Source organism: Acinetobacter sp. MB5, assembly GCF_003261585.1.
In the GTDB taxonomy this organism is placed as follows: Bacteria; Pseudomonadota; Gammaproteobacteria; order Pseudomonadales; family Moraxellaceae; genus Acinetobacter.
The window spans coordinates 346,029-550,273 of record NZ_POVU01000001.1 but is presented as its reverse complement, the minus strand read 5'-3'; the positions used below and the strand labels follow the sequence as shown (position 1 = coordinate 550,273).

Below are 204,245 nucleotides of genomic sequence, written 5' to 3'. Positions count from 1 at the left end.
GCACACGATATTGTGATTACCCAAGATATTCCCTTAGCTGCACAAGTGATTGAAAAGGGTGGTGTGGCAATACATCCACGTGGTGAAATTTTTACCACAGCCAATATTAAAGCACGTCTACATTTGCGTGATTATATGGATACTCTACGTGGAGCAGGCGTACAAACAGGTGGTCCAAAGCCATTGAATGAACGTGATAAACGGGAATTTTCAAGCGCTTTAGATCAAACCATCCAACGTCAAATCCGCATTACAAAGCAGAGCTAAAAGATGCCAAAAGGATCTTCGCAGCTGGCATCGACGTATATTCTCCTTGTATTGATTTGGGCAACCACGCCTTTAGCCATTGTTTGGAGTGTCAAAGACCTTAACCTGTTTTGGGCCTTGGCATTTCGCTTCTTCTTGGCATTACCCATTGCCTGTAGTTTATTGTGGATTTTTAAAATCCGACTGCCATTCGATGTGAAATCAATTCATAGTTATGTCGCGGGTTCTTTTAGTTTTATTGGTTCACAACTTTTTACTTATGTTGCGACTCAGTATTTAAGTTCAGGGATTATTGCACTGATGTTTGGTCTAGCACCAATTATGGCGGGCTTAATGGGTTGGCTGTGGTTTAAGCAATTTCTGCATTTTGCGCAGTGGTGCGGCATGTTGATTGCACTATCAGGTTTGGGCTTGATTTGTTTTTCTGGGCAGCAGCATATTCAACCTCTTGGTATTATTTTAATGCTGATTAGTGTTTTTAATTATGCCTTGTCGATTTTTTGGGTAAAAAGAGTCAATGCACCACTTGAACCTATGGCACAAGCGACAGGTTCGATTATGGTGTCTAGCTTGGTTGTGATTGGATTATTGCCTTTTATCTGGTCGGATTTTCCAACGCATATACCGAGTCTACAATCCTTATTGGCCTTAGCTTATACGGTTGTGGTGGCCTCATTATTGGCAATGTTTTGTTATTTTAAACTGGTACAAAATATTCAGCCGACAACCTTATCTTTAACCAATGTCATGACACCTCTTTTAGCATTGTTAATTGGCGCATTGTTTAATCATGAAGCATTAAGCTTACAGGTGGTTTTAGGTGCTTGTGTTTTGATTATGGGATTATTGGTTTATTTTTTTCGGGATTTACAATTACAACAAAAATGGCAAAAACGGTTTAAGAAAATGTAGATTTATGGGTTTGCTGCAATATAACTTTCGAGACATTCTGCAATTTTCTCCCGATCATGTGGATGTAAAGAAATGAAGTAACAGCCAATTCGATAACCATGTTCTTCATCGAATTTTGCATAGACCACTTGAGCAATCGCGGCGAGATGGAAAAAATTATCTGGATGACTCAAAGTGACATGAATATAGCTGTCTTTTGCAATCGAATTTTCTGTGAAAAAGCTTAAACCCGCTTCGGATAAGTTAATTTGCTCGGGTACTGGTAACATGCTTTGTACAATAGAGTCGTACATTGTGCCTGTTATTAGGTTTAATTTCTGGTTGAATAAGGATAAGATTTTGGCAATTTTTTGATCTTTTTCATTTAATTGTTTTAATTCGTTGATAAGAACCTGATCAAATTGATCTAGTTCAGCAAGTAGTAGAAAATAGCGTGGCAAAACAAAGTGTGGGTCATACGGGTCTTTTAGAGACATTTCCTCTGAAATGATTTGGTAGTTGAATCTTAAGTCAGCGTCCATACGGGACATGACCCGACGTTCAATTTGTTCGTATTTATGCTGTAATTGTTCCATAAAATACCTCGGATTTAGGTCGTATGTTTAAACCAATCTCGCTGTACATCGGTCTGAGATATACTCGCGCACGTCGCAGTAATCACTTTATTTCTTTTATTGCACTGGTTTCCATGATCGGTCTGACGCTCGGTGTTGCAGTACTTATTACGGTATTATCAGTGATGAATGGTTTTGACCGAGAGTTAAAAACCCGTGTTCTAGGTATGATACCCCAAGCCAGTGTATCTTCAACGCAAATCATTACTGATTGGCCAGATCTAGCCCAAAAAATTGCAAAACATAAACATGTTGTAGGCGTTGCTCCATTTACTCAATTACAAGGGATGTTGACTGCACAAGGGCAGGTTTCTGGCTTAATGGTTAATGGTATTGAGCCAAAATATGAAAAAAATGTGTCTATTATTCAAGATCATATGGTGGCAGGTAGTATTGATAACCTGAAAAAGGGAAGTTTTGGTATTGTACTCGGTAAGCAAATGACCGATGCACTAGGTTTGGGATTAAATGACAGCGTAACGCTGGTTTTACCTGAAGCGACACCATCTCCAGCAGGTGTGGTTCCTCGCTTTAAGCGCTTCAAAATTGTGGGGATTTTTAGTATTGGTGCTGAAGTTGATTCGATGATGGGTTATATCGCCCTGAATGATGCTGCAACTTTACTGCGTTTACCTGATGGTGCACAAGGCATTCGCATCAAACTCGACAATATCTTCCTTGCACCACAAGTTTCTCAAGATATTGTTAAAGAATTACCAAGTGGTTTCTATGGCTCTGACTGGACATATACACATGGTAATTTGTTCAGTGCCATTCAGATGGAAAAGTCGATGGTGAGCTTGCTGTTGTTCCTCATCGTATTGGTTGCGGCATTTAATATTGTTTCATCTCTGGTGATGGTCGTTACAGATAAAAAAGCGGATATTGCAATTTTACGGACGTTAGGTGCATCACCTGCCACAATCACCCGTATTTTTATGGTACAGGGTACGATTATTGGAGTGATTGGAACATTCACTGGCGCTGTACTTGGTGTTATTTTGGCATCAAGTATCAGTACAGTGATTGATTGGTTGAATACTCGTTTAGGTTGGCATTTATTTGATGCTTACTTTATTAACTATTTACCGTCTTATTTAAGATGGCAAGATGTAGTTGTAATTGTTGTGGTTTCTTTGATTTTGAGCTTCTTGGCAACGATTTACCCTGCATTGCGTGCTGCAAAAATTCAACCTGCGGAGGCATTGCGTTATGAGTAATGTGGTTTTAGAAGCAAAGAATATCACCAAGACCTTTACCGATGGTAAAACAGATGTTGCTGTCTTAAAGGGTTTATCGCTGCAAGTTGGAACAGGTCAGTTTATTTCGATTGTGGGTTCAAGTGGTTCAGGTAAAAGTACTTTGCTACATGTTTTGGGTGGTTTGGATCGCCCAACCAGTGGCGAAGTTTTATTGAACGGTGAACGTTTTGATACTTTGAGTGAAACGGTACGTGGTGATTTGCGTAATCAGCATTTAGGCTTTGTTTATCAGTTTCACCACTTACTTCCTGAGTTTAGTGCGCTTGAAAATGTGGCTATGCCTCTCATGCTGCGCAAAAGTAGCCAATATGCTGAAGTGAAGCAAAAAGCAGAATATTTGCTAGAGCGTGTGGGGTTGTCTCACCGATTGACGCATAAACCTGGTGAATTGTCTGGTGGTGAGCGTCAGCGTGTGGCTTTGGCACGTGCTTTGGTCACGAATCCAAAAGTGATGCTTGCCGATGAACCAACAGGTAACTTGGATCGTCATACTGCAATGTCAATTTTTGAATTACTGAATGATTTACGCCAAGAGTTCAATATGGCAATGCTGATTGTGACGCATGATGAGCAATTGGCTCAATCAGCAGATCAAATTTTGCATATGCAAGATGGTTTGTGGCAAATGCCATAATATTAAAATCTCATATTTAAAATTTCTTGTTAAAGCTCACAATGTGGGCTTTAATGCATTGTAGATAAAACAAAAATAGCTTACTAAACAACAATGAAGTGGAATTTAATTTTTTCGGCATGGATTATTGGGATCTGTAGCCTAGGTATTAGTCAGTTTCAACCTTTGCTTACACATGTATCTGTTTATATCACAATCAGCATAACGCTTAGCTTGATTCTCTATGCTGGCCAGTACTATTTTTTGCAGTCACGTTTATTCAAAATAAGTCACTCTATTGCATTGGCTTTGGCTGTTGCGCTATGTGCAATGCAGTTTGCACAACATCAATTACAAACACGTTTAAAGCTAAGACAAACAGCAGTAGAAACCAAAGAAGTCATCGTCTTTATCAAGCAAATGAGCCAGTTAAAGAATGATAACCGTCAGCAAGTCATTCAAGTGTGGGATACATCACATCGGCAAGCTGTGAATTGGTTGGCACGACTATCGAATAAGCAACCTGAACTAGAAATAGGTCATTACTACCGTTTGAGTGGGCAGGTTCGGCCCGTGCATGGTTATGCTATTGAAGGTGCATTTGATCAGGAAAAATGGTTTCTTCAGCAAAACTTGATGGCAACTTTACAGGTGAAACACGTCGAGTCATTAAGCCCTTCAGAAGCTTTAATGGCAAGTTCGAGTAACTTTATTCATCGGCAGCATGGGCTGATCACCAGTTTTCAGCTCAAAATTGAGCTACAGCGTTTGGTGATTCGAGAATGGTTGATGCATGCACCATTGCAGCATCGTGGTTTATTACTGGCCTTACTGACAGGTGATGAAGGTTTACTGAATGAGCAAACACAGCAGCAGTTTCAAAACCTTGGAATACAGCATTTACTGGCAATTTCAGGGCCGCATGTTTTAGTTTTTGCGAGTTTATTGTGTTTGCTCATTCATCGAGTCATCGCACGGTTCTGTCCCAATCTTTATTTGAAATGGCCGAAACAGTATGTTTTAAGCATTCCTTTTCTAGTAGGCATTCTGTTGTACTGTGGCTTTGTTGGATTTGAAATTCCTGCGCTACGTACCTTATTCATGAGTTTCCTAATTGTTCTCAGTTTATGGACTCAGCAACGTTTTTCTGCACTGCGTCTTTTATTAGCAAGTGCTGCATTACTGCTATTGATTGATCCGTTTAGTGTACTTTCTGTTAGCTTCTGGCTGTCTTATGGTGCATGTTTTATTTTGCTTAGAATATATCAGACGATTCAGCAGCATCCCCAACAGGTTTTAATCAATCATTGGCAATCTTGTCGTTGGTATCTGGGGTTATTAATTGAATCGCAATGGAAAATTTTTCTAGCGTTGTTGCCATTAGTCATGCTGTTTTTCCAACAACTGTCGTGGTTGGCACCTTTGGCTAATTTAATCGCTATTCCATTAATTGGGGCGGTGATTGTTCCTCTGAATATTATTGCAACGTGTATCTGGCTTTTGATCCCCAATTTTGCACTGGTATTTTATCATTTGGCAGATTTTACGATAACGCTATTACTTAGTGGTTTAGGTATTTTAGAAAATGCGATTCCGCTTGAGTTACAAGTCTTGCATTTTACCCTCTTGCAAATTATCTCTGTGGGATTTGCAGTGCTACTTCTGTTTTTACCACGAGGAATTGTTCCGAAGGCATGGGTAGCCTTGTGTTGTTTACCAGTTATATTTCCTGTGTATCAATCCCAACCCTTTGAGTTTAATGTACTGGATGTTGGGCAAGGGCAGGCCATACATATTCGTGATGGAAAGAAACAGATTTTAATTGATACAGGTGGATCTTCAGACGAGCAAAAGTTTAGCTTGGCAGATCGAGTATTGTTGCCTTATTTTTCAAGGCAAGGGATAAGCAAACTGGATCAGGTGATTTTAAGTCATCTTGATCAGGATCATAGCGGCGCATTTCCACGATTAGCTGAGAAGATGCCGATACAGCAGGTGTTGAGCAATCAACGACCACAAGGACATATTCCAAGTTTTGATTACTGTCATGTTGGGCAAAGCTGGCAAGGGCAGCATATTGAAATGCGCGTTTTATCTCCTAGAGAAGAAGATTTAGTGAATGTGCCTGAGCAGCAAAATGAACTTTCTTGTGTGGTTTATATTCGTTATTTCACACCGTCTGGCAGTAAAGTGAATTTTTTAGTAATGGGGGATGCGGGGACTCAAGCTGAACAGATGATTATGCAGCAATACCCTGATTTGGCAGTAGATGTGCTGGTGCTGGGTCATCATGGGAGTCGATTTAGCTCGTCTACGGAATTTTTGCAGCAGCTTAAACCAAAATTTGCAGTGACATCAGCAGGTTTTCATAACAGGTATGGACATCCGAGTCGTGAGGTCAAACAGCGTTTACAAGCTCTGAATGTTCCACTGCTAAATACAGCAGAACAGGGTTCACTGTATTTTACGGTGTCGGCAACTGGTCAACTACATTTTGTGACGGCAAGGCAGACTCGGCAATGGCTGCATCTTTAGCCTGCTGGCGTTCAGCGCGCACCTGCTGAACTTTGGCGATCGCTTCATCTTCGGGCAAGTTATAAATGTTATTCAGCTCAGGATTGGCTTTAAAACGTTTATAACTCCAATGGTAGTGCTGAGGATATTTACGAATCAGATTCTCGATCATTTCATGAATCAGCTTTGTTCCATCTTCATCTGAGCCTACGTAGATGCGATCATCAACAGGTTCAATGAACATGTCATAACCTGCATTGTCATTACGAATTGCATACAAAAACAAAGCACGTGCTTTGGTTTTTTGAATCAGTTTCGCAGACAAGTTGCTTGAAGCAAGAGGAATGCCAAAGTAGTCAACCATTGTGCCACCAGCATTTGGGGTATGGTCAGGTAAAATTACAGTTGTGCCACCACGTTTTAAGTCTTTAAAAATTTGGCGTACCCCAGATTCATCTGTGGGAACAAGTTTTGCATTTTCACGACTACGTGCTTCACGAACAAAACGGTCGGCATCGTCATTTTTAATCGGTTTGTACATAATCGTCATGGCAGTATGCTGAGCAAACCAAGCATTCATGACTTCCCATGTTCCGAAATGAGGCACAATCAGCACAATACCCTTTTGCTGTGCAAGCGCATCATGAAAGTGCTGTTCACCTTGAATGTTTTGAATCCGCGCAATATTTTTAGCATTGCTGGCACCCCAAACATTAAAGAACTCAAAGTAAGACGTCATTTCATTTTTGATGGCTTCTTTGGCAATGTATTGACGTGTTTGGGCATTTAACTCAGGTAATGCAATACGAATATTTAAATCAGCAGCTTTTGCTGTTTTAGCAATTTTGACGCTATTGGCAATAGTAGCCAACACGCGTGCAAAGGCACGTGCGAAATGTAAGGGTTGTTTACTTACAAATTTTAAGACACGATAGGTAAAAGAATTTGAACTGGAATTCGGCATTAGAAAATATTCGTACACACAATTTATCGTCATTCACATAAATATTATAAGTGAAAACTTTTCTTTTAGACAGATACTCGGCTTTAGGTGTATATAATGGGGCAATTTTTTATCGTTAGGATGTAATTTATGTCCGATTGGCCACCAAAACCATTCAATGAAAATACAAATCAGCAAAATCCATCTCAACCACCAACTGGAAAAGAGTGGCAATTGCTAGAAAAAGTTGTCATGGCATCCGTTGTAGAACAACGCCGTGCACGCCGTTGGGGCATTTTTTTCAAGGCATTAACCTTTTTCTATTTATTTATCGTGATTTTTGGATTATTGCGTTCCTGTAATAGTGCAAGTAGCGATAGTGTGAGTGTATCGTCAAGTAGCAGTCATCTTGCTGTGGTTGATATTGTAGGTACAATCAAGTCGGGCGGCTCAAGCTCTGTTGATAGTGAAGATACTATTAAGGCACTCCGTCAGGCATTCGCTGCAAGTGGTAGTAAAGCGATTGCTTTAAATATCAACTCTCCAGGTGGCTCACCTGTACAGTCAGATGAAATCTGGCAAGAAATCCGTTACTTAGAGAAAAAATATCCAAGTAAAAAAGTTTATGCAGTGATTGGTGATATGGGTGCTTCAGGTGCTTACTATATTGCTTCTGCTGCAAATGAAATCTGGGTGAATCCATCAAGTCTTGTAGGTTCAATCGGTGTCATTATGCCGAACTATGGTGTGGCAGGGTTGGCACAAAAATTGGGTGTAGAAGATCGTACCATGACGTCTGGTGAAAATAAGGACATTCTAAGTATGACGAAGCCTATTAATCCAATGCAACGTGCGCATGTACAGTCGGTATTGGATGATGTGCATCAGCATTTTATTGATGCTGTAAAAGAAGGGCGTGGTAGTCGTCTGAAAAGTAATGATCCTGCAATTTTCTCGGGATTATTTTGGAGTGGTGCACAAGCTGTGAAAATTGGTATTGCTGACCGTACAGGTAGCATAGAAAGCTTAAAAAGAGAGCTAAAACTTGATAAAACAGTAAACTATACTGTCCAGCATAATCCATTTGAGTCAGTTCTTGGCAAAATGGGGGCTGAATTTGGACAAGGTTTTAGCGAAACTGTAACACAACAAATGCAAAGTCAGAAACAGGTGATTTTGCAGTAAATGTGAAAAAAATAGACAGGATATTATGATAACTAAACCGATTATTCACTTTGCACATGCCAATGGTGTTCCGTCATTGGTGTATAAGAAACTTTTTGATCTGTTGTCTGAACATTATCAGGTCATTTTCGTACCGTTACTTGGGCCAGATAAGCGTTATCCTATTGATAATAATTGGGATAGTTTAGTTGATCAGGTCATTGATAGTATTGTGCAGCAGGCAAAAGGACAGGCAGTAATCGGTTTAGGGCATTCTTTAGGTGCATTGCTGACGTATATGGCAAGTCGTAAACGTCCTGAGCTATTTAAACAGGTTGTGATGCTTGATCCTCCTTTAATTATGGGTGCAGCTTCTTTTGCATTTGATATGGCAAAAATGTTTTACCCTAAAATGGTGGATCAACTCAGTCCAGCAGGATTATCAAAGCGTCGCCGTGATCAGTGGGATTCTCGGGAGCAAGCAGCTCAGATTTTTCGACCAAAGCCGTTTTATCATGACTTTGACCCTGACTGTTTTCGTGACTATGTTCAGTATGCTTTAACTGAAGATACGATAACAGGTGGTTTTACATTAACCATTCCTAAAGTAGATGAGTTGGCAATTTTTAGAACCAATCCATCGAATTGGTGGCGAGTCTGGCCCGAAAAGCCACCAGTGATGACGCGCATGATTGTGGGTGAAAAAAGCCCATTTTATGAACGTAAGTTTACTGAAAAGGCCGAAAAGCGTTTGGGAGTTCCGTTTACTGTGACTTCAGGTGGACATATGTTCCCACTTGAACATCCTGTTGAGACAATTCAACTGGTACAGCAGTTAATAAAAAAAAGCGCATCATGAAGATGCGCTTTTTTTATGTTTAGAGCTGGCAGAATTGTATAGGCTTCAATAAAGGCTTGCCTCGAAAATCCACCTGTTGTGGAGAGACATAATTTAATTGGCCCGAACAAATCCACTCTACAACTTGAGGGTAAACGAGATGTTCTAAAACATGTACACGATCAGCAAGCTGCTCGGCATCGTCAAATCGTGGAACAGTCAATACACCTTGGGCAAGGGATTGACCTGCATCAAGCTCAGCCGTAACAAAATGCACTGTACAGCCATGCAAACGATCACCTGTATTCAGTACGCGTTGATGCGTATGCATTCCTTTGTAAGCAGGTAATAATGAAGGGTGAATGTTCAGCATTTTCCCTTCCCATGCTTCTACAAATGTTGGTGTCAAAATGCGCATGAAACCTGCAAGAATGACTAAATCAACATCCCAAGCTTGAAGTTGTTGATGCATTGCTGCATCAAAAGCCTCACGGCTAGGGAATGTTTTGTGTTCAATCACACTGGTTGCAATATTTGCCTGTTGAGCACGTCGCAGTGCGTAGGCATTTGGTCGATTTGACAAAACGCCTACGATCTTGCCGGATAAATTTGCATCAATCAGTGCTTGTAAGTTGCTTCCGCTACCAGAAACGAGAACCGCAATTTTGGTCATGCGAGTTTCTTACGCAAATAGCACGCGAATTTTTTCGTCTGCGCCTTCAACAGATTCAGCATTTTCTTGGATATGACCAATTTTCCATGCTTTTTCGCCTTGGGCATTCAAGATTTCAACAGTTTTTTCTGCTTCGCTTGGATCAACAGCAATCACCATGCCGACGCCACAGTTAAATGTACGATACATTTCAAAGCGTTCAACATTACCTTCACGTTGTAATAATTGGAACAACTCTGACCATTCCCAAGAGCTTTCATTGATCACTGCTTGAGCGCCGTTAGGCAATACACGTGGAAGGTTGCCAGGTAAGCCGCCGCCAGTAATATGAGCCATTGCATGAACATCTACTTGTTTGCAAAGTTCAAGTACTGGTTTTACATAAATACGTGTTGGTTCCATTGCTGTATCAGCAAGTGGACGACCATCAACGATTTGAGTAAGGTCAACGTTTTTAACGTCTAAAATTTTACGTAGTAATGAGTAACCATTTGAGTGTGCACCGCTAGAAGCAACACCAATTAATACATCACCAGCTTTAACTTTTGTACCGTCAATGATTTTGCTTTGCTCAACCACGCCCACAGCGAAACCAGCCAAGTCGTAATCTTCACCTTCGTACATGCCTGGCATTTCAGCAGTTTCGCCACCAACCAATGCACAGCCAGCAAGCTCACAACCTTTACCAATACCTGTCACGACATTGGCAGCAACATCGACATTCAAATGACCAGTTGCATAATAGTCAAGGAAGAATAGAGGTTCAGCACCACATACAAGAAGATCGTTGACACACATAGCAACAAGATCTTGACCAATAGTGTCATGACGATTTAAGTTAAGTGCTAGGCGCAATTTTGTACCTACACCGTCAGTACCTGAAACCAAAACAGGCTCTTCATAGCCTTTTGGAATTTTGCATAATGCGCCAAAGCCGCCTAGTCCGCCCATTACTTCAGGACGAGTTGTGCGTTTTGCGACAGATTTGATGCGATCAACAAGTGCATCACCTGCTTCGATGTCTACGCCTGCATCTTTGTAGCTTAAGCCAGTATTTGGATTAGAAGTCGAGTTGCTCATATGAAGAAGTCTCCGCTTTGGCCGCAGATTATAACCTAATATACGAAATTCTTACGTTATTTATGCATGAAAATGTTATCTTTGCTTAAATTATCCCTAATAAATAATCTATAAATTGAAGTAGGCAAATACATGACCGATCGTCCATTACGTCGTATCTTTATTTTGGCGAGTATTGCGTTATTAATCTGGCTGATTTATCTACTAAAACCGATTGTCATGCCATTTGTCGGGGCTTTTCTAATTGCTTATTTATTTAGCCCATTGGTTGCTCGTTTATCACGTATCGGTCTGCCTCGCTGGTTGTCGACCTGCATTGTCTTTTTTGGTATTACTATCGCTGTCAGTTTTGCTCTCTGGTATGTTGTTCCATTAGTCTGGAAACAGGTGATTTATGCACGTGATAGTATTCCTGCAGGTGTGCATTGGCTAAATTATCGCTTTTTGCCATGGGCTGAACATACTTTTAATCTAGAACCAATGCGTGTTGATACGGATCAGATGTCTAATGCAATCATGCAGTATATTCAAACTAATTACAGTATCGATAGCATTCAAACCTTGGTACTACGACTTGCTCAATCGGGATTAAACTTTATTCAGATTGGAGGCACAGTTGTTTTAGTGCCAGTAATTGCTTTCTACTTTTTGCTTGATTGGGAACGGATGCTTAAGCAAATGCATCGTTTAATTCCACGTCCATATGAAAAAAGCACCATGCATATTGTACGTGATTGCCATGCGGTATTAGGAGCATTTGTGAAAGGGCAGTTTTTAGTCATGTTTCTGCTGGGTGTCGTTTATGCTGTTGGTTTGCAGCTTATCGGCTTAGAAGTTGGTTTAATTATTGGAATGGTGGCAGGGCTAGCTAGTATTATTCCGTACTTGGGATTTGCTGTTGGAATTATTTCTGCTGTGGTCGCGACTTTATTCCAATTTGGAATCGACTGGATGCAGTTATTCCTTGTTGGTATTGTCTTCATGATTGGACAGGTCGTTGAGGGTTATATTTTACAACCATTTTTGTTGGGTGATAAAATTGGCCTGTCTCCAGTTGCCGTGGTTTTTGCTGTTTTGGCAGGGGCACATTTGGGTGGAATTTTAGGGATGTTAATTGCATTACCTGTTGCCGCGGTTATTGTGGTATTACTTAAACATGCACGCGAGTTTTATGAAAATACAACTTGGTATGGTAAATTGCCAGAAACGATACTAAGTCAAGAAAAAGGAAGTTTTATGAGTATGGAAGCTGAAAATATTAATGTTGATATAACAATAAAAAATCAGCAAGATAGCGAAAAATCAAGTAAGATTGATCCAGAATAAATTCTAGGTACATGTGCATTTATGCGTCAATTACAACTCGACATAGAACCTCAACTTGATGCCCGAATCAGTGATTTTTCTGGGCCGAGCTGGGGTCATGTTATTGATGCAATTCGCCAGTTACACGCAGGTTTAGTCAATCGTTTTTATGTATATGGTGGCGCGGGGACAGGCAAGAGCCATCTTCTCTCTGCCATTTGTGATTCTTATTGTGAAATTGGCAAGACAGCAATCCAAGTTTCATTATTGCAGTTGCTAGATGCACCAATTGAAGCAATTACGTCATTGGAACAATATGATCTTGTCGCTTTAGATGATATTGAAGCGATTAGTGGTGTCAAACATTGGCAAAAAGCCGTCTTTCATTTAATCAACAATAGTGATCAGGAAGGGCGACAACTTGTATTTTCATCGCGTTACGCACCAATCGAATTAAAACTTGAATTGCCTGATCTACAGTCGCGCCTTACTCAGGCGGTGAGTGTAAAGTTACCCAATGGTAGTTTATTCGCAGATCGGCAAGCACTTGTGTTGTCTGTGTTAGCGCGTCGAGGCGTTCATCTTGATCAGCAAATTATTGATTATTTATTATTAAATGGCCCACATCAGGCATCTTTGCTATTACAAGCTGTTGAGCGCCTGGAAAAACTTCTTAAAGGTGAGAAGACCAAACTTTCAAATGCAACATTGCGCCAAATTTATGCACTCATTGACGAGTATCAGCAAACACCATCGTCTAATTAAGTGGATGGTGCTGAAGCTGCGTGATTGACTTGTTGAAATTTCTGCAAATATTCTTGACGTATCGCATTACGCTCTTCTAATGTTTTTGCTTTTTGCATACGAAGACGCATGGTCTGACGTTGTTGCGTACTCATTTGTTGCCAAACATCACGCATTCGCTGTTGTTCTTGCTCTGGAAGTTGGGTAAACCAATCCATACGTTGTTGAATGCTATTACTTTGCTGGGCAGAAATATCTTTTAGATTTTTGTAGCGTTGAATGAGCTGTTTTTGCTGTTCTGGTGTTAGTTCATCCCAGTTATCATCGACTTGAGCAGTTGTTGTGCTTTTTGTGCTAAATGGCCAGAAACGTTCAAAGCCAGCAAAACTGGTTTGTAAAAATGCAAGTGCGCAAAAAGCCAAGGTCACTTTCTTAACTGCCATGAGAATTTTGATCCTCTCCAAACACCGTCACCATTTCTAAGTCTTCGACCATTTGTGGTGATAACTTATTGGCATTGTTATTCACAATTGCATGCTGAGCGTGGTTCTTCTCAGATATGTTAAATGCATTCGGCAATACCAAAAATCCTGTTAAGGTGGCAGCGAGTGCAAAACCTGTCATTTTCCATACAGAGTGTCGATGAGCTTTCTCGGCATGAATTTTTTCCATGACCTCATACATCACCACATTTTTATCTTTATGTGTATCTGCAAGATGGTCAAGGCGTTGCGTAATTTTCTTTGCAAAATCATCATTATTCATGTGATGATCCTCCAACATGTGGATTAAGGTGTGCTAATGCTGTTCTTAAACCTTGTATAGCGCGGTGAAAGTGGGTTTTTACACTACCTTCGCTACAGTTCATAATTTGGGCGGTCGTTTGGGTGTCGAAGCCTTCCCATGCGCGAAGCATAAAGGCTTGTTGTTGGCGCACCGGAAGCTGTCGAATCGCTTGTTGAATTTCTTCGATTGCCACCTCTTGATCTAATGCATCAAAAGGGTTGAGTTGCTGATCATCTGCGATTTCAAGTGCTTCTTCGTTATCATCATCAAGATTGATTTTCTTGAAGAATGAAAAAGGTTGAGCTCTTCTTGCTTCTTTACGACGCCAGTCTTGTAATTTGTTGTTTAAGATAGTGTAAAACAGTGGATACCATTCATCAATCTGTTTATCAGAATAAGATTTGTGCAGAGAAATAAAAGCTTCCTGCACTAAATCCATCGCAATACCATGTTGCCCCTGAGTGGCATTTTCCATCATCACCAAGGCACGACCAGTCACGTCTTTCATAAACAATTTAAGACGTTGTTCAGCCGTTTGGGCTTGACTCAGTTCAGACTTAGTCTCTTTTGGTGTTAGATCCATAGAGATGGAAAATCCTGTCATTGGATACCCACCAAATGCTTCAACAATTTATCTCTATAACGTCAAAACAGTATGGAAGGTTGACAATGTTACTCATTTTTTTCAGTTTAAAATAATTTTCACTAAAAAGGGGGTTAATTAAAATAAATTAAACGATTTGCTGACGTTGACGAACCATTTCAAATAAGCAAATTGAACCAGCAATCGCAACATTGAGGGATTCTTGTCCACCTGGTTGAGGAATGGTGACAGCTTTGGCATGAGTCAATGCATATTCAGAAGCACCTTGACCTTCGTTTCCTAAAATCCAGACACAAGCAGTACTCAAGTCCTGAGCATACAAGCTTTCAGGGCGATGTGAGCTGGTGACATATACTGGAATTTTAAATTCAGGAAGCAATAAGCGCAGATCTGCATTTTCAAAACATAAAAGTGAGAACTGGGCTCCCATGCCTGCACGTAAAACGCGAGGTGACCACAATGCAGCAACACCTTTGGTGCAAATGACTTGTTTTACATTTGCAGCAGCAGCTGAGCGTAATAAAGTTCCGACATTGCCTGGGTCTTGTACATCATCCAAGATAAGCGTATCAGCACTGAAATCTACAGTTTGGGCATGCTTAGGAATATCAATAATGGCTAGACATGCTAAAGATGTACCGAGAGTACTTAAATCTTTATATAAACTTTCACTAATAATAAAAATTTGACCTTGATAATGCTCCTGAATTTTCTCTAAATCAGGATGATCAAGTGCGGCTTCAGTCGTGAAAAGTGAAACTAGATTTTTGTGTGTTTGCAACCAAGCTAGGCAAAGGTGAGTACCTTCTAGAACAGTTTGCTGATGTTTTTTTCGATATTGGTTTTGCTCAATTAATGCACGTAAATGTTTGATTTTGGCATTATCTTTTGAGGCAAGAAAAGACATAGACATGAGATTAACCACTTAGATGTAAGGCTTAGCTTACATCTAAGTTCAAAACAAGAAAAGATAAATTAATGATAGCTGGTTACAAGTTCAACTTCGTCCTTACTACCTAAGATAACAGGTACGCGTTGGTGTAATTCAGTTGGCTGAATGTCAAGAATACGGACACGGCCAGTTGTTGCAGAACCACCTGCTTGTTCAATGATCATACTCATTGGGTTTGCTTCATACATTAAACGTAAACGACCTGCTTTTTTCGGATCTTTTAAGTCATATGGATACATGAAGATACCACTACGGCATAAAATACGATGAATGTCAGCAACCATACATGCAACCCAACGCATGTTGAAATCTTTACCACGAACACCTGTTTTACCTTCAAGAAGCTCTGAAATGTAACGTTGTACAGGTTGTTCCCAATGACGTTGATTTGATGCGTTAATCGCATATTCTTGTGTAGCAGGGTTAATGCTAATATCTTGTTTTGTTAAGATAAATTCTTGAGTGTCGATGTCATAAGTAAAGAAAACTGTGCCAGCGCCGACAGTTAAAGCAAGCATGGTGGATGGGCCATACATCACATAACCTGCTGCAACTTGCTCAGTACCTGCTTGCATAAAGTCTTCAGCTTGAGTCACGGCATTTTTTGCAGGAAGGATTGAGAAGATTGTTCCCACACACATATTAATGTCAATATTGCTTGAACCATCTAATGGATCAAATAAAACTAAAAATTGACCATTGTCTTGTGCTGCTGTGAAAGTGTCGAGTTCTTCAGAAGCTAAACCACCTACATTTGGATGTGCTTGTAGGGCATCAATTAAAATCTGATTTGAAATGACATCTAATTTTTTTTGAGTTTCTCCCTGAACATTTTCGTGTTCTGCACTTCCTAAAATTCCTGCAATTGCACCTTTTTGTAATGCTCGGTCAATGGTTTTACAGCTGTCAGTAATTGTTTGGATGACACTCGCTAACTCTGGCGTAAGATTTCCCGTTTGTTGTTTTAGATATTGGGATAATGTGACAGTTGACATAATGAGTTGCTCCAAATTTTGCGCAAATTGTTCTTGGCTAGAACGGCTGCGCATATTTTAGATGAGAACTGCAAAAAATAAAAATTTTCTTGACACAATTGACATTATTTTTCAGCTTGCAAGTCTTGTAGAACATGCTATGTTTAAATCAGAAAAAGAGAAAAGAGGATATCGTTATGACAACAAAGACTTTTGATGCCATGCCGACGCCAAACGAAGCAATTGATTTTACTGAAATTACCGATGAAAGTGTCAAGTCAGCTTGGGCGAAGTATGAAGCTAAACCAGAATATAAAGAATTTAATAAGCACGATATGATTGAATCCATGCAATCTTGTAAAATTGATGGAGAACATCATACGGAATCAGAAATGCTTGCTGAACAATAAAAAAGCGCTCCAAATTTGAGCGCTTTTTTATTGTGGTGTTCTTATTGTTGTTTAAGTAAAGGTGGAACAGCTTCGTAGTTAAGCTCTACTCGGCGGTTTTCTTTCCATGCGCTTTCGTCATGACCTGGGTTTACAGGCATTTCTTTACCATAACTCACTGTTTCTAGCTGAGTAGGGTTAACACCGTAAGAAACAAGGTAGTTAAACACGGATTTAGCACGACGTTCGCCTAATGCCATGTTGTATTCACGTGTACCACGTTCATCAGTATGACCTGTTAACGCAATCTTAGAACCGAGATTGGCTTTTAAAAAGTCTGCATGTGCTTGTAAGGTTTGGTAATCGTTAGGAGAAAGTTCGCTGCTATCATAATCAAAATGTACAACACGTTGAGCAAGGAAAGAGCGATTTGCGTCTGTAACACCTTTTGAAGATGCGCCAGCTAAATTGCGTGCATCAAGTGCAGCATCGTCACTTAAGCCATTTGTGTCAACAGTTGTAGCAGTTGATGGATTGGCTGTTGTATTGATTGGTGCAACAGGTTTACGGCTAGCACACCCTGTAAAAATCACGGTAGATGCTAATACTGGAAGGATAAGTAGTTTTAAAGCGTTCATAATGGATGCTCCATAATTACGATCTAGTCAAAATAAAAAATTATTTAGGTGCCCATGCTGGTTCACGAACTTCACCTTGTTCACTTGGAAGGTTCATTCGGAACTGACCATTGGTTGAAACAATTGAAAGTAACCCACGGTTGCCTTCATGTGTGGCATAAACCACCATTTGTCCATTTGGTGAAAAACTTGGAGATTCATCAAGATTGGTTGGGGTTAATACATTGAGCACGCCTGAGTTTAAATCCTGAATGGCAACTTTAAAGCTACTCCCTACAGGACGATGTACCATTGCTAACTTCTGACCATCTGCACTCAATGTACCGCGTGCATTAAAGGTTCCACGGAATGTAATACGTTTGGTCGAACCATCTGCAAAGGTATAACGATAGATTTGTGGTGTACCGCCACGATCAGATGTGAAAATAAATGATTTTCCATCTGGAGCATAACGAGCTTCAGTATCGATTGCTGAGTCATTGGTGATGCGTTCGTATTGGCGCGTTGCTACATCCATACGATAAATATCTGGGTTGCCATCCATCGATGATGTAAACAACATGTATTTACCATCTGGTGAGAAACTTGGGGCTCCATTCAAACCTTTAAAATGGGTTAATACTTGGCGTTGTCCTGTTGACAGATCTTGTAAATAAATTGCAGGGCGCTTGGTTTCAAATGAGACGTAAGCAATCTCTTTACCATCTGGTGTCCATGCTGGAGATAAAATTGGGTAGTGAGAAGACAACACAGTAAATGGTCGTTCACCATCGGTATCTGCAATTTGTAAGGTGTAGCGTTTGTCTGAATTTGTTGGATCACGAAGCACGTAGGCAATACGACCGCTAAAATCCCCTTGAATACCAGTCAGTGCTTTATAAATAGCATCACTCATCATATGTGCTGCTTGGCGCACACGTGATGTTGGAGCAGTGAGTACCTCATTAAGCAAGTAGGTTTGTTTATCAACATCATACAGCTGATAATGGATTTGGTAACTGTTGGCATCAGTTGAAGTGATTTTACCAACAACAACATAAGGAATTCCTGCTGCTTTCCAGTTTGCTGCACTGACATTGTCAATACTGGCTGAGGTTGGCAAGTTTTGTGATGCGCTGCTAAAACGTCCTGAGCGATTTAAATCCGATTCAACGATTGGATAAATGCTTTGGTCATTGCTAAAGGGAACAATCGCAATTTTTGGCGCTTGATCAGGTGCTTTGGCAATTTCAAGATGTAGTTGAGCAGATGCTGTTGTGGAAAGGGTTAAACCCAATCCTGTAACAAAGGCTAAGGCAAGAAGATGCTGACGTTTCATTTCCATCATTGTTATGCAGGTCTTAGGATGACAAGGTTTTACACAATCTAAACTATGCGTGCCAAATAAACTATTACTTTGCTGTAAAAGTTATATAAATAATGTTCGGGTATTTGTTCGATTTTGAGTATGGGTAGGGAGCAGATTGTAAAATTGCTTGACGAATACCGTCTTGCATTTCTTTTGAGTTGCTTTGAATTTCTGTGCTCAATACGTTGCCGCTTGAATCAAGTTGGATTTTTACTTTTGCGGTTTGTTCTGCAGTATTGTCTGGAACATCCCAAGCCGCACGAATTTTACATTTATACAGTTGAGCGAGCTGAGGGGGAGATAATTCCTCATCTGTTTCGAGCGTATTTTTAAGATTGAGTGTGTGACGACATGCTGCATCAATATTTGCTTGTTTTTTTGTTTCAGGTGTTGCTCTCATTTTGGTTGGTTTGAGCTGATTCGGTATAGATGCTGTCTGTTGGGCGGATACAGAATAACTAGAGCCTAGATTTATACAAGTAATTAAAGCGATTGAAAAATATCGAAAAGTTGATTTTAAGTTAAGCATGATTTTAAGTTGAGGTATGATTTTTGATGAAAATCATACCTCATTTGGGATTATTTTGATTTTGCTGTAACTGTAAAAGTTGCAGTAAATCGCTGAGCTTCTCGACGTGCATCAGGATCACTTGGCATCTGGTAAGGTGCAGCGCTGTACACAGCAGCTTTTACACTGGCTTTAACATCAGGGTCATTTGAATTAACAATTACAGCCGTTACTTGACCAGTAGGACTTAAACCTACTGTAGCTGAGGCTTTCGTACCTACTGCTTTTCCTACAGGAATTTCCCAAACCTTAGTAATTTTATTGGTGAAGTCGCGCGTTGCAGTTGAAGCAATCCGTTTGGCTTCAGCCTTTTTATTGGCAGCATCTTTAGCTGCTTGCACTTTGGCATCGGATTCTGCTTTGGCTTTTGCATCAGCCGCGGCTTTTGCAGCAGCCTGTTTTTTTGCTTCTGCATCGGCTTTGGCTTTGTTGGCAGCCGCTTTTGCTTCTGCCTGTTTTTTTGCCTCTGCATCAGCTTTACGTTTAGCATCGGCAGCTGCTTTTGCAGCAGCCTGTTTTTTCGCTTCAGCCGCAGCTTTAGCTTTATTGGCAGCCGCTTTTGCATCTGCTTGCTTTTTCGCATCTGCATCAGCTTTGCGTTTAGCATCCGCCTGTTTTTTGGCTTCAGCATCGGCTTTGGCTTTGTTGGCAGCCGCTTTTGCATCAGCCTTACGTTTAGCATCCGCAGCCGCTTTTGCTTCTGCCTGTTTTTTCGCTTCTGCATCAGCTTTATGTTTAGCGTCAGCCGCAGCTTTTGCATCAGCTTGTTTTTTTGCTTCTACACCTGCTTTACGTTTGGCATCGGCAGCTGCTTTAGCATCAGCTGCAGCCTTGATTTTTGCATTAGCTTCTGCTTGTTTCTTAGCTTGTAATATAGCCAGTTTTTTGGCTTCTGCATTTGCCTTATGTTTTGCTTCAGCCGCCGCTTGTTTTTGAGCATTTAATGCAGCTTGGCGCTTGGCTTCAGCAGTGGCTTTGGCGTCAGCCTCGGCCTGCTTTTTGGCTTCTAATGCGGCTTGGTGTTTAGCATCTTCAGCAGCTTTTTCTTTAGCTTGTTTAGCGGCAATATCTGCTAAATGTTGAGCTTCATTTGCAGCTTTTAGTTTTGCATTTGCATCGGCAAGTTGTTGTACTTGAGCTGCTGTATTTGGAGGAGTTTCTACTTTTTGTTCAGCAGGTGCTGGGTTGTCTGCTGGTGCGGCAGCTTGGGTCGAATCTTGTTTGGGGGCTGTTGCTGTTTCTGTATTGTCAGTTTGAGGTAATGTAGAAGGATCGACCAAATATGTTTTTAATTTTTTAGGTGGTTCAGGTGGTTTACTCAAACCTAAATACAATAATCCCACAATCGCAATGGCATGTACGCCAATGGTAAATCCAATTGCGATGGCTCTTTGTTTGAAAGGAGGTTTTTGGATCTGTTTCATAAGTTATTTCACAGGTTCAGTGAGCAAACCCACTTGTTCTAGTCCTGCTTGTTGCAAGTTAGCCATGAGTGTTACTACATCGCCATAAGGGCGAGACTTTTCACCATTCACCAAAACATTCAGCTGAGTGTGATCTTGGCTGGCTTGTTGTTGAGCTTGGCTCAGAATATCTTTGAGTTGATCGAGCGAAAGAGCCTGATCATTATGATAATCTTTATAGTTTAAATAATACTGACCATCTTTATTTAAACTCACAATCGCAGGTGCGTCTTTAGACTCAAAAGGAGTGCTATTGGCGTGAGGTAAGTCTACTTTGATGCTGCTGGTGATCATGGGTGCAGTGACCATGAAAATCACCAAAAGTACGAGCATGACATCAATGTAAGGGACAACATTCATGTCACTTTTTAGTGGTTTTTTAATACGCTCGAAGCGTCCTGAACGCTGAATGGCCATCATTCAGCATCCTGTGCAGGAGTTGATGCTTGGCGGTGCAATAACGCCACCATTTCTTCAGCAAATAAAGCTCGGTCTGAGTAAACGGCTTCACTTTTTGATGTGAAATGGTTGAAAGACAAGACCGCAGGAATTGCAGCAAATAAACCGATTGCAGTTGCAACCAGTGCTTCGGCAATACCAGGGGCAACAGTTGCAAGCGTCACTTGTTCGACAGCAGCAAGTCCAATAAAGGCATTCATGATGCCCCAAACAGTGCCAAATAAACCAATATAAGGTGCAACCGAACCAATACTGGCTAATGCACTTAAGCCTGACTCTAAATAACTTTGATCACGACTTAGACCAACACGCAAAATACGTTCAGTCCCTTCAATATTTTGAGTTAAAGGAACATGACGTTTTTTAAGTTTTAGAAACTCTCCAAAACCTTGGTAAAAAATATCTTCTAAGCCGTTACGTTTTGAATTCAGTTGAGCGTTGTTGTATAGCGTATTGAGTTCAGCACCAGACCAGAAAATTTTTTGAAAATGTTCATCTTGCTGCTGTGCTTTTTTTAAGCCCAAAGATAATCTGGCAATCAAGTACCAACTATACAGCGAAGCCAAAAACAGGAGCAGCATGACAGCTTGAACAACAGGGCTTGCTTGCAAAATTAAATCGGAAATATGCAGGGTAGCGGTTACTTGATTTGCCATTACAACAGGTCACTTATACTTTTTCTTGATCCAATTGAGCTTGAATCAACTGACGGAGATAATCGGGAAGTCGGCGTGGACGCATATCTTTACTTAAGCACGCAAGCTCAACTTCACCAGAAGCCAGCAAGATTTCATCACGATAAATTTCCTGTTGCAATACAAATGACGCAGTTTTACAAGAAATAACACGTGCAGTTACAGTGATTAGGTTATCCATCAGAATTGGGCGATGGTATTTGATATCAATTTTATGGACAACAAAGTTGTAATCGGTTTGGTGCCAATAATGATCGATACCAGAAGCACGTAGCCACTCAGTACGGGTGCGTTCCATAAAACGAATGTGGTTAGCATGATAAACAATGCCACCCGCATCAGTGTCTTCAATGTAAACACGTATTTTGAACTCAAAACGATTAGTCATAAATGTTTTCCATAATTAGGTTTCAGGAGGAACCAATCCAAATTGTAAGTAGGATTGATTAGTCGCAATTCGGCCACGCGCGGTACGCATGACAAAACCTTGTTGAATTAAATAGGGTTCGATGACATCTTCAAGTGTGCCGCTGTCTTCTGCCATGGCTGCTGCAAGGGCTTCAATCCCTGCAGGGCCACCATCAAAGCGTTCAAGTAACATGCTTAAATAACGTCGGTCTAAAGTGTCTAAGCCAGCTTTGTCGACATTGAGCATATCGAGTGCACGTTGAGCCATGTCTTGAGTCACTTCACCAGTACCTTTCACTTGGGCATAATCACGAACGCGGCGTAACAAGCGGTTGGCAATACGCGGTGTACCTCGTGAGCGGCGTGCAATTTCAGATGCCCCTTCACTGGTCATCGGGACATCCATTAACAGCGCCGAACGACTGACAATCGAGGTTAGATCCTCAACAGAGTAAAACTCAAGGCGTTGTACAATGCCGAAGCGGTCACGTAATGGCGATGTGAGCAAACCTGCACGAGTGGTGGCAGCAACTAAAGTAAATGGGGGTAAATCCAGTTTAATTGAGCGGGCAGCAGGGCCTTCACCAATCATGATATCGAGTTGATAATCTTCCATCGCAGGGTAGAGGATTTCTTCAATCACTGGAGAAAGTCGATGGATTTCATCAATAAACAGCACATCGCCTTCTTCGAGGTTGGTGAGCAATGCGGCTAAATCACCAGCGCGTTCAAGTACAGGGCCAGACGTTGATTTGAGATTGCCACCCATTTCACGGGCAATAATATTGGCAAGTGTGGTTTTGCCCAAACCTGGTGGGCCAAAAATCAAAGTATGATCAAGCGCCTCACCACGACCACGGGCAGCTCCAATGAAGATTTCCATTTGCTCGCGCACAACAGGTTGCCCAACATAGTCTGATAGCGTGGTTGGGCGAATGGCACGATCTATATGATCTTCAGTTTTTTCTACACTACTAATTAATCGATCTTGCATGGTGCTTATCATTTCATCATAGATTTAAGCGCCGCACGAATCAGGTCTGCGACATCGGTGTATTGATCTTTGACTAAAGCAATTGCTTTTTGTGCTTCAGCAGGTTTATAGCCCAATGACTGTAATGCTGCTTCCGCTTCTGCAATTGCAGAATTGCCAGAAAGTTTTAATGTGCTATTTGGATTGTTTGGTGCTGGATGACCAGATAGCCCCTTAATTCGATCTCTTAATTCAATTAATAAACGTTCAGCAGTTTTTTTGCCAACCCCCGGTACTTTGACCAAGGTATTTACATCATCATGTTCAATCGTTTGAATGAGTAGTTCGACACTGAGTGTGGATAAAATCCCCAGTGCCATTTTTGGGCCTACACCATTGACTTTGAGTAATGTTCTAAAAATGCTTTTTTCTTGTGCATCTAAAAAACCGTACAATTGTTGCGCATCTTCACGCACAACCAAGTGTGTCCATAGTGTCACTTTTTGGCCCTTTTGTAATTGGCAAAAAGTTGAAAGTGGCGTATCAATTTCATAACCAACACCATTGACGTTCAATAAGACGCATGGTGCCGTTTCGATGGAGATAATTTCGCCGATTAAGCAGCCAATCATGTAAAGGTTTCCTGAAATTAAATAAAAGAGGTTGGGCGACCTTGCAGAACTTGCGCAAGATCGTAAGCTTCATGGTCTGAAAACTTACTGATGATATCGAGTACCTGCATGATGTTTTGGTAGTGATTTTCCCCGAAATTTGCGCCAGATTGCTGCAAAATTGACATCATGCGCTGATCTTTAAAACTCAATTGCTTGTTTGGAACAGTGAGTGGAATGAACGCATCGAGAATAGATTGTAAACTCATGTGTGCAACAATTTCTAAATCTAACTTTTGTCTGTTACCAAAGATTTTATCGCGTGCCAGATTTTTTGCTTGTTCAATACCCGTTGAAATGTCGGGTGGACAGTATTGTAAAAGTGTTCCTTCAAGCTGACCTGTCATAATTTGGTATTGATGCTTGGCAAAAGCTGTCGTGACTTCATCGACAAGACGTTTCATGACACGTCCGCGTAAGGCTGCAATTTTTTGCTGCCATGTACTCCACGGATTTGAAAGTTCCGTTGGAACGCCATAATCAGCAATCAGGTTTAAAAAGATCGGTTCGACTTCTTGGTAGTTGAGAATGTTCAGGCTGATGCCATCTTCAAGGTCAATAAGTGCATAACACATGTCATCTGCTGCTTCGAGTAAATAAGTCAGTGGATGGCGACAGTAGTGATATTCACCGAGTTGAATCAGTCCAAGTTGTTCGGCAATTTCTTTTAAAATCTCTTTTTCGGTCTGGTAGCAACCAAACTTTGCACGGTGATGTGAAGGGCGGTCACCTTGAGATTCAATGGTTTTAGAGAGCCATGGATACTTTAAATAGGCACCTAAAGTACCGCAAGTTAAGCGCATACCGCCATCATTCGGATGATAATCAATTCGGGTTAAAAGCCGTAACCCTTGGGCATTGCCTTCAAACTGGCGAACATCGGCTTCTTCTTCTGGTGTAAGTTCTTTAAGAAAATCATTGTGGGAAGCGTCATCAAACCACTCACGAATGGCATATTCACCTGCATGTCCAAAAGGCGGGTTGCCAATGTCATGCGCGAGACAGGCAGCTTGAATAATTGCGCCAACATCGGCAGGCGTCACCCACACGGGTAAATCATATTTAATTTTCTCGGCAGCCATCATGCCAAGAGAGCGTCCTATACAAGACACTTCAAGAGAATGGGTGAGTCGTGTATGAACGCCATCATGCTGGGTTAGGGGGTGAACTTGGGTTTTTCGGTTTAGTTGTCGAAAGCTTTGTGAAAATATAATGCGATCATAATCTTTATGAAATGGACTACGGCCGAGTTGTTCTTTGTCACTTTTTTTTGTGCCTAAACGAATTGGGGATAGCAATTCTAACCAACGCATTTGTCTCATGAATTCAGTTTTTATTCCTTTTAAAAACACATCATGCCAAAAAAGCTTCTGGGACTCTAGGGGATAACGTCAGGACTTGTCGTAATTGCGAAACCGATAATGTTTGATACTACAGAAGTGTCGAAGTTATGAGCAATTTCATGCTATATACAGTAACAAACACCTCATAAGACCAAGAGTAAAAATAATGACAAGACATTCTTATCACCATGAAAAACATTATACCGAACGCTCAGGCTGGTTACGTGCCGCAGTGTTGGGGGCGAATGATGGCATTATTTCTGTGACGAGTCTGGTGATTGGGGTTGCCGCCAGTGGTGCGACGACTCAGACAGTTTTGGTGAGTTGTGTTGCGGGGTTAATTTCTGGCGCTGTTTCGATGGCGGCAGGTGAATATATTTCGGTGAAATCTCAGCAAGATATCGAAAATGCTGACTTGAAAATGGAAGCTTTAGAGTTGGATCGGCATCCTGAACAAGAACTCAAAGAGTTGACTAAAATTTATATGCAGCGGGGATTGGAGTCAGCACTTGCCGCAGAGGTCGCCAAACAGTTAACGGCACATGATGCTTTGCAAGCGCATGCCCGTGATGAAATTGGAATTGTTGAGCAGACATTGGCACAGCCACTACAGGCAGCCTTTTCCTCAGCCTTTTCGTTCTCTGTTGGTGCATTGTGTCCGTTGGTTGCAATTTTACTTTTCCCAGCACACTGGATTCAGATCGGGGTAGGTACTGTTGGGGTTCTATCTTTGGGAATTTTAGGTGCTGTTGCAAGTTATGTAGGTGGGAGTCATGTTTTGAAAGGGGCTTTACGTGTGATGGTTTGGGGTATCTTGGCGATGCTCTTTAGCTTCTGGATTGGCTCACTTTTTGATGTAGAGGTTCATTAATAAGATATTAAAGCTATGCGACAGATAATGTCGCAAACAGCATAAAACGTACAATAAATTTTATAAAATTTGATTATACTTTTTACAGATGAGAATGAATATCTATTAAAAGAGAAGATAAAAGGTCAGATAATGTTAGAGCAATTACTTCGTAAGTTTGGTTTTGAGGCAGAAGATAAGAAACAACAAAAAGTCGCAGCAGAGTTGCTTTATAAAGTGATCACGCCACTGCAAGCACTAGATTCACAATATCCCACGCAAATTTTTGATTATATTTGGTCAGGACAACATCCTGAAATTTTAATGACATTACAGTCCCGTCAAAATGATGATGTTGCAATTTTATTGGACAAACCTGCAACGCTAAATTGGTGGCACGTTTCACCAAGTTCACAGTTTCTTGTACAAAACCAAAAGAAGTTAATCAATCAATCTAAAAATGCTCGAGTGAATTTATATAACCAGATTGGAATGGGTTTAGGCCTTGAGCAAACAGTACGCTTTGGTAAATTCTTAGCCGCAGCAACTCGTGAACAAAATATTACGCGTTTAAATGCTGAAGTTCCGAGCTGGTTGATCTATTTGATGATTGATGGATTGCATAGCAGTTTGGGCGATCGTGCGATTAGTAAAAATATGCAGTTTCGCAAAAACTGGTCTGTGCAAATGCTGCATGAACTCTTAGCGCAAGAACAGTTGGATGGCACACTGGTTTTTAATGTGCTATTTGACCGTGACGATATGTCTGAGTATTACTGGCGTAACTTGGACTTATTTTATCGCTTGCCTGATTTAGAGGAATATATTCAGCAACATGCTGATGTTTTTGCAATGCTGTATCAGAAACTCTCAGCTAATGGTCAACTGAATTTATTTAATTATTTAGAGTTAAAGCCACATGTTGTTAAGCAGTTTCCAGCTCTGATTGTCAGTTGTGCGGTGTCTAGCAGTAAAAAAGTTCGCAGTGCTGCACAATCGATGCTTAGCAGTTTGGAGAAAAAAGATGTACAGCAGTATTTGGCTGAGCGTTTAGCCAATGCTGCGCCCAAAGAACGAGGCTATGCTGCCGATTTGTTGGCGCGTTTGGGTACAGTCAGTCAGGCCATTTTAGAGCAGGCTTTATCTCAGGAAAAAAGTAAAACGGTGGTACAGGTGATTGAACAGGCTTTGGCGCGTTTGTCTTCACTTGGTCGTGCCGAGCAGCAAGATCAATACGATATTCCAAGTTATGAACTGATTCAGTTTGTCCGTTTACCTGAGCAAGCCAAAGATATTTTGCTGCAAAATTATCGTGATGTACTGGCAAAATCCAAACAAGATGCTGAAGCTGAGATTGAACAAAACAAACAGCAAGACTGGAAAAGCAAATGGCGTCAAGGGCACTATCAGCGTTTACAAGAAATTGGTGAGCAGAAGATTCTCAGTTACTTTGAGGTGTTAAATGGTGATTTATCCGCTAAAAAAACACCTCTTGATCAGGAAGTCATTTTTTATAAACAGCGTTTAAATCAGTTATCTGAATATAACCTGATTCATTTTCTGATGGTGATTGGACATCGTTATATACGTAATCAACGTTTGAATTTAAATACTTATGTTCTTAATGATTATTTAAAAGCTGAGGATTATGCCAAGCTTGATTTGCGTCAATTGCGTGATGCAATTCAGCTGGCGGGTATTTATAAAGCTAATGAGTCAGTTGCTTATTTCTTATTGCAGTCAAACTATGATGATGCTTTAGAGCGGTTAAGCCCTGAGCATGTTTGGCCATTTTTTGCGGAGCAACCTGATTTTTTGGCTGAAGCTCTGGGCTTATTACCTTCGCAGCTACATGGCTATTATGAAAGTTATGATGTGGCTGCTGCCTTGCAAATTTTGAGCTATTTCCCGCAGTTACCTACCCAATTCATCCCGCGTTTACTCGAACTGGCTTTGGGCGAAAGCAAAAGTTACCGCTTACAGGCACAGCAATTATTACAACGATTACCTGACATTCGCTTACGTGCAGAAGAAGGTTTGGCATCGAGTAAGCAGGAAATCCGTATCGTTGCCGCTGAATGGCTCGTCCGTCTCAACGATGTGGCTGCGATTGCTGCATTACAAGCCGCTTTGAAAAAAGAAAAACGTGAAGTGGTGATTGCAGCATTACTGACTGCACTGGAAAAGTTGGGTGAAGATATTTCTGCGCATTTGTCGCCTGAACACTTACTCAAAGATGCAGAAAAAGGCTTAAAAGCCAAATTGCCAACCAGTCTGAAATGGTTGCTAGATCAGTCTTTTCCTGCATTGACTTGGCAAGATGGAACAGCAGTCAGCGAAACCATTTTACGCTGGTGGGTGGTGTTGGCACATAAACTCAAAGATCCTGTTGGGAATGCGTTATTTCAGCGTTATTTGAGTTTATTGTCACTCGATAGTCAGCAGCAATTGGGTGAGTTCCTGTTTGCAGGTTTTGCCCATCAGGATGTGCGTTCACCAACCCAAGAAGAGGCTTTAGCAGAGGCGCAGCAACAAGCACCTGCACGGTTGAAGAATTATCAGGATTCGTTTAAGCGTTATGGTCAGAAATACCCTGAGTATTATGGGCGTTATGAACATATCACGCTTGAGCAAGTCATTGAGGAAATCAAGCGCGAAGTGCTGTCACGTTATTTGGGTTCAGCCATTTCTGATAAAGGAATTTTGGCACTGAGTAGCGGGATTCAGGGGCATAAAGCTGTGCGCCTGTTGCAGCAATATATGAAAGATCATTACCAACGTCGTGCGCAAATTGAAGCCATGCTCGCCGCAATTTCTAACAGCAATGATCCTTTAATTATTCAATTTTTACTGTCGATTGCGCGTCGTTATCGAACCGCTTCGGTACAGGAAAAAGCACGTCAGTATATTGAGGTGATTGCAGAACGCAATGGCTGGAGCAATGATGAACTGGCAGATCGAACCATTCCTACCGCAGGGTTTGATGAGCAAGGTGTTTTAAGTTTGAGCTTTGGTGAGCGCGAGTTTACGGCGGTGCTAGATGATCAGCTCAAAATGATTCTGAAAAATGAAGAAGGTAAAGTGATTAAGGCATTGCCTGCACCACGCCAAACTGACGATGCCGATCTGGTTAAAGAAACCAAAAAGCAGTTCAGTAGCAGCAAAAAAGAACTGAAACAAATCATTGATTTGCAAACTGCTCGTTTATATGAAGCGATGTGCGCCAACCGTCATTGGACCGTCAATGACTGGCAGCAGTATTTGGCTGAACATCCTGTGATGCGTTTGTTGATTCAACGTTTGGTCTGGCAGGAAATGGCACAAGGTGAAGTGTTAAATACCTTCCGTCCAACCGAAGATGGCAGTTTGATTAATGCTGACGATGATGAAGTGGAACTCAGCCAAGACAGTGAGATTCGTTTGGCGCATGCTGCACTGATGGATGCTGATGAGATTGCAGCATGGCAGCAGCATTATAAAGACTATAAAGTCAAAGGCTTATTTAAACAGCTTGATCATGTATTGCCTGAACTGGAACTGGAGAATAAAGATCAGGTCGATGACCATTTGGGCTGGATGACCGATACCTTTACCTTGCGCGGCACAGTCACCAAACTGGGCTATCAGCGTGGGCAAGCAGAAGATGGCGGCGTATTTGAGTATTACTACAAAACCTTTAATAGTCTGGGGATTTCGGCATTTATTTATTTTAGTGGCAGTTATTTCCCTGAAGAAAATATGCCTGCGGTGCTGTACCGTTTGAGTTTTAGCAAAGTCAAAGGGCGTTCTTGGAACAGTAGTGATATGCAACTCAAAGATGTACCGCCGATTTTATTTGCAGAGTGCTATGCCGACTATTTGGCTGTGGCGGCTGCATGCAGAGGTTTTGACCCTGAATGGCAAAAGAAAACCCCTTGGTAATCAAAATGATGCTGACTTGATTTATTGGGGTCGGCACGCAAAGCAATAGATCACAATAGAATTGGTTAAGTACATGACACAACAACAGATTATTAAACAGAGTGCCGAGCAGCGTTTTCAGGAAGAACTGGACATTTTGACCCAAAATGATGGCGGTGCTGTCAAGCCATTGGGCTGGGTACGTTCACCTAAAGCCGTCCGTCAGTTTATTTTAGGTAATGAACAACTCAAGATCAGCCGTAAGTTTTTTGGGGATGATGCACTGGTCGATCGAGCCATTGTGACTTTACTGGGTAAACAGGGCTTGATGTTAGTGGGTGAACCAGGAACCGCTAAATCCATGCTCTCAGAATTACTGGCAGCCGCGATTAGTGATGATTCTGGTTTAACAATTCAGGGCACGGCTGGCACAACGGAAGATCACCTGAAATATTCATGGAACTATGCCTTGCTTCTCGCTGAAGGGCCGAATGAAAAGTCGCTGGTGCCATCGCCTGTGTATCAAGCCATGCAGCAAGGGAAGATTATCCGTTTTGAAGAAATTACCCGCTGCCCGCCTGAAATTCAGGATGTACTGGTGTCTTTAATGTCTGAAAAAACCATGATGATTCCTGAGCTTGGGCAGCAAGGGCGAATTTATGCCAAGGCAGGGTTTAATATCATTGCCACAGCCAACTTACGCGATCGTGGTGTGCATGAAATGTCTTCGGCACTCAAACGCCGTTTTAACTTTGAAACCGTGAAACCGATTGCTGATGCTGTGTTTGAACGTGAACTGGTCTTTACTCAGTTACAACGTGAATTGGGGGATTTGTCAGCACAGGTCAATATTTCTGAATCGGTCATTGATCTGCTTGTGACAATTTTTCAGGAATTGCGTCAAGGAACCACCAAAGATGGTACAACCCTTAAAACTCCAGATGCGGTGATGTCAACTGCCGAAGCGGTGAATATTGCCTATGCTGCGGCATTGGAAGGCTATTACTTGGGAGATCAGAGTCTAAATGCTGCGGCGATTGCCAAACAGTTGATTGGCGTGGTGCTCAAAGATAACCCTGATGATGCCAAGCGCATGCGTTTTTATATGGACAATGTGGCGCGTGAACGTGCCAAGCAAGATGCAACATGGAAAGCCTTTTTTGATGCAGGCAAAACCTTCTGGCAATAAGCCTTGTGCGCTTTCTTCATCAAGTTCGCGTGATACCTGTTGATGCAGGCAATCGCACGACCCAGTTTGCATCGGGTCTGTAATGGTTTTAGTTGACAGACCTTGCGACCCTGCCTTGGATATAGATCACACATGACTGACACCACTTTGCCCACCCGTTTACAGCAAGCCCAACACTGGCAAAATCAGCTTGCTGAACGTGGTATTCATTTTCTTGCAGTTCGCCATCATAGCCCTGCCTGTGCCTATGCAACTTTACAGGCATTACAACAATTACAACCTGCCCATGTGCTGATTGAAGCCCCTAAATCATTCAATCCTTTACTGAACGATTTGCAGCATCCTGACAGTCAGCCACCACTGGCAATTTTATGTCAGACTGAACTGAGTACGTCGAATCTAGTGCCAGAATCAGGTACAGAGACGCCACAAAAACCCTATCGCAGGGCTTATTTTCCATTTTGTGACTATTCGCCTGAATGGGTGGCATTGCGAACCACTAAACAGATCAATGCACAGGTGGAGTTTATTGATTTGGCATGGTCAAGTCAGGTCGCACATGAACAGCAAGTCAGTCACACACAAACATGGCAGGCGCAAAGTTTGCAGCAGGAGCGCTATTTGGCACATAGCCAGTATATTCAAGCACTGGCTAGTCGCCTGAATTGCCGTAACCATGATGAATTGTGGGATCATTTATTTGAACTGAAATCCAAGGCTGAACTGAGTCACTGGCAGCAATTTTTTGCTGAAGTTCAGCTTTGGTGCAGCATGTCACGACTGGATTATGAGCCGAGTGTGCTTGCGGCAGAAGCTTCCTTGATCCGTGAACGCTGCATGTTACAATCGATTTTAGACTGCCAAGCACAGGCACGGGGCGACATCTGTATTATTACAGGTGGCTTTCACACCTTGGCGCTGATTGAGGAGCTGGCAGGGCAGTTATTGCAAGACTCACCGAAGCCCCTGAAAAAGTTTAAATCTGCCGATCAGGAGGATCAGGCATGGCTGATCCGTTATAGCTTTGACCGTTTGGACGCTTTGAATGGTTATGCCTCAGGCATGCCATCCCCCGCATTTTATCAACGCTGTTGGCAGCAGTTGAATACGCCATCTGAACAGAGTGATGCCGAGCAACGTCAGCGTTTATGTATTGATGTCATTTCCGATTTGTCACAACAATTGCGTCAGCAGCAAGTTCTAGACAGCAGTTTTATTACCGTAAAGACCGCCAGTGAGCAGGCAGTGGGTTTGGCTGCCTTGCGTGAACATGCGCTGATCAGCCGTTATGACCTGATCGATGCCTGCCAAAGTAGTTTTGTTAAAGGCAGTCTAGATGATGGGCAGCAGGCGTTTCAACAGACGTTGATGCAGCTTTTGAGTGGAGCACAGCTTGGACAAGTGGTTAGCTCGACCCAAACGCCACCGCTACTGGCGCAAGTGGTGGAACTTGCCAAAGCACATCGTTTTAAACTGGATGATACCATCAGCAAACGCGCCAAACTGGATGTTTTGCGTAATCCTAAACATCGTTTACGCAGCCGTTTTTTACACTTACTGAGTTTCTTGCAAGTGGGTTTTGCCCGACATCAGACAGGCCCTGATTTTCTGACAGGTGGGCAGTTACATTTATTGTTTGAAGAATGGGAATATGCGTGGACACCGCAAGTTGAAGCGCGACTGATTGAATTGTCTGCGGAAGCAGGGGATTTATGTACTTTAGCCATTCAGCAATTGCTTCAACTGAAACAGCGTTTTTATGAAGCAGGTCAAGGACGTTCATCACATCAGGCGGTGCAGTTGTTGCTGCGTGCTGCGGTGATGGGGCTGCATCAACAGATTCCTGCCTTGTTTACCGAAGTGCAGCAATATTTACCCAATGATCCTGAGCTGTCTTCGGTGATTCAGTGCGGACAAAAGCTACTGAACTTGTGGACAGGTAAAGATTTCCTCGGTTTTCAGCAACAGCCTGAACTCAAAGCCTTACTGCAACAGGTTTTGCCGAGTGCCTTATTTTTACTGGAACAACAGAGTGCACCTGCGCCTGAGCAACAGCAAACTGTACTGCAACAGGTGCTGCAATTACGCGAATTGGCACAGCAGATTGAACGGATTCTAGATTGCCCTCAACGATTATTGAGCCAGCTTTATCAAAGTTTGCAGCGTTTGGATGTTGCATGGCAGAAAATTGATTTGTTGGCAGGTGGTCGAGATGCATTGGCATTTTTGGATGGGAAATATGCCGAGCAGGACTTACAGCAATCGTTGTTACAGCGTTTTGGCATCGGGGCAACCCCTGAACATGCGGTGCAATATTTGTCAGGCATTTTACAGGCTGCGCCTGAGTTGTTGCTGCATTATCGGGAATTAGGCGATTTGCTCAATCAACTGCTGGCCTCTTGGGATGAACAGACGTTTATCGCATTGTTGCCCGATTTACGTTTTGCCTTTACCTATTTAAAACCCAAAGAAACGGCGAATTTTGCTGAACATATGGCACAGCTCAATCAAGTGTCGAGTTTGAGCTTAAGTGTCGTGAGCAGCGAAATTTCGCAAACCGAGATGTTGCAAGGCGTGCAGCTTAATCAACAATTATTACAACTACTTCAACAGCAACAATTAGAAACATGGTTCACGCAGGAGGAGCAGGCATGAAGCAAGAACACGATACGGCTGCTCGTTGGCGCTTGGTGCTTGGACGTTATAGCGACCGTGCTTTAAATCAGGTTCAGCTCGATGCTGAACAACTGCGATTGGAACGCACATTAGATTATTTATATAACCGTGAATATGACGGGCGTGGACAAGTGGCAGGGCAGTCCCGTCATGGTTCACTGGATAATTCACAATTGACTGCGGTGAATTGGTTGAATAGCGCCCGCAAGCTCTTTCCAGAAAGTACCTTTGAACGCGTGCAGACCCAAGCGATTGAGCGTTATCAGCTCGATGGTTTGCTCAAAGATGCCAATACGTTGCAGCATCTTGAGCCAACCCCGCAGCTTGCCAAAGCCTTACTAAGTATGCGCGGGCGGATGAATAGTGAAACCCGTGATGCTGTACGCGAGATTATTCGTCGTGTAGTCGAGCAAATCGTTGCCCGTTTGAAGGCAAATTTTGTCAATAGCATCCATGGACGCAAGCACCGTTTTCGCCGTTCATTAATCGCGAATAGTCAGAACTTTGACTGGCGGCGTACCATTCAAGCCAACCTGAAACATTACAATGTCGATTTACAAAAACTGGTGATTCAGCAGCCATTTTTTAATGCGCGGGTACAACGACATTTGCCGTGGACGGTTATTTTGTGTGTTGACCAAAGTGCCTCGATGCTAAGTTCGGTGATGTATAGCGCGGTCTGTGCCAGTATTTTAGCCAGTTTGCCTGCGGTGAAAGTACATCTGGTTTTATTTGATACCAATGTGGTCGATGTTTCACATCTTGCCAGTGATCCTGTGGAAGTTTTGCTGACGGCACAGCTTGGTGGGGGAACAGATATTGCCAAAGCCGTGAATTATTGTGAGCGTTTGGTGACTCAGCCGAATCGCACCATTTTTACCCTGATCAGTGACTTTGAAGAAGGCGGTTCGGTGGCGCATTTACTGGGGGGAATTAGTCGCCTGAGTAGTCAGCAGGTAAAGCTGCTTGGATTGGCGGCACTGGATGAACAGGCACAGCCTGTGTATGACATGCAAATGGCACAAAAACTCAGTGAACGGGGTATGTCGGTGGCTGCACTGACGCCTGAACATTTTGCTGAATGGATGGCAGAGGTGATGCAATGAGCTGGAAAATTCAATACTTATCTTATGATCAGGATAGTCTGGCTACCTTTGCCAATGCGGGATTGGTTCGCCGTGCATTAAAAGATGTCGATGCCAATAAAGTCAGTTTGCAGGAAGAACAGCCCGATCAGGTGTTGATTCAAAGTGATGGTCAGCAGGTCTGTTTGAGTGCAACAGGCTTACATCAGGCGCAATGTTCGTGCCCTGCAACAGGTGCATGTAAGCATATTGTCGCAGCGGTGTTGTGGTTACAGCAAAATCATCAGAGTACAAGCACTGCTGAAAGTTCCTCAACCGAGGAAACAGCAAATTCAGTGATTGAGGAAGCATCGCCTACGGTTGATGTTTTGGCGGAAATGCTGGCACTTGATTTGGATCAGATTGCCAAGAAAATCGGGAAAGCTGCTACGAAAAAAGCCATTCAGTGGGCACGACAATGGCAAAAGCACAGCATCAAGATCAGCATTGAAGCCTATCGGGTTCGAGTACAGTTGCCTGAGTTAGATGAGCAAGTCAGCTATTTGGCTGGGGCAGGTTTTGCTGGCATGCTATCCGATGCTGAAAAAGATCAGCCTGCTTTGCATTTAGCGGCATTGAGCTTGGTACAGTTTCAATATGGAAAAATTTGGCAACAACTGGAGCTGAGCGATCAGGAAAATCCTGCCTTGCTCAGTGACAGTGAACGCCAGTTTATTCAAGAGCTACAGCAAGACCTCACCCAGTTATTACAACAGGGCTTGGCACATATTAGCAGCATGACGGCACGGCAATTGCATTTACTGAATGTTTCTGCACGTAGTGAAGGCTTGCCCCGTTTAGCAGGCATGTTGCGTCAACTCAGTGGTCAGGTGAGTGCGTTAGTACGCCGTGATGAACATGCCAATGAACGAGAAAGCCTGTGTTATATCGTGCAAATGTTGAGTTATCTGCATCAGTTGCAGCACAGTCATGCCGAGCATTTGATTCAGTTACGTGGACAGTTACGACAGAACTATCAACACGATAGCGAACAGTCAGAGTTAGATTTATTACCGCTTGGGGCGAGATGGTGGCATGCCCAAGGTGGTGCGCGTGGTTTAAGTTTGTATTTTTGGGAAATCCAGCAGCAACGTCCAATCGATGTGACCATCGCCCGTGCTCAAGCGCAAGATCCTAGTTTTGACCGTTATCGGGCTTGGGGGCAGCACAGTATTTGGCAACATACTGCCGAAAGTCTGATGCAGCGACATATACGTTTATTGCAGCCACGGTTTTCTGAGCTGGGGCGCTTGTCCAGTTCAGGTTCAAGTCAGGCACATCAGCTTGCCCAGTTAAGCTTGGAACATTATCAGCCGCTTTTTGAGCAAGTCGCATTTCAAGACTGGCATCAGTTACAGCAACACTGGCAAAGCCAAATGCAATCTGTGGAAGGTCTGGAGCAACAGGTGTTATTGAAAATTGCCTGTTGTGACTCACCTCAGGTCGATGAAATTGAACAGTGTTTGTGGTGGTCAGTCTACGATGCCGCAGAGAATGTTTTGCAGCTACGTTTGGACTGGAACACGCAAAGTCTGGAGCGTATTCGTAAATTGGAACGCTTGTGTCTTGAGCCTGAAAAAATTGTTGCAGTATTTGCTTCATTATCAGTCCAGTCACACCAGTTGCGTTTAACACCCATCAGTTTGTTTTTAGATGTGGCTCAGCCTAGACAGGTACTATTTCAGCTTGATTTTGATGCCGTACCGCATCAGAAAAAAACACTGAAAGACAGTATAGTCGGGCGAATTGAGCAATTGCTCGCCAAGAAAAAACAGCATCAACAGCACTATCAATTACAGCAAACTTTGGCTCAGCGTTTATGCGAGCCTGTGCTTGATGTACTGTGCAGTTTAAGCAGCTCGGGGCGCTTGTGGTTGACCGACTCGCAGCGCCAGATTTTGCAAGATCAGCAACAACTGGCACAACAAGCGGGCATGTCATTTCTACAACAGCAATTAGCACAGACACTTGCTAGACCTAAGTTGACCATTGATCACTTGGTTCGTCTGGTGTATCTCTGTGATATGGCAATGCGGATGCAGGTCAGTTTACCAATCTATTTTTTATCCGAAGTGCCTTAAATCTGAAGATAGGCTGCCGAATAAGGTATTTCTGTTGCCTATTTGTTATACAGTTAGATCAATTTAAAAAAAAAATTGTGTTTTAAATGAGCAGTGTAAAAAAAATATATCGAAAAAATAAAGACTTCATGGAAATTCGTTTACATAATCCTGATTCTTGATCTAGCTGATTTTGGCTTTTCACAGTAGAATATGCGCTCTCTCTAAGTCACATTGCGGTAACGTCATTAACGACAAGCCCGTGGAGCCAAAATCAACATGTTTATCGTGGCCGGTGCCTCAGCGCATTCTTCTTTTAAGAAAACTCAACTATTATCACGTTTGACGTCAATTAGTTCTGTTCAATCTTTTGATAGCCAGTGGGTTTATCTGTTTGATCAAGCGCTCAACGAGCAGCAATATCAGTCAGCTTTACAACTTTTAAATGATGGTCAGTCTTTCGAGTTGCGCCAAGTTGCAGCCGATGAAATTCAAATTTTGGTGACTCCACGTGTTGGGACAATTTCACCGTGGTCGTCTAAAGCGACGGATATTTTCCAAAACTGTAATACCCCTGTACACCGTTTAGAGCGTGGTCTTTTATTTACGCTAAAAGGTGTAAGCGACGTTTCTCCTGCGGTGAAACAGGTATTGCATGACCGCATGACTGAGACTGTATTTGCACACTTAGATGATGCACAAGCACTTTTCTCAGAAACTGCGCCAAAACCATTAAACTCAATTGATATTTTGGGTGAAGGCAAGCAAGCGCTTGTGACTGCTAACCAAGAGTTTGGTTTTGCATTATCAGAACAAGAAATTGATTATTTAACTGATGCATTCACGAAATTAGGTCGTAACCCGAACGACATCGAATTGATGATGTTTGCTCAAGCCAACTCTGAGCACTGCCGTCATAAAATCTTTGGTTCAGAATGGACAATCGATGGTGAAAAACAACCATTGTCTTTGTTCCAAATGATTAAAAATACCTATAAAGAATCACCGAATGACGTGTTGTCGGCATATAAAGACAATGCTTCGGTGATTGTCGGTTATGACACCATGCGTTTCTACCCGAAAAAGGATGCAGAAACAGGCCATTACATCTATAAATATAAGAGCCAAGCGGCTCATATTTTGATGAAAGTGGAAACCCACAACCACCCAACTGCAATTTCTCCATTTGCAGGTGCGGCAACGGGTTCGGGCGGTGAAATTCGTGATGAAGGCGCGACAGGTCGTGGTGGTAAGCCAAAAGCAGGCTTAACAGGCTTTACAGTATCGAACTTGAACATTCCTGGTTTTGAACAACCTTGGGAAGAGAACTACGGTAAACCTTCACGTATGGCATCGCCATTACAAATCATGATCGAAGGGCCGTTGGGTGGTGCAGCGTTTAACAACGAATTTGGTCGTCCTGCGTTAAATGGTTATTTCCGTACTTTTGAACAAAACGTCAACGGTGATGTGAAAGGCTTCCATAAGCCAATCATGATTGCGGGTGGTTACGGTAACATTCGCCCTGACCACGTTGAAAAAGATGCGATTCAACCAGGTGATTTACTGATTGTCCTTGGTGGCCCTGCGATGTTGATCGGTTTGGGTGGTGGTGCAGCGTCTTCTGTAGATAGCGGTACGATGGGTGAAAGCCTTGACTTTGCTTCGGTACAACGTGAAAACCCAGAAATGGAACGCCGTTGCCAAGAAGTGATCGATACGTGCTGGCGCTTGGAAGATGCTAACCCAATCGTGTCTGTACATGATGTGGGTGCGGGTGGTTTATCCAATGCAATGCCTGAACTTGTGAATGATCACGAGTTAGGTGCAGTATTGAACTTACGTAAGATTCCATCGCTTGAACCAGGTATGTCTCCAATGGAGATCTGGTCAAACGAAGCACAAGAACGTTATGTTTTGGCGATTCGTCCAGAATCTTTGGCACAGTTTGAATCGATTTGTGCGCGTGAACGCTGTCCGTTTGCGGTATTGGGTGAAGCGACTGAAGCGCGCCACTTGACGGTTGAAGATCCATTGTTTGAAAACAAAGCGGTGGATATGCCAATGCAAGTGATGTTGGGTGGCACACCACGTATGAGTCGTTCATACGAAACTATCGAGCGTCAAGGCGACGATTTTGATGCTGCTCAAGTGGACTTAAAAGATGCGATCTTCCGTGTCTTGAAAAACCCGACTGTTGCATCTAAATCATTCTTGATCACCATCGGTGACCGCTCAATTACAGGTATGGTTGCACGTGACCAACTCGTGGGTCGCTGGCAGGTTCCTGTTGCTGATGCAGCAGTAACAACTACAAGCCTTGAAGGTTACACAGGTGAAGCGATGGCAATGGGCGAACGTCCACCCGTTGCATTGCTCAACCCAGCAGCATCTGCACGTTTGGCTGTGGCTGAAGCCATTTCAAACATCATGTGTGCCAACATTGAACAGATCAGCGACATTAAATTGTCTGCGAACTGGATGGCAGCAGCAGGTCAGCAAGGTGAAGACCAAGCTTTATTTGAAGGTGTAAAAGCGATTGGTATGGAAATGTGCCCAGCGTTAGGCATTGCGATTCCAGTCGGTAAAGACTCACTTTCAATGCGTACCACTTGGACAGATGAAGGTGTCGATAAAGCTGTCACTTCACCAATGACAGGTGTCATTACTGCATTTGCACCTGTTTTAGATGTTCGTAAAACATTGACTCCAGAGTTGAAACAACTGGATGATTCAGTACTTGTGCGTATTGATTTGTCAAAAGGTCAGTTCCGTTTAGGTGGTTCGATCCTTGCGCAAGTGTATAAAGCAATCGGTTCAGTCACTCCTGATGTGGACAGCTTCGATGACTTCAAAGCATTCTTTGCATTGATTCAGGACTGGAACAACCGTGGTCTGATTCAGGCTTACCATGACATCGGTGATGGTGGTTTGTTGGCAACTGTTGCTGAAATGATGTTCACTTCACGCCTAGGTGTGGCTTTGGAAAACCAAAGCACTGAAAGCTTGTTTGCTGAAGAAATTGGTGCAGTGGTACAAATCAAAGCAACAGATTGGGCTGCACTTGAAGCTGAAATTGCAGCATCAAGCTTGAAAGATGCAATTGCGGTTGTTGGTCAAGTCAACAACAGCGATCAGTTAAATGTAAATGGTTTGACTTTAGAGCGTGTTGAATTACAACAGGCATGGACAGAAGTTTCACATCAAATCCAGCGTTTACGTGATAACTCTGAAACTGCGGATCAAGAATTTGCATTGATTGCTGACAAAAACCACAAAGGTTTGATTGCACAACCAACGTATGACTTAAATGAACCTGTTGAAGCACCATTCTTGAACCTTCGCCGTCCAAGCATGGCGATCTTGCGTGAACAAGGTGTCAATGGTCAGACTGAAATGGCTGCTGCGTTTGACAAAGCGGGCTTTAACACAGTCGATGTTCATATGAGTGATTTGCTCGCTGGTCGCGTTGACTTAAATGACTTTGAAGGCTTGGTGGCTTGTGGTGGTTTCTCTTACGGTGATGTACTAGGCGCTGGTGGTGGTTGGGCAAAATCAGTGTTGTTCAATGCAAAACTGCGTGATCAATTCGAGAAATTCTTTAACCGCCAAGACACATTCACTTTAGGTGTGTGTAACGGCTGTCAAATGATTTCACAACTTGCACCGCTCATTCCAGGTGCAGAAGCTTGGCCTCGCTTCCACCGTAACACATCAGAAGTATTTGAAGCGCGTGCAGTCAATGTCCGTGTCGAAAAATCAGCGTCTGTGTTGTTGCAAGACATGGAAGGTTCGATTTTACCAATCGCGGTTGCACATGGTGAAGGTCTTGTTGTCGCAAGTCCTGAGAACTTGGCAAGCTTGCAAGCAGGCAATCAAGTGACTTTGCGTTATGTCGACAGTCATGGTCAGCCAACGCAGCATTATCCGTTGAACCCGAACGGTTCACCAGATGCGATTACAGGTGTAACCTCTAAAGATGGTCGTGCAACGATTATGATGCCGCACCCTGAACGTAACTTCCGTGCGATTCAACATTCTTGGTCGCCTGATGGTTGGACTGAAGATGGTGCATGGTTGCGTATGTTCCGTAACGCACGTAAATTTATTGGTTAATCATTGATTTAGCCGAGTTGAAAAAGCTACCAAGAGGTGGCTTTTTCTTTGCCTGTAAATCAGTTTATGCTGATAGTGTTGATTCACTAAATTTATAAATTGGAAAATAAAAATATGCCATCAAAAAAATCAGGCTTTTCAATTTTTCTCGGTATTTCTCTGAGTTTATTTTGTATAGGTGGGGCAGTATGGTTACTGTTCATTGGAAAGCTTGCAGGAGCTGAGTTTGTTGCATTAGTTTTAGGTGGAATAGTATTAAGTTTAATCATTTATTTTTCTTCGGAAATTCAAGAGTTTTCGATTGCAGGGAACGCAGTGAAGCTGAGAGAATTAAAAGATGAAGCATATCAAACGATTGAAAGCCTAAAACAAGCACGAATTGAGCTATTTAGATTGATGTTGCCACAAACTTTAAATTTTGGTGGTACTTGGAGGAGTTCATCTAAAGTTGATGAGCGTGTAGAGGGATTTTGTCAACTTTATGGGGCAATTCAGTCATTTGATTGTGTGGTAGAGTTGCGAGATGATATTGAGAAAGTTTTTAAAATTCTAATTAAGCAACAATATACTTATCTAGCATTTATTACTCAAATGCAAAATCAGCCATATTCCTTAGATAATTTATGGACACCACAGGCTTTATCATTACATTTAACAGATGCCATGATTGAAGCTCAGAGAAAACCTCAATCTGATTTTTTGGTCGTTAAACAAGACATTCATAATGCAATAGATGCTTATGCAAAGCTTTATGTGATTCACAAAGAATTGATGTCTATAACTGATTTATAAAAATTTACAAAGTGAAATTATTTGAACTTTAAGTGAGACAAATATGAGAAAAATTATTTTAATTGGATTGTTATTTTTTAGCTTTAATATTAACGCCCAAGATAATCATTTTAAATTTGATCAAGATGTTCTTAGTCATAATATTAAAATAGCGCACAATTTTGAAAAGTCTAAATTTTATAATAAAAATATAAAGTTCGAATCATCAGGAGAGAAAATTTATTTTTCTAATAAAAATAATGATCAAATTTTAATTTTGGATTTTTGTTGTGGTGGGTCTAGTTTGAATGTACAGCGAATAATAGTAACTACTCCAAATAGATTAGCCTATGGTAGGCTTATTAATAAGTTGAATGTTGAAAAATTTATTACACAAAATCAAAATTTTATTGGTATGCATTATGCTGATTTTGTTAAAAATATGGGTGTTCCGAAAAAACAATATAATGATAAAGATTCACTCATATTAAAATACTATACAGAAGATCAAAATTCTCCTCTTTTGAGAAATAATAATATGCCATCTTATTACGCCCTCTATAAGTTCAATAAACAAAGTAAAATATTAACTGGATTTGAATTTGGTTTTTCTGATATATAAAATAAATAATTTGTAATGATTTTAGATTCCCCTAGTTATTTAGTTAATTATTATGCTTAAACTTATCTACTACGTCCCCGAAAGTCATCTTGAATCAACCAAACACGCCATTTTTGCTGCGGGTGCAGGTGGCATCGGCAACTATGAACAGTGTGCGTGGCAAGTGAAAGGCATTGGACAGTTTAAACCTGTGAAATGTGCAGACCCATTTTTAGGACAACTCGATCAGCTTGAACAACTTGAAGAGTGGCGTGTAGAAACGATTGTTCCTGAAGCGCAAGCCAAGCAGGTTGCCCAAGCATTGCAAGCCAGTCATCCTTATGAAGAACCTGCTTTTGAGTTTATTCAAATGGTGGATATTGAATCCCTTGTATGATTAAAAATGATTTTGTGTTGTATTCATGGTGTCTTACTTTTCATGGGCGAAAAGTAACAAAAGCCCTCTGTTTGATTGATGGCACATCCATGTACCACAATCAAACGGCGACATCCATGTCGCCTTACGTGTATCGAATAATTGGAAAATCGATAGGCAAGATCGATTTAAACCTTCTGAATAAATAGCTCACGCTCAAAACGATATTGTGGGAAAAACACACCATCTTCGGCACGTTGCCCAGCACCAATCACCATCACTGGGTATTCTTCATCACTGAGCTGTAAAATTTTGCGCACACGCGGTTCATCAAAACCTTCCATCATACAGCTGTCAAAACCATAAGCACGAAGTGCTAAAACTAAATTTTCGCAGGCAAGGGCAGTGCTTTTCACAGCCCAAAGTTGACGATCCGCAGGATTAAATGCGGTGACAGGCAGCGGTGTAAATTGACGAACAACGCTAAACGCCAGTTTCTTGGCATTGCCAATACTGTTCAAAAATCCTGTGCGGTAGTTATATCCAATAAAACGGTAATACTGTTGCACCGCTTTTGGCGTTTTAGGCATCGGGAAATGACTCAGATTTTTCTTTGCCATTTCATCGATACGGTCAGTACGTGCTACGCAAACAATCAGTTCAGATGCAGTTCGGGCAGCCAACTGCCCCATACAGGCTTTGACCAGTTGTGCTTTCTTTTGAGTCGATTGAACGACATAAAACATCCACGGTTGTAGGTTGGATGAACTTGGAGCGAGCATTGCCCAGTCGAGGCATTGATCTAAAACTTCAGCAGGAATTGGGGTGTCCGTAAATTTACGTACCGAACGGCGGCTTTCAACCACTTTTTTAAATTGATTGACATCAATATCAGTCGGTGCAGCTTCGTGGTAACGCGTTTTTGTAAGATCTGAGGTGCTCATATTTCATTATCGCTCAACAAGATCAGAGCATTATCTGCAATCTGGAGGAAACTTGCATGTGGGATTTTGTTGTAAAGAGAGCAGGCCTATGAACTAGACCTGCTGTAGAGTGAGTTTTAGTTGAATTTTGAAAAGTCAGCTTCACGTTTTTCTAAAAAAGCATTGACTGCTTCATGTAACTCAGGTGATTTGACTCGCTGCATGAAAATTTCAGCTTCTTCATCAATCCACTTCAAGATCTCTGGTAAATTCTGCTTCATCAGTGCCTTGGTTTGTTTGAGTGAAGCAATTGGAAGTTTCGCCATATTTTTGGCAGTTTCATCTGAAAAATCATAAACATCATGATGTTCCATCAGTGCCATTAAATGGTATGGCGCATGCATATGTTCACTCGAGAATACCTGATTAATCAGGCCAAATTTTTCTGCGGCATGCGCATCAAATTTTTGTGCAGTAAAGAGCAGTGCCGCTGCATGATGATAGCCGACCTGTTGTACCAGTAATTTACTTGCGCCACCTTCAGGAGAAAGCCCTAGACTGACAAATGGTAATTGGAACACCGCAGATTCATCTGCAAAAGCCAAATCTGCATGTAGTAATAAAGTCACACCAATACCAATCGCCACGCCTTTAACTGCAATAATCAGTGGTTTGGAAAATTTAGCGGCTGATTTGAGTAAAACAAATGGAGGTTGTTCTGCTGCGGGTGTTGCATCGGGTTGCTGCATGGATTCGAGAAAGTCCTGCATGTCATTGCCTGCAGTAAAGTCATCGCCAGCACCACGCAGAATGACAACACGGACTTCATCACTGTTATCGGCTTGATCGAGTGCCTGAGCAATCCATAAATATAAGCCGCTATAAATCGCATTTTTGGCAATAGCACGGTCAATGGCTAAAGTCAGCACACCATCTTCGAGGACTGCCTGTAAATGCTGATGAGTTTGAGTTAAACAAGTGAGAGTCATTTTTCATGTCCTTTATTTCAGTATTTCGTGATTTTCACATGGTAAATTGTTATGCTTCACGATGATTCTTTATCATTACACTTCACCATCCCTTGGTTTAATTATTGATATCCTATGATGTATCACTTTGATTATCTTGTTTTCATTGGGCGTTTTCAACCATTTCATCTGGCACACATGCAAACCATTGAGATTGCATTGCAACAAAGCCATAAAGTTATTATTGCTTTAGGTTCGGCTCAACCAGAACGCAGTATTAAAAATCCGTTTCTGGCACAAGAACGTGAACAGATGATTTTGTCAAACTTTTCTCAGGAAGATCAACAACGTATTGTTTTTGTGCATGTTGTCGATGTTTATGATGATCAGAAATGGGTGAAGCTGGTCAAAGATTTGGTTGCTGAAAAAACGTCTGCAGAAGCCAAGATTGGACTGATTGGTCACTTTAAAGATGAATCATCTTATTATTTAGAATTATTTCCAAACTGGACTTTGGTTGAACTCGAAAGTTTGAAAGATTCGATTTCTGCGACACCGATGCGGGAAGCGTATTATCGTGGTGAAATTCAGACGCAATATTTCCCACAAGGTACGATTAAGTTTCTAGAGAAATTTCAAACCACGCCAATTTATGCAGAGTTACAGCGGCGCTTTGCAACTCAAGATAGCAGTCGTTTTTAAGAATATAGATAGCTAGCGCACAGGCTAGCTATAATTTGTTAGGCTGCTTTCAAAGCTTTTAAATCAGCAAGAACTTGTTCTGCATGACCTGCAGCTTTGACCTTACGATATTCCTTAACTAGCTTGCCGTTATGGAAAATAAAGGTTGAGCGTTCAATGCCCATCACTTTTTTGCCATACATATTTTTTTCTTTAATCACATCGAAATGCTGGCAGAGCGCTTCTTCTTTATCGCTAATCAGTTCAATTTTTAATGCCTGTTTTTCAGTAAAGTTCTGATGTGATTTAACCGAATCACGAGAAATACCAAAAATTGTTGCACCTTGTTCTGTAAATTGATCTTGGATGCACGAGAAATCAACTGCTTGAGTGGTACAACCAGGGGTTGAGTCTTTTGGATAAAAATAAACAATCAACCATTCAGAATTCACTTCAGCTAAGTTGATATCACCTGTTGTTGTTGGAAATGTTTGATTTGGAAGTTGGATGCTGTCTGTCATGTTCAATCCTTAAATGGCATGATGTTCTAATGTTAGTGGTAAAAATGCATAATTTTCGTGATACAGAATATCACCTTTGCAAATTGAAAGTGGTTTTTTGAAGATCGGCCCATCAATCACTGTGGTGTGAAATTCACCTGCTTCACCACAAGGATCAATACCACGTGTACAGAGTTCATCAACATATTCAGAGGTTAAGACTCGCCCGAGGTCTTCGGCTTTCATACCTAGATTGAGATTTACGGTGACAATCACACTTTGAAAACCCAAGTTGATAAATTCGTGAATAATCTCTAAACGTGGTTTTTGCCAGAGTGGCATGCACAGTTGAAGCTGACTTTTATCACAAACGGATTGGTTCCATTCGGCATGACCGAGTAAGTCAATATCACCAGTCACAAGAACTTCTGCGCCAAGCGATTTTTGCTGTTCAAGAAGCTGAATAAACTGTGCTTCATAACTTTGCCATGTTGCAGAGGCTGTTAAAATCGGCAGTCCAATCGCTTCAGCCTGCGCATGGATAATTTCAAGAGACATGCCATGTGAGCGAGATTTTTTCCCATTTTCCTCAAGCATGACAATTAAACCAATCGCTTCGCCCATCTGCATGGCTCGATATAGGGCGAGGGTGCTGTCTTTACCACCACTGTAAGAAGCGACAAATTTTTTATGTTGAGCATTGCTGTTCCAAGCGTGGTGCATATTCAAGTTTTCTGTCTCTAAGGTCATGCGTTGTTCCATAAAAAAACTAGCCACATCAAGTGGCTAGTTTATTGAATCACTTAATGGTGATGTCTTATTTCTTTTTCTCTGCTGCTTGAGCATTTTTCATTGCTTCTTCAGAGAGCGATTTTAGTTTTGAAGTCAGCTGAGGACCAAAGCAAGATTGGATTGCTTTGTTTTGTTGCTGAATAAATGGTAAAGAGCTTGGGCTTTTCTTCTGATTTACAGTACTAATAATTTGCCATTCTTGAGCTTTGGTCAAACGGCCTTCAGCATCAACTTGGCATGTACAAAACTTGTTTGCTTCTGCTGCAGTCAGTTTGCCACCTTTACCAGCACTTTCTTTACAGTTACTAATTAAAGTTGAGCGAACATTGGTACTTTTTGATGGATCTTGTGCTGCATGAGATACAGTTGCTGTAAATGCAAGTGCAGAAAAAAGAGTAGAAACAATCAGTTTTGAATTTAAAAATTTCATATAACCTGCCTTTTATTGAGGTACGTAACGTGTTGGGTCTTCAACGCCTGCCTGAGCAAAACCTTCTTTACGTAAGCGGCAGCTATCGCATTTACCACAAGCACGTCCCTGGTCGTCAGCTTGATAGCAAGACACTGTTTGACTGTAGTCTACACCATGTTCAAGACCTAGGCGTATTATATTCCCTTTAGATAAATGTAACAGAGGTGTTTCAATTTTAAGTGGTTTTCCTTCAACGCCTGCTTTGGTTGCAAGGCTTGCAAGGTTGGCAAAAGCCTCAATAAATGCTGGTCGGCAGTCAGGATAACCTGAGTAATCTACAGCATTTACGCCAATCACAATGGCTTCAGCAGAGAAAACTTCGGCTGCTGCTAGTGCATAAGACAAGAAAATGGTGTTACGTGCTGGAACATAAGTTACAGGAATACCTTCTTGCGCTTGTTCAGGTACAGCAATGTTATGGTCAGTCAGCGCTGAACCACCGAGGTTGCCCAAATCAATATTGATAATGCGATGTTCTACACCCGAACGATCAGCCAATGCTTTGGCTGCATCAAGTTCAGTACTTGAGCGCTGACCATACTGGAAGCTGAGGGCAATACATTCATAGCGTGCTTGCGCCCATGCTAAACAAGTAGTTGAGTCTAAGCCACCAGATAATAAAACTATGGCGCGTGGGCGCATATTCATTCTCCAAAAAATTAATTAACGACCTGTTTCATCTTGCCACAACAGTTTATGCAGTTGTAACTGAAAACGAACAGGGAGGTGATCATCTAAAATCCACTGAGCCAAGTCACGCGCAAAACGTGGCAATTTGGCATTGCCTTTCTCGACAGCAAAAGCAGGGGAGAACCAAACGGTACTGACTTTTTTGTCGAGCTGGTATTGAGCAACTTGTTGCTTTGACCATTCATAATCTTCACGATTGCAAATCACAAATTTGATCTGATCTTTGGCAGTCAGTAAGTCTAGATTGCTGAGTAAATTGCGGTGTGCTTCACCCGAAGTTGGGGTTTTTAGATCAAGGACTTTAGAGACGCGCGGATCAACTTTGCTGACGTCAAGCGCACCACTGGTTTCTAAAGAAACTTCAAAACCCATCTCACATAAGCGATCTATAAGCGTGATGCAGTTTGGCTGGGCCAGTGGCTCACCACCTGTCACGCAAATATACGGGGTTTGATAAGATTGAGCAGTTTCAATGATTTTATCTAAAGACCAGCGCTCACCACCCTCAAATGAATAAGTCGTATCACAATAGGTACAGCGCAGTGGGCAACCTGTTAAACGGATAAAAACCGTTGGTAGTCCTGCGGTATTCGCTTCACCTTGTAGTGAATAGAAAATCTCGGTAATACGTAAACCTGCGGCAGGATCAGTCACAGGGATTTGAGAGGAGCGAAGCGGATTCATAGTAAAGTAACCATGGTATTTTAAAAAACAAAAATCTCTACGATTTTACAACCGTAGAGACGAGGAGCGATGGACGCTCCGAGGAACGGTTTAAGTTCCGCAACAGTGTCGAGATTACTCGTCGCGAAGCAAATCGTTCAAGCTAGTTTTTGCACGAGTTTGCGCATCCACTTTTTTCACGATGATTGCAGCGTATAGGCTGTAAGTACCGCATTTAGATGGAAGGCTACCCGCAACAACCACAGAACCTGCTGGTACGCGGCCGTAATGGATTTCGCCAGTTGCGCGGTCATAAATCTTGGTTGATTGACCAATGAATACGCCCATTGAAATCACAGAACCTTCTTCAACGATCACGCCTTCAACGATTTCAGAACGTGCACCGATGAAACAGTTGTCTTCAATAATGGTTGGGTTTGCTTGAAGTGGTTCAAGAACACCACCAATACCGACACCACCAGACAAGTGAACGTTTTTACCGATTTGTGCACATGAACCGACCGTTGCCCATGTATCGACCATTGTGCCTTCATCAACATATGCACCGATGTTCACATAAGATGGCATAAGTACAACGTTTTTCGCTTGGAAGCTGCCACGACGTGCAACTGCTGGTGGTACAACACGTACGCCAGCTGCTTTAAATTGTTCTTCAGTCCAACCTTTGAATTTAGTGTCAACTTTGTCGTAGAAACGAAGGTCGCAAGATTCGATTGGTTTGTTATCATTTAATTTGAATGATAAAAGTACCGCTTTTTTCAACCATTGGTGAACAACCCACTCACCATCAATTTTTTCTGCAACACGAAGGCTACCGTTGTCTAAACCTTGAATTGCTTGCTCAACAGCATCACGAACTTCAGCAGGACAGTCTGCTGCAGTAAAGTTGGCACGGTTTTCAAAGGCTTGTTCAATAATTGTAGCAAGTTCAGACATATGCTAATCCCAAATTACGCTCAAAAAATTACAGCGATTTTACACTAAAAATAAAGTCATGCGGTTGAAAAAATAGCAAAACAGTCAAGATTTCAGGAAAAGCAAGTTCAAGACCTAAACCCAATCTATTAAGTGAGGCTATTGATTTGGTTATTTTGTGTATATGTATTAAAATTTAAGCAATTGATTATTATTGTTTTTAGTAAAATGAATGATGAAATATTTTGAAAAACTGTATCAAAGAATTACATAAACCCTGCAAATTTGGCTTAAAAATCGTATGAAAAAAAGCCAGCTTTCCACTTAGTATGACCACTCATGATCGCAATACTGTCAGTGAAAATTCACAATGATGTCAGGAGACTTCTCAATGAAAAAATTTCAAAAAATCTTGGTAGCCTCAACACTGTTTTCCATTGCAGGGGTTGCTATAGCCGATGAGCCAGTGATTGTTGAACCTGGAAATACCTATAAAACTTACTTGCCAACCTCATTTCGTGCTGAAGCAGGCACAACAGGCTATGGTGGTGCATTGACTTGGGATGTAAATCCCTATGTCGGTGTAAGTTTAGGGTATAACGGAGGGAATATTAATTGGCGCAATGATATAAAAAGTCATGGAACCAAATATGATCTCGATCAGGACAATAACAACAATGTCTATTTAAATGCCGAAATGCATCCTTGGGGTGCCAGTCAGAATACCTTTGCAAAATCGGTTTATGTGGCAGCAGGGGCAGCGTATTTAGATGATGATTATAAACTGACCTCAAAATCCAATAATGGTAATGTCACCGTCAATGACAACAAGTACAACATCAATGGCAACATTACAGGGAAAATGAAATATAAAAATGACATTGCCCCGTACATTGGGATCGGTGCTCGTCCAATGCTGAGTGAGCATTGGGGCGTGTTTGGAGAAATTGGTGCTTATTACACGGACAATCCAACAGTGAGTTTAACTTCAAATGCGACAGTGAATTCTGGAGGAACCAGTGAACAGTTCCAGAGTGACTTAAAAGCACAGGAAAACCAAATCGCCAATGATGATAAATACAAGTGGTTGCCATCTGCCAAAGTCGGTGTGACGTACCGTTTCTAATGATCTGAAATAAAAAATGCCATCATGTGATGGCATTTTTTTGGATGATGAAATCTTATCGTAATTTGGCAAGCCAATTTCCCAGTGTTTGAACAATCTGCACCAAAATCAGCAGGACAATCACTGTTAAAATGATGACACTACTGTCAAAGCGCTGATAGCCATAAGAAATAGCCAAATCACCGATACCGCCTGCACCCACTGCACCAGCCATAGCCGTTGCACCAATCAAACTGATGGTTGCTGTGGTCATGTTTAAAATGAGAGAGCTACGCGCTTCAGGCAAAATAAACTTAAAAATGATCTGCCAAGGTGTTGCACCCATAGACTGTGCTGACTCAATAATACCTTCATTGACTTCAAGCAATGACGTTTCAATGAGACGTCCCATATACGGGCCAACATAAATTGTGAGTGGCACAATGGCTGCCCATGTCCCAATTGAAGTGCCGACTAGCCATTGGGTAAATGGGATGACGGCAATCAATAAAATAATAAATGGCAATGAGCGCAGTGCATTTACAATCGGATTAAGACCATGATAAACCACAGCATTCGGTAGAATGCCAGCTGGGCGAGTTACCAGTAACGTAATCCCTTGGATTAAGCCCCAGATTCCACCAAAAATCAGCGAAAAGAACACCATCTGGAAGGTTTCTTGTAATGCAGTAACGAATTGATCAATCGTTAAAGCACTGTGCCAAAATGGCTGAGTTGCTTCAGTCAACCATTGTACAATCAGGTCTCTCATGACTGTTCTCCTTGTTGACGGACTTCAACCCCTTGTTGCTTTAAGTAATCCGTAGCTTGGGCAACTACAGCAGCATCCCCTAAAATTTGCACGAACATTTGACCAATCACTGTGCCATCAATTTCAGTCATGTTGGCAAACAAAATATTCAGACTAATATCAAATTGTTTGATGACGGCTTGAATTACAGGTTGCTGAGCGGATTGCCCTAAGAACTGTAAACAATAAATGCTATGTTCATGCTGATGTTCGAGCTGCTTCAGAATATTGCTTGGCAATTGTTGCTGTAACACAGTTTGAATAAAGTTCTTTGTGGTAGGTTGCTGCGGTTTACTGAATAGATCCACCGTTTTACCTGTTTCGATGACTTTACCCGACTCCATAACCGCAACATAATCACAGACGCTTTCAATCACATCCATTTCATGTGTGACCATCACAATCGTAATATTTTGTTCTTTATTGATTTTCTTCAATAAGTCTAAAACGGACTGTGTGGTTTGTGGGTCAAGGGCAGAGGTCGCTTCATCGCACAGTAAAATTTTAGGATGATTTGCAAGCGCACGTGCAATGCCAACACGCTGTTTTTGACCACCAGAAAGTTCATCAGGATAAGCGTTTTTTTTATGACCCAAGTCAATAAAAGAGAGTAGCTCATCTAAACGTGCTTGACGTTTTTCTTTACTGACGCCTAGCAATTTCATTGGCATTTCAATATTTTCAGCAACCGTTTTGGTTTCAAGTAAATTGAAGTGCTGGAAAATCATACCAATATTGGCACGCTCTTGACGTAATGCACGTGCATCCAATGCAGTAAAGTCTTTCCCATTAATAATGACCTGACCTTCGGTTGGGCGCTCCAACAGATTGATCAGGCGAATTAAGGTGCTTTTACCTGCACCACTATAGCCAATAATGCCAAAGATGCTACCTTCTGGAATCTCGAGGTTGATCTGATCCAGCGCGCGCAGCGTTTGCCCTTTGAGCTGATAGTGTTTTGAAATGTTTTTAAATTGAATCATGTGGTCAAAAACTATGCGAAAAAGAAAAAACAGGCAAAGAAACTTTGCCTGTTCGTTGACAACATTATATGACTATTTGCTTTCAGTCAGGTAGCTGATTGGTTTGTTTACGTCCACTTTTGTACCAGCAAAGTGATCTTGTACGTATTTTTTAACCGCTTCAGTATGATACAACGCCCCTAATTTTTGTAAAATCGGGTCGTTTTTACGTGAGTCAGCAGTTGCAACAATGTTGACATTCAACTTGGTTGATTGGTCAATTGGCTCGTAGTAGATTGAATCTTTCAATACATTCAAGCCACCTTCCATTGCCAAGGTATTACCGAGAACAATCGCATCAACGTCATTTTTCACACGTACTGCAGTTGCCATTTGAATTGGTTTGATATCAATTTTTTTGGCGTTGTCAGTAATGTCGTTTGGTGTACCTGTTGCAGGGTCAAAGTTGGTTTTCAGTTTGATTAAACCAGCGCTTTGTAACAACAATAATGCACGTGCTTCATTGGCTGCATCGTTAGGGATTGCAATGCTTGCACCTTGTGGGAATTGATCAACTTTTTTGTATTTAGTTGAGTAAATACCCATTGGCTCAAGATATGTCGTTGAAACAGGTGCAATTTTTTTATCATTGTTTGCATTGTAAGCAACAAGGTATGCATATGATTGGAATGCATTGGCATCAACTTGTTTATTAGCAATCGCAGTGTTCATTGCCACATAGTCAGTGAAGTTTTGAACTTGCAAATCAATACCTGCTTTTTTGGTTTCAGGTAAGGTTGCAATGTAGCGCCAGATATCAGCATCTGAACCAGTCGATGCCAATACGATTTTTTGTGGTTGGTTTGCATCAGCAGCTTTGGTGTTGCTGCTTTGTTCAGGTGCATTTTTACTGCAACCTGCGGCAAGAAGTACACTTGCACCTAAAACAACGCTCAATAATTTTTTCATGAGGTGTATGTCCTTAGTCAATAATGTTCAATAGGGTTTGGATAAAACCATGGAACATGACAAATATCTGGACTGATCTAGCATAATTTTACCCACTGCCTTGTGCAGCAAAAAAGCCGAAATAAACAGGAAAAATATGGGCTGAAACAATGTTGGCACTTGTCAAAACTGGTATATCGCAGTCGAACTAAGTCTAAATCAGTAACATCAGTGTGAAATTTGTGCTCATGATACCAAGAAAATAAAATGCACAATAGGGGAGCATGTAGAATCTGCATGGTGCACTATTGATTTTCATCGGAATATTTTCAGAAAAGTGTATCTGAGCAATATTGCTGGCAGTATAAAGTTTTGTCTGTACAGTGCAAAACAATAAAAAACACAAATGATATGAAAATTTGTGGTTAAGACAGCAAAAATAAAACGCCCTCGAAAGAGCGTTTTACTGAGAAAAATGAGAACTTATGCTTGTTCACGTGCAATGGCACGGTAACCAATATCACTACGGTATTGCATGCCGTTAAATGTGATTTGACCACACACTTCTAAAGCATTGACTTGAGCTTCAAGAACGCTATCACCTAGCGCAGTGACGCAGAGTACGCGACCACCTGAAGTGATGACCTGACCTTTGTCATTGCTTGCAGTGCCTGCATGGAACACTTTTGTGCCTTCAGGAGACTGACCTAAACCAGAAATCACGTCGCCTTTACGCACGCTTTCAGGGTAGCCTTCAGCCGCTAGGACGATACCAATTGATTTGCGTTCATCCCACTGTGCTTCAGCAGGCAAGTTGCCTTCAAGACCTGCTTCAACCAAGTCAACCAATGAAGATTGTAAACGCATCATGATTGGCTGAGTTTCAGGGTCACCAAAACGGCAGTTGAATTCGATTACACGTGGCTGACCTTGTTCATCGATCATCAGGCCTGCATACAAGAAACCTGTATAAACGTGACCATCTGCTGCCATACCATCTACGGTAGGACGCATGATTTCAGTCATCACACGTTCAAATACGTCAGCAGTCACGACAGGCGCAGGAGAGTATGCACCCATACCACCTGTGTTTGGACCTTGGTCACCTTCAAAAATACGTTTGTGATCTTGTGAAGTTGCCATAGGCAAAATGTTTTGACCATCAATCATACAAATGAATGATGCTTCTTCACCTGCAAGGAACTGTTCAATCACGACACGAGAACCTGCATCACCGAACTTGTTGCCTGCCAACATGTCATCAATCGCAGCAAAAGCTTCTTCATTGCTCATTGCAACGATCACGCCTTTACCTGCTGCAAGACCATCTGCCTTAATGACGATTGGCGCGCCATGCTTTTCAACAAATGCTTTCGCTGCAGCGACTTCTGTGAATACATCATAGAATGCAGTTGGAATGTTGTGGCGTTTTAAGAAGTGCTTGGCAAAAGCTTTTGAACCTTCAAGTTGTGCAGCGTATTGAGTTGGACCCCAAATTTTTAGACCAGCTGCACGACCCGCATCAACTACGCCATTGACAAGCGGAGCTTCTGGACCGACAACAACTAAAGCGACATCATTATTTTTTGCGAATTCAATGATGGCTGGATTATCGAGAATATCCAGTTGTACATTTTCACATTTTTCTTCTGTTGCAGTACCTGCATTACCCGGTGCTACAAAGACTTTGCTGACTTTTGTATCTTGCGCGATTTTCCATGCCAAGGCATGTTCACGACCACCGCTACCCAAAACTAAAATGTTCATTCTCAAAAATCCCTCAAAGAAAAGAATCCCTCCTGACCTCCCTTTTAAAATGGGAGAGGATCACATCAGAAAACCAAGGTTTCTTATGTGAAAAGTCCCCCTTTTTACAAAGGGGGATTTAGAGGGATTAATAAATATGACTTCTAATCAATTAGTGACGGAAATGACGCATACCTGTGAACACCATCGCAATGCCGTGTTCGTTTGCTGCTGCAATCACTTCTTCATCGCGCATAGAACCACCCGGTTGGATGATGCATTTGATGCCAGCTTTCGCAGCATTGTCGATACCATCACGGAACGGGAAGAATGCGTCAGATGCCATCACTGCACCTTCAACCACGAGACCCGCATGTTCTGCTTTAATTGCAGCAATACGTGCTGAGTTTACACGGCTCATTTGACCTGCGCCAACACCAATCGTTTGACGACCTTTTGCATAAACAATTGCATTTGATTTAACGTATTTCGCAACTTTCCAAGCAAAGATTAAGTCATCAATTTCTTGTTCAGTCGGTGCAACTTTAGTCACAACTTTCAAGTCAGATGCTTTGATCATGCCTAAGTCTTGGTCTTGAACCAACAAGCCGCCATTGACGCGTTTGTAGTCAAGTTGTGGTGCACGTTCATCAATTGCAGGAAGATCGCCACAGACTAATACGCGAACATTTTTCTTCGCGCCAGTCACTTCAAGTACACCTTCAGCAATGCTTGGAGCAATAATTACTTCAACGAATTGACGTTCCACAATCGCTTGAGCAGTTGCAACATCTAACTCACGGTTAAATGCAATAATGCCACCAAATGCAGATTCAGGATCTGTTGCATAGGCAAGGTCATACGCAGCTTTGATACCGTCTAGAGATACTGCAACGCCACAAGGGTTTGCGTGTTTTACAATCACGCATGCAGGTTTAGCAAAAGATTTCACACATTCAAGTGCTGCATCGGTATCTGCGATGTTGTTATAAGATAATTCTTTACCTTGTAACTGAGTAGATGTAGAAACTGATGCTTCTTTTGCAGCAGGATCAACATAGAATGCAGCTGATTGATGCGGGTTTTCACCGTAACGAAGGTCTTGTGCTTTCACTAATTGAGTGTTGAAAGTACGAGCAAATTTGTCTGCTTGACCTTCTTCTTTACCTACACGAGCGCCAAGGTAAGACGCGATCATACCGTCGTATTGAGCCGTATGTTCAAATGCTTTAACAGCCAAGTCAAAACGAGTTTCGTAAGACAATGCACCGTTTGCTTTAAGTTCAGCGACAACAGTTGCATAGTCAGATGCGTTGACGATAATGCCTACTGATGCATGGTTTTTAGCCGCAGCACGAACCATCGTAGGGCCACCGATGTCGATGTTTTCAATCGCATCTGCAAGTGAACAGTTTGGTTTTGCAACAGTTGCTGCAAATGGATAAAGGTTCACAATCACAAGATCAATTGGGTCGATGTTGTGTTCTTGCATAACCGCTTCATCTAAGCCGCGACGAGCAAGGATACCACCGTGAATTTTTGGATGTAGGGTTTTAACACGACCATCCATCATTTCAGGGAAACCAGTATGTTCAGATACTTCAACAACAGCGATGTTACTGTCTTTGAGTAACTTGTATGTACCGCCAGTTGAAAGAATTTCAATACCCAAATTTGCAAGTTCTTGAGCAAATTCAACAATACCAGTCTTATCAGAAACTGAGATTAAAGCGCGCTTAATAGTCATGATTTTCAAGTCTTCAGATTAAACATTTAGGCAAAAAAAATGCCCACGACGACGTGAGCATTTTATCATTTATTCACTCATTAAACCGTGAGCTTTTAACTTTTTACGCAAAGTACCACGGTTTAGTCCTAGAATCTCAGCAGCGCGAGTTTGGTTGCCGCGAGTGTATTCTAAAACAACAGATAAAAGAGGTTTCTCCATTTCTGCTAGCACCATGTCATATACCTGAGCAGGTTGCTCGCCTTGCAGTTGTGCAAAATAATGACGAACTGCGCGATCCACGTGGATGCGAAGCGCTACATCAGATTGTGCAGTAAAAATAGGAGATTTGCTATTCATGCGTTTTAATCCGAATAATCTATAACCACTTGGGTAAAAGTGGTTGAGTTTATAAAAGGCTAAAAAATATTCAGTTCAGCTTGTGAAGAGAATATTAAAAATAAGTAACTAGCTTGCCATACATTGTCTGTATTGACCAAAAAATAAGCGTAACAGTTGTTAAAGAATTGTTACAGCCAAATTTTAAAATAAAAAAACTGCTACATGCGCAATATTGGGATAATGCACATCTGGCAATTTATTTCATTATGGGAATTCTACGAGATGTTTGTGTGGTCAAGCTTTCGTGGCGCGTATCATACCACTGTCATTTAAAAAGTGAGTAAAATTAATGCAAAATTTTGCTAAATTTTATCGTTTATTTCGATTTAATTTTAAACTTTTGTTGTTTTTTTAGATTAATGAAAAACGTTATTTCTATTGCTGGATAAAAAGTATCAGAAATAGTGAAAACTTGAACAAGGCTATAGATTTGCTTGATGGTTGATGGTTGAGTATTTTTCTGAGTGATTTAATTGAGTGACTTTTTGAGCTTTAATTTAAATTGTTGATTAACGCTATTGAGCGGGACATCGATCCTGAAAAACAAGGCTTGCTGAGTTGCTATATGCTGTTGGTTTTGTTGTGATGGCAATAAATAGAGTTTTGGTGTGAAGTCAAATATCTTTTGAGTTGTGATGACTTGTAGATGAGGCAGACTTTGTGGATGATCACTGTAATTCACAAATTTCCCAGTGATAGTGGTTAAGTTGGGATAATCCTGATGAATACGAGTTGCTTCAATTTTAAGTTCATCACCAGTTTGTGTGCTGCATTTTACAAGATTACAGGTCTGAATTGAAAAGTTTGCCAATATGGGAAATTGCTGCTTAAGTCCACTGTTGTTGTTCGTAATCTGACTAATCACAAGTCCGAACAGCAAAAGATTAAGCATCAGTAAAAATACATGGATGGTAAAATTAACCAGTTTGGTCGAAGGGTTTTTTGAAAAACTAAAAAAAGAATCATCTTGAATGAATTGAAGACCATGATCTTCATTAAAGCGATAACTATTTAAGTAATTGAGCAAATCTACACTAGATGAATCTAGCTTACGTTCAAAAATAGAAAGTATTGCAGTCTCAGAACCCCGTTCGTGTATACGATGGTGGCTGAGGTTTACATTTTGATGATTATGTTCAGTTTGTGTATGTGTTGGGTATTTTAAAGACCCATAGGCATTAAAATGATATTCACATTTGGGACAACAAACCATGCCCGCTGCAATCGATAGTTGAGTCGGGGAGACTAAATATCGGGTGTTGCAGTCAGGACATTGAGTTTGTATGTCACACATAAGCGTTGCCTAAACAGATTAGCTTTGGCGTTTGCCTGAAATACGGCACCAGTTTTCTTCACGTTTTTCGATATTTAAAATATCAAAGAACTCTTGATACACGTCTGAAACATCTGCCACTTGTTCTTCAATGACCCCAGCAAGTGCAAATTCACCATCAGCTTTAAGTAGTTTTGCAAATTCAGGTGCAAGTGCCATCAGCGGCGCGGCTAAAATGTTGGCAACTAATACATCTGCTTGCTGGCTCTTAAACTCGGCATTGAACTCTTCTGGTAAGCCTACGTATAAACGGTCAAGAACACCATTCAATTCTGCATTTTGTTGGGTTGCAAGTACGGCTTGCGGGTCAATGTCAGTTGCATAAACTTTTTTAGCACCTAAAAGTAGTGCCGCTACCCCTAAAATGCCTGAACCACAACCATAGTCAACCACAACTTTATCTTTAAGATCGACACTGCCTAACCATTGTAGGCATAAGAATGTGCTTGCGTGGTTGCCTGTACCGAATGCCAGACCTGGGTCAAGTTTAATGTTGGTTGCTTCAGCATCAGGTGCTTCTAACCATTCAGGCACGATCCAGAATTTGTCTGCAATTTGGATTGGCTCATAGTAGTCCATCCATGCACGTTCCCAAGCTTGGTCTTCAAGTTCATCAAAACGTACAGGCGCTTCAGGAAGCTGTTCTTGTACAAATTTCACCAAACTATCGACATCGATTTGTTCGTTGTCATCTTGCTGGTAAATCCCTGTCACAATGACTTTGTTCCAAAGTGGAGTTTCGCCTGGAAGTGGCTCAAGCAATGCCTGATCTTCAGCATCATCTAGCGTGACACTGACTGCGCCCAAAGAAAGTAACAATGTTTCAGTAAAATCAACTTGTGCTTGATCAACAGTAATATGTATTTGTAACCACTTCACGCAAATAACCTAAATGTTTAGAACAAAGCGGTATTGTAACGAAATCGGCTGCACTTGGGGAGTTTGTAAGCTGATCTCTACAAATAAAATAGCCACCGCATGTTGGGTGGCTATTTTTGATCAAGTCTGGATTATTGAATCGGACAAGTCAGTTGATTTAATTCTTTGCGGCTAAAACCACGTGAAAGTAGTATGCGCTTGATTCCTTTAATTACATCCTCGTCCTGAGTTAAAGCTAAAGTTTGAAGTAGCTGATCATTGGTTTTACATGCACAATCATTTTCAACCCATGCCACATGATTCTTGTGGTCATTCGTGCTGGTTTGTGCACCAAAAAATTTCTGCCAAAAACTCATAAAGCCTTCATATGCAACCTAAGATAATTCGGAATATAATTTAAAAAAATAAAAAAACAAGCGAGCAAAAGTCGTAGTCAAAAATGAAGATGATGTGTGCTGAACGTATTTTTTCTGAAAAATTAATCAAAAACAAAGAAATATATTTGTAAGATTTGTCATACTTTTTTACAAATTTGTTATTTATATGGATTAATTCCATTCAAAGTGATGTGTATAGGTGAAAGATCAAAATTGGGGCATTATTTGATCTTTTTATCTCTTTTTAATGGGTTTTTATTTTCCAAAAGGTCAAAAAATAATTTTATGAAATTCATATGATCTGATTTTAAAAATATATCCATATAAATTCTTTATATAAATAATATAGTTAAGAGAATTTAAAATAAAACGGATATAGAGTATGGCATTTTAATTGCTAATCAATAATTAAAAATTGGACTATTTGGTTTAAAAAATGGCAGTTTCTCTTTATCGATCAACGAAGTCCCAAGCCAAAACTGTGGTGTTAAGTTCTGGTTTAGGTGGACATGCACAGTATTGGCAGTCACAAATTCCCGTTTTGCAACAGCATTTTCATGTGCTGACCTATGACCAAGAAGGCGTTTTTCCCGAGAGTGACATTCTTCCAGACAATTATTCTTTGCCTGCAATGGCGGTTGAATTACAGCAAATTCTAGAAGCAGAGAAAATTGATCAATGTCACTTTATTGGGCATGCGCTAGGTGGCTTTATTGGTTTGGAGCTGGCACGTTTAGCACCTCAGCTTGTTGAGAAACTGGTGGTGGTGAATGCTTGGGATCAACTTGATGCACATACCAATCGTTGTTTTGCGACGCGCTTAACCTTGTTACGTCAGGCAGGTGTCGCAGCGTATGTGCAGGCTCAGGCGTTGTTTTTGTATCCGCCTGCATGGATTTCAACACATGATCAGCAGCTTGTTCAGCAAGAGCAACATACGATTGCCCATTTTGCACCTTTAGAAAATGTAGAAAAGCGTTTGGCAGCATTACGTCAGTATCAACCTAAACACACGGCACGTGAAGTCAATCAGCCCGTTTTGGTGATTGCCAATCAGGATGATTTTTTAGTGCCTTGGCAACGTGGTCTGGCACTGTCTCGTTTAATTTCCCATGCAGATTTTGAGCTGTACCCAACAGGTGGGCATGCCAGTAGCGTGACCCAGACGGATTGGTTTAATCACTGTGTATTGCAATATTTATGTTCTTAAATCAAGGAAATCGTTATGAATAGTTTGAGTTTAAAACTGGAAGAATATGCTTTAGAAAAGTTGTTTAGTGAAGCGCGGACGCATAATGCGTGGCAAGACAAAGCGATTGCACCTGAGATGCTACAGGAGTTATATGATTTGCTGAAAATGGGGCCGACTTCAGCCAACTGTTCACCTGCACGTTTTGTATTTATTCAAAGTGCAGAAGCCAAAGCCAAGCTGAAACCTGCTTTGTCTTCAGGTAATGTTGAAAAAACCATGACGGCACCTGTCACTGTTTTAGTGGCGTATGACAGCGAATTTTATGAAAAGTTACCTGAGTTGTTTCCACATGGCGATGCGAGATCTTGGTTTACGTCAAGTCCAGAGCTTGCCCATGAAACTGCATTTCGTAATAGTTCCATGCAAGCCGCTTACTTAATTTTGGCGTGTCGTAGTTTAGGTTTGGATACAGGGCCAATGTCAGGTTTTAACCCAACACTGGTCGATGAAACTTTTTTGGCAGGGACAACATGGAAAACCAATCTGCTAATTAATATTGGTTATGGCAATCCTGAAAAACTCTATGGGCGTTTACCACGTTTGAGTTTTGAAGATGCCTGTCAGATTGTTTAATATCTTTCATATTTTTTAAGCGGACAGCTCAATCGGGTTGTCCGCTGAGCTGTTTAATGTTCCACAACCGTAGGAATCAGGCTTTCAATTAACAGTTGTTTCGAGGTTGTCAAAGCTTCTTGATAGAAGCTTTTATTTTTTAGAGTTTTGCCTGAAATGGCTTGGGTCTGCACTGCAAAATCAGAATAGTGTTGTGTCACTGCCCAAATATGAATAATTAAATGCAGCGCTGATACAGGCTTTAAACGCCCTTGTTCAATCCAGTCATTAATCACTGCGGTTTTCTGTTGCACCAGTTTTTTGAGTGAGCCTTTTAAAATCGTGTTGATATAGGGCGCACCTTGCATCATTTCCAGAGCATATAAACGTGACGCTTGTGGTGAGTCTTTGGCTAGCTGAAATTTTACATCCATATAATTTCCCAAAGCCTGTGCAGGATCTTGTTCTTTTTCCAGTTGATTGAGTGGCAATAACCATGCAGTCAGAACTTGTGACAACACAGCCACATATAAGTCATCTTTTCCAGCGAAGTAATAAAACAGATTGGATTTGGAAATACCAGCGGTCTCGGCAATTTGTTCCATGCTGGCACCTTGTAGTCCATAAGTGGAAAAAACCTCAAGTGCCGCTTTCAAAATGAGATGTTGTTTTTGTTGTGCATTTCTACTTTTTTTTACAGAGGTCATTGTTTCATCGTACATCGGGCTAACCTGATTTTCATTTGTGGCTATTGTAGCAAAGACTGGTACTGAAATAGGCAGGGTAGTGAGATTTGTGCGCAAAAAGTGCACGAAGCTTGTGCAGTTCTATTTTGATATTGCTTAATGTTGGACTAAATGGTCTAAATAATAAAACCATATGATAAATACAAATATCTGATATTTAATAATATAAAATATTGGCATTCAATTTGCATTATTAAAAATAAATACTGTGAGTGCACCACAGTCTTGATTTTCACACTTTATGGATAAACGAGGTGTCAGTATGCAAGTAGGTATTTTCTGTCCGATTGGGAACAATGGTTGGCTCATTTCTAAAAATGCACCACAGTACAAACCGACCTTTGAGTTGAACAAAGAAATTGTACAAAGCGCAGAGCAATATGGTTTTGATTTTGCATTGTCGATGATCAAACTACGCGGTTTCGGCGGCGAAACCGAGTTTTGGGACTATAACCTAGAAAGCTTTACCTTGATGTCAGGTTTGGCTGCCGTCACATCTAAAATCAAGATTTATGCAACCGCAGCAACACTGGTGATGCCACCTGCCATTGTGGCACGTATGGCGGCAACACTCGATTCAATTTCCAATGGCCGCTTTGGTCTCAATGTCGTCACAGGCTGGCAACGTCCTGAATACAGCCAAATGGGTATGTGGCCGGGAGATGAGTATTTTGGCAAGCGTTATCAGTATTTGTCGGAATATGTTCAAGTATTAAAACAGCTTTGGGCGACAGGAAAGTCGGACTTTAAAGGAGAGTTTTTCCAAATGGATGACTGTCAGGTGAAGCCTCAGCCATCGAAAGATTTAAAAATTATTTGTGCGGGTCAGTCCGATGAGGGTTTGGCATTCTCCGCACAATACGCTGACTATAACTTTGTCTTTGGTAAGGGTGTAAACACGCCAACCGCTTACGCCTCAATTAATGATCGTCTCAAAGCGCAAACCGATAAAACAGGGCGCGATGTCAGTACCTTTGTGCTGTTTATGGTGATTGCAGATGAAACCGATGAGCAGGCTTTCGCAAAATGGCAAAGCTATAACGATGGCGCAGACATGGAGGCAATTGGTTGGCTGCAAGATCAGGGGGGCAAAGACAAGATTTCAGGCAGTGACACCAATATTCGTCACATGGCTTCAAGCGTTTCACCTGTGAATATCAACATGGGAACATTGGTGGGTTCTTATGCCAAAGTCGCTGCCATGCTGGATGAAATTGCTGAAGTCAAAGGCACAGATGGCATTTTACTGACCTTCGATGACTTTGTTCTAGGGGTCAAAGATTTTGGTGAAAAAATTCAACCGTTAATGAAAAGCCGTACTTTGGCAGACAGTATCGTCGCAAGCCAAGTGACTAATCTTGCTATGGAGAAAAGCGCATGAGCCACTCAATCATCCGTGCCAGTTTTACCCAAGCCAACGCTCCGATTTTAAAGGCGGAACCCGAGTCCATTCAGCTCGATGCCAAACAAACTGCGTTGATTGTAGTCGATATGCAAAATGCCTATACCAGTCTGGGCGGCTATCTGGATTTGGCAGGTTTTGATGTATCGAAAACCCAGCCAGTCGTGAAACAGATTCAGCAGGCGATTGATGTAGCGCATGCTGCGGGTATTCAGGTGATTTTCTTTAAAAATGGTTGGGATGCCGACTATGTCGAAGCAGGTGGCGAAGGCTCTCCGAATTTTCATAAATCCAATGCCATTAAGACCATGAAGAAAAAGCCTGAGTTACAAGGCAAGCTCTTGGCTAAAGGTGGTTGGGATTATGAACTGATTGATGAATTACAACCTGCACCGCAAGATATTGTGATTGAAAAACCTCGTTATAGCGGTTTCTTTCATACCCAACTGGACAGCATTTTACGTGCGAAAGGTATTCGCAATTTAGTGTTTACAGGCATTGCGACCAACGTCTGTGTGGAATCAACTTTGCGTGATGGTTTCTTCTTGGAATATTTCGGTGTGTTGCTTGATGATGCCTGCTATCAGGCAGGGCCAGTTGAAGCGCATGAAGCGACTTTATTTAATGTCAAAACCTTCTTTGGTTGGGTGTCTGATACACAAAGTTTTGCAGAAAGTTTTGCCCCAGTGACTCAGCCCGAAGCTGAAGCGGTTTAAGGAGATTTTGCCATGCCCAAAAATGTGATTATTCCAGAAGGAACAGGTAAACCGCTTGCACCGTATGTCCCTGCAACCGAAGCTAACAATATTGTGTATGTCTCAGGCACATTGCCCCTCGATGCCAATAACGATGTAGTGCATGTGGGTGATGCCGCAGCACAAACCCGTTATGTGCTTGAAATCATTCAAAAGGTGATTGTCACTGCGGGTGGCAGCATGGATGACGTGACCTTTAATTCGATTTTTATTAAAGATTGGGCAGATTATGCTGCGATTAATCAGGTCTATGCCGAATTTTTCCCGAACGATAAACCCGCGCGTTATTGCATTCAATGTGGTTTGGTCAAAGCTGAAGCCTTAATTGAAATTGCCTCAGTCGCACATTTGTAATCGAGTTTTCAGGTAGCACTTGCCCTGTCGATGGGGCAAGCATCACGATGCATGCAAGGAGCAAACCATGAGTATTTTACAACCAAGTTCACATACGGCTGCTGCGTTGAATAAAATGATGGCACAAGCAGCAAAACCACCTGTTGAACTGACTGAAACACAAAAACAGTTTCGACAAGCCATGAGTAATCTGGCAGCAGCGGTGAATATTGTCACCACCGATGGCGAAGCAGGACGTGCAGGCTTTACCGCTTCAGCCGTGTGTAGCGTAACCGATAGTCCACCCACTTTGTTGGTCTGTCTAAATCGCAATGCTTCGGTCTACCCGATTTTTCAAAAAAACCAAGTGCTGTGTGTGAATACGTTGGCACAGCATCACACGCAACTCTCCAATCTGTTCGGTGGTAAAACCCCAATGCCCGAGCGTTTTGCTCAGGGAGAATGGCAGTCATTAACGACAGGCTCGCCTGTTTTAACAGATGCCGTGGTGGCATTTGACTGTAAAATTAATCAAATTGTCACAATTGGGACGCATGACATTTTATTTTGTGAAGTTCAACAATTACAATTGAATACGGGTGCGCAGGGACTGATCTATTTTGATCGTGCCTATCATCATCTAACACGTCATCAATCATGATCAACACCTTGATAAGCAAGGGAGTATTACTATGAAAGAAAGTTGGTTTAATCAATGGCGACCTTATCAAGGGAATCTGGAGCAAACCCCTGTTGCTACCAATGAATATCTACCCGCAGGGCAAACCTTTGTGCTCGGTATTCAACATGCTTTCGCCATGTTTGGTGCGACGGTACTCGCGCCATTGCTGATGGGTTTTGATCCGAGTCTGACCATGCTGATTACGGGGATTGGTACGATTATTTTCTTCCTGATCACAGGTGGGCGTGTTCCGAGTTATTTGGGTTCAAGCTTTGCATTTATTGGTGCGGTGGCTGCGGTGACAGGCTATAACGGGGTCGGGGCGAATCCTCATATTGCGTTGGCACTGGGAGGGATTATTGCCTGCGGTCTCGTGTACATGCTGGTCGGTTTACTGGTGATGAAAATCGGCACGGCATGGATTGAAAACTTGCTGCCGCCTGTGGTGACAGGTTCGATTGTGATGATCATCGGGTTGAACCTTGCACCTGTGACAATTAAAGGCGTGTCGGGAAATAGCTTTGATACATGGATGGCACTGGTCACAGTGTTGTGTATTGGGGGAATTGCAGTCTTTACCAAAGGCATGTTGCGCCGTTTACTGTTGCTGGTCGGTTTATTGCTGTCTTATGCATTGTATTTTGTTTTGGCAAATGTCTTGGGTTTAGGGAAACCGATTGATTTTGCTCCGATTGCCAATGCAGCATGGTTTGGTCTGCCAACATTCCATCATCCTGAATTTAGTTTAAATGCTGCATTATTGATTGCACCTGTAGCGATTATTCTGATTGCTGAAAACTTGGGTCATTTCAAAGCCGTCAGTGCTATGACTGGGCAAGATATCTCACCGTATATGGGGCGTGCCTTTTTTGCTGATGGTTTATGTACAACCTTATCGGCATCGATTGGTGGGACAGGCATGACTACCTATGCAGAAAACATTGGGGTCATGGCGGCAACGCGTATTTATTCCACTTTGGTGTTCGTGATTGCAGGCGTGTTTGCAATGTTGCTCGGCTTGTCACCCAAATTTGGGGCATTGGTCAGTACCATTCCAGTCGCTATTTTAGGTGGGGCATCCATTGTAGTCTTTGGTTTGATTACCATTGCAGGTGCGCGGATCTGGATGAGTAATCAGGTTGATTTTGCTCAAAATGGCAATATGCTGGTGGCGGCAATCACCATCATTATGGGGACAGGGAACTATTCATTGCATATTGGGGCGTTTGACTTGGGTGGAATCGGGACAGCAACGTTTGCTGCGATTTTACTGAATCTGGTGTTAAACCGAAAATCGGTACAGCCGAAGTCAGTTCAAGAACCTGCATTAAACGAATCGCATATCGCATCTAAATAAAGATGCCCTGTTAAAAAAACAGCCGATCATTGATCGGCTTTAATTTTTTGTTTGGCTTAATCTTAAAAGTTTAGATCTTTTCCAGTAACACACCACTTTCAACATGATGGGTATATGGGAACTGATCGAACAACGCAAAACGCTGAATACGGTGGGTTTGGCTCAACGTTTTCAGGTTGTCATGCAAAGTGTCTGGGTTACATGAAATATAAATGATGCGCTTAAACTGCTGTAAAAGTTGTAGGGTTGCATCATCAATGCCTGCGCGTGGTGGATCGACAAATACGGTATCAAACTGATATTCGCTGAGCGCGATTTGCGCTTCTTGCAAACGACGGAATTCACGTTCGCCATGAAAGGCTTGAGTAAATTCTTCAGCCGCTAAACGGGCAATCTGAATATTTTCAATCTGATTTTTTTCAATATTCCATTCGGCAGCGTAGACCGAAGATTTCGCCAGTTCTGTTGCCAGTACACGGTCAAACTTTTGTGAAAGCGGTAGGGTAAAGTTACCATTGCCACAGTACAACTCAAGTAAATGTCCAGAAGCATCACTTGCGACATCACAAGCCCAGTGCAGCATTTTTTCGCACACTTTGGCATTCGGCTGGGTAAAGCCACCTTCAATTTGCTTATAAAAATAGTTGTGGCCATCAACTTCAAGCTGTTCCACCACGAAGTCATCGGTCAGCACCAGCTTTTGTCCGCGGCTACGACCAATAATTTTAATGTTGAGTTGTTGCTCAAGGGCTTTCGCCGCAGCGATCCACTGTTCATCGAGTTTACGGTGATAAATCAGCGTCACCAGCATTTCACCGCTGAGCGTTGCCAAAAAGTCCACTTCAAATAAACGCTGGTGCAGTTGCGGTTCTGCTTTTAGGGCTTCAAGCAAGATTGGCATTAAATCATTAATGCTTTGTGCGGCAATCGGGAAGTTGTCGACACGAACCACTTGTTTTTCTTTGTTGTCGGTGTTGCGTTCAAACATCGCATAAAACAAGTCTGTGTCGGTATGCCAAATGCGAAATTCTGCGCGCATACGAAAATGCTGTTCAGGTGAATCGAACACTTCAAGATTTGGCGTTTGGAATTCGGCAAACTGGGTGCGAATACGTTCGACTTTGGCTTGCAGTTGTTGTTGATATGCAGAGGTCATGAACAAAAAAATACACGTTAAACGAAAGCGGCAATCTTAACAAACTCGACTGCATTAGCCTAGTTTTGCGCTGCAATTGCCTAAAAAGAAAAAAACCTCTGCCATGAACGAAGCATGACAGAGGCACTGAGGGAGAGCTGAGGAAATAAAGTTATGGATTAGTCAGCCATCGTCATCAGGCTGGCGTTACCCCCTGCTGCTGCGGTGTTAATACTAATCGCACGTTCAATCACTAAACGTTCCAGTGGAATATCGGCACTGTTATTTGACATGTGAGTGATGCCGACAATGGCACCTGTGCGCGTTGCCATTACTTTTTGCAATGCTTCAAGTTCTTGGATCGAACCGTGATGCAGCACAGCGTCATAGTTGGCTTTGACAATGTCATCGGTCAACTGAATGGCATCCAGAATTTGTTTAGGCAATGACTGTGCATATTTGGCAAAGAATGCATTGTCACGCTTTAATGCAACTTTTGAGTTGACTGCGAAAATAGCCAGTAATTGATAAACCTGTTCTTGTTCAGTGGTTGCCAGTGACAACACACGTTCACGTGGCAAAATCACATACTGGTTGCTTTCACCTGTAGGACCTTGCAATTCATAGATTTTATCGACCATGAAGCTTGGAATAGCATTTGTGTTGATGCCACTGATGTTTTTCGCAGCCCATGCTTTAAATGCTTGGTAGTTTTGAGTTGCGACTGCATTTTGATCGACCAATGTGGTTTTTACTGCAAATGGTGTCGTCAAACCTGCTGATGCATGATCTTGCATTAAGCGATACAAATACAACGGACCGCCTGCTTTTGGACCTGTACCCGACAAGCCTTCGCCACCAAACGGCTGTACACCCACCACTGCACCGACAATATTACGGTTAATGTACAGGTTACCCACATGTGCAGAATCAACGACTTTTTGAATGGTTTCATCAATACGGGTATGTAAGCCCATGGTTAAACCATAACCTTTGTCATTGATTTGCTGCATTAAGGCATCAAGTTCGCCGTATTTATAGGTCACCACGTGTAACACTGGGCCGAATACTTCACGCTCTAAATCATTGAGGTTTGGTAACTCAATTAATGTTGGGGGTACAAAAGTACCTTGTCCAAGTTGAGCTTGAGTCGCTGTTTGATCGAACATCAGTTGATGTACAGGGTAGCCTTTGCCTTGCATTTTGTTAATATGGCGTTGAATGTTTTGTTGAGCTTCACTGTCAATCACTGGGCCAATATCAGTTTTCAAAAGGTAAGGATTACCCACACGAAGCTGTTGCATCGCGCCTTTGAGCATGGTCAATACGGTTTTGGCATTGTCTTCTTGAACACACAAAATACGCAGTGCTGAACAACGCTGACCTGCGCTGTCAAATGCCGAGTTGACTGCATCAAACACCACTTGTTCAGTGAGTGCAGATGAATCGACGATCATGGCATTTTGACCGCCAGTTTCTGCAATCAAGGTCACAGGTTGACCATGTTGAGTCAAACGCTGAGCCACAGTTTTTTGCAGGATTTTCGCAACTTCAGTTGAACCTGTGAACATAATGCCGCTGATGCGTGCATCTTGGCTGAGTTTCGCACCGATAGTTTCACCTTGACCTGGCATGAACTGGAGAACCGCTTGTGGAACACCCGCTTCATGCAGCATTTTTACGGCTTGGAAAGCAACCAATGGGGTTTGTTCAGCAGGTTTGGCAATCACGCAGTTGCCTGTGACCAACGCCGCAGCGATTTGCCCTGTGAAAATTGCCAATGGGAAGTTCCATGGGCTGATACACAAGATGGTTCCCAAGCTTTGCAATGCTTTTTGATTTGGGAAATGCTGTGCTTGTTTTGCGTAATAACGTAAGAAATCAACCGCTTCACGAACCTCTGCAATTGCATTGGCATAAGTTTTACCGCTTTCACGGCACAGTAAAACCAACAGTTCGAGCAGACGTTCTTCCATCAAGTCGGCAGCACGTTCCAACGCTTGAGCACGCAAGACCACAGGGGTATTTTGCCAAGTGCTATGTTGCGATTGTGCTTGAGCTAAGGCTTGTTCAACTTGCTCAACCGTTGCTTCATTGACATGACCGACAATATCTTTGTGATTTGCAGGGTTGATCACAGCTTGACTGTTGCCCTGAGCATCAGCCGCTTGACCTGCAACTAACGCTTGACTGTACCATTGATGTTGAGCAAAGCGTTTTGCAACCGCATTTAATTCTTCAAGACAGCTATCATTGGCAAGGTCAAAACCTTTTGAGTTAACGCGGTCTAGGCTATACAAATTCTTTGGAAATGGAATTGAGGCATGTTTCAAACCGACTGTTTTGTCATGTTGGGTATTTTGCTCAATTTCTTTCATTGGTGATTGAATCAAATCATCAATTTTAAGATTTTGGTCTGCAATACGGTTGACGAAAGACGTATTCGCACCATTTTCCAGTAAACGACGAACCAAATAAGCCAACAAGGTTTCATGCGTACCCACTGGCGCATAAATACGACATGGTACACCGAGTTTTCCTTCAGCTTTTGAACCGACGACATTTTCATACAAGGGTTCGCCCATGCCGTGTAGACATTGGAATTCGTACTGCCCAGGGTAGTATTTTTCAGGGTTCGCAAGGTTGTAAATCGTTGCCAAAGTTTGTGCGTTGTGACTCGCAAACTGTGGGTAGATATAGTCAGGCTCAGCCAGTAATTTTTTCGCACAGGCAACATAAGACAAGTCTGTATGCACTTTACGGGTATAAACAGGGTAGTCGCTCATCCCATCAATTTGTGCTTTCTTGATTTCGCTGTCCCAATACGCACCTTTCACCAAACGAATCATCAGGCGTTTCTTGCTGCGTTTTGCCAGATCAATAATATAGTCAACTACGAAGAAGCAGCGTTTTTGATAGGCCTGAATCACAAAGCCAATGCCTTTCCAGTCTGCTAAATCTGGCTCAAAACATAAACGCTCAAGAAGTTCTAAAGACAGTTCAAGACGATCCGTTTCTTCTGCGTCAATATTTAAGCCAATATTGTACTGTTTCGCCAAACGCGCCAATTCTAAAACACGGCTATACAGTTCGGTGTGAACGCGGTCATGTTGTGCGCGTTGGTAGCGTGGGTGAATCGCAGATAATTTAATTGAAATCCCTGCACCTGTATAAACGTCTTTATCTACTGTTGCTTTACCGATGGCGTGAATCGCAGAAACATAATCCTGCATATAACGGTCTGCATCGCTTTCAGTAAATGCCGCTTCGCCCAACATGTCGTATGAATAGCGGAAACCTTTCGCTTCTAAAGTTTTTGCGTGGTTAAGCGCCGCTTCAATGGTTTCACCTGTGACGAACTGTTCGCCCATCATACGCATTGCAACGTCAACGGCTTTACGAATAATGCCACGACCACTGCGTGCCAAAATGCCCGTTAAGATACTCGATAAACTGGTTTTGCTTGGCTGCATGATTTTGCCAGTCAGCATTAAACCCCATGCCGCAGCATTGACAAACATCAAGCTACTTTGACCCACGTGTTCTTTCCAGTTCCCTTGATTAATCTTGTCACGGATCAGCAAATCACGGGTTGCTTTATCTGGAATACGAAGCAGTGCTTCTGCCAAACACATCAGTGCCACGCCTTCTTGGGAAGATAAAGAGAACTCTTGAAGTAAGCCTTGCACAATCCCGGCTTTACCCGCAGAGGCTTTACGCTCACGTAAGCCTGATGACAAACGGAAAGCAAGTTCGTAGATTTTTTTGTCCAATTCACTTGGCAATTGGGCAAATTGTAAAAGTTGTTGTACTGCCTCAGGCTCAGGGCGGCGCCATGCCTGATTAATCTTGCTTTCGAAATTATTTTTCTCATCGAAAACAGTGATATCGGTAACAGTGGTCGATTGAGTTGCAGTGACCTTTTCAGTTTCCATCATGGCGCGTGTCCTGTTGCTAAAAAAATTGAACCAGAGGTGGATTAAATCTATAATTACAGAATTATTACCGAATAACTCACTATAATTCGGCTTCTTTTTAGAGAAAAATTTATATGTCAGACGCTTTTTTTAGCCTAGACCGTACAGACCTCAAAATTCTGGATTTATTACAGAAAGATGGGCGTGTTTCTAATATTAAATTAGCAGAAGCGGTTAATTTATCACCTACAGCAGTGATGGCACGTGTGCAGAAGCTCAATAAAGAAAACTTTATTTTGGGCTACCACGCACATCTCAATCCTGAAAAACTGCAAGCGGGTTTTTTAGTGTTTGTCGAGATTTTATTGGATAAAACCACACCGCATGTTCTGGAAGATTTTATTGAGGCAGTTCAGGAGCACCCTGAAATTTTAGAGTGCCACATGACCAGTGGCGGTTTTGATTTTGTGGTCAAGATTCGCAGTCAAAATATGGACGAGTTTCGCCGTATCGCAGGGCAGGTGCTTTGGCATTTACCAGGTGTGAAGGAAACGCGCAGTTATCCAGTCATGCAAGTCGTCAAAGAAACCACGCAAATTAAGTTACACAGCAAGAAATAAAAAAGGCATGCCAGAGCATGCCTTTTTGGGTGACGAGAATCTATTAATTATGCTCTCGACGATAAATATCTTCCGCTTGTTCAAAACGCTCAACAACATCACGAGCAGGTTGCTTGCTGATCAAGCTCACCACAATAATGGTTAATGTTGCAAGAATGAAGCCCGGGATAATCTCGTAGATGCCTGTAGCGGCAAATACGTTTTTCCATAAGATGACAGTCACAGCACCAACAACCATACCTGCAACCGCACCGCTTAGCGTCATGCGTTTCCAGATTAAAGATAGAATGATCAATGGACCAAATGCAGCGCCAAAACCAGCCCATGCATACGACACCAAACCTAAAACTTTACTGTCAGGGTTGCTTGCCAAGATAATGGCAAAGACTGCGATTGCAAGAACCATTAAACGACCCACCCAAACCAATTCTTTTTGTGAAGCATTTTTACGGATAAATGCCTTATAAAAGTCTTCGGTCAGTGTGGTCGAGCACACCAAAAGCTGACAGCTCAGCGTACTCATCACCGCAGAGAGAATCCCTGCCATGACAATCCCTGCAATCCATGGGTTAAATAGAATTTGAGTTAATTCCATAAACACCAATTCAGAGTTGCTGCCGACTTTGCCTGCAAGTTCAGGATGTGCTTGGAAGAATGCAATCCCAAAGAAGCCTGCGCCTACAGCACCGAGCAGACATAAAATCATCCATGACATACCAATGCGGCGTGCAGCAGGAATAGATTTTACAGAGTCAGCCGCCATGAAACGGACAAGAATATGCGGTTGACCAAAATAACCTAAGCCCCATGCCATTGAAGAAAGAATGGCAATCTTAGATAAATTGGAGAACATGTCATAGGCATGTGGACGTGCAGCTTCAACCAGTTGCGTAAACTGTGCTTGACCATCACCAATCGCTAAATAGGTAAATACAGGCGTCAAGAACAATGCAAAGAGCATCATTGCAGCTTGGAAAGTGTCTGTCCAACTAATCGCCAAGAAACCACCAATACACACATAGCTGATCGTTGCGATTGCACTGACCCATAACGCAGTGGTGTAATCCATATGGAAAATGGTTTCAAATAAGCGCGCACCTGCGACCATACCTGAAGCACAGTAAATTGAGAAGAAAATCAAAATGGTCAGTGCGGATACAATTCGCAATACACGTTTCGTATCATTGAAACGGTTTGTGAAATAGTCAGGCAAGGTAAGCGCATTGTTTTGAACTTCGGTATGAACGCGTAGACGACCAGCAACAAATCGCCAGTTGAGCCAAGCACCAATAGTCAAGCCAATGGCAATCCAAGCTTCAGATAAGCCTGCTGCATAAATAGCGCCTGGTAGCCCCATAAGTAACCAGCCACTCATGTCAGATGCGCCTGCTGACAAAGCAGTGACAAAACTGCCTAGGCTGCGACCTCCAAGAATATAATCGGAAAAGTCGCGAGTTGAACGGTACGCATATAAGCCAATACAAACCATGGCAATAATATACAGAATAAAGGTAATAACGGTCGGATTAGTATAGTTCATAGATCATCCTGTCTAAAAAACGGTCCGTGTGTTGCTGCCAACAAGTGAATTAAATCTATAATTACAAATTAATTACCGAATAACTCACTATAATCAGGCGGTTTTTTAGAGGGAAATTCAGATGTAATGATGAAATAATTGAGGATAAAAAATCATCAAAATGTGAATGAAATTTTGCTGCGGTACGGGTTAGGCACCGAGAATATCGCGTCATCAGACAAGTTTCACTGCATATTACTGTGTAATCTAATGCAGCATAACGTGCGACATTTTAGAGCAATTCGACCTATTGACACAAAGCGAAAAACATCAAAAATTACTATTTTTTGATCAATGTGCTGCAAGTTGATTAAATTTTAATAAGTCAGAGACGCATTTTTATAAAAATATTCGAATCTCATTTGAGATAAATTAACAGCTTAAAATGACCATTAGGTTAAAAATTACACTTCGGGAACAAAATAAAGAAAGAAATAGCAATTTGGCTAAGGCTATCACATTCAATTTTCTTTAAGCTAGTCGTGCACAGTTGAAGTGCATTATTTGTTAAGGGTTTAACATGGATAGCGTTCAAGCCAATCGATTAGAAAAAGATTTATTAGGAATTAAACAAGTACCAAATCATTGCTACTACGGCATACATACAGTAAGGGCATTGGAAAATTTTAAAATTTCATCCTTAAGGATTGGGCAACAACCTCATTTTCTACGTGCGCTTGCACAGGTAAAAAAGGCATCTGCTCAGGCCAATCTGGATGTTGGGAAAATTAATCAGCAGATTAGCCTTGCGATTCAAAGAGCATGTGATCTGATTATTCAAAGTCCAGAACATTGGCATAAGGAGTTTCCACTCGATGTTTATCAGGGTGGAGCAGGTACCTCCATCAACATGAACACCAATGAAGTGATTGCCAATATTGCACTGGAAATGATGGGCTATCGTAAAGGGCAATATGAAATGTTGCACCCGAATGATCATGTCAATAAGTCTCAGTCGACCAATGATGTGTATCCAACGGCATTACGCTTAGCGACCTATAATTTTCTGGATCTGTTATTTGAACAAATGCAGCAACTCATTGCCTCTTTTGAAAATAAGGCACTTGAGTTCAAATCGGTGTTGAAAATGGGACGGACTCAATTGCAAGATGCTGTGCCTATGACACTTGGGCAAGAGTTCCATGCCTTTTCTACCTTATTAAAAGAAGATGTGCGTCTGATTAAAAGCACGCGTGAGCTGCTTCTTGAAATTAATTTGGGTGCAACCGCGATTGGGACAGGTGTGAACACTGTGCCTGGTTATGCCAAGTTGGTGACTCACTATTTAAAAGAGGTTACGGGTTTAAAGCTACGAACCAGCGAAGACTATATCGAAGCAACCAGTGACTGCGGTGTATTTATTGTTTTATCGAGTGCCTTGAAACGGCTCGCGGTCAAGCTCAGTAAGATTTGTAATGACTTGCGTTTGTTGAGTTCAGGGCCACGAGCGGGTTTTGGAGAGATTCATTTACCTGAAATGCAGGCGGGTTCTTCGATTATGCCTGCCAAGATTAATCCTGTGATTCCAGAAGTGGTCAATCAGATTGCGTTTAAAGTCATTGGAAATGATCTGACGATTACGCTGGCAGCGGAAGCAGGGCAATTACAACTCAATGCCATGGAACCTGTGATTGCGCATTCAATTCACGAATCAATTTCATTATTGACTCAAGCGGTACGGACTCTGGATGAAAAATGTATTCAAGGTGTTCGTGCCAATGCGCAAGTTTGTCGGGATTCTGTGATGCGTAGTGTCGGGATTGTGACTCTACTTGATCCAATTTTAGGACATAGTTTGTGTGATGAAATTGGAAAACAAAGTATTGCTGAAAATAAAACCATTCCTGAAGTGGTGTTACAGCGAGGGCTACTGACACAAGAACAGCTCGATGATGTTTTTAAGGTTGAAAATCTGGTTTCAGAAATTGTTGTGGTGCCTGACGAGGAATTTGTGCAAGCCAGCTAGCACCATCTAAAATCGTAGCCATCTTCGGATGGCTATTTTTATGAATAAAAAAGAGGGAATATGAAAATACGTAACATTAAAATTGAAGATGCAGAACACCTTATTCCATTGTTAGATACTTTGGACTATCCCAATACCGCTGGATTCATTCAGCAAAAAGTTCAACAGATCATCGAAAATCCAAACGAATACTGCTTTGTTGCAGAAGATGATCAAGGCAAGATTGCGGGATTTATCTCGATTTCGATTATTTTACAAATTGCCTTGCAAGGTGATTTTGCTCGGATTGGTTATTTTGCAGTTGCAGAAGGCTATCGTAGTCAGGGTGTTGGGCAATTGCTGGAAGAAAAATGTGTGGAAGTTGCTCAAGAGCGTCAGTGCGACCGAATTGAACTGCACTGTGCCGAGCGACGTACACGTGCCCAGCAATTTTATTATCGTCAAGGCTATGTTGAATCACCTAAATATTTGATGAAGAAGCAGTCAGTTGTGTAAATAGTTCAGTCATTCCTTGTGTAGCGGTGGTCTGAATGAGGTTGTACTGAGACGGTACGGCAGTGTGACTGGCTTTCGGGTCAATATAAAAGGCCCGACAGTGCTGAGGAATATGATGAATCAAGCCTGCGACAGGATAAACCTGCAAAGTTGAGCCAATCACGATAAAAATATCGGCCAGACGAACGATTTGCTGTGCATGGTCATATTCGGGAACGGCTTCACCAAACCACACTACATGCGGGCGAAGTGGAGAACCATCATCGGCAAAGTCTCGGTCTAAGCGAAGTTCCCAGCCGTCAATCGGATAATACTGTTCCTGCTGTTCAAACATATTGGGCGCTGAGCTTTTGGCAAACCGAATATTGCCATGTAAATGGATCACATCTTGACTGCCTGCGCGTTCATGCAAGTCATCAATATTTTGGGTAATGACGGTGACATCAAAATAATCTTGCAGTGCTGCAATCAGCTCATGTGCACGGTTAGGCTGAGCCGCTAGAATTTGTTTGCGTCGTTCATTGTAGAAACGTTGTACCAAATCAGGTTGGCGTGCCCATGCCTCAGGTGTCGCAACATCCTCAATGGCATAGTTTTCCCAGAGCCCATCTGCATCACGAAAAGTTCGAATGCCACTTTCGGCACTCATGCCTGCACCTGAAAACACCACCAGTTTTTGCATATTATTCACTCGTGCTTGAAGTGTGCTGATAAAGAAACTGACCAATCATTTGTGTAAATTTTTTAGGTTCAGAAACTAAAGGAGTATGTCCTGAGCGATCAAATTCAACACCTTGAGCCTGATCAATACTGTCGACAATTAAACGCTGCCCTGTAATAGGATAGAGTTTTGACTGAGCACCCATAAAAAAAGTACTTGGACAGCTTAACTGTTGCAAGGCTTGCCGATAATCCTGATCATGATACAGATAGGTGTCGACATACCAGGCCAAATAATCGAGACGCTGCATTGGCAGGACAATAGATTGCAAAATGCTGTGACGTTGAGCGGCCTTAAACAGGGTTGGAAACAGTGAATTACTGCTTTGAAACTCAAGAAGTTGATGCCAGACATCAATCAGATGAAAGCGTTCATGTGCAGAGAGTTCATGAATATATTGATGTGGTCGATAAGTCTTGAGTAGTTTTGAAAGTGCTTGCAAACGTTGTTTAAAAATTTGATGTTGATCGGAAAATAAGCCATAAGACCATGATTCATCTACGGTGATTTTAGGACTCTGATCAATATGCAAGTAGGCTTTTAAATGTTGTTGTAGCCCACCGTATGCCATGCCATGCATGGCAGTTGTTGCCCCCATGGAATAGGCAATCAGTATGAATGGGTTGAGGTGCTTATGCTCAAGTAAATCACTGATATCTTGCCAATGACTGGAAATTGCATCGAGGTTTTCAGGAATCTGACAGTTTTGAGAATGCCCAAAGCCGCGCCAGTCAGGAATAATAAAATGAAAGTCTTTTCGGTAAGGATATAAAAATGGTAGCCACTGCCAGCTTTTCATGCCTAGACCTGAAAGCACTAAAACAGGCTGTTTCCCTTGACCAAATTCACGTACAAAAAGTGCCTGTTGGTCTCGCATGACATAAAAGGGCATAGATCACCTTAATCGTGTAACGTTTCTAATGCTGGAATAAGCTTTTGTAACCATTTAATCCATTCCAACTCAAGTTGTATGCCCAATTCTAGAATCATTTTGTGAATATATAAGGTGCGTTGTTGGGGTGTACCCTGAGCAAAGTCTTTTTGGTAGATCAACTCATAAGTATGTAAAGTTTCTTTGTGCAGCGCTAAGTGGCGTTGTAATTCGGGTAAAACCAGATTACCACCAATCTGTGCCTCTGCACGAAGGCGTACCATTAAATCTTCACGGAGCTGGGCAGGCGGGCTTTGCTTGCTCATCCATTCTGCCAGTTCAATTCGACCCAACTGTTCCACCTGATAAAGCTTTTTTCTTGACGGATTAGGCAACTCTTCTAAAGTTGAAATCCAGCCTTTTTGTAGCATATGGTTGAGTTCACGATAAATCTGTTGATGGGTTGCATTCCAAAAGTAGCCCATGGAACGGTCAAAGCGCCGTGCCAATTCGAAGCCTGTACTTGGTTGCTCCAGTAAACTGGTCAATAAAACATGGGCAAGTGACATAATCGCGACAAATGATAAAAATGACTGAATAGATTATGCAACAAGTTGCATTGAATGTGAAACTTGATTATAAATGAATGCAACAAATTGCATAATAACGCCAGCATGATGCTAGCAGGAGTCTGAAATGTCGACTTACCCACATTTACTTGCCCCTTTAGATTTGGGATTCACTACATTAAAAAATCGCGTGTTGATGGGTTCAATGCACGTGGGATTGGAAGAAGCACCAAATGGCTATGCACGTATGGCTGCCTTTTATGCTGAGCGTGCGCGAGGTGGTGTTGGGCTGATCGTCACAGGGGGCATTGCACCGAATGCTGCGGGTATTACTTTCTTGGGTGGTTCTAAGCTTGATCGTTACGAAGAAGCGGATAGACACCGAGAAATTACCCAGGCGGTACATGTAGCAGGTGGAAAAATCGCAATGCAGATTTTGCACACGGGACGCTATTCTTATCAACCGAATATCGTTGCGCCCTCTGCAATTCAAGCACCAATTAATCCTGTTAAGCCACATGCTTTAACTTCGGCTGAAGTACGCCAAACCATTGATGACTTTGTACGCTGTGCTGAGCTTGCACAATATGCAGGTTACGATGGCGTTGAAATTATGGGATCAGAAGGTTATCTGATTAACGAGTTCATCGCAGCGCGTACTAACCATCGGGATGATGAGTGGGGCGGCACGTATGAAAACCGAATTCGCTTTGCCTTGGAAATTGTTCGCCGTACACGTGAAGCCGTAGGTGAAAACTTTATTATTATTTATCGGCTCTCCATGCTAGATTTGGTTGAAGGCGGATCAAATCTAGAAGAAGTCATCGACCTTGCGAAAAAAATTGAACAGGCAGGGGCGACGATTATTAATACAGGCATTGGCTGGCATGAAGCGCGTATTCCAACGATTGCAACCAAAGTGCCTCGCGCTGCATTTACGTGGGTCACACAAAAACTCAAAGGTCAGGTGAAGATTCCATTAATCACTTCGAACCGCATTAATACGCCTGAAATGGCAGAACATATTCTGGCTTCGGGTCATGCCGATATGGTGTCGATGGCGCGTCCAATGCTTGCTGATCCAGAGTTCGTTGTAAAAGCCAGTGAAGGTCGCTCCGATGAAATCAATACCTGTATTGCATGTAACCAAGCCTGTTTAGATCAGATTTTCTCGATGAAAATTGCGTCTTGTTTGGTCAATCCACGGGCATGTTATGAAACTGAGCTGATTTTTAAAGAAGCTACACAGAAAAAACGAATTGCCGTCATTGGCGCTGGGCCAGCAGGCTTAAGCTTTGCGATTTATGCAGCACAGCGTGGACATCAAATTCATATTTTTGATGCGGATAGTAAAATTGGTGGTCAATTTAATATTGCCAAAACTATTCCAGGGAAAGAAGAATTTTATGAAACGCTACGCTATTTCCAGCGTCAACTTGAGTTATATGCTTCACAGATTGAAGTGAAGCTGAATCACCGTGTTGGTCGTGATGAATTATTGCAAGCGGACTATGATGAAATTGTAGTGGCAACAGGTGTGCTTCCACGAAAATTGGAAATCGAAGGTATTCAGCATCCAAAAGTTGTTAGCTATTTAGATGTACTCAAAGACCGTTATGCGGTGGGTTCGCGTGTTGCCATTATTGGTGCAGGCGGAATAGGGTTTGATACTGCTGAATTCATTACACAGTCAGGAACCAGTGCCAGCATTGTGCCTGAAAAATTTTATGATGAATGGGGTATAGATCCAGACTATCAGCATACAGGCGGTTTGAAAGCTGCACGTCCAGAATCGGCAGTGCGTGAAGTGTTTTTATTACAGCGAAAAAATAGTGCCGTCGGTGCTCATCTTGGAAAAACTACAGGCTGGATTCACCGTATGGGCTTAAAACATCGTAATGTGCACATGCTTTCAGGCGTGAGTTACGAAAAAATCGATGATCAGGGCTTACATATTGTTGTGAATGAACAGCGTAAACTTCTTGAAGTAGATCATGTGATTATTTGTGCGGGTCAAGAATCCTATACCGCGATGTATGATGAACTGCTGGCACAAGGTAAATCTGTTTATTTGATTGGTGGTGCCAAAGAAGCAGGCGAACTCGACGCTAAACGTGCCATTCGCCAAGGTGCGGAACTCGCGGCAACGATTTAAACTTTTAAAAATAAAAAAACCAGCATTGCGCTGGTTTTTTTATTTTTTGTGAATTAGTTGCTAAGCGCTGGTTTTGCAGCAGCCATTGCCGCAGCAACAGCATCATCTTCAGTAAGGTGAGATTTTTTGCTTGGTGCTGGTTTTTTCTCAGTCACTGCTTGAGTGTTGCTTGAGCTACTATTGTCAGTTGTTGTTGAACTGCCAGTATTACTTGTCGCACTTGGGCTATTTGTTGTATCTGTTGAAGTATCCGTGCTTGGGTCTTTAACTTCGCTACGAATTTCTGTGGTTGTGTTTTCAGTTTCTTCATGCTGAATTTTAACAACTTTCTTAGCTGGAGGAGCAGGAGGTGCAACTTCAGATGCCGCTGGAGCCATATTTTCACTAATTGAGTGGAATTGTTCTGAAGCTGGATTCGTTGTTTGTTCAGACTGATCTTGTTGAGCATCTGAAGGTGCTTCTTCTTTTTTCGAGCAAGCAGCAAGGAGTAGACCAACGGCGATTGCACCGCAGAGTAAAAATTTCTTATTCATCACTTAACAAAATTGACTAAAATAAAGATGCGACATTATAGCAGTAAAAATTCAATTGCAAATGTACAGATATGTCACCATATTTCATTAAATTTGATGGTAAAATAGACAATTGTAATTTGTTATGTGAATACCTGTGGAATGACTTTGCTTTATAGGGCCAGAGTAAAGTAAAATTGCCCAGCATTGCATGCCGATTTAGGCTTGATTGTACGAGAAACCGAATGACCCATTTTATTTTCGTTACTGGTGGTGTTGTATCATCACTAGGTAAAGGTATTTCAGCTGCTTCAGTTGCTGCACTTTTAGAAGCTCGTGGTTTAAAAGTAACCATGGTTAAAATGGATCCATACATTAATGTCGATCCAGGGACAATGAGTCCTTTCCAACACGGTGAAGTCTTCGTAACCGAAGATGGCGCCGAAACAGACTTAGACTTGGGTTATTACGAACGTTTCTTACGTCGTGCTAAAATGACCAAGCTCAATAACTTTACGAGTGGTCGAGTATATCAAGACGTCCTGAACAAAGAACGTCGCGGCGATTATCTCGGCGGTACAGTACAAGTTATCCCGCATATTACGGACAATATTAAAGAACGTGTACTTCGCGCAGGCGAAGGTTACGATGTTGCGATCGTTGAAATCGGTGGCACAGTTGGGGATATCGAGTCACTTCCATTTATGGAGTCTGTTCGTCAGTTATTGGTTGAACTTGGCCACAAACGTAGCATGCTTATGCATTTGACGTTGTTGCCATACATCAAATCTGCTGCTGAATTGAAAACCAAACCAACGCAGCATTCTGTAAAAGAATTGCTTTCGATTGGTATTCAGCCAGACATTTTGATCTGCCGTACTGAACATGATGTTGATGCAGACACCAAACGCAAAATCGCACTCTTCACCAACGTAGAAGCACGTGCAGTTGTTGTTTGTAAAGATGCAAAAACAATCTATCAAATCCCGCGTAATTTCTATGAACAAAACGTTGATGACTTGATCTGTGAACGTTTTGGTTACAACGATTTACCAGAAGCTGACTTGTCTGACTGGGATCAGGTATGTGAAGCATTGTTTAATCCAGAGTACACAGTACGTGTGGCGATGGTGGGTAAATATGTTGAACTTCCAGATGCTTATAAATCAGTAAACGAAGCGTTATTGCATGCGGGTATTCAAAACCGCGTTAAAGTGCAAATCGATTATGTTGATGCAGAAGCACTTGAATCAAAAGATGTTGCTGCTGAACTCAAAGATGCCGATGCAATCTTGGTTCCAGGTGGTTTTGGTGAACGTGGTACTGAAGGGAAAATGAAAGCTATTCAGTTCGCTCGTGAAAATGAAATTCCATTCTTGGGCATTTGCTTGGGTATGCAGCTTGCAGTAATTGAATATGCTCGTCATGTTGCAGGATTACCAGAAGCAACTTCAACAGAATTCAATCGTGCTACAAAATATCCATTGATCGGTTTGATCACTGAATGGTTAGATGAGCGCGGCGAATTACAACAGCGTAGCGTTGAGTCTGATTTGGGTGGCACGATGCGTCTAGGTGCTCAAAAATCTGAATTGGTTGCAGGCACTAAGACACGTGAAGTGTATGGTAAAGCTGAAATTACAGAACGTCACCGCCATCGTTATGAAATGAATGACCGTTTTATTGCACCGCTTGAAGAAGCTGGTATGAAAATTTCTGGTTATTCAGTTGCACAACATTTGGTTGAAACGGTTGAAATTCCTGCGCACCCTTGGTTTATTGCAGTTCAGTTCCACCCAGAATTTACAAGCTCACCACGTGATGGACATCCGTTATTTGCAAGCTTTATTGATGCAGCGAAGAAACAGTATCAAAACAGTAAAAACTAAGTTAACTCCAGTGTTTGGAAAGTTTAAATGTCACAATTAAAACCACAAGAGATTGTACGTTTAGGCGATATACAAATGGCAAATCATTTGCCATTTGTACTATTCGGCGGCATGAATGTACTTGAATCTAAAGATCTTGCATTTGAGATTGCAGAAACGTATATCGATATTTGTAAGCGTTTAGACATTCCTTATGTCTTTAAAGCCAGTTTTGATAAAGCCAACCGTTCGAGCTTGTACTCGTTCCGTGGTCCTGGTTTGGAAAAAGGCCTTGAATGGCTTGCTGACATTAAAAAACATTTTAATGTGCCTATCATTACCGATGTTCATGAACCATATCAGGCTGCACCAGCGGCTGAAGTTGCGGACATTATCCAGCTTCCAGCATTCTTAAGTCGTCAGACTGACCTTGTTGAAGCAATGGCAAAAACAGATGCCATTATTAACATCAAGAAAGCACAGTTCTTATCTCCACGTGAAATGGGTCATATCTTGAATAAATGTCTGGAAGCGGGCAATAACAAGTTGATTCTTTGTGAACGTGGTTCAGCATTCGGCTATAACAATCTTGTCGTCGATATGTTGGGCTTTGACATCATGAAAGAGATGAATGTTCCTGTGTTCTTTGATGTAACACATGCATTGCAAACCCCAGGTGGTCGTGCAGACTCAGCAGGCGGTCGCCGCGCTCAGATTACCACGCTTGCTCGTTCAGGCATGGCAACAGGCTTGGCAGGTTTATTTTTAGAAGCTCATCCAAATCCAGATGAAGCGAAATGTGACGGCCCGTGTGCGTTGCGTTTATCCCAACTTGAACCATTCTTGGCGCAGCTTAAAGAATTGGATACGTTGGTCAAAGGATTTGAAAAATTAGACACACACTAATGCGTTGAAGAGCATTAGCTTATTAATTAACAGAGGAATTGTTCATGAGCCAAATCGTTGACATTCGTGCGCGCGAAATTTTGGATTCTCGTGGTAACCCAACCATCGAAGCAGATGTTATTTTAGATTCTGGTGTTGTTGGTCGTGCATGTGCACCGTCAGGTGCTTCAACAGGTTCTCGTGAAGCACTTGAACTTCGTGATGGTGATAAATCACGTTACTTAGGTAAAGGTGTACGTACTGCAGTACAAAATGTAAATAGCGATATTCGCAATTTGCTTGTTGGTCAAAGCGTATTCGAGCAAAAATCACTTGATGAACAAATGATTGCGCTTGATGGTACTGAAAACAAAGCTAAATTGGGTGCGAATGCAACTTTGGCTGTGTCTCTAGCAGCAGCACATGCAGCGGCAGCTGAACAAAAACTTCCTTTGTTCCAATACATTGCAAACTTGCGTGGTCAAACAACTTTGTCTATGCCTGTCCCAATGATGAACATCTTGAATGGTGGTGCACATGCAGATAACACTGTTGATATTCAAGAATTCATGATTGAGCCAGTAGGCTTTACATCATTTGCAGAAAGCTTGCGTGCTGGTGCAGAAATCTTCCACGCGTTGAAATCTGTATTGAAAAAGCAAGGTTTGAACACCGCTGTCGGTGATGAAGGTGGTTTTGCTCCAAACCTTCGTTCAAACGAAGAAGCAATCACTGTGATTCTTCAAGCAATTGAACAAACAGGTTACAAAGCAGGTTCTGACATTATGTTAGCGCTTGACTGTGCATCTTCTGAATTCTACAAAGATGGTCAGTACATTCTTGCAGGTGAAGGTAACAAAGCATTCACAAGCAACCAGTTTGCTGATTATCTTGCAGGTTTAGCGAAGCAATATCCAATTATCTCAATCGAAGATGGTCTAGACGAATCTGACTGGGAAGGTTGGGCATACTTGACTTCTATCTTGGGTGACAAAATCCAGTTGGTTGGTGATGACTTGTTCGTAACGAATCCGAAGATTTTACAACGTGGTATTGACCAAAAAGTTGCAAACTCAATTTTGATCAAGTACAACCAAATCGGTACTTTGACTGAAACCTTAGATGCAATCTACCTTGCTAAAGCAAATGGTTACACAACTGTAATTTCACACCGTTCTGGTGAAACAGAAGATTCAACGATTGCTGATTTGGCAGTTGGTACTGCTGCTGGTCAAATCAAAACAGGTTCACTGTGCCGTTCTGACCGTGTGTCAAAATACAACCAATTGCTTCGTATTGAAGAATTGACTCAAGCGATTTATCGCGGAAAAGCTGAATTCAAAGGTTTGAATTAAGTTTTATGTTGATGTTTTTGAAAGAGACCTTTAACTCTTTTTCAAGTCGCATCATATTGTGCCTTGCGATCATTTTGGTCGCAGGGTTTCAATATATGTTCTGGTTTGGTGAGGGTGGTTACTATGACCATCAGAAACTCATGCAACAAATCCAGCAACAGACTGAAGTCAACCAGGAGTTAACCGAGCGTAATCGGATCTTGGGTGCGGAAGTTTACGATTTGAAAAATGGTGCTGAAGCGATTGAGGAACATGCACGTCTGGACTTGGGTTTAATTAAACCACATGAAACCTTTGTACAAATGAGCACGATTACTACACAGTATCAATCGACTTATATAGATCCAAATAAGCAACAAGATTCAGGTATGAATGAAGATGAAGACAGCCCAGACATGCACTAAACTTTGGGCTATTATTCCTGCTGCGGGTTCAGGTCGCAGATTTTCACAAACTGAATTAAAACAATATCAAAAAATCTTAGATCAGACCGTGCTTGAACACAGTGTGGCACGCTTGAATCAACTCCCTTTAGCAGGTTATGTTCTGGCGATTAGTCCAGAAGATCAACTTGCCCAAACACTTCCATTTACTTGTCCTGACAGAGCTCATTTTTGTTTGGGTGGTGCTGAACGTGTTGATTCTGTATTGAATGCCTTAAAGTGTTTGGAATCATTTGCAGCAAATGATGATTATGTCCTTGTGCATGATGCAGCGCGACCTTGTATTGCCTTGGAATCATTACAGGACTTAGTTGAAAAAGCGCAGCAGCAGGACTGTAGTGCAATTTTAGCAACTCCAGTCCGAGATACTTTAAAGCGTGTTATTGATCAGAATCAGATTGAAACCACGGTGAGTCGTGAATCTTTGTGGCAGGCACAAACACCACAAATCGCAAAATTTTCCGTACTGAAATCTGCAATAGAACAAGCTCTAGCTGCTGAAATGAGTATTACGGATGAAGCGAGTGCGCTTGAATTTGCAAAGCAACCTGTAGTTGTAGTTCAGGGGCGTTCAGATAATATTAAAATTACCTATCCTGAAGATATTTATTTAGCTGAATTGATTTTGACGGCTCAACAAAAATAAAACGTCTAATCGTAAAGACGATATGTACCCGTAAAACGATTGCAGTTTTTATGTGTGACATGGTTGGTACTCGTCACCTGTAACAGCGTTTTTTGGTAATTAAACTGATATTGGCACGTTGTTTCGTTATTGGTTACTTTTGTTTTTTTGGCATTATTCAAGTAAGAAAGAAAAGCAAAGCTGAGTTTGTCGAGGCTTGCATTTGGATTACGGTAGACCCAACCTTCAATTTTAATTTTATTCTGATCAAGTTGATGAATCTGTAAATAGGTATGGGGTTGAGCAATTTGGCCGTGATGATACTTAATAAAATGCTGTGTCAGACTTTGATTGAGTGAGCTATACGCATTTAGATCTTCACTGCGAAGATCAAATTGCTGCGAAATACAGGATTTATTTTTACATTCGCTTAATCGTGTGCGCCACATATTTTGAGTATCTTGTAATAAGCGCAAAGGTGCATTGGTAATTAAGCTCGATGTTAAATAAAGCTTATTGATCTGTTGAACTTCTGCTTTATATTGGGTTTTGCAGTAACTCGGATGTGACTTATGTGGTTGATGCTGACATAAAGGCGTATTGGCATAACTTGGAGAACATACCAATAGGCTGAACAAAACCATACATCCGAATGCTTTATAGGTATAAAGATTAAAATTCAACGACATGATCGCTTATACTTTGATGAGATGATGCTAGCGCTAACTATAGCGAATCAGCAATAACAAACACAAGTCTTGATAAAGGATGTTTACAGTGGTTACAAAAATTCGAATTGGACAAGGCATGGATGTGCATGCTTTTGAGGAAGGCGAGTTTGTTACTCTAGCAGGAATTCAAATTCCACATACGCATGGTTTAAAAGCACATTCCGATGGTGACGTGGTCTTGCATGCGCTCTGTGATGCATTACTTGGCGCATTGGCACTGGGTGATATTGGGCAGCATTTTCCAGATACCGATCCAGAGTTTAAAGGTGCAGATAGCCGTAAGCTGTTGCAGCATGTCTATCAACTGATTTTAGATCGGGGCTATGTACTTGCCAATGCAGATATGACAGTGGCTTGTGAACGTCCAAAATTGGCGAAATACAATTTAGATATGCGTCAAAGTGTTGCAGATGTGCTTGATGTGGATGTGTCACAAATTAGTATTAAAGCGACTACGACCGAGAAATTGGGTTTTACTGGGCGTCAGGAAGGTATTTTGGCTACTGCCACTGTATTGTTGGTGGCAGCAAGCTAAGAATAAACATTTATGAAAATGGTTGAGTTCCCATCAGGGCTTGTTGAAGTTCTAGTGTTGCTTTACGTCCTTGAAGCTGTAAAGCAACATTGTGAATCAAGCCTGTCCAAGTGTCGTTTGGTTCCCAAATTTGATGTAGATAATGCTGTGCCTGTTCAATATCAACATCCATGTAATACTGACGGTAGACATACATTAACGCACTGACTTGGTAGTTATTGGTACAGTGAATCCAAATGCTTTGTTCTTTGAGCAGAAAGTTCAAAGTATCAAGAACAAAAAGTGCCTGTTCTGGGTCGGGAAGTTCCCAGTCTATCGGGAGCTGAATATAGTTCAGTCCTAGTTCAAGACAAATTTTATCTTCATGCTCAAGCGCATTGCTGGCGTCACTCAATGCCAAATTAATGACGGTATTAATGCCATAGGCTTTGATTAGCTTGAGTTGCTCAACGGTTGGCTGTCCTGAACTCAAAAGCCGTTCATGAATATATTGAAAGTTGAGGGTCTGGCTAAGCGCTTGTTCTAAACTGTTCATGTGCGATCAATCATAAAAAACGCCATCATCATGATGGCGTATTGTAAAACAATTAACGGTTTGGTAAGACGTCTTTTAATGCATCATGCATTTCAAGAAGCGTTTTTTCCGTTGTATCCCAATCGATACAGCCATCAGTGACTGATTTGCCGTATTCAAGATCACATAAATTGTCAGGAATATCCTGACGTCCACCTTTAAGGTGGCTTTCAACCATTAAACCAACAATTGACTTGTTACCATCGAGAATTTGCTCGGTGACATTTTTAAGAACCAATGGTTGTAGGTATGGGTCTTTGTTTGAGTTAGCATGGCTGGCATCAATCATGATTTTATTGCTAACTTTTGCTTTTGCCAAAGCTTGCTCTGCTTCTGCAACAGAAGTTGCATCGTAGTTTGGCTTGCCGTTACCACCACGTAATACAACATGTGCATAAGGGTTACCATTGGTACGAATGACAGAAACTTGACCATCTTCATTGAGACCCAAGAAGCTGTGTCCATGTTTTACGGCTTGCATCGCATTGGTTGCAACAGTTAAACCACCATCTGTACCATTTTTAAAGCCTACAGGAGATGATAAACCAGAAGACATTTCACGGTGAGTTTGGCTTTCGGTGGTACGTGCACCAATTGCAGACCATGAAATTAAATCGTGTAAATACTGTGGTGAGTTTGGATCAAGTGCTTCAGTTGCACATGGCAAACCGACTTCATTCAATTCGAGTAATAATTTACGTCCGATACGTAGACCTTTTTCGATATTGAATGAGTCATTCATATCAGGGTCATTGATCAGGCCTTTCCAGCCAATGGTGGTACGTGGTTTTTCAAAATAGACACGCATCACTAGGTACAGCGTATCTTTAACTTTTTCGCTGAGTGCTTTAAGGCGTTCAGCATATTCGTGTGCAGCTTTTGGATCGTGAATTGAACATGGGCCAATCACAACAAATAAGCGTTTATCTTCACCATCCAGAATCTTGCGAATCGTTTCACGTCCTTTGAGCACAGTCTCATAAGCTTTCTCAGAAAGAGGAAGTTCTTCTTTTAATTGTGCTGGTGTAACAAGCGGTTGGATACTTTGGATATTGATGTCATCAATATCGGCTGAGGTAATAGAATGGGACTGTAAACTATTCATTGCCTTCACTGGTTATAAAATACGATCATCAGGATGAATCTGACTATAGCATGCTTTCTGAAACAAAGTAGAGCCATAGCGCTAAATCTTTAGATTAAAAACGTCCATTAGTCTAATGTTCAAGAGCATTAGACATGCTGTTGAACATTGCTGGCAGGCTGAATTAGCATTGCAGTTTCAGCTTTTGGTTTAGGCTTTTCTTTGACAGGATGCAAAATAAAGTTCATACCCAATAAAAATAGGGTGATGCCCAAAATTTTACGAATGATTTTTTCAGGGAGTTTTGAGCTGATGAGTGTACCGAACATAATCGCTGGAATTGAACCAATCAGCAGCCAACCTAAAAGATGAAAGTCGACATTGCCTGAACTCATATGTGCGATACCTGCAACGAAAGTCAGTAACACGGCATGGGCAACATCTGAACCAATAATGCGAATCATCGGCAGGTTAGGGAACATCAAAATGAGTGCCATCACACCAAAAGCACCAGCACCAACCGATGACAGGGTAACGAAGATACCGAGTACTATCCCCATAATAATGATATAAACGCGACGTTTCCCTGTAAAAGCAAGTTCTTTAGACTGAGGTTGTTGGTCGCGGAAACGATTAAAAAATTTCTCAATTTTTGAACGAAAAATAATAGAAATTCCAGTAAGCGTTAGCATGAAACCCAAAACGATAGTGAGTAATGCTTTATATTGCGTAGAGTGACTTAAATACTGTTCAACGACCCAGTGGGTAGCAAATGAAGCAGGGATACTGCCAATAGAAAGCCATAAAACAATTGGCCAAACAACATTTAACTTTTTGGCATGAACAGCAGATCCGCACAATTTTGAAATCGAGGCGTAGATCAGGTCTGTACCAATCGCAATATGAGGTTCAATTTTAAATAAACTAATTAACATCGGTGTCATGAGTGAGCCGCCGCCAACACCAGTAATGCCCACACAAAAACCTACAAGCATGCCTGCTAAAATGAACTGAACCGCGTCAATCATGAATTTATGCCATTATATAAATTTGTGCTTATCTTAGGAGCTTTTATGAAAATTTGTAGTCATAAAAAATGATTTGCTTATTCGAAAAAAGAATAAATAAACAAAAAACTCAAGAATTATGATTTTTGAGGGGTTTTTAAACGGTTGTTGCATAAAATAAGTACAAAAATGATGGGCGATGCGAAAATCCAGCTACTAATAAAACCAATGGAAAATCCATACATGGAAATGCTCAGATAAAATCCACAGAGAAAGCAAAGATAAGCACTGAAACGTGTCAATTTACGATATTTTAAGATGATCTGAAAACGCGATTGAGCGGTTTGTTTATGCTGTTTTTCACTCAGCAGGAACAGGAGATAAAAGCCTGTAAAAATCAGGACAAATAAGATGACAATAAGCATCACGATTTTGCCTCAAGTTCTGAGTTCAAGGATAATTTTCGCTGTATACGTTGATGAGCCTGTTGCTGAATCGGTTGGATATTGCGATAGATCAAGAAAGCTAAACCTGCAAATAACCAGAAAAATAGATCAACACATAAATACGTCCAATAACTTTGGCTAAATAAGTGATGTTGTTGATAGAGGCTATAGTAATCGACCAGTGGCAACAGTGTTGCTAAAGCAATAAATACGGTCAGTTGGCTACGCCAGAGATAAGTTTTTTTTGTGAGAAGTGCAGCAAGTAAGCTGATGAGCCATGTCAGAAAAAAGCCTTGAATCTCATAATTATTGCCATGTATGTATGGTGTAATCAGGCGATTGATATAGAAATAGACAAGCATTGAGATGGGCAATCCGACAAAACAAGCAAGGTTCCCTCGATCTACCAGATAATGTCCAAAATGAAAGCTTTGAAATTTTGCATGTAATTGACGCTTGAGACTCCAGAGCAGTAGCCCTGAAGCAATCATGGCACAGCCCAAAAGTCCGCTAAAAAATAATCCAAGACGTAAAAGTGGTTGAGCAAATGGTGCCATGTGTAAGCCATAAACACCTGAATAAAGCGTAGCGACAGGACTGTAATTACGAATATCAGGCAAAATTTGCCCTGTTGAACCTGCAATTGAAAGCTGTTCGGGTTTTAAGCTAATGCTGTGATCGTCTAACTGTTTAATCTGAATTCGCGCAAAAGATGTATAGGGAGCTTTGACCTCAATCGTATTAATCTCTGGCTGATTTGGCCATTGTTGTTGTATTTTGTGATTCAGTTGCTCAAACGTGAGCATGGGTGCAGATTGACCTTGCGCTGTACTGTTTGTGTTTGGTTGAGTCGAGGTAATTTCTTCAAAAAATTGTAAGCGTTGTTTTTGTGAATAGACTTGCTGTATGCCATAAGGCAGATACAAGTTAAAGAAAATGGTCAGCCCCGTAAAGGTGATGGTAAGGAAAAACGGCAGAGCAATCACAGAAACCATATTATGAAAGTCTAGCCAAGAACGCTGTCCTTTAAAGGTTCGAAAAGTAAAAAAATCGGTAAAGATTTTTTTATGGGTAATCACGCCTGAAATCAACGCAATTAGCATAATAAATGCAGCAAAACTGACAATCAGCCGCCCGATCATGTAGGGCACACCAAATAACTGAAAATGGAAGTTATAAAAAAAGTCACCGCCTTGCGTTGTCGCTGCCTGAATTTCCTGACCAGTAATAGGGTCTAAATTTTTAATGGCATAGCTGCCATCAGATTTTTGCCAATAGACATTGCTGGTGGGATGTTGAGAATTGGCAACGCTGATATACCATGATTTCGCATCGTGGGCATTTTGGTCTAAATATTTCCATGCACTGTGTATGGCTTGCTGTTGATCAACCTCAATATGATTAAACTGAGGTTGCATCCATGCATTGATTTCTTGGCGGTAGTAGGATGTTGCACCAAGTAGAAAAATACAAAATAGTAACCAGCCAAGTATTAATCCTAACCATGAATGTAGCCATGCCATCGATTGTCGAATAGATTTATGCATCATTTAACCTATATAAATTTCGAAGCTAGAAAAAATACGCTACACAGAATGAGTGCAGAACTACTGAGCTTGAACAATGAGTGGATACAGAAACTGCTCAGAACAAATACGGCATAAAAAATGATGGCAATAAAGGCAGATAAATAAACAGATTCAGCTTGGGCAAGGAAATGCTGAAAGATTTTAAGCAGAACTAACATGAACAAACTGGTACAGACATAGCCCATGACAAACGCCACTAAAAAGCGGTAGGCGACAGCCCATAGATATGACCAAGCAAGCATAGAATCCGACCAGTTGATGCTAATGAAAATTATTCGCAATATGATTGCGTATTGTGTTGAGAGATGCAAGTTAAATTGTTTTGTAAACAGCAATAAAAAAGCCACTCCTTGAAAGGAATGGCTTTAGAGGTTGAGCTAACTTTTAGGGATTAAAGTGTAACGCCACCTGTACCAAATGCTTCACTGTGAATATTTTCTTGTGGAATGCCACGTGCAAGTAATGCTTGATGCTGCGCTTGCATAAATGGCATTGGGCCACACAAATAATAGTCGGCATGTTCAGGAAACCATTTTTGATCAAGTTTGGATAAGTCTAAGCGACCTTGAGTGTCATAATCTTGTCCTAATTTATCCTGTTGTTCTGGGTGCTCGTAAGCAACAAAAACATCTAAGTTGTCATGTTGTTGAGCCAAGCCCTGAATCGCATTTTTCATGGCATGCACACGTGAGTTACGAGCAGCATGAATAAAATGAATCGCAGGTTTTTCTGGTGCATGGCTAAACTGTGCTTTAATTTTTTGCCAGAATGATAATTTTTCATTTGGATCTGTATTTTCAGTCAGCAACTGGTTGAGCATGGCAACCATTGGGGTTAAGCCCACACCTGCGCTGATGAGTACATTGGTTTTTTCAGGATTGACCAAGAAGAAATTACCTGTTGGTGCAGATAATTCAACTACATCATGTTCATTTAAATATTGATGGAGAGTCGATGAAACATAGCCAGGATCTTGTCCTTCAACTTTGGCATCTTCACGTTTGACTGAAATTCGTAAATATTGACCAGATGCACAATCCGATAAGCTGTATTGGCGAGGTTGTTTAATGCCAAGTTCAGGGACGAGAACACGTACAGTCACGTATTGTCCTGCTTTATATTTAGGGAGAGCGCCATTGTCTTTAGGTACTAAATAAAAAGAGGTGATTTCATCACTTTCTTTAACTTTTTCAGCAATTAAAAATTCACGCCATCCAAGCCAACTGCCTTGGGTTTGTTGATGTTCTAGATAAATTTTTTGTTCGGTTTGAATAAATAAATCAGCCAGTTGTCCGTATGCCAAGCCCCATGCTTCAATCAATTCATGTTCCATTGGAATATTTAAAACTTCACTAATGGAATGCAACAGGTTCTCACCCACAATGTCATATTCAGGTGCTTGAATATTCAGGCTGACATGTTTGTGACAGATGAGTTCTACAACAGGTGCGAGGACACTTGGATCTTCAATATTTTCAGCATACGCCAATACTGCGCCTGCCAGCGCTTTTGCCTGTGCACCACTGCGTTGATGTCCCATGTTAAATGTTTCTTTTAACTCTGGGTTATTCCCCAGCATACGATTGTAGAAATAACCTGTTAGCGCAACACCATTTTCACGTAAAACAGGAACAGTAGATTTGATGAGGTCGATTTGATGCTGGCTTAACATAATGGATTGCTCGCATGGCTTTATAAGATATATTTAAAATACATCTTATATTATTTTTTCGTCAAGTCAGAAAACACATAAAAACTCAATTATTTTTTAAGTATTTATTTTTGTTGTTAAAATAATTAAAAAAGCCAATCACAAGGATTGGCTTTAAAAAGGGTTAAAGATGTTTGAGAATGGATTAGTATTTAAATTTGACCGCAACCGTATAGTTGGCAGGTGCGCCGTAATAGCCTTGTCCCTGATATAAACCAGTCAGATACTTCTTATCGGTCACGTTGTTACCATTGACTTGGAAGCTGACGTGATCATTTAAGGTATAACTTGCCATTAGGTTGAGCAGGGCATAGCTGCCTTGTTTAATCAGGCCATAACCGTTACTGGTCGCTGGATCACTAATCGCATCTTGCCATTGTACACTTGCGCCCACTTTAAGTTTTGGTAATTGTGGAACGGTGTAAGTCGTTAAAATATTAAAGGTTTGGGTTGGATTGTATTGGCGAGGGTTGACACCAGTCTCCATATTTTTCAGGCTAAATTTACTATAGCCCATCGACACTTCTAAATTTTGGCTGACTTTACCTGCAAGCCCTAATTCAACCCCTTGTGAGCGCACTGTGCCTAAATCCGAGTAGTATTTAAAATCGGTTGCGTTATAAGTTGAGTTGAGTGGGAAGTTACTTTGCTCTGTTCTAAACACAGCAATCGAACCCGTCAAACGGTTATTCAGCCAAGCACTTTTTAAACCAAGCTCATAACTTTTGCCTTCAACAGGATCAGAAACTTTACCTGTAGCATTGTTAATAATGGTTTGAGGTCTGAAGATTGAGGTATAGCTGACATAGCCTGTGTAATGTGGGGTAAAGTTATAGGTCAGACCTGCATAAGGCGATACTTTATTTTTTTGATAAGTATTTTTATTGTCAATTTCGGTGTAGTTTGCTCCTAAAATCATTTTTAAATCATCGGTTAGATGCAAACGTGTTGCGCCATACAACGATTTAATCATGATATTTTCATCATCGACAGAATAGTTACTGCTCCATGATTGCGTGGCAGGTGTCCAACTGGCTAAATCTGTCGTCGTCAGACCATAGCTATCACCTAATGCATAATAACTTTTAACATTGTAATCTGACCATGAATAACCAAAGTTGGCTTCATGGTGCTGTCCAAATAGCCCATAAGTTCCATTGAAATTTAAATTAATAGTACGTTCTCGGAACTTCTGATTATAAATTTCTGGATAGAGGGTAATGCCTGAAGTGTTATCTGTTGCAGAGGGCGCTCCACCAAGATAAAGCATTTTGTCTTTCAGGGTAGATGCTTTTTCATCATAGCTCAGCTTGGCTTTCCAATCGCCACCGAGTTTCTGCTCAATATAGGCAAAGTAGTTATCAATTGACCAGTCATAATACGTCCACGATGGTGCATAGTTATAACTACGAGAATAGCTCAGTTGTTGCCCTGCACTGTTAATCAGGGGTAAAGCACCCCACTGTGAGCCATTGGTTAGTTGTTGAACTTTGGAATAACCAACAGATGCGGTAGTTGAGTCAGTCAGATCTGCTTCAATGATGGCTTGAACACCATTTTTCTCTTCAGAATAACGATCAATATAAGAATTGCCTGCTTTTTCATAGCCAGTTAAGCGAGCACGAACTCGACCATCTTGAGTCAGTGGGCCTGAAATATCGGCTTCATAACGTTGAGTATCCCAAGAGCCATAACTAATCCCTGCATTCGCCTGAAATTCTTGAGTAGGGCGTTTACGCACATAGTTAATGGTTGCCCCTGGATCACCTAAAGCATTGGTTAATGCATCTGCACCTTTGATTACTTCCACTCGATCATAAAAATATCCATCAGGGTCACTGTTGTTGTAGTTATAACTATCGACTTGGGGAATACCAACACCATCAACCAGAATATTGGAAATATCAAAACCACGCGCTGTATAGGTGGTACGGTTAGTTTCTAGACCTGTCACTGTAACCCCAGGCGTGTTTCGCAAAATGTCACGGGTCGTGGTCAGGTTGAAGTCATCCATTTGTTGGCGCGTCACAACATTGACAGTTTGAGGCGTTTCTTGGACTGGAATATTGAGTTTTGTAGCGCTGCTACTGTCTTTTACCGTGTAGGCTTTGGTTTTTTCAGAGCTGCTTGAGGTTTTATCTGCTGAAATGGTAATGGTTGGGAGTGTTTGATTATCTTCCGCGTAGACTGAGGTTGCAGTGATGCTGAGGATGGCAAGGAAGAGAGCATTGGGCTTGAATGACATCTTTATTCCAAATATAAAAAATAATGAAAATGATTCGCAATATAATTAACTATTGTGTGGTGATGTGCAACAAAAAATTACATTCAATGTCGTCATTCTCTAGATTGGATTTTTGAAGAAATTAAAGGGAGGACGCAGAATAATCTTGTTGTTTGTATGACTCGTATGAAGTAAAGCTACGAAATCTCTTATAATATTGTGGATGATAAAGCCCAAAGGAAGACATTCTTGCAAAATCGTAAACTCAGAATAGGCATCGTGGTTGGTGAGGTTTCAGGAGATACTCTTGGTGTTGAGTTGATGCGTTGCTTTAAAGCGCAAGGTGTTGATGTTGAATTTGAGGGGATCGGTGGCCCACAAATGATTGCTGAAGGCTTCCAGAGTTTTTATCCGATGGAAACTTTGTCCGTGATGGGGCTAGTTGAAGTTTTAAAAGAGCTTAAACAATTATTCGCAGTACGAGATGGTTTGGTTGAACGTTGGCAGGAAAAGCCTGTTGATATTTTTATTGGGATTGACGCACCTGACTTTAATTTACGTTTGTCTCAACGCATCAAACAAAAACAGTTACCGATTAAGACTGTACAATATGTCAGTCCTTCAGTATGGGCATGGCGACAAAAGCGTGTCTTTGGGATTAAAAAAAATATAGATTTGGTCATGTGCTTATTTCCGTTTGAAAAAGCGTTTTATCAAAAATATCAAGTTCCTGCGATTTTTGTGGGGCATCCACTGGCGAAACAGTTGCCATTAGACAATCATATTCAGCAAGCACGACAGACGCTTAATCTTCCTGAGCAAGCCAAATACATTGCTTTACTGCCAGGCAGCCGCCGTGGTGAGGTAGAACGACTAGCCCCTTTGGTGTTTGGCGCTGCACAGATTTTACAAGCCAAATACCCTGAGTATGAATATCTGGTTCCTGCGATTAACCCACAGCGTTTAGCGCAAATTCAGCAGATTTTGGCAAATTATCCTGAAAGTTTACGTGCCAAAATTCATGTTCTTGACAATCAGCATACTGAGTCGAAAATTGGTCGATTGGTCATGAATGCAAGTAATCTCATTGCCTTGGCTTCAGGTACAGCAACACTTGAAGCAATGTTATTGCATCGTCCAATGGTGACATTTTATAAGTTACACTGGCTAACCTATCGTATTATGCGTTTGATGGTCAAAATTCCATATTATTCTTTGCCGAATATTATTGCGGGTAAAAAAGTCATTCAAGAGCTGATTCAGGATCAGGCAACACCTGAAGCATTGGCTGCGGAAATTGAAAAGTTAATGAATGTTGAAACTGCACAAATTCAAGTGATGCAGCATATAACCATGCATAAGCAGTTGATTTCAGGAGATACTGAAGATCCTGTACATGCGATTTTGCAATTATTGGCAGCACGTTAAGACTATTTTTAAATCGAAAAAGGCAGGAATTTCCTGCCTTTTTGATGATTTTAAATTTAGGTGCGAATAATGATTTCGTAACCTGTGTATTTACGAATGTTGATCACGCCCGTATCTAAAATCAAATATTGACCTTTAATCCCTTGTAAAACGCCACGGATGGTTGGGGTTTTATCCAAATTATGCGATTTGATTTTTTCAGGATATTGTTCAACAGGATAAACAAATTCCCGCATTTTTTCGTCTTCAAGCAGTTGAATGCCTTCATCAAACTCCAGATTTTGACTGAATTCTTCACGAATACGCTGAATTTTAGGTGCAAATTCTTCGACCAGTTGCTCACGAACTTCAATCAGATTCAGAGGTTCAGCTTCACCTTTGAGTAGCTTACGCCAGTCTGTTTTATCCGCCACTTGTTCGCCAAACATAATTTCAAGTTGCCCTGACAAGCGCCGTGAACCCACTTGCATAATGGGTAAAGCTTGGGTTGCACCCTGATCTAACCAACGTGTTGGCATTTGACTAATACGGGTAATGCCGACTTTGAGGGCACTTGAGTTGGCTAAATAGACAATATGCGGTTGAAAGCAGACACTGTGAGCAAACTCATCTTCACGGCAAGTTCCAAGATGATAATGGCAGGTTTCAGGCTTCATGATACACATGTCACAAGACGCTTTAGTTTTAAAACATTTAAAACAGTGACCTTGTGAATAGGATTTAGGTGTTTTTGCACCGCAAGAAACGCAGTAAATCTTCCCAGTCCATTCAATTTCAAGCTCTTGGCCTAAAGTAAAGGGTAAATTGATCTGAGATTGGTCTAGAATAAAGCTGTATTCAACATGCGCTTTTTGAGTGTTCTGTTCGGTTACACTATGGTTGGCTAAATCGGCATGCATTTTATGGCAAATGCCTTGTAATTCCATATCAATTTCTCTCTAACTCAGATAAAGGTGCAGTTTATGGCTGAACAAAATGTCATCACTTCAATGCTAGACGATTTATGTCAGGAGCAGCCCATTGAAACTGCATTATGTATTGGACAGGATCTTTGCCAACACGGCTTACAACACTCAATTGACTGGCAATATTTTAACGTATCTGATTTTTTAAGTCTGCCTTTTACCCGTCGCTATGATTTGGGTTTTATTTTGCTCGACACCCCAGAAATGCAAAATTTAACCGATACCGAGAAGTCGCGACTTTTGGTGAAATTGCGTGATCTTATGGCAAAACGCTTGGTGGTGGTGTGTCCAAATCAGGATACGCAATTAATGCGCGCTTTGGGCTTAACTCAAATGTTAGATAAAACGCAGCAACAGGGCAATTTGACCTTGTGGCAGTTTAATATTTTGACTTACAAGCATGTGCCTGACTGGTTTAACTCGAAGTTTTGGGCGAACCCAGAAAACTGGGACAAGTTTCGCTGGTAATAAAAAAAGCCAAGTTTAACTTGGCTTTTTTATGCACTCATTTGAATTATTTAAAGAAATAACCCGTTTCAGGTGAGCTGGCATTTGCCATGCGCTTGCGTGGCATACGACCTGCCAAGAAGGCTTCACGACCTGCTTCAACTGCTTTTTTCATGGCAGATGCCATTAAAATCGGGTTTTGTGCATTGGCAATCGCAGTATTCATCAGCACACCATCACAACCTAATTCCATTGCAATCGCAGCATCGCTGGCAGTACCCACACCTGCATCGACCAACACTGGAACTTTTGCATTTTCTTTAATGATGGAAATGGTATGTGGATTTAAAATGCCCAAACCTGAACCAATCAAGCTGCCCAAAGGCATAATTGCCACACAGCCCATGCTCTCAAGCTCTTGTGCCACAATTGGGTCATCTGAGGTATAGACCATGATTTCAAAACCATCATCAATCAAGGTGCGTGCAGCTTTCAGCGTTTCAGTGATATTTGGGTACAAGGTTTTTTCATCACCCAAGACTTCAAGTTTCACTAAATTGTGACCATCAAGCAGTTCACGTGCCAGCATACAGGTACGAACTGCGCTATTGGCATCGAAACAGCCTGCTGTATTTGGCAGAATTGTGTATTTCTCTGGTGGAACAACAGAAAGTAAGTTCGGTTGATCTGGGTGCTGACCAATATTCACACGGCGAATTGCAACAGTCACAATTTCTGCGCCACTGGCTTGAATCGCTAAATCTGTTTCATTGAGATCTTTGTACTTGCCTGTGCCAACCAATAGGCGGGATTGAAAAGTACGTGAACCAATAATTAAAGGGGAATCGTTAAATTGAGCGTCTTGCATAATTATGTCCTATTAACCACCACCAACGGCATGAATAATTTCAATATGATCTTGAGCTTGAATCTGTGTTTGTTCTAATTTTGATTTCGGCACAATCATTTCATTGAGTTCAACCGCAAAGCGTTTGTTTTCTAAGGCTAGAGATTGAACTAATGTAAGTAGGTTTTCACAAGACGTTTCAGTTGCCACGCCGTTTAAAAAGATTTGCATGCTGTCCTCATTTTGCAAATTTCATGGCATTCCAAGCCAATGCTAACCATCCAATAATCATAAAAGCACCGCCAATTGGCGTAATCGCCCCTAAAATACGGGGTAAACCTAAGCCCATGACATAGAGTGAACCACAGAAGAATACAATCCCAATTTGAATGCAAATAAAGCTGACCTTGATTGGGAACTGTGGTGACACTTTCGCTAAAATCGCAAGGGCTAATAATCCAAGCGCATGATAAAAAAAGTAATCGGTTGCAGTATGCCACCAAGAAAGTTGGTCAATGGTTGCCCGAGCTTTTAAACCGTGTGCACCAAAGGCACCGAGGATTACTGCAAGAGCAAGATTTAACGCAGAGATTGCAAGCCACATTGCGCTATTCCGTCAAGAATTTGCGCTATACCATAACATAGATTTTTGGGTGGGTTACGATTATTTGCATGAAACTTGGGCAACAAAAAAGGCTGAAGAATCAGCCTAATTTATTCATTTTTATGAACGGAAAATTTAGTTGGATGACATCGCAACTTTAATTTTTTCCATCGCATTTTTTTCAAGCTGACGAATACGCTCTGCTGAGACATTATATTCGGCTGCGAGCTCGTGTAAGGTTGATTTGTCATCGTCTAACCAGCGACGCTGTAAAATATTACGAGAGCGATCATCAAGCTGATTCATGGCATCGTGCAGTGCAGATGTACTTTGCTCTTCATAGTCTTCATTTTCGACCAAACGGGCAGGGTCATAACGACTATCTTCTAAGTACAATGCAGGTGCAATATGGGTTGAACCTTCGTCATCGTCATCGTTTTGCGCTTCAAAAGCTGCATCGTATGCGGTTAAACGACCTTCCATTTCCAGAACTTGTTCTGGAGTAACATTCAGGTCATTGGCAATCGATTGTGCTTCCTCAAGCGTTAAGCGTTTGCTTGATTTTTTTAAGCTACGAAGATTAAAAAATAACTTACGCTGTGCTTTGGTCGTGGCAATTTTGACAATTCGCCAGTTACGAATCACATATTCATGAATTTCTGCTTTAATCCAATGCACTGCAAAAGACACTAAACGCACGCCCATATTCGGGTCAAAACGTTTTACGGCTTTCATTAAGCCTAAGTTGCCTTCTTGAATCAGGTCGCCTTGTGGCAAGCCATAGCCTGCATAGGTGCGTGCAATATGTACAACGAAACGTAGATGTGACATGACCAGCATTTTTGCTGCGTCAAGATCTTGGTCGTAGTAATAGCGTTCCGCCAACTCTTTTTCTTGTTCGGCAGTTAAAATTGGAATCTGATTGACAGTACTGATGTATGCGCCTAGGTTCACACCAGGTGCAGACAATGACAGGGGCATCAATTGATTGCTGCTGTCAGTCATGAAAACTCCTTATAGGGATGAGCTAGTCAAAATCAATATGTTTATCTTAATCTGCTTTGTAAGCAGAATTAAGGTAAAAAGGGTAGAGAAATGTAATTTTTTATGCCAGCGTCTTCAAATTATGTACATGTGTTATTCATTAAGATTCAATGAGGTAGTGTAATTCATGTTCAGTAATTTTAATCATCTGACAGCTTAGATTCTGCATTTGGCAGTAGCGTAAAATATCGATTTCGCTGTTTGGATCTGATGCTTTTAAACAGAACTTTTGCTGAGTCGATGTGGATTTTATTGCGCGTTTCAACATCAATAAAGGCATAGGACATGGTTTTCCCATTGCATCAATTTCCATGAAAGTTGCTTTAGGATCGGACATAAAACTTGATTCTAAATTCAATAAAGCTCCAAATAGTAACAAAAAAACCTAGGTAAAAAAAAGGGGAAGGTGGTCTTAAAAATCAATCTAAATGTAAGAAAAAAATACCTGATAAAATGCAATATTTATGAAAAATTTTTGTATCAATTCACTGAAAGGCGTGCTACTCTCGGAACCGTATGTAGGATGCAATTTCGCAAAAAACCTATGACAATGTGGATATAACCGGATTTTGTTAATAGTTTTACAGAATGATCACAAGCTTAAAAATAATAACTATTTTTAAACCTTGTCGCTCTACTGTTTGCAACACCGGGTGATCCTTTTTTTTAATCACAGAGGATTAACTAATGACAGTACGTGAACAAGGCGTAGTTAAATGGTTCAACGACACTAAAGGTTTTGGCTTTATTCAACGTAGCAGCGGTGATGACGTATTCGTTCACTTCCGCGCTATCTTAGGCGACGGTCACCGTTCACTTCGTGACGGTCAACGCGTTGAATTCAGCGTTGTACAAGGTCAAAAAGGTTTCCAAGCAGAAGAAGTTCAGCCATTAGACTGATCTTTTTAAGTGCTTAACCGCGAAAACGCCCCATAACATTTGGGGCGTTTTTTGTTTATAATGGCGACTTATTTTACGCGCATAACGGATTAACAGGTTTATGTCATCTGGTTTCGAAACCTTAAATTTACATCCTCAGTTAAAACAGGCGATAGACGCGTTGGGCTTTACCAGCATGACGCCGATTCAAGAAAAGGTTTTAAAGTTTACGCTGGCAGGCCATGATGCAATTGGTCGAGCGCAAACAGGAACAGGGAAAACGGCTGCATTTTTAATTAGTATTATTAATGATTTACTGAATAATCCGATTCAAGAGCAGCGTTATCGTGGCGAACCGCGCGCATTGATTTTAGCACCAACTCGTGAATTGGCTTTACAAATTGAGCAAGACGCCAAAGATTTAACCAAATTCACCTCATTAAATGTCGTGACGTTACTAGGCGGTGTTGATTTCGATAAACAGAGAAAACAGCTTGATGCTGGTTTTGTCGATATTTTGGTGGCAACACCAGGCCGTCTGATTGATTTTACTGAGCAAAAAGAAGTTTGGTTGGATCAAGTTGAATTTCTAGTGATTGATGAAGCTGACCGTTTGCTAGATATGGGCTTTATTCCTGCTGTAAAACGAATTGTACGTTTTTCACCGCGTAAAGAGCAGCGTCAAACCCTGATGTTTTCAGCAACTTTTAGCTATGACGTTTTAAACTTAGCCCGTCAGTGGTTATTTGAGCCTGTTACAGTCGAAATTGAGCCAGAAAAGAAAACCAATGCAGATGTTGAACAGCGTGTGTATGTGGTTTCTAATCGAGACAAGTACAAGTTATTGCAAGATGTTTTGCATAATGAGCCGATTGAAAAAGTCATGATTTTTGCGAACCGTCGAGATCAAGTGCGTCGTTTATATGACAACTTGAAAAAAGATGGCTACAAAGTGGTGATGTTGTCTGGTGAAATTGCCCAAGACAAACGTTTAAAAATGCTCGATCAGTTTAAAAATGGCCAGCACAATATCATGATTGCAACCGATGTTGCGGGTCGTGGTATTCATGTTGATGGTGTATCACATGTGGTGAATTTCACTTTGCCTGAGCAATCTGAAGATTATGTACACCGTATTGGACGTACAGGTCGTGCGGGTTCACAAGGGGTAAGTATTAGCTTCTTGTCAGAAGATGATGCATTTTATTTGTCTGATATTGAAAAAGCGATTGGACAAAAATTACCACTTACTCGTTTAGATGGTTATTGCTAATCCAAGATTTTTAGATAAAAAGGGATCATGATTGATCCCTTTTTTTATGTTGATTTAGGCTGACAGAAAAAAGTTAGGGTTGTTTGATAATCATCATCACGTTGTAATTTTGGACTGTAACCTAAGATTCCTCCCAGAACTTCAGTTGCAGCAGTAATGCTCTGACCAGTTTGCTCATCGGTCATATTTTTAAAAATACCATTGTAACTTGTGGATTCGTTGCGAATTATAGGTATTTGTCTAGAACAGGTTTTATTGGCAGCCATAATGGCATTATTTTTTGCAATCACGGCTGTTTTACCTAGTCCTGTTACTTCAAATTCATGATTTTCTTTTTGTAAGGCAAGTGTTGAAGAGGGATTTGAGCTACAGGCACTAAAGAAAGCTGCTAATCCGATAAAACTGATAATACGAATAGTCTGGTTCATATTTTCCTTTTTTAGAGATAGCTAAGTTGAATATGTGAATGTGTCAGTGTGCATGATAAATTGAGGAAATTGTGTATATTCACGTCAAGATGATGGATATTTTTGCGAATGTTTAAGTGAAATATTTTTTCTTGCAGCAAAACTAGAGTTCATTTTTTAGAGTATGTTAATCTAAATTAAATTGTTTAAATGAAAAAGATTGCAATATTCATGGCAAATACAACAGTAGCAGTGGTTCATGACAATATTCAACAGCGCCAGTCAGTGGGACTTTTAGTTGAACCAGCACCCAATGCTCAACAACTTGAGTTGGCATTTGCAGCAGCATTAACTGCACCAGATCATCACCGTTTGAAGCCAACACGTTTTGTCGTGATTGAAGAAAGCCAGCGAGCTGCATTTGGTGAACTTATTGCAAATTCAATGCGACAAGATTTTCCAGAAACAGATCCAGTCCAAATAGAACGTGTTAAAAATCATCCATTTCGTGCACCTATGCTGGTTTTAGCATTAACACATATTGTTGATCATGCAAAAGTTCCTGAATTCGAGCAAATTTTAAGTACGGGTGCTGCCGTTGAAAATTTTCTATTGTCACTTCAGAGTCAAGGTTTTGCCACAATGTGGCGTACTGGTGCCGTGGTTGAGTCGGTGACTTTGAAAGCAGCATTGGGTTTGCAAGCACATGATTTGATTTCTGGAATCATTTATGTGGGCACGGCAGGGAAGGAATTGGCGCCACGTGCGGAAGTCGCAATCTCTGATTATGTAAGCTATTGGTCAGCATCTTAAAGGTAATAAAAGAATTATGTCCGAATTAAAATTTACAGATTTAGTTGAAGCTGTACCTGTTGATAAAAAAACAGCATTACGTGTGACTGTACTTGGTGGTGGTAGTTTTGGAACAGCCATGGCAAATTTAGCTGCACGTAATGGCTGCGACACCATGCTTTGGATTCGAGATGCTGATACAGCAGAGGAAATCAATCAAACCCATATTAATAAACGCTATTTGCCTGATTTCGAACTCGAACATAGTTTGCACGTGACTGCTGATTTAGAGCATGCGGTTCGTGATCGCGATTTAATTTTAGTTACGATTCCAAGCCATTCATTTCGTAGTATTATCCAGAAAATTAAACCCTTTATTACTGCACAAGCCATTATTTCATTGACCAAAGGGATTGAAGCGAAAACCTTTAGCTTCATGAGTGAAATTATTCGCGAAGAATTGCCAGAAGTGCCTTACGGCGTGTTGTCAGGGCCTAACTTGGCAAAAGAAATTATGGCGGGTATGCCAGCAGGAACGGTTATTGCGAGCCATTCAGAACAAGTTCGTTATGCAGTCCAACAAGCTTTGCATAGTGCATTATTCCGTGTTTTTGCCAGTGATGACGTACATGGTGTAGAGCTGGGTGGTGCATTGAAAAATATCTATGCGGTTGCAATGGGAATGGCGGCTGCACATGGCGTAGGGGAAAATACCCGAAGCATGATTTTAACCCGTGCATTGGCAGAAATGAGCCGATTTGCAGTAAAATTAGGGGCTAATCCATTAACATTCTTAGGGTTGTCTGGTGTTGGTGACTTGTTTGCAACGTGTAATAGTCCGTTGAGCCGTAACTATCAGGTCGGTTATGCCTTGGGGCAAGGAAAGACGCTTCAACAAGCCACAGAGGAGCTTGGTCAAACAGCAGAAGGGATCAATACCATTGTACAAGTTCGTACCCGTGCTAAAGAGTTGGATGTCTATATGCCAATTACCAATGCATTGTATGATGTGATCTTTGAACAGGCACCACCACTTTCGATTGCTTTGTCGCTGATGAAAAGCGGACATCGAAGCGACGTTGAATTTGTTCTGCCACACCAGCAGGTGTAAGACAATCTTCACATTGTTTAGTTATAAACAATCCTAATTGCACTTTTTCAGGAAATTTTATGCAATTAACTTTAGTTCGTCATGGTGAGGCTGCTCGTCCAGTTCATGGTAATGATATCAAACGCCCACTGACTGAACGTGGACATCTACAAGCTGAACAAACGGCAGAGTTTTTGCGCCATAAAATTCAGCCAGATTTATTTGTAGTGAGCCCATTGCTACGTGCGCAGGAAACATTGGCACATATTCAGTATTATTTCTCGAATGTGCCTGTCATGTTGTGTGATCGCATTAAACCAGATGACGATCCAGATCTTGCGATTGATTGGCTGTCAAAACTTCCATATGAGTCGATTGTGGTGGTTTGTCATATGAATGTGGTTGCATTTATTGCAGAGCGCTTAACACAAATGGCATTTCATCCTTTTGCACTTGCAGAAGCTAGAATTTATGAACAAGCCGTGATTGCAGAAGGGTTGTCAACGCAAACCTCAAGCTTTATTCCATTGGCTTAAGATTAAATTGTCATTGAATTGTTCAATGTAACAGAGCAATTCAATGATTTTTCAGGAATTAGTGGTGAAAATCACAGCATGCCTGTTACGAATATTATAAATAAAGCGTTGTGAAGCATGGCGTTTTTGAGTATGCATGCCTATAATAAGCCCGTTTTCAAACTACTCATTCGATGACTTTATGATGTATTCACTGGCTCGCCCTTTGTTGTTTTCGTTAGCACCAGAGCGTGCGCATGAACTGACATTATCATGGCTGAAAACTGCGCATAAAATGGGACTAGTAAACTCTAAATTTATCGCAAAGCCTGTTCACTGCATGGGAATCGAGTTTCCAAATCCAGTTGGGTTGGCAGCAGGTCTAGATAAAAATGGTGACTATATTGATGCCTTGGCCGCACTTGGTTTCGGCTTTATTGAAATAGGGACCATTACACCACGCCCTCAATCAGGCAATCCACAACCTCGTTTATTCCGTTTGCCTAAAGCGAACGCCATTATTAACCGTATGGGATTTAATAATGATGGTGTTGATAAGCTGGTTGAAAATGTAAAAGCCTCTAAATATAAAGGGGTGTTGGGTATTAATATTGGTAAAAATGCCGATACACCTGTCGAAAAAGCTGCTGATGATTATTTGATCTGTTTGGAAAAAGTTTACAATTACGCATCGTATGTGACCGTCAATATCTCATCACCAAATACAAAGAATCTACGTAGCTTGCAAAGTGGTGAAGCGTTGACCCATTTGCTTGAAACGTTAAAAAACCGTCAAGCAGAGCTCGCTGAACAATATGGACATTATGTTCCTTTGGTATTGAAAGTTGCCCCTGATTTAACAACCGATGATATTGCTTTTATCGCTAAGCAATTGTTAGCCTATAAAATTGATGGTCTGATTGTGACCAATACAACACTGTCTCGTGAAGGGGTGGAAAATCTACCTTTTGGTGATGAAGCAGGTGGTTTGTCAGGTGCGCCAGTGTTTGAAAAAAGTACAGCCTGTTTAAAAACTTTCGCTGCTGTGTTAAAAAATCAGATCCCACTGATTGGTGTTGGTGGAATTTTGGCAGGTGAACAGGCACATGCCAAGCAACAAGCAGGTGCAAGTTTGGTTCAGATTTACAGTGGTCTGATTTATACAGGTCCAGATTTGGTACAAGATTGTATTCATGCCATGACATAACTTTATGAATACTTTAGATATTATTGTTATTGCAATCTTAGCATTTAGTTGTATTAATGGATTGCGACAAGGATTATTCAGCGCTTTGGCAAATTTGCTGGGGTGGATCTGTGCCTTGTTTGTTGCAAGTAGTTGTTCTGCTACGCTTGCACCACTCATGTCTGGAGTGAGTCATAATCTGATGGTTCAAAAGGTTGCTGCATTTGCAAGTGTTGCATTTGTGGTGATTATACTGACCTGGTTATTGACGGGTTTACTCAATAGTTTGGTCAAAACACTGAAACTTGATCCTCTCAATCGATTGGCTGGTGGACTATTCGGAACACTGAAAAGTTTATTTATCGTTCTCATTATCATGCAGAGCTTGGCGCCTTGGTTACAAAGCGCACAGTCTTGGAAGCATTCCTTATTTGTTCAGGCACTTCTGCCTTATGCACCGCTGGCAACAGACTTATCGAAAGATCTTGCCAATGATGCGATTAAACATATGAATCATCAGGGTCAGACTGAAGTTGAAGCTTCAGATGACTCATCTGGGCGCGAGTCTTCTCTAGGGAATCGTTCAGAACATTCGACTAAAAACCCTTTTAATTAATCCAAGCTTGTCTGCGAGGTTACTATGTGTGGAGTTGTTGGGATTGCTGGTCATTCGCCAGTTAACCAATTGTTATTTGATGCTTTGACGATGTTGCAGCATCGTGGACAAGATGCGGCAGGTATTGTCACTTGTCATAATGGGCGTTTATTCTTGCGTAAAGACAATGGCTTGGTACGTGATGTATTCCACACTCGCCACATGCGTGCTTTGCAAGGTAACTACGGGATTGGTCACGTTCGTTATCCAACAGCGGGTTCATCAAGCAGTGCAGAAGCGCAACCGTTTTATGTAAACTCACCTTACGGGATTACATTGGCGCACAATGGTAACTTGACCAACGCAGACGACATTCGTCAAGACCTGTTTGAAACTGACTTGCGTCACATGAACACAGATTCAGACTCTGAAGTTCTATTGAACGTATTTGCGCATGAGTTACAAAAACTCAGAACATTGCATCCAACCCCAGAAGATATCTTCTATGCAGTTCATCGTGTACATCAGCGTTGCCGCGGTGCTTATGGTGTTGTTGCCATGATTACTAGCCAAGGCTTGGTGGGTTTCCGTGATCCAAATGGTATTCGTCCATTGATTTATGGTTCACGTGTCAATGATGCAGGCAAAACTGAATATATCATTGCATCTGAATCCGTTGCGATTACAGCACTTGGCTTTAAAGTTGAGCGTGATATTGCACCAGGTGAAGCAATTTATATCAATGCTGAAGGTGAATTGTTTACTAAACAATGTGCAACAGATCCAAAATACTTCCCATGTATTTTTGAATATGTCTACTTTGCACGTCCAGATGCAACGATTGATGGTATTTCAGTGTATAAAGCCCGTTTAAAAATGGGTGAGAAGCTGGCAAACCGTATTCTGAAAGAATGGGGTGACGACCACGGTATTGATGTGGTCATTCCAATTCCAGATACCAGCCGTACATCTGCTCTTGAGCTTGCAAATGTTTTGGGGATTAAGTTCCGTGAAGGGTTTATGAAAAACCGTTACGTGGGCCGTACCTTCATTATGCCAGGTCAGCAGCAACGTAAAAAATCAGTACGCCAAAAATTGAACCCAGTTGAGCTTGAGTTTAAAGGCAAGAACGTTCTGTTGGTGGATGACTCGATTGTGCGTGGGACAACCTGTAACGAAATCATCCAAATGGCACGTGATTCTGGTGCGAAGAAAGTTTACTTTGCTTCAGCAGCACCAATGGTGAAATATCCAAACGTGTATGGTATCGATATGCCTGCGAAGACTGAGCTGATTGCTTCTGATCGTACCGTTGAAGAAATTCGTGAAATCATTGGTGCGGATCGTTTAGTGTTCCAAGACTTGGAAGATTTGAAAGAAGCGATTCGTATTCCAAAAGTGCCTGAGGTGAGTGAATTTGATTGTTCAGTATTTGACGGTGTTTATGTGACTGGCGATATTGATGAAGCATATTTGGATAATTTGCAGCGTAGTCGTAGTGACAATGCGAAAAAGAAAAAAGATGGTTACATTGATGTGAATATCGATGCAGCATCTGTCGACTTAACAGGTATTCGCGAAGAATAATCCTGTCGACTCATCACAGTGAAAAAGCGGGATTTCCCCGCTTTTTTATTTTATGATGAAAAGGCAGGTATGCATTGAGGCAGTTTATTTGGCAATGGAAACATTTTCTTCAGGACACCAAAAGAGTTTATTTTGGTCGACCACCATTTGTTCGTTAGCGATTGTGCTGACATTGGTCGTACTTAATTTATCTTTTGGTTTAATCATGCATTATATAGACCCAACACAATCTGTGTTTTGGTATGAGTATAGTCCAATCGTGTTGTTGGTCATTTTATTCATCATGCTAGGTTCTGTACTGTATGAGGTCTATGTATTTCGTGAAGGTGGTCACTCATTGGCAAAGCAGCTTCGTGCGCGTTATTTAAACCCCAATGAAAGTACACCCGAAGAAAACGTTGCAATTAAAATCACGCAACAATTTGCCAAGCAGTATGGTCTCAATGTTCCAGCAGTTTATGTATTGCCTGATGAAATTGGTGTCAATGCTTTAACTGCGGGAGTTCATCCTGAAGATACGGTGATTGTAATTACTTGGGGAGCACTGCAAAATCTGGATGAAATTGAACTCTATGGCTTGTTTAGCTATGCATTTAACCAGATTTTAACAGGGGAAACCTATCAGAATACCCGTTTAAAAATCATGTTTAGTAGCTTAACTACATTTAGCCAGTTAGGTAGTAAAGTTGCTCGTCATGGCTTTAAGCCGTATCACAGTAAGCGTCAGAATAAGTTCGAGACGATTCTGGTCGCAACGGGTGGGGTGATTTGGTTGATGGGAAGTCTTGGTTTGCTGATTTCGCGTTTTATTAAATTTATTACCTTAACAGGGCGTACTTTTAAAGATGATGTGAGCACCACGCAACTTATCGGTAATGATGCCAATATTCAGACCCTGTTACGGATTTATGTGCATCATGCGGGTTCTCAGATTCACAGTGCTTACTCAGAATCGATCGCACATATGTGTTTTGCAAATTCTCTAAGTAGTCAAAGCTGGCTCAATATTCACCCCAATATTGAGCGACGTATTTATGAGCTCAATCCAAATTTGCTTGAAGACTTGCGTTTGGAAAATCTGAAAAAGCTCAAAACCCAACCCTTATTTAGCCTATTTCGCCCTTTTGGGGATGAAGTGCATGAGGTGCCATTTACGTGGTCTGCACCGCAGCCGTTACCATTGCTCCGTCTTTCTCCAATTAGTTTTACCTTAAAAGATGCGATTAAGCCGTTGAACCCTGAAATACGGGCAAAAATGTCACGCCCAGAACAGATTGATCGTGCCTTGCAAACAGCTACAGGTTCGCGAGAAGTTCTGGTTGCGATTTTAATGATTCGCCAATACCGAGAATTTATTCCCAAAAATGCTGAGGTGAGTCGAGCAATTGTTGATGCCTTGCTCAGTATTGATGGACGTCAGCACGTACAAATTTTTTATCTGGCTTGTCAAAATATTCAACGAATGCCACTCAGTGCATCGCGGCAGTTTTTAACCAAGCTGGCGCTTGTTGCGCAGGCAGATGGTGAAATTGGACTGTTGGATGCCTTGTTGATAGAAAGAGTTAAATATCAACTTAATTTATTGCCAACGCATATGCCAACAGCATTTCAGGATGTGCTTCCAGAAGTTGTGCGCTTAATGGATGCCTTGTTGCATGTACAACAACTCAATACCAGCAATCAGCTGGAAATCCGTGAAAGAATTATTAAGAAATTAATTAAACCTGAAGACTGGGTTCACTATAAAGATTTGTCAGATGAGCCGATTGATCTAGGGGAAATTTTGCAGGATATTTCAGGATTACTGCTGCGTGATCGCCTACGGATTTTGGGTATTGCTGAACAGTGTCTTTGGAATGATCGGGTGATTACCCAAGATGAACTGGATGTGCTGCAATTGCTATATTGGCGTTTAGGGTTTGAAACTGATGAAATTGTGGATCAGGTGATGAAGAAAAACAGTATCATGATCGTGTAGCAAATCGGCAAATACAGTTCGGTTTCAAAGCAAAATCGCCTACACTATGCAAACTTTTTAAAGATGATGAAATGATGATTGAACAGCAACGTCAACAACTGGCCATGATGGGAATCGATCTTTGGGTTCCTCGGGCGGCTGTTGTCCGTTCAGTCACATCTGCGGCAAAGTTATGGCGTGATGTTGATATTGGGCAAACTGTAGAGCAGCAGATAGCCCCTCAACAGGTGAATATTGATGCTGTTTCAAACATTAAATCTGTTGTGAATCAAGCAGCATCTCAAGAAATCATTCTAGATAAAATCAACACTCAAGTTGCAGTCGAGCAAGATCTTAAGCCATCACCAGTTGGCCCAGAAATCAATATTACGATTGATGCTGTAGAAGCATTTCAACTACAAGCTCTGGTTGCAGAACAGTTTGTTTTATTGACTGATCATACTGCTTTAACAGCAGAAACCTTGCCACTCTGGCGAAATATTCAACAAGCATTGGTTTTACAGGATGCTGTATTACAATGGCCATTTCCTGTGCCAAGCTTGCAGGATGCAAGTGGTTTAGGTGATTATGTTCAGGGGTTTTTCGATGTGATTGCCGCTGAAAAGACAATTTTTTGCTTAGGTGATTTACCGACGGGTTTGACACTTGAACTTGAACATGTGGCAAGCTTGGCGGATATGCTGCAACAGCCATTGTTAAAGCAACAATTATGGAAACTGATTCAACAATTAAGACTCTAGGATAGCTTCATGCCAAAAAAAGTACTGGTTTTTAGTCAAATTGCCCCAGAAATTCTTAGCCGACTACAACAAAATTATCATGTCGTGCAGATCAATCCAAAGCAGGGCGATGTGAATGAGCAAATCAGGCAACATGTGGTCGATGCAGATGGCATGATTGGCGCAGGCCGTATTCTGAATGAAACCAATTTGGCATCTGCTCAACGTTTGAAAATGATTTCTAGTGTGAGTGTCGGTTATGACAATTACGATGTAAATTATTTAAATCAGAAGCAAATTTGGCTCGGTCATACCCCACATGTTTTAACGGAAACCACAGCAGATTTGGCATTTACCTTACTCATGAGTGCAGCACGCCGCGTGCCTGAGCTAGATCAGTGGACTAAGCAGGGGCAATGGCAACGGACTGTGGGTGCAGCGCAATTTGGTCAGGATGTTTTTGGGAAAACTTTAGGAATTATTGGACTTGGACATATTGGTGCAGCCATTGCACGCCGTGGTTTCTATGGCTTCAATATGAATATTTTATACCATAACCGCCGAGAAAAAATTGAAGCTGCTCAACCTTTAAATGCTGAATATTGTGATTTAAGTTCCTTACTGCAACGTTCTGATTTTGTGGTGGTTGCAGTAGATTTAAATGCCGAATCTAAAGCACTGATTGGGCAAGCAGAGTTGGATCAAATGCAGCCGCATGCCGTGTTGGTCAATATTGCTCGTGGTTCAGTGATTGATGAAGCAGCGTTGATTGAAACACTCAAAGCCCAGAAAATTTTTGCAGCAGGGTTAGATGTTTACAATAAAGAGCCGCTACAAGAGTCTGAGTTATTTCATCTGAACAATGTCGTTACTTTGCCACATTTAGGTTCAGCCACTGAAGCAACGCGCCTAAAAATGGCTGAATTGGCGTATCAAAATTTGGTTGATGCTTTGGAAGAGAGACAACCTCGTTATCTGGTAAATCCGAAATTTTCCTAATTCCTGTGCATGAGTGCAGTAAACATGCAAATTGGTCAATCTTTTTTCGCTTCGTTGATGTGTTGCATGAGCTTGATCACATCAAGCCACGCAGCAGACTACGATTTCTCGCAGCATTATCGCCCTGAAGCATTAGATGTGCCAAATGTAGGGGGGATAAGCGTTGGAATTATTGATCAGCAGAATGAAAAGATTTTAGGTGAAAAGGTTTATCGGGAGATTCATGCTCATCTGAATGTCATTCAAGATCCATGGTTGGAAGATCAGCTTGATCGTATTTTTCGTAATATTGTCAGCCAAACCAATTTAGGTGCACCGATTGGCTTGTTGGTGATTAATGATAAACAGGTGAATGCCTTTGCCGTACCAGGTGGGGTCTTTGCGATTAATACGGGTTTGATTGAACTCGCAAAAAACCGAGATGAAGTGGCAAGTGTCATGGGGCATGAAGTTGCGCATGTAACCCAGCGACACTATAGCCGTTCCCAAGAAGCCTTTAAAGGGCAAACATTATTAGCACTAGCAGGAATTTTGATTGGCGCAGCAATTGCAACCAAATCGGATAGTGGTGCTGGCTCTGCGGTTATGTTGGGAACGCAGGCGGCATTGGTCAGTAAGCAATTGAGTTATAGTCGAGATCAGGAGCGAGAGGCGGATCGGATCGGCATGCAATATCTTGTTGCAGCGGGTTACAATCCCAATGCAATGGCTGATTTTTTTGAACGGATGCAACGTTCATCGGTTCAACTGAGTTTTATGCCTGAATACTGGATGACCCATCCACTCACGACAGCACGTATGAGTGAAGCACGGCTCCGAGCAAGGCAGTATCCTAGTGTAAAACCTAATATTAGCGATCCAGATTATGAGTTGGTGAAGTGGTATGCAGCAGTATTATCCAATGATGTGACTGAGCAACAGCTCAAGACATTACAAGCACAACATAATCAAGCTGCAATTTTGGCGCTTACAGCATTTTATGTGCAGCAGGGTGATGCATTGCAGGCACAAGCTGCACTCAATACAGCTCAGGGACAAACCCGTCAAAAAATGCTTGCAGTATTGCTGCAAACGGACATTTTTTTGTTGAAGCATCAATTTGAGCAAGCATATCAAACGATCTTGGCTCAGCAGCAAATCATGCCTGAAAATCGAGCCTTAACATATAAACTTGCTGAAGTTCTGATTCGAAAAAATCAGCCTGCACCTGTTTTTAATCTGGTCAATAAAATTTTGCGTGATAATCCTCGTGATGTGCAGGGTTGGGATTTAATGCAGCGTGCTGCTGCGATTGATCATGCATCGCCTGTGCAGGGGATACAGGTATTACGTTACCGAGCTGAAGTGGAATTTTGGTCGGGGCGAGAAGAAGATGGGATTAAGTCATTACTACATGCCCAGCGTTTAGCTAAAAATAATATGTCACTGTCGGCTACAATTGATCAACGACTCAAAGAAATGCAGGCAGATCGTTTATTTACCTTAGAATAGTTAGAAAAAGGGCAATTTTATTTGAGCCGAATTTTTCATTATTTTAAAAAATGAAAAAAATAATTTATAATTATCATGCTTTTGTAAAGCAAAATGTATAAATAAAAAGATCTAGAGTGAAGAACTTATGAAGAAAATTATGGCAACTTTACTTTTGGGGTGTTCAGTCAGCATATCGAGTTTTGCAGGGCAAAATTCGTTTAAAGTGGCGAATGTAACAGCACTGAACCAAAAAGTAATGGAGATCACTAATCAATATTTGCAGCGTGGCAATGTTATTTTAAAGTCAATTGATCCGCATGCGACAAACTTAACTGCTCAACAGCAGCAACAGTTATGCACAAATACACAAAGCTATTTTAATAACTTTTATGACTTAATGAATCAAAATCGAAATTTATTAAAACCTGAAATTAAAACATTGAACCGTGATCAGTTTAAGGGTCTGTTTTTAAATCAAGCTGGAGTGCAGTCAAAACTACAACAGGTGGGTTGTCATTTGGTATAAACCAAGACACGAATTGCACAGTATATAGATGATGCTGTGCAATAAACTTTGGAGAGGGTGTTTTGACTTGAGGTTTTGCAGTGTTAAGCGAGTTTCGCTTTTACTTTTGCAGATGCAAGTGCAGGATCGGCACGCCCGGCTATGAGCGGACGTAGAGAGTTCATCACCTTACCCATATCTTTCATGCTAGTAGCTTCTTGCGCAGTAATGGTCTGTGCAATGATGGAATCAAGCTCTTCCTCAGTCATAGCTTCTGGTAGAAACTGAGATAACACCTCAATTTCGGCTTGTTCCTTACTAGCTAAATCTTCTCGGCCAGCACTTTCAAAGGCTTTAACCGATTCTTTACGTTGTTTGACTTGCTTTTCAATGACCGCAAGAACCTGAGTATCGTCAAGCTCTATGCGCTCATCGACTTCGATTTGCTTGATTGCTGCCTGTAGACTACGAATTACCGTCAACTTATCCATTTCTTTTGCACGCATTGCGGCTTTCAAAACATCAGTGATTTGGCTTTTTAAAGTAGTCATTTATTTTTCCAGGTGAGTCAATCAATCACAAATTAATCTTAGTAAAGGCGAGTAGTACGTACTGATTCGCGAGTCAATTTCTTTTGATAGCGTTTAACAGCAGCAGCTTTTTTACGTTTACGTTCTTGAGTTGGTTTTTCGTAGAATTCACGTTTACGAACGTCAGCTAAAACACCTGCTTTTTCGCATGAACGTTTGAAACGACGGATAGCTACGTCTACTGGTTCGCCTTCTTTCAATTTAACTTGTGGCATGAATAATCCTCATTAAGTTATGGGTAACAGCCGTGCACTGTGCATGGCTGACAAGTGAAGGTCAGTATTTTACTCATTTACATCTCATATCACAAGTCTATAATAGCGATGGCTGTAATTTGGATAGTGAAAAATAGGCATTTAAATGATTGTTTTAGGCTTAGAAACATCTTGTGACGAAACAGGGCTGGCGCTTTACGACAGTGAACAGGGGCTTTTAGGTCAAGTATTGTACAGTCAAATTAAGCTTCATGCCGAATATGGTGGTGTTGTACCTGAGCTGGCATCGCGTGACCATGTGCGCAAACTGATTCCTTTATTAAATGAACTGTTACAGCAAAGTGGTATTCAGAAAAACCAAATCGATGCGATTGCTTATACCCGTGGGCCTGGTCTAATGGGTGCGTTAATGACAGGGGCACTGTTTGGTCGTACTTTGGCATTTGCTTTAAATAAGCCTGCGATTGGTGTGCACCATATGGAAGGGCACATGCTTGCGCCACTGTTGTCTAAAACTCCACCTGAATTTCCATTTGTCGCTTTACTGGTGTCTGGTGGGCATACCCAGTTGATGGCTGCTTATGGGATTGGTCAATATGAATTACTCGGTGAATCCATTGATGATGCAGCGGGTGAGGCGTTCGATAAAGTCGCAAAAATGATGGGTTTACCTTATCCAGGTGGGCCGAACATTGCCAAGTTGGCATTGAGTGGCAACCCTGAAGCTTTTGAATTCCCGCGTCCAATGTTGCATCAAGGTCTGGATTTTTCATTTAGTGGTTTAAAAACTGCAGTTTCAGTGCAAATGAAAAAACTGGGTGATGAAAATCGTGATGCCGATATTGCCGCATCTTTCCAAGAAGCCATTGTCGATACTTTGGTGAAAAAATCAGTGAAAGCCTTAAAGCAAACTGGTTTAAAACGTTTGGTGATTGCAGGTGGTGTCAGTGCCAATGTGCGTTTACGTGAAAGCTTGGAGCAGAAACTCGCAAAAATTAAAGCACAAGTGTATTACGCTGAACCAGCACTGTGTACAGATAACGGTGCGATGATTGCATTTGCAGGTTATCAGCGTTTAAAAGCAGGCGCGTGTGATGGATTGTCTGTGACGACGACACCACGTTGGCCAATGACTGAATTGACTGCACCTGAAGTATAATTGTTAAAAGATCAAAATAAAAAAGCCTGTTTTCACAGGCTTTTTTATTGGTGAAAAGAAGTTTAAAAGTCTTCTTGTTCACCTTGTTGACACCATTCGAGTAAAGCGGGATGTTGCAAAATCTGCTGCATCCATTGCTGTACGGTATCAGAAAATTTAAGACTGTAACTGCGGGCACGTAACGCGACTGGTGCGAAGAAAGCATCGACAGCCGTAAATTTTTCACCTGCTAACCAAGCTCCACCAAACTGAGTCAGACCTTGTTGAAGTAGTTCATCCAGTCGTTGAATATCGTGAACGAGCGCAGGCGTGTGTTCAATTTCAATGCCAGTCAGTGAGCAATTCATTGGGCAACGTGAGCGAAGCTCCATAAATCCTGAGTGCATTTCTGCCATCGCACAACGCGCCCATGCACGTGCAGTTTTGTCTTGAGGGAATAAAACAGGATATTGTTCAGCAACATATTCAATAATCGCCAGTGAATCCCAAACCACATGTTCACCATCCACTAAGCAAGGTACTTTACCTGAAGGTGAGAATGCTTTGAATTTGAGGTAACTGCTGCTACCCAAATTTAATGTACTGATTTGTTCTTCAAAAGGAATCTCTAGGGCGCGTAGGCTGAGCCATGCCCGCAATGACCATGATGAATAATTTTTATTGCCGATCCATAAAGTATACATGAATGAATATCCTGTTTTTTTTCAGGGTTATTGGAAAACGTCTTCTAAGAGTTCATACATGGCTTGAAAGCCACGTTTTGATGATTTTTCGTTATATTCTTGGATGCCTGGATTGTTCGCCGTTTTTTCAGTAAATGAATGGCAGGTATTACCATAACTGATTAACTGCCAGTCGAGTCCAGTTTTTTTCATTTCTTCGCTAAAATCTTGTAATTGCTGGCGAGGAACCAGTGGATCACACGCGCCATCTAGGACTAAAACCGAGCCTTTAAACTGCTGCATGTTATATAAACCAGATTGATCCAGTGAGCCGTGGAATGAAACGGCTGCTTTAATCTCTGCTCCACTACGCGCATATTCCAAGACATTGTGTCCACCTAAGCAGAGTCCAAATGCTGCAATGTGGTTCGGATCAATTTTGCAAAACTCTTGTTCTAAGAATGCTTGATGTGCTGCATGCAGTAAACCCACTTCGTGTTCTGTATTTTTAATTTTAGAAACCCATTCACCTGCTTGGGTAGCATCTTTTGGGCGGCGACCTTGACCATATAAGTCCAGTACAAAGACACAGTAACCTTGAGCTGCTACTTCGCTTGCCATTTCAATGTCACCCTCTTTAATGCCCATCCAGTTGGGTGCCATTAATAGCCCAGAAAGTGGTTGAATATAAGGTGATGGATAAACCAGATAACCTTCTAATTGTTGATTTTGGTATTGATATTGAATAGCTTGAGTATGTATGCTCACTGTCTTAGATCCTGTAGTATATTTCGACTGGATTGTTGCATAGTAATTTTAATTTAACTTTAAAATTGCGTGATTTTGATCATAATTTCACAAAAAACAATATTCTTCTTGTCCGTGATATTTTTAGAGTTTACGCAATAATTTTAATACTTTAGATAATAATGCCATCAATTTATCAATTAAAACCAGCTTTTCAGCGATGTTTACGACCGAGTGTTCGATTTTTATATGCTCATGGTGTGACAGCCAATCAAGTCACGCTTGTTGCTATGTTGTTGTCTGTACTGCTTGCCTGTGGAATTTATTTTTTTAACTTTAACGCAATACATGCATGGAGTTTTGTCCTGATTCCTGTATGGATGTTACTGCGTATGGCTTTCAATGCAATTGATGGCATGTTGGCGCGGGAGTTTCAGCAACAGTCTAGGCTTGGGGCATATCTCAATGAGTTGTGTGATGTGGTTGCAGACAGTGCTTTATATGTCTGTTTTATCGTAGTCACACAAATCCAGACTGAACTTTTACTTTTCGTCACTTTTCTGGCGATATTGAGTGAATATGCAGGCGTCATGGCACCATTGGTTGGAAAAGACCGTAGATACGATGGGCCAATGGGGAAAAGTGACCGAGCATTTGCATTTAGTCTGTTGGCAATTGTGGTGGCTTACCAAGGCTGGCTTCCCGAAAAATTAGTTCAATTTTCTTGCAATAGTATTTTAATCATTATCTTATTTTGTTTATTTATCACGATTTTTAATCGAATTAAAAAAGCACTGTAGTGCATATTTTGGGGTAACAACGATGTATAACAATACACAGCAATATTTTAATAGCCATGACGGAAATTCTTTGTTTTATCAAGCTTGGCGCAACGAAAACCAACCTGCAAAACAGGCAATTATTTTATTGCACCGAGGGCATGAGCATTCGGGACGTATGTCACATTTGGTCAATGAACTTGATTTGCCAGACTATGATTTCTTTGCTTGGGATGCGCGGGGGCATGGTAAATCACCTGGCTTACGCGGCGATGCCCCGAGCTTTTCAACGTGTGTCAAAGACTTACAATGCTTTGTGCAACATATCCAAACGAAATATGCGATTTCCAGTGAAAATATCGCCGTGATTGGGCAGAGTGTTGGTGCAGTGATTGCTGCGACTTGGGTACATGACTATGCGCCAAAATTGCGGGCACTGTGTTTGGCATCACCTGCATTTGAGATCAAGTTATATGTGCCTTTTGCAAAATCGGGTTTGAATTTACTGAGTCAGGTACGCGGTAACTTTTTCATTCAAAGCTATGTTAAAGCCAAAATGTTGACCCACGATGAAGAACGCGCCAAAAGCTATGAGCGTGATCCTCTGATTGCCAAAGCCATTTCTGTGCGTATGTTACTCGGTTTATCTGCTGCGGCGGAACGCGTCGTTGATGATGCTAAAAATATTTATGTGCCGACGCAAGTGCTTTGTTCAGGTTCAGATTTTGTGGTGGAACAACAACCACAGCGTCAGTTTTATGCCCGTTTGGCACATCCACAAAAAGAGTTTCATGTCTTGGAAGGTTTTTTTCATGACACTTTAGGCGAAAAAAACCGTGGATTAGCCATTGCCAAAATTCGTCGCTTTATTCAGCAGTGTTTTGCACAGCCTTATCAAGCGCCACAACTTTTAAATGCCGATAAAATCGGGGCAAGCTGTGCACAGGCAGAACAACTTTCAACTGATTTACCGAAACACTCGGTCAAAGACTGGTTCTGGAAACTCACCAAGGGCAACCTGAAACTGGGAAGTCGCTGGTCTGAGGCCTTGAAAATCGGGGAAGATACAGGCTATGACTCGGGTAGTACCCTCGATTTTGTCTATCGCAATCAGACAGAAAGTCAGCACTTACTGGGTAAAGTGATTGATCATCAATATTTAAATGCGATTGGCTGGAAAGGGATTCGTGTGCGTAAACAGCATATTGAGCAGTTACTTGCCAAGTATGCCAAGCGTTTACAAGATGATCAGCAATCCGTGAAAATTCTGGATATTGCGGCGGGTCATGGGCGTTATATCTTAGATGCGATTGCTCAGCTTAAGACACCACCAAGCTCGGTGTTGCTGCGCGATTATAGTGATTTGAATGTCGCGGCAGGGGAGCTGTTGATTGAGCAGCGAGGCTTAGAAAAAATCGCCAAGTTTGAATTGGGCGATGCATTTAACCGAGATGAACTGGCTGCGATTGAGCCGAAAGTGAATTTGGCTGTGGTTTCAGGTTTATATGAACTGTTTGCCGATAATGATGCACTTCGCCAATCGCTACAAGGCTTAAACTTGGCGATGGAACAAGGTGGTTATCTGATTTACACGGGGCAAATCTGGCATCCACAACAAGAATTCATTGCACGTGCGCTAACCTCACATCGTGAAGGACAAGCATGGGTGATGCGTCTGCGTAGCCAAGCGGAAATGGATGCCTTGGTTGAACAGGCAGGTTTTAGTAAAGTCGATCAATGCATTGATGAATTCGGTATTTTTACCGTATCTGTTGCGAAGAAGCTTTAAGGTGCGAGATTTACTCACTGAAAAACAGGCAGGCACATGGCGTTATGGCGTGCTGTATTTGTGCCTGCTCGCGCCGTTTTTCTTTTTAAGCTATGGTTTTGCCAATCGTTATGCGGAAAGTCTGTCCTATGTGCCCAGTATTGTCTTTGCATGGGAACGGCATATTCCACTTTTACCATGGACAATAGTGCCGTACTGGTCAATCGACTTGTTTTACGGTTTGTCGTTGTTGCTGTGTTGGAATCGTTTTGAACTGAATCGGCATGCCTTACGTTTGCTGACCGCGCAATTGATCAGTATTGGCTGCTTTTTGGCATTTCCACTGATGTTTAGTCAGCAACGACCTGAACTGCATGGCTTCTTTGGCTGGTGTTTTGATGTGTTGATGGGCTTTGACCGTCCTTATAATCAGGCGCCGTCCTTACATATTGTTTTACTACTGATTCTTTGGGATTTTTATCGTAGACATGTCGCTATAGCATGGCGTTGGTTGGTGCATCTGTGGTCAGGGTTAATCGGAATATCGGTATTGACCACATGGCAACATCATTTTATTGATCTGCCGACAGGTCTACTGGTGGGAGCATTGTGTCTGTGGCTGTTTCCCTTGCAAGTCAAATCTCCATTTGCGAGTGAGCCGTTGCAGCAGCGTCAAAGCAAACACATCAAAATGGCGATTCTTTATGCCATTCCAGCCATCATTTTGCTGGTTTTTGCCTGCTGGCTTAGATCGTGGGCACTTTGGTTATTCTATCCTGCTTTGAGTTTTGTCTTACTGAGCTTGGCTTATGCCTTAGTACGTGTACATTGGTTGCAAAAGACAGCTCAAGGTAATTTAACGCCTGCGGCATGGATATTATTTTTACCTTATCTGTTTTGTGCATGGATCAATAGCCGAATTTGGACACAAAAACACCCTGAAAATTCATTGGTACTTCATCTTTCGCAGCATGGCATCATGCTAGAGTTGGGGCGTATTCCGAGCCAACCACAACCAAACACACAAGCGTGGATGGACTGTTGTGCCGAGTTGCCTGTTGCTGCACATACGGTTTATGCACAGTATGTCAGTTTGGATTTGACTGTATTGGAAGCGCAGCAACTACAGCAAGCTGTTTGTGTCTTTGAGCAACTTTACCAAGAAAGCCAATACCATCATATTCGGCATATTGTGGTGTTCTGTGCTTTGGGCTACTCGCGCAGCAGTGCAGTTTTGGCGGCATGGATTTTGCAGAAAGGTTGGGCAGAGCAGACCGATCAAGCGATTGCCATGATTCAGCAGGCACGACCGTGGATCGTCCTGAAACAACAACAACTTTTAGAACTTAAAAAATTTAATCATGAGTTAAAATAATATGTTACAGCAAATTCAAATCATGGCGCAGTTGTTGCGTTCATGTCGGCATCTTATTTTTGCCAGTATGATGATCTGTATGCTGAGTTTTGTATTGGTTTTATTTACAGAAATGAATACTTGGGTCTCGGCAATCTTTTTTATCCTGACCATCATCCTCATTATTATGCAACTCTATTTGAATATACGGATACGTTTTGATGCCGAGATTTTGCAAAAATTGGCAGACCATCCGATGTCAGACTTAGAACAACAAACACAATCTTTAGATACTGCTTTGGTCACACTCAAATTCATGCCAGAGATGAAACAAGGTCGACTGTGGTCGCAGCGTTTGCAAGGCTGTGTGAGATTAGTTCGTTGGCATATAGGCTTGCTGTTACTTCAGTTTTTGGTTTTGGTCAGCATCGTCATTGAAAGAACTTTCTTATAAATCTGAAAGTCTTTTCTTCATGTTGAGTTAATTCTGAAAGATCTCTTCTACACATTTCTACAAGTGAACAAAGGTTTGTCCAGATAAATTGCAAAAGCACATTTGCTTATGCCATCAGACCTTTTATGATATGCCTCCTAAGATTGGGAATAGAAACAGGGTTATGCCATTTACCATTGCAGCATTGGTGAGTTTTGAAGAAGACATTAAAAAAAGCCGTTTTCAGGCATTTGCGACACCTGTTGAATCCGAACAGGATGTGAAGGATTTTTTGGCTTTGTATAAAGATACCACCACTACCCATCAATGTTGGGCATGGAAAATTGGGCATCACGTCCGTTTTAATGATGATGGTGAGCCATCTGGCACAGCAGGTCGACCGATTTTGGCGACCATTGAGGGCAATGAGCTGACCAATGTTTTGGTGTTGGTCAATCGCTGGTATGGTGGAATTAAACTTGGTACAGGCGGTTTGGTGCGTGCTTATGGTGGTACAGCAGGTCAATGTTTACTCTTAGCTGAAAAGATTGAGCTGATTGAAAAAAAACAGGTCAAATTTTCCTGTTCATTTAGTGAATGGGCCATTTTTCAGTATGAGTTGCAACAACAAGAGATTGAGTTTCAAGAAGACTATACCGCTGAAGGTGTTACAGTCTTAGCAAAGTTACAGGTTCATCAAATTGAAGGGCTTGCCAAAAAAATTCAGGATGTAACCCGTGGACGTGAACAGTTACGTATTTTAGATGAGGAACAGCAAGATGCAGGCTGATGATCCATTACTCAAATATCGTGAACAGCATAAACAGCGTCTCAACTATATGCCGTGGTTGTACTGGCGTTTAAAGCCGAAACATCGTGAATGGGCGGAGCAGTGGCAGCGTGAATATCAGGCTTACCTGATGGATATGGAGACCGTTGAAATTGGTCAGAACTGTTTCATTTCCCCGCAAGCGCATATTTTTGCCGAACGTGGTCGGAAAATCACGATTGGAGATAATACCTTTATTGCTGCGGATTGTACCCTGCATGGCCCATTGGTCATTGGCAATGAAGTGGCGATTAACCACCATTGTATTTTGGATGGTGGACGTGCGGGCATTACTTTAGGTGATCAGGCGCGTTTGGCTGCGTATTGTCATTTGTATGCCTTTGATCATGGCATGGACTTGGCTGAACCGATTTATCAGCAAGCGGTACGTTCGCAAGGTATTCAGGTTGGGCGAGATGTTTGGCTTGGGGCACATGTGGGCATTAAAGATGGTGTTAACATTGCAGATCAAGCTATTGTCGGTATGAATAGCATGGTGACCAAATCGGTAGAAGAACGACAAATTGTTGCGGGTAATCCTGCCAAACTGATCCGTTACCGTGAATAGCGTTGTTGTCAAAATCCGATCTTATTTTGAGATCAGATTTTGGAATTCGAATTGCTTTTGTTTTTTGCGAATCGCTAGTACAAAGACCTGAAATACTCCTCCACACAAACTTTTGGCAACATGAACAAATGAATCGTTGAGACAGAGGAGAACCTGATTCTCTAGGCTCGGCTTTGGTGGCTCTTCTATTGCTGCATATTCTTTAATTGTTCAACTGTTAGAACCACAAGGTTGATCATGAGATGTCTGTTTATGTTTGAACTGTGTTTCGGCAAGTTTTTGGATTTTGTATGAATGCTAAAAAGCGGAGGACAAATCTTAATCAAACAGATGGTCACATTGTGAGTTGTAAAAGAAATCTGATTTTTACTCTCAAATTTCCAACTTAATCTTAAGAAGCAAATGTTTAGGCAGACATTGGCTTCTTAAAGAAAATTATCGATTTGAAGTGAAATCTACTGAGATTCACTTTAATTCAAATTTATAAGACATTATGAAATAACACTTTTTTGTTTGGCTACGAATCTGATATTTATAATTGAATTTACGTAAGTTTACATTTAAAAATAAGTTAATGATTTATAAAATAAATATTAGTAAGAAATTCTTAAGGTTTGAAAGGTCTAATACTCCATCTTCTATAGACAATGATTTTTATTATGCTGACGTTCATTTCAAGAAATAGAATCAGCCTGTCATTAGCAGTGTTTAATGGTCTGGTTGCATGTTGGTTAGCGGGATTCACCAACCTGAGTTTTTATCGCAATATGTCTCAATTGAGTTCATATCAGGGAATAGGTAATTATTTCTTTGTTTTCATGACATTTGTATTATTGAGTACATTTTATTTCTTTGTACTGCAGTTATTGAATTGGCGAAAAACAGCGAAGACACTCAGTATTCTGTTGATTGTTATAACAGGAATGACATCATATTTTGTGAATCAATTGGGTGTGGAGATTAGTCCATCACAGATTGAAAATGTTGCACAAACAGACCTGCATGAAACCTTGGACTTGCTGTCATTGCCTTTTTTGTTCTGGTGTATTGTGACAGTAGTTTTGCCAATTTTTATACTCTGTTTTATTCAAATTCGTCAGGAATCATTTAAAAAAGTCGCTTTAACAAAATTGGCGAGTCTTGTCGTGGCATTGGCGGTTATGGGCGGTGGATTATTTTCTTTCTATGGTCAATATGCACCGATTTTCCGTGAACACCGTCAGCTTAAATCTCAGATTTCACCAATGAATGTGTTGTCGAGTGGAACAAGTTATATTCGAAAACAGTTCAAGCACACCAACAAGAAACTGGTTCCATATGGACTCGATGCCCATGTTGTTGCAACTGCGGCACAAAGTAAGCCAAAAATTTTGGTGGTTGTGGTCGGTGAAACTGCACGTGCTCAAAACTTCAGCCTAGATGGCTATGGTAAAGAAACCAATCCTGAATTGTCTAAACTGGACATTATTAACTTTAACAATGCTTCATCGTGTGGAACTCAAACTTCAGTTTCAGTACCGTGTATGTTCTCAGGCATGCCACGTAAAGACTACGATGAAGGCTTGGCATCACATCGTGAAGGCTTGCTCGATATTGCACAGCGTGCAGGTTATCAGGTCACCTGGATTGACAATAACTCAGGTTGTAAAGGCACATGTACCCGAATTAAAAACTATATTTCACCAAAAGATGATCCACGCTATCAGAAGTGGTGTGACAATGGTGAATGTCGAGATGGGATTTTGATTGATGCACTGACCGATTATCTTAAAACCTTAGATGTTGGACATTTGAAACAAAGCCAGTTGATTGTACTACATCAGATGGGTAGTCATGGCCCTGCGTATTACAAACGCTATCCGCCTGAGTTTAAAAAGTTCACGCCAACCTGTGAAACAAATAATATTCAAAACTGTGATCATGCTGCACTGATCAATACCTATGACAATACCATTTTGTATACCGACCACATTTTGGCTTCTACAATTGGTTTGCTTAAACAGCAGCCTGTTGCAACAAGTATGCTGTATTTGTCAGATCATGGTGAATCGACAGGGGAAAGTGGGTTATATTTGCATGGTACGCCATATATGGTTGCGCCAAAAGAACAAACGCATATTCCAATGTTATTTTGGTTTTCGCAACAATGGCCTGAACAAAGTCAAATTGATCAATGCTTGTCACGATATGAAGATAGTGCATGGAGTCAGGATAATTTATTCCCAACCGTGTTAGGGCTGTTAAATATCCAGACCCAAGTACTTGATGAAAAATTAAATATGTTGACGAGCTGCAAAGGGCAGATTTAGCATGATTCGAGTGCTCTATATTGAAGATGATGAAATGATTGGTAAGAGTACTTACCAGTTGTTGCAGCATGAAAAATTCCATGTGGATTGGGCACAAACAGGCTTGCAGGCTTTAGATTTACTGTTTCGCAATGTGTATCACATTGCGTTACTAGATTTAGGCTTGCCAGAAATAGATGGCTTGGACATTCTCAAGCATATTCGTAAAAAAGCAGATTTAAACCGTATGGGCATTATTATTATTAGTGCCCGTGATCAGAGTAAAGATAAAATTTTAGGTTTAAAGCTTGGTGCAGATGACTATCTCATCAAGCCCTATGATTTTGAAGAACTGGTTGCGCGGGTTGAGTCGGTGTTGCGCCGTAGTCACTTTAGTGTCGATGAAGAAATTTGCTTTAAAGTGGGGAATATCCAGCTGTTCCCAAATACCCATCGTGTCTTGAAGTCGGGTAAGGCAGTTGAGTTATCGCAAAAAGAATGGGCTATTTTAGAACCCATGATGATGTATCCCAACCAGATTTTTTCCAAGCAAGTTTTGGAAGAGAAGCTCTATGATTGGCAGACGGACATTAATAGCAACACCATTGAAGTTCATGTGCATAATCTCAGGCAAAAACTGGGTAAAAATCTGATCCGAACAGTGCGTGGTTTAGGTTATTGTATTGAAACTTATGCAAAATAAACCGAATGAAAAAGTTGCCTATTGGCAACAGATTCAAACGTTCTATGACAAGCTGCCACTCAGCTCAAGGATGTCCTTGAGCGTTTGTGTTTTTAGCATCTTATTATTTTTTATGATCGGCTTGTCTGCCTATCAAATCTCGCTTGAAGAATCTCAAGAAGTGCTGGATCGGCAGATGCAGGAAATGGCGAGTTTTTTGGATCGAAATAATATCTCGGATAGAACATCGATTTATGACAGACATCGTCCTTATGACGAAACAGATCTGTTTATCGATATTGTGCCGAGAGAGGAATTACAAAAAGGAAATTCACGCCCAGACTATTTAATGCCCTATGCAGAGGAAGCACATTTCGAAAAAATTCATTCTTCACGTGGCGAGCTAAAAGTGTATGTGCTGCCGTTACCAGACAAGCAAATTCAGATTAGTCAGTTTATTAAAGTCAGGCGGCATTTGGCGAAACAGCTCGCATTTACCATGCTGATTCCCTATGTGCTGTTTATGCCTTTTGCAATTTATGGATTTTATCGACTGATTCGGCATCATTTAAAACCTTTAGATGAATTAAAACAAACCTTTGCACTACGTGACTATTCGGATTTATCAGAAATTCATATTCAACGTTTGCCTGCGGAAATTACACCTGCAATTGATGAGCTCAATCATTTATTTCATCGGATTCAGCAAGCACAACAACAACAGAAAATGTTTATTGCCAATGCTGCACATGAACTGCGTACACCATTGACGGCAATTCGATTACAAACCTCACTGCTGACCAAGACTTCAAAAGATTCAAAAGCTTATGCAGAAAATCTGCAAGATTTAGAACAAAGTCTAAAACGTATGTCGCATTTGGTTGAACAGTTGATGAGTCTGGCACATCAGGACGTGCAGGATAAACAGGCACTACAGTCCGTGAATATCGTGGATAGTATACGCCGCTGTGTAGGACAGTTGTTGGCAAGCGCGCATAAGAAACATATTGATATTCAGGTTCAGATTCAGGATGAACAGGCAAAAATTAATGTTGCGGCGCTTCCTGCGCCTTTAGACACGATCTTGCTGAACTTGATGGATAATGCGATTAAATATAACCCTGAGCATGGTGCAGTTCTGTTAAAGATTAACTCTGATTTAAAACATGTTTATGTCGAAATTCATGACAATGGTGATGGTATTGATCCAAGTCAATATGAACATGTGGTGCAACGTTTTGTACGCCTTGAGAAAACGCAACATCAGGCGATAGGCAGTGGTTTAGGCTTGTCAATTGTGCAGACAGCACTTGAGCAGATTCATGCAGAAATGCATTTTCAGCCTTCTGCATGGTTACGTGGATTGCAAGTTAGTTTGAAGTTTCTGAGATGGAAGGAATAACTGTAGTTTTTTCAGGAATACGAAAGCAATGGGTTTGGATGGTATAGATCACGATATCGACTGCCCACGTCCACCAGAGTGTCCAAAGATTATGGCTTAGAAAATGAGCCCCTCGAACCATTTGAACAATACTCATGGCTGCACCAAAAATTAATCCAAATACCAGTAAAAAAAGAGCGGCTTTAGGATGTGATTTTCGATAAGCAAAATACAATGCAATGAGTGCAAAGCCTGCTGAAGCATGTCCACCAGGGAAACATTTACCTAAGCCAACAACATGTTTGCTCCACATCACGGTCTGATTATGAATTTCAACAATATTCCATGGGCAGGCATGTTCTGATTGCGATTTGAGTAGGCCGACCAAACTGGTACTGGTGATCATTGCAATAAGCACATAAGCACATAAGCTACGATAAGCACGCCATTTTTCTTGCCAATAACTTGCAAGCAAAATATATACGTGTCCAAAGGCGATTAGCCAAACAATGTCTTTGAGGACATCATGCCCGATATGGACTAACCACCAATTATCTCTTAAATAATAATGTCCTTGTGCATCGACCCATGGCAGACTAAGAGCTTGATCTAAAGTACCTTTAACTGGAAAAAACCAATAGAGGATTGCAGCAGCAATGATGAGTAAGACAATATTATTTCGCTCAAAAGGCAAAATAATTGGAGTAGACCATTTCAAAATTAATTATCCATAATTTTAGATTATTCATTAGCTTATGTGAGAAAGCTTAAGCATTTCTGAGCTCGGCTTTGGGTGCAAATATTTTATAAGCCTTTATTGTATAAAGGAAAGAAAAATTTGCGTGATCGATGACTTTTATCATTGAAATTTAAATGCAGTTTCACAATAACTCGAGAATAAAATGCCAAAAACCTTTGTATTTGCACCCGATTCGTTTAAGGAAAGTATGAGTGCTCAGCAAGCCTGTCAGGCCATGCAGGCAGGGATAGAAAAAGTTTTTCCAGATGCAAAATTTGTACACATTCCAATGGCAGATGGTGGGGAAGGAACAGTCGATGCATTGCTATGTGCGCGAGATGGAGAACGGATCAATATTGAAGTCACAGGGTCATTGCCTCAGCACAAAGTACAAGCTTATTTGGGGCTGATTGATCAGGGAAAAACGGCTGTCATTGAAATGGCGAAAGCCAATGGCTTGGATTTGCTTCCAATAGAGCAACGTAATCCCTTGTTGACCAGTACTTTTGGGACGGGTGAACTCATTCGTGCTGCGCTTGATCATCAAGTTGAAAAAATGATTATTGGGCTTGGTGGAAGTGCCACCAATGATGCAGGTGCGGGTATGGCTCAGGCGCTTGGCGTTCGCTTTTATGATGCTCATGGGCAAGAGTTACCTTGTGGTTTATCTGGCGGGCAGTTACATCAGATTGAAAAAATCGACTTGAGTCAGTTAGATCCACGTTTAAAGCAAGTTGAAGTGTGTATTGCCAGTGATGTGACGAATCCTCTGATTGGATCAACAGGTGCATCGGCAGTTTTTGGCCCACAAAAAGGTGCAAACGCAGAGATGGTTAAACAACTGGATGCAAATTTGCTGCATTTTGCCCAAAAAATTAAACAGTATTGTCAGATGGATATTGCATATGTGGCAGGTGCAGGTGCAGCAGGGGGGCTGGCCGCAGGGCTTATGGCATTTACAGGGGCAAGTTTGCATTCGGGAGTCGACTTGGTGATTGAACAGACTGGGCTTGCGAAGCATATTGCTGAAGCTGATTTTGTATTTACTGGTGAAGGCGGAATTGATTTTCAGACCAAATTTGGCAAGACTCCATTAGGTGTAGCAAAAGTGACTAAGCAGTTCAATAAGCCATTATTTGCCTGTGCTGGCTATGTAGGAGAGGGAATTGAGAGTTTATATGAGGAAGGTTTTACTGCAATTTTTGGTATCTTGGATCGCTGTTGTGATCTGAACACTGCTTGTCAGCAAGGCGCGCACAACTTGGAAAGAACCTGTGAAAATATTGCTAGAATTTTAAAGTGTTATGATAAAAATTAAGTGAATAATATTCAAAAAAATTGCGGGTAGAATATCAAGAAAATGAGGTTTGCGATTTAAGAATAATTATTTTGCATCTGAATCAGTTTTGCTCATGGGTGAACATGAGCAAAACTGATTCGTTGAGAGCCTGTATGTATTGCTGTATCAGGCTTATCAATTTTACTGATTTAATATTGCCCAATAGAGGGTCTACACTCAGCATCATTACAAATATTTATAAATTTAAATGATTTAATAAACAGGTAACAAATCATGCTGAAAAAAGTGTTGGTTGTTGTCGCGGTCGCTATTTTGATTGGTGTTGCGGTTTGGGTAAATTATAAGAGTCAAAATCAACTCCCTGAAGGGTTTGCTGGCTCTAATGGGCGTTTAGAATTGCAACGTCTCGATGTCGCCACTTTATATGCTGGGCGAGTGACGCAAATTTTTGTCAATGAAGGTGACACTGTTCAGCAAAATGCCGTATTGGCACAGTTGTCTTCAGAGCAAAGCAACAGTCAAGTCATGGCCGCAGAGGCAGGTAAAAATCGGGCACAAGAAACGGTTGCGCGAGCCGATGCTGAAGTTATGGCACGGCAGCAGCAGGAGAAAGTCGCCAAGTTAGATTTGGATAATACTCGACAGTTATATCAGCAAGCATTGGTTTCAAAAGCAGAATTGGATCGACGTCAGGCAGCTTATGCTGCTGAGGTCGCTGCGGTCAAAGCAGCACAAGCGGCTAAAGCGGAAGCCATCGCCGCAGTTGGACAAGCGCAGGCGCAAATTCATTCAGCAGACTCTACCCATCAGGACATGTTAATTCGTGCACCGAAAGCTGGGCGAGTTGAATATCGGATTGCCGAAGTGGGCAATGTATTGGCAGCAGGCGGACAAGTGGTCACTTTACTTGATCCAAGCGATGTGACCATGACCGTTTTTATGCCGACAGCGACCATTGGTAAACTAAAAGTTGGCGATGAAGCTCGAATCATCCTTGATGGTTTAGATGCGGTTTTTCCTGGAAAAGTGAAGTTTATTGCAGACCAGTCTCAGTTCACACCGAAGTATGTTGAAACCAGTGATGAACGTGAAAAATTGATGTACAAGGTTAAACTGGCGATTCCAAGCAATATTGCCATGCGTTATAACCTGCTGCTTAAAGGCGGCATGACAGGCAATGGTTACGTGCGAATAGATCAGCAGAAAAGCTGGCCAAAACAATGGGCAATTCAGCTGCCTCATCTGTAATGAGGGAGGCATCTGATGTCAGAACTACAAACCACTGAGACTGTAGAAAATGCGGTACTTATTCAAGCTGTATCCCATCGATATGATCAGATACAGGCACTTGATGCTGTCAGCTTAGCGATTCCCAAAGGGGTAACCGTGGGACTGATTGGCCCAGATGGTGTCGGGAAGTCAACTTTATTGAGTTTGATTGCGGGCATTAAAGTCATTCAAACAGGTCATATTGAAGTTTTAGGATGTGACCTTTCCAAAAAAACACAGCTCAAAGAACTTTCGCATAAAGTTGCGTTTATGCCGCAGGGCTTGGGACACAATCTTTATCCGACTTTGTCAGTCTATGAAAATGTCGACTTTCATGCACGACTGTTTGGGCTGCAACGTGAGCAACGATATGCACATATTCAGCGATTACTGGAGGCAACAGGTTTAGCGGCTTTTGTGGATCGTCCAGCAGGAAAACTCTCTGGGGGAATGAAGCAGAAACTCAGTTTATGCTGTGCATTGGTTCATCAACCTGAACTGCTGATTTTAGATGAGCCGACAACAGGTGTAGATCCATTATCACGTCGGCAGTTCTGGAGTCTGGTTGATAGCTTGCGTCACGAAAATCAAGGCATGACGGTGATTGTCTCGACCGCTTATATTGATGAAGCAGAACGCTTTGAATATTTGCTGGCAATGGACGATGGCAAATTGTTGGTCAGTGCGCCGACTCAAGAGGTTTTAAAACAAACTCAAAGCCAAACTTTAGAGCAAGCCTATATTCAGTTATTACCTGATGATAAAAAGATCGATGAAAATAGCTTGCAGCTGACTCCTTTTGTTAAAGATGACAATTCACCGCCTGCGATTGAAGCGGTCAACTTGACCAAAAAATTCGGTGATTTTACCGCAGTGGATCATGTGAATTTCACCATTGAACGCGGTGAAATTTTTGGTTTTTTAGGCTCAAATGGTTGTGGTAAATCCACCACCATGAAAATGTTGACGGGTTTACTTGAAGCCACGGAAGGCTCGGCAAAGTTACTTGGAACACATATTGAAACGTCGGATATGAACACCCGCTTAAGAGTGGGCTATATGTCTCAGGCATTTTCTTTATATGAAGAGTTAACGGTCAGGCAAAACTTGGTGTTGCATGCAAAGCTGTATCGAATGCCAGAAGGGCAGATTGGCCAGCGGGTGAATCAGTCTTTGGCTGAATTTGATTTGCAAGACATTGCGGAAACCAATCCAAGTGCCATTTCTTTGGGGATGCGTCAACGTTTACAACTGGCAGCAGCATGTTTGCATCATCCTGAAGTTCTGATTTTAGATGAACCGACCTCAGGGGTTGACCCAGCGGCACGCGATATGTTCTGGCGACATTTGCTGCGTTTGTCGAGAGATGACCGAATCACCATTTTTGTCTCAACCCATTTTATGAATGAAGCAGCACGTTGTGATCGAATTTCGTTTATGCACCGTGGGCAAGTGTTGGCAGTGGGTTCACCTCAACAACTTTGTCAGCAGCAACAGACGACCGATTTGGAAGAAGCCTTCATTGCGTATTTAGAAACTGCTTCAGAGCAAGAGCAGTCTACTCAGCCTAAGAAGTTAGATGAAGAAAAAATAGCGCATCAATTCTCGGATTTAACCCATTTGACAGCGTTTAACTCGGCGCAAGTGCAAGGCATTTTCTACTGGTTTGCTACCGTTTGGACTTTTGCAGTACGTGAAGCCAAAGAGTTATACCGAGATAAAATTCGGCTGTTTTTTGCCTTGATTGGCCCTGTTATTTTGATGATGGCAGCAGCGTATGGTGTTTCTTTTGATGTCAAAAAAATTCAGTTTGCTGTGCTGGATCGAGACCAGACTATTGAAAGTCGGGAGCTGATTCAAAACTTTTCAGCATCCAGTTATTTTAAACTTACCCAGTATTTAGACAGTAGTGATCAGATTGATGAAGCATTAAAAAGTTCACAAGCCCGTTTGGTAATTGATATTCCACCGCATTTTGGGCAGGACTTAATGCGAAAAGAAAAACCTGAGGTCGGTTTTTATATTGATGGTTCATTGCCTTTTATTGCAGAAAACACCAAAGGTTTTATTTTAGGCATATTAACCAGTTACTTAAATGACAAACTCGCAGAAAAAGGGTATTCACTCAGCGCTGCAAACTTGGTACAGCTCCAGCCACGCTATGTTTATAATCAGGATTTTAAAAGCATTTATGCAATGGCTCCTGGCATGATCATGCTGGCGACCATGTTGATTCCTGTGATGATGACGGCTCTCGGGGTCGTTCGCGAACGTGAAATTGGTTCGATTACCAATTTATATACTTCACCAGCATCGGTGCGGCAGTTTTTGATTGGCAAACAGTTGCCTTATATCGCTGTGGCCATGTGCAGTTATTTAATTCTGGTGTGGCTGGCTGTTGTGGTGCTACGTGTTCCTGTACGCGGTAATTTCTTTGCAATGGCGCTCGGTGCCTTTGCCTTAATCTGTGCTGCAACCTCATTTGGGTTACTGATCTCCAGCTTTGTGAAATCTCAAGTGGCTGCAATTTTTGGTTCAGCGATTCTGTCCATGATTCCTGCACTCAATTTTTCAGGATTATTTTTCCCACTGTCTACTTTGACAGGGCTGAATTACTGGATTGGCTGGTGTTTTCCGACTTCATGGTTTCAGTTGATCAGCTTGGGTGGCTTCACCAAAGGTTTAAGTTTCCAGAACTTTTTAGGGTATTACCTCGTCTTGTTTGGCTTTGCTGCGGTCTATGTATTTGTCGCGGGCATCGTGTTGAAAAAGCAGGAGGTCTAGCATGTTACGTTGGCTTAAAAATGTCTGGATTCTCAGTCTTAAGGAACTCAAAAGTCTGTTTAATGATGTGATTTTACTTGGACTGATTGTGGTGTTTCTGACTGTAGCTGTTTATGCCGTATCTACAGGGATTACCACTGAAGTGCGGAATGCCTCTGTGGCGATTATCGATGAAGATCACTCTCAATTATCTTTTCGGATTCGAGATGCTTTGCAAGCGCCATATTTTAAAATGCCTGTGAGTATTTCACCCGATCAGGTCGATCAGGTTATGGATAAAAGTGAATATGTTTTTGTCATAACTATTCCTGCGAACTTTGAGCGAGATGTTGCACAAAATCATGCTGTTTCAATCCAAGTGCTTGCCGATGCAACGGCTGTCACACAGGCAGGGGTAGGCACAACCTATCTCAATCAGATTATTCAAAATGAAGTGAACGCATTTAAGCATCAGTCCCCGACAGATTTGCTGCCCTTAACGCCGATGGTGCAGGTTTTTTATAACCCCAACACACAAACGCACTGGTACACAGGGGTGGCTCAGGTACTCAATAATATTACTTTGCTGGCGATGATCTTGGTGGGCGCAGCCGTCATTCGTGAGAAAGAACACGGCACAATTGAGCATTTGCTGGTGATGCCTGTGCATGCCAGTGAAATTGCCATTTCCAAGATTCTCACCAATGGTTTAGTGATTACCTTGTCTGCCTTGTTGTCTCTATGGTTGGTGGTACATACATGGTTAAAAGTTCCGATCAATGGTTCGATTAGTTTGTATGTGCTCGGAACAGCTATCTATCTATTTTCAGTGTCTTCATTGGGGATTTGTCTAGCCACGGTAGCACCGACCATGCCGCAATTTGGCTTGCTGTGCCTACCGATTTATATGGTGACTCGTTTACTCTCGGGTTCCGAATCACCGATTGAAAGTATGCCAGACTGGATTCAGCAGATTACCTTCTATTCACCTGTGACCTTGTATATGCAGTTTGGGCAAGAAGTCCTGTTTCGCAATGCAGGTTTAGGCATCGTCTGGAAAAAGTTGTTAGCAATGAGTGCAATGGGCGGCATATTTTTAATTTTTGCGCTGAAACGGTTTCGTTCCATGTTGGCAAATCAGGGCTAAAGTTTTGGAGAACAATAAAATGCAAAAAATGCTGTTAAGCATGCTGATTTCAGGTCTATTGCTGAGTGCCTGTAGTCCTTTAAATGTCAAACTGGATTCGAAGGTCAGTGTACCTGCGACTTTTGAACAAGTTACCGTAGCACCTGATCAAACTGATCTATCCCGGTGGTGGTTAGCATGGCATGATCCTGTGTTGACCCAACTGATTCAGCAAGGTTTGCAAAATAATCATGATTTGGCTGCAGCTCGGGCAAACTTAAAAGCAGCGCGCGCTAATGCCGCTTTGGCACTGGCAAATCTTGGTCCAACTGCGGGTCTTTCTGCAGGTGTAGAGGGGCATCATGCTGAACTGAGTAATCCTCTCAGTTCTCAAACACAGACCATGCTATCGGGGCTTGGTGCATCAGGCTTAGCCAGTGACGATATCAATGTAACAGGTTATGGTGAACATGCCAGTTTTGCTGCCAGTTGGGAGCCTGATATTTTTGGTGGTAAACGCAGTGATGCCGATGCTGCAAAATACGCCAGCATGGCGGTGACTCAGCAGTGGTATGCAGTGCAGATGTTACTGGCGAGTGACATTGCCGATAATTATTTCAAAGTGCGGAGTCTACAAAAGCGGATTCAGGTTGGGCAAAGTACTTTGGCGAGTCTGAGCGAACTTCGCCGTTATATTGATGGTCGCTTTAAAGCAGGGCAAGTCACAGATTATGATGTGCGAGATGTCGATATTAAACGTGAAAGTTTAAAGGCTCAACTTGCAACATTACAGGCACAAGCCGATGCTTATCAACGGAATTTGGCCGTACTGACAGGGCAGTTACCACAGCAGTTTCATTTGCCGAAATCGGTTGATATTTTAAATCACATTCCTGAATTACCTCATGGTGAAACACCATTGTCTGTGTTGAATCGCCGACCTGATGTTCGTCAGCAATATGCTTTAATTCAGGCTTCAAGTGCACAGCTTGCCAGTGCCAAAGCAGATCTGTTGCCCAGATTTAAAATTCAGTTTATTGGTCAAACAGGTCAGATTCGACTCGATAGCGATGCACCTGAACTTCGAGGTTTTGGCGGGCTGGTGAGTATGGGGGTCAGTTTACCGATTTTTACTGCGGGTCGGATTCAGCGCAATATTGAAGTTCATGATGCACAGGCACAGGCGGCATTGGCACACTATGATCAACTGGTGTTGAAATCTTTAGCCGAAGTCGATAGTGCCTATCAGCTACAAAGCAGTCTCAATCAGCAAAACCGCCATTTGTCTCAAGCGAGCCTGCAAGCGAATACACAAGTGAGCAAAGCCAATCAACTCTTTAAATTTGGCAATATCACGTTGGATAAAGTCTTGTTAGCACAAATCAATGCGCAAAATTTACAGGATAAATTAATCCAAGCACGATTGTCTGAGGCTGAAAATATGTTGAGTGTTTACAAAACACTTGGAGGAGGTTGGCAGCCTGAACAGGCTTCATCTCAAAAGAATTAAGATGAAGCCAAAAGTTGAAAATGTTGGGTTGATTAGCTTACCAATAACCCAGCATTTTCCACCACACACCGCCTATTACGAGAAAGATCACAATATTTACAACGCTCATCACAAAACCCGCTTTCCACCATTCACCAAGCGTGGTGTAACCTGATCCAAAAATGACAGGGGAAGTCCCTGTGGCATAGTGGGTTAGTGTCATCATCAGGCTAGAAGCTGCTGCCATCATTAATGCAAACAACATCGGTGGTGCACCAAGTGCAATACCTGCGGTATAAAATGCGGCAAACATTGCAGTAATATGCGCCGTAGTACTGGCAAACATATAGTGGGCATACAAATATGCAAGCATCAACAATAAGCAGGCAGGCGCCCAGCTCCAGCCAAGTTGCCCGATTTGTGTACCTAATAGACCTGAGAACCACTGAATCAGCCCAAGTTTATTGAGATAAGTGGCCATCATTACCAAAGCCGCAAACCATGTAATGGTATCCCACGCACTTTTTTCAGTCAGGACATCATCCCAAGTCAGTACACCTGTGAGTAGCAATAAAGACAAGCCAATAAACGCTGTGGTTGTGGAATCAACAGCCCATGCTGAACCCAATAGCATGGCGGGAATGCCTGCCCATAAAAACAGTAAAATGCCAAAAATCATGAGCATAATAATTTCATGTAGGCTGATCTTTCCCATGGCTTTTAATTTATCTTTGGCAAACTGAGCCGCATTTGGGGTTTGTTTAACTTCAGGCGGATACATCCAGTACAGCACCAGTGGCATGATTGCCAATGCAACAAGTCCAGGAAGCAGCATCGCAATCGCCCATGTGCTCCAGCTTAAGGAAATTTGACTATGTGTGGCTTTAGCCACCAGATCGACCACCAAAGGATTCGGTGCGGTTGCGGTAACAAACATGGCAGAGGTAATCGGATTGGCATGATAATTCACCAGTGCCAGATATTTCCCCATGCGTGCTTGCGTGCCTTTTTCAGGGTCGGAATCGTAGCTAGTTGCAATGGCACGTACAATCGGGTGAATAATTCCACCGCCTCGCGCAGTGTTACTTGGGGTGACTGGTGCAAGAATCAATTCAGACAGCACCATGCTGTAACCAATGCCAATGGTGCGTTTTCCCCAAACTGCGATAAATAAATAGCCTAAGCGAGCGCCTAATCCAGTTTTTTTAAGACCTTTAGAAATCATGATCGAAACGCCAATTAGCCAAATCAGTGGATTGGCAAAACTGCTGAGTGCATCTTTAATGGCTTCACTAGGTGAGTCATTGGTGACTCGCATCAGGCCGACCAACATAATAGCAAGTATGGCGATGGCACCAATCGGAAGTGCCTTTCCAATAATTGCTGCAATGACACCTACAAACATGGCAAACAAATGCCATGCCTCTGGGCTAACACCCTTCGGTATTGGAATAACAAGCCAGATGAGAAAAGTCAGTAAACAGGCGATTGCGGCTGGAAGTGGTTTAAACCCCATAATTATACCCCTTGTTTTTGCATTTAGTGTGATGATTTTATTTAAATTTTTGATATATAGAATGCTTTGTTTTGATGGTGATTACGCTGTTCATGAACATTTTAGCATCATTTTTCAGGATACAGTTTAGCTTAAAGGCACAACGTTTTTGACTGGTGATATCATGAAAGCCAAGAAATAAAACAAAGATAATATATTGGAATATGCTATACATAAACGTATTGCAAAAGCATGAAGCGTGCAATTTCTAAGAAAAATAACATCGTTTAGTTCAGAGGATAGAGCAATGCAGATAAGGAAATTATTATGGCTTGCCACCACCAGTCTGATGTGGTTTGGACCCACACAAGCTCAGGCAACAACTTTCGATAATGTCGTAATCTTTGGTGATAGTCTGAGTGATGGAGGGAATGTTTCACTTTATACAACAGGAGGAACGACACAAGCGCGTTATACAACTAACCCAGGACAAACCGCAGCAGAATTGGTGGCTGAAGGCGTGGGTACAACGACATCACCTTCTATATTAGGCGGTACAAATTTTGCGTGGGGAGGTGCTGGTGTTGTTAATAGTCTTTATAGTGGAATTCCAACTTTACAAGAACAGCTATCATTATATTTAAGTGCAACGGGAGGAACAGCCGATCCTAATACCTTATATGAAATGTGGGGTGGGGCAAATGATATTTTTGGGCTGATTGGTACATCGGGAATTACCGAAGCGGAGCTGATCACTGGAACAACCACAGCAGCAACTTCGGAATTGAGTTTACTTTCTTCCTTACAACAGGCTGGTGCAAATTATGTGGTGGTCTATAACTTACCGAATATGGGTTTAACGCCTTCAGCACTTGAAGAAGGCACAACAGTCGCTGGATATTTAACGCTTTTATCTCAACTTTATAACTATAACTTAAGTAATGGATTAACTAGCTTAAGTGCATCTGGCCTTAACATTGTCCCTGTCAATGTTTATGGGTTGCTCAATGAAGTGGTTGCCAATCCTACAGCCTATGGTTTTAGCAATGTGACCAATGAAGCTTGTGGTGTGGGTTCGTCATCTGTGGCATGTGGCCCCGCAGGATCTGGTGCAACTTATACCTATGCAGCAGGTACAGACCAAAGCTATTTATTTGCCGATGGAGTACACCCAACCACAGCCACGCACCGTTTATTGGCACAAGCGGTATTGTCTGAGCTTGCCGCACCAGGTCAAATGTCACTACTTTCAGAAGTTCCATTGATCATTACCAAAGCGCAATATCGTGCAATTAAAAACGAAATGCTGACAGATGCTGATGGTGGAGAAACCCGTGTATTCTTTAACTTGGACTACAACCATCAAAAGCTCAAATCCTCGAACAGTTCTCCTGAACTGAGCAGTAACAATGCCAACTTTACTTTTGGTTCAGATACTCAAATTAACCCGAATTTCTCGGTGGGTGTAGCAATGAGTTTAAACCAGCAAAATGGGACTTTCTCTGGCCAAGGCAGTTATAAGTTATTTGATGTTAGTGGATTGGGGTATGGAATTTACCATATTGGTAATGCTTATCTTGGTGGTTTTGCCAATGCGGGAAGTCTACATTTCACTGATATTAAACGTAATATTCAGCTTGGTGCTGCGCAGCGTACAGAAAAAGCAGATGCTCAAGGCTACCATGTTGGTGGTGGCGTAGATGGGGGATGGTGGTTTAATTTAAATGAGCTGAAAACAGGACCATTTATACATCTAGAGTGGCAAACCATTAAAGTGAATGATTTCGCTGAACATGGTGCAGACAGTACAGCCATGTGGTTTGGCGAACAACAACGTGATTCTTTTGTTTCAAGTCTTGGCTGGCGATTAAAAGGTGACTGGATGTACAAGGACATCAAAGTGTCTCCATTTGCTGAAATTGCTTGGAATCATGATGCACAAGCCGACTCACATAGTATTCGTTCTGGTTTAAATACAATGGGAGGTAGTTTTGTTCTGACTGGTTATACACCCGATAAAAACTGGGGTACAGCAAGCCTTGGTTTAACGACACAATATTCTTCAAATTTATCTGCATGGGCAAGTGCCAATGGAGAGTTTGCCAATCATTCAGCACAAGATTGGGGGCTTAATTTAGGGATGAAATATTCATTCTAAGATTTTGGATAGATTAAATAAAAAAGAGATCATCAGTTAACTTGATGATCTCTTTTATTTAATGTACTAAGTTTACATGTATTTAATAAACCTTAAACCATTCGCATAGGTTACACTTGGAATTACAGAAGAACTCGTCGCACTACTGTCTGCTAAATTGATAGTAATGTTACCTTGCATGGTTGTTGTTGCAGATCCTGCAATAACCAAGTTACCTGTGATATTAATGTTACCTGTACCTGTAAATTTACCAGATGCACTTCCTGTTCCACCTGCACCATAAGAGGCAATTATATTGCCGTAAAAGTCCAGAGTGGCTTTAGTATTTGCGGCATCAAGGGTTAATGTGTTATTGGTTAAAAATAGGATATTGGCAAGACTTCCAGGAAACCCCGCAATAGCTGAAGTATTGAATGAACCATCAGAGTTACAGTATTGGGTAGGAATATCTAATTTTGTAGTCCCGTGACATACACGCTCTAATACAGTTAAAGAAGTCGTATTGGTTTCATAATAGTAATAAGGTGCATAACTATAATAAGTACCAGCTTTCGAAGTTGTTGCCGTAATACTACCAGTAGAAATAATAGCATTCACTAAAGGAGCTGTTGAAGAAAGGTCAATAGTGACAGCATTATCAAACCATAACACACCGACGGGAAGTAATGTTGGATCGGTAATTTCCCAAGTTCCATCAGTATTATGTGTGATTCCCAAGGTAGAAAGAGCAGAGCATGTAGAACCACTTGAATTATAAACATTTAGCTTAGTACAGACAGCAGTCGTACCAGAAGTTGTAAATTGATAGTTTGCATAAGATTTTAGATCAGCTGCTGTAATAAATGTAGCAGATGTATAAGCTGATACTGTAATACCACTTAAACTGGAGTTAATAACTTTCCCTGAAGTATCTGTTACGTTACCTGCAGCTACAGTCACGTTACCACTACTGTCTGTTTGTGCACCAACAGAAATGCTTACATTATTACCTGTTAATGATGCACTACCCCCTACAATGAGCCCCCCTGCGAATACAGATCCTGTAAGTGTGCTTGAACCTACAATAGTTGCTCTTTGATAAACCGACCGTATCGTTGAAGAAGCACCTCCACTACTGGCAGTCACATCAAAACAGTATTGAGTTGTGGTACTGCTTGTAGGGCATGTAGCTGATTTAGTGTAAGTTGCTACACTTGTTCCAGCAGTCCCAGTTAGTGTTCCATTGGTATCAGTAATTGCTCCACCAGTAATGGCAGCAAGTTGGGTGTCTGTTTTGGAGTATAAAAAAGAGGATAAGGCTTTAACGCCAATCATAGTCTTTTCTTCAGATTGGGTTTGTGCATGTGAGGTAATTGCTGAGTCTTGCAATCCTCTTAAGCTTAAAAACACACCCAATACAATAATAACCAGAGAAATACCAACCAGCAGAATAAATAGCAATGAGGCAACGCCTCGTTGGTGGTGAATTTCTGATTTAGGAACAAGAGTATCTTGATGATTCATCATTTTTCCACCACTTACCTAAAGTTAAACAAACAGGTTTGATTGTTAACCTGATTTTGTGTTGTACCACTGCCTGCATAAACATTAGCAGTAAGTACGACTGCATATGCACCACCATTCGTCAGCGTGTTCGTCACACTATATGGGTTACAACTGGTTGTTGTAATGACTTTTAAACTTGCCATAGCGACATTGGTGTCACTGACTGGAATGAGTACTGTCGGTGTTTCAGAAGTTGTAGTGGAAGTAGGCAGTGCTAAACTGCTGCAGCTATAACCTGCACCATAATAAAATAATCCACTACCTGTATGCGTTGTTGAGCTTGAGTTGAGTGGGTTATCTTTGTTACTGATAATCAATGCTTGACAAGTAGAGGTATCAGATTTCCAGACCAGACTAGTTGCTGTTGTACCCGTGGAAACAGCTGTACCAGTACTGTCATAAGCACGCAGCGTTGTTCCATAGGAAGAAGTTGTATCTGAGTTGGCACCATAGCCGATACCCTGTAAAATTTTATCGGCAGTTGCCAGACCAAACATAACACTACTATCTGTTTTTGCACCTGAAGCAGAATCTCCAGCGACATGAGCAACAGAAACATAAGCTCTTAAAATAGCCAGTGCAATGACTGTGAATAGAAGCAAAACAACCAATACTTCTACCAGTGAAAGCCCTTTTTGAGAAAATAATGGATTTTTCATAGTTATTTCCTCATGGACTAATTTTGATTGGAATTGGAATCAGGGAGGTTGTGGTTGTATCTGTCGAGGAAACCTGAACGCTCGGTGAACTTACTGTCACAGTTGAGGTTCCACCTGTTGATAAGCCAGTTCCTGTGACTGTATAAGTTACAGAAGAGTTAGTCGTACATGGTGTTAGTACTGAAGTACTATTGATGGAAATACTTGATGCTGATGTACAGTTGCCATTTTGCAGCATGTAACGCATTTGACTGACAGTCAGTAAATGAATGTTCATATCTCGCTGAATGAAGTTAGCACGTCCTAATAGATAGGCGCCGCCCAAACCAATCACCATTAATAAGACCATCGAAATCAGAACTTCTAATAAAGTGAAACCATTATTTTTTCTCATGATCAATCACCTTAAAACGCCAGTAACAGTTTGAGCAGTGCTAGCAGCAATCGTATAACTTGAGCAGGTATTGTCGACTGTTGTGGGTGTAGATGAATTTAAAAACTGCACTGTATTATTGAGTAAAATTTTTGAACTACAAGCTGTTGCAAGTGTGATCGTCACATCACTATCAAATGAATCACTCCAAATGGTTGTACTACTACTATCACTGACAGTGATAGTTTTTGCCGTATTATTAACCGTGATTGTAGCTACCGTTGGATTAGTTGCATCAGTTAAGACTTTATTTGGATTTTTAAGTGCCTCAGTTTTTGCCTTATTAAATGCCTGAGTGAGAACCGACTGTGCTTTTGAAACATGCGCGGTTGCTACCCAAGATCGACCTATTGGTGTAATTGCACCAACAATGATGGCTGCAATGATCAAAACGACGAGCAGCTCAATTAGTGTTGCGCCTCTTTGATCTCGTTCTACCATGATGTAAGCCCACCACAACCTGTACTGCTATCAGTAATCGTTTTGGTATTGGTATTGGTCAGTGTTAAGGTACACCCAGCATTCATTGTGCCAGTAATACCTACAGCTGTAAGCGTGTATGTTGTTGTAGTTGCAGTGATGGTATAAGTAAAGTTTGCGCTTTCAGCAGGATTCCATGTAATACCATTGTTTGTTGAAATATATGTACTAGCAGATGTACCTGAAGCTGTAGCAATATATTTCAGGTTGCGTTGATAAAGATTTTCAACCACTAAGCTTAATGACGTTAAATCGGTCATCGCAGAGCGAACATGAGACTTAATCACATATTTTTTATAAAGTGGTATCGCAATTGCTGTCAAAATTGCAATAATCACAATCGTGACCATCAACTCTAATAATGTAAAACCTTTCTGATTATGATGACGCTTCATTGTTGTTCCCCTATAACATTTATTAAAATTTTATATTGATGTTAGTAAAGGTAATTATTTTTGGCGACAAATGGATGAAAAATGGCGACGAAGTGATGAAAGGAAGAAACTAAGTACTAAATATTGATTCATTTCCAATCAAAAACTTTAAAAAACAATAGGATTAAGAAAATTATGACTCACTAATTATTTCAATTATGAGCCATAAATAATATTGAGAATTAATCAATCAGCATCAGATCAGCGGTATTTTCAAGCTTAAGAGGTCGTAAGGCAAAAATAGAACGGGTATGCCGAATCCCTTTAATCGAATACAATTTTTTTCTAAGAAATTTTTCATAGTGCTCGGCATTTTTAACAGCAACTTTAATTAGATAATCATAATCACCAGTCACGAGATGCGCTTCAATCACTTCAGGAATATCCGCGAGTGCTTGACTAAACTGTTCTAGAATTTCATCGTCATGCTGTTCTAAAGTAATTTCAATAAAAAACAGTTCATTAATCCCAATCGCTTTGGGATTGATGTTTGCGGTATAGCCATCAATAATTTTGAGTGATTCGAGTCTTTTTAATCTCGTCCAACACGGGGAGGAGGATAAACCAACGACCTCTGACAGCTGTGCAACGGTTAAACGTCCATTTGAGCGTAATGCAGATAAAATTTTTCGGTCAATCTGGTCAAGTGTATATTCTGTGCTGTTCATGAATTAAACTACGGAAGAATCATCTTAAAAATATGAATATACTTTATTTTTATTTTGTTAAACGAATAAAAAACCAAAAAATCGGGCAACATTTGTGACTCATCGGTTATACACTGAATACATAAGGTCAAAGTCACTTGGGTAATGACTTTGATTGGATGAATCGGCTCATTTCAGGAAGGGTGACTGAAATGAGCCGATTTGTTTTTATTTGGGTTTTTTCAATTTTAGAAATTCATCAATTTCAGTTCGCCAAGGGATGGAAGGCTGTGCACCTGCTTGGGTTACGGCTAATGCTGCTGCTGCACTGGCAAAATAACTGGCTTTAAGTAAAGTTTGATTTTCAAATAGTGCTGTCATCAGTGCCCCCATAAAGGTATCACCCGCACCCGTTGTATCAGTCGCATGAACTTTAAACGCAGGAATGTGTTGGCCTTGTCCATTTTGGCTGAGCCAAATGCCATGCTCACCTAAAGTAATAATGATGTTCGGGATACCTTTGTCATGAAGGATTTGTGCTGCCTGTTCAGCACTTGCCGTATCTTTGATCTGTATTCCTGTGAGCTGTGAAGCTTCCGTTTCATTGGGGGTGATGAGGTCAATCTGTTGCAAAAAATCGGTGGGTAAAGTCTGTGCTGGGGCAGGGTTGAGCACCACCATTTTTCCTGCTGACTTTGCAATTTTTGCAGCTTCAATCAAGCTGTCCAATGGTGTTTCTAGTTGTAATAATAAAGCATCTGCCTGACGAATGTGATCCGCATGTTTCTGCACATAATTTTTGTCTAAACAGGCATTTGCCCCAGAGAAAATTCCAATACAGTTTTCAGCTTCACGATTGACAAAAATCAGGGCAACGCCTGTTGTCTGTTCAGGGACTTTGTGAACAGATTGTATGTCGATACCATCTTGAGTGAATTGCATCAAAATATCATCGGCAATAGCATCATTTCCTAAACAGGCAATAAAAGTCGTGTTCGCACCACTGCGGCTAGCAGCAACGGCCTGATTTGCACCTTTTCCGCCAAAAGCCAATTGATAATGTTGTCCAGTAATGGTTTGTCCTGCTTGGGGAAAAGCAGCCACATTTAAAATATGATCGACATTGATACTACCAAGAACCACGAGCTGTTTATTGTTATTTGTCATGTATAGGCTCAAAACGAATTACTGCTGACAGCATAAAAGATTTTGTGGGGTGGGAGAAGACGTTACCGTAAATCTAGACCATCGTCATAGCTCATATAAAATTCCTCAAACTTTATATGGAATTTGCTAATATCGAATTTTATTTTACTGCGCCTTTGCTATGACAGTTTCAGCTTACTATCGTCGCACACGTCGCTATTGCTATAACGTGCTTCATAATCCTGATTACGACACGCCTGCAAGCCGTTATTTTAACTATTTGCTGATTACCATGATCATTGCAAATGTCGCGGCGGTTCTGGTTGAATCCGTCGATCATGTTTATCAGGAACATGCATTTTATTTTGATCGCTTTGAGCATATTTCAATTGGTGTGTTCACAATTGAATATTTGCTGAGACTGTGGAGTGTGGTTGAAAAAGATGCTGAAATCCCTGCATGGAAGCAGCGATGTCGTTGGTTGTTAAGTGGAGCTGCTATCGTTGATTTTATTGCGATTTTCCCTGCATATCTCAACTTTTTCGTGCATATGGATTTGAGCTATTTACGAATCCTTCGTTTATTACGATTGTTAAAACTGACACGTTATTTTGTGTCATTACAAATTCTGTTGAATGTCATTGAACGTGAGAAAGGCTCATTTCAGGCCGTCATCTTTATCTTAATGATTATGATCGTTCTGGCAGCAGGGGGTGTCTATGTCTTTGAACATAATGCTCAGCCGAAGGTTTTCGGCTCCATTCCACAGGCCATGTGGTGGGCGGTTGTCACATTAACCACGGTCGGATATGGCGATGTGACTCCTGTGACCAATGCAGGAAAATTGCTCGGTTCGGTGATTATGGTTCTCGGGGTGGGACTTGCGGCTTTACCCGCAGGTATTTTAGCAACGGGTTTGGCCAATGAACTGAATGTTCGTAAACAACGCCTTGAACAAGAATTTCGGGAACTCATTATCGAAAAAGATCTGGATTTGGTGAATGATGAAAAAGAAATACAGAAAATAGGACGTATAGTTGGGCTTCGAAAAGAACAAATCCACGAAATTCAAATGCAACTCATCCGAGAAAAATTACTGGAAGAGAAAGAACAAGAATTGAAACATTATAAGTATTGCCCACATTGTGGTGAAAAATTGCACGATTAAGATTGGCTTAATTTTTACTTAATATTATCATCATGTGAAAATTAACCAGCTTGTGTAGTGTTTTGTATCTATATGCATGAGATTACAACAAGTGTAGTTTTCGCCAATTTGCACCTTGAAAAATTTTCGTTACAATGCGACCTTAGTCTTTTATAAAGTTTTGCTAAAGACTAAGCAGTCTTGCAAAAATACTACCTGGAGGAATTGCAATGCAATGGACTAAACCTGCTTATACTGATATCCGTATTGGTTTTGAAGTGACTATGTATTTTGAAGCGCGCTAAGCCTCGCTGTTTATAGTCAATTTATAAGCCCTAGATTTACTAGGGCTTATCTCTTTATAAAAGTTAAAAATTATGTATATTCATGTATTAGGATCAGCAGCAGGTGGTGGTTTCCCACAGTGGAACTGTAACTGTGCCAACTGCTCGGGTGTACGCCAAGGAACGATTCAGGCTAAACCGCGTACTCAGTCTTCAATTGCCATTTCCGAAAATGGAGTTGACTGGGTTTTGTGTAATGCCTCTCCTGACATTCGTCAGCAACTTTTTGATTTTAAAGCGGCACAACCTGCACGTAAATTGCGTGATACAGGTATTCGTAGTGTCGTACTGATGGACAGCCAACTGGATCACACTACAGGGCTTTTAACCTTGCGTGAAGGTTGCCCGATGGATGTGTGGTGTACCGAAATGGTTCATCAAGACCTGACCACTGGTTTCCCGATTTTCAATATGCTGAAACACTGGAATGGTGGTTTGCAGCATCATTTGATTGATCCAAAAAAAGCCTTTCAAATTACAGGGTTTGATCAATTGGAATTTCAACCCCTGATTATTCGCAGTGCCGCGCCGCCGTATTCTCCACATCGTCATGATCCGCACGACGGTGACAATATCGCGCTAATCGTTCGTGATCTTAAAACACAAAAACAACTGTTCTATGCACCTGGGCTTGGAAAAATCAGTGATGAGATCATGCAGATTATGGCAGCGTCAGATTGCGTGATGATTGATGGAACACTGTGGTCAGATGATGAAATGCAGCAATGTGGCGTTGGTCAGAAAACTGGGCGTGAAATGGGGCATTTATATATTGGTGGTGAAGGTGGTTCGTTGTCTTATCTGGATCAGCTCGACAAACCGCGCAAGGTATATATCCACATTAACAATACCAATCCGATTTTAAATGAAGCATCTGCCGAATGTGCCGAGTTACAGGCGCATGGTGTGGAAGTGGCATTTGATGGCATGCAGATTGAACTTTAAGGGGCAATAATGACAGAGCAAACACAGGCAATGAGCCCTGAACAGTTCAAGCAGGCGATTTTAGATAAAGGGCGTTATTACCATATTTATCATCCATTTCATGTGATGATGTATGAAGGTAAAGCTACGCAGCAGCAAATTCAGGCTTGGGTGGCGAACCGCTATTATTACCAGATTAATATTCCACTGAAAGATGCCGCGATTATGGCAAATTGCCCTGACCAGCATGTGCGTCAGGAGTGGATTCAGCGCATGATTGATCAGGATGGTATTTTTCCTGATGGCGGTGGGCGTGAAGCATGGTTGCGCTTGGCAGAAGCAGTCGGCTTGACCCGTGAGCAGGTGATGTCTGAAGAACTGGTACTGCCAAGCGTGCGTTTTGCTGTGGATGCCTATGTTAACTTTGCCCGTCGTGCGCCGTGGCGTGAAGCGGCCAGTAGTTCATTGACCGAGTTGTTTGCACCACAGATTCACCAGTCGCGTCTGGATTCGTGGCCGCAGCATTATCCGTGGATTAATGACCAAGGCTATGAGTATTTTCGTTCCCGTTTGAGTCAGGCACGCCGTGATGTAGAACATGGTATGAGCATTACCCTTGAATCATTTACCAGCTATGCTGAGCAGCAACGCATGCTGGAAATTTTGCAATTTAAACTCGACATTTTATGGACGATTTTAGATGCACTGACGTTGGCCTATGTACACAATCAGGCGCCGTATCATAGTGTGACTGAGCAGCGCGTTTGGCATACAGGATTGTTTAAGTGAGCGAAAAAATGGATTTTGACTTAACGCAAGTGCCTGCATGGCGACAAGGCTACCGCTTCCAGTTTGAAGTGGCACAAAATGCCCATGTGATTTTGTACCCTGAAGGTATGATCACACTCAATGGTAGTGCCGCCGCGATTGGACAGCAGATTGATGGACAGCGTTCTGTGGCAGACATTGTGACCGCACTGAAACAGCAGTTTGGCGATATTGCCGAAATTGAGCAGGACGTGGTGGATTATATGCTCGTGGCACAGCAACAACACTGGATTGAGCTACATGGTTGAGGGTGTTGGCTTACCGCTTTGGCTGTTGGCAGAGCTGACCTATCGCTGCCCGTTACAATGTCCCTATTGTTCCAATCCACTGGATTATGCCGCATATCAGCAAGAACTCAGCACTGAAGAATGGTGTCGGGTGTTTGATCAGGCACGTCAGATGGGGGCAGTGCAATTGGGGTTTTCGGGCGGTGAGCCTTTGGTGCGTCAGGACTTGGAGCAACTGGTTCAGCATGCGCATCAGCTTGGGTTTTATACCAACCTGATCACTTCGGGAATGGGCCTGACTGAAGAACGCATTGCCGCGCTGAAACAGGCGGGTCTAGATCATATTCAGGTTAGTTTCCAAGCCAGTGATCCAACGGTGAATAATGCTTTGGCAGGTTCCAAACATGCTTTTGAGCAGAAATATGCCATGAGCCGTTTGGTCAAGCAGTATAATTATCCGATGGTGCTGAACTTTGTGATTCATCGGCATAATATTGATCAGATTGATCAAATTATTGAACTGTGTATTGAGCTTGAAGCCGATACGGTGGAATTGGCGATTTGTCAGTTCTATGGTTGGGCATTTTTAAATCGTCAGGGATTATTGCCGACCAAAGAACAACTGGTTCGTGCAGAACGAATTACCAATGAATACCGTGCCAAACTCAAACAGCAAAACCATCCTTGCAAATTGATTTTTGTGGTGCCCGATTATTATGAGGAACGTCCCAAAGCCTGTATGAATGGTTGGGGCAAAATCTTCCTGACCGTTGCGCCCGATGGCACAGCTTTGCCATGTCATGCTGCGCGTCAGTTACCGATTCAGTTTCCGAATGTCAGAGAGCAAAGCTTGTCAGAGATTTGGTATCAATCCACAGGTTTTAACACCTTCCGTGGTGATGCGTGGATGCCAGAACCGTGTCGTAGCTGTGATGAAAAAGGCAAAGATTATGGTGGCTGCCGTTGCCAAGCCTTTATGCTGACAGGGGATGCCAGCCAGCCAGATCCAGTCTGTGGTAAATCGTCACAGCATCATTTGATTGAACAGGCACGGGCTGACAGCGAGCAACCACTGACCTTTGAGCAACTGCAATTTAGAAATCCGCGTAATTCCAAAAAATTAACCCGAATCCAAGTGCAACAACTTGAGGGTAAATCATCATGAGTTTGGTGTTTGATGGTCATAATGACGTGCTGACACGCTTATGGTTGAGCGATTCCCCCAACCCTGCTCAGGCATTTTTACAACAACGCCTTGCAGGGGAAATGGATTTACAACGTTGCCAAACGGCAGGTTTTGCAGGTGGCTTGTTTGCCATATTTGTACCACCTTTTGAATATGTGCAGCAGCATGCACCTCATAAACTGGCTGATTTGCAAGCCGATCAGTTTAGCCTGCAGGACATGCAAAGCATTTGCCTGAAACAACTGGCGATTTTACAAGAGATTGTTGCAGACTCTCGGCAGCAGGTGAAACTCTGTACCAGTGTGACAGAAATTCGTCAGTGTATTGAACAGCAGAAATTGGCAGTGGTGCTGCATCTGGAAGGTGCAGAAGCAATTGCTGAAGATCTTGAATTGTTAGATGTGTTTTATCAGGCGGGTTTACGCAGCATTGGCCCATTGTGGAACCGACAAAGTCTGTTTGGTCATGGCTTAAAAGCAGCATTTCCACATTCACCGAATACAGGTGCAGGGCTGACCGATTTAGGTAAACAGTTGCTGAAGCGCTGTGCTGAACTGCACATGGTCGTGGATGTATCGCACATGAACGAACGTGCCTTTTGGGATACGGCAGAACTGTTGCAACAGCCGATGGTTGCCACGCATTCCAATGCCCATACCTTATGTCCACAAGCACGTAATTTGACCGATCATCAACTCAAAGCCTTTCAGGAAACGCAAGGCATGATCGGGGTAAATTTCGATACCGCATTTCTACGTGAGGATGGTCAGCGTAATCGCGAGACCTCCCTTGATGTGATTCTGGATCATATTGAATATTTGATGGCACATGTCGGAGAAGCGCACGTGGGCTTTGGTTCAGACTTTGATGGTGGTTTTATCAGTCAGGAACTTGAAGATGTGACAGGTTTGCCAAAGATTGTGCAGCACATGCAGCGACGCGGTTATAGTGAAAATCTGATTCATCAGTTATGTCGAGAAAACTGGCTCAATACCTTGGAACGGATTTGGGGTAAATAGCCTAAGTTATTCAGATACACGCCACCATCAAGATGGCGTGCAAAACCAAAACTTAGAATGTCCAGTTTAAAGTGAGTGTTGCTTTTAACGGCTCACCTGGTTGAACCCAGTAATTGGTATAACTCGACACATAATAAGTGCGGTTAAACAGGTTGCTGATATTGAGCTGCACCCGAACATCTGGACGTGGCAAGAGATAACCACCAACATTCACCACAGTAAATGAAGGCAAGCTTGTGCCATTATCGATGTAATTCGCGCTGCGGTGACCAAAGTAGTTAATATTTCCCACCAGTCCCGCAGGGTAATCTGCAATATGGAACTGATAATCTGCTGACAGGTTCGCCGTATGTTTTGGAATGTTTTTCAGGCGTGCACCTTTGACATCGACTTCACTTTCAATCACTGACGCATGGGTTAAGGTGTAGTTAGCGTTAATCCGTAAATTTTCGGTGAGTTGATGCTGCAATTCGACTTCAAGCCCATGACTTTGTACATGCCCACTATCCACATAACTGTCGCTAATACCCTCAGTCAGTAAGTGGTGCTTATCCAGATTAAAATACGTCAGCCCCAACCAGCTTTTTGGCAAGAACTGATATTTCGTGCCGATTTCCCAACTTTCGGTTTTTTCAGGATCATAGAGTTGATTGTTCTTGTCTAAGCCTGTGTTGAGTTCAAACGATTTTCCCCAGTTGCTATACAACGACCATTTTACAGTCGGTTGATAATTAATCGCAGCGCGTGGGGTAAATGGGGTGAAGGTTTGTTTGGCAGAAATCCCCGTGCGGTAGTCATCAATCTGCTGTTGTAAACGGTTATAGCGCCCACCCAACACCACATTCCATTGATCATTCAGGAAGATCTGATCTTGTAAGTTGAGCCCCAACATGTCTTGGGTTTCTTGGTTGTATTTTGTGGTACGGGTCAGTGGTAAAATCGTCTGACCATAGACAGGATTGGCAATGTTAATCGGACTACTTGCCCCAGATGCACTTCTTAACTGTAACTGGTCGATGGTGTAGTGACCCGCTTCAACGTTGGCAACGACTTCATGGCGAATCGAACCTGTGCTGAATTTTCCACGTAAAATCTGCTGAAACTGGGTGGTGTCAGTTTCAAAATGTCGATAACGACGGAAACGGTTAGCCGTTAGACCGTCGCTACTGATCGATGAAATCTCGGTCGATGTGCCTTCACGTTCGCCGTGTTCATAACTTAGTGCGGTGGTGCTGTCCCAGTTGTCATTAAACTGATGATTCAGGCGTATCTGAACCATCTGATCTTTAATCTTGATATCGCCATCGCTAGGTTCACCGTAGAAACTGTGAATGTTCCCAAACTGGCCGTTGACCATGGGAATGCCACGGTCAAAAACACCGCGATAATTTGCAAATTCGGTATCGAGATTGAGCTGGGTCTGATCGGAGATTTTCCATGCCAGTTGTGGCGCAATGTAATCGTGTTGATTGTCCACATGATCACGGAAGCTCTGGTTATTTTCATACGCCACACCTAAGCGGTAGGCAAGTACATCATTGATTGCACCTGTGGTATCGATTGAACCACGATACTGTTGTTCGGTGCTGCCACTGACAGAAACTTCGGTTTTGGGTTGCCACTCAGGCTGCTTGGTGGAGATGTTCATGATTCCGCCAATCGCACCTTGCCCATACATGGCTGCCATCGGCCCTTTGAGAAAATCAATCGACTGGATGTTGACCATGTCACAGGGCGCATGAATCCCACTCAGAGAACTTAAACCGTTACGCATGTACATCGTACCCATGTTGGGGTCGGTACTAAAGCCACGAAATGAATAGTTATCCCAAAAACCGCCGCCATAACTGTCCTGATACATCACGCCATTCACCAAAGCCAGTGCATCGCTGACCCGCTGGATGTTGTAGTTTTGAATATCTTTTTCAGAAACATGCGATTTGGTAAAGGGCACTTCTAGCAAGTTGTGTTTGAACTGGGTGATTGCCTGAGAGGACAAATGTCGTTCATCCTGTTTTTCGGCAGATACGGTAATGATGGGTAAATCTGAAATGGTGGTTGAGTCACTCACCTGATCGGCAGTATGAGCTGTCACAGCAATAGACGCAGCAAGAATTCCCCAAGTTAAAGGGTGCAATAAAAAAATACGTGGCATAACGAAGCCTTTCAACAAAAGCAAAATAACGGTGTGCGAAAAATTTTTCGCTTAAACAAAACTATGCAAAGTTGAAGGCAAAAGGCGGTGCTCGACCTTGGGGGCAGAGGAATAAACGGCGTAGATAGAAAAACACATAGCTGAGCGCAGCGAAAACAATCAGGCGAACCAGAATTTTGTTTTCGATGAGCGTTAAGCTCGGCTCAGTGATTGGCGAGAGGTGATGGAACAACTCGCAAAAGTGACAATGCTGCAACATTTTGTCATGTTGTTTTTGCATTTGGGAATGCTCAGCCGCAGACATATGCATCTGTGACATGGACATGCTGCTTTGTTCAAGTGCAACGCTAATCTGTTCACAAATCATGTTGTTTTGCATGCTTTTAGGCATAGCGACCTGCCAAAACACAAGGTTTTGAAGCAAAAGTGCCATCAAGCCGAAAAACAAACCATAGCGCTGCATGACTTAATCCAAGTTCCAGCATTCCCCGAAAAAGGTACACAGCCTAGCACAAGATTGATAAGATGCAGCCTATTTCTGAAGGTTCTGGGCTGTTTTATGCAGAAAAATTCATCGCAAACTCACTTTTCCAATCAATTGCTACATGTCTTGCATGTCCAGCTTGGAGTGTTGGTTGCGCCGTTTATTTTTATTGCTGCATTGACAGGTTTGCTTTACGCACTGACACCACAGATTGAACATGCAGTGTATCAAAAGCAGCTCTTTGCCGTGCATGATCTTTCACAGTCGGAACAAGCATTAAGTCTACAAGTGGCTGCTGCACAAAAGGTTTTACCTGCACAAGCGATCATTACGGCTGTACGTCCTGCACCGCAACCCAATGCAACCACACGGGTTTTGTATCTCAATCCGAATGATCCTGAACATAGCCATGCGGTTTTTATTAATCCGTATACGCTTGCCGTACAAGGACAATTACCTGTGTATGGCACCAGTGGTGTACTGCCAATTCGTACCTTTTTAGATAATTTACATCGCAACTTGCTACTCGGTACATTTGGGCGTGCCTACAGTGAGTTGGCAGCCAGTTGGCTCGGGATTTTTGCATTGACTGGGTTATGGCAGTGGTATCGAAAGCGTCAGCAGATGAAAGTCAGTAAAGCACATGCGCGACAAAAGAACTTGCGCTGGCATGCGTGGGTAGGTTTAAGTGTGTTTCCAATGCTGCTGTTTTTTTCAGCAACAGGGCTGACATGGTCAAACTGGGCAGGGGCCAATATTGCCAAACTGCGACATTTGGCAAACAGCGATACGCCAACTCTAAATACTCAACTCAGCCCTATGTCGATGTCTATGCCGATGGACGCTCACGCAGAACATCACATGTCGATGCCCATGTCAGTTCAGCCGCAACCACTGATTTTGAAAAATTTTGATGTGATTGAAAAACTGGCACAGCAAAATGGACTGACTTCAGAATATTTGCAAATCAAACCGAGCTATAGCAGTGACAAAGCATGGACAATTGAAGAAATGCGTCATCGTTGGCCTGTACAAGTCGATGCGATTGCGGTGGATATGCAGCAACAGAAAGTGGTCGATCAAATCGAGTTTGCCAAGTTTCCACTGTCTGCCAAGTTGACCCGTTGGGGCGTTGATGCCCATATCGGGGTGCTGTTTGGCTGGGTCAATCAACTGGTCTTGGTCCTCAGTGGTGCTTTGATTTTGGGGTTAGTGGTTTTTGCTTATCGGGCATGGTGGAGCTATGCACAAGCACGTTCAACCTTGCAGCATCTCAATCGTCAGGTGATACGTTTGTGGCAGTCTGCCAATTCTGTACAGCGTGGAATCAGTTTACTGGTTTTAGCGGTGCTGTATTTTTTAATGCCTATTTGGGTTTTAAGTATTTTGGCATTACAGATCATGTTATGGATGCTGAATCTCAGAAAGCCACAAGGCGCGGTGGACTAAACATCAACCTGCCAATTTGAATTGACGCATTGGCAGGTGATCAATTTATTTAGAATGTTTAACTCCGACTGAGTAAGGTCTGTACTTTGTCTAAATACGGGCTGTCTTCAGGTAAAATTTCCAATAACCGTTCAATGGCATCCAGACGTTCAGGTGCACGATTGACCAAAGTCAGCAGCAAGTTTGCATCTTGACAGTGATAAATATAGTGGCTCAGGCGCGCATCAAAAGCATCGCGCCATGCCCGTAAAAATGGGCTATCGGTTTTCGGTAAAAATTCGCCTTTATATAAATTAAACACGGTTTGCATATAACCTGCATTCAAGGCTTTTTCTGCCATGAGAAAGTCACATTGCAACTCACAATTCAGACGGTAACAACGTGACTGAATCCCACCTTTGAGTAAATGGCGGAGCTGCGAAATTTCGGCTTTTAAGGTCGTTAAACTAACGTCCCGATCACCATAAAGTGCATAGTGCAACTCATCAAGCTGAATTCCTGTGGGGCAGAGTGCCAAAATACATAAAATTTCGGTTTGGCGTTGCGTCAGGGTGAGTGAGGTTTGATTAAATGTGACTTGTGGCATGCCAAACAGATTCATGGACAGGCAGTCTTGCTGTTGTACATGAAAAATCTGGCTGAGTAATTCTGCACAGCGTTCGACCGCCAATTTTCCCAAAGTACTATGGCGTTTATATTTGGCAGATAAATTCATAATGCCATAATATTGCTTGGTTTTTTGGTCAATAATTGGGGTGGCATAACAGACCCAGTCACGCACACTGTTCATGCTATTTTCATGTGAATAGACACAACTGGTTTGATGGGTATTGAGTGCTAGACCAATCGCATTGGTTCCCACCGATTGGGTTGACCATTGTCCACCTTCAACAAAATGCACCTGCTCGGCAGAAGAACGCATGGCACTACTGCTCCATGTCCAGAGCAATGTGCCACAACTGTCAGTGACCCCAATTGCCATGCCCGCTTCATCAGCAATGCTGGCAAGCTCGCGTTGTCCGTGTTGAATACTGCGCCCAAATAAGGAAGACTGCCAGTTTTGCTCTAAACAAAGCAGTGGTGCGGCAGTTAAAGAAAGAAGCGAATCAGCAGATGTGCCAGAAAAACGAGTGTGTTGCATATCCATGTTGTTATCCTTCAAAAGATGGGGCATTAGACTCATATCCGTTGAGCATTTTGTCTGTCCCATCGCAGTTTAGTGCATTCAAATTCACAGCAAAGAAACGATTTTTTATGATCTAAAACAGCAGTTTGTCCCGATCTCTTGGCTATTTCTAAATCTTGTGTCGCCTCATCTCCCACACCAATTTATAGCAGATTGTTGCTGTAGTTTGCTCGAAAAATGTTAAAAAATTTCGGTACTTTGTGAACTGTAAAATGAAACACTTGTTTTTTCTATGGTTATTAAAAAATAGGTAGATTTTCTCCCAAGTATTGCTTGTCGGCAAAGTAACTGGAACGCACCATCGGCGCACTCCATAAATTAAAAAACGCTAAATGTTGACCATGCGTTTGATAACGCTGAAATTCGGCAGGTTCGACAAAACGCTGAATCGGGGCATACGCAGGGCTTGGCTGTAAGTATTGTCCAATTGTCACTAGATCGACCTCATGGTCTTTCAGATCATTGAGTAAAGCCAACACCTCGGCTTCAATCTCACCCAGACCGACCATCAATCCGCATTTGGTCAAAATATCGGGACAACGCCGCTTAAACTGTTGCAATAACTGGAGTGAGTGCTGATAGTCAGAACCCGGGCGCATGGCTTTATACAAGCGTGGCACGGTTTCAATATTGTGATTAAATACATCGGGCGGGCAGCGACTTAAAATTTCTAGTGCCAAAGGCATCCGACCGCGAAAATCAGGCACTAAAATTTCAATCCGCGTCTCTGGGCATTGCGCTCGAATTGCACGAATGCAATCCACAAAATGCTGTGCGCCACCATCGATCAGATCATCTCGATCTACGGAAGTTATCACCACATAATTGAGCTTTAAACGTGCCACCGTTTCGGCAAGATGCATGGGTTCATCGGCATCGAGTGCCAACGGGCGACCATGTGCCACATCGCAAAATGGACAACGCCGCGTGCAAATATCGCCCATGATCATAAAGGTCGCAGTACCACTGCCAAAGCATTGTGGCAGATTGGGGCAAGCGGCTTCTTCACACACGGTATACAGCTTTTGTTGTCTTAATAAACGCTGAATGCGCTTAATTTCTTCAGGATCGCTGATTTTACTGCGTATCCACTGTGGTTTTTTAGGTAAATGTTCACTGGGAATAATTTTAACGGGAATACGTGCCAGTTTATCTGCACCCCGTAATTTTTCGCCTTGTTGTGGTTTTATACTTTGTGACATTTAAAACATATCCTTATGTGATTTAAATTGATTGATTTACTCGGAATAATGTATAAATAACCTCTATTTTAAAATCATTGATGCCTTTAAATTAAAATAGCAGCATTATAGATTATCAGGCAAAGGTTGGTTGAAGGTTTGTTTTTATAATTTATTGATTATTAATAAAAAATAACATTTTATTTTATTGGTTTAATTGCTTGTTTTATTTCATTTTTGTCTAAAAATAAATCAAAAACTTTTTTAGTCTAATATCCAATATTAAAAATTTGATTTTATATAAATACAGATGGTTTAAATCGAACCGTTAGATTAATTTCATTTTAAAGATGATATTTAAAATATAAGGGATATGGATATGCAGCTTACTGAAGAGCAATTACTTGCCGCATATAAACGTATGCGCGATATTCGTGAATTTGAAGACCGACTTCACGAAGAAAATACCAATGGTGATATTCCGGGGTTCATTCACTTATACAGTGGTGAAGAAGCGGTTGCAGTGGGTATCTGCGAAAATTTAACCGATAAAGACTACATTACCTCGACTCACCGTGGGCATGGGCACTGTATTGCCAAAGGCTGTGATATTCACGCCATGATGCTGGAAATTTTTGGGAAAGATGATGGTCTTTGCCGTGGTAAAGGCGGTTCGATGCATATTGCCGATTTGGACAAGGGTATGCTCGGCGCAAACGGGATTGTAGGCGGTGGCCCTCCTTTAGCGATTGGTGCGGCATTGACTGCGAAAACCCTAAAAACGGGTGGGATTGGACTGTCTTTTACAGGTGATGGCGGTTCTAACCAAGGCTTGACTTTTGAAGCCATGAATATGGCGGTGGTGCTGAATCTTCCAGTCATTTTTGTATTTGAAAACAATGGTTTTGGTGAAGGTACAGGGCATGACTACGCAGTGGGCAGTAAAGACATTGCAGGGCGTGCAGCAGGTTTTGGTTTGCCTGCAGTTAAGGTCGATGGCACCGACTTCTTTGCCGTATATGACGCAGCAAAAAAAGCCATTGAGCGTGCGCGTCGTGGTGAAGGCCCAAGTGTGATTGAAACCGTGACCAACCGTTTTTATGGGCATTTTGAGGGCGATCCGGGATTGATCCGCTCTAAAGAAGAAGTGGACTATGTCAAAGAGCATAAAGACCCACTGAAAATATTCCGTAAAAAAGTCAAAGGCAAAGTCGATGTTGCCAAACTCGATGCGATTGATGTGGCATCGAAAGCCAATGTCGATGATGCGGTTGCCAAAGCACGTGCGGCGGAATATCCAAAAGCCGAGCAACTGTTGACCGACGTTTATGTGTCTTACTAAGGGAATAGTGAATCATGCCAAATAAAAGTTTTCGTAACGCGATCAAAGAAGCGATTGAACTGGAAATGCGCCGAGACCCAACCGTGTTTGTGGTTGGGGAAGATGTCCGTGGAGGACATGGCGGTAAAAACACCGAAGAAAATAAAATCGAAGGTTTTGGTGGGGTGCTCGGTGTCACCAAAGGTTTGTGGACGGAGTTTGGCTCAGAGCGCGTGATTGACACGCCGATTACTGAGTCTGCGATTATTGGGATGGCGGCAGGTGCAGCCGCAACCGGTTTGCGCCCTGTGGCGGACCTGATGTTTATGGACTTTTACGGTGTCTGTCATGACATGCTGTATAACCAAGCCGCAAAATTCCGCTATATGTTTGGTGGCAAAGCCAAAGCGCCAATGGTGGTGCGTGGCATGATCGGTGCGGGCTTCTCAGCAGCAGCGCAGCACTCGCAGTCGCCGTATAACGTGTTTGCAGCCGTGCCAGGTTTGAAGGTGGTTGTGCCATCTAGCCCTTACGATGTCAAAGGTTTACTCACTCAAGCCATTCGTGACGATGACCCTGTGGTGTTCTGTGAGCACAAAATGCTGTACGACATTAAAGGTGAAGTGCCAGACGAAGCCTATACCATTCCGTTTGGTGTGGCGAATTACACCCGCGAAGGAACAGATGTCACCATTATTGCTTTAAGCCTGATGGTGCACCGTGCCAATGAAGTGGCTGACAAACTGGCAAAAGAAGGCATTTCAGTCGAAGTGGTTGATCCGCGTACTATTTCACCACTGGATGAAGAAGGTATTTTGGAATCGGTTGCATCGACAGGGCGTGTGGTGATTGTAGATGAGTCGGCAGCGCGTTGTGGCTTCGGGCATGATGTCGCTGCGCTGATTGCACAAAAAGGCTTCCACTATCTGAAAGCACCAATTGAACTCGTCACGCCGCCACATACACCCGTGCCATTTTCACCTGTATTGGAAAAGGAATGGATTCCGAGCGTAGAACGCATCGAGCAGGCTGTACGTAAAACCTTGGAGGCTTAGGATGAGCGAAATCAAAACGCTGGAAATCCCGAAATGGGGATTGTCCATGGAAGAAGGCACGATTGCCCAATGGTTGATTCAGGAAGGTGACAGTTTTAGCAAAGGGCAGGAAATCTGCGAGATTGAAACCACCAAAATCGTCAATGTCCTTGAAGCACCCTTTGGCAGTACCTTACGCAAAATCATTGCTAAAGATGGCGATACTTTACCTGTAGGTGGGCTCATTGCTGTCTGTGCAGAAAGCAGTGTTTCCGCTGCTGAAATTGAACAGTTTGTACAGTCTTTAGGGGGCGCAACTGTGAGTCCTGCACCTGCGGTTCAGGCGGAAACGGCTGTGGCGGCAACCGTACCACAAGCCGAAGTCGCAGCACCGTCTGTAGCTGTGGCAAGTACGACTGCGCCAGTTGCCAAAGCACCTGCAACAACACAAACGGGTTTTGTGATTCCTGCGGCATTACAAGGTTATCAGCAAGATGCCACGATTTTTGCCACGCCACATGCACTGAAACTGGCTGCAAAGCACAATGTGAATTTGGCAAAAGTTTCAGGTTCAGGGCGTGAAGGGCGTATTAGCGTACAAGACATCCAGACTGCGGTACGTGCCGCGGGCGGACAATGGGCAGATGTAAAAGTTCAAGTACAATCCTCTGGTAAAGTTGCGAAGTCTACTGCCGATGACAGTCAGGTTTTTGCAACATCCGTGGCGCGCCGTTTGGCGAAACAGTGGGGCATTAACCTGAATGACTGTCGTGTGTCGGGTTCGCGTGGACGCGTGTGTAAGGAAGATGTTGAAGCGCTATATCATCGGGACAATCCAAGTACTGTGTGTGCTGAATCTTCTGCGACCAGTTCAGAATCTGCACCCAAAAATCAGGTCACTGCGATTGCCTTAAATGCCATGCGTAAAGCGATTGCTTCGCGTCTGCAAGCAGCGAAACGCAATGCGCCACATTTCCGTTTAACAGTGGATCTCAATGTTGAGGCTATGCAAAACCTACGTAAGCAAATCAATGATAGCGTTCCGCAGGTAAAATTATCGATTAACGATATGTTGATTAAAGCGGCTGCGGCAGCATTGCTCAAAGTGCCTGAGGTTAATGTGCAGTTTGACGAAGCAACCCAGTCGATTTTGCAATTTGCTCAGGCCGATATTTCAGTGGCAGTGGCGATTCCCAATGGCTTAATCACCCCGATTGTGAAAGCAGCCAATCAAAAATCACTCTCTGAAATTTCAACCGAAATGCGTGATTTAGCCACTCGTGCCAAAACTGGAAAATTACAGCCTGACGAGTTTCAGGGTGGCAGTTTTAGTATTTCCAATTTGGGCATGCTTGGCATTAAACAGTTTGATGCCATCATCAATCCACCACAAGGCGCGATTATGGCACTCGGTGCATCTGAAGCACGTGCTGTGGTTGAGCAAGGTGAAATCGTGGTTCGGGAAATCGTCACGGCAACGTTGTCTTGTGATCACCGCGTGATTGATGGTGCAGTTGGGGCAAAATTTTTGGCAAGCTTCAAACAGTTTGTTGAAAACCCCGCCCTGATTTTGGTCTAGGAGAAACCGCATGTCAGAAACACAATTTGATGTGGTGGTGGTGGGTGCAGGGCCAGGAGGGTACGTGGCTGCCATTCGTGCAGCCCAGCTCGGGCTAAACACGGCGATTGTTGAAGCACAGCATTTGGGCGGGATTTGTCTGAACTGGGGTTGTATTCCGACCAAAGCTTTACTTGCAGGCGCGGAACTGGCAACCCAGCTTAAACATGCGGGACAGTTTGGTTTTCAATTGTCGCAGATTGAGTTTGATCTGCAACAACTGGTCAAGCATAGCCGTCAGGTGTCAGCACAACTGGTACAGGGCATTGCCCATTTGCTGAAAAAAAATCAGGTCACGGTGTTCGATGCCAAAGCCAAACTGATTGGCAAAGAAACCTTGCAACTGACCGATGCTAATGGAAAACAGCAAATCTTAACGGCACCGCACATTATTTTAGCGACAGGCGCACAGGCACGGCATTTGCCACAGCTCCCTGTCGATGGCAAATATGTCTGGAGTTATAAAGAAGCTTTGGTTCCTGAACAATTGCCAAAGCGTTTACTGGTGGTGGGTTCGGGTGCAATCGGCAGCGAGTTTGCCAGTTTGTATCAGGACTTGGGTTGTCAGGTCACGCTGATTGATATTGCCAAGCAAATTTTACCGACTGAAGATGTTGAAGTTGCTAAGTATGTGCAAAAGCAGTTTCAGCAAAAAGGCATGCAGATACTGACTCAAGCCGCGATTCAAAGCATCAGCATTGTGAATGAACAAGTGCAGTGTGTAGTGACGACACCTCAAGGTGAACAGACACTTGAATTTGATCAGGTGCTTTCAGCGATTGGTGTACAGCCGAATACCAAAAATTTAGGATTGGAAGATTTAGGTGTGGAGTTAAATCCTCAAGGCTTTATTCAGACCGATAGCTTCTGCAAAACCAATGTTGTCGGGTTGTATGCGATTGGGGATGTTGCGGGTGCGCCGTGTTTGGCACACAAAGCCAGCCACGAAGGTATTTTGTGTGTTGAAAAAATTGCAGGCGTGCAAGGTGTACATGCACTAGATCGTAGCCAAATTCCTGGGTGTATTTTTACTCATCCACAAGTGGCGAGTATCGGGCTGCATGAATCAGCAGCGAAAGCCCAAAATCTGCCGATTCATATTGGTAAGTTTCCACTCTCTGCCAATGGTAAAGCCTTGGCACTTGGTGATAGTGCAGGCTTTGTTAAAACCATTATTCATGCGGAAACAGGTGAACTGCTAGGCGCGCACATGGTGGGGCATGAAGTTACCGAGCATATTCACGGTTTTGCGATTGCCAAATATCTTGAAGCGACCGATGCGACATTGGCACAGGTCATTTTCCCGCATCCAACCTTATCGGAAGCGATGCATGAATCGATTTTGGCATCCATGCAACGCGCGATTCATATTTAACTTTTTCACTCATCATTTGACGGATACAAAACAATGAAAGCAGCACGTTTTTATGACAAAGGGGATATCCGCATTGAAGATATTCCAGAACCAGAAGTCGCCGCAGGTACAGTCGGCATTCAGGTGGCATGGTGTGGCATTTGCGGCACTGACCTGCATGAATTTATGGAAGGCCCGATTTTTATTCCACCATGTGGTCATCCGCATCCGATTTCGGGGGAATCTGCACCGATCACGATGGGGCATGAGTTTTCAGGCGTAGTCTATGCAGTCGGCGAAGGCGTGACGGATATTCAGGTGGGGCAACATGTGGTAGTTGAGCCATATATTATTGCTGATGATGTGCCGACAGGTCCAGGTGAAAACTATCATCTCTCCAAAAATATGAACTTTATTGGCTTGGGTGGTCGCGGTGGTGGATTATCGGAAAAAATTGCGGTGAAACGCCGTTGGGTACATCCGATTTCTAACAGCATTCCGCTCGATCAGGCAGCGCTGATTGAACCGCTTTCGGTGGGGCATCATGCCTATGTGCGCAGTGGCGCGAAAGCAGGCGATATTGCTTTGGTGGGTGGAGCAGGGCCGATTGGTTTATTGCTCTCTGCGATTCTCAAAGCCAAAGGCTTAACCGTGATCGTCACCGAACTGAGTAGTAAACGTAAGGAAAAAGCCAAAGAATCAGGCGTTGCCGATTATATTCTCGATCCATCACAGGTCGATGTGGTCGCCGAAGTCATGAAAATTACCCAAGATCGCGGTGTTGATGTTGCCTTTGAATGCAGTAGCGTCAACAAGGTTTTAGATACCTTGGTCGCTGCAACCAAGCCGACAGGCGTGATTGTGATCGTGTCGATCTGGAGCCATCCAGCCACCATTAATGTGCATAGCGTGGTGATGAAAGAACTAGATGTGCGTGGCACGATTGCCTACGTCAATGATCATCAGGAAACCATCAAACTGGTTGAGCAAGGTAAGATTAATCTTGAACCGTTTATTACTCAGCGCATTCAACTGGATGATCTGATTTCACAAGGTTTTGAAACCCTGATTCATAACAATGAATCTGCGGTGAAAGTTATTGTTCATCCATAAATATAAAGAACACAGACTTCTCTTGGTTAACCCCGATTCTTTGCGCTGAATAGAAGACCACAAGAATTAAACTGAGGGAAGTCATCTTGATTACAGGAGCAGGATTCTCCTGGTCATTCAAATCAAAAGGATCAAAAAATGCCAAGAGGGTTACACAATAAAGTTGCCTTGGTCACAGGTGCAGCACAGGGAATTGGACGCGGGATTGCACTACGTCTGGCACAAGAGGGCGTGCATGTGGCATTGGTCGACATGCATCAGGAAAAATTACAAGCAGTGCAACAGGAAGTGCAGGCATTGGGTGTTCAAGCCAGTACCTTTATTGCCGATGTCAGTCAGTTGGAACAGGTCACACTGGCGATTGACCATGCTGAAAGCAGCTTGGGTGGTTTCGATATCCTGATCAATAATGCAGGCATTGCTCAGGTTCAGGCACTTGCCGATGTCACGCCTGCGGAATTTCATAAAATTGTTGATGTGAATATTGGTGGCGTGTTATGGGGCATACAGGCCGCTGCCAAGAAATTTCAGCAGCGTAAGCAAAAAGGCAAGATTATCAATGCCTGTTCAATTGCAGGACATGATGGCTTTGCTTTGCTGGGTGTGTATTCAGCGACCAAATTTGCAGTGCGGGCACTGACACAGGCAGCCGCCAAAGAATATGCCAGTCAAGGTATTACCGTAAATGGCTATTGCCCTGGAATAGTTGGCACAGACATGTGGGTGGAAATCGATAAGCGTTTTTCTGAAATTACAGGCGCGGCGATAGGTGAAACCTACAAAAAATATGTTGAAGGGATTGCCTTGGGGCGTGCTGAAACGCCAGATGATGTGGCAGCTTTGGTGGCATTCTTAGCCAGTGAGGATTCGGACTATATTACAGGACAATCAATTTTAACCGATGGTGGAATGGTTTATCGCTAGTCGTGGAAAGCCCAATTTCGTTTTATCTCCAACCGCTGAATTAAGCGGTTTTTTTATTTTTAGAATATGACGACATGAAGGTAGAACAATGGCTTGTTGACTAAAGTCGATAAAAAATCATTTGCGGGGATGCGAAAGTTAATTTATATTAATTTAATAATGATACGAATCGTATCATTTTATAAAAAATGGATAGTCAAAAATCAAGGATGTTTTCCAATGTTAGGACTCACAGGTATTGTCTTGTCCTTAATATTGCTGATGTATCTGGCATATAAAGGATTTAGTGTCATCGTTTTAGCGCCATTACTGGCTTTGTTTGCAGTAATGTGGAGTGGGATGAGCCATGCTTTATTGGGCTATTACACTCAAATTTTCATGACAGGGCTAGGTGGCTATGTCATTAAATATTTTCCATTATTTTTACTGGGTGCAATTTTTGGCAAGCTCATGGATGATTCAGGTTCAGCACGAACCATTGCCAATTTTTTTGTAGAACGTTTGGGGCAACAACGTGCCATGCTCTCAATTGTGTTGTCTTGCGCGATTTTAACCTATGGCGGTGTCTCGTTATTTGTTGTGGGCTTTGCTGTCTTTCCAATTGCCGCTGCGCTATTTCTTGAGTTGCAGTTACCAAAACGTCTTATTCCCGCAGCAATTATGCTAGGGGCATTGACCTTTACAATGACAGCATTGCCAGGAACACCTGCGATACAAAATGCGATTCCAATGCCATATTTCAAAACAGATTTATACGCAGCGCCATGGTTAGGTGTGATTGGTGCAGCAATGATGTTATGTGGTGGGATGTATTGGCTGAATTATCGTGTTAAGCAGGCGGCATTTGCACAAGAAGGATATGGTCAACATGCGTATGAGCAACATCATCAAGTGCATGTAGTTGATGGAGATCGCCCAAGCTTAATGGTGGCGTTTGCACCAATTTTCGTGGTGATCGTGATGAACTTTGCCTTAACCAAGTTAGTGTTCCCACATATGGATACCAGTTTTCTTGCCAGCAGCCAGTTTGGGCAGGCTTCACTGGCATCCGTGGTTGGTCTGTGGGCAATTGTGTGTGCACTGGTTTGTGCTTGCTTGAGTATTATTGTGTTGAACTGGTCACGTATTGAAGATGTACGACATTCTATACAGCAGGGTGTCAGTTCTTCATTCCTTCCAATTTTTAATACAGCATCGGAAGTTGGTTATGGATCAGTGATTGCATCTTTGGCTGGCTTCCTTATTCTGCGTGATTTTTTGGTTGGGCTTGCGCCAAGTAATCCTTTAGTTTCTGAAGCGATTGTGGTTAATGTTCTGGCAGGCATTACAGGATCAGCCTCAGGTGGATTGAGTATTGCACTCAATACCATGGGCACAACGTATATGAATTTGGCTCATCAATTTTCGATTTCTCCAGAGTTGATGCACCGCGTAGCGTCTATGGCATCTGGCGCACTGGATTCATTACCTCACAACGGCGCAGTCATCACGATTATTACATTGTGTGGATTAACGCATCGGCAGTCATATTTTGATATGTTCATGGTTGCGGTGATTATTCCACTTGTTGCCTTGGTTGCAGTGATTGTCTTGGGCACTTTATTTGGATCATTTTAATAAGATAGGGAAGTGTGTTATGTCACACCGTATTGTTTTACCACGTATTTTAGAAATTGGGCGTAATGCACGAAGTCAGTTGCCCGATATTTTGGCATCGTTAGGGGCAAGTAAACCTTTAATCATTACTGACCGTGTCATGCTGTCTTTGGGTTATGTCGATCAACTACAGGCGATTTTGGCTCAAGCCAATATCTCAACCGACTACTTTGCCGATACCATTCCAGAGCCGACCGCCAGCTCGATTGCTGCGGGTGTCGAAAAAGTTCAGTCTCAAGATTACGATGCGATCATTGCGATTGGTGGTGGCAGTGTGATTGACAGTGCCAAAGCGATTGGTATTTTAGGGAAATTTGGCGGAGAGATACGCGATTATAAATTCCCACGTCAAGTGCATGAAACAGGTCTGCCAATCATTGCGATGCCCACCACGGCAGGCACTGGCTCGGAATGTACCAAATTCACCATTATTACCGATGACGTCACCCATGAAAAAATGCTGTGCACGGGAATTGGCTTTTTGCCAGTCGCGGCGATTGTTGACTATGAACTGACACTGAGTTTACCTGCGCGTACCACTGCTGATACAGGCATTGATGCACTGACCCATGCCATTGAAGCTTATGTTAGTAAAAAAGCCAATCTATACAGTGACTCACAAGCAATCGCAGCGATGAAATTGATTGGTCAAAACCTGATTCAAGTCTATCAACACCCTGAAGATGCTACCGCACGTGAACAGATGATGCTTGGTGCGACCTTGGCAGGGATTGCATTTTCCAATGCTTCCGTGGCTTTGGTGCATGGCATGAGCCGACCAATCGGGGCATTTTTCCATGTGCCGCATGGACTCTCCAATGCCATGTTATTACCGATGATCACGGCTTATTCGATTAATGCGGCACCTGAACGGTATGCCACCTGTGCTAAAGCCATGGGTGTTGCAGAACCCAATGATGCGACCGATCTTGCCAATCAAAAACTGGTTGCGGCACTAGAGCAGATTAATCGAGAACTCAAAGTACCGACTTTGGCAGAATTTGGTGTCAATAAAGCTGATTTTGATGCTGTGGTTGAAACTATGGCAGAACAAGCTTTAGCATCGGGTTCACCAAACAATAATCCAGTTGTACCTAGCACTGAAGAAATGGTACAGCTTTATCAAAAATTATGGCTGTAAATGGCTTATTTTTAAAATCAACACTAGACCACTTTCATAAGCATTTACCCCTCTTTATTTTTCTCCCTGAGGGAGAAATAAAAAGGTCTTATGAAAGAAGTCTGATCTTAGAATCACAACGAGGAACTCCCACAATGGACATGATTGGTCACTTTATCCAAGGCAAACTGTGTTACGACCATGCACGTACCCAAGCCGTTTATAACCCGTCAACAGGAGAGCAAAGCAAGGAAGTTGCCATTGCCAGTATTGAAACTGTCGAGCAGGCAATTGCCGCTGCACAAGCCGCATTTCCTGAATGGCGTGATACCCCTGTAATTAAACGTGCGCGTGTCATGTTTAAATTTAAAGAATTACTCGAACAACATGCCGATAAAATCTGTGAGTTGATTGGGGCTGAACACGGCAAAATCGTGCATGATGCTGCGGGCGAACTACAGCGCGGTATTGAAAATGTGGAATATGCCTGTGGTGCACCAGAATTTCTCAAAGGTGAATTTAGCAAAAATGTAGGCCCATCAATTGATTCATGGAGTGAGTTCCAACCGCTCGGTGTGGTCGCAGGGATTACCCCATTTAACTTCCCCGTAATGGTACCGCTGTGGATGTTCCCGATGGCAATCGTCTGCGGGAACTGTTTTGTTTTAAAACCATCAGAAAAAGATCCATCTTCAACACTTTTCCTTGCTGAATTGTTGAAACAGGCAGGTTTGCCAGATGGTGTGTTTAATGTGGTGAATGGTGACAAAGTCGCGGTCGATACTTTACTGCACGATCGCCGTGTACAAGCGGTGAGTTTTGTTGGTTCAACCCCAATTGCCGAATACATTTACCAGACTGCAACTTCAACAGGTAAACGCTGTCAGGCACTTGGCGGTGCGAAAAACCATGCGATTGTGATGCCTGATGCAGATCTTGAAAATGTCGTGAGTTCATTGTTGGGTGCAGCATTTGGTTCATCGGGTGAGCGCTGTATGGCGTTATCAGTTGCTGTTGCAGTGGGTGATGAAACAGCCGATGCTTTGGTACAGCAACTCAGTGAACGTATGCAAGGTTTGAAATACGGACACTTTGCCAATAAAGACAATGACTTCGGCCCTGTAATTACCGCAGAACATAAAGCCAAAGTGATCGGACATATTGACAGCGCAGAGCAGCAAGGCGCAACGGTGGTGGTCGATGGTCGTCATGCTGCACCTGAAGGCTATGAAAATGGTTACTTTGTAGGTGCAACCCTGATTGATCATGTGAGCCCAGACATGCTCAGCTATAAGCAGGAAATCTTTGGCCCTGTGCTACAAGTGATTCGTGTTGCGACCATGCAAGAAGCCATGCAACTGATTAATGATCATGAATATGGTAACGGTACCTGTATCTATACCCGCGATGGTGAAGCTGCACGTTACTTTACCGATCATATCCAAGTGGGGATGGTTGGGGTCAATGTCCCGTTGCCTGTACCAGTGGCTTATCATAGTTTTGGTGGTTGGAAGCGTTCATTGTTTGGTGATTTATATGCCTATGGCCCAGACGGTGCACGTTTTTACACGCGCCGTAAAACCATTACCCAACGTTGGCCATCGAGCAATGTCCGTGAAGGCGTACAATTCTCTATGCCAACGCTGAATTAATCGAATACAGATTATCCTTGCTGAATCAATTGACTGAGTTCCTGTGCTGCCTCGCGTAGCACAGGTTCATACGCCATCAAATCCTGTAAAGACTTACGAATTGTGGGTGCGTGGGTATATAGACATGCCACAATGTCTTGTTCTGCATTTAAAATCGGTACAGAACACGCCACCATGCCTGCGATAAATTCTTCGTTATCTGTTCCAAGTTTGTGCTCAAAAATTTCTTGTAAATTCTGCTCTAACGCAGCTTTGTCAATGAAGGTGTTTTTAGTCATTTGCTCAATCGGCAAATGTTTCAGCACATTCGTCCGACGTTCTTTTTCTAAATAACTTAAAAACAATTTTCCACTCGATGTACACCATAATGGAACTTTTGAACCTACAGGTAAATAGACTTGCAAGGGCCAGTTGGTTTGCACCCGATCGGTGTAGAGCATTTCATTGTCTTGTAAAATGGCAATACCACAGGTTTCGCCAATCTGGTTCGATAGCTTTTGCAAAATAGCAAGCCGTTCTATTTTCTTGGGTTCCTGATTCCATGAACTGACCAGTAGCGCATGAGTTCTTCGCCCGACAATATAACCGCCATAAGTATCGAGTTTAATAAAACCTTCTTTTTCTAAAGTCTGTAATAAACGATGAATACTCGGTTTGGGAATGTCGAGAGCAATGGCTAAATCGAGAGGAGTCGGTGGGTGTTGTGCAGTTGCAATTGCCTCAATGATTTCAAGTACACGGGTAATCGACGATCCTTTTTTCTTGATTTGATCTGCCACTTGTCCTGCCTTATCCTTAAATTGAATGTAAAAAAGCTGTATATTTTTCAATATACAGCTTTGAAAATATTCAGTAAATGAAATTTTATACGGTGAAATCTTCACCCAAATAAACTTCACGAACTGTGGTATTTTCCAGAATTTCTTGGGCTGTACCCTCAGCAATCACAGAGCCTTCACTGACAATGTAAGCTTTCTCACAAATTGCCAGTGTTTCACGCACGTTGTGGTCTGTAATTAACACGCCAATACCACGATCTTTCAGGTTTTGAATGATTTCTTTAATATCACCGACAGAAATTGGGTCAACCCCTGCAAAAGGTTCATCGAGCAGCATAAATTTAGGATTCGCTGCCAAAGCACGCGCAATTTCGGCACGACGACGTTCACCACCAGATACGCTCATGCCTAAAGAATCTTTAATATGACTGATTTTAAAGTCATCTAACAATTCTTTCAGACGCTGTTCACGCTGAGCTTTGTTCAGGTCTTTACGGGTTTCCAAAATTGCCATGATATTTTCACCAATGGTCAATTTTCTAAAAATCGAAGCTTCCTGTGGCAAGTAGCCAATACCTTTACGTGCGCGCTCATGCATTGCAAAGTGTGATAAATCTTGGTTATCCAGATAAATCTCACCTTTGTCCATACGAACCAAGCCAACCACCATGTAGAAACTGGTGGTTTTACCCGCACCGTTTGGACCAAGCAAACCCACAATTTGACCACTGTGCATTTCAAAAGAAACGTCTTTGACTACCCAGCGTTTGCTGTAGTTTTTTGCAAGATGACGAATGCGAAGCTTTTGTGGTTGATTGATGAGGGCATCACTCATTTACTTTTTGCTCCTGGTGCTGACTTCGATGCATTAGGTGGAATCACAATCTGGACACGGCCTTTATTTTGGCTTGGATTAGTTGATGTTGCACCACCACCAGATGAACTACCTACAGCCTCAATATCACCTTTATTCATGCTGTAACGTAAGGTCGCACCACGAACGCTGGCACCATCCTGATCAACATAGGCATTGCCGCTCAATGTAACAATGCCTGTGTCAGCATCATAGATAATTTTCTGACCTTCGCCGCGCGCTAAACCTTTGTTGACATCCATTTTTTGTTGGAAACGTGCTGGATGACCGTTGGCAGTAACGGTGCTGATTTGGCGGCTTTTGTTCAGTTGTGCTGTCACCGAATCGGCTTGTAATTTCATTGAACCTTGTTCAATGACCACATTGCCCGAATACGTCGTGTAACCTGTTTTATCGTTATAAGTTGCACGGTCTGCAACCAGTGAAATCGGTTGATTACGGTCTGTAGGTAATGCAAATGCTGACATTGCCGTACAAGAAAGGGCTCCTAAAATGACAGCGTTGAAGACCGTTTTAATATTTGAACGTTTAGGATTTAGGAGCATAGTTTCCTCGAATATTGAAAAACTCGTATTGTCCTGAATTTAAGTCGGCTTTTAAGCCTTGACTTATAAACTGGCTTTGTGGAGAGTCAACAGTAACTTCATGAGTGGTTTCTAACTGTCGAGTTTTCGGATAGCCAGTCAATTGATCAGTCTTTAGAGTCATGACGCCTTGAGTGGTATTTTTGTGGGCAACCACATTGCCAGACAATACAATCTTCTGATTGTCATCATAGCCATCGGCACGTGATGCAATATATGTCGCATCAATTTTACCATGACTATAAGTAGTCGCATTGAAGTTATATAACTGAGATGTATTGTTTTGTTTGTTTTGTACCATTTCATCAACAGAGGCACGTGCAGAAACGTACCCTTGCTGATCAGTTTGGGTAATTTTGACGTCCTTGGCCGAATAGGTCATATTGCGTGCCGCATTGACATCTAATTTTTTGCTTTTACCGCTATAGTAGTAGTAACCACCGCTTATGGTTCCTATTACAATCGCTACGATATATAAAGTTTTAGTATCCATAAGCGTAGTTTATCAAACAATTGCGAATTAATGCGGGACTGCTGTGAATTTTTCAAGGAGCTCTTGATAAACTCCTTTGGCTTGTAGCAACATATCGCACACTTCGCGTACAGCGCCACGTCCACCCATTGCTTGAGTCACCAAATCTGCGCGTCGGCGAACTTCAACATGTCCGTTGGGTACAGTCACTTTCATCCCTGCAATTGCAAATGCAGAAAGGTCTGGCCAGTCATCACCCATATACAGACAGTCTTGAGGCAATAGGTTGAACTGCGCACATGCTTCACGAAGTGCTACGCCTTTGTCTTCACGACCTTGGAAAACCAAATCGACTTTCAGGTCAGACATGCGTTTTTCTACGATGTTACTTTTACGCCCTGTAATGATGATGACTTTTAGACCCGCTTGTTGAGCGAGTTTCATGCCTAAACCATCACGAATATCGAAAGATTTGATTTCATCACCAGAGTTAGTAAAAGTGACAAAGCCATCGCTTAAAATACCATCGACATCTAAAACCAAAGCCTTAATGTGGCTTGCTTGTTCTAATAACACATAAGATGCCATGTTTTATGCTACTCCAGCTTCGATTAAATCATGCATGCTGATGACACCAATCACTTTTTTCTGATGGTCAACCACGATACATTGATTGATTTTTTTATCACGCAATTGTTCAAGTGCTTCTACAGCACGGGCATGTTCAGAAATGGTCGATGGATGCTTGGTCATCGCTTCTGCAACAGGCATGTTGACATTAAAGCTGCTTTGTTTGCCCAGTAAACGACGTAAGTCACCATCGGTAAATACGCCAAGGAGTTGACCTTGTTCATCAACAACTGTAGTTAGGCCTAAACGCTTTTCAGTCATTTCATACAATGCTTCGCTCATCGGCGCTGTTGGCAAGACTTTAGGTAAATCTGTGCCTTTATGCATCAGGTGTTTTACATGGAGTAAAAGGCGTTTACCTAAAGCACCCGCAGGATGCGAACGCGCAAAATCATCTGAGGTAAAACCGCGTGCTTCTAGTAAAGCAACAGCCAGCGCATCACCTAAAGCCAGTGTCGCTGTGGTACTTGAAGTTGGTGCAAGACCTAGAGGACAAGCTTCATCTGCTTCGCCAAGTGTAAGTGCAACATCGGCATTTTGCGGCATTGGGCCTTGAGTATCGCGGCTAATGGTAATCAGTGGAACTTCAAGATGTTTGATAAGAGGCATCAACATCATGATTTCATCACTTTTACCTGAATTTGAAATGGCAATCAGGACATCACCTTTGACCAACATACCCAAATCACCATGACCTGCTTCACCAGGATGCATGAAGAAAGATGGTGTACCCGTAGAGGCAAATGTGGCCGCCATTTTACGACCAATATGTCCAGATTTCCCCATGCCTGTGACAACCAGACGACCTTTGCATTGCAAAATAATCTCGCAGGCTTTGACAAAGCGCTCATCAATTTGTGAGGCCAAAATATCGAGGGCTTGCTGTTCAATCTCTAAAGTTTCTAAAGCGACTTTTTTAAAATCAATGGGATTCATGATGTTTGGGGAATTCAAAATTAACTACCTTACCAAAATACAGGGAAAATATATTTAGGGTGTGACTTCACAATAACGCTGATTTTAGCACAAATAATCGTGTGGCAACTTTGGCTTATGCAGACAAGATGCTTATCTTATATTTTTTGGGGATAAAACTTTGTGAAATATTGTGCATCAGTTATGATGAGGCATCTTTAGTTTGAACATTTGAAGACTTTATATGCAACCCTTTGTTTTATATAACTCTGAGCAACGTAAAAAAGTTGAATTTGTACCCCGTAAAGCAGGGCATATCGACATGTATGTTTGCGGTATGACCGTCTATGACTATTGTCATATTGGGCATGCTCGAGTCATGGTTGCATTTGATTACATTATCCGTTTTTTACGTAGTCAGGGTTGGAATGTTAAATACGTGCGCAATATCACCGATATTGACGACAAAATTATTAAACGTGCCAATGAGAATGGTGAAAGCATCACCGCATTGACCGATCGTTTTATTCAGGCGATGAATGAAGATGCTGAAAATCTGGGTTGTTTGCATCCAGACGAAGCACCACGTGCAACCGAATACATTGACCAGATGCAAAGCATGATTGGGAATTTGGTTGATAATGGCACAGCGTATCCTGCAAGTAATGGCGACGTTTATTTTCAAGTTGAAAAGTTTGCTAAATATGGTCGTTTGTCGGGTCGTAAGCTTGAAGATATGCAAGCAGGTGCTTCAGAACGTGTCGATGTTGAAGTAGAGAAAAAACATCCGTTTGACTTTGTGCTTTGGAAACATGCGAAAGAAAATGAACCTGCTTGGGCTTCACCGTGGGGCCAAGGTCGTCCAGGTTGGCACATTGAGTGTTCAGCAATGTCAACCTGCTGCTTAGGCAACCATTTTGACATTCATGGTGGTGGTTCAGACTTGATGTTCCCGCACCATGAAAATGAAATTGCACAAAGTGAGGCTTCAACAGGTGAACAGTATGTGAATTACTGGATGCATGTCGGCTTTATTAATGTCGATGGCGAGAAAATGTCGAAGTCTTTAGGCAATTTCTTTACCATTCGCGATGTGATGGACAAATTCCATCCTGAAGTGATTCGTTACTTTATCGTGTCGTCACATTACCGAAGCCCAGTCAATTTCTCGGATGTAGCATTAAAAGAAGCGAAAACTGCTCTTAGCCGTTTCTACCATTCATTTAAAGCATATCAGCAAGCTTATGGCGAAAAAACCGTTGAAACTTTAGATCAAGTACTGGTTGAACGTTTTAATGCTGCTATGCGTGATGACTTTAATACAGCTGAAGCCATTGCGGTATTGTTTGAAGTCAACAAAGAATTGAATCGTGCAGTGAAAGAAGAAAATGCTGAACAGGCAGCGGTTTATTATTCAACCTTACGTCATTTGACCAACATTTTAGGTTTAGTACAGCACAATGTTGAAGATTTCTTAAAGTCAGATATTGGTCAGGAAGCTTTAGGATTGTCTGAAGAACAAATCGAAGATTTGATTCAGCAACGTAAAGATGCCAAAAAAGCCAAAGATTTTGCTCAGGCGGACGAAATTCGTCAGTCATTGCTGGATCAAGGTGTGGTTTTGGAAGATACCCGTCAAGGGACTGTTTGGCGTCGTGCTGATTAAATAGCCACTTGGATGCCAAAAGAGTTGACAGCTTTTTGAAACACTCTATAATGCGTCCATATTGCGGGAATAGCTCAGTTGGTAGAGCATAACCTTGCCAAGGTTGGGGTCGCGAGTTCGAGTCTCGTTTCCCGCTCCAAAATTTAAAAAGCCTCAAGATTTTATCTTGGGGCTTTTTTTATGGTGTTTAAAATTAGAGTAAAGCTGATTTTATTAGGTTTTGATGATGTTAGATTAAGCACGTCGTGCTATGCCATTATGCTGATAAGCCTGAACTTCCTGACTAAGCCACTCTACAAACTTTAAGATCAAACCACTATTTTGTTGTTCCGAATAAACAAAATAATAAGAACGCGAACCGATCAGCTTAAATCGGGAGGCAATCACCAAATCAGTATTCTTCAATTCTTTCTCAAGGAGCATTTGAGGAATGAGTGCCACGCCCATGTGATGTGTTGCGGCAACTGCAAGCATGGAAAAAAGCTCGTGGCGTTGTCCATCCATTGCGGAAGGATCATCATAACCTGCTGCATTGAACCATTCTTTCCAGATATAAGGTCGCGTCGTTTGCTGCAATAAAGGCAATTGACTCAATTGCTGCGGAGTCAAATCAATTGTATTCAGATCTATTTCGGGGAAATATTTTTGAATCAACTGTACCGAACAGACAGGAACAACCTCTTCTTGCATGAGAAATTCAACCTTTGCCTCAGGCCAGTTTTCAAGTTGGGACGGCGTACCTGCGTAGATTGCAGCATCAAAAATATGTTCGCTAAACAAAAACGGCTTGGTGCTGGTTTCAAGATGCACTGTAATTTCAGGATAGATCTGATTGAAACGATACAGTCGAGGTAGTAACCAGCGAGTCGCGAAAGTAGGAACAACGCCGAGTTTCAGTGTACCGCCAAGCCCTTTATGCGACATAAGATCCATCGTGCTTTGTTCAATGTTCAATAATGAAGATTTGATACTTTTAAAATACTGCTCGCCTGCCAGCGTCAATTCCACACCGTGGCGAGTACGTTGAAATAAACTCAGATTTAAAAATTCTTCTAATTGCTGGATTTGTCGAGAAACCGCACTTTGAGTAATGCACAGTTCTTGCGCAGCATGGGTATAGCTTTTATGTTTGGCGGCAGATTCAAAGCACAACAGTGACTGTAAAGATGGAATCATCCGACGCATATCACGATCCTTGTCATATTAGTGGATTTTTAGCATGAGGTATTTAGAAATAACATAGATTGTCCTTAAAAATAAAATCTTCATTTTATAAAAATATAAAAGTTATTGTATTTAAAATACTTTTTAAAAAATAGATAATTTTTTGTGAAATAAGATATGCGTAAACCACATGTCTGCATGAAAAAGAATCGTTTGCCTGAGTGGAGAACTTGATCGTAGCATGAATGAAAAGATCAACCACAACAGGCTAGGAAAGCAATGAATCAAATGCTGGAAACAACAAAAAAATCTGAACGTGTCCAATTTAACTGGCAAGACCCATTTCTAATTGAGCATCAACTCACCGAAGAAGAACGCATGATTCGTGATGCAGCAGCAGCTTACTGCCAAGATAAGCTTATGCCCCGTGTGCTTGAACAATTCCGACATGAAACCACAGATCCCCGCATTTTCCGAGAAATGGGGGAGTTGGGGTTACTTGGGCCAACCATTCCTGAACAATATGGTGGGGCAGGTTTAAACTATGTCAGTTACGGTTTGATTGCACGTGAAATCGAGCGCGTTGATTCGGGTTATCGTTCTATGGCAAGTGTACAAAGTTCCTTGGTGATGGTCCCGATTAATGAGTTTGGGACAGAAGAGCAGAAACAGAAATATCTGCCGAAACTGGCAACAGGTGAATATATTGGCTGTTTCGGGTTGACCGAGCCTGATCACGGTTCAGACCCTGCGGGCATGTCAACACGTGCCAAAAAAGTGGCAGGTGGATATCGCCTGAAAGGTTCAAAAATGTGGATTACCAATAGCCCGATTGCCGATGTATTTGTCGTTTGGGCAAAAGAAGTGTCAGAAGAAGGCAATGTTGGTGATATTCGCGGTTTCATTTTAGAAAAAGGTTGGCAAGGTTTATCTGCACCTGCAATTCACGGCAAAGTGGGGTTGCGAGCTTCAATTACAGGGGAAATTGTCATGGATGATGTCTTTGTTCCTGAAGAAAATGCCTTTCCTGAAGTTCGTGGTTTAAAAGGGCCATTTACCTGTTTGAATAGCGCACGTTATGGCATTGCATGGGGGGCGATGGGCGCCGCAGAATTTTGCTGGCACACCGCACGTCAATACACCCTCGACCGTCAGCAGTTTGGTCGACCACTTGCAGCCAATCAACTGATTCAGAAAAAACTGGCGGATATGCAAACCGAAATTGCACTCGGCTTACAGATTGCCTTGCGTTTTGGGCGTATGAAAGATGAAGGTCTAGCCGCAGTCGAAGGCACATCCTTAATCAAGCGCAATAACTGTGGCAAGGCACTGGAGATCGCCCGTCTGGCTCGTGACATGCTGGGTGGTAACGGGATTAGTGATGAGTTCGGGATTGCCCGTCATTTGGTTAACCTTGAAGTCGTGAATACTTATGAAGGCACACATGACATTCATGCCTTGATTTTGGGGCGTGCGCAAACTGGCATTGCTGCATTTGCCAACTAAATAAAACCTTTTCATTAAAAATTCTTGGAGATGCTCGTTGTGGGCATCTTGAGGAGACATTTGTTTTAAAAATCTAAACAAAGCATAGTCAGGGATTCATCACGGATAGGCGGCATGTAGAAAGACGTTTTGCCAAGCAACAGGGATACAACAAAAACAGGCGTAGCGATTTTTACATGTGCAACAGATGAATGACCGAGACTCATTTGGGAAAATGAGGTGTCAAGATGAACAATGAAGTTCAAGCGGTTGTGACCGATTTACTCCGTTCGTTGCCTGCTAATGTAGGAACATATGAGCGGATTACGCCAAATACATGGAAATTTGCATTACTGTTTGCCTACTTTGCCATGGTGGTGGACGGTGTCGATATTATGCTGCTGTCCTATAGTTTAACCAGTTTAAAAACGGCATTTGGTTTGTCGACCTTTCAGGCAGGTGCCTTAGGTAGTGCATCTTTGGCAGGTATGGGCATTGGTGGCATATTGGGGGGGTGGTCGTGCGATAAGTTTGGTCGGGTAAGAACCATTGCGCATTCAGTAACTTTCTTTTCAGTGGCAACCTGTTTGCTTGGTTTTACCCAAAGTTTCGAACAGTTCATGGCGCTCAGATTCATTGGTGCATTGGGTATAGGTGCGCTATATATGGCGTGTAATACCTTAATGGCAGAATACGTTCCAACTCGTTATCGCACGACGATATTGGGAACTTTGCAGACAGGTCAAACAGTGGGCTATATCGTTGCGACAATTTTAGCAGGGGCAATTATTCCTGAGCATGGCTGGCGCGTTCTGTTTTTTATTGCGGTGATTCCTGCTGCAATCAATATTTTTCTAAAACGATTTGTCCCTGAGCCAAAGTCTTGGCAACTGAACAAAATACAGTCACTCAGCACTGAAAAAACAGAGACAAAAATAGATCAGACACAAACCAATAGTCGCAGTATTTATCGCCAAATTTTTATTAACCTTAAACACCGAAAAATGTTCCTGCTCTGGATGACCACTGCCTTCTTTCTACAGTTTGGTTATTACGGCATTAATAACTGGATGCCAAGTTATCTCGAAATGGGTCTACATATGAACTTTAAATCTTTGACCAGCTATATGGTCGGTTCATATACCGCAATGATTTTGGGGAAAATTCTGGCGGGATATCTTGCAGACAAGTTCAATCGTCGTGCTGTTTTTGTCTTTGGTACCTTAGCGAGCGCCATTTTTCTACCTATCATTATTTTCTTTAACACGCCAGATAACATTTTATATTTGTTAATTACCTTTGGTTTTCTGTATGGCATTCCATATGGGGTCAATGCGACCTATATGGCTGAATCGTTCTCAACCGATGTACGCGGAACAGCAATTGGTGGTGCTTACAATATTGGGCGTGTCGGAGCAGCGATTGCACCTGCAACCATTGGCTTCTTGGCATCGGGTGGTACATTCGCAATTGCATTTATTGTGATGGGGGCCGCGTATTTTATCGCAGGTATATTACCAGGTCTTTTTATTCGTGATCGCCAGTACGATCCGCAAAAATCATAAGAACTGTCAAAGATGGCATCAAAGAATGGATGCCATCTCTATCATGAAAAGGATAAGTATATGGGTGCATTAACAGGGTTGCGTGTACTGGATTTGAGTCGGGTATTGGCAGGGCCATGGTGTGGTCAGATTTTGGCTGATTTGGGTGCAGAGGTGATCAAGATCGAACGTCCCAAAGTTGGGGACGATACCCGTATGTGGGGACCACCGTGGATGCCCGATGAACAGGGAGATGCTACCCGAGAAGCAGGTTATTATCAGTCAGCAAACCGTAATAAATATTCAGTAGCGGTTGATATCGCCTCAAAACAAGGACAATTGCTGATTCAGGACATGGTTAAAAATGCTGATGTACTGATTGAAAACTATAAGGCAGGCTCTTTAGTGAAATATGGTCTGGACTATGCCAGCCTGAGCAAGATCAACCCTCGACTGGTGTATTGTTCGATTACAGGTTTTGGGCAGACAGGACCACGTGCGGCAGAACCGGGTTATGACTTTATTATTCAGGGTATGGCAGGACTGATGAGCATTACAGGTGAACCTGAAAATGTGCCGCAAAAAGTCGGGGTTGCAGTCACGGATTTACAAACAGGACTGTATGCCACCATTGCAATACAGGCAGCGCTTTGGTCACGTCTTACGACTGGAAAAGGTCAGCATATTGATTTGTCATTGCTGGATGTTCAGGTCGCAGGTTTGGCCAATCAGGGCATGAATTATCTGCTGACAGAAAAATCCCCAGTGCGGATGGGAAATACTCACCCGAATATTGTGCCGTATCAGACATTTAAGGCAAAAGATAAAGATTTTATTATTGCCTGTGGAAATGACAAGCAGTTTAAAGCTCTGTGTATGGCGATTCAGCGACCAGACCTTTGGGATCATCCTGATTTTCGCTCGAATCAGGATCGGGTGAAACATCGTCATGTTTTGGTTCAGCAATTGGAGCAGCACTTTTTGACTCAGAATGCACAGTTCTGGGTAGATTGTATTCATGCGAAACAAGTCCCTGTAGGGATGATTAATTCCATTGCAGAAGCATTACAGGAGCCACAGATTCAGGCGCGCAATATGCTGGTGAATGTGCCACATCCACAGAATGCTGAATTTAAAATGATTGCTTCACCGATTAAATTGTCTGAAACACCGATTGAATACCGTCAAGCGCCCCCTCGTTTAGGGGAGCACACTTGGAAGGTCTTACAACAGTATCGCAGTGAGAGCGAATTAAGGCAGCTCGAAGCTACAGGAGTTATTGAGGCTTTTACTGAACAGGATGATGTGGTGGGTGTGGAATAAGATCGAGAAAAAAGGATCATTCGACTTTATTTCATAAGTCATTTTCTAAACAATAAATCACAATATAAATACCCTCATCCTAACCTTCTCCCAAAGGGAGAAGGAACTTTTAATATTAATTTTATTGATCATTTTTTGATTGATTAAAGAGATCTATTATTGACAGGCATTTTAAAATGACATTGTGCCTGTCGGTATCTGAAAAATTATTCCTGAGGCTGTGCGTAGTTCATCACCGAGAGCAGGCGAATCGGAACCTGAATCAGTTTTTCTGGGCCGTGTGGAATCTCACCTTCCAGAGTTAAACAGTCGCCTGGTTGCATATGAAACACTTCATGCCCGTGACGATACAACATTTCACCTTCAACTAAATACAACATTTCTGTCCCTGGGTGGGCAAAAGTCGGGAACTCCTCGCTGGCATCGTCCATGCTGACCAAATAGGCTTCAAAGTTTTTACGCGGGCCGCGTGAATGGGTCAATAAATGATAGGTATGTCCTTTTTCTGTGCCACGGCGAACCACTTCCATACCATCGCCCGATTTAACCAACATGGCATGGCTTTCTTGCTGGTCATACTGGCTAAATAATGTCGACATGGGAATACCGAGCACTTCACATAAGCGGCTTAAGGTTTCAAGGCTGGTGGACACTTGGGCATTTTCAATTTTGCTGAGCATGCCCTGACTAATTCCTGCGATCTGTGCAACCTCAGACAATTTCAAACCCTGTTCTTGACGATGGCGTTTGATTTGAATGCCAATATATTGTTCAAGCTTCAAACTATTTTTACTTTGTCTCATTCTGGTTCATTCCTGCACTATTTTGATACTGATTTTGCTGTGTATTTTACTGCAAAGCACAACCGAACTTTGCTAAAAAATAAAATTCCTATTGTGAAATATATATTCTTGTTGGAAATATAGTCAAATTTTACCTCTCATTCACAAATTTCGTCTGTTGCTGAAAAGTTGGCAAGGGATTTGCTTTCTTAATAGGAAAGAAAATTTCTTAAATGGAATTTTTAAACCATGTAAGCACAGAAAGATGCATTTTCTGCACCACATTCAGTTTTTGTCATATGGGAGTATGCCAAATGTTGCAGCAAGCCGTAACCGAGATGTTTGATCAACATCAACTCATCAAAAAACCAATGTACCGTCCAGAGGTTCAACAGGTGATTGATCAGTACCAATTGAAATATGTATTGGCTCAGTTTGTCGATATTCATGGTGCTGCAAAAACCAAGTCTGTGCCGATTTCTGGCTTAAAAGCGATTGAAAAAGATGGCGTAGGCTTTGCGGGTTTTGCCATCTCGGGAATGGGAATGCAGCCGCATGGGCCAGATTTTATGGTGAAAGGCGATTTGTCGAGCTTAACTCCTGTGCCATGGCAACCAGGTTATGGTCGCGTGGTGTGCGAAGGCTATGTCAATGGTCAGCCGCATCCTTACGATTCACGCTATGTACTGCGTAAACAAGTCGAGCGTTTAAGTGCTAAAGGCTGGACATTGAATACAGGTCTAGAGCCAGAGTTTAGCCTGTTTCGCCGTGGTGAAGACGGTTCACTCAAAATGGTGGATGATTCAGATAACCTCGACAAACCTTGCTATGACTATAAAGGCCTATCGCGTTCACGTGAATTTTTAGAACGTTTAACCGAAGCGCTCATTCCTGTGGGTTTCGACATTTACCAAATTGACCATGAAGATGCCAACGGTCAGTTTGAAATCAACTATACCTACAGTGATGCCATGAATTCGGCAGACATGTTTACCTTCTTCCGCATGGCAGCAGGGGAAATTGCCAACGATTTAGGCATGATCTGCTCATTTATGCCGAAACCAGATCCAAAACGTGCGGGCAACGGCATGCACTTCCACTTGTCAATTGGAAGTGAAGAATCTAGCAACCTGTTCCATGACCCGAGTGACCCAAGTGGTATGGGCTTATCGAAAATGGCCTATCACTTTATCGCAGGTTTACTTGAACATGGTCCAGCACTCTGTGCGTTTTGTGCGCCAACCGTGAACTCTTATAAACGCCTTGTGGTGGGTCGTTCATTGTCTGGTGCGACATGGGCACCTGCATTTATTGCGTATGGTTCTAACAACCGTTCAGCGATGGTGCGTATTCCGTATGGTCGTATCGAACTACGTCTTCCAGATGCAGGCTGTAATCCTTACTTGGTTTCAGCGGCAATTATTGCTGCAGGTCTAGACGGCATTGAACGCGAACTAACTCCACCCGCAGCATGCAATGAAAACTTGTACAGCCTTGGTTTGGAAGAAATCGCTGCACGTGGCATTGAAACCTTGCCACAGTCGCTTAAAGAAGCAGTCGATGCACTCAAAGCAGATCCACTGTTCCGTGAAAAACTGGGTACAGAAATCGTGGATGAATTCATCGATCAAAAAAGCATGGAATGGGTTGAATACAGTCGACATGTATCTGACTGGGAAGTTAAGCGTTATACCGAATTTTTCTAAATTTTAAGATAAATCAACAGAATTGAATCTATTGGAGTAAGCATTATGTGTGGCATTGTCGGACTTTACTTAAAAAACCCAGCGCTCGAATCTCAATTGGGCAAACTGTTTGAACCGATGCTTGAAGCCATGACTGGACGTGGCCCAGACAGCGCAGGCTTTGCGATCTATGGCGATGAAGTACAAGATGGCTGGGTCAAATTGACCTTACAAACTACCGATGAAAGCTTTAACTGGCAAGCATTTGCAGAAAAACTGGAAGCAAAACTCGGTACAGGCTTTGACTGGTTCCAAAATGCAACCGCAGCCGTGCTGAAAGTCGAAGCAGATGAAACCACCGTTCGTGCAGCAATTACCGAACTTGCACCTGAACTGAAAATCATGAGCGTCGGACAAAGCATCGAAATTTTAAAAGGCATGGGCTTACCTGTGGAAATTTCTGAACGCTTTGGCTTGGCGAATATGAAAGGCAGCCACATTATCGGGCATACCCGTATGGCAACCGAAAGTGCAGTAACCATGGAAGGCAGCCATCCATTCTCAACGGGTGCAGATCTTTGCCTTGTGCATAACGGTTCATTGTCAAACCATGCGCGTTTACGTCAGGAACTTAAACGCGAAGGCATTCATTTTGAAACGGATAACGACACTGAAGTGGCTGCGGGTTATTTGGCTTGGCGTTTACAAGAGGGTGATAACCTCGAACAGGCGTTGAATCATGCGCTAGATGACTTGGATGGTTTCTTTACTTTTGCGATTGGTACACGTGACGGTTTCGCCGTGATTCGTGATCCGATTGCCTGCAAACCTGCAGTTTTGGCAGAAACCGATGACTATGTGGCAATGGCATCTGAATATCAGGCATTGGCTTCACTTCCAAACATTGACAAAGCCAAAGTTTGGGAACCAGAACCAGCAACTTTATATGTATGGGAACGCTCAACAGCCAATACTGGCGCAGCAGCATAAAAACCAAAATAGAGATTAGAGGAATAAAGACGATGAATAGCACAGTATTGGCAGACAAAATCGAATTAAAAGACACTTATGATTTGAGCGTGGACAGCATTCGCGAACTCAATCAGGCATTACATACCCCTGAATTGGTCGCAGCCATTCCTGCATGGACGGTACAGAACCCAGCAGGTCAACACAATATTGCAGTAGGCATGAAAGCTCCTGTACAAGTGACCATTGACGGGCATGCAGGTTATTACTGCGCAGGAATGAACCAAGAAGCCGATGTGATTGTGAACGGAAACGTCGGTGTTGGTGTTGCTGAAAACATGATGTCAGGTTCAGTTCGCATTAAAGGCAATGCTTCACAAGCAGCAGGTGCAACAGCACACGGTGGTTTGTTGGTGATTGATGGAGATGCAGGCGCGCGCTGTGGTATCTCGATGAAAGGCGTGGACATTGTGGTGGGTGGCAGCATTGGACATATGAGCTGCTTTATGGGACAAGCAGGACGCTTGGTGGTCTGTGGTGACGCAGGCGATGCATTGGGTGATTCACTGTATGAAGTCCGCATTTATGTCAAAGGCACAGTGAAATCTTTGGGTTCAGACTGTATTGAAAAAGAAATGCGCCCAGAACATATTGCTGAGTTATCCGAGTTGTTGGAACAGGCTGGATTTGATGAAGATCCAACCACCTTCAAACGCTATGGTTCATCACGCCAACTGTACAACTTCAAAGTCGACAACGCATCTGCTTACTAAACCAAACGTGGCTCGGAGATATTTACGATGACTCAATCTACTACTCAATTTGAACCAGTATTACGCGAATCTGCTACGTTTGACCGTTTAACGATTCAGGAAATTCAACGCGCTGCCGCTACAGGAATTTATGACATCCGCGGTGGTGGTACCAAACGCAAATTGCCACATTTCGATGACTTGTTATTGCTTGGTGCAAGTATGTCGCGTTACCCACTTGAGGGTTATCGTGAAAAATGCGGAACCGATGTGGTACTTGGCACACGCTTTGCCAAAAAACCGATTCACCTGAAAGTGCCAGTCACCATTGCGGGAATGAGCTTTGGTGCATTGTCTGCCAATGCCAAAGAAGCTTTGGGACGTGGTGCAACCATGGTCGGCACATCAACAACAACGGGTGATGGTGGTATGACCCCTGAGGAACGTGGCCATTCGCAAACTTTGGTGTATCAATACCTGCCTTCACGTTATGGCATGAACCCAGATGACTTGCGTAAAGCCGATGCGATTGAAATTGTCCTTGGTCAAGGTGCAAAACCAGGCGGTGGTGGTATGCTTTTGGGTATGAAAGTGACTGAACGTGTGGCAGGCATGCGTACACTTCCAGTGGGTGTCGATCAACGCAGTGCGTGTCGTCACCCAGACTGGACAGGCCCAGATGATCTGGCGATTAAAATTGCAGAAATCCGTGAAATCACAGATTGGGAAAAACCAATTTATGTGAAAATCGGGGCAAGCCGTCCATATTACGATGTCAAACTGGCAGTCAAAGCAGGAGCAGATGTGATCGTACTCGATGGTATGCAAGGCGGTACGGCTGCAACTCAAGAAGTGTTTATTGAACATGTCGGTATTCCAATTTTACCTGCAATCCCACAAGCGGTTCAGGCATTACAAGAAATGGGAATGCATCGTAAAGTTCAGTTGATCGTGTCAGGCGGGATTCGTACAGGTGCAGACGTGGCAAAAGCCATGGCATTGGGTGCAGATGCAGTCGCAATTGGTACAGCAGCCTTGATTGCGCTGGGTGACAACCATCCACGCTTAAACGATGAATTGAAAAAAATCGGTTCAGCATCAGGTTATTACGATGACTGGCAAAATGGTCAAGACCCTGCGGGGATCACCACACAAAACCCTGAGTTAGCTAAAAATCTTGACCCGATTGAAGGTGGTCGCCACTTGGCAAACTACTTACGCGTGTTGGTGCTTGAAGCACAAACCATGGCACGTGCTTGTGGTAAATCACACTTGCACAACCTTGACCCTGAAGACTTGGTGGCGCTCACTGTTGAAGCAGCAGCAATGGCACGCGTACCACTGGCAGGGACCAACTGGGTACCCGGTCAAGTTCAGTTCTAATTGATTTAAATCCCCCATTAAAGCGAGCCATGTGCTCGCTTTTTTGATGCGTACAAGCCATACAGGATTTGTTATGCTGTTACAAGATTGATCTTAATAAGAAAGAGCTTGAACTATGGATACTACAAATAAAAAACTAAAACATACAATTGCATGGCTCGACCGACCAGAAATTCATGATTATCCTGCGGCCAGTGCTTATTTGAGTTTATTGCTTGATTCTACGATTGTAGAAAAACTGGTGAAGGCTTTGCAAACAGGTGATGTGCTTGGCTTTAAAGCTAAAGATATTTTTCGTGCAGCACAGCTTCCATTACTTGATGAGCATAATTTTCACGTGGCACGTGATCTCGACAAAATTGAACAGAATAAATCGCTTTCACCCTTATTGTTGGTTCGTGATGTTGGACGACGTCATCTGATTATTGCAGATGGTTATCATCGTCTGTGCGCCGTGTATTTACACGATGAAGATGCCCTGATTCCTTGCCAGATTACCTCACTTACTTCACAAGATTTGGCTAGCCTATGACATCCGCAAAAAAATCCTCAATTTTCGATGTGGTTGCAGGCTTGTCAATCGCAGGGTTGTTATTGCCTGAAGCCGTAGCTTATTCCAATATCGCAGGCTTGTCTCCGCAAAGCGGTCTAGTGGCTTTGGTCATTGGTCTAGTTGTATATGGGCTGATTGGGCGTAGCCGATTTGCGATTGTATCCTCGACCTCGTCGGCTGCCGCAGTCCTTAGTTCAGGCTTGGCCGCGATTGTGGTGTTGTCCTCACCAGAACGTGCCAGTCTGGCTTATGCACTGGTATTTTTATCGGGTGTTTTATTGGCTGTTGCGGGCTTATTTAAACTGGGTGAAGTCACACAATTTATTGCCAAACCAGTACTCAAAGGCTTTTCTTTTGGTTTGGCACTGAGCATTGTGGTGAAACAGTTGCCCTCCATATTGCAAGTGCAGCCTGCACATAGCGATTTTTTTCGTGAGTTGTGGGAGCTTTTCAAAGCATATACGGACTGGAACTGGTATGCCTTGGGGATGGGGATTTCAACGCTACTGGTGCTACAGTTTACAAAGCGTTATAAAACGATTCCTGTTGCATTGTTGTTGATTGTGGTCGGCATCGGTTTAAATGTTTTGGGATATACCGATGAGTGGGGAATTCATGCGGTTGGGCATTTTGAATTTGTTTTACCGAGTGCCAGTTTACCCAACCTGAGTATGAATAGCTGGATGCAACTGGTTGAAATTGCACTGGCGGTAGCATTGATCGTTTACGCTGAGTCTTATACCTCAATTCGTACTTTTGCTTTGAAATATAACGACCCGAGCGAACCCAATCGTGATCTGATTGCTTTGGGTGTTGGAAATATGATATCGGGATTGCTCAAAGGTATGCCGATGGGTGCAGGCTACTCAGGAACCTCAGCCAATGAAGCCGCTGGCGCAACAAGTAAAAAATCGGCGTGGATTGCAGCGCTGGCGGTTATCCTGTTTTTAGTTGGCTTTCGTCAATATATCTCCAATATTCCTGAGCCAATTCTGGCCAGTATTGTGATTTATGCAGTGAGTGGACATATCCGTTTTGCGCCATTTAAACAGTATTTTATTTGGCATAAAGATCGGCTGTTGTCGATTGTTGCCATTTGGGCAGTCATCATTTTTGGCGTACTCAATGGGCTGGTGATCGCCATTATTGTCAGTATTTTGATTATGCTCAAAAGTTATGCTGTACCACGCATTGCTTGGTTAGGACGTCTCAATGGTGGGCACGATTTTGTTGATATGGATCGTTTTCCTGAAGCGATTGAACCCGTTGGAATTTTAATTGCCCGACCAGATCACCCCATGTTTTTTGCTAACGCTGAAAAAATCTGTAATGCGATTATGCAAAAGCTCTCCGAACAAAATTATGAACACCTGATTTTGAATATGGAAGAATGTCCGAGTCTTGACAGTACCAGTATTGAAGAGCTGTTGCAGCTCGCTACCCATTTGCATGACAAGCAGATTGATTTGCATCTAGCGCGGGTGCGGCGCTCGGTGGCGCAGACCTTGTTGTATGTCAACAGTCCTTTATTTCCTCAATCGACTTACACGGCTCAAAGTGTCGATGACGCTGTACAGGAGTATGAACGGAGAGCTTCATCTGCGACCTGATGTTACTTTATAGACTTTTTTCATGAGCCGTTTTATTTCTCTTGCGCAGCATTGCAATATATTTCAATTTGCTCAGGGAGAAAAATAAAGAGGGTGTAAGCAATCATGAAATAAATCTATTAACTTGAGGTTAATGTTCTGCATTTCGAGTTTATTGATCAAAAATCCTGAACAGGGTTTTATAGATGAAAACATGAACTGCGGAACAGGACATCACATGGAAGGCTCGGTACAGCATAAAGATCGAATTTGGAATAAACGCCGTTATGCCAAGCAGATTAAATTGGACTTGGCACGCAAATTTGCCGATGGTGTGGTGATTCCAACACAAAATATTGTTCAGGCACTTGAAACCCTGATTACTCCAGGCGATCGGGTTGTCCTCGAAGGCAACAACCAAAAACAAGCCGACTTTCTTTCACGTTCATTGGCACAAACCAGCCCAGATATTTTGCATGATTTGCATATGATTATGCCGAGTGTTGGGCGTCCAGAACATCTCGATTTATTCGAAAAAGGCATTGCCCGTAAACTGGATTTTTCATTTGCAGGTACACAAAGCCTACGCATTAGCCAGTTACTTGAAGATGGCTTGCTGGAAATCGGGGCGATTCATACCTACATCGAACTGTATTCACGTTTATTGGTCGACTTGATTCCGAATGTGGTGTTGTCGGCTGGCTTTATGGCAGACCGTCACGGCAACATTTATACAGGCGCAAGTACCGAAGATTCTCCAGCGTTGATTGAACCTGCGGCATTTAGCGATGGCATTGTGATTGTACAGGTCAACAAACTGGTCGATGACGTGACCGATCTACCGCGCGTTGATATTCCTGCATCTTGGGTCGATTTTGTGGTGGTGGCAGATCGTCCATTTTACATTGAGCCATTGTTTACCCGTGACCCGAAACACATCAAACCTGTTCATATCCTCATGGCAATGATGGCGATTCGCGGGATCTATGAAAAGCATCAGGTGCAGTCGCTGAATCACGGCATTGGTTTTAATACCGCAGCGATTGAGCTGATCTTGCCGACTTATGGTGAATCACTTGGGCTAAAAGGCAAGATTTGCCGTAATTGGACACTCAATCCACATCCGACCCTCATTCCTGCGATTGAATCGGGCTGGGTGGAAAGCGTGCACTGCTTCGGAACTGAACTGGGCATGGAAAAATATGTGGCAGCGCGTCCCGATGTGTTCTTTACAGGGCGTGATGGTTCGCTGCGTTCCAACCGTATGATGTGCCAGTTGGCAGGACAATATGCTGTTGATCTGTTTATTGGTGCAACTTTACAGGTCGATGGACAAGGACATTCTTCAACGGTGACTAAAGGTCGTTTGGCAGGTTTTGGTGGTGCACCGAATATGGGACATGACCCGCGTGGTCGTCGACATGGTACGCCTGCATGGCTGGATATGCGTCCTCAAGGCTTAAATGACACCGATACCTACTTGGCACGCGGCAAAAAACTGGTGGTGCAAATGGTGGAAACTTTCCAAGAAGGTGGCAAGCCGACCTTTGTGGATCAACTTGATGCCGTCGATGTTGCGAAAAAATCAGGCATGCCACTTGCGCCAATCATGATTTATGGCGATGACGTGACGCATTTACTGACTGAAGAAGGCATTGCCTACTTATATAAAGCCGACAGTCAGCAACAACGTGAAGAAATGATCGCGGCAGTGGCAGGGGTCACCGATATTGGTTTACGTCACGATCCGAAAAATACCGAACGTTTACGTCAAGCAGGTTTGGTGGCATTCCCTGAAGATTTAGGCATTCGCCGTACCGATGCAACCCGTGAGTTGCTTGCTGCAAAAAATATTGCCGATTTGGTGACATGGTCAGATGGTTTATACGAACCGCCTGCAAAATTCCGGAGTTGGTAAATGAATGCATTTTTTCAACCCAAACCGCAGCGTTGCCTTGCAGATACACTAGCCGATTTTGCAGTACAGGCGCTACTTGATGAAGTACGTCTGTCTCCAAAACCTGCATTGGTTGACGCACGCAGTTCAGGCGCACATCAAGATTTAAGCTTAAGTTTGATGGAACAGTCAGCAGAAAGTTTAAGAGAAATGTTTATTGCCATGAGTGTGGCAGCAACATGGCATGGTGAAGTTTCACAGGCATTACGCGAACAGATTGGACAGCTTGGACGTGAAGGCGAACAACGCATGTTGGCGGTGACTGGTGGCGTCAATACCCACCGTGGCGCAATCTGGGCACTCGGTTTACTGGTGACGGCAGCAACATTATCGCCACAAGGGACATCCGCAGAAGACATCTGTTTTTGTGCAGGGCAAATCGCACAAATTGAAGATCGGGCTATGAGCGTGCAATCAACGCTCAGTCATGGGCAAATGGTGTTGCAGAAACATGGCAAGCAAGGGGCAAAACAACAGGCCCAGCAAGGTTTCCCTGCAATTCGTCATTATGCTTTGCCGCAGCTTCGTCAAACCCGACAGCATTCAATGCGTGAGGAATTTGCCCGCCTAGATGCATTGCTCGCATTGATGCAACATTTGGATGATACCTGCGTGCTGCATCGGGCAGGTCTAAACGGTTTAAACCGTATGCAGCAAGGTGCAGGCAAAGTGTTGGCTTTGGGTGGTTATACCAGTCTGGCGGCGCGTCGTGAACTGCATTTGCTGGAAATTGATTTATTGCGGTTGAATGCATCACCAGGTGGTGCAGCGGATTTATTGGCAGCGACGATATTTGTCGATCGGGTAGAGCATGAACACGGCGAATAACCCATAAGGATAAAGAACATGGAAATATTGAATTTTGAATTTGCTGCCCAAGCTGTTGCCAAACAACGTGCGTTGGTGGGTTGTGTCGGTTCGGGTGATTTGGAAATTTTGGTCGAGCCTAAAGAAGGTGAGACATTAAACATTCAGGTCACCACATCAGTCGATGGCAGCCAAGTGCGCTGGAAAAATCTGTTTGAACGCGTGTTTGCGATGCAGCAATTGCCTGCGGTCAACATTGAAATTAATGATTTTGGTGCAACCCCAGGCGTGGTGCGCTTACGTTTAGAGCAAGCTTTGGAGGAAGTGCAACATGACTGATATTCAGGACTTATTACAGCGTAGCAGCTTTATTGAACTTTCAGCGCGTCAGCGTGCACAAAGCCTGCTCGATGTGCGTTACCGTGAATTGGTTGACCCATTCGACCGTATGACATCGCCGTGGTTGCCTAAGCAAAATATTGTGCCGCAAGCCGATGATGGCGTGGTGGTGATTAAAGGCACCATGCAACAACAACCTGTGGTGGTGATTGCCATTGAAGGTGCATTTCAGGGCGGAAGTCTTGGTGAGGTAGGCGGCGCAAAAATCGCTGGTGCTTTAGAACTGGCGATTGAAGATAACCGTAAAGGCATTCCTACCGCAGCCGTATTATTACTCGAAACGGGTGGTGTACGTTTACAGGAAGCCAATTTAGGCTTGGCAGCGATTGCAGAAATTCATTCAGCGATTGTGGAATTACGTCAGTATCAACCTGTGATTGGCATTGTCGCAGGCAGCGTGGGTTGTTTTGGTGGTATGTCGATTGCTGCAAGTTTATGTAGCTATCTGATTCTGACTCAGGAAGGACGTTTGGGACTTAATGGCCCGCAAGTGATTGAGCAGGAAGCAGGTGTTCAAGAATACGATGCTAAAGATCGTCCATTTATCTGGAGTATTACAGGGGGTGCACAACGCTTTGCATCAGGTTTGGTCGATGCCTTTGTTGAAGATGATGTGGAACAGATTCATCAGCAAGTCCAGCAGTTTTTAAGTGCAGGTTGCCCAGCTCAGCCGCGTAGTTCGCGTTATGCATGGTTCTTGGAAAAAATGGCACAGGTCGATACCTCTGAACAGATCAGCCCAAGTACAGTGCAGCAGTTATATCAAGGAGAGTCCGCATGAATATGGATGTGAATGCAACGCGTGTCGCCACTCGCGGTCTGAACTGGTTCAATGCGTTGACAGCAGAATCAAGTTTTAAAATCGTTCCTGATTTTCCTGCATCGTTACGGGTTGCCGATGGTGAACTCAATGGTTATCCCGTCCGTGTGATTGCGGTGGTGGCAGATGCCAACAATCAGTTTCCACGTGCACAACAAGGCGAAGTGGGTCTACTTGAAGGTTGGTCACTGGCAAAAGCTGTGGATCAAGTCATTCAAGCCGATGCAGCTCAGTCACAAAAACGTGCCATCTTGTGTGTGGTCGATGTGCCGAGTCAGGCTTATGGCCGCCGTGAGGAAGTTTTAGGAATTCATCAGGCTTTGGGTGCTGCCGCAGATCGTTACATTACTGCACGTTTGGCTGGGCATCCTGTGATTAGTCTGTTGGTCGGTAAAGCCATGTCAGGTGCATTTTTGGCACATGGTTATCAGGCCAATCGTTTAATTGCTTTGGATGATGAAGGCGTGATGGTACATGCGATGGGCAAAGAGTCTGCTGCACGTGTGACGTTGCGAAGTGTCGAAGAATTGGAGCAACTGGCATCGAAAGTTGCGCCTATGGCCTATGACATTCACAACTATCAAAGCTTGGGCTTACTGGCTGAGATTTTAAAGGTTCAGAATATTGTGCAACCACAAGCGGAAGATGTGCAGTTGATTCAGCAGCATGTGTCAGCCGCATTGCAAGATATTCTGCACAGCCAAGATCGGAGTTTATCTTCACGCTTTCACGGTGAAAACCGTCAGGCATCGCAAAAAGTGCGTGCCTTACTGCGTGAACAATGGTCACGTGAGCAATCTGCATGATGAGCGCACCACAAGCCCACGACCTGCTTTGGGGAATGCCACTGAGCGCACTTCCAGAGCAAGCACCTGATTGGGCATGGCAGGCAATTGCTACGGGGCAACCTGTGGTGGTACGCCGTGCTGTGACCCATGAAGATCAGGTGGCCGTGGGAATTCGTGGTGCACAGCGTCAGCAACGCTTGGGCTGTGTTATGCCAAAAGTTGCAATTCAGCGCATAGTGAAACCTGAACAGTTGATTGTGGTTGATGCTGAACAATTTCCAGTGATTGCAGAAAAAGTTCAGCCAATTGCTCAAGTGTTACAGGCAACAGATTGGACATGGGGCATTACAGGCAGTACAGGTTTTGAGTTGGCAACAGGTCTGAAAGTGACCCATGCCAACAGTGATTTGGATGTGTTGATTCGTATGCCACATGCGCTGTCTAAAGCAGATGCAAAAGCCTTATGGGATGCCTTGCAACAGGTATCGGTACGTATGGATGTGCAATTGCAAACCCCATATGGTGGTGTGGCATTGGCAGACTGGGCAAATGCTCGACATCAGGTACTCTTGAAACGTGCACAAGGTGCGGTTTTGGTGGATAACCCTTGGATGGTGCAGGAGGTTGCTGCATGAGTACATTGTGGGTATATCCAGGTCAGGGCGTACAAAAGCCGAACATGCTGCACGACTTGCCACAAAGTGACGTGACGCAGCGTTATTTAGACCGAGCTTCACACGCTTTAGGGCAGGATGTTCTTAGTCTGGATACGTCAGAAGCCTTGCAATCGACCCGAGCTGTACAACTGTGTTTGCTGATTGCTGGTGTAGTGAGTTCACAGCAACTGTTGCAGAAACAGCTTAAACCTGATTATGTGGCAGGGTTGTCAATTGGAGCATGGGCAGCGGCAGTGATTGCAGATGTATTGAGTTTCGAAGATGCCGTCAGACTGGTCGCGTTGCGTGGTGAGCTGATGCAAACTGCGTACCCGACAGGTTATGGCATGACTGCCATCATCGGTGCGAGTCGGACACAGGTTGAACATTGGGTCAACCAAGTTCAACAGCAGTCAGGGCAAGTTTATGTGGCGAATATCAATGCTGCAAACCAGATTGTGATTTCGGGTGCAGATGCAGCTATGCAAGATGTGGTGAGTTTGGCAGAGCAGCAAGGTGTTTTAGCAAAACGTTTACAGGTCAGTGTGCCATCACATTGTGAATTATTGGAACAGCAAGCGCAAACCTTGGCGCAAGCGATGCAAGAGGTTGAGTTTAAAACAGCAAAGATCCGATATTTAAGCAGTAGTACCGCAAGGTTAATGATGAGTGCTACACAGATTCGCCAAGATTTGGCAGGCAATATGGCCTGTATTGTGGAGTGGGAAAGCACAGTACAAGCGGCTTGGGAGCGGGGTGTTCGGTTACAACTGGAATTATTACCTGGCACGGTACTCACAGGGCTTGCCCGCCGTATATTTAAAGAAGGCTCAGTCATGGCGTTTCAAGGAACGCGCCTCGACAATATTATGATTGCAATGCAACAGCAGTACGAAGGTGTTTAACTTCACTTTCTCTACTGTAAAAATAGATGAATTTCCAAGGATATGAGGAAACTACAATGATTATATATGGAACTGCAATACTCGCGATTTGCCATTTACTTGGTGACTATCTCGGCAATATGCTCGGCATGGCACTTGGTGTCAAAGCCAATGTCGGCGGTGTTGCGATTGCGATGATTTTGCTGATTTTGTCAAAAGAGTTGTTAGCCAAAAGAGGCTACTTACCACAAGTGACTCAATTTGGTGTGTTGTACTGGTCGGGTATGTATATTCCGATTGTGGTTGCCATGTCGGCAGGACAAAACGTAGTTGCAGCACTATCTGGTGGTATGTTGGGACTCATCGTTTCTCTCGCATCTTTGGTTGGTACTGTACTCGTGATTCGATACTTGAACCGTGTCAGTGGCGACTATGAAACTTATGAATGGACAGCCGCTGAAATCGGTGAAAAAACAGCATAACGCCTTTAGGAATATGGCAATCATCTCAACATGACAGGGAATAAAAAATTATGGAAGCTTTAGTCGCCGTTCTTACAAAAAATGCATTGGTTACTGCATTGGCCATCACAGGGTTAATGATGTTTGTGTCCCATGTGCTGTCCAAATATCTGACCAAAGGGAAGTTACAAAGTTCAGCGATTGCAATTATGCTCGGTTTGGTCGTGGCATACTTTGCAGGGGTTTATACGCATGGTACTAAGGGTGTTTCAGACATCACCATTTTCTCAGGATTTGCTTTACTTGGTGGAGCTATGATTCGTGACCTTGCGATTGCTTCAACCGCTTTTGAGGTTGATGTCAAAGAAGTGAAAAAGGCTGGGAAAATTGGCATGATTGCCTTAATGCTTGGCTGTGTTGTGCCCTTTGTGATTGGTGTGATGACTGCTTGGGTGATGGGATATCGTGACCCGATTGCCATGACGACTATTGGTGCGGGTGCAATGACGTATATCGTTGGCCCAATTACAGGTTCAGCAATTGGTGCGAGCTCAGATGTGATTGCACTCTCGATTGCGATTGGTTTGATCAAGTCTGTATTCTTTATGGTTGGGACACCACTACTTGCGAAATTCATGTATCTCAAAAGCCCGCGTTCAGCCATGATTTTTGGTGGTTTGGCAGGAACAACGAGTGGTACAGCCGCAGGTTTGGCAGGAACAGATGTGCGTTTAGTGCCTTACGGTGCCTTGGTTGCAACGTTCTATACAGGTTTAGGCTGTTTGCTTGCACCTTCAGTATTCTTTCTTACCGTAAATGCGATCTTTGGTTAAGTGAAATTTGGGCAATTTAATGACCGATTAGATTGCCCAAAAAATGACTAAAAATTCTTGGCAAACATCCGACATTCTGCAATCAGAGCTAACAGATTTGGATCCCGCTCTTTACTTTTTAAAAACACCAACCCAATGTGCTGCTGAATATGAAAATCGGCTTGTAATGGAATCAGTTTGACCGAACTTTCATAAACAGCCGAAATTCGACCAGGTAATAACGCAAAACCCACGCCAGAACTCACCATACTAATCAAAGTAAAGATGTCACTGACTTGCAGGGCAACTTTCGGTTCAAAACCTGCTTTTTGAAAGACCACTTCGCTATCACTGTGGGTTGCAAAACCCTTATTTAAAGTAATGAATGTTTCTTCTTTGAGTAAGCTCAAATCAATTTCAGCAAGCTCTGCATATTTTGAATCTTTAGGCACAGCCAAAAAAATATCATCCTGAAACATTGGAAGGACTTCAAAATCGTTACTCGCGGTTGTTTCATTGAGCGCCACAATAATCGCATCAATTTCAGTTTGCTTGAGTTTAGTCACCAAATCCTGATTGGAACTGAGTAAAAGCTGAATATCGAGCTCGCTACGTCGTAGTTTTAAACCGCTAATCAGTGACGGAATGGTTTTGACTGTTAAAGAATACAAAGAGCCTAAACGTAAAACTTTTGCTGCAAAACCTGCCGCTTCACGGGTTTTCTCCACGCTCAAGACCAAGTCGGCCACAATTTTTTTAGCATGTTCTTCAAACACATAAGCGCTTTTTAATGGAATGAGGTTGCGACCTTCATTTTTAAAGAGTGGGCAGCGTAGGGCACTTTCTAGTGAATGCAGGGCTTTATGAATACTGACATTGCTGACCAGCATTTCATCGGCTGTTTTAGATAAGTTGCCATAACGCATAAAGGCAAGGAAAATCTGGATTTTCTTTAAAGTGATTTCATCATCAATCTGCATAATAGAACATCCATATTCTTAAAAATTGGCTCAGCACGTGCTCAGCCAATCATATAACAAATTCAATAACTTCTTTCATAAGTCCTTTTTATTTCTCTTGCGCTGCATTGAAAACTATTTCAATTTGCTCAGGGAGAAAAATAAAGAGGGTGTCGATAGTGATGAAAGAAGACTAATTATTTTATTGATTCAGTAGATTTGAACCAATCCAATGTTTCGAGAACTGAAACGCGGCACGACCTGAACGTTGCCCACGACTTTGCGACCAACGCAAAGCTTCAGCACGTGCTTCATCGTTAAATTCGACATTGGCTTTTTGTAAATAGTGCTCAACGACTTCAAGGTATAAAGGCTGATCCATTGGATAAAAAGACAACCACAAACCAAAACGGTCAGACAGAGAAATTTTTTCTTCAATTGCTTCTTGTGGATGCAGTTCTTTGTACTGCGGCACATCGACTTTGGTTACAGGTGTATTTTCATGCATAAACTCAGGTAACAAATGGCGGCGGTTACTGGTCGCATAGATAATAAAATTGTTATTACCTGATTGTAGAGAACCATCGAGCACGCTCTTTAAACTACGATAGTTTTCATCTTCGGCATTAAAAGCAAGGTCATCGCAGTACACAATAAATTTTTCAGGACGATCCTGAATTAACTTTTGAATCTCGGGCAAATCAGATAAATCATCACGTTCAATTTCAATCAGGCGTAGACCCTGATCGACATATTCCGTGAGTAAGGCACGGACAATGGATGATTTTCCTGTACCACGTGCACCAGTGAGCAATACATCATTGGCAGGTAAGCCTTTTAGAAACTGTAAGGTATTTTGAATGACTTTTTGTTTTTGTCGCTCAATTCCTTTTAAATCTTCCAAAAACATTTTTTTAGGATGATGAATCGGTTTGAGCTGCTGCTTTTGCCATTTATAAGCAGGTGCGGAAAAATCAACCTCAGTTTTGATTTCAGGAAGTGCTTGTTGTAACTGTTGCAATACACAGCCGATACGATCAAGAAACTCCTGGGGTAAATCGATATGTGCCATAATTTAGATCTTGTTTGCTGGTTTTTTGTAGGTTCAAGCATAAGACAAAAAACAGTATATTTCACGCTTTGAACAAATTAATAGAATTTGCAATTGATCTTATTACGCCAGTTAAGTTAAGTTGACTGAAATAGGCGGAAATCGTGAAGGTCAAACAATTGGGAAATATGATGACAAATCTACTCACCAGTAATTCCTATAATTCACTGAAAGCCGATCGTATTCAAAAATTACAACAGCAATTGACTCATGCTGATAGTTATGCCGAATGGAAAGAGATCGCTTTACGCCTCGATGAAGCTTCTGGCAGTCAGGAATGGAAGCTAGATAACTCATCTCCTTATTTCGATGCAGAAGTGATTTCACATCGTTTGGTCTTGTTACGAAAATATCGTCAGCAAAACCGTATTAAAGATTTGATTTATATTTTAAGGGAAGGTCTAACTTACGATATTGCCAATATCTGCCATCCCATGCTGTTTGTTGAGTGCTTTGTAGGCACCAAAAAAATTATTGAAGATTATGTCGATGAGGTAAGCCGTTCTTTAGAACATGTGGCAATGGCACCCAATGAACTACTCAGCCATGCGGAAAAAATCCAGTTCTTCAAAAACTGTGAAACTGCCTATGGTCAGCCTGCCCTAATGTTCTCGGGTGGGGCAACACTCGGGTTGTTTCACACGGGTGTATGTAAGGCACTGCGTGAACAGGACTTGTTGCCACGCGTACTTTCTGGTTCAAGTGCAGGCGCAATTATGGCTGCAATGCTGGGTACCTCTGTGCCTGAGCAGATTGATCATGTTCTCATGGGAGAGCATTTCTTTAGTGAGGCATTTCATTTTCGCCCGCTTTCATCTTTGCTTAATTTCAAAGGTGGTTTTGCCGATGTGCGTTATCTCAAGAAATTTCTTATGGAAAATCTGGGAGATTTAACCTTTGAAGAAGCTTATCTACGTTCAGGATTAAATATAAATATCGCTGTTGCGCCGTATGACTCCTCTCAAAGTCCACGAATTTTGAATCGCTTTACGTCACCAGACTTACTGGTTTGGAGTGCAGTTTTAGCTTCTTGTGCAGTGCCAATCTTGTTTCCACCCGTGCATTTAACTGCAAAACGATACGATGGTGAACATACACCGTTTATGTCTAATACCTTTTGGGTTGATGGCAGTATGCGTAGTGATTTTCCACAGGAGAAAATGGTACGTCTTTATAATGTGAATTACACCATTGCTTGTCAGGTCAATCCGCATATTGTGCCATTTATGCAAAGTGATGAAGCACGTTATCGTCGTGACCTGTTGAGCTGGCCACAGCGCATTTTTCGCCGTCAGGGTAAGGTTCTTTTAAAAGGCATGATGGATTTTACCCGTGAGCAGATTGGTGCTGTGCCACAAGTTCGCCGTTTACTCGATCATGGCTACGGTATTATTGACCAGCGTTATTATGGCGATGTCAATATTTTTGCGCATTATAATCTCAAACATTACTTTTATATGCTACAAAATCCAAAACCTCATCTATTTATGCGTTTGCAAAGAGAAGGGGAAAAAGCAACATGGCCTAAAATCTCAACGATTGAGATGCATGCGCGTATTGGAAAGACGATTGAACACATGCTGCATGCAGTCATGCGAGAGCAGCAAAAAACACAAATGATTGCTTCTGCCTAAATGATTCAGTTTGAATGCCCGTACCAGTTTCAGGATAAAACTCCTGCACAAAGTCGGGCATTTGGGCGTTCAATTTATTTACTGGAACAGGCAGGACAATATTATTGGTTAAAACTGCAATGTGCAGATGGAAATGCCCAGTTTCAACAGGGTTTTTTGAGTGAAATTGACTTTTATCGTCAATTGCAAAACGTACAGCCCACATTTTTATTATCTTCCCAGTATTATCCAGAGCTTAATGTTCCAGAACTGACACAGTCAGCACAGGCACTTGTGTTGCCGCATGTGCCTAAACTCTTTATATCACCTAATCAGCTTTCATTTTCACAGGTCATTCAGCGTATAGACAGGGCACTGAAACAGCTTGATGTGTTGCATACACTGGGCTATGTGCATGGCGATATTAAAGCATCCCACTTTCGTTATGCCGATGATCAGGTCTTTCTGATTGATTTTGAGCAAACCCAACCCATTCATTTTTCCAGTTCTGTGCTGAATGCCACACCACGTTATATGGCTCCTGAGTTATTTCACGCGCAGAAGAAAACCATCCAGACAGATTTATATGCATTTGGAATCGTTTTATTTGAATGGTTGACACAAACTCGTTTGAGTTCAAAAAGTTATCTAGATTGGGCTATTTTTCATTGTCAGACTTCAGTTTTGGATTTGCCTGAACACTGGAAAGCTTTGCAAACCTGTTTAAATGGACTTTTAGCACGTGATTATCAGCATAGATTTATGAGTGCAAAACAGGCAAGTCTTTGTTTAAAAACAATAAATATGTACTAAAAATAACCATAAAATGAAAATTTGTTTGATATTTAAGCATTTGGGCTGTTTTTTGGGAAAAAAGGCTTGTCATCTACAATCCTCATCTATAATATACACATCCATCGGGGGCGTGGCGAAATTGGTAGACGCACTGGATTTAGGTTCCAGCGCCGCAAGGTGTAAGAGTTCGAGTCTCTTCGCCCCCACCATCTAAAATTTAGTCTTAAATTTTAGATCGACAATTCGAAAGAAAAGTCATAGAGGATTGGTGTAATGGTAGCATGACGGTCTCCAAAACCGTTCGTCAAGGTTCGAGTCCTTGATCCTCTGCCAAAAAACTTGATGTACCCAGATGGGGGCGTGGCGAAATTGGTAGACGCACTGGATTTAGGTTCCAGCGCCGCGAGGTGTAAGAGTTCGAGTCTCTTCGCCCCCACCATTTAAAAAAGCAAGATAGATGATCTTGCTTTTTTTATGCCTGTTTTTTAGTCATAAAAAAAGAACCCGTACTTGGGTTCTTTTTTGAGAAATCCTTCTCTTCATTTATATTTTTTAGCCAATCATGATGTAACAGAGAATGTTACGCTTTAAGGTGATCTTCAAATTCCTCACCAAGTTGCATTGCTAAAGAATTACCTGCTAAATCACAAGTCACTAAGCCATATTCTTTTTTGAAACTAAACGTGAACCCTTTACCATCTGCCAAATTTTTAACTGAGTACCCCAATTTTTCTAACCAAATACGAAACGCAATCAAATTTTTTGCTTTAACAACTTTTTTCATGGCTAAATCCTCAAAAACAACAATCAATTTAAATTATTTATAAGGCTGTATTCATCTTTTTTAAAGGGGGAATTTATAAATTATTTTATCAATCTGCAAAAAAATATTTGAGTTGGTAAAATAACGCACGATTTGTTGATTATTATATAAATATTTTAAATAGTTTTGTAATTAATGTTTTTATTAAAAACATTAATTATCAGTTTCTTATGCTGTTTTAGGCATTTTTATATTTTAAAGTGTGTGCTGACGAATCAGCACATTGACTGTGTAAAAAAATATTTCATTTACCATTTAAAACTGATCTTTTAACTCGCGTAAATGGCGAAATGCATCAACGGACTCGGCACGTAAAAATGGATTTGTCGCGAGTTCAAGTTCAATACTACTTGGCAACGTGATTTGATCTAGATAACGTAAATGTTCAACATGATCGGCGCGTTGTTGTAAGGCGACATTTTCGGGTTCAACACTTAAGGCGAATTTGGCATTGGCAAGGGTGTATTCATGCGTGCAATAGACTTTGGTTTGGATTGGCAGGGCAGCTAGTCGTTGTAAAGAGTGGAACATCTGTTCATAACTGCCTTCAAAGACACGACCACAGCCCATTGCAAATAAGGTGTCACCGACAAATGCGGCATCTAAATCTTCAATGTAATAGACAATGTGACCCAGCGTATGCCCTGGTACTTCAATAATTTCGATGTCAAGATCGTGAAAATGGACTTCGCTGTGCTGATCGAGTGGAAGATTGATCATCGGAATTTTACTGAGTTCTGCACGTGGCCCATAAACAGGCATTTGTTTTGCTGCGAGCAGGGCGGGAACACCACCAATATGGTCTTTATGCCAGTGGGTCAGCCAAATCTGGCTTGGGATAAGTTGATGTGCTGCACAATAATCGAGTACGAGCTGAGCTTCTGTAGGATCAATAATGACGACTTCATGTGAAGCGGTATGTTCGATCAGCCAGATATAATTTTTTAAATCATTTTTAACATCAATGACGTGAATTTTGTAGGCTGTCATTTTTGTGGCATCCATTTTTATCGTATCTTGTTTTTATTATACGTGAAGTTGGGATGCAAGCCGAACTCCAAAATAGATGGAGATTCGGCATGTACGAAATGGAATGAATTAATAGTCTGGGTAGGCAACTTTTTTCAGTGCTTGAATGTCAGCATCGGGTGAGCATAAAGAAATAAACTCATAGCCGTAACCGCGGAGTAAGTGTCCTTTGCGTACCGCAATCCATGTGGTATTTAAACCAAACACATCGGTCTTAATTTGTTTTAAGCGGTAATCGCGCTCACGGTCATAAGCGACATCGTTAATAATCCCAACGCCCATCCCTAGTTCAACATAGGTTTTAATGACGTCAGCA

The 204,245-nt window shown here is 42.3% G+C and carries 196 protein-coding genes, 4 tRNA genes and 2 pseudogenes (1 of these 202 only partly in view); 112 read left to right on the top strand and 90 right to left on the bottom strand.

The annotated features are described in order from the left end of the window. A partial coding sequence (locus C1A47_RS02700; RefSeq protein ID WP_162625908.1) for a DUF188 domain-containing protein occupies positions 1-267 on the top strand: 267 nt, incomplete at its 5' end. Positions 268-270: 3 nt separating this feature from the next. Beyond that, a complete protein-coding gene (locus C1A47_RS02695; RefSeq protein ID WP_111892145.1) occupies positions 271-1,179 on the top strand; it encodes a DMT family transporter in 909 nt (302 codons plus the stop codon). A 2-nt stretch (positions 1,180-1,181) separates the two neighbouring features. Here the strand turns inward: C1A47_RS02695 and C1A47_RS02690 are convergent, their stop codons facing one another. Beyond that, on the bottom strand, positions 1,182-1,754 hold the full coding sequence (locus C1A47_RS02690; protein WP_111892143.1) for a PilZ domain-containing protein: 573 nt from the start codon (positions 1,752-1,754) through the stop codon (positions 1,182-1,184). A gap of 23 nt (positions 1,755-1,777) precedes the next feature. On the opposite strand from C1A47_RS02690, the gene C1A47_RS02685 reads away from it, so the two are divergent. The 3 genes from C1A47_RS02685 to C1A47_RS02675 all read left to right on the top strand — a co-directional run bounded on the left by C1A47_RS02685 (position 1,778) and on the right by C1A47_RS02675 (position 6,203). Continuing rightward, positions 1,778-3,013: a lipoprotein-releasing ABC transporter permease subunit gene (locus C1A47_RS02685; RefSeq protein WP_111892141.1), complete on the top strand. Its 1,236-nt coding sequence runs from the start codon at positions 1,778-1,780 to the stop codon at positions 3,011-3,013. Next, positions 3,006-3,689 carry a lipoprotein-releasing ABC transporter ATP-binding protein LolD gene (gene lolD / locus C1A47_RS02680; protein ID WP_111892139.1) on the top strand — a complete coding sequence of 228 codons (684 nt, stop codon included), beginning with the start codon at positions 3,006-3,008 and terminating at the stop codon, positions 3,687-3,689. Before C1A47_RS02685 ends, lolD begins: the two co-directional genes overlap by 8 nt. A gap of 93 nt (positions 3,690-3,782) precedes the next feature. Then, on the top strand, positions 3,783-6,203 hold the full coding sequence (locus C1A47_RS02675) for a DNA internalization-related competence protein ComEC/Rec2 (RefSeq protein ID WP_227539717.1): 2,421 nt from the start codon (positions 3,783-3,785) through the stop codon (positions 6,201-6,203). Here the strand turns inward: C1A47_RS02675 and C1A47_RS02670 are convergent. Next, on the bottom strand, positions 6,133-7,146 hold the full coding sequence (locus tag C1A47_RS02670) for a lysophospholipid acyltransferase family protein (RefSeq protein ID WP_111892137.1): 1,014 nt from the start codon (positions 7,144-7,146) through the stop codon (positions 6,133-6,135). The two genes, C1A47_RS02675 and C1A47_RS02670, sit on opposite strands and share 71 nt — an antisense overlap. 129 nt (positions 7,147-7,275) lie before the next feature. Between C1A47_RS02670 and sppA the strand changes: the two genes are divergently transcribed. Then, positions 7,276-8,310, top strand: a complete 1,035-nt coding sequence (gene sppA, locus C1A47_RS02665; RefSeq protein WP_111892135.1) for a signal peptide peptidase SppA — start codon at positions 7,276-7,278, stop codon at positions 8,308-8,310. A gap of 25 nt (positions 8,311-8,335) precedes the next feature. After that, positions 8,336-9,148: an alpha/beta fold hydrolase gene (locus C1A47_RS02660; protein WP_111892133.1), complete on the top strand. Its 813-nt coding sequence runs from the start codon at positions 8,336-8,338 to the stop codon at positions 9,146-9,148. 19 nt (positions 9,149-9,167) lie between these two features. On the opposite strand, the gene purN is transcribed toward C1A47_RS02660, so the two are convergent. Together purN and purM are read right to left on the bottom strand one after the other, a co-directional pair. Continuing rightward, complete coding sequence (gene purN / locus C1A47_RS02655) at positions 9,168-9,800, bottom strand: phosphoribosylglycinamide formyltransferase (RefSeq protein ID WP_111892131.1); 633 nt, start codon at positions 9,798-9,800, stop codon at positions 9,168-9,170. 9 nt (positions 9,801-9,809) lie between these two features. After that, positions 9,810-10,880, bottom strand: a complete 1,071-nt coding sequence (gene purM / locus C1A47_RS02650; RefSeq protein WP_111892129.1) for a phosphoribosylformylglycinamidine cyclo-ligase — start codon at positions 10,878-10,880, stop codon at positions 9,810-9,812. A 132-nt stretch (positions 10,881-11,012) separates the two neighbouring features. On the opposite strand from purM, the gene cxpE reads away from it, so the two are divergent. Then, entirely contained in the window at positions 11,013-12,206 is a 1,194-nt protein-coding gene (gene cxpE / locus C1A47_RS02645) for a chloramphenicol efflux transporter CxpE (RefSeq protein ID WP_111892127.1), read from the top strand. Between the two features lie 21 nt (positions 12,207-12,227). Further along, entirely contained in the window at positions 12,228-12,950 is a 723-nt protein-coding gene (gene hda / locus C1A47_RS02640) for a DnaA regulatory inactivator Hda (RefSeq protein WP_111892125.1), read from the top strand. Here the strand turns inward: hda and C1A47_RS02635 are convergent. From C1A47_RS02635 to C1A47_RS02615, 5 genes are all read right to left on the bottom strand, one after another. Further along, positions 12,947-13,372 carry a DUF3106 domain-containing protein gene (locus C1A47_RS02635; protein ID WP_111892123.1) on the bottom strand — a complete coding sequence of 142 codons (426 nt, stop codon included), beginning with the start codon at positions 13,370-13,372 and terminating at the stop codon, positions 12,947-12,949. The genes hda and C1A47_RS02635 overlap by 4 nt on opposite strands. Further along, a complete protein-coding gene (locus C1A47_RS02630; protein WP_111892121.1) occupies positions 13,362-13,694 on the bottom strand; it encodes a hypothetical protein in 333 nt (110 codons plus the stop codon). The genes C1A47_RS02635 and C1A47_RS02630 overlap by 11 nt, the downstream gene beginning before the upstream one ends. Further along, positions 13,687-14,298, bottom strand: coding sequence for an RNA polymerase sigma factor (locus C1A47_RS02625; RefSeq protein ID WP_111892119.1), 612 nt, complete (start codon positions 14,296-14,298; stop codon positions 13,687-13,689). The genes C1A47_RS02630 and C1A47_RS02625 overlap by 8 nt, the downstream gene beginning before the upstream one ends. Positions 14,299-14,446: 148 nt before the next feature. After that, the gene (locus C1A47_RS02620; protein WP_111892117.1) at positions 14,447-15,232 is read right to left on the bottom strand and encodes a TrmH family RNA methyltransferase; all 786 of its coding nucleotides are present in this window, start codon (positions 15,230-15,232) and stop codon (positions 14,447-14,449) included. A 62-nt stretch (positions 15,233-15,294) separates the two neighbouring features. Beyond that, entirely contained in the window at positions 15,295-16,266 is a 972-nt protein-coding gene (locus C1A47_RS02615; protein WP_111892205.1) for a class 1 fructose-bisphosphatase, read from the bottom strand. A gap of 176 nt (positions 16,267-16,442) precedes the next feature. Between C1A47_RS02615 and C1A47_RS02610 the strand changes: the two genes are divergently transcribed. Next, a complete protein-coding gene (locus C1A47_RS02610) occupies positions 16,443-16,655 on the top strand; it encodes an NF038105 family protein (RefSeq protein WP_111892115.1) in 213 nt (70 codons plus the stop codon). A gap of 41 nt (positions 16,656-16,696) precedes the next feature. Here C1A47_RS02610 and pal read toward each other — a convergent pair whose 3' ends face one another. The 10 genes from pal to C1A47_RS02560 all read right to left on the bottom strand — a co-directional run bounded on the left by pal (position 16,697) and on the right by C1A47_RS02560 (position 25,179). Beyond that, positions 16,697-17,272, bottom strand: a complete 576-nt coding sequence (gene pal, locus C1A47_RS02605) for a peptidoglycan-associated lipoprotein Pal (RefSeq protein ID WP_111892113.1) — start codon at positions 17,270-17,272, stop codon at positions 16,697-16,699. A gap of 40 nt (positions 17,273-17,312) precedes the next feature. Continuing rightward, entirely contained in the window at positions 17,313-18,596 is a 1,284-nt protein-coding gene (tolB, locus tag C1A47_RS02600; protein ID WP_111892111.1) for a Tol-Pal system beta propeller repeat protein TolB, read from the bottom strand. A 67-nt stretch (positions 18,597-18,663) separates the two neighbouring features. Next, a complete protein-coding gene (locus C1A47_RS02595) occupies positions 18,664-19,149 on the bottom strand; it encodes a TonB C-terminal domain-containing protein (protein WP_111892109.1) in 486 nt (161 codons plus the stop codon). 50 nt (positions 19,150-19,199) lie between these two features. After that, entirely contained in the window at positions 19,200-20,612 is a 1,413-nt protein-coding gene (gene tolA / locus C1A47_RS02590) for a cell envelope integrity protein TolA (RefSeq protein WP_111892107.1), read from the bottom strand. A gap of 3 nt (positions 20,613-20,615) precedes the next feature. Beyond that, on the bottom strand, positions 20,616-21,068 hold the full coding sequence (gene tolR / locus C1A47_RS02585; RefSeq protein ID WP_111892204.1) for a protein TolR: 453 nt from the start codon (positions 21,066-21,068) through the stop codon (positions 20,616-20,618). Continuing rightward, on the bottom strand, positions 21,068-21,766 hold the full coding sequence (tolQ, locus tag C1A47_RS02580; protein WP_111892105.1) for a protein TolQ: 699 nt from the start codon (positions 21,764-21,766) through the stop codon (positions 21,068-21,070). Before tolQ ends, tolR begins: the two co-directional genes overlap by 1 nt. A gap of 13 nt (positions 21,767-21,779) precedes the next feature. Continuing rightward, positions 21,780-22,193 carry a tol-pal system-associated acyl-CoA thioesterase gene (gene ybgC / locus C1A47_RS02575; RefSeq protein WP_111892103.1) on the bottom strand — a complete coding sequence of 138 codons (414 nt, stop codon included), beginning with the start codon at positions 22,191-22,193 and terminating at the stop codon, positions 21,780-21,782. Positions 22,194-22,208: 15 nt separating this feature from the next. After that, the gene (gene ruvB / locus C1A47_RS02570) at positions 22,209-23,207 is read right to left on the bottom strand and encodes a Holliday junction branch migration DNA helicase RuvB (protein ID WP_111892101.1); all 999 of its coding nucleotides are present in this window, start codon (positions 23,205-23,207) and stop codon (positions 22,209-22,211) included. An 8-nt stretch (positions 23,208-23,215) separates the two neighbouring features. Next, on the bottom strand, positions 23,216-23,818 hold the full coding sequence (gene ruvA, locus C1A47_RS02565) for a Holliday junction branch migration protein RuvA (RefSeq protein ID WP_111892099.1): 603 nt from the start codon (positions 23,816-23,818) through the stop codon (positions 23,216-23,218). Between the two features lie 17 nt (positions 23,819-23,835). Then, positions 23,836-25,179, bottom strand: a complete 1,344-nt coding sequence (locus C1A47_RS02560) for a deoxyguanosinetriphosphate triphosphohydrolase (RefSeq protein WP_111892097.1) — start codon at positions 25,177-25,179, stop codon at positions 23,836-23,838. A gap of 187 nt (positions 25,180-25,366) precedes the next feature. Between C1A47_RS02560 and C1A47_RS02555 the strand changes: the two genes are divergently transcribed. From C1A47_RS02555 to C1A47_RS02510, 10 genes are all read left to right on the top strand, one after another. Next, positions 25,367-26,071, top strand: a complete 705-nt coding sequence (locus tag C1A47_RS02555; RefSeq protein WP_111892095.1) for a VIT family protein — start codon at positions 25,367-25,369, stop codon at positions 26,069-26,071. A gap of 132 nt (positions 26,072-26,203) precedes the next feature. Beyond that, on the top strand, positions 26,204-29,971 hold the full coding sequence (locus C1A47_RS02550; RefSeq protein ID WP_111892093.1) for a DUF4132 domain-containing protein: 3,768 nt from the start codon (positions 26,204-26,206) through the stop codon (positions 29,969-29,971). Between the two features lie 73 nt (positions 29,972-30,044). After that, positions 30,045-31,139, top strand: coding sequence for an ATP-binding protein (locus C1A47_RS02545; RefSeq protein ID WP_111892091.1), 1,095 nt, complete (start codon positions 30,045-30,047; stop codon positions 31,137-31,139). A 132-nt stretch (positions 31,140-31,271) separates the two neighbouring features. Beyond that, complete coding sequence (locus C1A47_RS02540; protein ID WP_111892089.1) at positions 31,272-33,794, top strand: DUF5682 family protein; 2,523 nt, start codon at positions 31,272-31,274, stop codon at positions 33,792-33,794. After that, positions 33,791-34,921 carry a VWA domain-containing protein gene (locus C1A47_RS02535; protein WP_111892087.1) on the top strand — a complete coding sequence of 377 codons (1,131 nt, stop codon included), beginning with the start codon at positions 33,791-33,793 and terminating at the stop codon, positions 34,919-34,921. The genes C1A47_RS02540 and C1A47_RS02535 overlap by 4 nt, the downstream gene beginning before the upstream one ends. After that, positions 34,918-37,020 (top strand): hypothetical protein, encoded by a 2,103-nt coding sequence (locus C1A47_RS02530; protein ID WP_111892085.1) that lies wholly within the window; start codon positions 34,918-34,920, stop codon positions 37,018-37,020. Before C1A47_RS02535 ends, C1A47_RS02530 begins: the two co-directional genes overlap by 4 nt. A gap of 258 nt (positions 37,021-37,278) precedes the next feature. After that, complete coding sequence (gene purL, locus C1A47_RS02525) at positions 37,279-41,115, top strand: phosphoribosylformylglycinamidine synthase (protein ID WP_111892083.1); 3,837 nt, start codon at positions 37,279-37,281, stop codon at positions 41,113-41,115. Between the two features lie 114 nt (positions 41,116-41,229). Then, on the top strand, positions 41,230-41,907 hold the full coding sequence (locus tag C1A47_RS02520; protein ID WP_111892081.1) for a hypothetical protein: 678 nt from the start codon (positions 41,230-41,232) through the stop codon (positions 41,905-41,907). A 43-nt stretch (positions 41,908-41,950) separates the two neighbouring features. Beyond that, positions 41,951-42,508 (top strand): hypothetical protein, encoded by a 558-nt coding sequence (locus C1A47_RS02515; protein ID WP_111892079.1) that lies wholly within the window; start codon positions 41,951-41,953, stop codon positions 42,506-42,508. Between the two features lie 52 nt (positions 42,509-42,560). Then, positions 42,561-42,884, top strand: coding sequence for an NGG1p interacting factor NIF3 (locus C1A47_RS02510; protein WP_111892077.1), 324 nt, complete (start codon positions 42,561-42,563; stop codon positions 42,882-42,884). A gap of 167 nt (positions 42,885-43,051) precedes the next feature. Here C1A47_RS02510 and C1A47_RS02505 read toward each other — a convergent pair whose 3' ends face one another. After that, a complete protein-coding gene (locus C1A47_RS02505; protein ID WP_111892075.1) occupies positions 43,052-43,807 on the bottom strand; it encodes a nitroreductase family protein in 756 nt (251 codons plus the stop codon). Positions 43,808-43,923: 116 nt separating this feature from the next. Continuing rightward, the gene (locus C1A47_RS02500; RefSeq protein ID WP_111892073.1) at positions 43,924-44,775 is read right to left on the bottom strand and encodes an enoyl-CoA hydratase-related protein; all 852 of its coding nucleotides are present in this window, start codon (positions 44,773-44,775) and stop codon (positions 43,924-43,926) included. Positions 44,776-44,892: 117 nt separating this feature from the next. Here C1A47_RS02500 and C1A47_RS02495 point away from each other — a divergent pair, with 117 nt between their 5' ends. Continuing rightward, positions 44,893-45,456: a nicotinate-nicotinamide nucleotide adenylyltransferase gene (locus C1A47_RS02495; protein WP_111892071.1), complete on the top strand. Its 564-nt coding sequence runs from the start codon at positions 44,893-44,895 to the stop codon at positions 45,454-45,456. Positions 45,457-45,494: 38 nt separating this feature from the next. Here C1A47_RS02495 and C1A47_RS02490 read toward each other — a convergent pair whose 3' ends face one another. The 6 genes from C1A47_RS02490 to dapD all read right to left on the bottom strand — a co-directional run bounded on the left by C1A47_RS02490 (position 45,495) and on the right by dapD (position 49,509). Further along, positions 45,495-45,956: a peroxiredoxin gene (locus tag C1A47_RS02490; protein ID WP_111892069.1), complete on the bottom strand. Its 462-nt coding sequence runs from the start codon at positions 45,954-45,956 to the stop codon at positions 45,495-45,497. 9 nt (positions 45,957-45,965) lie between these two features. Beyond that, positions 45,966-46,658, bottom strand: a complete 693-nt coding sequence (locus tag C1A47_RS02485; RefSeq protein WP_111892203.1) for a diphthine--ammonia ligase — start codon at positions 46,656-46,658, stop codon at positions 45,966-45,968. 94 nt (positions 46,659-46,752) lie between these two features. Then, positions 46,753-47,157 (bottom strand): hypothetical protein, encoded by a 405-nt coding sequence (locus C1A47_RS02480; RefSeq protein WP_111892067.1) that lies wholly within the window; start codon positions 47,155-47,157, stop codon positions 46,753-46,755. A 12-nt stretch (positions 47,158-47,169) separates the two neighbouring features. Continuing rightward, complete coding sequence (gene queC / locus C1A47_RS02475; RefSeq protein WP_111892065.1) at positions 47,170-47,841, bottom strand: 7-cyano-7-deazaguanine synthase QueC; 672 nt, start codon at positions 47,839-47,841, stop codon at positions 47,170-47,172. 21 nt (positions 47,842-47,862) lie between these two features. After that, the gene (gene queE, locus C1A47_RS02470) at positions 47,863-48,573 is read right to left on the bottom strand and encodes a 7-carboxy-7-deazaguanine synthase QueE (RefSeq protein ID WP_111892063.1); all 711 of its coding nucleotides are present in this window, start codon (positions 48,571-48,573) and stop codon (positions 47,863-47,865) included. Positions 48,574-48,687: 114 nt separating this feature from the next. Further along, complete coding sequence (gene dapD / locus C1A47_RS02465; protein WP_111892061.1) at positions 48,688-49,509, bottom strand: 2,3,4,5-tetrahydropyridine-2,6-dicarboxylate N-succinyltransferase; 822 nt, start codon at positions 49,507-49,509, stop codon at positions 48,688-48,690. A 370-nt stretch (positions 49,510-49,879) separates the two neighbouring features. Between dapD and carO the strand changes: the two genes are divergently transcribed. Then, positions 49,880-50,614: an ornithine uptake porin CarO gene (carO, locus tag C1A47_RS02460; RefSeq protein WP_111892059.1), complete on the top strand. Its 735-nt coding sequence runs from the start codon at positions 49,880-49,882 to the stop codon at positions 50,612-50,614. Positions 50,615-50,669: 55 nt separating this feature from the next. Here carO and C1A47_RS02455 read toward each other — a convergent pair whose 3' ends face one another. The 9 genes from C1A47_RS02455 to C1A47_RS02415 all read right to left on the bottom strand — a co-directional run bounded on the left by C1A47_RS02455 (position 50,670) and on the right by C1A47_RS02415 (position 59,756). Beyond that, on the bottom strand, positions 50,670-51,365 hold the full coding sequence (locus C1A47_RS02455; RefSeq protein ID WP_111892057.1) for a methionine ABC transporter permease: 696 nt from the start codon (positions 51,363-51,365) through the stop codon (positions 50,670-50,672). Next, on the bottom strand, positions 51,362-52,387 hold the full coding sequence (locus tag C1A47_RS02450; protein WP_111892055.1) for a methionine ABC transporter ATP-binding protein: 1,026 nt from the start codon (positions 52,385-52,387) through the stop codon (positions 51,362-51,364). The genes C1A47_RS02455 and C1A47_RS02450 overlap by 4 nt, the downstream gene beginning before the upstream one ends. Before the next feature lie 72 nt (positions 52,388-52,459). Beyond that, on the bottom strand, positions 52,460-53,335 hold the full coding sequence (locus C1A47_RS02445; protein WP_111892053.1) for a MetQ/NlpA family ABC transporter substrate-binding protein: 876 nt from the start codon (positions 53,333-53,335) through the stop codon (positions 52,460-52,462). A gap of 462 nt (positions 53,336-53,797) precedes the next feature. Further along, the gene (purD, locus tag C1A47_RS02440; protein ID WP_111892051.1) at positions 53,798-55,081 is read right to left on the bottom strand and encodes a phosphoribosylamine--glycine ligase; all 1,284 of its coding nucleotides are present in this window, start codon (positions 55,079-55,081) and stop codon (positions 53,798-53,800) included. A gap of 151 nt (positions 55,082-55,232) precedes the next feature. Next, positions 55,233-56,807: a bifunctional phosphoribosylaminoimidazolecarboxamide formyltransferase/IMP cyclohydrolase gene (gene purH, locus C1A47_RS02435; RefSeq protein ID WP_111892049.1), complete on the bottom strand. Its 1,575-nt coding sequence runs from the start codon at positions 56,805-56,807 to the stop codon at positions 55,233-55,235. Positions 56,808-56,876: 69 nt separating this feature from the next. Then, positions 56,877-57,146: a DNA-binding transcriptional regulator Fis gene (fis, locus tag C1A47_RS02430; RefSeq protein ID WP_004751481.1), complete on the bottom strand. Its 270-nt coding sequence runs from the start codon at positions 57,144-57,146 to the stop codon at positions 56,877-56,879. Between the two features lie 511 nt (positions 57,147-57,657). Further along, positions 57,658-58,482, bottom strand: coding sequence for an MJ0042-type zinc finger domain-containing protein (locus C1A47_RS02425; protein ID WP_111892047.1), 825 nt, complete (start codon positions 58,480-58,482; stop codon positions 57,658-57,660). A gap of 18 nt (positions 58,483-58,500) precedes the next feature. Beyond that, positions 58,501-59,400 (bottom strand): 50S ribosomal protein L11 methyltransferase, encoded by a 900-nt coding sequence (gene prmA / locus C1A47_RS02420; protein WP_111892045.1) that lies wholly within the window; start codon positions 59,398-59,400, stop codon positions 58,501-58,503. Between the two features lie 131 nt (positions 59,401-59,531). Then, the gene (locus tag C1A47_RS02415; protein ID WP_111892043.1) at positions 59,532-59,756 is read right to left on the bottom strand and encodes a hypothetical protein; all 225 of its coding nucleotides are present in this window, start codon (positions 59,754-59,756) and stop codon (positions 59,532-59,534) included. Positions 59,757-60,213: 457 nt separating this feature from the next. Here C1A47_RS02415 and rutD point away from each other — a divergent pair, with 457 nt between their 5' ends. Together rutD and C1A47_RS02405 are read left to right on the top strand one after the other, a co-directional pair. Further along, on the top strand, positions 60,214-60,987 hold the full coding sequence (rutD, locus tag C1A47_RS02410; protein WP_111892041.1) for a pyrimidine utilization protein D: 774 nt from the start codon (positions 60,214-60,216) through the stop codon (positions 60,985-60,987). Positions 60,988-61,002: 15 nt separating this feature from the next. Next, positions 61,003-61,602, top strand: coding sequence for a malonic semialdehyde reductase (locus C1A47_RS02405; RefSeq protein ID WP_111892039.1), 600 nt, complete (start codon positions 61,003-61,005; stop codon positions 61,600-61,602). 53 nt (positions 61,603-61,655) lie between these two features. Here C1A47_RS02405 and rutR read toward each other — a convergent pair whose 3' ends face one another. After that, positions 61,656-62,288, bottom strand: a complete 633-nt coding sequence (gene rutR, locus C1A47_RS02400; RefSeq protein ID WP_227539716.1) for an HTH-type transcriptional regulator RutR — start codon at positions 62,286-62,288, stop codon at positions 61,656-61,658. Positions 62,289-62,589: 301 nt separating this feature from the next. Between rutR and rutA the strand changes: the two genes are divergently transcribed. The 5 genes from rutA (at position 62,590) to C1A47_RS02375 (ending at position 66,856) form a co-directional block, all read left to right on the top strand. Further along, entirely contained in the window at positions 62,590-63,708 is a 1,119-nt protein-coding gene (rutA, locus tag C1A47_RS02395) for a pyrimidine utilization protein A (protein WP_111892202.1), read from the top strand. Continuing rightward, entirely contained in the window at positions 63,705-64,445 is a 741-nt protein-coding gene (rutB, locus tag C1A47_RS02390; protein WP_111892035.1) for a pyrimidine utilization protein B, read from the top strand. The genes rutA and rutB overlap by 4 nt, the downstream gene beginning before the upstream one ends. A gap of 12 nt (positions 64,446-64,457) precedes the next feature. Further along, positions 64,458-64,838 carry a pyrimidine utilization protein C gene (gene rutC / locus C1A47_RS02385; RefSeq protein ID WP_111892033.1) on the top strand — a complete coding sequence of 127 codons (381 nt, stop codon included), beginning with the start codon at positions 64,458-64,460 and terminating at the stop codon, positions 64,836-64,838. Positions 64,839-64,905: 67 nt separating this feature from the next. After that, complete coding sequence (gene rutF, locus C1A47_RS02380; protein WP_111892031.1) at positions 64,906-65,478, top strand: NADH-dependent FMN reductase RutF; 573 nt, start codon at positions 64,906-64,908, stop codon at positions 65,476-65,478. A gap of 31 nt (positions 65,479-65,509) precedes the next feature. Then, entirely contained in the window at positions 65,510-66,856 is a 1,347-nt protein-coding gene (locus C1A47_RS02375) for a solute carrier family 23 protein (protein ID WP_111892029.1), read from the top strand. Positions 66,857-66,926: 70 nt separating this feature from the next. Here C1A47_RS02375 and trmA read toward each other — a convergent pair whose 3' ends face one another. Then, the gene (gene trmA, locus C1A47_RS02370) at positions 66,927-68,012 is read right to left on the bottom strand and encodes a tRNA (uridine(54)-C5)-methyltransferase TrmA (protein ID WP_111892027.1); all 1,086 of its coding nucleotides are present in this window, start codon (positions 68,010-68,012) and stop codon (positions 66,927-66,929) included. A 158-nt stretch (positions 68,013-68,170) separates the two neighbouring features. Next, complete coding sequence (putA, locus tag C1A47_RS02365) at positions 68,171-71,926, bottom strand: trifunctional transcriptional regulator/proline dehydrogenase/L-glutamate gamma-semialdehyde dehydrogenase (RefSeq protein ID WP_413772944.1); 3,756 nt, start codon at positions 71,924-71,926, stop codon at positions 68,171-68,173. 116 nt (positions 71,927-72,042) lie between these two features. On the opposite strand from putA, the gene C1A47_RS02360 reads away from it, so the two are divergent. Beyond that, positions 72,043-72,528, top strand: coding sequence for an Lrp/AsnC ligand binding domain-containing protein (locus C1A47_RS02360; RefSeq protein ID WP_111892023.1), 486 nt, complete (start codon positions 72,043-72,045; stop codon positions 72,526-72,528). Between the two features lie 43 nt (positions 72,529-72,571). Here C1A47_RS02360 and putP read toward each other — a convergent pair whose 3' ends face one another. Continuing rightward, positions 72,572-74,068 carry a sodium/proline symporter PutP gene (gene putP / locus C1A47_RS02355; RefSeq protein ID WP_111892021.1) on the bottom strand — a complete coding sequence of 499 codons (1,497 nt, stop codon included), beginning with the start codon at positions 74,066-74,068 and terminating at the stop codon, positions 72,572-72,574. A gap of 559 nt (positions 74,069-74,627) precedes the next feature. On the opposite strand from putP, the gene aspA reads away from it, so the two are divergent. Continuing rightward, the gene (aspA, locus tag C1A47_RS02350; RefSeq protein ID WP_111892019.1) at positions 74,628-76,073 is read left to right on the top strand and encodes an aspartate ammonia-lyase; all 1,446 of its coding nucleotides are present in this window, start codon (positions 74,628-74,630) and stop codon (positions 76,071-76,073) included. A gap of 60 nt (positions 76,074-76,133) precedes the next feature. Continuing rightward, complete coding sequence (locus C1A47_RS02345) at positions 76,134-76,568, top strand: GNAT family N-acetyltransferase (protein ID WP_111892017.1); 435 nt, start codon at positions 76,134-76,136, stop codon at positions 76,566-76,568. Here C1A47_RS02345 and C1A47_RS02340 read toward each other — a convergent pair. The 3 genes from C1A47_RS02340 to C1A47_RS02330 are packed head-to-tail and all read right to left on the bottom strand — an operon-like array spanning position 76,534 to position 78,729. Further along, on the bottom strand, positions 76,534-77,250 hold the full coding sequence (locus C1A47_RS02340) for an SIR2 family NAD-dependent protein deacylase (protein ID WP_111892015.1): 717 nt from the start codon (positions 77,248-77,250) through the stop codon (positions 76,534-76,536). The genes C1A47_RS02345 and C1A47_RS02340 overlap by 35 nt on opposite strands. 1 nt (position 77,251) lies before the next feature. Next, positions 77,252-78,181, bottom strand: coding sequence for an alpha/beta fold hydrolase (locus C1A47_RS02335; protein ID WP_111892013.1), 930 nt, complete (start codon positions 78,179-78,181; stop codon positions 77,252-77,254). Positions 78,182-78,189: 8 nt separating this feature from the next. Next, positions 78,190-78,729, bottom strand: a complete 540-nt coding sequence (locus tag C1A47_RS02330; RefSeq protein WP_111892011.1) for a PadR family transcriptional regulator — start codon at positions 78,727-78,729, stop codon at positions 78,190-78,192. Between the two features lie 127 nt (positions 78,730-78,856). Here C1A47_RS02330 and C1A47_RS02325 point away from each other — a divergent pair, with 127 nt between their 5' ends. After that, positions 78,857-80,884 (top strand): NADPH-dependent 2,4-dienoyl-CoA reductase, encoded by a 2,028-nt coding sequence (locus C1A47_RS02325; RefSeq protein WP_111892009.1) that lies wholly within the window; start codon positions 78,857-78,859, stop codon positions 80,882-80,884. Between the two features lie 53 nt (positions 80,885-80,937). On the opposite strand, the gene C1A47_RS02320 is transcribed toward C1A47_RS02325, so the two are convergent. Continuing rightward, the gene (locus tag C1A47_RS02320) at positions 80,938-81,417 is read right to left on the bottom strand and encodes a hypothetical protein (RefSeq protein WP_111892007.1); all 480 of its coding nucleotides are present in this window, start codon (positions 81,415-81,417) and stop codon (positions 80,938-80,940) included. Between the two features lie 224 nt (positions 81,418-81,641). On the opposite strand from C1A47_RS02320, the gene C1A47_RS02315 reads away from it, so the two are divergent. The 5 genes from C1A47_RS02315 to ispD are packed head-to-tail and all read left to right on the top strand — an operon-like array spanning position 81,642 to position 86,593. Continuing rightward, positions 81,642-83,285: a CTP synthase gene (locus C1A47_RS02315; RefSeq protein ID WP_111892005.1), complete on the top strand. Its 1,644-nt coding sequence runs from the start codon at positions 81,642-81,644 to the stop codon at positions 83,283-83,285. A gap of 27 nt (positions 83,286-83,312) precedes the next feature. After that, a complete protein-coding gene (gene kdsA / locus C1A47_RS02310) occupies positions 83,313-84,170 on the top strand; it encodes a 3-deoxy-8-phosphooctulonate synthase (RefSeq protein ID WP_111892003.1) in 858 nt (285 codons plus the stop codon). 44 nt (positions 84,171-84,214) lie between these two features. Next, positions 84,215-85,504, top strand: coding sequence for a phosphopyruvate hydratase (gene eno / locus C1A47_RS02305; RefSeq protein WP_111892001.1), 1,290 nt, complete (start codon positions 84,215-84,217; stop codon positions 85,502-85,504). 17 nt (positions 85,505-85,521) lie between these two features. After that, positions 85,522-85,908 carry a cell division protein FtsB gene (ftsB, locus tag C1A47_RS02300; RefSeq protein WP_111892201.1) on the top strand — a complete coding sequence of 129 codons (387 nt, stop codon included), beginning with the start codon at positions 85,522-85,524 and terminating at the stop codon, positions 85,906-85,908. Next, positions 85,877-86,593, top strand: a complete 717-nt coding sequence (gene ispD, locus C1A47_RS02295; RefSeq protein ID WP_111891999.1) for a 2-C-methyl-D-erythritol 4-phosphate cytidylyltransferase — start codon at positions 85,877-85,879, stop codon at positions 86,591-86,593. Before ftsB ends, ispD begins: the two co-directional genes overlap by 32 nt. 5 nt (positions 86,594-86,598) lie before the next feature. Here ispD and C1A47_RS02290 read toward each other — a convergent pair whose 3' ends face one another. Continuing rightward, positions 86,599-87,216, bottom strand: a complete 618-nt coding sequence (locus C1A47_RS02290) for a hypothetical protein (protein ID WP_227539715.1) — start codon at positions 87,214-87,216, stop codon at positions 86,599-86,601. 133 nt (positions 87,217-87,349) lie between these two features. On the opposite strand from C1A47_RS02290, the gene ispF reads away from it, so the two are divergent. Beyond that, on the top strand, positions 87,350-87,838 hold the full coding sequence (ispF, locus tag C1A47_RS02285) for a 2-C-methyl-D-erythritol 2,4-cyclodiphosphate synthase (RefSeq protein WP_111892200.1): 489 nt from the start codon (positions 87,350-87,352) through the stop codon (positions 87,836-87,838). Positions 87,839-87,848: 10 nt separating this feature from the next. Here ispF and C1A47_RS02280 read toward each other — a convergent pair whose 3' ends face one another. From C1A47_RS02280 to C1A47_RS02245, 8 genes and pseudogenes are all read right to left on the bottom strand, one after another. Beyond that, positions 87,849-88,373: a protein tyrosine phosphatase family protein gene (locus tag C1A47_RS02280; RefSeq protein ID WP_111891995.1), complete on the bottom strand. Its 525-nt coding sequence runs from the start codon at positions 88,371-88,373 to the stop codon at positions 87,849-87,851. Between the two features lie 52 nt (positions 88,374-88,425). Continuing rightward, entirely contained in the window at positions 88,426-89,517 is a 1,092-nt protein-coding gene (locus C1A47_RS02275) for a 3-deoxy-7-phosphoheptulonate synthase (protein WP_111891993.1), read from the bottom strand. Positions 89,518-89,645: 128 nt separating this feature from the next. Continuing rightward, a complete protein-coding gene (locus tag C1A47_RS02270) occupies positions 89,646-90,524 on the bottom strand; it encodes a sulfite exporter TauE/SafE family protein (RefSeq protein WP_111891991.1) in 879 nt (292 codons plus the stop codon). 403 nt (positions 90,525-90,927) lie between these two features. Beyond that, complete coding sequence (locus C1A47_RS02260; protein WP_111891987.1) at positions 90,928-92,496, bottom strand: PepSY-associated TM helix domain-containing protein; 1,569 nt, start codon at positions 92,494-92,496, stop codon at positions 90,928-90,930. Between the two features lie 8 nt (positions 92,497-92,504). After that, positions 92,505-92,780, bottom strand: a complete 276-nt coding sequence (locus tag C1A47_RS02255) for a hypothetical protein (RefSeq protein ID WP_111891985.1) — start codon at positions 92,778-92,780, stop codon at positions 92,505-92,507. Positions 92,781-92,929: 149 nt separating this feature from the next. Beyond that, positions 92,930-93,337: pseudogene (locus C1A47_RS18005) on the bottom strand (nitric oxide dioxygenase); the annotation flags it as partial. After that, positions 93,337-94,210, bottom strand: a pseudogene (locus C1A47_RS02250) (globin domain-containing protein); the annotation flags it as partial. The pseudogenes C1A47_RS18005 and C1A47_RS02250, both read right to left, overlap by 1 nt. Positions 94,211-94,394: 184 nt before the next feature. Next, entirely contained in the window at positions 94,395-96,494 is a 2,100-nt protein-coding gene (locus C1A47_RS02245; RefSeq protein WP_111891981.1) for a TonB-dependent siderophore receptor, read from the bottom strand. A 228-nt stretch (positions 96,495-96,722) separates the two neighbouring features. Here C1A47_RS02245 and lpxB point away from each other — a divergent pair, with 228 nt between their 5' ends. After that, positions 96,723-97,901: a lipid-A-disaccharide synthase gene (lpxB, locus tag C1A47_RS02240; RefSeq protein ID WP_111891979.1), complete on the top strand. Its 1,179-nt coding sequence runs from the start codon at positions 96,723-96,725 to the stop codon at positions 97,899-97,901. 56 nt (positions 97,902-97,957) lie between these two features. On the opposite strand, the gene C1A47_RS02235 is transcribed toward lpxB, so the two are convergent. Then, complete coding sequence (locus tag C1A47_RS02235; protein WP_111891977.1) at positions 97,958-98,827, bottom strand: DUF2797 domain-containing protein; 870 nt, start codon at positions 98,825-98,827, stop codon at positions 97,958-97,960. Between the two features lie 36 nt (positions 98,828-98,863). On the opposite strand from C1A47_RS02235, the gene C1A47_RS02230 reads away from it, so the two are divergent. Further along, entirely contained in the window at positions 98,864-99,334 is a 471-nt protein-coding gene (locus C1A47_RS02230; RefSeq protein WP_111891975.1) for a DUF6231 family protein, read from the top strand. Positions 99,335-99,380: 46 nt separating this feature from the next. Here C1A47_RS02230 and C1A47_RS02225 read toward each other — a convergent pair whose 3' ends face one another. The 5 genes from C1A47_RS02225 to C1A47_RS02205 all read right to left on the bottom strand — a co-directional run bounded on the left by C1A47_RS02225 (position 99,381) and on the right by C1A47_RS02205 (position 102,145). Then, a complete protein-coding gene (locus C1A47_RS02225; RefSeq protein WP_111891973.1) occupies positions 99,381-100,181 on the bottom strand; it encodes a thiazole synthase in 801 nt (266 codons plus the stop codon). 12 nt (positions 100,182-100,193) lie between these two features. After that, positions 100,194-100,391, bottom strand: a complete 198-nt coding sequence (thiS, locus tag C1A47_RS02220) for a sulfur carrier protein ThiS (RefSeq protein WP_111891971.1) — start codon at positions 100,389-100,391, stop codon at positions 100,194-100,196. Between the two features lie 7 nt (positions 100,392-100,398). Further along, on the bottom strand, positions 100,399-100,764 hold the full coding sequence (locus C1A47_RS02215) for a DUF423 domain-containing protein (protein WP_111891969.1): 366 nt from the start codon (positions 100,762-100,764) through the stop codon (positions 100,399-100,401). Between the two features lie 135 nt (positions 100,765-100,899). Beyond that, the gene (gene rpoH / locus C1A47_RS02210; RefSeq protein ID WP_111891967.1) at positions 100,900-101,769 is read right to left on the bottom strand and encodes an RNA polymerase sigma factor RpoH; all 870 of its coding nucleotides are present in this window, start codon (positions 101,767-101,769) and stop codon (positions 100,900-100,902) included. 139 nt (positions 101,770-101,908) lie between these two features. Continuing rightward, positions 101,909-102,145 carry a sulfurtransferase TusA family protein gene (locus tag C1A47_RS02205; protein ID WP_111891965.1) on the bottom strand — a complete coding sequence of 79 codons (237 nt, stop codon included), beginning with the start codon at positions 102,143-102,145 and terminating at the stop codon, positions 101,909-101,911. A 350-nt stretch (positions 102,146-102,495) separates the two neighbouring features. On the opposite strand from C1A47_RS02205, the gene C1A47_RS02200 reads away from it, so the two are divergent. Both C1A47_RS02200 and rhlB read left to right on the top strand, forming a co-directional pair. Then, complete coding sequence (locus C1A47_RS02200) at positions 102,496-102,708, top strand: cold-shock protein (RefSeq protein WP_111891963.1); 213 nt, start codon at positions 102,496-102,498, stop codon at positions 102,706-102,708. A 100-nt stretch (positions 102,709-102,808) separates the two neighbouring features. After that, the gene (gene rhlB, locus C1A47_RS02195; RefSeq protein WP_111891961.1) at positions 102,809-103,960 is read left to right on the top strand and encodes an ATP-dependent RNA helicase RhlB; all 1,152 of its coding nucleotides are present in this window, start codon (positions 102,809-102,811) and stop codon (positions 103,958-103,960) included. Positions 103,961-104,004: 44 nt separating this feature from the next. Here rhlB and C1A47_RS02190 read toward each other — a convergent pair whose 3' ends face one another. Then, positions 104,005-104,388 carry a hypothetical protein gene (locus C1A47_RS02190; RefSeq protein WP_111891959.1) on the bottom strand — a complete coding sequence of 128 codons (384 nt, stop codon included), beginning with the start codon at positions 104,386-104,388 and terminating at the stop codon, positions 104,005-104,007. Positions 104,389-104,598: 210 nt separating this feature from the next. On the opposite strand from C1A47_RS02190, the gene C1A47_RS02185 reads away from it, so the two are divergent. The 11 genes from C1A47_RS02185 to C1A47_RS02135 all read left to right on the top strand — a co-directional run bounded on the left by C1A47_RS02185 (position 104,599) and on the right by C1A47_RS02135 (position 115,827). Further along, positions 104,599-105,180, top strand: a complete 582-nt coding sequence (locus C1A47_RS02185) for a nitroreductase (RefSeq protein WP_111891957.1) — start codon at positions 104,599-104,601, stop codon at positions 105,178-105,180. A 16-nt stretch (positions 105,181-105,196) separates the two neighbouring features. Further along, positions 105,197-106,270 (top strand): NAD(P)H-dependent glycerol-3-phosphate dehydrogenase, encoded by a 1,074-nt coding sequence (locus C1A47_RS02180; RefSeq protein WP_111891955.1) that lies wholly within the window; start codon positions 105,197-105,199, stop codon positions 106,268-106,270. A gap of 59 nt (positions 106,271-106,329) precedes the next feature. Further along, entirely contained in the window at positions 106,330-106,785 is a 456-nt protein-coding gene (locus C1A47_RS02175; protein WP_111891953.1) for a SixA phosphatase family protein, read from the top strand. A gap of 181 nt (positions 106,786-106,966) precedes the next feature. Further along, complete coding sequence (locus C1A47_RS02170) at positions 106,967-107,971, top strand: quinone-dependent dihydroorotate dehydrogenase (RefSeq protein ID WP_111891951.1); 1,005 nt, start codon at positions 106,967-106,969, stop codon at positions 107,969-107,971. A 4-nt stretch (positions 107,972-107,975) separates the two neighbouring features. Beyond that, positions 107,976-108,566 carry a CvpA family protein gene (locus C1A47_RS02165; RefSeq protein WP_111891949.1) on the top strand — a complete coding sequence of 197 codons (591 nt, stop codon included), beginning with the start codon at positions 107,976-107,978 and terminating at the stop codon, positions 108,564-108,566. A 24-nt stretch (positions 108,567-108,590) separates the two neighbouring features. Next, entirely contained in the window at positions 108,591-110,132 is a 1,542-nt protein-coding gene (purF, locus tag C1A47_RS02160) for an amidophosphoribosyltransferase (RefSeq protein WP_111891947.1), read from the top strand. A gap of 94 nt (positions 110,133-110,226) precedes the next feature. Beyond that, positions 110,227-112,110 (top strand): peptidase M48, encoded by a 1,884-nt coding sequence (locus C1A47_RS02155; RefSeq protein WP_111891945.1) that lies wholly within the window; start codon positions 110,227-110,229, stop codon positions 112,108-112,110. Between the two features lie 71 nt (positions 112,111-112,181). Next, positions 112,182-112,850, top strand: coding sequence for a hypothetical protein (locus C1A47_RS02150; protein WP_111891943.1), 669 nt, complete (start codon positions 112,182-112,184; stop codon positions 112,848-112,850). A gap of 9 nt (positions 112,851-112,859) precedes the next feature. After that, entirely contained in the window at positions 112,860-113,828 is a 969-nt protein-coding gene (locus C1A47_RS02145; RefSeq protein ID WP_111891941.1) for a 2-hydroxyacid dehydrogenase, read from the top strand. A gap of 66 nt (positions 113,829-113,894) precedes the next feature. Then, a complete protein-coding gene (locus C1A47_RS02140; protein ID WP_205669573.1) occupies positions 113,895-115,319 on the top strand; it encodes a M48 family metalloprotease in 1,425 nt (474 codons plus the stop codon). A 139-nt stretch (positions 115,320-115,458) separates the two neighbouring features. Next, positions 115,459-115,827 carry a hypothetical protein gene (locus C1A47_RS02135; RefSeq protein WP_227539714.1) on the top strand — a complete coding sequence of 123 codons (369 nt, stop codon included), beginning with the start codon at positions 115,459-115,461 and terminating at the stop codon, positions 115,825-115,827. An 83-nt stretch (positions 115,828-115,910) separates the two neighbouring features. Here C1A47_RS02135 and C1A47_RS02130 read toward each other — a convergent pair whose 3' ends face one another. Together C1A47_RS02130 and rpsU are read right to left on the bottom strand one after the other, a co-directional pair. Beyond that, complete coding sequence (locus C1A47_RS02130) at positions 115,911-116,357, bottom strand: GatB/YqeY domain-containing protein (protein WP_111891935.1); 447 nt, start codon at positions 116,355-116,357, stop codon at positions 115,911-115,913. Between the two features lie 38 nt (positions 116,358-116,395). Beyond that, positions 116,396-116,611 carry a 30S ribosomal protein S21 gene (rpsU, locus tag C1A47_RS02125; RefSeq protein ID WP_004652785.1) on the bottom strand — a complete coding sequence of 72 codons (216 nt, stop codon included), beginning with the start codon at positions 116,609-116,611 and terminating at the stop codon, positions 116,396-116,398. Between the two features lie 145 nt (positions 116,612-116,756). Between rpsU and tsaD the strand changes: the two genes are divergently transcribed. Continuing rightward, complete coding sequence (gene tsaD / locus C1A47_RS02120; protein ID WP_111891933.1) at positions 116,757-117,770, top strand: tRNA (adenosine(37)-N6)-threonylcarbamoyltransferase complex transferase subunit TsaD; 1,014 nt, start codon at positions 116,757-116,759, stop codon at positions 117,768-117,770. A gap of 62 nt (positions 117,771-117,832) precedes the next feature. Here the strand turns inward: tsaD and C1A47_RS02115 are convergent, their stop codons facing one another. Together C1A47_RS02115 and C1A47_RS02110 are read right to left on the bottom strand one after the other, a co-directional pair. Beyond that, a complete protein-coding gene (locus C1A47_RS02115; RefSeq protein ID WP_111891931.1) occupies positions 117,833-118,453 on the bottom strand; it encodes a glutathione S-transferase family protein in 621 nt (206 codons plus the stop codon). Positions 118,454-118,480: 27 nt separating this feature from the next. Further along, a complete protein-coding gene (locus tag C1A47_RS02110) occupies positions 118,481-119,200 on the bottom strand; it encodes a dienelactone hydrolase family protein (RefSeq protein WP_162625907.1) in 720 nt (239 codons plus the stop codon). A gap of 161 nt (positions 119,201-119,361) precedes the next feature. Here C1A47_RS02110 and C1A47_RS02105 point away from each other — a divergent pair, with 161 nt between their 5' ends. From C1A47_RS02105 to C1A47_RS02065, 9 genes are all read left to right on the top strand, one after another. Then, complete coding sequence (locus C1A47_RS02105; protein WP_111891927.1) at positions 119,362-119,979, top strand: CDP-alcohol phosphatidyltransferase family protein; 618 nt, start codon at positions 119,362-119,364, stop codon at positions 119,977-119,979. Between the two features lie 22 nt (positions 119,980-120,001). Beyond that, positions 120,002-121,747: a bifunctional alpha/beta hydrolase/class I SAM-dependent methyltransferase gene (locus C1A47_RS02100; RefSeq protein ID WP_111891925.1), complete on the top strand. Its 1,746-nt coding sequence runs from the start codon at positions 120,002-120,004 to the stop codon at positions 121,745-121,747. Position 121,748: 1 nt separating this feature from the next. After that, positions 121,749-123,101, top strand: coding sequence for a phosphatase PAP2/dual specificity phosphatase family protein (locus C1A47_RS02095; RefSeq protein ID WP_171294316.1), 1,353 nt, complete (start codon positions 121,749-121,751; stop codon positions 123,099-123,101). A 1-nt stretch (position 123,102) separates the two neighbouring features. After that, positions 123,103-123,534, top strand: a complete 432-nt coding sequence (locus tag C1A47_RS02090; RefSeq protein WP_111891921.1) for a hypothetical protein — start codon at positions 123,103-123,105, stop codon at positions 123,532-123,534. 163 nt (positions 123,535-123,697) lie between these two features. Continuing rightward, complete coding sequence (locus C1A47_RS02085) at positions 123,698-124,303, top strand: IMPACT family protein (protein ID WP_111891919.1); 606 nt, start codon at positions 123,698-123,700, stop codon at positions 124,301-124,303. After that, positions 124,293-124,910 (top strand): acyltransferase, encoded by a 618-nt coding sequence (locus tag C1A47_RS02080; RefSeq protein ID WP_111891917.1) that lies wholly within the window; start codon positions 124,293-124,295, stop codon positions 124,908-124,910. Before C1A47_RS02085 ends, C1A47_RS02080 begins: the two co-directional genes overlap by 11 nt. A 659-nt stretch (positions 124,911-125,569) precedes the next feature. Then, entirely contained in the window at positions 125,570-127,219 is a 1,650-nt protein-coding gene (locus C1A47_RS02075) for a phosphoethanolamine transferase (protein WP_171294315.1), read from the top strand. 1 nt (position 127,220) lies between these two features. After that, the gene (locus tag C1A47_RS02070) at positions 127,221-127,901 is read left to right on the top strand and encodes a response regulator transcription factor (RefSeq protein WP_111891913.1); all 681 of its coding nucleotides are present in this window, start codon (positions 127,221-127,223) and stop codon (positions 127,899-127,901) included. A 70-nt stretch (positions 127,902-127,971) separates the two neighbouring features. Then, positions 127,972-129,282: a sensor histidine kinase gene (locus C1A47_RS02065; protein WP_111892197.1), complete on the top strand. Its 1,311-nt coding sequence runs from the start codon at positions 127,972-127,974 to the stop codon at positions 129,280-129,282. Here the strand turns inward: C1A47_RS02065 and C1A47_RS02060 are convergent. After that, complete coding sequence (locus C1A47_RS02060; protein WP_227539713.1) at positions 129,251-129,979, bottom strand: phosphatase PAP2 family protein; 729 nt, start codon at positions 129,977-129,979, stop codon at positions 129,251-129,253. The two genes, C1A47_RS02065 and C1A47_RS02060, sit on opposite strands and share 32 nt — an antisense overlap. Before the next feature lie 184 nt (positions 129,980-130,163). On the opposite strand from C1A47_RS02060, the gene C1A47_RS02055 reads away from it, so the two are divergent. From C1A47_RS02055 to C1A47_RS02035, 5 genes are all read left to right on the top strand, one after another. After that, the gene (locus tag C1A47_RS02055; RefSeq protein WP_111891911.1) at positions 130,164-131,318 is read left to right on the top strand and encodes a glycerate kinase; all 1,155 of its coding nucleotides are present in this window, start codon (positions 130,164-130,166) and stop codon (positions 131,316-131,318) included. Positions 131,319-131,573: 255 nt separating this feature from the next. After that, the gene (locus C1A47_RS02050; protein ID WP_111891909.1) at positions 131,574-132,548 is read left to right on the top strand and encodes an HlyD family secretion protein; all 975 of its coding nucleotides are present in this window, start codon (positions 131,574-131,576) and stop codon (positions 132,546-132,548) included. A gap of 15 nt (positions 132,549-132,563) precedes the next feature. Then, positions 132,564-135,353, top strand: a complete 2,790-nt coding sequence (gene rbbA, locus C1A47_RS02045; RefSeq protein ID WP_111891907.1) for a ribosome-associated ATPase/putative transporter RbbA — start codon at positions 132,564-132,566, stop codon at positions 135,351-135,353. Position 135,354: 1 nt separating this feature from the next. Next, positions 135,355-136,479, top strand: coding sequence for an ABC transporter permease (locus C1A47_RS02040; protein WP_111891905.1), 1,125 nt, complete (start codon positions 135,355-135,357; stop codon positions 136,477-136,479). A 19-nt stretch (positions 136,480-136,498) separates the two neighbouring features. Continuing rightward, on the top strand, positions 136,499-137,968 hold the full coding sequence (locus tag C1A47_RS02035; RefSeq protein WP_111891901.1) for a TolC family protein: 1,470 nt from the start codon (positions 136,499-136,501) through the stop codon (positions 137,966-137,968). Between the two features lie 37 nt (positions 137,969-138,005). On the opposite strand, the gene C1A47_RS02030 is transcribed toward C1A47_RS02035, so the two are convergent. After that, entirely contained in the window at positions 138,006-139,463 is a 1,458-nt protein-coding gene (locus C1A47_RS02030) for a DASS family sodium-coupled anion symporter (RefSeq protein WP_111891896.1), read from the bottom strand. 286 nt (positions 139,464-139,749) lie between these two features. Here C1A47_RS02030 and C1A47_RS02025 point away from each other — a divergent pair, with 286 nt between their 5' ends. Next, the gene (locus C1A47_RS02025; protein WP_111891894.1) at positions 139,750-141,600 is read left to right on the top strand and encodes an autotransporter domain-containing protein; all 1,851 of its coding nucleotides are present in this window, start codon (positions 139,750-139,752) and stop codon (positions 141,598-141,600) included. Positions 141,601-141,672: 72 nt separating this feature from the next. On the opposite strand, the gene C1A47_RS02020 is transcribed toward C1A47_RS02025, so the two are convergent. From C1A47_RS02020 to rbsK, 7 genes are all read right to left on the bottom strand, one after another. Then, complete coding sequence (locus C1A47_RS02020) at positions 141,673-143,106, bottom strand: hypothetical protein (protein WP_162625906.1); 1,434 nt, start codon at positions 143,104-143,106, stop codon at positions 141,673-141,675. 11 nt (positions 143,107-143,117) lie between these two features. Then, positions 143,118-143,804, bottom strand: coding sequence for a prepilin-type N-terminal cleavage/methylation domain-containing protein (locus tag C1A47_RS02015; protein WP_111891890.1), 687 nt, complete (start codon positions 143,802-143,804; stop codon positions 143,118-143,120). Between the two features lie 10 nt (positions 143,805-143,814). Beyond that, positions 143,815-144,198 (bottom strand): type II secretion system protein, encoded by a 384-nt coding sequence (locus tag C1A47_RS02010; RefSeq protein WP_111891888.1) that lies wholly within the window; start codon positions 144,196-144,198, stop codon positions 143,815-143,817. Between the two features lie 6 nt (positions 144,199-144,204). Further along, positions 144,205-144,678, bottom strand: coding sequence for a Tfp pilus assembly protein FimT/FimU (locus tag C1A47_RS02005; RefSeq protein WP_111891886.1), 474 nt, complete (start codon positions 144,676-144,678; stop codon positions 144,205-144,207). Continuing rightward, positions 144,672-145,112, bottom strand: a complete 441-nt coding sequence (locus C1A47_RS02000; protein WP_111891883.1) for a type IV pilin protein — start codon at positions 145,110-145,112, stop codon at positions 144,672-144,674. Before C1A47_RS02000 ends, C1A47_RS02005 begins: the two co-directional genes overlap by 7 nt. A gap of 221 nt (positions 145,113-145,333) precedes the next feature. After that, a complete protein-coding gene (locus tag C1A47_RS01995; RefSeq protein ID WP_111891881.1) occupies positions 145,334-145,819 on the bottom strand; it encodes an Lrp/AsnC family transcriptional regulator in 486 nt (161 codons plus the stop codon). Between the two features lie 207 nt (positions 145,820-146,026). Further along, positions 146,027-146,965, bottom strand: a complete 939-nt coding sequence (gene rbsK, locus C1A47_RS01990; protein WP_111891879.1) for a ribokinase — start codon at positions 146,963-146,965, stop codon at positions 146,027-146,029. A 160-nt stretch (positions 146,966-147,125) separates the two neighbouring features. Here rbsK and C1A47_RS01985 point away from each other — a divergent pair, with 160 nt between their 5' ends. From C1A47_RS01985 to C1A47_RS01955, 7 genes are all read left to right on the top strand, one after another. Next, positions 147,126-148,112 (top strand): ion transporter, encoded by a 987-nt coding sequence (locus C1A47_RS01985; RefSeq protein ID WP_111891877.1) that lies wholly within the window; start codon positions 147,126-147,128, stop codon positions 148,110-148,112. A 209-nt stretch (positions 148,113-148,321) separates the two neighbouring features. Next, positions 148,322-148,396 (top strand): pyrroloquinoline quinone precursor peptide PqqA, encoded by a 75-nt coding sequence (pqqA, locus tag C1A47_RS01980; RefSeq protein WP_111892195.1) that lies wholly within the window; start codon positions 148,322-148,324, stop codon positions 148,394-148,396. A gap of 72 nt (positions 148,397-148,468) precedes the next feature. After that, positions 148,469-149,380 carry a pyrroloquinoline quinone biosynthesis protein PqqB gene (gene pqqB / locus C1A47_RS01975; protein WP_111891875.1) on the top strand — a complete coding sequence of 304 codons (912 nt, stop codon included), beginning with the start codon at positions 148,469-148,471 and terminating at the stop codon, positions 149,378-149,380. 9 nt (positions 149,381-149,389) lie between these two features. Next, the gene (pqqC, locus tag C1A47_RS01970; protein ID WP_111891873.1) at positions 149,390-150,148 is read left to right on the top strand and encodes a pyrroloquinoline-quinone synthase PqqC; all 759 of its coding nucleotides are present in this window, start codon (positions 149,390-149,392) and stop codon (positions 150,146-150,148) included. Positions 150,149-150,156: 8 nt separating this feature from the next. Then, positions 150,157-150,435, top strand: a complete 279-nt coding sequence (gene pqqD, locus C1A47_RS01965; protein ID WP_111892193.1) for a pyrroloquinoline quinone biosynthesis peptide chaperone PqqD — start codon at positions 150,157-150,159, stop codon at positions 150,433-150,435. Then, positions 150,428-151,579: a pyrroloquinoline quinone biosynthesis protein PqqE gene (gene pqqE / locus C1A47_RS01960; protein WP_111891871.1), complete on the top strand. Its 1,152-nt coding sequence runs from the start codon at positions 150,428-150,430 to the stop codon at positions 151,577-151,579. The genes pqqD and pqqE overlap by 8 nt, the downstream gene beginning before the upstream one ends. Further along, positions 151,576-152,619, top strand: coding sequence for a dipeptidase (locus C1A47_RS01955; RefSeq protein WP_111891869.1), 1,044 nt, complete (start codon positions 151,576-151,578; stop codon positions 152,617-152,619). Before pqqE ends, C1A47_RS01955 begins: the two co-directional genes overlap by 4 nt. A 52-nt stretch (positions 152,620-152,671) precedes the next feature. On the opposite strand, the gene C1A47_RS01950 is transcribed toward C1A47_RS01955, so the two are convergent. Both C1A47_RS01950 and C1A47_RS01945 read right to left on the bottom strand, forming a co-directional pair. After that, positions 152,672-154,774 (bottom strand): TonB-dependent receptor, encoded by a 2,103-nt coding sequence (locus C1A47_RS01950; RefSeq protein ID WP_111891867.1) that lies wholly within the window; start codon positions 154,772-154,774, stop codon positions 152,672-152,674. A 61-nt stretch (positions 154,775-154,835) separates the two neighbouring features. After that, positions 154,836-155,237 carry a DUF2946 family protein gene (locus tag C1A47_RS01945; protein WP_111891865.1) on the bottom strand — a complete coding sequence of 134 codons (402 nt, stop codon included), beginning with the start codon at positions 155,235-155,237 and terminating at the stop codon, positions 154,836-154,838. 96 nt (positions 155,238-155,333) lie between these two features. Here C1A47_RS01945 and C1A47_RS01940 point away from each other — a divergent pair, with 96 nt between their 5' ends. After that, positions 155,334-156,707, top strand: a complete 1,374-nt coding sequence (locus tag C1A47_RS01940) for a PepSY-associated TM helix domain-containing protein (protein ID WP_111891863.1) — start codon at positions 155,334-155,336, stop codon at positions 156,705-156,707. Between the two features lie 58 nt (positions 156,708-156,765). On the opposite strand, the gene C1A47_RS01935 is transcribed toward C1A47_RS01940, so the two are convergent. Then, positions 156,766-157,854: a transcriptional regulator gene (locus C1A47_RS01935; protein ID WP_111891861.1), complete on the bottom strand. Its 1,089-nt coding sequence runs from the start codon at positions 157,852-157,854 to the stop codon at positions 156,766-156,768. Positions 157,855-158,132: 278 nt separating this feature from the next. Further along, positions 158,133-159,095, bottom strand: coding sequence for a lipoyl synthase (lipA, locus tag C1A47_RS01930; RefSeq protein ID WP_111891859.1), 963 nt, complete (start codon positions 159,093-159,095; stop codon positions 158,133-158,135). Between the two features lie 358 nt (positions 159,096-159,453). Here lipA and C1A47_RS01925 point away from each other — a divergent pair, with 358 nt between their 5' ends. The 9 genes from C1A47_RS01925 to C1A47_RS01885 all read left to right on the top strand — a co-directional run bounded on the left by C1A47_RS01925 (position 159,454) and on the right by C1A47_RS01885 (position 170,866). Continuing rightward, complete coding sequence (locus C1A47_RS01925; protein WP_111891857.1) at positions 159,454-160,416, top strand: thiamine pyrophosphate-dependent dehydrogenase E1 component subunit alpha; 963 nt, start codon at positions 159,454-159,456, stop codon at positions 160,414-160,416. Positions 160,417-160,430: 14 nt separating this feature from the next. Then, a complete protein-coding gene (locus C1A47_RS01920; RefSeq protein WP_111891855.1) occupies positions 160,431-161,450 on the top strand; it encodes an alpha-ketoacid dehydrogenase subunit beta in 1,020 nt (339 codons plus the stop codon). Between the two features lies 1 nt (position 161,451). After that, positions 161,452-163,008 (top strand): 2-oxo acid dehydrogenase subunit E2, encoded by a 1,557-nt coding sequence (locus C1A47_RS01915; RefSeq protein ID WP_111891853.1) that lies wholly within the window; start codon positions 161,452-161,454, stop codon positions 163,006-163,008. Positions 163,009-163,018: 10 nt separating this feature from the next. Continuing rightward, a complete protein-coding gene (gene lpdA / locus C1A47_RS01910) occupies positions 163,019-164,422 on the top strand; it encodes a dihydrolipoyl dehydrogenase (protein WP_111891851.1) in 1,404 nt (467 codons plus the stop codon). Between the two features lie 33 nt (positions 164,423-164,455). Continuing rightward, the gene (locus tag C1A47_RS01905) at positions 164,456-165,514 is read left to right on the top strand and encodes a 2,3-butanediol dehydrogenase (RefSeq protein WP_111891849.1); all 1,059 of its coding nucleotides are present in this window, start codon (positions 164,456-164,458) and stop codon (positions 165,512-165,514) included. A 138-nt stretch (positions 165,515-165,652) separates the two neighbouring features. After that, a complete protein-coding gene (locus C1A47_RS01900) occupies positions 165,653-166,438 on the top strand; it encodes an acetoin reductase (protein WP_111891847.1) in 786 nt (261 codons plus the stop codon). A gap of 219 nt (positions 166,439-166,657) precedes the next feature. Further along, positions 166,658-168,055, top strand: a complete 1,398-nt coding sequence (locus C1A47_RS01895; RefSeq protein WP_111891845.1) for a GntP family permease — start codon at positions 166,658-166,660, stop codon at positions 168,053-168,055. 19 nt (positions 168,056-168,074) lie between these two features. Then, positions 168,075-169,235, top strand: coding sequence for an iron-containing alcohol dehydrogenase (locus tag C1A47_RS01890; RefSeq protein ID WP_111891843.1), 1,161 nt, complete (start codon positions 168,075-168,077; stop codon positions 169,233-169,235). 134 nt (positions 169,236-169,369) lie between these two features. Continuing rightward, positions 169,370-170,866 carry a CoA-acylating methylmalonate-semialdehyde dehydrogenase gene (locus tag C1A47_RS01885; RefSeq protein WP_111891841.1) on the top strand — a complete coding sequence of 499 codons (1,497 nt, stop codon included), beginning with the start codon at positions 169,370-169,372 and terminating at the stop codon, positions 170,864-170,866. Positions 170,867-170,877: 11 nt separating this feature from the next. Here C1A47_RS01885 and C1A47_RS01880 read toward each other — a convergent pair whose 3' ends face one another. The 6 genes from C1A47_RS01880 to C1A47_RS01855 all read right to left on the bottom strand — a co-directional run bounded on the left by C1A47_RS01880 (position 170,878) and on the right by C1A47_RS01855 (position 175,144). Beyond that, complete coding sequence (locus C1A47_RS01880; protein ID WP_111892191.1) at positions 170,878-171,633, bottom strand: IclR family transcriptional regulator; 756 nt, start codon at positions 171,631-171,633, stop codon at positions 170,878-170,880. A gap of 97 nt (positions 171,634-171,730) precedes the next feature. After that, positions 171,731-172,480: an LPS export ABC transporter ATP-binding protein gene (gene lptB, locus C1A47_RS01875; protein WP_111891839.1), complete on the bottom strand. Its 750-nt coding sequence runs from the start codon at positions 172,478-172,480 to the stop codon at positions 171,731-171,733. Next, positions 172,477-173,064 (bottom strand): lipopolysaccharide transport periplasmic protein LptA, encoded by a 588-nt coding sequence (gene lptA / locus C1A47_RS01870; RefSeq protein ID WP_111891837.1) that lies wholly within the window; start codon positions 173,062-173,064, stop codon positions 172,477-172,479. Before lptA ends, lptB begins: the two co-directional genes overlap by 4 nt. After that, a complete protein-coding gene (lptC, locus tag C1A47_RS01865; RefSeq protein ID WP_111891835.1) occupies positions 173,048-173,596 on the bottom strand; it encodes an LPS export ABC transporter periplasmic protein LptC in 549 nt (182 codons plus the stop codon). The genes lptA and lptC overlap by 17 nt, the downstream gene beginning before the upstream one ends. 27 nt (positions 173,597-173,623) lie before the next feature. Continuing rightward, positions 173,624-174,163: a KdsC family phosphatase gene (locus tag C1A47_RS01860; RefSeq protein ID WP_111891833.1), complete on the bottom strand. Its 540-nt coding sequence runs from the start codon at positions 174,161-174,163 to the stop codon at positions 173,624-173,626. 3 nt (positions 174,164-174,166) lie between these two features. Beyond that, positions 174,167-175,144 carry a KpsF/GutQ family sugar-phosphate isomerase gene (locus tag C1A47_RS01855; protein WP_111892189.1) on the bottom strand — a complete coding sequence of 326 codons (978 nt, stop codon included), beginning with the start codon at positions 175,142-175,144 and terminating at the stop codon, positions 174,167-174,169. Between the two features lie 220 nt (positions 175,145-175,364). Here C1A47_RS01855 and cysS point away from each other — a divergent pair, with 220 nt between their 5' ends. Then, positions 175,365-176,786, top strand: a complete 1,422-nt coding sequence (gene cysS, locus C1A47_RS01850; RefSeq protein WP_111891831.1) for a cysteine--tRNA ligase — start codon at positions 175,365-175,367, stop codon at positions 176,784-176,786. A 63-nt stretch (positions 176,787-176,849) separates the two neighbouring features. Next, a tRNA-Gly gene (locus C1A47_RS01845) sits at positions 176,850-176,925 on the top strand. Positions 176,926-177,020: 95 nt separating this feature from the next. Here the strand turns inward: C1A47_RS01845 and C1A47_RS01840 are convergent. Then, a complete protein-coding gene (locus C1A47_RS01840; RefSeq protein ID WP_111891829.1) occupies positions 177,021-177,971 on the bottom strand; it encodes a LysR substrate-binding domain-containing protein in 951 nt (316 codons plus the stop codon). A gap of 258 nt (positions 177,972-178,229) precedes the next feature. Between C1A47_RS01840 and C1A47_RS01835 the strand changes: the two genes are divergently transcribed. From C1A47_RS01835 to C1A47_RS01825, 3 genes are all read left to right on the top strand, one after another. Further along, the gene (locus tag C1A47_RS01835) at positions 178,230-179,456 is read left to right on the top strand and encodes an acyl-CoA dehydrogenase (protein WP_111891827.1); all 1,227 of its coding nucleotides are present in this window, start codon (positions 178,230-178,232) and stop codon (positions 179,454-179,456) included. A 227-nt stretch (positions 179,457-179,683) separates the two neighbouring features. Then, positions 179,684-181,000, top strand: coding sequence for an MFS transporter (locus C1A47_RS01830; RefSeq protein ID WP_111891825.1), 1,317 nt, complete (start codon positions 179,684-179,686; stop codon positions 180,998-181,000). 60 nt (positions 181,001-181,060) lie between these two features. After that, entirely contained in the window at positions 181,061-182,302 is a 1,242-nt protein-coding gene (locus C1A47_RS01825) for a CaiB/BaiF CoA transferase family protein (RefSeq protein WP_111891823.1), read from the top strand. 206 nt (positions 182,303-182,508) lie between these two features. On the opposite strand, the gene C1A47_RS01820 is transcribed toward C1A47_RS01825, so the two are convergent. Further along, positions 182,509-183,105: a helix-turn-helix domain-containing protein gene (locus C1A47_RS01820; RefSeq protein WP_111891821.1), complete on the bottom strand. Its 597-nt coding sequence runs from the start codon at positions 183,103-183,105 to the stop codon at positions 182,509-182,511. A 293-nt stretch (positions 183,106-183,398) separates the two neighbouring features. Here C1A47_RS01820 and glnT point away from each other — a divergent pair, with 293 nt between their 5' ends. The 15 genes from glnT (at position 183,399) to madM (ending at position 197,620) form a co-directional block, all read left to right on the top strand. After that, complete coding sequence (gene glnT, locus C1A47_RS01815; RefSeq protein WP_264756253.1) at positions 183,399-184,790, top strand: type III glutamate--ammonia ligase; 1,392 nt, start codon at positions 183,399-183,401, stop codon at positions 184,788-184,790. Positions 184,791-184,835: 45 nt separating this feature from the next. Next, complete coding sequence (locus C1A47_RS01810) at positions 184,836-185,759, top strand: class II glutamine amidotransferase (protein ID WP_111891819.1); 924 nt, start codon at positions 184,836-184,838, stop codon at positions 185,757-185,759. Between the two features lie 32 nt (positions 185,760-185,791). Next, the gene (locus tag C1A47_RS01805; RefSeq protein WP_111891817.1) at positions 185,792-186,511 is read left to right on the top strand and encodes a protein glxC; all 720 of its coding nucleotides are present in this window, start codon (positions 185,792-185,794) and stop codon (positions 186,509-186,511) included. A gap of 27 nt (positions 186,512-186,538) precedes the next feature. Further along, complete coding sequence (locus C1A47_RS01800) at positions 186,539-187,873, top strand: FMN-binding glutamate synthase family protein (RefSeq protein ID WP_111891815.1); 1,335 nt, start codon at positions 186,539-186,541, stop codon at positions 187,871-187,873. A 115-nt stretch (positions 187,874-187,988) separates the two neighbouring features. Next, entirely contained in the window at positions 187,989-188,405 is a 417-nt protein-coding gene (locus C1A47_RS01795) for a hypothetical protein (RefSeq protein WP_111891813.1), read from the top strand. Then, a complete protein-coding gene (locus tag C1A47_RS01790) occupies positions 188,402-190,036 on the top strand; it encodes a SulP family inorganic anion transporter (protein WP_111891811.1) in 1,635 nt (544 codons plus the stop codon). Before C1A47_RS01795 ends, C1A47_RS01790 begins: the two co-directional genes overlap by 4 nt. A gap of 217 nt (positions 190,037-190,253) precedes the next feature. Then, positions 190,254-191,933 (top strand): malonate decarboxylase subunit alpha, encoded by a 1,680-nt coding sequence (gene mdcA / locus C1A47_RS01785; RefSeq protein WP_111892185.1) that lies wholly within the window; start codon positions 190,254-190,256, stop codon positions 191,931-191,933. After that, positions 191,934-192,800 carry a triphosphoribosyl-dephospho-CoA synthase gene (locus C1A47_RS01780; RefSeq protein WP_111891809.1) on the top strand — a complete coding sequence of 289 codons (867 nt, stop codon included), beginning with the start codon at positions 191,934-191,936 and terminating at the stop codon, positions 192,798-192,800. An 18-nt stretch (positions 192,801-192,818) separates the two neighbouring features. Further along, complete coding sequence (locus tag C1A47_RS01775; RefSeq protein WP_111891807.1) at positions 192,819-193,118, top strand: malonate decarboxylase subunit delta; 300 nt, start codon at positions 192,819-192,821, stop codon at positions 193,116-193,118. Beyond that, complete coding sequence (locus C1A47_RS01770; RefSeq protein ID WP_111891805.1) at positions 193,111-193,959, top strand: biotin-independent malonate decarboxylase subunit beta; 849 nt, start codon at positions 193,111-193,113, stop codon at positions 193,957-193,959. Before C1A47_RS01775 ends, C1A47_RS01770 begins: the two co-directional genes overlap by 8 nt. Then, positions 193,956-194,804 (top strand): biotin-independent malonate decarboxylase subunit gamma, encoded by an 849-nt coding sequence (gene mdcE, locus C1A47_RS01765; RefSeq protein WP_111891803.1) that lies wholly within the window; start codon positions 193,956-193,958, stop codon positions 194,802-194,804. The genes C1A47_RS01770 and mdcE overlap by 4 nt, the downstream gene beginning before the upstream one ends. After that, positions 194,801-195,421: a malonate decarboxylase holo-ACP synthase gene (locus tag C1A47_RS01760; RefSeq protein WP_111891801.1), complete on the top strand. Its 621-nt coding sequence runs from the start codon at positions 194,801-194,803 to the stop codon at positions 195,419-195,421. Before mdcE ends, C1A47_RS01760 begins: the two co-directional genes overlap by 4 nt. Continuing rightward, positions 195,418-196,347, top strand: a complete 930-nt coding sequence (gene mdcH / locus C1A47_RS01755; protein ID WP_111891799.1) for a malonate decarboxylase subunit epsilon — start codon at positions 195,418-195,420, stop codon at positions 196,345-196,347. The genes C1A47_RS01760 and mdcH overlap by 4 nt, the downstream gene beginning before the upstream one ends. 56 nt (positions 196,348-196,403) lie before the next feature. After that, positions 196,404-196,808: a malonate transporter subunit MadL gene (gene madL / locus C1A47_RS01750; protein WP_111891797.1), complete on the top strand. Its 405-nt coding sequence runs from the start codon at positions 196,404-196,406 to the stop codon at positions 196,806-196,808. 50 nt (positions 196,809-196,858) lie between these two features. Beyond that, on the top strand, positions 196,859-197,620 hold the full coding sequence (gene madM / locus C1A47_RS01745; RefSeq protein WP_111891795.1) for a malonate transporter subunit MadM: 762 nt from the start codon (positions 196,859-196,861) through the stop codon (positions 197,618-197,620). A gap of 47 nt (positions 197,621-197,667) precedes the next feature. On the opposite strand, the gene C1A47_RS01740 is transcribed toward madM, so the two are convergent. Continuing rightward, on the bottom strand, positions 197,668-198,579 hold the full coding sequence (locus C1A47_RS01740; protein ID WP_111891793.1) for a LysR family transcriptional regulator: 912 nt from the start codon (positions 198,577-198,579) through the stop codon (positions 197,668-197,670). Between the two features lie 181 nt (positions 198,580-198,760). Beyond that, a complete protein-coding gene (locus C1A47_RS01735) occupies positions 198,761-199,630 on the bottom strand; it encodes an ATP-binding protein (RefSeq protein ID WP_111891791.1) in 870 nt (289 codons plus the stop codon). A 170-nt stretch (positions 199,631-199,800) separates the two neighbouring features. On the opposite strand from C1A47_RS01735, the gene C1A47_RS01730 reads away from it, so the two are divergent. The 5 genes from C1A47_RS01730 (at position 199,801) to C1A47_RS01710 (ending at position 202,516) form a co-directional block, all read left to right on the top strand. After that, entirely contained in the window at positions 199,801-201,303 is a 1,503-nt protein-coding gene (locus C1A47_RS01730) for a DUF3336 domain-containing protein (protein ID WP_111892183.1), read from the top strand. Then, complete coding sequence (locus C1A47_RS01725) at positions 201,304-202,095, top strand: protein kinase domain-containing protein (RefSeq protein WP_111891789.1); 792 nt, start codon at positions 201,304-201,306, stop codon at positions 202,093-202,095. Positions 202,096-202,201: 106 nt separating this feature from the next. Further along, positions 202,202-202,286, top strand: a tRNA-Leu gene (locus tag C1A47_RS01720). Between the two features lie 50 nt (positions 202,287-202,336). Then, positions 202,337-202,410 (top strand) — tRNA-Trp (locus C1A47_RS01715). A gap of 21 nt (positions 202,411-202,431) precedes the next feature. After that, positions 202,432-202,516 (top strand) — tRNA-Leu (locus tag C1A47_RS01710). 141 nt (positions 202,517-202,657) lie between these two features. On the opposite strand, the gene C1A47_RS01705 is transcribed toward C1A47_RS01710, so the two are convergent. From C1A47_RS01705 to C1A47_RS01695, 3 genes are all read right to left on the bottom strand, one after another. Further along, positions 202,658-202,861 (bottom strand): hypothetical protein, encoded by a 204-nt coding sequence (locus C1A47_RS01705; protein ID WP_002119766.1) that lies wholly within the window; start codon positions 202,859-202,861, stop codon positions 202,658-202,660. A gap of 294 nt (positions 202,862-203,155) precedes the next feature. Next, positions 203,156-203,890 carry a hydroxyacylglutathione hydrolase gene (gene gloB, locus C1A47_RS01700; protein ID WP_111892181.1) on the bottom strand — a complete coding sequence of 245 codons (735 nt, stop codon included), beginning with the start codon at positions 203,888-203,890 and terminating at the stop codon, positions 203,156-203,158. Between the two features lie 108 nt (positions 203,891-203,998). Further along, a protein-coding gene (locus tag C1A47_RS01695; protein WP_111891787.1) for a CysB family HTH-type transcriptional regulator crosses the window boundary here: on the bottom strand, positions 203,999-204,245 show its final stretch. Its footprint extends 677 nt past the window's final position; the window shows 247 of its 924 coding nt (coding positions 678-924); its start codon lies off the right edge, out of view; its stop codon occupies positions 203,999-204,001.

Coding starts and splice junctions, on each gene's coding strand:
- C1A47_RS02695 (WP_111892145.1), top strand. CDS start 271: ATGCCAAAAGGATCTTCGCAGCTGGCATCGACGTATATTCTCCTTGTA.
- C1A47_RS02690 (WP_111892143.1), bottom strand. CDS start 1,754: ATGGAACAATTACAGCATAAATACGAACAAATTGAACGTCGGGTCATG.
- C1A47_RS02685 (WP_111892141.1), top strand. CDS start 1,778: ATGTTTAAACCAATCTCGCTGTACATCGGTCTGAGATATACTCGCGCA.
- lolD (WP_111892139.1), top strand. CDS start 3,006: ATGAGTAATGTGGTTTTAGAAGCAAAGAATATCACCAAGACCTTTACC.
- C1A47_RS02675 (WP_227539717.1), top strand. CDS start 3,783: ATGAAGTGGAATTTAATTTTTTCGGCATGGATTATTGGGATCTGTAGC.
- C1A47_RS02670 (WP_111892137.1), bottom strand. CDS start 7,146: ATGCCGAATTCCAGTTCAAATTCTTTTACCTATCGTGTCTTAAAATTT.
- sppA (WP_111892135.1), top strand. CDS start 7,276: ATGTCCGATTGGCCACCAAAACCATTCAATGAAAATACAAATCAGCAA.
- C1A47_RS02660 (WP_111892133.1), top strand. CDS start 8,336: ATGATAACTAAACCGATTATTCACTTTGCACATGCCAATGGTGTTCCG.
- purN (WP_111892131.1), bottom strand. CDS start 9,800: ATGACCAAAATTGCGGTTCTCGTTTCTGGTAGCGGAAGCAACTTACAA.
- purM (WP_111892129.1), bottom strand. CDS start 10,880: ATGAGCAACTCGACTTCTAATCCAAATACTGGCTTAAGCTACAAAGAT.
- cxpE (WP_111892127.1), top strand. CDS start 11,013: ATGACCGATCGTCCATTACGTCGTATCTTTATTTTGGCGAGTATTGCG.
- hda (WP_111892125.1), top strand. CDS start 12,228: ATGCGTCAATTACAACTCGACATAGAACCTCAACTTGATGCCCGAATC.
- C1A47_RS02635 (WP_111892123.1), bottom strand. CDS start 13,372: ATGGCAGTTAAGAAAGTGACCTTGGCTTTTTGCGCACTTGCATTTTTA.
- C1A47_RS02630 (WP_111892121.1), bottom strand. CDS start 13,694: ATGAATAATGATGATTTTGCAAAGAAAATTACGCAACGCCTTGACCAT.
- C1A47_RS02625 (WP_111892119.1), bottom strand. CDS start 14,298: ATGGATCTAACACCAAAAGAGACTAAGTCTGAACTGAGTCAAGCCCAA.
- C1A47_RS02620 (WP_111892117.1), bottom strand. CDS start 15,232: ATGTCTATGTCTTTTCTTGCCTCAAAAGATAATGCCAAAATCAAACAT.
- C1A47_RS02615 (WP_111892205.1), bottom strand. CDS start 16,266: ATGTCAACTGTCACATTATCCCAATATCTAAAACAACAAACGGGAAAT.
- C1A47_RS02610 (WP_111892115.1), top strand. CDS start 16,443: ATGACAACAAAGACTTTTGATGCCATGCCGACGCCAAACGAAGCAATT.
- pal (WP_111892113.1), bottom strand. CDS start 17,272: ATGAACGCTTTAAAACTACTTATCCTTCCAGTATTAGCATCTACCGTG.
- tolB (WP_111892111.1), bottom strand. CDS start 18,596: ATGGAAATGAAACGTCAGCATCTTCTTGCCTTAGCCTTTGTTACAGGA.
- C1A47_RS02595 (WP_111892109.1), bottom strand. CDS start 19,149: ATGCTTAACTTAAAATCAACTTTTCGATATTTTTCAATCGCTTTAATT.
- tolA (WP_111892107.1), bottom strand. CDS start 20,612: ATGAAACAGATCCAAAAACCTCCTTTCAAACAAAGAGCCATCGCAATT.
- tolR (WP_111892204.1), bottom strand. CDS start 21,068: ATGGCCATTCAGCGTTCAGGACGCTTCGAGCGTATTAAAAAACCACTA.
- tolQ (WP_111892105.1), bottom strand. CDS start 21,766: ATGGCAAATCAAGTAACCGCTACCCTGCATATTTCCGATTTAATTTTG.
- ybgC (WP_111892103.1), bottom strand. CDS start 22,193: ATGACTAATCGTTTTGAGTTCAAAATACGTGTTTACATTGAAGACACT.
- ruvB (WP_111892101.1), bottom strand. CDS start 23,207: ATGCAAGATCGATTAATTAGTAGTGTAGAAAAAACTGAAGATCATATA.
- ruvA (WP_111892099.1), bottom strand. CDS start 23,818: ATGATTGGCTGCTTAATCGGCGAAATTATCTCCATCGAAACGGCACCA.
- C1A47_RS02560 (WP_111892097.1), bottom strand. CDS start 25,179: ATGAGACAAATGCGTTGGTTAGAATTGCTATCCCCAATTCGTTTAGGC.
- C1A47_RS02555 (WP_111892095.1), top strand. CDS start 25,367: ATGACAAGACATTCTTATCACCATGAAAAACATTATACCGAACGCTCA.
- C1A47_RS02550 (WP_111892093.1), top strand. CDS start 26,204: ATGTTAGAGCAATTACTTCGTAAGTTTGGTTTTGAGGCAGAAGATAAG.
- C1A47_RS02545 (WP_111892091.1), top strand. CDS start 30,045: ATGACACAACAACAGATTATTAAACAGAGTGCCGAGCAGCGTTTTCAG.
- C1A47_RS02540 (WP_111892089.1), top strand. CDS start 31,272: ATGACTGACACCACTTTGCCCACCCGTTTACAGCAAGCCCAACACTGG.
- C1A47_RS02535 (WP_111892087.1), top strand. CDS start 33,791: ATGAAGCAAGAACACGATACGGCTGCTCGTTGGCGCTTGGTGCTTGGA.
- C1A47_RS02530 (WP_111892085.1), top strand. CDS start 34,918: ATGAGCTGGAAAATTCAATACTTATCTTATGATCAGGATAGTCTGGCT.
- purL (WP_111892083.1), top strand. CDS start 37,279: ATGTTTATCGTGGCCGGTGCCTCAGCGCATTCTTCTTTTAAGAAAACT.
- C1A47_RS02520 (WP_111892081.1), top strand. CDS start 41,230: ATGCCATCAAAAAAATCAGGCTTTTCAATTTTTCTCGGTATTTCTCTG.
- C1A47_RS02515 (WP_111892079.1), top strand. CDS start 41,951: ATGAGAAAAATTATTTTAATTGGATTGTTATTTTTTAGCTTTAATATT.
- C1A47_RS02510 (WP_111892077.1), top strand. CDS start 42,561: ATGCTTAAACTTATCTACTACGTCCCCGAAAGTCATCTTGAATCAACC.
- C1A47_RS02505 (WP_111892075.1), bottom strand. CDS start 43,807: ATGAGCACCTCAGATCTTACAAAAACGCGTTACCACGAAGCTGCACCG.
- C1A47_RS02500 (WP_111892073.1), bottom strand. CDS start 44,775: ATGACTCTCACTTGTTTAACTCAAACTCATCAGCATTTACAGGCAGTC.
- C1A47_RS02495 (WP_111892071.1), top strand. CDS start 44,893: ATGTATCACTTTGATTATCTTGTTTTCATTGGGCGTTTTCAACCATTT.
- C1A47_RS02490 (WP_111892069.1), bottom strand. CDS start 45,956: ATGACAGACAGCATCCAACTTCCAAATCAAACATTTCCAACAACAACA.
- C1A47_RS02485 (WP_111892203.1), bottom strand. CDS start 46,658: ATGCACCACGCTTGGAACAGCAATGCTCAACATAAAAAATTTGTCGCT.
- C1A47_RS02480 (WP_111892067.1), bottom strand. CDS start 47,157: ATGAAATTTTTAAATTCAAAACTGATTGTTTCTACTCTTTTTTCTGCA.
- queC (WP_111892065.1), bottom strand. CDS start 47,841: ATGCGCCCACGCGCCATAGTTTTATTATCTGGTGGCTTAGACTCAACT.
- queE (WP_111892063.1), bottom strand. CDS start 48,573: ATGAATCCGCTTCGCTCCTCTCAAATCCCTGTGACTGATCCTGCCGCA.
- dapD (WP_111892061.1), bottom strand. CDS start 49,509: ATGTCTGAACTTGCTACAATTATTGAACAAGCCTTTGAAAACCGTGCC.
- carO (WP_111892059.1), top strand. CDS start 49,880: ATGAAAAAATTTCAAAAAATCTTGGTAGCCTCAACACTGTTTTCCATT.
- C1A47_RS02455 (WP_111892057.1), bottom strand. CDS start 51,365: ATGAGAGACCTGATTGTACAATGGTTGACTGAAGCAACTCAGCCATTT.
- C1A47_RS02450 (WP_111892055.1), bottom strand. CDS start 52,387: ATGATTCAATTTAAAAACATTTCAAAACACTATCAGCTCAAAGGGCAA.
- C1A47_RS02445 (WP_111892053.1), bottom strand. CDS start 53,335: ATGAAAAAATTATTGAGCGTTGTTTTAGGTGCAAGTGTACTTCTTGCC.
- purD (WP_111892051.1), bottom strand. CDS start 55,081: ATGAACATTTTAGTTTTGGGTAGCGGTGGTCGTGAACATGCCTTGGCA.
- purH (WP_111892049.1), bottom strand. CDS start 56,807: ATGACTATTAAGCGCGCTTTAATCTCAGTTTCTGATAAGACTGGTATT.
- fis (WP_004751481.1), bottom strand. CDS start 57,146: ATGAATAGCAAATCTCCTATTTTTACTGCACAATCTGATGTAGCGCTT.
- C1A47_RS02425 (WP_111892047.1), bottom strand. CDS start 58,482: ATGTGTGACATACAAACTCAATGTCCTGACTGCAACACCCGATATTTA.
- C1A47_RS02415 (WP_111892043.1), bottom strand. CDS start 59,756: ATGAGTTTTTGGCAGAAATTTTTTGGTGCACAAACCAGCACGAATGAC.
- rutD (WP_111892041.1), top strand. CDS start 60,214: ATGGCAGTTTCTCTTTATCGATCAACGAAGTCCCAAGCCAAAACTGTG.
- C1A47_RS02405 (WP_111892039.1), top strand. CDS start 61,003: ATGAATAGTTTGAGTTTAAAACTGGAAGAATATGCTTTAGAAAAGTTG.
- rutR (WP_227539716.1), bottom strand. CDS start 62,288: ATGACCTCTGTAAAAAAAAGTAGAAATGCACAACAAAAACAACATCTC.
- rutA (WP_111892202.1), top strand. CDS start 62,590: ATGCAAGTAGGTATTTTCTGTCCGATTGGGAACAATGGTTGGCTCATT.
- rutB (WP_111892035.1), top strand. CDS start 63,705: ATGAGCCACTCAATCATCCGTGCCAGTTTTACCCAAGCCAACGCTCCG.
- rutC (WP_111892033.1), top strand. CDS start 64,458: ATGCCCAAAAATGTGATTATTCCAGAAGGAACAGGTAAACCGCTTGCA.
- rutF (WP_111892031.1), top strand. CDS start 64,906: ATGAGTATTTTACAACCAAGTTCACATACGGCTGCTGCGTTGAATAAA.
- C1A47_RS02375 (WP_111892029.1), top strand. CDS start 65,510: ATGAAAGAAAGTTGGTTTAATCAATGGCGACCTTATCAAGGGAATCTG.
- trmA (WP_111892027.1), bottom strand. CDS start 68,012: ATGACCTCTGCATATCAACAACAACTGCAAGCCAAAGTCGAACGTATT.
- putA (WP_413772944.1), bottom strand. CDS start 71,926: ATGGAAACTGAAAAGGTCACTGCAACTCAATCGACCACTGTTACCGAT.
- C1A47_RS02360 (WP_111892023.1), top strand. CDS start 72,043: ATGTCAGACGCTTTTTTTAGCCTAGACCGTACAGACCTCAAAATTCTG.
- putP (WP_111892021.1), bottom strand. CDS start 74,068: ATGAACTATACTAATCCGACCGTTATTACCTTTATTCTGTATATTATT.
- aspA (WP_111892019.1), top strand. CDS start 74,628: ATGGATAGCGTTCAAGCCAATCGATTAGAAAAAGATTTATTAGGAATT.
- C1A47_RS02345 (WP_111892017.1), top strand. CDS start 76,134: ATGAAAATACGTAACATTAAAATTGAAGATGCAGAACACCTTATTCCA.
- C1A47_RS02340 (WP_111892015.1), bottom strand. CDS start 77,250: ATGCAAAAACTGGTGGTGTTTTCAGGTGCAGGCATGAGTGCCGAAAGT.
- C1A47_RS02335 (WP_111892013.1), bottom strand. CDS start 78,181: ATGCCCTTTTATGTCATGCGAGACCAACAGGCACTTTTTGTACGTGAA.
- C1A47_RS02330 (WP_111892011.1), bottom strand. CDS start 78,729: ATGTCACTTGCCCATGTTTTATTGACCAGTTTACTGGAGCAACCAAGT.
- C1A47_RS02325 (WP_111892009.1), top strand. CDS start 78,857: ATGTCGACTTACCCACATTTACTTGCCCCTTTAGATTTGGGATTCACT.
- C1A47_RS02320 (WP_111892007.1), bottom strand. CDS start 81,417: ATGAATAAGAAATTTTTACTCTGCGGTGCAATCGCCGTTGGTCTACTC.
- C1A47_RS02315 (WP_111892005.1), top strand. CDS start 81,642: ATGACCCATTTTATTTTCGTTACTGGTGGTGTTGTATCATCACTAGGT.
- kdsA (WP_111892003.1), top strand. CDS start 83,313: ATGTCACAATTAAAACCACAAGAGATTGTACGTTTAGGCGATATACAA.
- eno (WP_111892001.1), top strand. CDS start 84,215: ATGAGCCAAATCGTTGACATTCGTGCGCGCGAAATTTTGGATTCTCGT.
- ispD (WP_111891999.1), top strand. CDS start 85,877: ATGAAGATGAAGACAGCCCAGACATGCACTAAACTTTGGGCTATTATT.
- C1A47_RS02290 (WP_227539715.1), bottom strand. CDS start 87,216: ATGGTTTTGTTCAGCCTATTGGTATGTTCTCCAAGTTATGCCAATACG.
- C1A47_RS02280 (WP_111891995.1), bottom strand. CDS start 88,373: ATGAACAGTTTAGAACAAGCGCTTAGCCAGACCCTCAACTTTCAATAT.
- C1A47_RS02275 (WP_111891993.1), bottom strand. CDS start 89,517: ATGAATAGTTTACAGTCCCATTCTATTACCTCAGCCGATATTGATGAC.
- C1A47_RS02270 (WP_111891991.1), bottom strand. CDS start 90,524: ATGATTGACGCGGTTCAGTTCATTTTAGCAGGCATGCTTGTAGGTTTT.
- C1A47_RS02260 (WP_111891987.1), bottom strand. CDS start 92,496: ATGCATAAATCTATTCGACAATCGATGGCATGGCTACATTCATGGTTA.
- C1A47_RS02255 (WP_111891985.1), bottom strand. CDS start 92,780: ATGCTTGCTTGGTCATATCTATGGGCTGTCGCCTACCGCTTTTTAGTG.
- C1A47_RS02245 (WP_111891981.1), bottom strand. CDS start 96,494: ATGTCATTCAAGCCCAATGCTCTCTTCCTTGCCATCCTCAGCATCACT.
- C1A47_RS02235 (WP_111891977.1), bottom strand. CDS start 98,827: ATGGAATTACAAGGCATTTGCCATAAAATGCATGCCGATTTAGCCAAC.
- C1A47_RS02230 (WP_111891975.1), top strand. CDS start 98,864: ATGGCTGAACAAAATGTCATCACTTCAATGCTAGACGATTTATGTCAG.
- C1A47_RS02225 (WP_111891973.1), bottom strand. CDS start 100,181: ATGCAAGACGCTCAATTTAACGATTCCCCTTTAATTATTGGTTCACGT.
- thiS (WP_111891971.1), bottom strand. CDS start 100,391: ATGCAAATCTTTTTAAACGGCGTGGCAACTGAAACGTCTTGTGAAAAC.
- C1A47_RS02215 (WP_111891969.1), bottom strand. CDS start 100,764: ATGTGGCTTGCAATCTCTGCGTTAAATCTTGCTCTTGCAGTAATCCTC.
- rpoH (WP_111891967.1), bottom strand. CDS start 101,769: ATGACTGACAGCAGCAATCAATTGATGCCCCTGTCATTGTCTGCACCT.
- C1A47_RS02205 (WP_111891965.1), bottom strand. CDS start 102,145: ATGTCCGATCCTAAAGCAACTTTCATGGAAATTGATGCAATGGGAAAA.
- C1A47_RS02200 (WP_111891963.1), top strand. CDS start 102,496: ATGACAGTACGTGAACAAGGCGTAGTTAAATGGTTCAACGACACTAAA.
- rhlB (WP_111891961.1), top strand. CDS start 102,809: ATGTCATCTGGTTTCGAAACCTTAAATTTACATCCTCAGTTAAAACAG.
- C1A47_RS02190 (WP_111891959.1), bottom strand. CDS start 104,388: ATGAACCAGACTATTCGTATTATCAGTTTTATCGGATTAGCAGCTTTC.
- C1A47_RS02185 (WP_111891957.1), top strand. CDS start 104,599: ATGGCAAATACAACAGTAGCAGTGGTTCATGACAATATTCAACAGCGC.
- C1A47_RS02180 (WP_111891955.1), top strand. CDS start 105,197: ATGTCCGAATTAAAATTTACAGATTTAGTTGAAGCTGTACCTGTTGAT.
- C1A47_RS02175 (WP_111891953.1), top strand. CDS start 106,330: ATGCAATTAACTTTAGTTCGTCATGGTGAGGCTGCTCGTCCAGTTCAT.
- C1A47_RS02170 (WP_111891951.1), top strand. CDS start 106,967: ATGATGTATTCACTGGCTCGCCCTTTGTTGTTTTCGTTAGCACCAGAG.
- C1A47_RS02165 (WP_111891949.1), top strand. CDS start 107,976: ATGAATACTTTAGATATTATTGTTATTGCAATCTTAGCATTTAGTTGT.
- purF (WP_111891947.1), top strand. CDS start 108,591: ATGTGTGGAGTTGTTGGGATTGCTGGTCATTCGCCAGTTAACCAATTG.
- C1A47_RS02155 (WP_111891945.1), top strand. CDS start 110,227: ATGGAAACATTTTCTTCAGGACACCAAAAGAGTTTATTTTGGTCGACC.
- C1A47_RS02150 (WP_111891943.1), top strand. CDS start 112,182: ATGATGATTGAACAGCAACGTCAACAACTGGCCATGATGGGAATCGAT.
- C1A47_RS02145 (WP_111891941.1), top strand. CDS start 112,860: ATGCCAAAAAAAGTACTGGTTTTTAGTCAAATTGCCCCAGAAATTCTT.
- C1A47_RS02140 (WP_205669573.1), top strand. CDS start 113,895: ATGAGCTTGATCACATCAAGCCACGCAGCAGACTACGATTTCTCGCAG.
- C1A47_RS02135 (WP_227539714.1), top strand. CDS start 115,459: ATGGCAACTTTACTTTTGGGGTGTTCAGTCAGCATATCGAGTTTTGCA.
- C1A47_RS02130 (WP_111891935.1), bottom strand. CDS start 116,357: ATGACTACTTTAAAAAGCCAAATCACTGATGTTTTGAAAGCCGCAATG.
- rpsU (WP_004652785.1), bottom strand. CDS start 116,611: ATGCCACAAGTTAAATTGAAAGAAGGCGAACCAGTAGACGTAGCTATC.
- tsaD (WP_111891933.1), top strand. CDS start 116,757: ATGATTGTTTTAGGCTTAGAAACATCTTGTGACGAAACAGGGCTGGCG.
- C1A47_RS02115 (WP_111891931.1), bottom strand. CDS start 118,453: ATGTATACTTTATGGATCGGCAATAAAAATTATTCATCATGGTCATTG.
- C1A47_RS02105 (WP_111891927.1), top strand. CDS start 119,362: ATGCCATCAATTTATCAATTAAAACCAGCTTTTCAGCGATGTTTACGA.
- C1A47_RS02100 (WP_111891925.1), top strand. CDS start 120,002: ATGTATAACAATACACAGCAATATTTTAATAGCCATGACGGAAATTCT.
- C1A47_RS02090 (WP_111891921.1), top strand. CDS start 123,103: ATGTTACAGCAAATTCAAATCATGGCGCAGTTGTTGCGTTCATGTCGG.
- C1A47_RS02085 (WP_111891919.1), top strand. CDS start 123,698: ATGCCATTTACCATTGCAGCATTGGTGAGTTTTGAAGAAGACATTAAA.
- C1A47_RS02080 (WP_111891917.1), top strand. CDS start 124,293: ATGCAGGCTGATGATCCATTACTCAAATATCGTGAACAGCATAAACAG.
- C1A47_RS02075 (WP_171294315.1), top strand. CDS start 125,570: ATGCTGACGTTCATTTCAAGAAATAGAATCAGCCTGTCATTAGCAGTG.
- C1A47_RS02070 (WP_111891913.1), top strand. CDS start 127,221: ATGATTCGAGTGCTCTATATTGAAGATGATGAAATGATTGGTAAGAGT.
- C1A47_RS02065 (WP_111892197.1), top strand. CDS start 127,972: ATGTCCTTGAGCGTTTGTGTTTTTAGCATCTTATTATTTTTTATGATC.
- C1A47_RS02055 (WP_111891911.1), top strand. CDS start 130,164: ATGCCAAAAACCTTTGTATTTGCACCCGATTCGTTTAAGGAAAGTATG.
- C1A47_RS02050 (WP_111891909.1), top strand. CDS start 131,574: ATGCTGAAAAAAGTGTTGGTTGTTGTCGCGGTCGCTATTTTGATTGGT.
- rbbA (WP_111891907.1), top strand. CDS start 132,564: ATGTCAGAACTACAAACCACTGAGACTGTAGAAAATGCGGTACTTATT.
- C1A47_RS02040 (WP_111891905.1), top strand. CDS start 135,355: ATGTTACGTTGGCTTAAAAATGTCTGGATTCTCAGTCTTAAGGAACTC.
- C1A47_RS02035 (WP_111891901.1), top strand. CDS start 136,499: ATGCAAAAAATGCTGTTAAGCATGCTGATTTCAGGTCTATTGCTGAGT.
- C1A47_RS02030 (WP_111891896.1), bottom strand. CDS start 139,463: ATGGGGTTTAAACCACTTCCAGCCGCAATCGCCTGTTTACTGACTTTT.
- C1A47_RS02025 (WP_111891894.1), top strand. CDS start 139,750: ATGCAGATAAGGAAATTATTATGGCTTGCCACCACCAGTCTGATGTGG.
- C1A47_RS02020 (WP_162625906.1), bottom strand. CDS start 143,106: ATGATGAATCATCAAGATACTCTTGTTCCTAAATCAGAAATTCACCAC.
- C1A47_RS02015 (WP_111891890.1), bottom strand. CDS start 143,804: ATGAAAAATCCATTATTTTCTCAAAAAGGGCTTTCACTGGTAGAAGTA.
- C1A47_RS02010 (WP_111891888.1), bottom strand. CDS start 144,198: ATGAGAAAAAATAATGGTTTCACTTTATTAGAAGTTCTGATTTCGATG.
- C1A47_RS02005 (WP_111891886.1), bottom strand. CDS start 144,678: ATGGTAGAACGAGATCAAAGAGGCGCAACACTAATTGAGCTGCTCGTC.
- C1A47_RS02000 (WP_111891883.1), bottom strand. CDS start 145,112: ATGAAGCGTCATCATAATCAGAAAGGTTTTACATTATTAGAGTTGATG.
- C1A47_RS01995 (WP_111891881.1), bottom strand. CDS start 145,819: ATGAACAGCACAGAATATACACTTGACCAGATTGACCGAAAAATTTTA.
- rbsK (WP_111891879.1), bottom strand. CDS start 146,965: ATGACAAATAACAATAAACAGCTCGTGGTTCTTGGTAGTATCAATGTC.
- C1A47_RS01985 (WP_111891877.1), top strand. CDS start 147,126: ATGACAGTTTCAGCTTACTATCGTCGCACACGTCGCTATTGCTATAAC.
- pqqB (WP_111891875.1), top strand. CDS start 148,469: ATGTATATTCATGTATTAGGATCAGCAGCAGGTGGTGGTTTCCCACAG.
- pqqC (WP_111891873.1), top strand. CDS start 149,390: ATGACAGAGCAAACACAGGCAATGAGCCCTGAACAGTTCAAGCAGGCG.
- pqqD (WP_111892193.1), top strand. CDS start 150,157: ATGGATTTTGACTTAACGCAAGTGCCTGCATGGCGACAAGGCTACCGC.
- pqqE (WP_111891871.1), top strand. CDS start 150,428: ATGGTTGAGGGTGTTGGCTTACCGCTTTGGCTGTTGGCAGAGCTGACC.
- C1A47_RS01955 (WP_111891869.1), top strand. CDS start 151,576: ATGAGTTTGGTGTTTGATGGTCATAATGACGTGCTGACACGCTTATGG.
- C1A47_RS01950 (WP_111891867.1), bottom strand. CDS start 154,774: ATGCCACGTATTTTTTTATTGCACCCTTTAACTTGGGGAATTCTTGCT.
- C1A47_RS01945 (WP_111891865.1), bottom strand. CDS start 155,237: ATGCAGCGCTATGGTTTGTTTTTCGGCTTGATGGCACTTTTGCTTCAA.
- C1A47_RS01940 (WP_111891863.1), top strand. CDS start 155,334: ATGCAGAAAAATTCATCGCAAACTCACTTTTCCAATCAATTGCTACAT.
- C1A47_RS01935 (WP_111891861.1), bottom strand. CDS start 157,854: ATGGATATGCAACACACTCGTTTTTCTGGCACATCTGCTGATTCGCTT.
- lipA (WP_111891859.1), bottom strand. CDS start 159,095: ATGTCACAAAGTATAAAACCACAACAAGGCGAAAAATTACGGGGTGCA.
- C1A47_RS01925 (WP_111891857.1), top strand. CDS start 159,454: ATGCAGCTTACTGAAGAGCAATTACTTGCCGCATATAAACGTATGCGC.
- C1A47_RS01920 (WP_111891855.1), top strand. CDS start 160,431: ATGCCAAATAAAAGTTTTCGTAACGCGATCAAAGAAGCGATTGAACTG.
- C1A47_RS01915 (WP_111891853.1), top strand. CDS start 161,452: ATGAGCGAAATCAAAACGCTGGAAATCCCGAAATGGGGATTGTCCATG.
- lpdA (WP_111891851.1), top strand. CDS start 163,019: ATGTCAGAAACACAATTTGATGTGGTGGTGGTGGGTGCAGGGCCAGGA.
- C1A47_RS01905 (WP_111891849.1), top strand. CDS start 164,456: ATGAAAGCAGCACGTTTTTATGACAAAGGGGATATCCGCATTGAAGAT.
- C1A47_RS01900 (WP_111891847.1), top strand. CDS start 165,653: ATGCCAAGAGGGTTACACAATAAAGTTGCCTTGGTCACAGGTGCAGCA.
- C1A47_RS01895 (WP_111891845.1), top strand. CDS start 166,658: ATGTTAGGACTCACAGGTATTGTCTTGTCCTTAATATTGCTGATGTAT.
- C1A47_RS01890 (WP_111891843.1), top strand. CDS start 168,075: ATGTCACACCGTATTGTTTTACCACGTATTTTAGAAATTGGGCGTAAT.
- C1A47_RS01885 (WP_111891841.1), top strand. CDS start 169,370: ATGGACATGATTGGTCACTTTATCCAAGGCAAACTGTGTTACGACCAT.
- lptB (WP_111891839.1), bottom strand. CDS start 172,480: ATGAGTGATGCCCTCATCAATCAACCACAAAAGCTTCGCATTCGTCAT.
- lptA (WP_111891837.1), bottom strand. CDS start 173,064: ATGCTCCTAAATCCTAAACGTTCAAATATTAAAACGGTCTTCAACGCT.
- lptC (WP_111891835.1), bottom strand. CDS start 173,596: ATGGATACTAAAACTTTATATATCGTAGCGATTGTAATAGGAACCATA.
- C1A47_RS01860 (WP_111891833.1), bottom strand. CDS start 174,163: ATGGCATCTTATGTGTTATTAGAACAAGCAAGCCACATTAAGGCTTTG.
- cysS (WP_111891831.1), top strand. CDS start 175,365: ATGCAACCCTTTGTTTTATATAACTCTGAGCAACGTAAAAAAGTTGAA.
- C1A47_RS01840 (WP_111891829.1), bottom strand. CDS start 177,971: ATGCGTCGGATGATTCCATCTTTACAGTCACTGTTGTGCTTTGAATCT.
- C1A47_RS01835 (WP_111891827.1), top strand. CDS start 178,230: ATGAATCAAATGCTGGAAACAACAAAAAAATCTGAACGTGTCCAATTT.
- C1A47_RS01830 (WP_111891825.1), top strand. CDS start 179,684: ATGAACAATGAAGTTCAAGCGGTTGTGACCGATTTACTCCGTTCGTTG.
- C1A47_RS01825 (WP_111891823.1), top strand. CDS start 181,061: ATGGGTGCATTAACAGGGTTGCGTGTACTGGATTTGAGTCGGGTATTG.
- C1A47_RS01820 (WP_111891821.1), bottom strand. CDS start 183,105: ATGAGACAAAGTAAAAATAGTTTGAAGCTTGAACAATATATTGGCATT.
- glnT (WP_264756253.1), top strand. CDS start 183,399: ATGTTGCAGCAAGCCGTAACCGAGATGTTTGATCAACATCAACTCATC.
- C1A47_RS01810 (WP_111891819.1), top strand. CDS start 184,836: ATGTGTGGCATTGTCGGACTTTACTTAAAAAACCCAGCGCTCGAATCT.
- C1A47_RS01805 (WP_111891817.1), top strand. CDS start 185,792: ATGAATAGCACAGTATTGGCAGACAAAATCGAATTAAAAGACACTTAT.
- C1A47_RS01800 (WP_111891815.1), top strand. CDS start 186,539: ATGACTCAATCTACTACTCAATTTGAACCAGTATTACGCGAATCTGCT.
- C1A47_RS01795 (WP_111891813.1), top strand. CDS start 187,989: ATGGATACTACAAATAAAAAACTAAAACATACAATTGCATGGCTCGAC.
- C1A47_RS01790 (WP_111891811.1), top strand. CDS start 188,402: ATGACATCCGCAAAAAAATCCTCAATTTTCGATGTGGTTGCAGGCTTG.
- mdcA (WP_111892185.1), top strand. CDS start 190,254: ATGGAAGGCTCGGTACAGCATAAAGATCGAATTTGGAATAAACGCCGT.
- C1A47_RS01780 (WP_111891809.1), top strand. CDS start 191,934: ATGAATGCATTTTTTCAACCCAAACCGCAGCGTTGCCTTGCAGATACA.
- C1A47_RS01775 (WP_111891807.1), top strand. CDS start 192,819: ATGGAAATATTGAATTTTGAATTTGCTGCCCAAGCTGTTGCCAAACAA.
- C1A47_RS01770 (WP_111891805.1), top strand. CDS start 193,111: ATGACTGATATTCAGGACTTATTACAGCGTAGCAGCTTTATTGAACTT.
- mdcE (WP_111891803.1), top strand. CDS start 193,956: ATGAATATGGATGTGAATGCAACGCGTGTCGCCACTCGCGGTCTGAAC.
- C1A47_RS01760 (WP_111891801.1), top strand. CDS start 194,801: ATGATGAGCGCACCACAAGCCCACGACCTGCTTTGGGGAATGCCACTG.
- mdcH (WP_111891799.1), top strand. CDS start 195,418: ATGAGTACATTGTGGGTATATCCAGGTCAGGGCGTACAAAAGCCGAAC.
- madL (WP_111891797.1), top strand. CDS start 196,404: ATGATTATATATGGAACTGCAATACTCGCGATTTGCCATTTACTTGGT.
- madM (WP_111891795.1), top strand. CDS start 196,859: ATGGAAGCTTTAGTCGCCGTTCTTACAAAAAATGCATTGGTTACTGCA.
- C1A47_RS01740 (WP_111891793.1), bottom strand. CDS start 198,579: ATGCAGATTGATGATGAAATCACTTTAAAGAAAATCCAGATTTTCCTT.
- C1A47_RS01735 (WP_111891791.1), bottom strand. CDS start 199,630: ATGGCACATATCGATTTACCCCAGGAGTTTCTTGATCGTATCGGCTGT.
- C1A47_RS01730 (WP_111892183.1), top strand. CDS start 199,801: ATGACAAATCTACTCACCAGTAATTCCTATAATTCACTGAAAGCCGAT.
- C1A47_RS01725 (WP_111891789.1), top strand. CDS start 201,304: ATGATTCAGTTTGAATGCCCGTACCAGTTTCAGGATAAAACTCCTGCA.
- C1A47_RS01705 (WP_002119766.1), bottom strand. CDS start 202,861: ATGAAAAAAGTTGTTAAAGCAAAAAATTTGATTGCGTTTCGTATTTGG.
- gloB (WP_111892181.1), bottom strand. CDS start 203,890: ATGACAGCCTACAAAATTCACGTCATTGATGTTAAAAATGATTTAAAA.